Genomic DNA, 195,328 nt, shown 5'->3' with positions numbered 1-195,328 from the left:
GCGCTGGAACTTACGAAGTAACGGTAACAGATGCTAACGGATGTACTGCTGTTAAAACAATTACAATCGGACAGCCTGCTGCTGCGATAAACATTACAGAAAATTCTAAAACAGATGTAAAATGTTTCGGACAATTAACTGGAGCTATCGATTTGACTGTAACCGGCGGAACTGGAACATACACTTATTCTTGGAAAAAAGATACCAATGCAATTGCCGCAACTTCTCAGGATTTAACTGGAATTGGAGCTGGAACTTACGAAGTAACGGTAACAGATGCTAACGGATGTACTGCTGTTAAAACAATTACCGTTGGACAACCTGCTCAAGCTCTTTCATGTTCTGTAGTTCAAAACAAACCTGTAACTGCAAATGGTTTAAGTAATGGTGAAGCAACTGTATCTGTACTTGGTGGTACTCCTGGTTATACTTACTTATGGGATAATGGTGAAACTACACAAAAAGCCACAACATTAAACGCAGGAATACATAGCGTAAAAGTTACTGATGCAAATGGTTGCTTTACAGAATGTACAGTACAAATTACACAACCAAATGTACTATCCTGCAGTATACAACAAGACGCAACCGTAAAATGTTACGGTGGTAATACTGGTAAAGCAACTGTAACAGCTGTTGGAGGAAATGGTGAATACATTTATGAATGGGATAATGGAGAAACAACTGCAACTGCAACTGCTTTAACTGCCGGATTGCACTCAGTTACAGTTACAGATAAATTAGGTTACACTACAAAATGTGAAGTTACAATTGGTCAGCCGCAAAATCCTTTAAGTGCAACTACAACTCAAGTTAATGTAGCTTGTGGTGGAGGTACAACAGGTTCTGCAACTGTAATTCCAGCTGGAGGAACAAGCCCTTACACTTATTCTTGGAATACAACTCCTGTTCAAACAGGAGCTACAGCTACAGGACTTCAAGCAGGAACATATATCGTTACTGTTAAAGACGCTAACTTATGTACAATTACAAAAACGGTAACTATTATAGATGGAGATTCTATTAAACCAATAATAGATCCATTGCCAGAAACTTCTACTATTAATTGTCCAGCATTACCTGTATTTACACAAGCAACTGCAACTGATAATGGTGGTAATACTCCGGTTTTAACTTACGAAGATGTTACTACTCAAGGTAACTGTGCCGGTTCTTATTCAGTTACAAGAACTTGGACAGCAAAAGATGAGTGTGGAAACATTTCACTTCCTGTAAGCCAAACAATTAATGTACAGGATAAAACAAAACCAACTTGGGTAACACAAGCAGGTTCTTTAAATAGAACAATTGAATGCAGCAATGCACAAGCCTTAACAGCTGCGCAAGCTTTATTCCCTACAGCAACGGATACTTGCGATCAAGATGTTTCAGATCTTGATAAAGTAAGCGGTGAGTTTAAAGCTTCTACAGAATGCGGAAATGCAGGAACTTACACTAATACTTGGACAGTGACAGATGCTTGCGGAAACACTTCTGAAATTTTTACACAAGTAATTACAATTCAAGACACTACTGCTCCAACTTGGTCCACTGAAACAGCTTCTTTAAACAAAACAATAGAATGCAGCGATGCGCAAGCTTTAACAGCGGCCCAAGCTTTATTCCCAACTGCTATTGATGCCTGCGATACAAGTGTTTCAAATATTGATAAAATAAGTGGTGAATTTAAAGCATCTACAGAATGCAAAAATGCAGGTACTTATACTAATACTTGGACGGTTACAGATGCTTGCGGAAACATTTCTGAAAAATTCACTCAAATAATTACAATTCAAGATACTACAAAACCAACGTGGTCAACTGAAGCTGATTCTTTAAACAGAACAGTAGAATGCAGCAATACACAAGCTTTAGCAGCAGCTCAAGCCTTATTCCCTGTTGCAACTGATGCATGTGATACTAATGTAACTAATCTTGATAAAGTAAGCGGTGAGTTTAAAGCTTCTGAAGAATGTGGAAATGCAGGTACTTACACCAATACTTGGACTGTAAAAGATGATTGTGGAAATATCTCTGAAACATTTACTCAAATAATTACAATTCAGGATACTACAAAACCAACTTTTGTTGGCAACCTTCCATCAGATAGTACTGTTTCTTGTGATGCTGTTCCAGAACCATTTAACATGGAAGCTTCTGACAATTGTAATGGAGATTTACCAATTGTTTTCAAAGAAGTTAAAAGCGATGTTAAAAACGAATGCGGTACAGAATATACCTTAACTCGCACATGGACAACAAGTGATTGTGGTGGAAATTCAATTTCGTATACTCAAGTTATAACAGTAAGAGATACTACACCTCCAACCGGTACTGCACCATCAAATGTTGCTAATCTACAAAGTGCTGCAGACATTCCAGCAGGAAGTCCAGCAGATATAAAAGATGCGGCAGACAACTGCGCAGGAGCTGTAAACATTACAGTAAGCGACACTAATAATGGAGGAACTGGATGTAATGGTGAATCTTATATTTTAACTAGAACTTATACTTTAACAGACTGTGCAGGTAATAAAACAGAATTAGTTCAAACCTTTACAGTTGAAAATAAAGTTTCTGTAAGCGGTATTGCTACAAATGTAAGCTGCCAAGGAAAAAGCGACGGTTCAATTGCAGTTACCAGCAGTCCAGGATCTACTGTAGTTATTACAAATCAAAATAACGAAGTAGTTGGAAACACAAATTTACCAGCTGGAACTTATACTCTTACTGCAACATCTGTAGTAAATAGTGAAAATGAAACTTGTACAGCAACTGCAACCGTTGTTATTACTGAACCAAATTATAAAGTTAAAATATCTGGACAAATTATCAATGTAGATACTAACACTCCTATTGCAAATGTTCCAGTAACATTAATTCCTCAAGGTACAACTACAGGACCAATCTTACTGCGTGTAACTGGAGCCGATGGTATGTACAGCTTCACAGGAATGCCTGCAGGAAGTTATTTAGTTCAAGTTCAAGATGCCAATTTAAATAGTGCATATCAACTTTACCCAGTCGACTCGAGCTTGTTCTTTACTACTCTTAAAGAATGTGAATTCCAAGTTCATAACTTCGAATACGGAAAATCAAATCTTCCTGTTTTAGGAGACTATGTTTGGTATGATGTTAATGGAAATGGTGTACAAGACGAATGGTACGATGCAAATAATGATGGTGTTGTAACTAAAAACATACCAGATGCAGAAGGCGCCATAGATTACAGTCTTTGGGAATGGATCGATTTTAATGGTGACGGAAGTTATGCTGGTCCATCAAATGCAGGCGAATTAAATGCCGGTGGTTTTGGAAACGCATCAAATGCAAATATTATAATTGATGGTCCAAATGGATACCATTCTGAAGTAATCATTGGAATTCAAGGATTCTGGAGAGATAGACCAGAGCAAGCAAATCCATATGGAGAACATAACATCAAACTAGTTAGAGAAGCAAATTTAGATGCTGTCGCTGCAGCTTTAGGAGAAACTGGACTTGTAAAAGTTCTTCCAAGCTCAAGTTCAACAGATAAAAAAGTAACATCAAAACCTGCCAAACTGCAAATGCACACAGTATGTCAAACTACCAGCCAAAGTGGTATAATTGTAAATGTTACTCCTGAAGACTTAGTTCATTTAGATGCTGACTTTGGTGTAAATTGTAAAGAATTTAAAGATATAGTTGCCAATGATGATAGTGCCGGTCCAATTGCAGGTGTTAATCATATTACAAAAAATGTCTTGAATGTTTTACCAAATGATACACTTGAAGGTGTGGTCGTAACTGCTTCTGATGTAATAATAACTACCGTAACACCAAATGAGTTTTTACAATTAAATTCAGATGGCTCTGTAGATGTTTTACCGAATGCACCAGTAGGTACACTTACATTGGTATACCAAATTTGTGAAGCCGATGCAACTTCAAATTGCGATACTGCAACAGTAACAGTAACTATTGAAGCACCAGTAATGACTGTCACTGCATCACCAATTTGTGTAAATGATGTTCCGTACCTTGATTACACAGTAACTCCAGTTAACTTTACTCCTGCAAATGGTGTATCAATAACTTGGGCAGATGCTGCAAACAAAGTGGTAACAACAATGACTGATTTACCACTAAGCGGTCGTGTTTTATGGCCTGGAGCTACGGTTGATGCAAACGGAAAAGGTACTGACTGGCCTGGATGGATATTCCAAAACAACCAATGGATTCAAGCTGCTGATGGTTTTGAAGGATTACGCCCAACTGCGAACATTACAGTATCTCTTAATCCTAGTGAAACAATAACTGTAAATTATCCTCCATCTGAACCGTTCTGTACCGCCAGACCAACATTTGCAATTGTTGCTAATGATGATAATGGAGGCCCAATTTCTGGAGGTACAGGAGCCACAAATGTTGTCAATGTATACACAAATGACACCTTAAATGGTAATGCAATTAATCCAGCAGATGTTACACTTACAACTGTAACACCAGATCCAACTGGAGCACTAACACTAAATCCTAACGGATCTATAGATGTAAAAGTGGGTACAACAGGCGGAACTTATACATTAACGTATCAAATTTGTGAAAATGCTGACAATGGAAATTGCGATACTGCGATTGTAACTATAACTGTTATCGATCCTGCACCGCCAACACCAGTTGACGCTGTCGATGATACTTACAGTAACATTGGATGTAACACTTTTGGATTAGTTGGAAATGTTTTAAGTAATGATTTTAAAGGTATAACTAGAGCCAATCTAGAACTTGTAACCTTTACATTATTAACTGGAAATAATAACAATGTAAAAACAGATCCTAATATAACATTCGATGCATTAGGAAATGTAAATGTGTCAAGTTTAACTCCAGCTGGAACGTACACTTACAGCTATCGTATTTGCGACAAACTAAGTTCTGAAAATTGTGATACAGCAACAGTAACAATAATAGTTCTGCCAAATGGTGTAACTAATATCGCCAGCCAAGCTTGTAATGATGATTCAACATTATTAAACTTAGCTAATTTACTGCCAGAGGGCACACCAACAACAGGAACTTGGGTAGACACAAATAACACCAATGCCTTACAAGGAAGTACGCTTAACGCGTTAGGTTTAGCACTTGGCACTTACATATTCGAATATAGAATAAAAGACGATAAATGTCCTAGAACAATTGCCCTTAACATGGAAATTAACGACGATTGTAAAGTACTGCCATGTGGAAATATAGTTGTACATAATGCTTTCTCTCCTAATGGAGATGGAAAAAATGATGTTTTCGTAATTGATAGTATTGATGATTTGACCTGTTATCCAGGAAACACTGTAGAAATCTATAATCGTTGGGGAATATTGGTATTTGAAACTACAAATTACAATAATGAAACCAATGCATTTGATGGAACATCTAGAGGTAGAACAACTGTCAAACAATCAGATGGATTACCAACTGGAACGTACTTCTACATTTTGAACTACAAATCATTGAATGGAAATAATGAAGTTCAAAATAATAAGAAAGACGGATACCTGTATCTTTCAAAATAAAACAAAAAAAATGCGCTATATAAACAATTAATATATAGCGCATTAAATAATAATTTGTAAAAAAAATACTTATTTTTGAATAAAGATTCATACCAACTTTTTGAACCTTTTTACAGAGTTAAAAAGTTAGTAGGTAATAACTAAATAATACACATCTACTATGAGAACAAAATTATTTTTCTTCGTCATTATGTCTATAGCCTTAACAGGTTATGCACAGCAGGATGCACAGTATACACAGTATATGTACAATGCGATAAATATAAATCCTGCTTATGCGGGATCTCGCGGAGCTCTAAGTGTTTTTGGTCTGTACCGTACCCAATGGGTTGGATTAGACGGAGCACCAGAAACCAGCAGTTTCTCTATCAACACACCAATAAACAATAGTAATTTGGGTATAGGACTCTCGCTGGTAAATGATAAAATAGGTCCAACAAATGAGAACAATATCTCTGCTGATTTATCATATTCAATCCAAACTTCACCAGATTTTAAACTCTCTTTTGGAATTAAAGGAACAGCTAATTTATTCAATTTAGATGTTAACAAACTAAATCCTGAAGATCAAGGCGATCCACAATTTCAAGATTTAAGAAACAAATTTTCACCAAATATTGGAGCAGGTGTTTACTGGCATTCAGATAAAGCTTATATTGGCTTATCGGTTCCCAATTTCATCGAAACCAATCGTTATGATGATAATGATGTGGCCATTTACAAAGACAAAATCAATTATTATTTAATGGCCGGTTATGTATTTGATCTTGATAAATTACAATACATCAAATTCAAACCTGCAGTACTTACCAAAATGGTCGAAGGAGCACCTCTACAAGTTGATATTTCTGCTAACTTTATGTTTTTTGAAAAATTTGTAGTTGGAGCAGCTTATAGATGGAGTGCCTCTTTAAGTGCAATGGTTGGATTTCAAATCACAGACGGACTTTATTTAGGTTACGGTTACGACCGAGAAACAACAAACTTAAATAATTACAACTCAGGATCTCATGAGATATTCCTGCGATATGAATTCTTCAAGAAAAATGGTAAAATGACAACTCCTCGTTTCTTCTAAAACTTATTATTATGAAAAATTATACGCTCCTTTGCTTAATACTATTAAATATTTTTTACGGCTATTCACAGCAGTCAAAGGTTAATTCAGGTGATAAAAAATACGATGGATATGCTTATGTTGACGCCATTAAGACCTATGAAAGGGTAGCCGAAAAAGGATATAAGTCTGAGGATTTATTTAAAAAACTCGGAAACTCATATTACTTCAATTCTGAATTTGAAGGTGCTGCCAAATGGTACGGAGAACTCTTTGCAATGAATCCGTCTCCAGAGGCCGAATATTTTTACAGATATGCGCAATCTTTAAAATCAACTGGGCAACTTGCCAAAGCTGATAAAGTTCTCAACGAGTTTAACACCAAATACAAAAACGATTCCAGAGGTAAGCTTTACAAAGAAGACGTAAACTATCTCGATCAAATCAAATTAAACTCTGGACGCTATAAAATTGAAGATGCCGGAATCAACTCTAAATATTCTGACTACGGAAGTTTTGTGTATGACAACAAAATCTATTTTGCATCAGCAAGAGATACTGGTAATTTCAGCCAGAGAAAACACAAATGGACAGGCGAATATTTTACTAACATCTACAATGCAGATATTGATGCCGAAAGCGGAAGTTCGACTAAAGTGAATAAAATAAAAACAGCAATAAATACAAAATTTCACGAATCGTCTCCAGCATTTACTAAAGACGGAAAGACCGTTTATTTTACAAGAAACAATTTTATTGACGGCAAAAAAGGAAAAGATGATAACAAAGTTACTCTAATCAAAATATACAAAGCTACACTCGAAAATGGAAAATGGACTAATATAACTGCTCTTCCTTTTACAAGTGACAGCTTTAGCACTGCTCATCCTACTTTAAGTCCTGATGAAAAAACACTCTACTTTGCGTCTGACATGCCAGGAACAATAGGACAATCTGATATTTACAAAGTAAGTATTAACAGCAACGGCGGTTATGGAACTCCCGAAAATTTAGGAAAATCAATTAATACCGAAGGAAAAGAAACATTTCCTTATGTAACTAGTGAAAATGAAATTTATTTTGCTTCTGACGGGCATCCGGGACTTGGCGGACTTGATGTATTTGTGGGACAATTGCAGGATAATGGAACCGTAAGTGATATTCAAAACCTAGGAAGCGACATCAATTCACCTAATGATGATTTCGCCTACATTATTGATCCGTCAACCAGAAGAGGTTATTTCAGTTCAAATAAAGCCGGCGGACATGGTTCTGATGATATTTATAAATTTCTAGAAACTAGAAGACTAAAATGTCTGCAGGAATTAACTGGTGTAATTACAGATGCTGAAAGCGGCATAATACTGCCTGGAACAAAACTTACTTTATATGACAGCCAGCAGGTTGTTGTAAGTACAACCATTTCAAATGCGGAAGGAAAATACAGTTTTGCAGTTGAATGTGGCAAATCATATAATGTAAGAGCTGTAAAAACAGATTATGCAACTAAAGAAGTAATGGTGAATATTGGAAAAGTAAGCGGAAAAACAGATCTGCCAATTGCTTTAGATAAAATCATTTGTAAAGTTGCTATCGGAGATGATTTAGGAAAATGCTTCGGAATAAAAATGATTTACTTTGATCTAGACAAATCAAACATTCGTGTTGAAGCTGCTTTAGATTTAGAAAAAATATTAGATGTATTGAATCAAAATCCAACTATGAAGTTAGATATTCGTTCACATACAGACAGTAGAGCAACTCATCAATACAATGAAGCTTTATCTGACCGAAGAGCAAAATCAACTATTGCTTGGCTTATTAAAAATGGCGTAGCTAAAAATCGTCTGACTGGAAAAGGTTATGGAGAAACACAGCTCGTAAACAAATGTTCTGATGGAGTACCATGTACTGAAGAAGAACACCAAATGAACAGACGAAGCGAGTTCATTATAGTTGGATTATAATACTCCCAAAATATATTATATCAAAAAAGCTGTCTATAACTAGACAGCTTTTTTTACAAAAAAAAACGTTGTAACTCAGGAATTACAACGAAAACTAACCAACCAATTTGAAAGTTTTTCTTTAAATTTTTGCAAATATATTAGTGTAATATTTTTTTCCTGTTGTAGGATCGGTAGATATTGAAATACCAAAATGAGTATAATTTCCTTCGATATTTTCTTTGTGTCCCGGGCTGTCCAGCCAAGCTCTCACAGCTGCTTCAGAAGTTTTATAGTTATAAGCAACATTTTCTCCAACCGTTTTGGCGCCTAGAACACTTTCAATGTTTTTAGACCTCAAAACAAAATCATTGTGATTTACGAGGTTGTTATCAATCATATATTTATTATGAACTTCACATTCATAAGAGATATGATTAATCTTTTCCAATGCATTTAAACCAATACTTTTCCGGTAATCGTTTATTAATTGCATTGTTTCTAATTCAGACGCATTGTAGCTGTAGTCTGTAATTAATTTTTCTGTACCCCCAGTACTTTCCGTACCTTCTGCGACTTCTGCCGAGCATGAGTTCATTGTGATCGAAATCACAATGAACAGCATGGCGCACATAACTTTTTTCATAATCTTAGTAGTTTAGTTTTAAAGTAAATGTTGGGGCAAAAACCTTAAATAATTATGTGACAATCTTTTTACATTTCTATATCAAACGTATTTAATTTATCGGTAAACTACAAAAAAAATCGACAAACTACATAAAATATTTTTAAATAAAAGTAAAAATCCTACAAATCAAGAAGAAAGACGCTCAATCTTCCATGAAAAATCAGATTGGCTTGTGTAGCGAATGCGGTCGTGAAGTCTATTTGGTCTTCCCTGCCAAAATTCAACTTGTAAAGGAGTCACAATAAATCCACCCCAATTTTCCGGTCTCGGAATAGGTTTTCCTTCAAATTCATGTTCCAGCTTTTTTAGGTTTTCTTCTAAGAAAGTTCTAGACGGAATCACTTCACTTTGATTAGAAACAATTGCTCCTAACTTACTCCCATCAGGACGAGAATCAAAATAGCCGTCAGAAATATTTTCAGACGTTTTTTGGGCAATTCCTTTAATAATTACCTGACGTTCCATTTCCTGCCAGAAAAAAGACAAACAAACATTAGGATTGGCTTCTATAGCCTTTCCTTTTTCAGAATTATAATTGGTATAAAAGATAAAACCTTCTTCTGAGAATTTCTTTAATAAAACCACACGAGATTTTGGAAATCCGTCTAATCCAATCGTAGAAACAGTCATTGCATTGACTTCTCCGCTTCCGCCAAAATCCTCAACTTCATGAAACCATCTGTTAAAAAGATTAATTGGATCTTCAGGAATATTAGTTTCTAATAATTCACTTTTCTCGTAAGATTTTCTATAATTGCTTAAATCGTTCATGATTGTTGATTTTAGTTTATTTTTTTTCAAGTTTCAAGTATGTCAGGCTGAGCGAAGTCGAAGCCCTTCTTGTCTCAAAAGCCCTTCGACTTCCCTCAGGGTGACATACGTATATTAAAGTTTAAAACCTATGTAACTTTGCACCTTTGCAACTCACAAATTAAAATTCAAAACTCAAACCGTCATCTCCTAAAAGAACATTAGGAAAAACAGATTCTGCCTCTTGTTTAAAACGCTCAATTCCGTCGTATCGTGTCGAATAGTGCCCTAAAACCAATTGTTTTACATTTGCTTTTAATGCAATTTGCGCTGCTTCTTTTGCAGTCGAATGAAGCGTTTTTAGTGCCAAAGGAGCTTCAGACTCTAAAAAAGTAGATTCATGATATAAAACATCTACATTTTCAATAATCGGAATTATATCTTCGTTATAAACAGTATCAGAACAAAATGCATAACTCATTGACGGTATAGGATCAAACGATAATTTTCCGTTTTCTATTATAGTTCCATCATCAAGCTTAACATCACCGCCGTTTTTTATTTTTTGATAATAAGCAACATGGATATTATAATGCTGAACTGCTTCTATGTTTAATTTTCTCTCTCCCGGTTTTTCCTGAAACAAGAATCCATTGGTATAAACACGATGTTTAAGCGGAATAGTTTTAACGATAACTTTAGCGTCTTCAAAAATTACTTCACTTTTCTTCGACTCCAATTCATGAAAAAACAAGCTATAAGTAGTCCAAGATTCCGTCAGCTTCAATTGAAGAAGAATTAATTCTTTAATTCCTTTTGGTCCGTAAATATGCAAATCGGTCGTTCTGCCTAAAAGAGAAAAAGTCGAAATGGTTCCAATTAATCCGTAAAGATGATCGCCATGAAGATGCGAAATAAAGATGTGATTAATTTTTGAGAATTTAATCTTGTTTTTTCGAAGCTGTACCTGAGTTCCTTCTCCGCAATCAATCAAAAATAAACGATTCTTGATTTCTAAAACCTGCGAAGTTGGGTTAGTAAGTGTTCTAGGAGTTGCGGCATAACAGCCAAGTATAGTTAGCTTCAATTTAATGTTTATTCGTTTATTTGGTGAATCGTTTAATCGCGTTAAATTATAATCAAAAACTTATCGATTAAACAGTTAAACAAATCAACGATTAACCGATTCTTTAAAATCCTAAGTCTCTTTCAATTTCTTCCATTTCGATAATATCATGCGCTTCTAAAAGTGAAGGCACAACAACTAATTTATCTGAAACAGCATTAAAATCAAGATCAGAAACTACAATTACAAATGATTTTTTGGCTTTTTTCTGAGATTTAGCAAGAGGTAAAAAAAGTTTCAAATCATTTTCTGAAAGTTCAGAATCCGATAACAGATCGATTATAACATTATGTTTTTCAAAGGTTTTAAATTGCTGCGTTACTTTTTCTACAAAGCCATTAAAATCACCTTGTGTATTTTTTATTGTAACGGTATGTCCTTTTTGATCTACTTTCATTTTATAATTTATGCGCTAATATTTTTTGATGAGCTAAGTTACGAAGTTTTTCCAAGTTTCGGGTTTCAAGTTTCAAGTTTGTCTCAACTTTGTCAGGCTGAGCGAAGTCGAAGCCCTTGTTTGCAAAACACATTTTGTACATAAAAGCCCTTCGACTTCGCTCAGGGTGACATTCGGGTATTCGCGTTCCAACAACCTGAAACCTGAAACTTGAAACTAAATATTATTATTGAATCTTAGAAGCCAAAAGATAAATAACCGCCATTCTAATTGCTACACCATTTTCAACTTGATTCAAGATAACAGAATGGTCAGAATCTGCTACTTCAGATGTAATCTCTACTCCCCTATTGATTGGTCCCGGGTGCATGATTACGATTTCTTTTCCAAGAGAATCCAAAAGCGGTTTATCAACTCCATATTGTTGTGCGTACTCACGTGTTGATGGGAAAAAATTCACATCCATACGTTCGTTTTGTACACGAAGCATATTCGCAACGTCGCACCATTCTAAAGCTTTACGCAAATTTGGTTCAACCGTAACACCAAGTGATTCGATATATCTTGGAATCAATGTTTTTGGTCCGCATACTTTTACTTCTGCGCCCTGCATTTGCAAAGCATATATATTGGATAAGGCAACTCTCGAATGCAGAATATCACCTACAATTACTACTTTTTTTCCAGCTACATCTCCTAGTTTTTCTCTGATAGAATAACTATCCAACAAAGCTTGAGTTGGATGTTCGTGCGCTCCATCTCCAGCATTTACAATACTTGCTTTGACATTTTTAGATAAAAAATAAGCCGCTCCGGGATTAGAGTGGCGCATTACAACCATATCTACTTTCATCGAAAGGATATTATTAACAGTATCAATCAGAGTTTCTCCTTTTTTAACAGATGATTGAGCTGCAGAAAAACTGATCACATCTGCAGATAAACGTTTCTGCGCTAATTCGAATGAAAGTTTGGTTCTGGTACTGTTTTCAAAGAAAATATTGGCAATGGTAATATCTCGTAATGAAGGAACTTTTTTAATTGGTCGATTAATGACTTCTTTAAAATGATCTGCCGTTTCAAAAATCAGGTTAATATCATTCTCGTTGATATATTTTATTCCTAATAAATGATTTACGCTTAATTCTTTCATTTTTATTGTTTATTTGTTTATTCGTTGAATTGTTTAATCGTTTTTTTTCTAATCGGTTAATCGGCGTTGCTACCGATTAAACAATTAACCGGTTAACCGATTAAACTTAATTCGTCACTAAGTGAACAACATCTTCACCATCATTTTCTTTCCAGCTTACTATCACTTTTTCGCCATTAATAGCATCTACCTGACGACCTCTATAATCTGGTTGAATTGGTAAATGACGACTAAAACGTCTGTCAATTAAAACCAGTAATTCAATTTCTGAAGGTCTTCCAAAAGATTGAATTGCTGTTAAGGCAGAACGAATGCTTCTTCCGGTAAACAAAACGTCATCAATAAAAATGACTTTTTTGTTTTCGACTATAAAATTAATTTGGGTTTTATTGGCTTCGAGTGGTTTATCAGTACGACGGAAATCATCTCTAAAAAAAGTGATATCCAGATATCCCAAAGAAATTTCGGGAACCTTATATTCGTTTTCTAATATTTGTTTTAAACGTTCCGCTAAAAAAACACCTCTTGGCTGAATTCCCACTAAAATAGTCTCTGAGAAATCAAGATGTTTTTCGATTAACTGACAAGCCAAACGATGGAGTATGATAGTAACTTCTTTTGAATTAAGTAATACTTTTTGGCTCATAAGTAATTGTAATGTTTGGTTGGCAAATATACGAAATCAGAATTTATTTGTTGGGGTGTTGAGTGGGGAAATATTTTTTTTCAAATTGATATAGAATTGAAGCAGAAACATACTTTTTATAAACAAACATTTTTCCTACTTTAGCTGAAATCAAAAACTTCATACTAACCTCTTATGCAAAAGATAGATATATGTTATTTATATTACATATAAACTAGTTGCCAAAAAATTGAAAAATGAACGATAAAGATTTGATATTACAACAAATGATTTCTAATCCAAATAGAAATCCTGATACATATTTTACTTCTGAATCTTTAATTTCTGTAATATTAAAAGACAAAAATAGAGACGAAATTGAGTTCTTAATTAAAGAAATTATTAGAGAAAAACCTGAACTAATAAATATAGTGAAAGCAATTGGACAGCCTTTTGCTGTATCACCTTCTGGATTAGTCGATTCATTTTTAAAAAAAGGAGGATTTACTAAAATCGAACACGATTTAGAAACCGAACGTATTAAAAAAGCTGAACGAGAAGCTAAATCGGACAAATTAATGGATTTGGACTTGAAACTTAAATCGTTTGAATCTAAAATCGGAAAAAAATAGTCATTGCAGGCTTTGTAATCACCTTTTTAAGTTTTCTAATAACTGTTTTGACTATTAAATTTTAGCGTGTTGATGATAACAAATCCACGAAAGAGCAATCAACAACTGAACAAAGAATAAAGCATAGTAAAAGATAATTTAAATTAAATTTGACTTTTATGAAATGTGAGGTTTATAACCCGATCACTCAGAAATAGGCAACGATAGCGCGGAAATTCTTTTCGTGCCCACAAAGTATATCTCTCCTTCAATAAATTAATGAATATTTCTCAACAAAGATAGCCCGCTCTGCGAAGCCTCCTGACTTCGCAGCGACAACAGTAGGATACTAAGAAAATCAAAAACATATTGGAACGGGTACGAAGTCAGGAGACTTCGCAAAGCATAGTGGATTTTTTTTTACCAACTTCTATAACCTATTTAAAAAAACAAGAAAAATATTACTTTTAAATATAAAAAACTATATTTTAGCAAAACAAAACCTTTAATCTTTTTTTAGATAATGCCTCAAAAAAAATCTGTTCGCAAATCTATCCCTAAAACAAATCAACCAAATATTAAACAAAAACCAAATAAGTTAAAAATAATAGCCATAAGTATACTTGTTTGTTTTGGCGTTTATTTTATTGTATGGAACTCTAAACAAATTAATTTAGAAGGTAATTGGACTCCTATAAAAATAACACTGAATGGCAAGGATTTAGTATCAGCCAATCCACTTAGTGACATTTTTAATATTGCAAATCAAGTTACTATTATTAGAGGCGAAAACCAAATTCTTATTGATACTGGTGAAGATAAAAAAATTGCAACTTATATCATTAAAAAGAATAAGTTTGGAAAAACTTACATGGAGCTAAAATCTAGAGAAAAAAGTTTAAATGGCAATTTTGAAATGAAAATTGACACCATCAATTTAGGACCGCAAGAATACCTCGTTAAAGTAAAACTACATTCAAAAAAAACATATTTAGAATTTCAGAAACAAGTAATTGTCCCTCCATGGAAACCTGAACTACCTAGAAGAGGACAAGTGTAAACAAAAGACATTAATAAAAACCCGCTCTGCGAAGTCTCCTGACTTCGCAGCGACAACAGTAGAACAAAACTAAAATCAATGGATAAATACCAAGAAACTTTTGAGACTTGGAATAAAATTGCAAATCTCTATGAAGATAAGTTTATGAATTTAAGCTTGTATAACGATACTTATGACTTCTTTTGCAACACTCTAACACAAGAACAAATAAACGTATTTGAAATTGGTTGTGGGCCAGGAAATATTACAAAATATTTACTATCCAAAAATCCCAACCTAAAAATTACAGGTATCGACATTGCTCCAAAAATGATCGAATTAGCTAAAGCTAATAATCCTTCAGCCAACTTTGAAGTAATGGATACAAGGGAACTTAGTTCCTTAGATCAAAAATTTGATGCCATTATGAGCGGCTTTTGTTTGCCTTATTTATCCGAAGAAGATTGTTCTAAACTGATAATTGACTCTGCGAAAATACTTTTAAACAATGGGATTTTATATTTAAGTTTTGTTCCCGGAAATCCTTCTCAATCCGGTTTTATTTCTGGAAGCACTGGTGATCGAACTTATTTTTATTATCATACTTTAGAAGATATAAAAAATCAGCTTTTTATAAATAACTTTGAAATCATTAAATTATTCGAAGTCAAATATCCAAAAGGTGAAGATGCGGAAATTCATACTATAATAATTGCTAAGAAAAATGGATAAGCAATTTAAAACCTTAAAATCATGAAAGCAAAAGTCATCTCAATTCCAGTTCTTAACCAAGAAACAGCATTACAGTTTTACACTGAAAAATTAGGTTTTATAAAAAAACACGATATCCCTTTAGGCGGAGATAATAGATGGCTGACGGTCGTTTCTAGAGAAGAACCAAACGGCGTTGAAATTCTGTTGGAACCATCACCCAATCATTTTGAGCCAGCTAAAACGTATCAAAAAGCGCTTTTTGAAGCAGGAATTCCGTGTACGCAGTTTAATGTAGACAATCTTGAGCAAGAATACAATCGTCTTGTAAATCTGGGTGTAACATTTAAAACAAATTCAACAGAAATGGGAAATGTAAAAATTGCCGTTTTAAACGATACTTGCGGCAATTATATTCAACTTATTGAGATGTTAACCTAAACCATAAAAATGATAAAAAGTGTGCAACAGTTTATAACAAAACCAAGAAACATCTTTCTTTTGGATGGTTTTGGTGCTTTACTTACTGCTGTATTATTATTTTTTGTACTTAGAAATTTCAATGCTTTTTTTGGTTTATCAAAAACCATTTTAGAATATCTTTCTTTATTAGCATTGACTTTTTCAATTTATTCTATTCTCTGTTACTTTTTAATTAATACTAATTGGAAATCATTTCTAAAAACAATCTGCATTGCCAACATTCTATATTGTATTTTGACTTTTGGAATTGTCGTATATCACTCTAAAAGTATTTCTATTTTTGGTATGGCTTATTTTTTAGGAGAAATCATTATTATATCTGGACTTATATTACTCGAGATAAAAACGATTAGAAAACAATAGATTTTTATCTTTTTCAAAAGAAATACGGGCTGTTTTATTCCGTACGCAAAACTACTATACCATGTTTGGGTATATTGAAGTTTATCTTCTTTCCTATTGCTCCAATCTTCTTACCTGACCATAAATCACGAATCTTCACTGATTTCTCAAGATTTACTAAATCTGATTTTAAAATAAATTGGTTTGCTTCATCTCCACGATTCAAAATAGCAATCGCTTTTCCGTCTTTTCCTTTTTCTCCCAGCAGTTTTTCCCAAACCTCAATATTTCCCTCTTTAAATATTCGTCTTGCTTGATAAAATCCTTTATCTTGGTTTAAAGCAATAACTTCTTTATTGGTAAGAATACCAACAGTTTCTTTTGACATAGTTCTTAAATCATTGCCTGCCAATAGAGGAGAATTCAACATACACCACATCGAAAAATGGCTTTTATCTTCTTCATAAGTCATGCCTCTGCCAACCTGCAACATATCCATATCGTTATAATGTCCAGGAGATGAGTATTTGTACAAATCAACATTTAAATCTATAATCTTAAGTATAGACGAAAATTTATCATCAATATCATAGGAAATTCTCCAAGAATCTGCTTTATCGATTGCCCATTCTCCAGGAAATTTCCATCGGCACACATTAAGAACAATTGCTTCATTTTTAGCTTTTACAGTCTTTAAAATTTTTAAGTATTCTGTTTTTTCATCCAGATTCATTTTCTCGCCGCCGCACCAGTCTACTTTTAAAAAATCGCAGCCCCAATCGTCAAAAAAAGTTTTACAATCCGCATCAAGATATCCATACATACCAACTCCAATACCTTTTTGATCATTATCGTAAATAGAGCCGCAAGTATTTCTTCCTGCATCACTGTATATTCCTGCTTTAAGTTTTTTGCTGTGAATATAATCCACTAAAACCTTCATTCCCGAAGGAAACTTTTGAGTATCAACAAAAAGATTACCTGCTGAATCTCTTCCTCCAAAATAACCATCGTCTATATTTACATATCTATAACCAGCATCGTACAACCCAGAAGTAATCATAGCATCAGCTTGCTCTCGAATCATTTTTTCATCGATATGCACTCTAAAATTATTCCAACTGCTCCAACCCATTATTGGCGGTTTAGCTTCTTGAGCAAAAAGCATCCCGTTGATAAAAAAGACGAAAATTAGTTTCCTTATTATTTTTTTTGAGGCAGTCTTCATTTTGTATGATTTCATGTTTGTTGCGATATAAAAGCCAATTGAATAGCTTTTAAAAATAGTATATTTCAGTTTAATAAATTAAAATAGTCCGAAATAAAGTAATTTTAAAATACACAAACTCAAATATAAATACATTTATTGAAAATCTACAGCTATAAATAGTGTACTCCTCTGGAAACAGCAAACAAATATATTTTTTGGTACGAAAGAAACTAAAACGCCAAATCCTAAAACATTTTCAAAAAATTCTATAACACATTTTCCTGATTCGTGAACTAATTTTATTTATGAAATTATAAAACTCAGAATCATGCAAAATAAAATACTAAGAATGTTAATGGTATTTGTAATACTGTTTTCATTTACAAGCTGCGAAATTATTGGAGACATTTTTAAAGCCGGAATGGGATTCGGAATATTTATTGTAATCTTTATTATTGCGATAATCATTTTCATTTTCGCTAAACTTTTTGGCAATAAATAGACATAAAAAAATCCCGTTATTCTCATAACGGGATTTTTACTATTAAAGATTATACATCTTTTTTCTTTGCTCTTGAATTTTTTCATCATCAAGATATTCGTCAAATGTCATGTAACGGTCAATTACTCCGTTTGGTGTAATTTCAACGATTCTGTTACCAACAGTTTGTGCAAACTCGTGGTCATGAGTAGTAAAAATTACTGAACCTTTAAAGTTTTTCAATGAGTTATTGAAAGCAGTAATCGATTCCAAATCTAAGTGATTTGTTGGTTCGTCCAGCATTAAAATATTTGCACGTTCCATCATCATTCTAGACAACATACAACGTACTTTTTCTCCTCCAGATAAAACTCTAGATGTTTTTAAAGCTTCTTCTCCAGAGAAAATCATCTTCCCAAGAAAACCTCTAATAAACACCTCATCACGCTCTTCTTCCGTTTTAGCATATTGACGTAACCAATCTACCAAAGTCAAATCATTTTCGAAGAAATCGTGGTTTTCAGCTGGTAAATAAGCTTGATTTGTTGTAATTCCCCAATCAAAAGTTCCAGAATCTGCTTTTTGTTCGTTGTTTAAGATTTCATAAAAAGCAGTTGTAGCACGTGAATCTTTAGAGAAAAGAACGATTTTATCGCCTTTTGCCATATTCAAATCAACATCTTTAAACAAAACTTCTCCGTCTACAGAAGCAGATAAGTTCTCTACATTCAAAATCTGATCTCCAGCTTCACGATCCTGATCAAAAATAATCGCAGGATAACGACGGCTTGAAGGTTTGATTTCAGAAATATTCAATTTCGAAATCATTTTTTTACGAGAAGTTGCTTGTTTCGATTTCGCAACGTTTGCACTAAAACGACGAATAAATTCTTCAAGCTCTTGTTTCTTCTCTTCTGCTTTTTTGTTTTGCTGTGCACGTTGTTTTGCCGCTAATTGGCTAGACTCGTACCAGAAAGTATAGTTTCCTGAATAGTGATTGATTTTCCCGAAATCAATGTCAGAAATATGTGTACAAACGGCATCTAAAAAGTGACGGTCGTGAGATACAACGATTACAGTATTTTCGTAGTTTGCTAAGAAATTTTCTAACCAAGCGATTGTTTCAAAATCCAAATCGTTGGTAGGCTCATCCATAATCAATACATCAGGATTTCCAAAAAGTGCCTGCGCCAAAAGCACACGAACTTTCATTTTTCCTTCCATATCACTCATTAAAGTATAATGATGCTCTTCGTTAATTCCTAAGTTAGACAACATCGATGCAGCATCAGAATCAGCGTTCCATCCGTTCATTTCTTCAAATTGAACTTGAAGCTCCCCTATTCTGTCAGCATTTTTATCGTTGTAGTCTAAATAAAGTTCATCCATTTCTTTTTTAACAGCATACAAAACTTTATTTCCCATTAAAACGGTTTCCAAAACAGTATGCTCATCGAACATGTTGTGATTTTGGTTTAAAACCGACATACGTTTTCCTGGCTCTAAATGAATGTGCCCAGAAGTTGGGTCCATATCGCCCGAAATAATTTTAAGAAATGTAGATTTTCCAGCACCGTTGGCTCCAATAACGCCGTAAATATTTCCGTGAGTGAATGTGGTATTTACTTCGTCAAACAAAATTCGTTTGCCAAATTGAACTGATAAATTATTGACTGTTAACATGAATGTCTTTTTAATTAATTTGGTGCAAAAGTACGGAAAAAGGTTCAGAGTTGCAAAGGTGCAAAGCGACTAAGTTTTTTTATTCTGGAGAGGGTTTCTCGCAGTCTCGATAGCGATCGGAACAAAGACGTAAAGTTTTGTTTTTTCATAGATTATTACACGTAATCTTGTCATTTCGACTGAAAGGAGAAATCACACAAAAAGCTCCACTAAGCATGTCTTCAATCTTTGTCGATTAACTAGTGCGATTTCTCGTTCCTCGAAATGACAAGATTGGGTTCTGATTGCGAATGATGGATTAAAATCCATCTCTACAATTTGCTTTGTTTTGCTAATGCTTCTTCTAAACTCTCGAAATTAGGAAGAACTTTAGCAATCATTCCTTCTTTATTGAGAATAAAATGTGTTGGAAATGAATTGAGTTGTAAAGCTTCATTCATATATACTTTCATATCAGGAATTACAGCATACGACAGAGGTTTTCTAATTAAGAATGCCTTTAATTGTTCTGCAGAATCTTCAGCCAGACTTATAAAAACAATATCTTTTCGGTCTTTGTATTCTTCAACTAATTTATTGACTTGTGGAAATTCTCTTATACAAGGTGTGCAGTGGATGTACCAGCATTTTATTACTATAATTTTTCCTTTCATGGATTCGTTTGTAACCAGATTTCCGTTTAAATCTTTAAACGAAAATTTAGGAAAAGCAGTCCCTTCCATCTGATAATTTTTAAGAGCATCAAAACCTATTTGATTTATAGTTGCTTTTATACTTGTATCTGATTTTGGCAGAATTTTAAACAGCTTGTAATTATAAACTGATTCTTCTGATTTTAATCGAATTGGAATATAATTTCCATTTGCTAATTGGTCTAAAAAGTTTTCTTTTGAAATTTCTTTAGATTGTAAATCAAATGCTTTAAAATCCCTTGAAAGCATGATTTTTTTACTTTGATAAACAGACCAATCGCTAAATGTTTTTTGAATTTGAATTGGATCGACTTCTGGACTTTCAATTTTAGTTTGACTAAAAGAAGTAGAGAAAACTAAAAATGATATTATAATAGTGAATGATTTTTTCATGAAGATTTATGCAATAATTGTAAAACCAAAAGTACGGATTTCTTTTTAACAGCAATGTTTGCAGAGGATTTACGCAGAGTTCGCAAAGACAAAGTCTAGTTTTGTCATCTCGACGAAGGAGAGATCACACGAAAAACTCCTTAAAGAAAATCTCCAATCTTTGTCGATCAACTAGTGAGATTTGCTTCATCTATTCGCTATCACTTGAGTCTCCTTCATTAAAATAACAATATTGCGTTTTACTTTTATTTACAAAAAAACCTGACAACAAAAATTGCAGGTTTATAATGTAAGCCAAACCTGTTTCAAAAGTTATCTTACTAATCTAATTAACTTCTAACTGTAGGTAGAAAAGAAATATCCATATAATATTTCTTTGGATTACTCGGATCGATCATCACTTTTATTATATCGCTTTTTATAAACTCTGTTGGGTCAAACCAGATATTATCGCTTTCAAAAACATACATTTCGTTTGTTTGAGGATTAAGCCACTGACTGGATATTTGAAACGGATTTCTTCCATTTACAGCCATCCCGTAATTTAAGTGCACTTGAACAAATTTTGTTTCAATACGTTTGCCGTTATCTCGAAGATACTGCGTTTTTCTTTGCTTTAAAATCCCGAATAAAATAATCCCGAAACCAATTAAAAAGAAAACTGTTCCTAAAATCCCAAAAATTAACGGTCCAATCCATAATGAGGCAAATCCGTTAATACTGGCGTCTTTTGGTTCTGCAGGATCATACAAAACTTCAACACTTTCGCCTTCGCTGTAACTTGGAGGATTACTGCTGACTGATGATGTGAATTCTATTTTATTTCCTGCTTTTGTAGTAAAGCTAACTACTGGCGCATAAGTTGTAGAATTATCAGATCTTTTACTTATTAACTCTACAACGGTTCCTTGCACAGTTTCGGCTTTTTTCAAAAAGGCTTGTCTATCCTGATAAAAATAAAAAGCACCTGCAAGCATAAGTGCTCCTATTGTTATAAATACATATTTAATTATGGCTATTGTTTTCATATTTTATTCTATAAAATAAGGTTATTATTAAATTATGTCTGCATTAAAAATGCAATAATAGATTAAATCTTCTGTTTATTAAAAGGCTGTAAATGTAATAATTTTATTATTAAACAAACAGGTGTGTCGCTAAAAAACATATCACAAATCAGACTAATTTGTTGTAGTTTTTCAAAAGAAAAAAAATGCAAAAACAATCCAATTAATTTAATTAAATTAGCAAAAAAATCTGACTAAAAAATGACATTCCCATTTCAATTTAAGCTCTTTAACGAAACCTTTTATTGGCACGCTTTATTTGAAACATTAGCCTTTTTTATTGGGATAAGGACATATTACTTTTTGAAGAAAAGAACAGTAGATCCTATTTCAGATATTAATCGTCTTATTATTTTAATTGGTGCAATGGTTGGTGCATTAATAGGCTCAAGAGTTATTGCGCTGCTTGAAAATCCTGCCGAAATAACACAGCAGACTTTTTTAACTTTTTTTCAGAACAAAACTGTTGCTGGAGGATTTTTAGGCGGATTGCTTGGGGTAGAACTTTTCAAAAAAATAATTGGGGTTAAAATCTCTTCGGGTGATTTATATGTAATTCCGATAATTGTGGCTTTATTTATTGGACGAATTGGCTGTTTCTCAATGGGCATTGCTGAACCTACTTACGGCATCGAAACTAGTTTTATTACTGGAATGGATCTGGGTGATGGGTTATACAGACATCCTGTAGCTTTGTATGAAATGTTTTTCATGCTTTTACTCTTTATCTTTTTCCAAAAAATAAAAAATAGAAAGCTCCTTAATGGTGACCGATTTAAACTATTTATGGTTTTGTACTTTTTATTTCGCTTTTTAATTGAATTTATAAAACCATATAATCCTTTATTTCTTCATTTAAGCAGTATTCAATGGAGCTCCATTTTTATTTTTATATACTACTCGAAATTTATTAATCGGGTTTTTAATCGTTTAAGCAAAACTTTACTTTTACAATAACTATACTTTTATCCTAATGAAAACCCGCGATTATATATTCTACGATTATACCAAAAGTTTATGCCCAGCTTGCTTAGATCTTGTTGATACTAAAATTGTATTTCAGGACAATAAAGTCATGATGTTGAAACATTGCAAAACACATGGTGAATTGAAATCGATGATTGCTGATGATGTTGATTATTACAAGCAGATTCGTAATTATAATAAGCAATCTGAAATGCCCTTAAAGTTCAATACAAAAGTGCACTATGGCTGCCCTTATGATTGCGGGTTGTGCACAGACCATGAACAACACTCCTGTTTAACGATTGTTGAAGTTACAGATCGCTGCAATTTAGCCTGCCCGACTTGTTATGCAAATTCGGCTCCAAACTATGGAAGGCATCGTACTTTAGAAGAAATTGAAAAAATGTTCGACACTGTTGTCGCTAATGAAGGCGAACCAGATGTTGTTCAAATCTCTGGAGGTGAACCAACTGTACATCCTGATTTTTTTAAAATTCTTGATATTGCTAAAAGCAAGCCTATTAAGCATTTGATGCTAAATACGAATGGAATAAGAATTGCAAAAGACATTAAATTTGTTGAGACATTAGCCGGCTATATGCCTGATTTCGAAATCTACTTGCAATTTGACAGCTTTAAACCTGAAGTATTAGAAAAACTTCGCGGAGAAGATTTAACTGAAGTTCGTAAAAAAGCAATCGAACATTTAAATCAATTTAATATTTCGACTACTTTGGTAATTACACTTCAAAAAGGAGAAAATGATGATGAAATTGGTCAGATAATTGAATATGCTTTACAGCAAAAATGTGTTCGAGGTGTTACTTTTCAGCCTACACAAGTTGCTGGTCGAAATGATAATTATGATGATTTTTCAGGCCGCATCACTTTAACTGAAGTACGTAGGAAAATTTATGAGCAATATCCACTATTTACACCACAAGATTTAATTCCTGTACCTTGCAATCCTGATGCCTTATGTATGGCTTATGCTTTAAAAATTGATGGGGAAGTTTTTCCGATGACTCACTTAATAAATCCCGAAGATCTGCTAAACAACTCCAAAAACACTATTGTTTTTGAACATGACGAAAAACTAAAAACTCATATGCTGAATCTATTCAGTACAGGAATTTCTGTTGATTGTGCTGAAACCGAAATGAATGAATTAATGTGCTGCTTGCCAAGGGTGCAATCAGACACTTTAAATTATAATAATTTGTTCCGAATTTTGATAATGAATTTTATGGACGCGCATGATTTTGATGTTCGAGCTGTTAAAAAATCTTGCGTTCACATTGTAAGCGATAAGATGAAAATTATTCCTTTTGAAACCATGAATTTATTTTACAGAGATCATAAAATTGATACAATTCGAGAAAAACTGAATGTTTAATTTACAAATTTTTTAAAATATGGAAGGATTACTATTTATTGGATTCATCCTCGCTGTGATGTTCTTAGTTGGATTGATTGGTTTAATTTCTGGAAAAGAAAACAAAAAATTCTTTTTAACAATTATGCTGATTCCAATAATCATTCTTGTAATTGGATTTGGCACCTGTGCCTTAATTGTAAGTCAGCTTTAATTTAAAACATTATGAATAATCCTTTAGTAGCAATTGGCGGTATGGCTGCCTTTATAAGTGTAATTGCTTTTCTTGCTGGAATTTTACGCTTGATTTTTATCTCACGCGATAGAAAAACTTCATTGAAAATTATACTGTTCGCCATCATTGGTTTTGTAATTGGTTTTGGCACCTGCGCAGCAAACTTCAAACTGGGAAACATGCATTAATAAAAAAACCTGGTAATAAAATTACCAGGTTTTATAATGTTCGCATTTGGGTGAAAACCAAATAACAAATCACCCAAATTTGATCATTATTCTGAAATAAAATTTAGATTAAAAAATAAATAACCAAACTCAATTTTAACCGTTCCAATATTCTATTTCTGTTTATCATAAAAGAGCTGTATTCAATAGATTTTGCCCTATTTATCTCTGTCAGAAAACCTGACAGAGATAAAAAAATTACTAAATAATTCAGGCAACACAACTTACTAAGTACTAACTCAAACCAAACTCATTATATTAATTTTTTAAGACTTTCATAAACTGATAATTCAACATCAGCATGATCTTTACTATTGCATTGTTCAATTAAATTTTTAAGCTCATCCGCTTTTAATTGCGGCTTATTATCTAACACAAGCAACAACTCTTTCGATGCATCGCTTAAACTTTTCGCTAAAGGTAAAAATGGCTGTACTAAAGGCGCATTTGCACTCAACTCTGCTAATTGCTTATAAAGCGAAATCCATTTAGTAAAGAATGCCGTTACTTTAGCTTTATTTTCTGGTGTTTTATTTGCTAAATACTGACTTACAGCATCATTAAAAGCTAATGAATCTTTAGCATCTGGCCCGCAAGCATCTGCAAAAAGTGTAAACGGAGAATACATTTGATATTCCGTTCCTCCTTTGTTTCTTTTATATCCTTTTAATGGTTCACAAACATTCGAAAATTCTTCCAGTGGTTCTATATTTTGATTATTAGAAATGTTTCTTAAAATAACCGCTTTGTTACGAATGTGTGTCAATCCAAGTTCTTCTAATCTAAAAGAAACTACATCAAGACGTTTTCTCATACTAGCCATATCAGTAATATCTTCAGCAGACCAAAGTCTTTCTGCAATTGCTGCAGTTCTTGGCCAAAGTCTAGAGTCGATAGTCGTAGGAGTTACAAGTTCTGTCCACATTGTTGCTTCTCCACCTAAAACTCTTGCTTTTTCTTCTGCCGATAAAACGGCCCCTTTTGGCATCGGATCATTTAAGTAATGACTTTCTATTGGGTACAATAAATCGACATAATATCCATTTGACATTACAGTCTTGTATCCTTTTTTAACTGCATCAATCAATGACTGACCTGCAACAACACCTTCGTTTGGTCCTCTCCATGCATGAATAATAGCATCTTTTGACATGTTTTTTGTCAAAATCTCTTCCCAGCCCATTAATTGCTTACCGTGTTTTTTAAGCATCGGAACTAACTGCATGGTAAAATAAGTCTGCAATTCATGATTGGTTGTCAACTTATTTTTCTTTTTAAATTCTTGAATTTTTGGATTTTCATCCCAGTCTTTTCCTTCGTTCTCATCTCCTCCAATATGAAAATAAGCTCCTGGAAATAATGGGCATACTTCGTCAAAAAGTTCGCTTAATATTTGATATGTTTTAGGATTTGAAGGATCTAATGTTGGTGAAAAAATACCCGCATTTCTTTCAATTCCATAGGTAGCAATTGCTGTACCTTGAATATTTTTTTCGGAAGTTCCTCCTGTCAATGTAATCACTTTACTGCCTATTTCTGGATACGCTGTAAGTATTGCAGATGCATGACCTGGAACATCTATTTCTGGAACTATCAAAATACCGCGCTCGTCAGCATATTTTACGATATTTTTAATTTCCTCTTGTGTATAATACATTCCATCCGAAGCTAATTCTATTAGTTTTGGATGTTTTTTCATTTCAATTCTCCAACCTTGATCATCAACTAAATGCCAATGAAACACATTCATTTTCATTGCTGCCAATCCATCTAGATTTCTTTTGATTACATCAACCGGCTGAAAGTGTCTTGAAGCATCTATCATTAAGCCTCTCCATGTAAATCTTGGAAAATCTGAAATTTTTGATACTGGAAAATAAAATGAACTACTGTTATTTTGCAGCATTTGCAATAATGTTTCAAGTCCGTGTAAAGCACCTAAATCGCTTGTTGCGTTTATCGTAATTTTATTTTGTTTGATATCTAAGTGATAACTTTCATCTTCATATAAACCAATTTTACCACTTTTAGTACAATTAATCTGCAGTTCGGCATTTGGAACTTCATTTAACTTTGTGATAAAACCTTGCTGAAAAAAAATTCCTGTTCTACCATCTAAGCGACGCAAAAAACGAGTTACTCCACCAAAAATTCTTGGATTAGGATTTCCGGTTATGTTTACTTTAAAGTTTTTGTTTAAAGCAAAATTTCCGTCGTTTAATACAACACTCTGAGGCCAAGGCATAAGATTTAACTGCTCTTTCTGAATTTGAGCGCTAGAGGTTACACCTGCTAATAGTAGGACAAATAAATATTTCATTTTTACTGTTTTTGAAAAGATGTTATCCTAAGACAACATTAATAAATAGATAAAAGAAACAAAACTCAGATGGACTCTTATTGAACCTCACTAATCGCTGCGAAATCAATCTGAATTTTGTAATTTGATTCGTTCTAATCGAATCTATTTTTTTTAGTAATCAAAACGTTTAAAGGCCTCGATTGCTTCATATTCTGCCAATCCTAATTCATCATAAAGAATAGCGGTATTTTTATTTCTGTCTTCGGCTCTAACCCAAAATTCTCTGGAATCATTTCCTTGAAACATTACACGGTCTTTTTGAGACTGGTGATACAAAATTGCATGACGTTTTAAAAGCACTTCTGATGGAGAAAGGGGAACAGCCATATCAATTTCATTAATATCCCATTCTTGCCATGCACCTCTATACAGCCATAACCAGCAATCATCCATGTATTTTTCAGATTTTAATTCCCCCATTGCTGCAAAAATCGCATTCAAACAAACTTCATGAGTTCCATGTGGATCTGCTAAATCTCCTGCTGCAAATACTTGATGTGGCTTTATTCTAGCGATAATTTCTTTTACAATAGCGATATCTTCTGGTCCTAACGGATTTTTCTTTACTTGTCCTGTTTCGTAAAACGGAAGATCTAAAAAATGAGTTTTTTCATCTTTCAGCCCAATATATCTTGTTGCTGCATAAGATTCTCTTCTTCTTATTAATCCTTTTAGTTTTCGAACTTCAAGAGAATCAATTTCGTTTTCTGATTTATGGTTTAAAAATTCAATTACAGATTTAAAGTTGATCCCACTTGCTGCTTCACCAACAAAATCTTTGGCAACCTCAGCAAACTTCAAAGCTTCATCGTCTGTAACCGCAATATTTCCAGAGGTTTGATATACAACATGTACATCATGACCTTGTTTTATCAATTTTGAAAAAGTTCCTCCCATAGAAATCACATCATCATCTGGATGCGGACTAAAAAGAATTACTCGTTTTTTTGCAGGATTAGCTCTTTCTGGACGATGTGAATCATCTGTATTAGGTTTTCCTCCCGGCCATCCTGTAATGGTATGCTGTAAAACATTGAACATATTAATGTTCAAATCATAAGCAGAACCTTCTTGTGCCAGTAAATCAGACATTCCATTGTTATTGTAATCTCTGTCGGTTAATTTTAAGATTGATTGTTTTGTTTTTTGGCACAACCAAACAATCGCTTTACTTTTTAATTCCTGATTCCAAATGCATTCTCCAACCAGCCAAGGCGTTTTAAAACGAGTCAATTCTGATGCTGCTGACTGATCTAAAACAAAGGTTGCATTAGGATGATTTTGCAAAAATGTAGCTGGAACTTCTGAGCTGATATCGCCTTGAGTAGTTCTTTTGATGATATCGGCTTTATTTTGTCCCCAAGCCATAAGTACGATTCTTTTTGATCGCATAATGGTTGAAACTCCCATTGTAATGGCTCTTTTAGGCACATTATCAATTCCATTAAAATCTGATGAGGCATCAACTCTTGTAATATGATCCAGAGTAATAATTCTCGTGCCAGAATTAATATGTGAACCTGGTTCGTTGAAACCTACGTGGCCTGTACGACCAATTCCTAATAATTGAAAATCAAGACCTCCTGCATTTTTAATATTCATTTCATAATCGATACAGTATTGATTTAATTCATCAATTGTAACTGTACCGTCTGGAATATTTACATTCTCAGGATTGATATCAATATGATTAAAAAGATGCTGATGCATGAAATAATGATAGCTCTGATTGTTCTCTTTACTCATTGGATAATATTCATCCAAATTAAAAGTAACTACATTGCTAAAACTTAAGCCTTCTTCTTTGTGCATTCTCACTAATTCCTCATACACTTTTATAGGAGAAGAACCTGTGGCTAAACCCAATACGCAGGTTTTATTTTTTTCCTGCTTAGATCTAATTAACTGCGCAATTTCCTGCGCTACAATTACAGAAGCTTCTGCAGAATTTTTGAAGATTTCGTTATGGATTTTCTCAAATCTCGTTTCTTCAAATTTTCCCGCGCTTTTATAGCTGATATCAGGTTTTATTTCTAAAGCACTTTTCATTTATTTTCTATTTTTTGTATTTACAATTTTGGTTTTTGAAATGGTATAGACAACTTTCACTGCCTATACCATTCACTAACCAAACTTAAATTCTTATACTCTGTTTTTAGAAGTTCGGACCAGTAGTATCCCACCAAGTTCTAGTTCCTCCATTATCAGGACCTCCAAGTTTTGCAACACCTGTTTTAACTCCTTCTGGATTTCCATCTCTTTCACTTTGAACAAAGTTTATTCTTCTTACACCAAATTGAGTAGTAACTACACCAGCACTTTGATTATTAAGAATTGGTAACAATTTAGGATAACCTGTTCTACGGTGATCAGACCAAGCTTCTTGTCCGTCAGGGAAGTTAGCAATCCATTTTTGAGTGATGATTTTTTGAAGTTTCACTTCATTACTTGCAGTATTATCCCAAGCAACAGTAACTTTATTTACTGCTAAACCACTATTGAATGGTGCAACTGGATCTACATAGTCTTTTGCTGTATTTACATTATTTGCAGTATATTCAGCAGCGCCACCTGTAGCAAGCTGATCAAAAGATGCAGCAATACCAGCTTTGTACAATGATTCAGCATCACCTCCCATGTTCCAGCCTCTTAAAGCACCTTCGGCTCTTAAGAAGTAAACTTCAGCAGCATTCATCCAAACTACTTGTTTGTCATCTTTTATTACTTTTCCGAAATTTGAAAATTTCATGTGTAATGTTTTATCTCCAAGAATTCCACCTGTACGGATTCCTTTGTACTGATCAGGAAATTGTTCTGATGTTGCAAAGTAAGCTTTCATTCTAGGGTCATTATAACCTCCCATGATAGATTCCATATCTGCAGACATACGGCTGTCATTGTACTCATAAGCAGCCACTCTTAAAGGGTGTTGTGAAACATCTTTAGTTACCATAAAAGTATCAGTTGCAGCTGTCATTACACCAAATTTTTGACTCATTGCTTTTTCAGCTTCTGCTTTTGCTAATGTTGGATTTACTTTTACAATACGCATTGCTAATCTTAAACGTAATGAATTGGCATATCTCACCCATTTTTCATAGCTTCCTGCATATGTTGAACGGTCTGTATTTACAAAAGAGCTAGGTTCTTTTGCATCTATTCTTCTTGTTAACTCGTTTACTGCAAAATCTAAGTCTTTAAACATTGCTGTATAAACGTCTTGTTGCGAATCGTATGCAATTGTCGAATTAGTAGTTCCTAATTGAGAGTAAACAATTGGTCCCCACGTATCGGCTACTTTATGTAAAGTTTCTACTTTAATAATTGTTGCAAGTGCATAAAACTGATCGTATTTTCCTTTAGATTCTTTTTCAACTTTCAAGAAATTTGCCATTACCAGTGAATATGCAGCTTCCCATCCTGCTCCATTCCATTTATCAGTAAGAGCATAAGAAAGATTATTTGCTCCATCAAAACCTGGAGCTGTTGAATAACCTCCCCAAGTATTTGCTGATAAATCAATGGCAATTTGATATCTCCAACCTGGAGTATTCACCATTACATTCTCGAACATATTTTTAAAAGGACCTAAAATATGGTTAAAGTCCTGTGTTACTTCCTCTTGAGTAAAAGCATCAGGATTACTATTAATCTCATCGAAATTATCTGTACAACCAACTAAGGCTAAAAGACCGAAACAGATTAATGATTTTTTTATATTGTTTGTTTTCATGATATTTTAAATTAGAAAGTTACATTTAAATTAAGACCAATACTTCTTGTTGATGGCAAACCATAAATATCAACTCCTTGTAAACCTTGACCTGTACTTAAAGCAATGTTTGGATCAAAAGGTGCATCTTTATAAAAGAAGAATAAATTTCTTGCGATTAATGATAAAGTTGCTGTATTAACAAATGGCAATGTTTTTTTACTGAAAGTATAGCCAAGTGAAACCTCTCTTAAACTTACGTTTGTAGCGTCATATACATACTCAGCTGTAGCTCCGTTAAGTCCGCCAACTGCTTCGTAATATTTTTGAGCATCCATTGAAGTAACTTTAGTACCATTAGGCATAACTGCATTTACAGGAACACCACCAGCATTTCTTGCATCTCCACTTCTTTTTGATACTCCATAAAAATCATTCATAGATTCTGTAATACTCATTACATCACCTCCAAAACGTCCATCGATTAAGAAATTAGCTGTAAAAGCACCAAACTTAAATGTATTTGACCAACCTAACATGAAATCAGGATTTGCATTACCAACTTCACGGAACGCTCCTTCAATTGCTAAGTTTCCTTTGTCATCTAAAACAATTTCTCCTTTATCGTTTTTAACGATACCTTTTCCTTCAATAACTCCAAATGGTCTTCCTTCTGTTAAAGCATATCTGTAGTTGATATTGTTTACAGGAGTTAAAGGAATTGTTCCTCCTAATTCTTCTGGAATTTCTTTAACCTTGTTTTTATTTTGAGAATAGTTTAGTGTAGTATCCCATGAGAATTTATCTCCTGTGATGATTTTTCCAGTAAGAACAAGTTCGATACCGTGGTTTTCGATACTACCAGCGTTAATTCCGTAAAAAGTATAACCATAAGGGTTTGTGCTTGGTGCAGGAACTTGGATGTATTGATTTTTAGTTTCTGAATTGTAGTAAGAAACCTCAAAACCAAATCTGTTATTAAACATTCTCCATTCTGTACCAAATTCGTATTCTGATTTTAACTCAGGTTTTAAAGATTCACCTGGTCTTGGTCCTACTGTTGGAGGAATAATGATACCACCTTGAACTGTTGATTTTGGAGAAGTTACGAAAGCCGAAACGTCGTTTCCTACTTCTGCATAAGTTCCTCTTACTTTTCCAAAGTTAATCCATTCTGGCAAAGTTGTCATTTCACTAATAAGAGCAGTCACACCCACAGATGGATAAAAGTATGATGGAGTATCTGTATTTACTAAAGTAGATGACCAGTCATTACGTCCTGTAACATCTAAATACAACATATTTTTGTAACCAAAAGTAGCAGAAGCAAATATAGATTGAACTTCTCTAGCAGAACCTGTAGCTTGAAGATTTAAGTTATCTACACCTTTGTTACTTCCAAAATTTCCTAATGTAAATAAGTTAGCATTAATAAGCCCTGGAGTGATACCAGAATCTAAAGTAGTTGAATGATTTGCTAAAGTATTATTGATACTAGCACCTACTATAGCATTAAAGCTGAAATTCTCGTTGAAATTAGTATTGATTTTAGCAATTAAATCTCCATAACGTTGTGTACTTAATGTACCTACATTAATATATCTACCATTATATCCAGACAAAGAATTATTTGTAGTAGCATAAATTCTCTTATCAAAATCATTTTCGATTCTGTTATAGCTGTATCTTGCACCAATGCTCAACCAGTTGTTTGCTTTATAATCTAAAGCGATGTTTCCGTTAAAGAAATTATCTTTATCAACAGATTTGTTTCTATTGATTAACCAATATGGGTTTTGAACGTAGATGTCAGCATCCAATGGCGTGTAGAAATTTTGCCCGTAAAGGTTTCTAGAAGGAATAAATGATTCGAAATTATCTTTGTAGAAATTGAAGTCATTTGCTCTTTGAAACAAATAAACACCTGTAAGAGGATTTGAATAAAGTCCGTTTACCGGTCTGTTATCAATAGTTTGGCTTGTATATTTTGCATCAGCAGAAACAGTTAATTTATTGTTGAAAAATTTAGCTGTTTGACGGATTCCAAAATTGTTTTTCTTTAATCCATTACCTTCAATAATACCTGAAGAAGAAGTGTTAGCATAAGATAAAGTTGTAGAAGCAATATCTGATCCTGTTGTAAATGAAGCAGAAGTAATTTGCGTAACTCCAGTATTGAAAAAATCTTTTACAAAATCATTTGAAGCTACTTTTCCTCCCCAAGATTTTTGTGCATTTAAAGTTCCATATTCATTTTGGAATTCTGGCAAAGAATGTACCGATTCAAAAGTAGTAACAGAAGAAATTGCTAAGTTTCCTTTGTTTTCTTTATTTTTCTTAGAAGAAAGCAAAATAACACCATTTGCTCCTTGAGATCCGTATAATACAGATGCTGCTGCACCTTTAAGTACGGTCATTCCTTCATAATCATCAGGGTTAATTAAAGAAACTGTATCTCCCCCGTCACGGTTACCTCCTGCAGTACTACCAAATGAATCATTTGGCTGATTTGAACTACCATTATACAAAGGAATACCATCAATTACGTAAAGCGGCTGGCTGTTTAATATAGAAGAGTTACCACGAATAACTACTTTTGTAGATCCTCCAGTACCTGCAGAACTTTTTGTTACTGCAACACCGGCAACTTTACCTGCAATTGTATTAATAACGTTGGCATCTTTTACACGAGTCAACTCTTCGCCTTTAAGTTCTTGAGCTGCGTAAGTAAGAGATTTTCTAGTTTTCTTAAGACCTAATGAAGTAACAACTACTTCGTTTAACGCATTTGATGCTGCTGGTACCATTTTAACATTAATTGTAGTAGCATCACCTACAACTATCGATTGTGTTTCAAGACCTACATAAGTAAAAACTAAAGTTTGTCCTTTTGTAACTTCAATAGTGTACAATCCGTCAAAATCGGTAGTAGAACCTTTTTGACCTCCTTGCACAGCAACAGATGCACCCGGCAACGGCATCCCATCAGAATCTGTAATCACACCTTTAACATTTTTTACCTGAGCAAGCGAAACTTGCGCCGTAAAAACAATCATAAAGATTAAGAAAATTTTTTTCATGTTTATTTATTTTGTTAGTTATGATGTAAAATTATTCTTAAGGGATTGTTAAAAAAAATATATTATACAAACTGCCTGAAATTTTAAACAAACGACATAAATCGATCAATAATCCGTTGTACGAAAACGTTTTCCTATCTATAAAATGCAGTTTTTACCACATTTACGGAGATTTTATTCAACAATAGGTTAGTTTTATTAAAAATCATTTAACAAATCACAAATATTTGAAAATCTGTTATTTAAGATAAAAACTATCAAATTCTTTTAAATACTATTAAAAAAAAGAAGTAATTAAATGTTAAAAAAAAATGCCTAATAAAATGTTATCATAATTTTAATTTCTAAGATTTAATTACAATAACACCTTATTAGGCAAAACTTTATGCAGGAATTTCTATTTAATTAGCATCCCACCAAACTTTGTTCAACCAGTCATTTTTCCCTCCCATTCTAGCTAGTGCATCTAAATAATTTGTTTCATTCTTCTGCATTTCATCATTTGGATAATATAAACGTGTTGGTGTAACTCCATTTGTCTCAGAATCTGGATTTGTGATAGGAACTAATTTTGGAAATCCAGTTCTTCTCCAATTTGAATAAGCCTCAATACTATTAAAAATATAAGTTATCCAAAGCTGAGTTGCAATTTGTTCTTTTTCTTTTCCCGCAACTAATGGTTTAGCATTTAGGTAAGTATCAATTTTAGATTGACCAGCCGGCAGCGCTCCATAAATTTCTAATTGTTTAATACCTGCTTCAACTCCTTTTTTATAGTAATCCGCTGCAGAACCAGAAACCCAGCCTCTAAAAGCAGCTTCAGCCAGTAACAATTGTGTTTCTGAATAACTAACATGTAAAAAAGGTGTCGTTTTTTTCTTGAAATAATCTTGAATTCCTGATGTTGCATCAGTTCCACCCGGAGCTTGATATTGGTACAAACCTGGTTTTACTCCTTCATATAAATTTTCACCTGGCCCAATTGGTGCGCCTTGCTTAACGCTGCTGGTTTTTTTAGGAGTTGCAAGCATTGTTAATCTAGGATCTCCATTATCTCTAAGATAATCTATAACCAAAGTTGTAAAGTGATCTCCATTTTCATTCCCTACAAAAGCATAAGCAAGTCCATTTCCTCTAAAATCAATAGATGCTGGATCATCATTAAAACTTGCATCTAAATGACGCATGATACAATTATCTTCATTGCTCGCAAAAACTCCGTTTTGCAAAGCCGCTTTAACTTGTTTTTCAGCTTCAACTGGTTTTATCTCGGAAATCCTCATTCCAAGACGCAAACGTAATGTGTTTGCCAGTTTTTTCCATTTTAGAACATCACCATTATAAAATAAATCACCTTTTATGCTTCCGCCGCCAACTTTTAATTGATTATAAGCTTCATCTAATTCTTTAAAAAATGACATATAAATGTCTTCTTGTTTATCATATTTAGGTGTTACAATTCCTTTTGAGAAACCCAATCCAGCTTCTGAATAAGGAATATCACCATAAATATCAGTCATACGCTGCGCTACCATTACTTTCATAATCTTACCAACAGCATTCATATTTGCAGCCGCAGGATCATCTTTTGTTTTTTCAAGAATATCTACAACATTCTTTAGTTCATTTGAATACCCATTTCTCCATAAAGCAGTAGCATATCCGTCATCTTTATTGAATCTGCTTCCAAATGTAGTTACGTTCCATGCACCAGAATAATGCTGTACAAAACCACCAGAATAAATTAAGTTGGTTCTCCATTGATAAAACCCATCTCCAGACATACACAATTGTGTAAACGTAAGTTGTCCAGCTGGATTTGCAGTCAACGCCACAGGATCTTTCTCCAGCGCGTCAAAATTCTCCGTACAGCCTACTGCAGTAAACAATGCAAGTATGGCTATTATTATTTGTTTGAATTTCATAATATCTTTTTTTTTAGAATGCAATTTTAATATTAAAACCATACGACTGTCTAAATGGTAATGAACCATACTCAAAACCTTGTCCGTTTCCAGATGTATACATAGACTCTGGATCAACATTTGGAAGATCTTTATTAAAAGTCAATAAGTTTCTTGCAAATGCCGAAACATAAATTGAGTTAATTTTAGCACCCGCAAAAACACTTTTTGGTATTTGATAACCTAAACTAACCTCTCTTAATTTTACATACGAAGCATCGTAAACAAATGGAGCTGGTGTGTTATTAAATACTGTATTCCAATAATCCTGAGGATTTACAGGTTTTGTATTTTTTTCATACTTCGGATTGGCTGTAGTTCCAACATTTACAACACCCTCAGCAACATAACCTCCTGTAGGAATCCATGTTGCTTGACTAAAATTAGGATCACTCGCAATTGCTTGAGCTCTTGCTTGATTATAAGCATCTCTACCATCAGTAGTAACATCCAAAAGTCCTTTTTGAGCTGCAACAGAATTAGTCATAGAATACACATCCATTCCAAACTTCATATCGATTAAAAATTGAAGCGTTATTCCTTTATAGCTAAATCTATTTGTTAAACCTGCAGCCCAATCTGGAAGACCTTTTCCTAATGCTACTTTTTCATCTGTAAATAATGGCAGACCATTTGCTCCAACAACTTTTTCACCTGCATCATTTCTTAAAAAATCTCTTCCCATAATTGTTCCGTATTTACCTCCAACTTCTCCAACAATAGAAGCACCTGCCCAGCGTGCTTCAGAAATGGTGTACGTTTGAATATCTGGATGTAAAGAAAGAATTGAGTTTTTGTTTTTTGAGAAATTCAAATCAATTCCCCATTCAAAATCTTTAGTTCTAATAGGTGTACCAGACAAAAAGATTTCAATACCTTCGTTACGCAATTCTCCAGCATTAACCGAAATAAATTCATATCCAGATGTTGCAGATGAAGGAAGATCCAGAGTTTGATCAGAAGTATCTTCACGATAAACAGTAATATCGGCTCTTAATCTATTTTTAAAGAAAGAAGTTTCAAGTCCAAACTCTACTCCTGTTTTAGATTGGTAAGTCAAATTAGGATTTGGCGCCGCACTATTTTTAATATTTACCACACTTTGACCATTGTAAGAAGCAAACGTGGTATAGTTTAATGCATTTTTATAAGCGCCTGGAGCATTAGAAACTCTCGCCCAAGAAGCTCTAAATTTTCCATAATTAAAAACTTCATTTTTAAAATCAAAAGCATCAGAGAATACAAAACCTAGGGAAGCCGCAGGATAAAAAGCATCTTTATTAATTACACTGAACCAGTCATTTCTTCCTGTAAATTCCGCATATAAATATCCTTTGTAATCAAACTTTGCTGAACCATAAACTGAGTTTGTTCTGGTTCTGGTTTCAACAGGAGCATTTTCTGTTTGATTCACAAAATTACTAATGTATTCAGTTCCCGGTTCTATAATTTTTGTTCCAAATCTAGAATTTTGATCTCTTCTAAAATCTCTTCTACCAGCTCCTAAAATTCCTGAGAAAGTAAAATCTTCAGCTAATTTTATATCACTAAAAGTTGCGATTAAGTCAGTATTCATCTCTGACACATTTATATTATTTAAACCAAGATAACCTTCATCTCTTCCCGGCCATGTACTTCCTGCAGCCATAAAATCTTTAGCACTAAAAGCGTAAGTATCTAAACCAGATCTCAACGTTAATGCTGCCCATCTTTTTAACTGATAAGTTCCAGATACATTACCAATAAAACGATTTTTCTTAGATGAATTATGATTCTCGTCTATTGTAAAATATGGGTTTAATTGATAAATATTAGTATTCCATTCGTATATCTTACCTGTTTCTGGATCCTTATAATTCTTCAACCAAGCTTGATCAATATTTGGAGCCAATCCGCTTAATGAATAACCAATATTATTTGGAGAATCTCCTAAACCAGGTCTGTTTTCAGTATTTTCAGCAATATAATTTACATTAGCATCCAGCGTAAATTTCTCTGATTTTAAAGTTGCATTTAAACTTGCATCATTTCGTTCTAAACCAGATCCCGGAATTACGTCATCGTTGTTTAAATTATTATATCCAAAACGTACATAAGCATTATCACTACCTGCCGATAATGCGATTCCATTTGTAGTTGTAAATCCAGTTCTAAAAAAATCTTGAATATTATTATCGACTTTAGCATAAGGTCGTGTAGAACCGTCAAATATTTTTACTTGTGCTCCTACAGATTGAGAAAACTTTGGTCCCCAAGCGCTAGTAGTGTAATTGTAAAGTTCAGAAGGACCTCTGCTAGGATCTGGCAATGCACCATTTGCACCAGTTCCATACTCACTTTGAAAATCCGAATACTTAGCATTTACACGATCAAAACTTACACCGCTTGTCAATTCAACTTGAAGCTTTCCTTTGCTTCCTTTTTTAGTTGTAATTAAAATTACTCCATTCAAAGCTCTTGAACCATACAATGCCGCCGCAGCTGCACCTTTCAATACTGTTAAGCTTTCAATGTTGTTAGGATTAATTCCTGAAATTCCATCTCCATTATCACGTCCATCAAACCATCTGCTAGCTGCAGCATTATCATTTGATAAACCAGAATTATCAATAGGAACTCCATCTACAATATAAAGCGGCTGGTTACTTTCGCTTATACTTGAAATACCTCTAATAATAACTCTCGTACTACCAGCAATTCCTGTTGATGGTATTGATACGTCTACACCGGCAACTCTTCCAGATAAAGCTGAAGTTACATTTGTTGTGATCGCTTTATTTAATTGATCACCTTTTACATCTTGAACTGCATAACCCAGTTCTTTCTTTTGTCTTTTAATCCCAAGTGCCGTAACAACAACTTCATTTAAATTTTGTGCATCTTCTTTAAGTACAACATTAATTGTAGGCGAAGAAGTCACCGTTACTGTTTGGGTTTTAATACCAATATACGAAAACGCAAGAACATCTCCCGCAGATGCTTGAATCGTATACTTTCCGTCATAATCACTTTGGGTAGCCGTTTTTGTACCTTGAATAATAATACTTACCCCAGGCAGCGGCAATCCATTTTGATCGCTTACCAAACCTTTGATCGTTTTTACTTGTGCAAATGACATTTGCGAAGTAAAGATAATCGCAAGGATTAACATAATTTGTTTCATTTTTATCATGGTTTTGATTAGTTAAGTGATAAAAATATTGTTAAGGCACTGTTAAAAAAAATATATTATACAAACAGTACAGTTTTTTAAACAAACAACACGAAACATTCAACATTATGTTTTACGAAAACGTTATATCGTTGAAATACAGCATTTTTTAACATTTATTTTAAAATTTAATTCAAAAAAATTGTGTTTTTGACAGTAATTATGTAAAGTTGTACTGTATTTACAAGTCCTTCCTAAATAATAACAAAACGTTAAAAAAGTTGAACGAAATTCGAAAATTAAACTTTGACATAAAACTTCAAAATCATATTTGGTTCTGGGGCACTTATTTCACTCTCAACTTTTTGCGATGGGGCGCTTACTTTAATGATTATCCATATTCTTTTAAATCAAATTTAATTGAGTTCTCACTGCACATTCCATTAGTATATTTTAATCTATTTATTTTAGTACCTAAATATGTTCTAAAACAAAAATACATTACCTACACTTTTGCATTATTAGCCAGCCTTTTTGGTATTTACCTTCTAAAAACTGCACTTACCTTTTATATTATCTCAGAAAACATTTGGCCGGAAGCAAATCGAGAATATCATCCGTTTGAGATTAATCATATTGTAGCAGTTTGCATTGGAGAATTGTATGTTCTAGCGATGGCTTCATCTGTTTACCTGACTTTGACTTGGCTTCGTGAACGTGAAAGAAACAGATCATTGCGAGAAAATCAGTTTAAAATCAAATTGAAATATCTAGAAAATCAAATTCAACCGCATTTCTTTTTCAACACTTTAAACAATCTTTATGCATTGTCATTAGAATCTTCAGACAAAGTTCCAGATGTAATTATCAAACTTTCGAACTTAATGGAGTATGTTCTGTATGATGTAAAAGGAACTAAATTTGTTCCGCTGATTAAAGAAATAGATTATATTCAGAATTATGTTGAGATTGAAAAATTACGTTTTGAGAATGTAGAAGTAACTATTAACCTAGAATCGAACATCGAAGATATAATGGTTCCGCCACTGATCTTTATCTCATTAGTAGAAAACGCCTTTAAACATGGCAGTATAAACAATACTAATTTGAAAATTAAAATCAACTGTAAGATTATTGATAACAAAATGTTAGATTTTGAAATCTTAAATAATTTTGTACTTTCACAAAATCTTAACTCAAAAGGCGGTATTGGTCTGGTTAATACAAAAAAGAGATTAAAACTGATTTATAAAAATCATTTTAGCTTAAAAGATACAACAAAACTGAATTACTATATAATACGTTTACAAATACCAATTGATAATGAAGATTAAATGTGTATTGATTGATGATGAACCTTTAGCTATAAAAGTGCTGCAAAATTATTTTGCAAATTTTACAGACTTTGAAGTAATAGGAACATTCAATAATTCTCTAGAAGCGCTGGATTTTATAAACAGCACCTCTGTCGATGCCGTTTTTCTTGATATCAATATGCCTATGATGACTGGCTTTGAACTTATAAGCCTGATGGAAAACAAAACCAAAGTAATCATAACAACCGCATTTAGAGAATTTGCTGCCGAAAGTTACGATCTCGATGTTTTAGATTATTTAGTAAAACCAATTCCGCTTCCACGATTCATAAAATGTATTAATAAAATTACGACCGAATACAATTTAAAAAACAATATTAAGGTCGATACCTCAAAAAGCGATTCGCATATTTTTATCAAAGTAGATAAAAAAATGATGAAGATTAATATTGAAGAAATTCTGTTTATCGAAGGAATGAAAGAGTACATAAAAGTGGTTACTCCAGACAAAACTTATATCACCCACAGATCATTGACTTCATTATCTGAAGAACTGCCTGCTGAACGCTTTTTACGCATTCACAAATCGTATGTTATAGCTTTAAACAAAGTAAAATCAATAGAAGGAAACCGCATCCAGATTCAATCCTATACGATTCCTATTGGCAGAAATTACAGTAAAGACGTCAAAAATCGAATTCTAGAGTAAAACTTTAACATTTCTAACTCTATATAAATTAACACATTGTTGAATAAATATTGTAGTTCGTTTAAATTTAACATTATTTTTAATCAATAATTTTTTTTTGATTCGTGTAACAAATATATTTACGGTCTTCAAAAAACAATTTTATTAAAAATTAACCTTATTACAATTATGAGTTCAGAAAATGTGCAAACCAAATGGGGGCAGTTTATCTCGTTGATAATAGTCTTCTTCTTTTGGGGTTTTGTTGGTTCGGCCAATGATATCCTTATTCCCGTATTCAAAAAAGTATTCACCTTATCTCAAGTTCAATCACAACTAGTAGCGTGGGCTTTTTATGCGGCGTATTTTGTAGGATCTTTGATTTTCTTTTTAGTTTCCTTAAAATTAGATGTTCTACAAAAATTTGGATACAAAAAAACCCTTTCAGCTGGTTTAGTACTTTCAGCTTTCGGTTCATTTTTATTCATCCCTGCAGCAACAATGGAAAGCTTTCCATTTTTCTTAACAGCTTTATTTACTGTAGGATTAGGTTTTTCTATTCAACAAATTGTTGCCAATCCATTAGCCATTAAAATGGGAAGCCCTCAAACCGGAGCCCACCGTTTAACACTTGCAGGAGGTATTAACTCTTTTGGAACAACAATTGGAGCAATTTTACTTGGAATCGCTTTATTTGGAATGGGAGACAACAAAAAAACAGCACTTTCTTTAGAAGATATTAAATTACCTTTTATCATTCTTGGTCTTGCATTTATTGCAGTTGCAATTTTCATGAACTTCTCTAAAATTGAAGACCCGGCAAAAGAAGAGGAAGAAGTAGTTAAAACAGCACACGAAAAATTCAACATCCTTGATTATCCACAACTATATCTAGGAATGTTAGGAATCTTTATTTATGTTGGAACCGAAGTTACAATTATTAGTAACCTGCCTGCTTTGCTTCATACTGCTGAATTTGGTAATGTATTAGAAGATGCAATCGCGCCATTTATCGCTCTATACTGGGGAAGTTTAATGATTGGCCGTTGGAATGGCGGTGTTAACGTTTTCAATACTTCAAACTTAGTAAATACAGCATTAAAATTCATTGTTCCTGCTGTTGCATTTGGAGTAATTATTGGAGCTAATATTTTTGCAGCGCACGATGTTTCTTCGTTCTACATCTACCCAATCTGGATTTTAGTATTTATTGGTGTGAGTTTTATAGGAGGAAAAAATGCTGGAAAAACATTAATGCTTTTCGGAATATCTGGTTTACTAATGATGCTTGCAGGATTAGTTTGTCCAAGCCCGGAAATTGCTAAATTCTTCTTTATCTCTGGTGGATTATTCTTGTCAATTATGTGGCCGTCAATCTTCGATTTAGCGATCGCTGGTTTAGGAAAAAACACTGGAAAAGCATCTTCATTCTTAATCATGATGATTCTAGGAGGAGGAATTATTCCTTTAGTACAAGGAAGCATCTGTGATTTTGACCTTACAAGACCAGAAGGAATCTTTGGTATTACATGGACACATTTCTCTTATATTGTACCTCTTTTAGGATTTGCTTATTTAGGATTCTACGGTTTCTACTGCCCTAAAATATTAAAGAAACAAGGAATCAGCCACGTTCAAAGTGAAGGCGGAGGTCACTAAATTCCAAAAATAAACAGTAAAAAAAATCCCAAATTCTAATCCATAAAATTAGAATTTGGGATTTTTTATTTCCTTACAAAACAAAACCTCAGAATCTTTACCGCTTTGCTCCTTTGAACCTCTTTACGTTACTTAGCATTTATAACATTACTTAAATTCTTTTTAAAAACAGCCTTGTTTTGCTCACTTAACTTATACACAACATCTTTATCCGCGTGAACAATAACTTTGTCTATATTGGCCGCTAAAAGAGCCTGAGGATCTTTGATTTTTAATGTGCAGGCGCCATCAAAAAAACCATCATCTTCAATAATCTTTTTAGCTTCGATAATTGTCCCATCACTTAATACTGCTGATATTGTCATTGTTTTATTGAGTGTTTTAGAATAAAACCCATCCATAACCAACATCAATCGGTATGAGTTTTTCAGCTCAGGTCCCTTAAATTCATGTCGGGTAATATTATAACGCAAACCTTTAGCCAATACCTGAAACTTAGCACTGCAGTCCAGCTCATAAGTGGCTACATCTCCAGCTTCATTAACACTTGTAAGAACCTTTGCCGCTTGTGCATTTATAGATAAACTCGCAACAAAAAATGACATTAAGAATAGTACAATTTTCATAAGTAATTTGTTTTTAGGTTACTATAAAAGTAAAAAAAAATCGTCTTTTCTCGTTAGAAAAAAGACGATTTTAATTTTATAAGTATCTAATAATTACTTATTTCCCTTCTCGAAGTCAGCTACGAATTGTGCTAAACCGATATCAGTTAATGGGTGTTTCAATAATCCATAAATTGCAGAAAGTGGTCCAGTCATTACATCAGCACCAATTTTTGCACAGTTTACAATATGCATTGTGTGACGTACAGAAGCTGCTAAAATTTGAGTTTCATAACCATAGTTATCGTAAATCTCTCTAATTTCTTGAATTAAATTCAAACCGTCTGTAGAAACATCATCTAAACGACCAATGAAAGGAGAAACATAAGTTGCTCCCGCTTTTGCAGCCAATAATGCTTGTCCTGCAGAAAACACAAGAGTTACGTTTGTTTTAATTCCTTTATCAGAGAAATATTTTGCAGCCATTACACCTTCTTTTGTCATAGGCAATTTTACAACGATTTGATCATGTAACTCAGCTAACTCCTCACCTTCTTTCACCATTCCTTCAAAATCCAAAGCGTTTACTTCAGCACTTACATCACCTTCTACAAGATTGCAAATGTCAACATAATGCTTCAAGATATTGTTTTTTCCAGTAATTCCTTCTTTAGCCATCAAAGACGGATTAGTTGTTACACCATCTAAAACGCCTAAAGCTTGTGCTTCTTTAATCTGAGCTAAATTAGCAGTATCAATAAAAAATTTCATAATCTATTTATATTTAATTGTGTTGAATATTATTTAGGCGTGTTCACCATGGCGAACGGGCTTTCGACTATATCTTTTGTTCCGCTTCACTTCACAAAAGAATAACACCTTTATCCCTCACGCAAACTCAGCTGCAAAATTACAACTTATAATTACTTAGAAGAATTCTTTTTATTTAATTCTTTCAATTCATCTCTAATTTCTTCAAGAACTTTTAACGTTTCTTCCTTATAAACTTCCGAATTGTTAATCTTATCACTCAAAGAGCTTAATATTCTTCGAAATACAAACCAAACAACAAGAAAAATTAAAACAACAAAAATAGTAGGCAAAAACTCTATCATCTGATTCATAATTTTACAAGTTATAATGATTCATCAGCATTTTTTCATAAACCTTATCTGGCAATGCACGTTTCAATACAATCGAAAACTTCTGCATGAAAGCTCCCACCTTATAATGAACTTTTGGTTTATCTTGTTGAATAATTTTAAAAACAGCTTCAGCCATTTCATTTGGATTACTTCCCGCATCAACATGTTCATCCATCGTTGCAAGTGTCTCTCCATACACTTTTTCATAAGCAGAACCTTGAATAACCGGTGCATGATAACGTCCTGATGCAATATTTGTAGCAAAATCTCCAGGAGCCACATTTGTTATTTCAATCCCAAACTGCTTCACTTCCATCCTCAAAGCCTCCGTAATCAATTCTAAAGCTCCTTTTGAAGCCGAATAAACACTTCTGTAAGGCAATCCCATATAACCTGCAATTGAAGTAATATTAATAATCAAACCAGATTTTTGCTCGCGCATTTGCGGCAATACTGATTTCATTACCTCAATTGGCCCAAAGAAATTAGTTTCAAAATTGTTTTTAATTTCTTCCATCGGAATTTCTTCCAAAGGTCCTGTAATTCCAACTCCAGCATTATTAATTACAATATCCAATCTCCCGGAAGCTGCAATAATTTTATTCACCGCCAGTTTAATTGATTCAGCATTTCGAACATCCAGAGCCACTAACGGAAAAATAGAATTCAATACTTTTTCAGGATTTCTACTCGTTCCATATACAACGAATCCTTTTTTATGCAAAAATTCACCAATCGATTTTCCAATCCCTGAGGATGCACCAGTAATTAAAACAACTTTATTCATTTTTTGAGTTATGAGTTTTTAAAATTATTAATGGTCAAGCCAATATTTTAATTCAAGTTTTGATTCCAATTCCTTTATCTGAACTGAATCCGTAATTTCTTTAGAAAAATCAACCGCAATTTTATTTGGATCGATTGTAGAATATTTCAAGATAAAAAATTTATTCATTTTGGAAACAGAATTATCAGGACAACGTCCAGAACTATTTCTATATACTTTATTATTCACATAATATTTTACAAATGCACTATTTGATTTTGGGTATTGCTTACAAAATGTAAACTTACAAATGGTTTCACCTTGATGTTCTCCAATTTCCTTTTGATAATTTTTCCCTTTCAAAATAAGATAAACTAATCCAATGCATATAAGACCCAAAAAAAGTTTTGATAGTTTTTCTTTCATTTCATAAAGTATTTCAAATAGTATTGATCATAATTTTGAAGCTGAACTATGTATAATACTCTTAACTTCTAACATCTAACCAATAACTTTGAACATCGCAAAGAACCAAAAATAAAAAAATCCTCCCGAAGGAAGACTACTTTTACATTAATTCTAAAAAAAAATCCCGAAACTTCGGGACAATAAAAAAAAAGAAAAAAAATGGCAAGCGACCTACATCGCACCGCTCAACCACGTACCCTTGCTATGTTCCCATCCTGGGGGAGTCTGCAGGAGCTGGTCGTGTAGGACTTGCCGGTGCAAATATACAATCTTTTTATATTTTTGCAAGAGCTTTGCTGCTATAAAAATATCGTTGTATATTGGCTTATTCAAATTTTAAACTATGAAAAAATATAACTTCCTAGCTGTCATTTTATTAGGAACTACATTAATTGGATGTGGAGATAAAAATAAAGGTGAAAATTCTTTATTTAATATTGACGATTCTGCTTTTCCTGCCCATTTTCTTCCACAAGAAGCTGTTTCAATTGGAATTTCAAACCCAAATTCGAAAGAAATCGACAGCGTTGCGTACTTTGTTAACGATAAAAAAGTGGGAAGTAAAAAAGGAAATGAAAAATTTAAATTTGAACTAAAAGATCAAAGATTAGGTTATCAATATCTAAAAGCAACTGTTTATTTTGGAGGAAACTCATCTGATGCTACTAAAAGAATTGAATTAGTTTCAAGTGTTGAACCAAAATTACTAAACTATAAAGTTGTAAACACATACCCGCACGACACCAAAGCTTTTACAGAAGGTTTAGAGTTTTATGATGACGTTTTATATGAAAGTACAGGTCAAAAAGGAGATTCTTATTTTAGATCTGTAGATTATAAAACTGGAAAAGTAATTAAACAAGTAGATCTTCCGAAAGAATATTTTGGTGAAGGAATTACTTTTATTAACGGAAAAGTTTTCCAATTAAGCTGGCAAGAAAAAACAGGCTTTATTTATGATGCTAAAACATTAAAACTTGAAAAAACATTTACCTACGACAAAGAAATTGAAGGCTGGGGAATGACAAATGACGGAAAATACATTTATCGTTCAGACGGAACTGAAAAAATCTGGAAGATGGATCCCGAAACTCAAAAACTTATTGATTACATCAATGTATATTCAGGAACTTCAAAAATTAAAGTTCTTAACGAATTGGAATATATCAACGGAAAGATCTATGCAAATGTTTGGCAAAAAGATGCTATTGCAGTTATAAATCCAACTTCTGGAGCTGTTGAAGGCATTTTAAACCTTTCTGATTTACGTAAATTCATCAAACATCCAGAAGCTGAAGTATTAAACGGAATCGCTTACAAACCACAAACCAAAACCATATTTGTTACTGGAAAATATTGGGAGAAAATGTTTGAAATAACCGTTTCTGAATAATAAAACAAAACTAATAAGAACACAAATTTCACAGATTTCGCGAATTAGTTCGTGATAATTTGTGAAATTTGTCTTTTATAACAATAACAATAATGACAACATTAATAAAAAACATACAAGAACTGCTTCAAGTTCGCGAAACTTCAATATCAAAAGTTTCAGGAGCTGAAATGGCAATACTTCCAACTCTTAAAAATGCTTTTTTACTGATAAAAGACAATCTAATTGTCAATTTTGGATTGATGGAAAATCTTCCTGAAATTGATGCAGACGAAGTTATCGATGCCACAGGAAAAGTAGTTCTGCCAACTTGGTGTGACAGCCACACTCATATTGTTTACGCCGGCAATCGCGAACAGGAATTTGTTGACCGTATTAACGGATTTACTTATGAAGAAATTGCTAATCGCGGAGGCGGAATATTAAATTCGGCTAAAAAACTAAACGAAACTTCAGAAGATGATATTTACGACCAATCTAAAATTCGTCTTGAAGAAGTAATGCAGTTAGGAACTGGCGCTGTTGAAATAAAATCAGGTTACGGACTTACAATTGAAGGCGAATTAAAAATGCTTCGCGTAATTAAAAAACTAGCCGAAAATTATCCCATTTCAATAAAAGCTACTTTTTTGGGCGCTCATGCTTTTCCAACACATTATAAAGAAAACAAGGCTGGTTATATCGAAGAAATCATAACACAAATGATTCCTGAAATTGCTCAAAATAAGCTTGCTGATTATATTGATGTTTTCTGCGAAAGCGGTTATTTTTCTGTTGAAGAAACCGAAACAATAATGGATGCAGGAATAAAATCTGGCTTAATACCAAAAATACATGTAAACCAATTCAATTCTATTGGCGGAATACAAGCTGGTGTTAAGTTTAAAGCCCTTTCTGTAGATCATCTTGAAATTATGAATCCAGAAGATATTGAAGCTTTAAAAGACACAGAAACGATGCCGGTTGCTTTACCGTCATGTTCGTATTTTTTAAGTATTCCATATACTCCAGCGCGCGAAATGATCAAAGCAGGTTTACCGCTTGCATTAGCAACCGATTTCAATCCAGGTTCTACTCCATCAGGAAATATGAATTTTGTTGTAGCAACGGCTTGTATAAAGATGAAAATGACTCCCGAAGAAGCTATAAACGCAGCTACAATTAACGGAGCTTATGCAATGGGACTTTCAGAAACGCACGGAAGTATCACAAAAGGAAAAAAAGCCAATCTTATCCTGACGAAACCAATTTCTTCTTATTATCAAATACCTTATGCATTTGGCAGTAATTTAATTGAAAGTGTTTTTATAGAAGGAAAGATTATATAACAGTTATATCTGTGAATAGTTTTATCAATAAAAAAAGGTCTGTGAAAAAATCACAGACCTTTAATATTTTAGTGGTATTATTACTTAAGCGACGTGGTCTTATCTTAAACTGAAACTTGTTTTAGAAACCAACTCATCATTATCAAAAACATTGATAAAATAAGTTCCTTTAGCAAAATCTTTACCTGGTAAATCTTCAGTAACATTTACACTTTTGTTCTCATATTGAACAGTAGTTTTAAAGCTGTATGTTAATGATTTATCACCAAAGCTTTCAGTTTTCTTATCACCTAAAACGTTATTTTTAGAATCAATCACTTGAACATAATACGTTTTATCACCAGACTTAGCGATTTGATTTTCAGCAATTGTAAAGCTTACTTTCAAAACATCGGCACGGCTTGCTTTATCAGTTTCAACTTGTTTTCCTGAGCTTTTCAATTTGTAAGCTGCAGTTTTAGTATTTAAAACTGATAATTTAGAACCTCTTTCTACAGTTTTAGCCAATTCTTCATTTTGACCAACTAGTACTTCGTTATACTTTTTAGATTCTCCCAATACTACAATAGTACTATCTCTTTGAGTAGTTAAAACACCATTTTGTTTTTTCAACTCATCGTTTTCAGCAACTAAAGTTTTCATTTTACCTTGCATTGCTTGAACTTGAGATCTGAATTTAGAAACATCACCTTTAGATTTGTTCAAATCATCCATTAAAGCCACTACTTTATCTCTTTCTTGAATTAATTCATCAGACATTGAAGTATTCTCTGCAATTGCAGCATCATAAGTCGCTTTTAACTCTTGCAAATCTTTCATAACAGATTCTTTCTCTGTCATCGTTGTTGTAAGTTCAGTTTTAACCACTTCAGTATCAGAAGAAAGTTTAAAAATATACACTAAGCTACCAATTAGTAGGACTGCTAAAACTGCGATAATCGCCTTTAGACTTGAATTGTTGTTCTTTGGGTTTTCCATATTGAATAATTTTCTTTAAAAACAAATTTAAGAATTAATATATCGTAATAACGTAAGTTGACGCAATTATATTATTTTTGGAAAATATTTTTTTTTTAATGGAAAAACTAATTCCTTTTACAGTCAATGATTTGGCAAAGGTCACAAATCATCGAAGCGGCGAAATAAAATTTGGAGAAAAAATGATTGTCATTCCTAAGGGAGCTGATAAAATCAAATTTTTACAAGAAAGCGAAGCAAAATATGTTCTTTTAGGAATTCCTGAAGATATTGGCGTGCGTGCTAACTACGGAAGACCCGGAGCTGCTTCTGCTTGGAGCAGTGCCATAAAAAGCATTGCCAATATCCAACACAATCGCTTTTGCAAAGGCAGCCAGATTATAGTTTTAGGACAGCTTAATGTTGCCGAAGAAATGCGCAATGTAGAAAAACTAGACTTTAATGACATTGACGACCGATCTAAATTAAGTCAATTAGTAGAAAAAATTGACAAAGAGGTTTCGCATATTATTTTTACCATAATTAAAGCTGGAAAAACTCCAATTATAATTGGCGGCGGTCATAATAATGCTTACGGAAATATTAAAGGCTCGGCTTTAGCCAAAGGAAAACCTATTAACGCCATAAATTTTGATGCGCATTCTGATTTTAGAATTCTGGAAGGTCGCCATAGCGGAAATGGCTTCTCATATGCTTACGAAGAAGGTTTCCTAAAAAAGTACTTCATTTTTGGATTGCATGAAAACTATACTTCAAAAAGTGTTTTAGACATTATTAAAAAACTAGAAGACCGCGTTCGCTATAATACTTATGACAGCGTCAATATTCGTAAAGAAAAAGACTTTGACAAAGAAATGGCTCTTGCTCTCGAATTTATCAAAACTGATTCGTTTGGAATTGAAATTGACTTAGATGCAATTCCTAATATTGCCAGCAGTGCAATGACTATAAGTGGATTTTCGGTTGAAGAACTCAGACAATTCATTTCTTTTTTCGGACAGCATAAAAATGCAGCATATCTTCATATTTGCGAAGGTGCACCAGATTTAGCTGATTCTCCAAACAACAATTTAATTGGAAAATTAATTGGTTATTTGGTTACCGATTTTGTGAAAGCTAATAACGAAAAAGAAAAATCTCAATGAAGAACAACTACTTTAAAACCACACATTTCCCAAATAATACAAGAATCAAATAAACGATTGACCGAATAAACCTATCTTTGCACAGATTTTAGTACTTAAAACTAAAATCTTAATTACTAAGATATGTTATTCGAAGATTTATCACTTTCAAAAAGTATACAAAAAGCCGTATTTGAAGAAGGCTACTTAAATCCTACCCCAATTCAGGAAAAATCAATTCCGATTGTTTTGGCTGGGCGAGATTTAATTGGCTGCGCGCAAACAGGTACGGGAAAAACTGCAGCATTTGCAATTCCTATCATACATCAATTACACCGAATTGTAGGCTCTTCAAAAAAGGCCAAACAAATTCGCGCTCTTGTAGTTACTCCTACTCGTGAATTAGCAGTACAAATTGGTCAAAGTTTTGACACTTATGCTAAATATACAAACCTAACTCAACTGACTATTTTTGGCGGTGTTTCACAAAACCCACAAGTTGAAGCTTTAAAAAATGGTGTAGATATTTTAGTAGCTACTCCTGGCCGCTTACTTGATTTACATAAACAAGGTTTTCTAGATTTTAATCATTTGCATACTCTAGTTCTTGATGAAGCAGATCAAATGCTTGATATGGGTTTTATAAATGATGTAAAGAAGATTGTAAAACTGACTCCAAAAAACAGACAAACTTTACTTTTCTCTGCTACAATGCCTTTAGCAATTCGCGAACTGGCTGAAATGTTTTTACAAGATCCAGAAAAAGTAGAAGTTTCTCCAGTTTCTTCAACTGCCGAAAATGTAGAACAGCGTATTTATTTTGTTGATAAAACAGAAAAAAGAAATTTATTATACCATTTGATAAAAAACGAAAATTTATCAAATGTACTTGTTTTTTCAAGAACGAAACATGGAGCTGATAATGTTGTAAAAGCACTTAGAAAAAAAGATATTCCTGCAGAAGCAATTCACGGAGATAAATCTCAAAATGCAAGACAACGTGTTTTAGATGCTTTTAAAAACAAAGAAGTTGGCGTACTTGTAGCTACAGATATTGCGGCAAGAGGAATTGATATTGAACAGCTTCCTTATGTTATCAATTTTGATCTTCCTAATATTCCTGAAACTTACGTACACCGTATTGGACGTACCGGGCGCGCAGGAAATGGCGGTATTGCAATTTCATTTTGTGGAAAAGACGAGCATCCGTACTGGAAAGATATTCAGAAATTGATAAAGGTAGATGTTCAAACTATTAAAGATCATCCTTACCCTTGGCATGAAGGAAGTCCAGAAGCGGGAGAAAAACCTAAAAATTCAAACCGAAGCGGCGGAGCTCATAAATCGAGAAAATCAAATGCTTCTAAACAAAATAAAAAACGCTGGTACTAATACGTAACAGAATTTAATTCAATACTAAACACGAATTTCACTAATTTGCACAAATTTTTATAGACTAGTGCTAATTTGTGAAATTCGTGTTTATTGTTTTATATATTACCCTCTTAACCAACGTTTTTTGCTTCATTTATTAAGTAGTTTAAAATTTTAAACAACTTAACAGGTTCAAACGGTTTTACAATAATATCGTTTATTCCTGACGAAATTGCTTCGTCTGTTATTTCATCTTTATCAAAAGCAGTTAAGGCAACTATAGGCGTTTTTATACCTAAAAGACGAATTCTTTTTGTGGTTTCAAATCCATTCATTAATGGCATATTAATATCCATTAAAATAAGATCAAACTCCTCCGTTTCTAATATTTTTAAGGCTCCAAATCCATCATCTACAACAGAACAGATATAGTTGTTTTTCTCGATAATTTTCTTCGTTACCAGCTGATTAATCAAGTTGTCTTCAACAATTAAAATTTTATAAATTTCATTGGAGGTTAAATCAACTTCAATTTCTTCTATAATCTTTTTAGTTTTTTGAGGATCATGCTCAAATGGAACTTTAAAAGAGAAAGCTGTTCCCTTACCGAGATCACTTTCCACACTAATTGTACTTCCAAAAAGCCCTAATAATCTTTTTACAATACTAAGACCTAAACCGGTTCCTTGATAATCTTCATCTTTTCTTCCCACTTGAACAAATTTTTCAAAAATTTTATTTTGATCAACAGCAGCTATACCCACTCCATTGTCTTTAATTAGAAAATCCAAAAAGTAAAACTTCCCGTCGATTCGGTCAAGTTTAACCACAATATCGACTTCACCATTTTTAGTAAATTTTAAAGCATTACTAACCAAGTTCATTAAAATTTGAGCCAAACGAAGTTTATCTCCAATTAGATATTCTGGAATCTTATCATCAATATCTATGTTTATCTTATTATTATTTTTTTGAGATAAGAAAGAAAGGGAATTCTTGATTACAATTATCTCATCAGAAATATTAAACGTTAAGTTCTCCAGCACCACCTTATTTTCTTCAATTTTATTGATTTGAAGAATGTCATTTACAAGTGACAATAAATATCTGGCAGAGAATTTCAAGGCACTTAAATGCTCGCTTCGCGATAATTCTTTATGTTCATCGAGCAGCATGTTCGTTATACCAACTACACCATAAAGCGGTGTGCGTAATTCGTGGCTTATAGTCGAAATAAATTGAGTTTTTAAGAGTGAGGCTTCCTCTGCAATTTCTTTTGCTTTTAGAAGCTCTAAATTGTGTTTTTTCTTAAGTCTGATATTTTTAATTAAAGTAATAATCAGAAATAGCAAAATCAAAGAAATTAAAACAAACAGAATAACAATAATTTTTGATTTTTTAAGACTGTGATATTGTTCTACTTTTTCGTTCTCGACTTTATCAATCTGCCTTTTATATTCGTCTAATTCTAGATTAAACCCAGCAACAGTCGCTTTCTTAATTTTTTCATCATTATACAACTCATCAGTAAGCTTGGTATACATAGAAAGATTTTCATAAGCTTCTTTGAGTCTGTTTTTTTTAGTTAAAAATCTTGAATATTCTAAATGAGCAAACGCTAAATCAGATTTTTGAGTATTACCCTTCCCTGCTTTTATAGCTTTTGCAAAAAAAGCATCCGCCAAGTTGTCCTCATTACGAAAATTGTGATAAATACCATTAAACATATTCACAACAATTTCCGTCAACTCATCTCCATACTTTTCCTTATTCTCATTTACATATTTTAGATACGGATAACCTTCCTCATATTTCTTAATATCAAAATACGCCCAGACAATATTTACATTACTAAAATAAACCTGACTTAAATCTTTAATTTTCAAACCATAAACAATCGATTTTTTATAATATTGGATTCCTTTCTCGAACTGTTTTTTTTCAAAACAGTACATATTTCCTAGATTATTATAAAGATTGTACTTAATAGAATCGTTTTTTGTTTTATTGGCATAATACAAACTTTTGTTATAAAAAAAGATTGCCTTGTCAACTTCTAATAACTCATTATAGTTTGCAGCAATAATATTGTACGAACGAGAAATTAAGGTAGGATTCTTAGAATTAGTTGCACCATTTAGTGCAGCTCTGGAAGTAATTAATGATTTTTCGAAGTTTGACTCTCTAAAATCAGCTAATGCTTTTTTTATAAGTTTATCAATCTTTGCCTCTGATATGGGTTCAGTTTGCCCGATCGCTGAATTGACAAAACAATTCAGAAATACAAGAAGAAATAAAAAAATCCGTTTTCGGGGCATTAATCGGCTAATTTTATCAAATATACATTTAATAATTTAAAAAAAGAGCTGTATTTCAATTAAAAAATACAGCTCTTTTTTTAGATATAAAAACACGTTTTTCTATTGAAAAAAGTATCTTTTTTTTAACTTTCAGATACAACCTCAGTTTCTTCATTACCTTCCCATTGTCCAACAACCGAAGTAGCTAATGCATTACCCAAAACGTTTGTTGCACTTCTAAACATATCACAAAAGTGATCAATAGGTAAAATCAAGGCAATACCTTCTACAGGAATTTTAAACATTCCGCAAGTTGCTGCAACAACAACTAAACTAGCTCTTGGCACACCTGCAATTCCTTTACTCGTTAACATCAATACTAAAAGCATTACCATTTGAGTTCCTAAATCTAAATCGACTTTATAAAATTGAGCAATAAAAATACTCGCAAAAGTCATATACATCATACTTCCGTCTAGATTAAACGAATAACCAAGAGGCAGCATAAATGATACAATTCTATCTTTTACACCAAAATTTTCTAATTCTTCAGTTAATTTAGGAAAAACAGCTTCACTGCTTGTAGTTCCAAAAGCAATCGCCAAAGGTCCAACAATACGTCTTAACAACTCGGTCATTCTTCCTTTTAGAAAAATATAACCTACAGCTATTAAAACAACCCATAAAGTACCAATTCCAAGTAAGAAAGATCCAAAGAATTTAAAGTATGTTATAATCAACTCTTCGGCATCTCTAATTGCAAATACACCTGCAATAGCCCCAAATACTCCAATTGGAGCAAAGTTCATTACATAATTCACCATTTTTAAAACGATGTGCGACATTTTATCTAAAGCTCCAATTACAGGCTTCACTGTATTTCCTAATGATGCAGCAGCCAATCCAAAAAAGATTGAAAACACAACGATTTGTAAAATCTCATTGGTTGCCATTGCCTCAAAAATACTTTTAGGAACGATATGTTCAACAAAATTCTCGAAAGATAAATTTTGAGTTTTTCCAGTTACCTCTGTTGCAGATGTCATATCAACATGCCCTAAATTTATTCCAACTCCGGGCTCTAAAATATTAACATAAAATAGTCCAATCAATAAAGAAATAAATGAAGCTGTAAAAAACCAACCAAGTGCTTTTCCTCCAACTCTTCCAACCGTTTTTATATCACCTAATTTTGCGATTCCAACCACTAAAGTTGTAAAAACTAAAGGCGAAATAATCATTTGCACCAAACGAATAAAAATAGTTGCCAGCATTTTTATTTTGTTGCTGAAAGACAACGCAGCTTCAGGAGAAATATAATGATGAAGGGTAATTCCTAGAGCTGCTCCAAGAACCATAGCAATTAAAATTTGCCCAGTTAGTCCTGAAAGAAATGATTTTTTTTTGGTTTCTGTAACTTGCATTAATTTGTTTTTTAATTATTAAAATATAAGACCCTCACTGTCTTAATTTTTATTAATATGTTTTGTTGATTAAATAAAAATCAGCCAAAACAATTGCGGCCATTGCTTCAACAATTGGCACAGCACGAGGTACAACGCACGGATCATGACGTCCTTTTCCGGTCATTGGTGTTATGTTTCCTTTATTATCAAGCGAATCTTGAGTCTGCATAATGGTAGCAACTGGTTTAAAAGCAACTCTAAAATAGATATCCATTCCGTTACTAATTCCACCTTGAATTCCGCCTGAAAGATTTGTTTTTGTAGTTCCGTCAGGATTATACAAATCGTTATGTTCGCTTCCTTTCATTTCAGATCCAGAAAATCCGCTTCCGTATTCAAAACCTTTAACTGCATTTATAGAAAGCATCGCTTTTCCTAATTCAGCATGTAATTTATCAAATACCGGCTCTCCTAAACCAACAGGAACATTTTGAATTACGCAAGACACAACACCTCCAACGGTGTCTCCTTGTTTGCGAATATCACGAATGTATTCTTCCATAATTGCTGCTGATTTTTCGTCTGGACAGCGAACTGGATTGCTTTCGATTTTAGAAAAATCTAAATCTTGATAAGGTGTATCTAAATGAATAGGTCCAACAGAAGAAACATAAGCATTAATTTTAATTTGAGGCAGCATTTGTTTTGCAATTGCTCCCGCTACAACTCTGCTTGCTGTTTCACGTGCCGAACTTCTTCCGCCGCCGCGATAATCACGAAAACCGTATTTTTGATCATACACGTAATCAGCATGACTTGGTCTGTAATTATCTTTTATATGCGAATAGTCGTCTGACTTTTGGTTGGTGTTTGGAATAATAAAACCTATTGGAGTTCCGGTAGTTTTACCTTCAAAAATTCCAGATAAAAACTGAACTGCGTCTGGTTCTTTACGTTGGGTAACAATTGCTGATTGTCCTGGTTTTCTGCGAGACATTTCAACTTCAATTGCTTCTAAATCAAGTTCAATTCCTGATGGACAACCGTCTATAATTCCGCCTAAAGCTTCACCATGAGATTCTCCAAATGTTGTAACTTTATATAGGGTGCCGTAGCTATTTCCTGCCATTGTTATTTGTTTTGAGCAAATGTAAGTTTTATGAATTAAATTAAAAAATTTAAAATTGTTATTGTTAATTAAAGATCAAACAAATAAAAATCACAATTTATTAAAACTGCAGCCAAATTAGTAACCTTTTGATAAAACCGTTTTACGAAGAGATTCTTTTATTTGCTAAACTTCAAATTAATAAAAATTGAAAAAAAGAAATGTTGAATTGGTCATTATCTCAGATGTCCACTTAGGAACTTACGGAAGTCACGCCAAAGAATTAAACAACTATTTATCAAGCATTAAACCTAAAACTTTAGTACTTAACGGAGATATAATTGATGCTTGGCAGTTTAGAAAATCCTACTTTCCTAAATCGCATTTAAGGGTTATACAACGTATAATAGGAATGGCTTCTAAAGGAACAAAAATCTATTATATTACTGGAAATCATGATGAAATTCTACGAAAATTCAGCGACATGAATCTAGGAAATTTTAGTTTGGTTGATAAATTAGTTTTAGAATTAGACGATAAAAAAGCTTGGATTTTTCACGGAGATGTATTTGATGCTTCTGTACAACACTCAAAATGGATTGCAAAACTAGGCGGTTTAGGATATGATTATTTAATTTTGAGTAATCGTTTTGCCAATTGGTGTTTGGCAAAACTAGGCAGAGAACCTTACTCTTTCTCAAAAAAAATAAAAGCCAGCGTTAAAAAAGCCGTTAAGTTCATCTCAGATTTTGAAACTACTGCAACTGATCTGGCTATCGAAAAAAATTACGATTATGTAATCTGCGGGCATATTCACGAGCCCAAAATAGTAACAAAAGAAAACAAACACGGATCAACATTATACTTAAACTCCGGCGACTGGATCGAAAACTTGACAGCATTAGAATATCATAAAAAACGCTGGAAATTATACTCTTATACAGAAAGTAATTTTTCAGAAGAAGAAAATCTTTTTGAAATGGAAGATATTCTTACCTCTCAATTAATCTCATCAATAATTCTTAAATAGTAAACACATAGCACACCAATACTTTTAGGTTAATTTACAACGTTTCAAATGTTGCGAAATGTGAATTATATAACAATTTCCAAAAATCTTATACGTTCTTGAATTAGGAGAACTATACATTTGAAAAAAATTAATTTAACCATTTTATGAAAAAGATTATTCTATCTGCCATTATGCTATTAGGATTAGCATTTACGGCTCAATCACAGGAAATTTCAAAAAACGCTCTTGGTATACGTTTAGGCGACAATAACGGCTTTGGAGGTGAAGTATCTTACCAACTGGGATTAAATCAAAAAAACAGACTTGAATTTGATTTAGGATGGAGAAACAGCAGCGATGTTGACGCCATTAAAGGTGTTGCTTTATACCAATGGGTTTGGAATATTGACGGCGGTTTTAACTGGTATGCTGGTGTTGGTGGTGGTTTAGCTGCATGGGATCATGATTATTACAATAACAACTACAAATACAACGACAGCGGAACTTATGTTTTTGCAGCTGGAGATATTGGTATAGAATATAGATTTAGCGAAGTGCCAATTACATTATCATTAGATGCCAGACCTGAAATTGGTTCTGGATATTATGATGACGACAACTTCGGATTTGATGTTGGTCTTGGTGTTAAATTTAGATTTTAATCCAAAAAAATCAATAACAAAAAAAGAAAACCTGCTGTTTTAAATACAGCAGGTTTTCTTTTTTTGTTATTGTCACCCTAAGCGTAGTCAAAGGGTTTAAGGTGTAAAAGAGGCTTCGACTACGCTCAGCCTGACATTTAAATCACCAGAGCTAAGAACTTAATTACTTAATAATGATTTCTTTCTTAGAGTGTACTTTTACAACTGTGTACGGATATGTAATAACTTGCATAACCATTGCGTCTTTAGCAGGACTATTTTCTTTTACAGTTATAATAATATTTTTATCTGTTTCCTCTACTTTATCCACTCCAATAGAATAACCTCCTGTATTTTTCTCTCCCATATTTAAAATAATATAGTTGGAATTACTAATATCAGTCTGTTTCATTTTATCAGCTAAAAGCGGATCATTTTCTAACATTTTGATTTCGTTTGGCTCGGTCAAAATCTCATAAAACTTAATATTACCGCCGCCGTCAGACTGCTCCGTTAAAATCTCATACAACCCTTTTGAATCTGATGTTTTTTTAACACCGCAGGAAATCAAAACAAAAAGGACTAAAACTGAAATTACTTTTTTCATTTACGCTTATATTACTTAAAAACTTTTACTCTTTATAATCATCTATTGCTTTTTGATACAAAGCTTCATACTTAGGCAAGATGTTTTTAATATCAAACTTTTTAGCAACCTCTAAAGCATTTAATTTAAATTGATTCAGAGTTTCATCGTCTTTTAAAATTTTAATAGCATTGGCAGCCATTTCATCAACATTTCCAACGTTACTTAAATAACCCGATACTCCTTCAAAATTAACCTCAGGCAAACCTCCAGAATTACTTGAAATAACAGGAACTCCGCAAGCCATTGCTTCTAATGCTGCAAGACCAAAACTTTCTGTTTCTGATGGAAGTAAAAACAAATCAGTAAAACATAAAATTTTATCAATCTCATTACTGTTTCCAAAGAAGATCACTTTATCATAAATCCCCAATTCCATGCACAAAACCTCTGCTTTTTCTTTCTCAGGACCATCACCCACCATCATTAATTTAGCAGGCATTACTTTCTGAATATTATAGAAAATCTTAATAATATCCGGAATACGTTTTACCTTTCTAAAATTACTAATATGCGTTATGATTCGCTCATCTTCTTTTGCCATTACATAGCGATGACATGGCACAGTTGGATCTTTCTTAACTTTATCCAATTCAATAAAATTCGGAATCACCTTAATTTTATTTTTGATTTTGAACAGCTTCAAAGTATCATCTTTCAAACTCTGCGAAACTGAAGTCACATAATCTGATTTATTAATGCTAAAAGTTACAGCAGGTTTATAAAACGGATGATTTCCCACCAGTGTAATATCTGTTCCGTGAAGCGTTGTAATCATTGGCAGATTAATTCCTTCATTTTTCAGCATTTGTTTTGCCATATAACCCGCATAAGCGTGAGGGATTGCGTAATGCACATGAAGAACTTCGATTTTATACAATTTTACCATATCAACCAATTTGCTTGACAAAGCCAATTCGTAAGGTTGATAATGAAAAAGTGGATATTCTGGAACGTTTACTTCGTGATAATGAACATTCGGATTCAAAAGTGCCAACCTAACTGGCTGACTATATGTTATAAAGTGTATTTCGTGTCCCCGTCTGGCTAATTCAAGGCCTAGTTCTGTAGCAACTACACCACTACCGCCAAATGTTGGATAACAAACTATTGCTATTTTCATGTATAAAATTTAATTCTACGAAAATACTCAAAAATACTGTTTAATTACCCTTTTCAATTGTTAGATTTTTGACAAAATTAGATTAATTCTAATTAATAAATTATTCTCTTGAAGCAGAACATCTTCAATCAAAAAACCACCTGTCCCGCTGTCCGCTATATCTTTTATGGCGAACCCCACCATAAAAGGATGCCGCTCTCATCGGGGCTAAGCTAGACTTTTTGTTTTATAAGAACTTTTTCCACAATCTTGTCATTCCGAGGAACGAGGAATCACACACGTAATTCCGTAAAGTAAGCTTACAATCTTTATCGAGTTTCTTGTGTGATTTCTCCCTTCGGTCGAAATGACAAACTTCGAGAAAACTTGAAACCTGAAACCTGAAACAATTAAAACAAAAAAAAAAGGCACAAAACTTAAAGTTTCATGCCTTTCAAATATTTTACAAATACTCTTAGAAAAATCTGCTATGCCAGCTGTCGGCAGCAGGAACTTCCCAAGATTCATTAAATTCTTCAATATTGTTTACTAAGTTATTGAAAACAATTGTGTTCTCAGAAACTGATTTATCTTTTACCATTTTCTTAAAATCAATTAATGGTTTATGCGCGATATGTTCTCCAAGCTTAAAAGTAACGTTCATTTTGTCCAACAAGTCAACGTTGTATTTTTTCTCTAAGCCTTGAATAAACTCAACCGAACTATCAATCGAGCAACCTGTCGCAGCTTGCACTTCTTGATTTACGGCCAATATGATAAAACGATTGTATTTTAGTAAAAATGAAGCTTCAAGACTTGTTCCGTGTGCGGCCCATTCTTCTACAAAAGCTTTCAAATCGGTTTCGATTTCAGAAAATTCTTCCTCAGAAAATTTTCTGTTCGATTGGTAAATCCAAACTCTAGATTCACCAGGTAAATTTTCAAAAGGTATATACATTTAATTTTAAATTTTAGATTGTTGATTTTAGATTTTTAAGATTTAACCTTAGAATCTTAGCATCTTAATAACTTAGAACCTCAGATTACAAATCCTGTGCATTAGCAATTAATTCTGCAATATCCAGCACTTTTACCTGCCCTTCTTTTTCTTGATGTTTAATACCATCTGTTAACATTGTATTACAAAAAGGACACCCTGCAGCAATAATATCTGGTTTCACTTCTAAAGCGTCTTCTGTACGCAATACGTTAACTTCTTTATTTCCTGGCTCAGCATCTTTAAACATTTGCGCACCGCCAGCTCCGCAGCATAATCCATTTGCTTTAGAACGTTTCATTTCGACTAATTCAACATCTAACTTCTGAATTAAATCTCTTGGAGCTTCATACACTTTATTTGCTCTTCCCAAATAACAAGGATCGTGAAAAGTGATTCTTTTTCCTTTAAACTGTCCGCCTTCAACAGTAAGTCTTCCGTCATCAATTAATGATTTTAAGAACTCTGTATGATGAATAACTTCATAGTTTCCGCCTAATTCAGGATACTCATTTTTTAAAGTATTAAAACAGTGCGGACAAGCGGTAACAATTTTCTTTGCTTCATATGCATTCAAAACCTCAATATTCATCATGGCTTGCATTTGAAACAAAAATTCATTCCCAGCACGTTTTGCAGGATCACCTGTACAGCTTTCCTCTGCACCCAAAACGGCAAATGAAACATTAGTACGGTTTAATATACGTACAAATGCTTTTGTGATTTTTTTTGCTCTATCATCAAAACTCCCAGCGCAACCTACCCAGAATAAAACTTCTGGCTGTATTCCCTGAGCTAGCATTTCAGCCATTGTTGGCACTACTAAATTTTCTGACATCTCTTTTTGTTTAATCGTTGATTTGTTTAATTGTTTAATCGGCAACTTGATCGAATCCTAAGAACGATTAAACGAATTGACGATTAACCGATTAAACTATATTTTTAATTTTCGTTTTTCCAATTTAAACGGTCTTGCTGACTGTATTGCCAAGGAGCACCGTTATTTTCAATATTAGTCATCATTGCATTCAATGACATTGGCGCAGCGCTCTGCTCCATCACTAAATAACGACGCATATCCATAATAATAGACAACGGACTAATATTAACAGGACATTCTTCTACGCAGGCATTACATGAAGTACAAGCCCACAATTCTTCTGGCGTAATATAATCGTTTAATAAAGTTTTATTATCTGGTACAAAAACACCTTTATTAGCGTCGATATTATTTCCTACTTCTGTTAGACGATCTCTTGTATCCATCATAATTTTACGTGGAGACAATTTTTTACCTGTTTGGTTTGCTGGACAAGATGATGTACAACGCCCGCATTCTGTACAAGTATAAGCATTCAACAACTGAACCCAATTTAAATCCTGAACATCGCTTGCTCCAAATTTACTTGGAGCTGCATTTTCATCAACAGGAGCTGCCGCAAATGGATCTGCATTTGGATCCATCATTAACTTTACTTCTTTTGTTACAGAAGCTAGATTATCAAACTGACCTTCTGGATTTAAATTTGCAAAATAAGTATTAGGGAAAGCTAAAAGAATGTGTAAATGTTTTGAGAAGTATAAATAGTTCATAAAAACTAAAATACCCGCAATATGCAGCCACCAAAAAGCTTCAAACAATAATGAAACTAATTCATTTGACATTCCATTAAAAATTGGAGCAATAAACTGACTTACTGGAAAACTTCCTGCTTTATGAAAATGAGAAAATCCGCCTGGAACGTTCTGCAAATGCAAATCAGAAGCATTCATCAATAAAAACAAAAGCATCAAAACCGTTTCAAAATACAAAATGTAATTGGCATCGCTTTTAGGAAATCCGTTTAAGTCAGGATTAATAAAACGCTTAAGTCTAATAACATTTCTTCTAATCCAGAAAACTACAACAGCAAAAATTACAAGTATTGCCAGTATTTCAAAAGAAGCTATTAAAACATCATAAACCACACCTAAATAAGGCGCAAAGATTCTATGAGTTCCAAATAACCCATCTATAATAATTTCAAGTAACTCGATATTAATAATAATGAAACCTACATATACAAAAATATGAAGTATTCCAGCTACAGGGCGTCTCACCATTTTTGACTGTCCAAGAGCAATCATAGCCATGTTTTTCCAGCGCGCTTTAGAATTATCCTTTCGATTTACATCTACTCCCAAGTTAATGTTTCGGATGATCTTTTTTACGCTCGCTGTAAAAAAACCAAAACCAACTATAAGAAGTATGGCGAACAAAATATTATCTAAATAACTCATTGCAATTATTTTTTATCAGTTGAATTTACATCTTCAGCAGGAGCTACATAAGGCTTGTTTTTCTTTCCAAAAAGAGAAACGTTTACGTAACGAGTTGGGTATAAACGAACGTCCTGTAATAACAATTCAAGTTCCTTTGAAGTTTTCGTAAGGTTATTATAAAGAGCTTCATCACTTAATAATTTACCCATAGTACCTTTACCAGAATTTAAATTAGCCATAATACCATCAACTTTAGCCAAAGTTTGATTTAGGTTTCTAACTGTTTTTCCTAAATCGGCTTTGTTTAATGAATCTGATATTTTATTAAAATTGCTTGACATTTTATTAAAGTTTGTCACAACTCCATTTATCTGACCTTTATTAGTATCTAAAATAGTATTGATACTTCCTGAAGCTTTATGAAACTGCTCCATTGTCTGACTTAACTCAGCCAAACTTTTCTTTAAATCGTCTTGCGTTTTTTTATCTAAAACATTGTTTAATCCAGTTACCAGATTATCAATATTTAGAAGCATTTTATCTAACTTTTGCGTAATTGGATCGATTTTACCGCCTAACGAATCTGTTAATCCTAATTCAACAGCAGGTACTAATTTCTGACCATCTTCTGCTGGGTCTTTATCTGCAAGATTTGGTACAATTTTAATCTGTTTCCCTCCAATCAAACTTGGAGAATACAAGGCAGCGGTACTGGTTTTAGAAATTGGAAAATCTGTTTTTAATTGCAATTCAACCAATAATTTCCCAGTTATTTCATCAATTGTGATTTTATTTACTTTACCAATAGAAAGTCCATTAATGGTAACAGGTGCTGATGCTGACAAATCCTCTACATTGTCATATTCGACATATAATGTTTTGTAATTTGTAAAAAGGTCTCTGCCTTTTAAAAAACTGTAGCCCCAAATAAATAATAAGATTGACGCGATGACTAAAATAGCCGTTTTAATTTCTCTTGTTAGTTTCAAAATTCTAAGTGTTTGTACAAAAATAATATAAATATTCGAACTAGGGCTTATTATTTAATGGCGTCTTGGATGCTGATTTTTTCACCATCACGATTCGCAATTAAAAATGCCGCTCCATATCCCTTACTCTTAGCTTCTTGCAAATATTTCTTTGCAGTTTCATAATCTGAAGTTTCTTGGTAGAAATATTTATAAATATTGTTTTCATATAACATGGTTACATTATTCAATCCTTTAAAATTTTTAGCTTCTAAAGGTGTTTTTTTAATGCTGGCAATTAACTGTACTTTAAAAAAAGTGCCTTTTGGTGCATTTTTTTTCACTGCAGCAGATTCTACAACTTTATTCTTTGCCGGAGTAGAGGTATCTCTTACTGGTCGAGCCTCTATTGCTTCAGGACTTCCTGAACCAAAATACTCTCTTTTATAACTCAAAATGGCTTCTGCAATTGCTTTTGCAATATCATCTTGTCCCTCTTCTGAATTCAAAATATTTCCTTCGGTTGGATTAGAAATAAATCCTGTTTCAACTAAAACTCTTGGCATATAAGCTTTATGAAGTACCATAAATGGCGCCTGTTTTACTCCGCCTTGTCTTAATTTTTTTCCAAGTTTTTCAAAATTTTCTTCGATTTTACTTGCAAGCGAAATACTGTTATCTAAATACTCTTCTTGCATTAAAGTCATACCAATCATAGATTCTGGAGAATTTGGATCATAACCTTCGTATTTACGTTTGTAATCTTTCTCTAAAGTAATTACAGAGTTCTCTTTTTTTGCAGCCTCTAAGTTTGATGCAACTTTACTCAAACCCATTACATACGTTTCTGTTCCGTCTGCCGCTGTATTTTTGTTGGCATTACAGTGTATAGAAACAAAAATATTCGAATTGGCTCTATTGGCAATATTTGCTCTTTCTACTAAATCAATAAAAACATCTGTTTTTCGCGTATAAATAACATTAACATTTGGATTAAGCTCTAAAATTTTTCCAACTTTTAGAACAATTGCTAAGGCGATATTTTTTTCGATCCGTCCACTGTAAACAGCGCCAAAATCATGATCTCCATGTCCTGCATCAAGTGTCACCTTAAAAACGTTAGCTTGACTGTAAGCACAAAAAGACATTATTGTTAGAAAAAAAGTAAAGATTACCTTAATTTTGCTCAATCTATTCATAAATCTAAAAGTTAATTTTAATAAAACGCAACTGCTATAATTTTTATAATTGATTATTTTTGCCAAAAAATTATATGTAAGTTTGACATGTCAAAAAACAAGCCATAATTTTACAAAAATAGCATTTAAACCTTTGCACACAAACTTATTTAATATCGTTTTATTATCATTTTTCCTATCTGCAGGATGTGGTAAATTATATTCACAAGAGATAAAATCCAAAAAAAAGTCTTTGCCCGCTGTAAAACAAACAGATAAACCTCAAATTAAACCTATTGACACTATTAAAGTAGACAGCATTAAGCCAACGAAGACTTTTTTAGACGGGAAAGTAAAATACAAAGCAAAGGATTACGCCAAAATAGATCAGAAGAAAAAAATCATTACTCTTTATAATGAAGCTGAATTGTATTATAAAGATGTTGAACTAAAATCTGGTATAATTGTACTTAATTACGAAAAAGACGAAGTTTATGCCGGTCGAATAAAAGATTCTGCAGGTGTATTAACTCAATATCCAAACTTCAAACAAGGAGCAAGTGAGGTTCAACCCGACTCTATACGCTTTAATTTTAAAACAAAAAAAGCCTTAATTTATAACTCACGAACAGAACAAGGTGAGTTTAAAATAAAAGCAGCGGTAACTAAAAAAGAGAATGACTCTGTTTACTTTTTAAGAGGTGCCCGTTTTACAACTGCTCAAGACATTGATAATCCTGAATACTATTTTCAAACGAATAAAGTAAAGTTTATTCCTGGTAAAAAAGTTATTACGGGCTTAACCAATATGGTTATTGCAGATGTACCTACACCTTTGGCATTACCTTTCGCTTATTTCCCGATGAGTCAGGAAAAAAGCGTTTCTGGTATTATCATTCCAAGTTACAACGACTCAAATACTCGTGGATTCTCTTTACAAAACGGAGGTTACTATTTTGCTTTAAGCGACAATTACGACTTAACGGTTTTAGGAGATTACTATACAAACGGGAGTTACGCTATGCGATTTGAATCGGCCTATGCAACACGGTATAAATATCGAGGAAATGTCAATATTCGATTTGAAAACTTAATAAACAGCGAAAGAGGATATCCAGATTATTCTAAACAAAACATCTACAACATTCAATGGTCGCACTCGAAGGATACAAAATCAAATCCTAACTCAAGCTTTTCTGCTTCTGTAAATATGGGTAGCAGTAAATATTTTAAGCGATCTATCAATCAGGCCAACATAGGATCTAACTTAAATAACACTTTAAGTTCGTCTATTTCATACAATAAAACATTTAATACAATTCCAGGTTCACGTATATCGCTGTCTGCTACGCACCAGCAAAATACGCAAACCGAAGAGATTTTAATGACTTTACCTAATCTACAAGGAAGTATTGATCGTGTTTATCCTTTTGTTGGAAAAGATGGTGTAAAAAAAGGTTTTATAAAGAACATAAACTTACAGTATAATGTAACTGGAAAGAATAACTTTAAAACAACGGATTCTTTATTCTTTAAACCTCAAATGTTTAAAGATGCGCAAATTGGTATGCAGCATTCTATTCCAATCAGTACCAATTTTAAAATATTCAAATACTTTAGTGCGGGAGCTTCTACAAATTACCAAGAAACTTGGGTTACCAAAACAATTGAAAAGAATTACGATGTAGACAAAAGTGCCGTTGTAGACAAGACTGTAAATGGTTTTGACTCTTATAGAACTTACAACTTCAGTACTAATTTAGGTACTACAATTTATGGTACTTTTAATTTTGGAGCTGACAAAAGAATTCAGTCTATTCGTCACGTTATGAGACCAAGTATTACTTACTCTTATACGCCGAGTTTTGAGAGATACTACGATCATTATACTGTTGATGCAGCAGGAAAGATTTCTACAGATGAATATTCTCGTTTTGCAAACGGTATTTACGGCGCACCTGGAAAAGACAATTCTAACATTGTTGGTTTTTCTTTAAGCAACACTTTCGAAGCTAAAGTAAGAGATCGTGACAGCACAAAAACGGAACCTAAAAAGATAATGCTGTTAAACAATTTAAACTTCAGCACAAGTTATAATTTTAATGCAAATGGTAAAGAAACATTGGCTTTTCAGCCTATTCTTGTGAGCGGTGGAACGCAGCTTTTTCAAAACAAAATGAATGTCAATTTTGGAGCTGTTTTAAACCCATACGCAATTGATAATGCAGGAAACGTAATGAACATGTACAACATTGACAATGGCGGAAGTTTATTTAGAATGACCAGTGCGAATATTACAATGAATTACTCTTTTTCGAATAAGGGAGGAGATAATAAAGAAAAAAACAACCAAAGTCAGCGAAATGGTGGTCGTAATGACGATTTATTTGGTACAAATACAGACTTAAATGACAGCCGAAACAGTCAATTTGCAAACGAAAAAGACGACGACAAAGATGTAATTACGGAGTTCTTCAGTTCAAAATTACCTTGGGACATGACGCTTGCTTACTCATTGACGTACTCGAATGCTAACAGAGAGAATAAAATAACAGGAAACTCAATCATGGTCTCTATGAATATGGATATTACGCCTAAATGGAAAGGCGGGGTTTCAACCGGATTTGATTTTGTTCAAAAAGGGGTGACTTTTACTCAATTTCGTTTTGAAAGGGATTTGTTAAGCTGGAGAATGGCTTTTAACTGGACACCTATTGGACCAAATTCGAACTGGAATTTCTTTATCGGAATTAAATCTGGTATGTTGAGTGACATCAAATGGAATAAGCGAAGTACTTCAAATCGATAATCCATTTGCTTAACTGTTTTATTATGATTAGAAGATCGTAATAAGTACTATATCATATTGTTTAAAAACAAATAAGTAACTACATATGAAAAAAATAATCTTTACAGATAAGGCTCCTGCTCCTATTGGACCTTACAATCAAGCTGTGTTATCAGGAAACACACTTTATGCATCTGGACAAATTGCTATAAAACCAGCATCGGGTGAGCTTGTAACCGAAAACATTAATGACGAGACGAAACAAGTAATGGAAAATATTGCTGCTATTCTAGAAGCTGCAGATATGACTTTTGAGAATGTAGTTAAAGCGACTATTTTTATTATGGATATGAACAATTTTGGTGCTATAAACGCTGTTTACGGTTCATATTTTAACGAAAAAACCGCTCCAGCACGTGAAACGGTTCAAGTGGCATGTCTGCCAAAAAATGTAAATGTTGAGATTTCTATAATCGCAGTGCAATAGCATCTAATAATAATTGTGCCGTTGCTTCGTTTGTTGCCAGCGGCACATTATGAACATCGCAAACGCGAATTAACATATTAATATCTGCTTCATGCGGATGACTTGACAAAGGATCTTTAAAAAAGAAAACCATTTTCGTAATTCCTTCCGCTACTCTTCCTGCAATCTGCGCATCACCGCCTAAAGGTCCAGAAAGCATTCTTTGGGTTTTAAATCCCGCAGCTTCGGCTTTTCCTCCAGTAGTTCCTGTTCCAATAAGTTTTATTGACTCATGATGTAATACATCACTATTTTTAATCAAAAAGTCGATCAAATCAGCTTTCTTGCCATCGTGAGCAATGATTGCAATTTCCATAAATCCAGAACTATTGGTTAGCAACATGGTACGCAATTAATCCATCAATTGGTCTTCTTAAAACGTTCCCTAATTGAAGTTCATATTTATCAAAAGTTTCTTGTAATTCATCTTTTAGATAAAATGCAATAGAACCTACAAAATGTACAGGAACTTCTTTGCAATTATCAAACTGTTTGATGTAGTTTTTAACGAAAGATTTCATTCCTTTGAAAATAATTTTTCTACAGAATTCTGTGTCTTTGTGTTTGATTAAAAACTTTGCAAAAGTTGCCAAATAAGCATTTGGATTTGGTTCTTTGTATAGTTTGTTTTTAATAAAATCAGGATCAACGTCGTACTCTTTTTCAAGTTCTACCGCTAATTCTTTTGGCATTTTATTAAAATAGTACTTTCTAATTAATTCTTTTCCAAAAACATTTCCGCTGCAATCATCCATTAAGATATAACCTAATGACTGCACTTTTTGATGCAATACTTTTCCATCAAAATAACTGCAGTTAGAGCCTGTTCCTAAGATCGAAACAATTGCTTCTTCACCTTTTGGTGTTGTTGCATAAACAGCAGCATATGTGTCTTCTTGTACGTCAATAATTGCATTAGTGAAATAATCCTGAAAGATCAGCTTTAAAGCTTCTTTCATTCTGTCAGTTCCACAGCCAGCTCCGTAAAAGAACAAATGGGTTGCATTTTTTTTATTTTGCAAAATATCAAAACGATCGTTTAATCTTTCAATGATTTCCGGAGCGTCTAGAATTTCAGGATTTAATCCTAAGGTTTGTGTGGTGAATAATACTTTTCCATTATCATCAATTGCAATCCAATCGGCTTTAGTAGATCCACTATCAACTATTAATTTCATTTTATTTAGTTTTTGGATTAGTTTTTCTTCAATAAACTATAAGTGTATTTTTTACAATAATTAAAGACGAAACAAAATAAGAAAATCCCGTTCGACGTGTCGAACGGGATTCTGCAAAAATATATAATATTATTTTAAACCTGCAATATGTACAGATAAATCGATCAATTTGCTTGAGTATCCGTACTCATTATCATACCAAGATACTAATTTGAAGAAAGTAGAATTTAAACCAATTCCCGCACCAGCATCAACGATTGAAGTTCTTTTATCAGAAATGAAATCTTGAGATACAACTGCATCTTCAGTATATCCTAAGATACCTTTCATTTCGTTTTCAGAAGCTTTTTTCAAGACAGCTAAAATTTCTTCGTAAGTAGTTTCTTTAGCTACTTTTACAGTTAAATCTACTACAGAAACGTCAGCAGTAGGAACACGGAAAGACATTCCAGTTAATTTTCCATTTAAAGCAGGAATTACTTTTCCAACTGCTTTTGCAGCTCCAGTAGATGAAGGAATGATATTGATTGCAGCTGCACGTCCACCTCTCCAGTCTTTTCTAGAAGGTCCGTCAGCAGTCATTTGAGTTGAAGTAGTTGCGTGAACAGTCGTCATTAAACCTTCAACGATTTCGAAATTATCGTGAATAACTTTAGCTAAAGGAGCTAAACAGTTTGTAGTACAAGAAGCATTAGAAACAACTAAATCAGTAGCTTTTGCAGTTTCGTGGTTTACTCCCATTACAAACATTGGAGCATCAGCTGAAGGAGCAGAAATGATTACTTTTTTAGCACCACCTTTGATGTGCTCATTTGCAGTTTCGATAGTTGTAAAGATACCTGTACATTCTGCAACAACATCAACATCAACTTCATTCCATTTTAAGTCAGCTGGATTTCTTTCTGCAGTGATACGGATATTTCTTCCATTTACATACAATTTTCCTTCTTTAACTTCTACAGTTCCGTTGAAACGACCGTGAACTGAATCATATTTTAATAAGTAAGCTAAGTGATCTACATCTAACAAATCGTTGATTGCTACCACCTCTACATTATCTCTATTGAAAGTTTCTCTAAAAACGATTCTTCCGATACGTCCAAATCCGTTTATTCCTAATTTTACTTTTGACATTTTACTAATTTTTTGCTTTTGTTTTTATTACACTAATTTAAAGTCTAATTTCCTCACAATAAACTTCATTCCTTTTTTTAAACTTTGTCTTATATAATTATGTAGACATGATGTCTGACACTCTCAATAATTCTCTATCAATCTCAGATTTACCTTTAATTGCTTGTTCCAGCGGAGTCAACGACACTTTGTCTTCTTTAAGACCAACCATGTAATTTGATTTTCCTTCTATCAAAGATTCTACTGCTTTTACACCAAGACGACTTGCTAGTACACGATCAAAACAAGATGGTGAACCTCCACGCTGCATATGTCCTAAAACAGACACTCTAACATCGTACTCAGGTAAATTAGCTTCAACGTAGTCTTTTAATTCAAAAACGTTTTTACCAATTTTATCTCCCTCAGCAATAACCACTATACTTGATGATTTTCCTGATGCTTTACTTTTTTGAAGAGAATCTAACAATCTATCTAAACCTAAATCTTCTTCAGGAATAAGAATTTCCTCAGCACCAGCACCAATTCCGGCATTAAGAGCAATATGTCCTGCATCTCTACCCATAACCTCTACAAAAAACAAACGGTTATGTGAACTTGCAGTATCTCTAATTTTATCGATACAATCTACTACTGTATTTAATGCGGTATCATAACCTAATGTATGACTTGTACCATAAATATCATTATCAATTGTACCAGGAATTCCCATTACAGGAAAACCATATTCTGCATTGAAAATTAGACCTCCGGTAAAGCTTCCGTCTCCTCCAATAACAACTAAAGCATCAACTCCAGCTTTTACTAAATTTTCGTGTGCTTTTTTTCTACCTTCTGGTGTTCTAAAATCAACAGAACGAGCAGATTTTAAGATCGTTCCTCCTTTATTTACTATATTATTAACGCTTCGAGGGCCCATTTCTTTAAAATCGCCTTCGATCATTCCTTGATAACCTCTATAAATTCCTATGCATTCTATATTATGATAAGCACATGTTCGAACAACTGATCGTATTGCAGCATTCATTCCTGGTGAGTCTCCTCCTGAGGTAAGAACACCTACTTTTTTTATTGTTTTTGACATTATTTAAGTATTAAAGTGTAAAATTAGCAAACATTCACCACTTTTCGGGTTCTGTTTATTATAAATTAGTAAAATATGTTAAATTCAAACGTTTTCGTTAATAAGTTTTTTGGCTGGAAAAATTTCATTTAAAATAATAAAACTCTCTTTTTTTAATTAATTCTTTAAAACTAACAATAGCCAAATGAAGTGTTACAAAAAACACATAAACTCTATTAAGCTGAAAAATTATTAATTGTCTAAAATACGCATAAAAAAACCCATTATATAAATAATGGGTTGAAATAGCATTTTTTTAACAATCATCTAAAAATCGTTATCTGGAATTAATCCTTCACTGTTATTTTTAGGCTGTGGTTTTTTCTCTTCTTCTTTTTGAGATTTCTTTTTGTCTTTTTCAGCTTCTTTCTTATTTTTCTCTGATTCTTTTTTGTTGGTAAAATTAACAAAATCAGGATTTAAATTAGAATCTTGAAAATCATCAGAATTTTTAATTGCTCGTTCTAATTTATGATTTTTAAACATTTTGTTTACCAATTCGCTAAAGGTATCAAAATCTACTTCGTACGAAATACCAACTCCTTGTGTATAACCAATTCCCTGTCCGATATAATTAATATCATTCTCTTTATTAAACAAACGAAGATTCATTGACCCGTCATCATTAACACGATACAAAATTTCAATATCACCCACAATTGCAGATTCGTTAACTCCACCGACCGGCACTCCTAATTTACCGTTAATTGTAATTCTTTCGTTGATCTGAGAAGAAATATTCGCCACAAACTGACCATCTGCTTCCTGACCCAATCTTTTATCTGCAGAAATATAATTCAAATCGATATTAACCTTATCATTGTCTGATTTTATAATTCCGCCTAATAAACTCGAAGCCGTTTCTGTCAACGTTCCAGATAAATCACCTTGGCTAAATCCATCTGTACTCATAAACGAACCTGTAGACAATAAATAAAGTGCTTGTGTTTGACGAATATCTTTATCATCTAGCTTATACTGTATCTCAGATTTAAGCACGTTACTTACTGATGGAAACTGAATATCAAAATTAGGCTCTGGACTTGCTAAATCTCCTCTTAAACCAATAACTACTTCTACTGGTACTTTTTTATTGAATGAAGAGGTATTATCAAGCAATACCGCTGGATTTGCTGATGTTTTATAAACCGCTTCAAGATTTAACTGTGCTTTCATTGGGTTTCCTTCCCAAATAATAGATCCTCCTTTTTTAACAGAGAATTTTTTATCGATTAAACCGCCATATTTAAAATTATAAGTTCCTTCGTATGCCTGGAAATCTCCCCACATATTAAACTTACCAAGTGTATTAATCTTAAACAACAGCGATCCGTAACCTTTTCCTTTCATACCATGTCCGGAATTTCGATCTAGAATTACTTCAACTTCAGCATCCGGCGTAATATCAAAATCAAACTCCAACTCTAATCCGTTGTAATTTTTTGTTCTTTCAACAATACCATTTTCTAAATTGTACTTTTCTTTTGGCGTTACAAAATGAATCCAGCTGCTTTCTCCTACGCTTTGCGAATTGTTTATAGGAATTTTGACTTCGGTGCCTTTTTCAGATTTAGCGTCTACTTTAATAAATAAACCATCTACAGGGCCTTTTATACTTGCAGTTCCATTTATAAAAGCTGTTCCAAAATACGCCGCATCTTCGCTGTCTTTTGTATCCAGCGCCAATAAACGTTTAGAAGTTATGGTTAAATCTAGTTTCCAATCTCCAAAATTATGATGCTCAATTGTTCCGTTAAGCAATCCTTTTGTTCCAAATTTAGTATCTGTCAATTGATTGTTTCTGAACAAGAATTTCTCATCTGTTAAATCAATTACCGTTCGATCACTAAGTTCATAATCGGTATTTAAGTACGGAATTGTCATTCCTGCTTTTTCAACATAAAGTCTTCCGTTGATTTCAGGTTTCTTCAAATTCCCAACTACCGCTGCATTTCCCGAAACCGTACCTCGCACATTGGATAAAACATCTCCGCCAACTTTTCCTAAAGTTGCCAGGTTAAATCCTTCTAACTTTAAACTTAAATCTAAAAACGTTTCTTTATTTTCTATAGCAAAAGTACCATTTGCTCTAAATGACTCCGCAAAACCATTAACTATAGAGGAATTTATGGTAAACTTTTTAAAACTTTCGTCACCAGCAATATCAAATTTCAAAGTCCCTAAATCTATATCATTTAGATTTAGCTTATCAATCGAAATTGTTGCGGTGGGTTGATACACATCTTTATTCTGCTTGTAATTTATATTTCCGTTCAAATTACCTTTAAACACAAACTTCGAATTTAAAGGCGTAATCTTATTAATATCAACATCTTCAAAATTCAAAACCAGATCTTTATAGTCTTTACCCTTTATCACCCCATTTAAATCAATTTTCTGATCTTCATGAGACAGAACTATATTGTCAAAGGTGAAATTCTTGAAAAACTGATCAAAAACGATTTGATTGTCTTTTTCTGAATTTTCATTTAAATACCATAGATAATCTTTGAACTTCATTTCAGATTTCTTAATCCCTACAATGTTATTCTTGTTTTTATCAATGGTATGAAACAAATCCAGATTAAAGTAATCTTCGCCTTTTTCTCCTCCTTTAAACTCAGACCTTACAAACAAAGTATCTTTTGCAGTAACATTAATTAAATTAAAGTCGCGTATTTTATAATAAGGTGTTTTGATACTGTCTAATTCTACGAAAGCATTATAAAGTGCATTTTTATTATCAACACTGACTCTAATATTATCAAACGTATTTTTGGCCGCTGTAATTTGCTGCGAATTAAACTTAAATTTAAACTCATTTTGATCTGCATCTATTTTACCGCGAACAACTGTACTTGAGTCAATTTTCATTTCGGGATACAGCATTTCGACTACCTTATTATATACATGAAAATTAAAGCGTAAAAACTGCCCTTTATTTACTTTATAAGGTTTGTAATTCGTATATAAACTTCCTACGGAGTTCATAACTAGCTTATCTAACTGATCGAAACGAAATTTACCTACTATTTCTCCATTAACAACGTCTGTAGAATTAATTGTTATGGTACGCAGCTTGTTTTCATCAAAGCCAGAATTTATAGTAACTTCATCAAAAATATAAGTCGATTTTGGATTTTGATAGACAGCATCTTTGATAAAAATATTTCCCTGAAGATTCTCAATTGAATTTCCTGTAACTTCGACAACGGCATCTCCTTGAAAATGAGAAATTGAATCGTCTACAAACCTAAGTTTTCTTAAATCGGCATTTTCTACATTTATATGAAAATCATATTTACTCTCACGTTTGCTTAAATCGACCATACCGTCAAAAGTCAAACTTAAATTTGGATCGTTTACAGAAACCTGTCCTTTATAATATGGCAATTTAAAATTCCCGTTTACTACTATATTATTATAGGTGTACTTATTGTAATCTAATTTTGCAATATCACCTTTTATCTTAGTATTTAAATATTTCTCTGTAAAACCTACTCCATCAACATCTATATTTAATGTTGTTTTACCAATATCCTTTCGGTCTAATAATGCACCTACATTAAAATTATCCAGCACAATATTCCCTGAATAAGAGGCTTTGTCGATAAAATCCATATTATTCATATGCAGATCGACAACACCATTACCAAGATCTGTTGCCATTTTAAAAGCTGCTTCTAAATCTGTAGTCGAAACTTTGGCTTTACCCACAATATTGAACTTGCCTATTTTTTTAAGTTCTTTTGGCAGTTTTTTACCCAAAACTTCTGGAAGTAAAACTACTAGATTATCATAACTCGAAATTAACTTATCGAACTTTCCGTTCATAGAAAACTTTTGCGTCTTGCTTCCTAATAGGTTTCTAAAATTAATATTTCCAAAAATTTTAGAACCATTAGAATCACTAAGTCTAAGATGATTTAAATTCAGATTATTTAAAGGTCCTTTTATTTTAGTTCTAACTCTAAAATGCTGATTTTTTCCAAGTCCGTCATAAAAATAACGAATATCATTTGAAGCGATAGAAGACGAATCTAAAGCGACATCAAACTGAACTTTATCTGTAAAATCAAGAAAATCGGTGATTTTATAATTTAGAATTGCTTTTCCATAAATCCACGATCTTTTTGTTTTTATGGCTAAGTTTTCGACTTTTATTTGTTTTTTGGTATAACTGAATTTACCTGCAAAGTTTGAAACATATAAACCACGATGGTCTAAAAAAGAAAATCTGTGAATAGTAGTATTTACATCAGGACCATACAACTTAAAATCACTGATATAAGCATTCAGTTTTTTAAAGTCCAGGAATCTTGGTGTGTTTTTATTTTCATCGATAACCGAAAAATTACCATTGGTGATATAAGCATTTCGTGCTGTTAGGAGAAAATGTTTTTCAGATTTTGGTGTTTTTTTTCCAGTTTCAAACAATTTAATAAACTTATTAATATTGTTTTCATTTTCATTTTTATAGGTTTTCAAATTAAAAATCAAACCCGTTAAACGAAGATCACCAAAAATTAAATCGCCGTCAAGCAATCTTTTAATGCTTAAAATATCTGTAGTAATAAGATCTGAATAGATTAAAGTCTTTTTATGATGATCTAAAATCAGGACCTTTTTAAGTTTTACTCCGCCAAAAATATTGATTGCCGTTTTCTCTACACTAATGTTTGTTTTAAAATCAGTATTCAGAGTTTCAGTTATGTATCGTGCAATTTTTGTTTGTACAACAGGCAGCGACAATGTGATAGCAAGTACCAGCAAAAGTAAAATTAAGCCAATCAGGGTTCTGGATACTATTTTCTTAATTCGTTTGATAACTGCTTTTTATTATTGTTTTTGTATTAATTTATTTTGAACAGACAAAGGACGACTGTTTTGATAAAAATTCTTTAATTTTGGCTTCTCCTTACAATCAAAGAAAATTGAAAATTTGATTTGTCAAATATAATTCAAAATTTGTGCCTTTATATGCAAAATCCAGAGGTTTTTATTCTTGCCATCGAAAGTTCATGCGACGATACTGCGGCCGCAGTTTTACATAACGACAAAGTACTCTCAAATGTTGTAGCGAACCAGTTAATTCACAACCAATACGGCGGTGTTGTTCCTGAGTTAGCTTCGAGGGCGCATCAGCAAAATATTGTGCCTGTAATTGATGCTGCACTTCGTAAAGCAAATGTACAAAAAGAACAGCTAACTGCGATCGCTTTTACACAAGGTCCGGGCTTAATGGGATCATTATTGGTAGGAAGTTCTTTCAGTAAATCATTAGCATTAGCATTAAAAATTCCGTTAATCGCTGTAAACCACATGCATGCTCATATTTTAGCGCATTTTATAGACGAAGAAGGTTTTGACAAACCAGAATTTCCATTTCTGGCTTTAACAATCAGCGGCGGTCATACTCAAATTGTAAAAGTAAACGGCTTTTTTGATATGGAAATCATCGGAGAAACAACTGATGATGCTGTAGGAGAAGCTTTTGATAAAAGTGCCAAAATTCTTGGTCTTCCTTATCCCGGCGGGCCTTTAATTGATAAATATGCCAAAGAAGGAAATCCAAAAGCATTTGCATTTACCAAACCAAAAGTTCCTGGATTAGATTTTAGTTTCTCAGGATTAAAAACGGCAATTTTATATTTTATTCAAAAGAATAAACAGGAAAATCCCAATTTTATCGAAGAGAATCTAAATGATATTTGTGCTTCAATACAATATACTATTATTGAAATTTTGATGGATAAATTAAAACTTGCTGTCAAAGAAACAGGAATTAAACAAATTGCAATTGGCGGAGGTGTTTCGGCAAATTCAGGTATTAGAGCCAGACTTAAACAAAGTGAAGGCAAATACGGCTGGAAAACTTTTGTTCCTAAATTTGAATATACCACAGATAATGCTGCAATGATTGGAATTGTAGGTTATCAAAAATATTTATCAAAACGTTTTGAAACTTCTGCGGTGGTTTCAAAAGCGAGAATTCAATTTTAAATTATGCAGTTATTTTACAATCCTGATATAGACGAAACAACAAAAAGTTTTTCTTTTGATAAAGAAGAAAGCAAACATATTATAAAAGTTTTACGCAAGAAAGATTCAGATATTCTTCATGTTACAAACGGTTCGGGTTTATTGTTTGAAACCGAAATAACTTTAGCTTCCGATAACAAATGTATTGTTGAAGTACTTTCTATAAAAAAATCGCCAGAACCAAAATTTCGCTTGCATTTAGCCGTTGCGCCAACTAAAATGAATGATCGTTTTGAATGGTTTTTAGAAAAAGCGACCGAAATTGGAATTCAAGAAATTACGCCAATTATATGCGATCGTTCTGAACGAAAAGTCATCAACTTAGAGCGTTTTGAAAAAATCATTTTATCGGCTATGAAGCAGTCAAATGAAACTTTTCTGCCAAAACTAAATGATGCTGTTTCTTTTAAAGAATTCATTAAACAAAAAAATAAAGGTTTGCAATTCATCGCGCATTGTGAGGAAACAGACAAAAGATCTTTGAAAGGTGCTTTAAAACCAAACGAAGATGTAACTTTATTAATTGGTCCTGAAGGCGATTTTTCAGATAAGGAAATTGCGTTGGCTCTTGAAAATAATTTTCAACCGGTAACTTTAGGAAATACTCGATTACGAACTGAAACTGCTGCAGTTGTAGCTTGTCATAGTGTTGTATTTTTTAATGAAGTTTCAAACTAATTGTTATTCAAGAACTATGAAAAAAATATTTCTTTTATTTTTATTCGTTTCTATTTCTTCTTTTTCACAAGAAATTGCTTTGTTAAAATACAGCGGCGGCGGCGACTGGTATGCAAATCCAACATCGCTTCCAAACTTAATACGATTTTGCAATGCGAACATTAATACTAGAATAAAAGCAAAACCATCAACTGTTGAACCTAGTAATCCAGATTTACTTTCGTATCCATTTGTACATATGACGGGTCATGGAAATGTAGTTTTCAGCGATTCTGATGTTACTAATCTTAGAAATTACTTAACTGCTGGAGGTTTTTTACATATTGATGACAATTATGGAATGGATCAATATATTCGAAAGGAAATAAAAAAGATATTTCCAAATAACGATTTAATTGAAATTCCTGCCAATCACCCTATTTTTCAAAAACCTTATCCTTTTCCGAACGGACTTCCAAAAATTCATGAGCATGATGGAACTCGCGCACAGGCTTTTGGAATTTTCGTCGAAAATAAATTAGTTTTATTATACACTTACGAATGTGATTTAGGTGATGGATGGGAAGATGCAGAAGTACATAATGATCCCGCAAATGTTCGAGATAAAGCGCTAAAAATGGGCGCTAATATCATCAACTATATTTTTACCAATTAAAGACTAAAAAGTGCAGCTTACTCACGAAGAAAACCAATTTGAAAGAAAAACTTTTCCAATAACTTTGATTTGCGATCATATTTATTTTCAGCAAAATATTGGTTCGCTTTTTAGAATTGGTGAAGCTTTGGGAGTTGAAAACATTATTTTCTTAGGCAAGGATATTCCTTTAACTCCACGAAAAATAAATAAAACTTCACGCAGCACACATCTTCATGTACCTCATACTGTTATTGAAGAAACTTCTGATTTAATCACCTTTCTGAAAGAAAACAATTTCGAGATTATCTCACTCGAAATCACAAGCAACAGCAAACCTTTAAAAGAAGTTCAAATTCCTGAAAACCAAAAAATTGCACTTATTATTGGCAATGAAATTAATGGTATTTCTGATGAGCTTTTAAAAATTTCACATCAAATTGTGCACATAAATATGTTTGGAAAGAACAGCAGCATGAATGTTGTGCAAGCTGCAAGTATAGCTTTATACGAATTTACTTCATAAAAAAATATTTAACATTTTTGTAAGAACTAGACTATACAAGGGCTTGTAAAATTCTGACAAAAAAATTGTTATATTTTTTTGGTTAAAATATCATTTTGTTATAAAATTGCGACATAAATAACCAAATTTAATTTTTTATAACAAAAACCCCAAGTATTATGAAAAAAGTTATTATTACCGCAATCACAGCATTAGTGCTGTTTTCATGTCAAAACGACCAAACTGAATCGTCAAATTCAGACACAAGTGCCGTAACTCGTCGTGCTTGTGCCTCACAGGAAGTTTTAGACGCTCAATTAAAAGCAGATCCTATGTTGGCCATTAGGATGAATGAAATTGAAGCCTTTACCAATCAAAAATTACTTACAAATCGTTTAGTGAATGGCAAAATCGAAATTCCTGTTGTTGTGAATGTTTTGTATAAAACCGCAGCACAGAATATTTCAAATGCACAAATTCAAACGCAAATCGATGTTTTAAACAAAGATTTTAACGCACAAAATTCTGATTACGGAAATGTTCCAGCTTTATTTGCAGGAGTTAAAGCCAATATCGGAATTACATTTGTTTTAGATCAAGTGATCAGAAAATCAACTACCAAAACTTCTTGGGGTACAAATGACGCCATGAAAAAAACAGCTCAAGGCGGTATCGCACCAACTTCTCCTACGACAAAACTTAACTTATGGTCTTGCGCAATTGGAGGCGGAATTTTGGGTTATGCACAATTTCCTGGTGGAGCTTCGGCTACAGATGGAGTTGTAGTTGACTCTAGATACTTTGGTTTATCTGGAGCTGCAAATGCGCCATTTAACCTTGGTAGAACTGCAACTCACGAAGTGGGTCACTGGATGAATTTACGCCATATTTGGGGAGATGCAAGCTGTGGAAGTGATTTAGTTACGGATACACCAACACACAATACTGCAAACTATGGTGTTCCAGCATACCCGCATTACAGCACATGTACGGGAACTCCTGTAGAAATGACAATGAATTATATGGATTATGTTGACGATAATGCTATGTATATGTTTTCGGAAGGACAAAAAAGCAGAATGGCTGCTATTTTTCTTTCGGGAGGACCAAGAGCGGCTTTTGGAATCTAAATCAAACACCGTATTTACAAAACAAAGAGCGAGATGTTATCATCTCGCTTTTTTTTGTTTATCCAAAATTTTCAAAAGCTTTTTCCTATATTTATCATCTAAAATTTAAATATGGTAACGTCAAAAACTATTTCAAACGGAATTTTAAGAGCTTTAACTACAATCTTACTTGTTGGCGCGGGACTCTATTTTTTATATGAAATTCAAAGTGTTATTGTTTACTTATGTATTTCTTTAATATTATGCTTAATCGCAAATCCGTTAGTGCAGTTTTTAAAGAACAAACTAAAATTCAGTAATTCATTAGCTGCTACTACTACACTTATTCTTTTTGTATTAGCCTTAGTGGGGTTTATTTTACTATTTGTTCCATTAATTATCTCTCAAGCTAATAATTTATCGCTGCTGGACACTAACAACTTGCAGCAGCAGTTTATTGCTACAGAAAAAAGTATCGAAAGTTACTTTAACATTCAGCATGTAGATTTGAATAAAGTTTTAAAAGAATCTAAAATAACTTCTATGCTGGATTTAACTTACTTTACGGGATTTCTAAACTCTATTTTCAGTTTTATGGCTGATATGGGTATGGGATTCGTTTCAGTATTTTTCATCACTTTTTTCTTTATTAAAGATCAAGATGCTTTTAAAGTTTCGGCAAGAAAAATTCTGCCTGACACTAATGAAGATAAAATTTTAAACTCAGTTGCCAAGATAAATCATTTTTTAACCCGCTATTTTATCGGTTTACTGCTTCAATTAACAGTGGTATTTATTTTATATTTTATTGTGCTTCTTATTTTTGGCAATAAAAATGCATTTGTAATTGCTTTTTTATGTGCCATCTTAAATATTATACCTTATATAGGTCCAATTATTGGAACTATTTTGGCGGCATTATTAACGATGATCAGCTTAATTGGGCAAGATTTTCAATCGGAGATTTTACCTACTACTATTTATGTAGTCATAGGCTTTTTACTTGTTCAGGCTATTGATAATAATATCAGCCAGCCTATAATTTCATCAAAAAGTGTAAATTCGCATCCGTTAGAGATATTCTTAATTACGGTAATCAGCGGTATCACTTTTGGAATCGTAGGAATGATTATTGCAATTCCATTTTTTACGATGGTAAAAGTAATCTTAAAAGAATTTTTCCCTGACAACAAAATTGTCTCCGTATTAACTGAAAGAATTTAGCATTGAACTTTTCGATTTTAAACAAAAATATTCAACAATTTATTACTCAAAATACTGGTGTTTCTATTAGTAAACTTGCGCTTCAGAAAAATCCTTTTCCTGAGGTTGACTGGATCGCAGTTTTAAATCAAATCGAAGCCAGAACTAAAGCTAAAGACAAACTGCCAACTTGGTTCTCAACCGAAAACATTATTTATCCAACCAAGGTTTCTGTTGAACAAACCTCATCAGAAAAAACGGCTGACTATAAAGCTTCTTTAATTTCTGGTAAATCTTTAATTGATCTTACAGGCGGCTTTGGAGTTGATGATTATTACTTTTCTAAAAAGTTTAAAGTTGTTGCGCATTGCGAAATCAATGAAGATTTATCCAATATTGTAAAACATAATTTTGAACAGCTGAAAGTTGTAAACTGTGATTTCTATGCTGCTGATTCTGCAGATGTTTTAGATAAATCTGAAATAAAATGGGATTGGATTTATATTGATCCTTCTCGCCGAAATGATGCCAAAGGCAAAGTTTTTATGTTGAAAGACTGTTTGCCAAATGTTCCGGAATCATTAGACTTTTACTTTGAAAAATCGAATTCAATTTTAATCAAAACGGCTCCTTTACTAGATATTTCTGCGGGTTTATCTGAATTAAAATTTGTAAAAAACATTCATATAATTGCTCTTGAAAACGAGGTTAAGGAATTACTTTTTGAAATTCACAATCAGTATAAAGGCAGCATCACATTAAAAACAGCTAATATTTTAAAGGATAAAATCGAAACTTTTGAATTTGTTTTGGATGACGAAATGGATTTTATACCATATGAATTGCCTAAAAAGTATATTTACGAACCCAATTCGGCAATAATGAAATCTGGTGGATTTGATGAAGTAAGCTCGATTTTTAAAATTGGTAAACTGCACAAACATTCGCATTTATATACTTCTGACGAATTAATTGATTTTCCCGGGCGTGCTTTCGAAATAGAAAAAGTGATTCCGTACAATAAAAATGACATGAAAACGGAGCTTGCAAATGAGCAGGCCAATATTACCACCAGAAATTTTCCTGAAACGGTAGAGAACATTCGAAAAAAATGGAAAATAAAAAATGGAGGTAATAAATATTGTTTTTTTACAACTGATAAAAATGACAACAAAATAGTTTTAATTTGCACAAAAATAATTTAAAATGAAACACTTAATTACACTAACCTTTTTTTTATTAACCTTTACAGCATTTGCACAAAAACCATGTGAATACAGTACTAATGTTACCGATTCTATTGGGACTTATAAAATAACTAATGAATATTTAGTAAGCGAGAAAAACTTTGGAGGTACTTCCAGCTACATCTTCTTTTCGCTGGCACAAACGGATGGTCTTCCAACTTTGAACGTGCAGTTGATTCAAAAAAGTAAAGATTTTATGAAAGCCAACTGTTTTGATAAAAACTCAAAAATATTTTTGCAGTTAGAAAATGGTAAAATTGTTACTTTACTACATATCAATCAAGAAAACTGCGGTACTTTACTTCGCGATGATAAAGGTTTTGACAACCGTGTAAATACAGGAATTTTTATGTTTATGAAGGATAATTTTGAGGAATTGAAAAAATCCCCTGTTTCGATCATGAGAATTAAGTACTTGACTGATATAGATGATTATATTGTAAGAGGCGAGTTGATTTCTGAAATGAACGGCAAGACCTATCAACCCAATACTTACTTTATGCAAAACATAAGATGTGTTGAATAATTAATTATTCACACGTCCATTTTTGATTAGAAACAGGGTCTTTGAGCCCTGTTTTTAAATTATAGTGCCACCATTCTGAATCGAATGGATTGAACCCATTTTGAATCATTATTTTTTTTAGAAATTTTCTATTCGATTTTACTTTTCTAGGAAGTGTTGGAAAGCTGTGACTTGCCTCAAAACCAAAGTAATCAAAAGAAGTTCCCATTTCCAGTTCTTTTCCGTTAGAATCGACTAATGTAATATCTACAGCTCCTCCTCTATTATGTATAGATCCTTTTTTAGGATCTGCAACATATTCTGGTTTTGGAACAATCTCCCACATTTTTTTCTGAATTGATAAAGGTCTGTAACAGTCGAAAAGCTTAATTCTATAGCCTTTCTCAATAAAATCTTTATTGGCGGCGATTAAAGCCTTAACTGTTTTATAGCGCAGTAAACATTCTGCACAATCGTATACTTTTGCTTTCAAAAAATTGTCTTCGGTCGCATATTTCATATCGTACACAAAATCTTTGCTATAGTCTTTTAAATTTACAAAAGTTGTATCTGCAACTTCTTTAGGACTTGCATATGTTTCGTTTTGAGCATTTGCATTTATAATTGAAAAAAAAGCGATTACAAAAAGAGTTTTGGTTAATTGTACCATGAATTTTAAATTTTGAAAAAATGAAATTACTCAAAAAAATGCCAATCTCCTATTTAATCGGTTTTCTTCCTAAAATATTTTAAAGATAAACACTTCGGATGTAATTACTTTGTCTGTTCGCTTAACATGAGTGATGAAAAAAATAAACACATAGAAACATAGATTTTTCTTGCACAACAAAGAATGTAAAAGAGAAATATATTCCTTGAACATAGCCAACTCTCTGTGTTTAAAATAAGTGAAACGCTTTATTAGAGTATTAAATTTATTTAACAGCCTCCAGCTTTAGCTAAACATCATTAAATTAAGATTTTTGAAGACAAAAATTAATCTCGAAAAGGCACTAAAACGCAAAGTTTAAACACAATATTGTCATTTCGACGAAGGAGAAATCTCCGCGAGAGGCTCTACAAAGATTGGGCTTTCGTTGCGGAGTTACGTACGAAGATTCCTCCTTCGTCGGAATGACAAACAGTGTGAATATTGATATTTGCTTGCTACAGTATTATAGATTTTTCCTTAACTTAATGATATTACCCAACTAATTAAAAATGAATATTTTTCTCATATAAATAAGTTTTTAAACAGCAAAAAAAATGCGCAAAAGTCTTAGACTTTTACGCATTTTATTAGAAAATAGTATCGAAGAAATTTTTAATTTATTCCTCCTCCTAAAGCTTTGTACAACAATACTTGTGAGCTTACATTTTTAAATTGTATGTCTACAAAATCAAGTTCTGCTTGCAGCATGTCTTTTTGTGCGTTTATTATTTCCAGATAATTGGCATAACCGCTCAAATACAAATCATTTGACACATTTACTGCAATTTCGAGATGTTCAACTTGTTTTGATTTGTATTTTAAAACATCTTCAAACGCTTTTGTACGATACAATAACGCACTCAATTCATTGTAAGCAGTTGTGATTGAATTTTGATATTCTAAAAAGCTGATCTGCTGTCTGCGATTGGCAGTAAAAAACTCATGTTTAATTTGTCCCTTATTAAATATTGGCGCAGTAATTCCGCCCAATAACTGCCAAGCAAATGATCCGCTGTCAAAGAATGTTGCAAAAGAGAATGAATTAAGACCAACATAACCTCCTAAGTTTACTGTTGGAAAAAAAGCCGCTCTCGCCGATTTGGCATCCGCTTTTGTAGCCAGTAATTCGAAATAAGCTTGTGACACATCTGGTCGGTTATGTATGATAGAATCAACACTCATTTTTTGATTCAGCACTTCAAGATGTCCTGATAGAAAATCTTTACTTCTGGTTACTTTACCTCCGTATTCACCTAAAAGAGTCAGCAAAGCTTTTTCTGTTTGATCTATACTAAGGTTTAATTCTTCGGCTTCAGCCAAAATACTATTGTTTTGAGCATTAAATTGCTGCACTGCTAATTCTGTTGCTTTACCAACTGCTCGTTGTGCCGAAACAATATCAAGGGCACGCTGCTGCGTTTTTAAGTTTCGCTCATAAATTACTTTTTGCTTGTCGAGCGCAATAAGCTTAAAATAAAGCTCAGCAACATCGCTCAATAATCTTGTCTGCAACAATCTTACTCCTTCTTGCGATGCAAGAAATCTTTGTTGGGCAGCTTTTTTCCTATTGCTCAGTTTTCCCCATATATCAGCTTCCCAAGATACTTTTCCTCCTAAAAATAAATTAGGCGTTACATCGGTATTAATTCTTTGTTTTTCTGATATGTTCTGCGAGAAATTAGTATCAAAGTTCCCTACACCATCCATAGTATATTTACCGTAATGTGTTCCTGAAACATCTGCACCAATATCAAATGATGGCAGTAAAGCCAATTTTGCCACTTTTAGATGTGAATTTGCAATGAGAATTCTTTGCTGCATTGCTAAATAATCAGGATTTTGAGCTACCGCTATGTCTAACAATTTTTCCAGCTCTGGATCTTTAAAATACGATTCTGTTTTTAACGGTGTAAAGGTCTGCTGGCTGTCTGTTGTTTTTGGATTTGAGGCAAAATTTTCAGGCAGTGTTTTTACCTTCTGCTGCTCTGCCTCTTTCGGGGCAGAACAGGCAGAAAGTAACATTAAAAACACAACTACAAGTACATATTTTGATTTATTCGTAATGAGATATATTGACTCTGTATGTTTAAGAAATTTTCTAAAATTATTTTTCATTGTTTTCATTTATTTATTCCAAGCTTTTTCAATTTTTGCAAACAGGATGTAAAGCCCCGGAATTATTACCAGTCCAAAAACAGTTCCTATTAACATTCCTCCTGCAGCTGCAGTACCAATAGATCGGTTTCCAATTGCACCAGCTCCTGAGGCAATACACAATGGTATAAGTCCAGAAATAAAAGCAAATGAGGTCATCAAAATAGGTCTGAAACGTAATCTTGCGCCTTCAATTGCAGCTTCGGTAATTCCTTGCCCCAGCTTGTTCTGGGCAATCGCAAACTCTACAATCAAAATGGCATTCTTGGCGAGGAGTCCTATAAGCATGACTAAGGCGACCTGAGCATAAATGTTATTGTCTAAGCCTACTGCGAGTAATGCAAGATAGGAACCAAAAACTCCTACAGGTAAACTTAAAAGCACTGGAAACGGAAGCAGTAAACTCTCGTATTGTGCAGCAAGTAATAAGTAAACGAAAAGAATACACAAGGCAAAAATGTAAATGGTTTGGTTTCCTGATAGAATTTCTTCACGTGTCATTCCTGACCATTCGAGCTCGAATCTGCTTGGCAGTTTTTCGGCAGCGATTTTTTCTACGGCTGCAATGGCTTCTCCAGAACTGTATCCATCGGCTGGTTCACCATTGATCATGGCTGACATATACATATTATAACGGGTTAAAACCTCTGGGCCGTAAACTCGTTCTAGTTTTATAAATGTTGAAAATGGCACCATTTCCCCTGCATCATTTTTAAGATACATGTCTAGAATACTTTCTGGATTTTTTCTAAACTGCGGACTTGCCTGTACCATTACTTTATACATTTGAGAAAAACGAATAAAGTTTGTGGCATAAAACGATCCCAGCATGGTTTGCAAGGTAGACATAGCATTGTCTACAGAGATTCCTTTTTTGGCCGCAAGATCATAATCAATATGTATTAAATACTGCGGGAATGTAGCATCAAAACTTGTAAATGAATTTTGTATTTCTGGCGAAGCATTCAATTCTTTAATAAAGTTTTTAGTAACTGCATCGGTATTATTAATCGTTCCACCTGATTTGTCCAGTAAACGTAATTCAAAACCGCTGGTGTTACCAAAACCGGGAACTGTAGGCGGTGCAAAAACTTCAATTTGTGCATCTGCGATACCTTTTGTTTTCTGCGTAAGCATGGTAATAAATTCATTTACAGAAATGTTTCGATCTTTCCAGTCTTTCAGATTTATCATTCCCATACCGTATGAAGCTCCTGCAATTTCAGTAACGATGCTGTAACCGGCAAGAGTTGTTACGTTGTCAACTCCATCAATTTGTTTGGCGATGCGAGTTACTTCATCAAGTACTTTTTCGGTACGTTCTACCGTAGCTCCTTGTGGTGTAGTTACGTTTACATACACCATTCCCTGATCTTCAGAAGGTATAAATCCTGAAGGTAAGAACTTCGAAGTTCCCCAAGTAAGGAAACAGAACAAAACTAAAAGTCCAATAGTCATCGAACTTCTATCTGCAAATTTTGACAATACTCTGATGTATTTCGAAGTAATGTTGTCGAACCACGCATTAAAACGAACAAAGAAACGATCTAATAATGATGTTTTCTTTTTATCTGGATCGTGTGGTTTAAGCATTATAGCACACAAAGCTGGTGTTAATGTAAGGGCGTTAATTCCTGAAATTACAATACTAATTGCCATAGTAAGCGAAAACTGTCTGTAGAAAACTCCAACAGGACCGCTCAAGAATGCAACTGGTATAAACACGGCTGCCATAACAATTGTAATCGCAATAACGGCTCCTGTTATTTCTTTCATTGCACTAATTGTTGCGGGCAGAGGCGCCATATGTTCTTCAGAAATTTTAACATGGACGGCTTCTACAACTACAATAGCATTATCGACAACGATTCCTATGGAAAGTACTAGGGCAAAAAGGGTAAGCAGGTTTATAGAGAATCCCATCATCGACATAAAGGCAAATGAACCAATTAAGGCTACTGGCACTGCCAATACTGGTATTAACGTAGAACGCCAGTCTTGCAGGAATATAAAAACAACAAAAGCTACTAGAATAAAGGCTTCTATTAATGTTTTTAAAACTTCATCGATTGAAGCATCAAGAAAACGTGATACATCATAAGCAATATTATAATCCATTCCAGGAGGGAAAGACGATATTTTCAGCTCTGCCATTTTTTCTTTTACGCTGGCAATTACTTCAGAGGCATTAGAACCTGGTCTTTGTTTCAACATGATGGAAGCCGAAGGTTTTCCGTCAGTTTTAGAAACCATTCCGTAACTCATTGCTCCAAATTCGATATTAGAAATATCTTTTAAACGTAAGATTGTTCCATCAGAATTGGCACGAAGCGGTACTTCTTCATACTGTTTTGGTTCAAAGAATTTTCCTCCGTATTTAATTACATATTGAAGCTGATTGTCAAGCTGTCCAGATCCTTCTCCAACTTTACCGGGAGCTGCAGAAATATTTTGTTTTTGCAGTGAAGTTATCACTTCGTTTGCCGAAATATTATAAGAAAGCATTTTTTGCGGATCCAGCCATACACGCATCGAGTATTCTTTCTGTCCCATAATCTCCGCACGACCTACTCCATCAATACGTTTTAACTCTTGAAGAATATTAATATCCGTAAAGTTGAAGATAAATTGTTCGTCCTGAGTTTTGTCTGTACTTGTAATATTTAAGTACATCAACATACTATTTACCTCCTTTTCGGTGGTAACTCCGGCTCGTATTACTTCTTCTGGAAGTTCGTCAAGAATAGTTGTTACCCTGTTCTGAACGTTTACAGCAGCAAGATCAGGATCTGTTCCTACTTCAAAGAAAACCTGAATTAGGGTTAAACCATCATTTGAGGTAACGGTCGACATATAAGTCATTCCCGGCACACCATTTATAGCACGTTCTAAAGGTAGTGCCACGGCATTGGCCGATACTTCGGCATTGGCACCTGTATATTTTGCCGTTACGGTTACCGACGGCGGTACAATATCTGGAAACTGCGTTATGGGTAATTGAAACAAAGCCAATAACCCCAAAAGTACTATCATCACGGATATGATAAGTGACAATATTTTTCTTTTGATAAACAACTCTATCATTTTATATTTTTTTAGTAATAATTATGTAATGGCTTATAAGCTTACACTTTGTGCGTCTCTAATGTTAATCTTATCTCCATCTCGAAGTGATTGAGTTCCTTCATGTACAATAAGATCGTTCTTTTTTAATCCTTTTTTCAAAATGTAAACATCATCAAGAGTGCTTCCGATAACAATATTGGTCATTTTTACAATTCCTCCTTTATCAACTACAAACACGAATTGCTTGTCTTGGATAGAGAAAACTGCTTTTTGCGGAATTAAAACAACATTTGTTCTTGGCTCTGAAATAATCAATTTTCCAGATGTTCCGTGTTTGATAAAACCTTGCGGATTATGAAATTTGGCTTTGTATTGAATAGAACCTGTTTGTCTGTCTATTTCTCCATCGGCTGTTTTTAATTCTCCAGTTTGACCGTAAACCATGCCATTTGGCAATACTAATTTGATATCGCCTTTGGTATTAAGACTTTTATCTGCCATCATTTGAAAATAAATATTTTCGGGTATCGAGAAATAGGCATATACATCGTCTAGTTGTGAAACTGTAGTCAACAAAGAGCCGTTTTCTACCAAACTTCCTTCTTTAAATGGTATACGATCTACAGTTCCGTCAAAAGGTGCTGTTATGGTTGTAAAACTAATTTGCTGTTTTATCGCTTTTCTTTCTGCCGAGGCATGAGCAACTTTAGCGTTTGCTGCATCGTGCTTTGCTTTTGACAATTCTAATTCTTTGTCAGCAATTACTTTTTTATTAAAAAGAGTTTGAGCTTGCTCTAGTTCAACTGTTGCAATTCGAAGATCTGCTAATGTGCTTTTGTAAACAGCTTCGGCTTTTAAAAGTTGTATTTGAAGTTCTACGTCACTGATCTTAAAAAGAATTTGTCCTTTTTTTACTCTTTGTCCTTCGCTTACATATACTTTATCTAGTAATCCAGGTATACGAACATGAATTTCGACATTATTTTTAGCATGTACATCAGCAACAAATCGATTTGAAACGATGGTATCTTTTACAGTTACCTTATATACAGGCAGTGTTTTTATATTTGCGGATTTTTTTTCGGCTTTATCTCCGCAAGAAGCTAGAAATAAAACAGAGAATGCGTACAAAAGGAATTGTTTTTTACTAATGCTCATAATTGTTTTTTAAAAATTACATAAATATACTGGCTCCCTATATTGATTTATAGGGAGTGGTAAATGGGTTAAATACTGAAAATAGAGAGTTTATCGTATACTGCTTATTGTTTTGAGCAGTACCGTTTTAGGGCATATTTTTATAGCGCAAATACCTTTATAAAACAAATACAAGGCAGTATTGCAGAAAGTTGTTTCTGTATATAAAAATAAAAGGGAATTGGGAAATCTAGAAAAGCTGGTACAAGTGAAGATGTGTATGACGCTGAATTTGATATATGTTTGCTATACCATAAATTAAGCTGTCTTCAAAGACCTTAAAATGTACTAATTTGGTAAAATATAAACTTTTTAAAATACTGCTGTCTGAAGAGACTGCACGAGATTTCATCTTCTTTTTGACTATAAAATGTATATCCAGATCTTTGGATATAATTAGTGCTGAAGGTAAAACCTCTGGTATTTCTGATGTTGAAAGGAAATCCTGACCATGACAAACTGAAAATTCAGAAGGGTGCTTAAAGTACTCTGCACTGCTTGTAAAAGTGAGCAGAAAGAGTAAAATAATACTTATGAACTTAATTTGTTTCATGAACGCAAAGCGAAGGATTACATATTTGTTGTTTGAAAAGAGTATACTTTTCTTGATGGTGGGCCAAATATAGTAATTTGAAAAGTAACCAATTCTTAAATTTTTCCAAAAAAAGCAAAATACCTAAGTCAAACACGGTTTTTTAATGAATAAGCCTCTAATTGTATATTGTATTTACAAATCGTTAACTTTTCATTTACATTTTTAACTACATACTTATTGAAAAAGATGGAATTAGACCTTTTGATGTAATCGTTTTTTTTACAGACTCTAAAAATTAGTCTTAAAAATGCTCCAGAGGAGCAAAATATTTATAGCCAGAGTTTTTGAAAAAGATTTAAAGCTCCGGCGGAGCGAAATATTTAGGGCCTATAAAATGCCGCCCCGCTGGGGCTTTATAAAAAGGAGAGTAAATTAAACTATAACTATTTTGCTCCTCTGGAGCATTACAGCCACAATAAAATTCAATGTAATGGGCTAGAAATTAACTAAGACAAATCTTTATATTTCGCCTGTCATCATAATATTTTCTTTCACGCCTTTATTTTTGAGCATTCTAAAGTGTGATCGAACTGCATGATAAAACGGATAGGAAGTATAAGGAAGATCATACTCCTCAGCATAACGCATAATTATTGGGGTTATATAAGGATAATAAGTATGTCCGACACCCGGAAAAAGATGATGGGCAACATGATGTGTAAACCCTCCGTATAAAAAATTCGCCAATTTACTGTTGGTGCTGAAATCTTTAGTAACAATCATTTGATGCATGGCCCAAGTTGCTGATAAATTTCCATCTTCATCGGTTTCTGGAAAATGTGCATCTTCATCAACATGTGTTGACACAAGTGCGACAACTCCCAACATACTGCCACACAAATGCATCGAAAACCAGCCTGCTAAAACTATATACCAAGGCTGCTTTAATACGATCATAGGAATAAAAAGCAGATAAAATAAGTTAAGGGCTTTTGCTAAAAACAGCTTGTATATTTCTTTTTGCGGAATGTTCTCTACCACTTTTTTTACATAATTATTTCTCTTTCCAAAAAAGTCTTTGAAATCCCTAATATAAATCCAATTTAAGCTGTACAACGGATAAATAAACCACATATAAATATGCTGATATTTATGATAATTAAACAATGGGCTGTTTGGAAAAATCCTTATAATGTCACTTTGTTTAATATCTATATCCCAATCGGGAACATTTGGATATGCATGATGAAGATTGATATGACGTCTTGTCCAAAGCCAATGATTGCCTCCAAAAAGCTCCAGCACATACATAAACCATTCATTATGTTTTGATTTTTTGAATAAGGCACCATGCGCGGCGTCATGAAAAGCATTTATAAAAAGTACGATCATAGTTATACCGCACAAAATATAGAAAAAGAATAATAAAGGGGTACTGTTTCCAAACAGTAAAATACAAGTGTAAGAGGAAAAGAAAAGTACCAAAAGTCCTAACGACTTAATAATGTTGAATAGGTACAATGATGAATTTTGTAATACCGTTTCGTTCACTTCTGTGCGCAACTTCTTAAAAAAATCATCAGTACCGGCTTTAAGATACACCGGGCGTTTTAATTTTTCCATAATGGTCTTGGCTAGAAATTCTTACATCAAATTTAATAAAAAAAAAGTTAAAACACACGAAAACAAAGCATTACAAAAATCAAAAAAGACTATCTTTTTAATTCGAAAACAAAAAAGCCGTTCAATAGAACGGCTTTGAATCTTCAGATTTTATATTTTACGCTCTAACTCTTTTCATTAAAGCTTCAATTCCAGCTTGAGAAATTTCAGGATTTGCTCCCGGTGCTTCGGCAACTAGAGCGCCAACTGCACAGGCAAAATCAATCGCTTTTTGAGGTTCTTTACCAGTGAGTAACGACGTAATTAAGGCTGCTAAAAATGAATCTCCTGCTCCTACTGTATCCGCTACTTTTACAGGATAACCATTGTTTTCATACAATTGTCCTTCCCACATTAATAAAGCACCGTCTTTACCTCTAGTTACACACATGGCTTTTATTTTTGTTTTCTCGGCAACAAACTGCATATTTTCCTCTAAGCTGGAAAAAGGAGAATTCATTACGGAAGTAATTTCTAATAATTCTTCATCATTAAATTTTATAAAATCAGCCGAATTCATTAGATGTTCTATAATTTCATATGTATAATGAGGTTTTCTTAAATTCACATCAAAAACTTTGTAAACGCTTGATTTCAATAGCTCGTCAAGTGAGTTTCTTGATACTTCATCACGACAAACTAAACTGCCGTATATTAAAACATCTGCATTAGCGGCTAATTCTTTGGCTGAATCATTCAATACAATTTTATCCCAAGCTGATGGGTATTTTATTTCATAACTTGCCGATCCTTGCTCGTTTAATGCTACGTTTACTAATCCTGTTGCAAATTCCTCAGATTTAAAAATAGCCGCAGTTTCAAGTCCTAAACTTTTTACGTAATCAATAATTGTTTCTCCATCTGCGTCTTTTCCTACACAACTAATCATTGCCGATTCGCATCCTAACGTTTTCATTCGCATTGCGACATTAAGAGGTGCACCGCCAATTTTTCTTTCATTGACAAAAACATCCCAAAGCACTTCGCCATAAGCTACTGCCTTAAGTTTTTTTATATTACTCATTCTAAATTTGTTTACTATTATTGTTATTCAAGTGGTATAATGTAAAATACTGAAACAGGTTGTATTTTTCCTTTCAGCAATTAAGTTCTATTTTATTCTGATAAAAATAGATTACCCTAAAAATACAATATTTTGTGCTGATTTAAATTCTAAATCTTAAAAATAAAATTTCATCACTAAAAACCTGAATTATTTATTTAATTCCAAAACCCACATTTTCATCGCAGGTATCGATGTTTTTTTCAGGGATGAAAACTTTTCATCTGTCACAACGTTTTTAGCTGAATTGAATCCTTCTGTTCTCTCCATATATTTCTGAAAATCGACTTCTTTAGCGTCATTACTCGTATTCATAACGCACATAATCGTTTGCTTTTCATCATATCTAAAATAAACATACAAGCCATCAACTGGAACATAATGCATTAATTTTCCAGTGGTTAATGCCGAAGATGTTTTTCTAAAATTGGCTAGTTTTCGAACCAAATCCTGAGTCGATTTTTCGTCATCTGTTAAGCCTTTTCCTGTAAAAGCATTTTTTGCATCAGTACTCCATCCACCCGGAAAATCACTGCGTACCAAGCCGTCTGGCGCTTTAAATCCTTTAACCAAAACCTCTGAACCGTAATACAATTGCGGAATTCCACGGCAGGTTAACAGCCATTGAAAACCCATTTTTTGTTTCTCTACATTCTCACCGACAACCGAGAAAAAACGAGGCTCGTCATGATTATCTAAAAGCAATACTTTTTGCATTGGGTTTTTACTCAAAAAATCACTGCTTAAAGTATAATATAATTTATTTACACCATCTGTCCAGCCAAATGGCTGTGTAAGCGCAGGAATAATTCCGTAATACAAACTCTGAAAATCAACAACTGATGGCAGATTACTTTTAAAAGGCGTTTCTATATTATTTTGTTCAAAATAAGCTTGATTCGCAACGCCATGAACCATGATTTCTCCAAAAATAGACATCTTAGGAAATTCATTTAGAATGGCTTGATTACATCTATTTGCAAAATTCAAATCATTGTACGTGTACGTATCTAAACGAACACCGTCAATTCCAAAAGTTTCAATATGCCAAATACAGTTTTGAATTAAAAAGTTTGCCATGTATGGATTATCCTGATTAATATCCGGCATAATTTTATCAAACCAGCCATTGCTCATTTTTTTCTGATCTGATTTTGCTCCGTATGGATCAAACAACGGCTGTTCTCTATAAATTGTCTGCGTATACTCTGGCCAGCGGTGCACCCAGTCATTTTCCGGCTGATCTTGTTCTAAAAAATGATACAGTCCAAAATGATTGTAAACAGCATCAAATATTAGTTTCATGCCGCGTTTGTGCAGCTGACTGCTTAATTCTTTGTATGCTTTATCGCCTCCATAGCGAGTATCAATTTTATAATGATCTGTAATCGAATAACCATGTTCTGTGCGGTTCATCATATCATTTTCCATCACAGGTGTAAACCATAAAGCAGTTATGCCTAAACCCTGCAGATAATCTAAATTATTGATTACACCTTGCAAATCGCCTCCATGACGATCGTACATTTGATTTCGGTCTAACGATTGATCTCTCATTCCTTTTACCCGATCATTTGACGGATCGCCGTTACTAAAACGATCTACCATTATCAAATCTATAAAATCTGAAGAATTTACACCTTGCGCATATTCGGTGCCATTTCCTGATCTTCGAGCATTAAGCTGCCAGTTAATTTTCTGTTTTTTTCCGTTTTTAACAACTTCAATAAAAACAGTTCCTGCAACCGCTTCTGGTAAAATTGTAATATCTACAGCTAGATATTTTTTGTTTGAAAACTGATGAGTTTTCAGAACCTTAATCCCTGAATAATTTATACTTACATCAGCTGATGAAAAGGCTTCATCTGTACTTCGAATAAGTAATTGTATCGAATTTGTTTTCATTCCTGTCCACCAATTGGTAGGATAAACGTCAATATTTTTGGCATTAACAATACATGTGAAGCACATTAAAACCAAGTAAAAAAAGAATGTTTTTTTCATCTCAAGCTATTTTTAGATTAATATTACTGCCGAAAGGTATTTTTCTTCAGTATTCTAAAAAAGCAACTTATTCAAACAACATTGTTTACGTTGCAAACGACAATTTAGGTTTCAAACAAAAGCACTATTTTTACATGTATCAGAAAAACAAATAAGTAAAATGAAGATAATGGCATATGATCTTGAAAATAGATCGCTCATAATTAGATTGTATACCTTATACTGGCTGGGTTATATTTTACTTTTTAGTTTAATTCAGGGTTTGCCTGCCAATGATTTTATTACAGCATTGCGCAACGAATGGTATAGTATTTTACCTAAGATTCTATTTGTCACTATTGTTGTTGAGTTTTTAATGCCTCGTTTATTATTCAAGAAAAAAACGATAACTTTTATTACTGCTTACGTTATTCTAATTCTGCTTTTTGCTTTTTTACAACGTTTAATAGACAATTTTATAATCCTGCGTTATTATCTAACATTCTGGAAAATTGAACCTCTTTTATCGGCACCTGTCTTTTTGTATAATGTGAGTAAACTTCAATTTGTAGTTACAATACCAATAGCTTTTAAACTATTTTATTATTTAGCCGAAGAAAAAAATAAAGTACAAACCGTTTTATCAGAAAAACTGCAAGCCGAACTTTCCTCTCTTCGAAATCAGTTTCATCCGCATTTTTTGTTTAATGTTCTAAATAGTTTGTATTCTAAAATTCTCAGCAAATCTGATGATTCTGCTGAAATCGTTTTAAAAATATCCGATATCCTGCGATTTTCTATTTATGATGTTAACAACAAAAACATCTCGTTAGAAAATGAAATAGATTACCTCAAAAATTATATTTCGCTGCAGCAATTGCGTTTTGAGAATCAACTTCAATTGAGTTTTAGTGTTTATGGCTCTGTAGAAAACCATTCGATAGAACCTTTTTTGATATTGCCGTTTATTGAAAACAGTTATAAATATTGTTTAGACGAAAACAATCAAGGCTGGATAACCATTTCTATTACTATAAGTGATGAATGGTTAGTTGTTAAAATTGAGAACAGCCTTTCTGAAAACCCTGCTCTGTATCCTGAAAATGTAAACAGCGGCATAGGAATTTCGAATGTAAAAAGAAGACTAGAACTCTTGTATCCAGACACACACGTTTTGACCATAAAAAATGAGACCGTAAACTTTTTTGTTTCTTTAAAAATAAAAATAAAAGATGGCAGCAATTAACTGTATTATTATTGAAGATGAATTACCTGCATCCATTTTGCTGGAACTTCATATTGCCAAATTTGATTTTTTAGATCTAAAGGGCAAATTTACTAGTGTATCAAATGCCCAAAATGCAATAAAGTCAAACAAAATAGATCTTATTTTTTTAGATATAAATCTGCCTGGGAAATCTGGAATCGAATTTGCCAAAAGTCTGCCCTCAGAAACAGCAGTAATTTTTACAACGGCTTATACAGAATACGCCGTTGAAGGTTTTGAAATTGAAGCTGTAGACTATATTCTAAAACCAATCTCATTAGAACGCTTTACAAAAGCCATAAGCAAATACTCGAAAATAAGAGAATCAAACGAGATCGTTTTACATTCTAAAAGTCAAGAAACAGATCGTGCATTTATCTTTGTAAAATGCGAAAGAAAAATGGTTAAACTTTTTCTTGATGAAATATATTATTTTGAATCTCAAGGAAATTATTTACTGATTTATACGCTGTCAGACTGCTACAAAACTTACCAGTCTATAACCGAAATGGAAGATAAATTGCCTGAAGGTTTGTTTTTGAGAATTCATCGCTCTTTTCTTGCTGCGATAAAAAAAATATCCGGCTATAATGCAAATCATATCAATATTCAAAATAAACAATTACCAATTGGACGTTTTTATAATTCTGCCGTTTCTAGTTTACTAAACTCTTTAATTCAAAAATAAAAGCCAATATATTTTTGTTCACAATTCTACTTCGACTGCTTCCTTTAGTAATGATTTGCAAAAAGCAATGTCTATTGCTTAAACGAACATTTTCATTTCTAAAATTTTAGTTTTTTCATTCCGATTGTTTAGCTAAATAACACGAGTAATCAACTATCAAATAGTTAATTAAAGCCCTTATTTCATTTTTTTTCATTCATTAAGCGCCTATTTATGCGCTATTGTAATTTATTTTTAAAAAAAACGTCCTTTTGGAGGTAACAAATAATATAGCACTGCATCAAAAGGTAAACTTTAAAATTTAACGTTATGAAAACTAAATCAATTTTAATTATCGCATTTATGCTTCTTGTTTCAAAATCTGTTTTTTCTCAAACCGCTTTTAAGGTAGATGTAAAAGGAAAAGGAGCGCCTGTTTTATTATTTCCTGGTTATGGCTGCACAGGAGAAGTTTGGAATGAAACGGTAGCCGAACTTTCTAAAAATTACGAATGTCACATTTTTACTTTTGCAGGATTTGGTACTGTTCCTCCAATCGAAAGTCCGTGGCTTTCTACAATAAAAGACCAAATTATTTCTTATGTAAAAACTAAAAAATTAAAAAAAGCGACCTTAATTGGTCATAGTTTGGGCGGTACTTTGAGTTTATGGTTAGCTGCTGAAGAACCTACTTTATTCAAAAAATTAATTATAGTTGATGCCTTACCTTCAAGTGCTGCTTTAATGATTCCTAATTACAAAGGAGAAACAATTCCGTACGATAATCCGCAAAGCAAAATGATGCTGGCTATGGATCAAAAAACATTCAGCGCAATGAATTCACAATCGACTTCTTATATGTGTTTGAACAAAGAAAAGCAAAAAACGATCAACGAATGGATGAATGCTGTCGATAGAAAAACCTATGTTTATGGTTATATCGAAATGCTTAATTTAGACTTGCGTAAAGAAATTGCCAAAATTAAAATTCCAGTAGTAATTTTAGCTGCAACAAATCCAGATCTTAATACCGTGCAAAACACATATAAAGCGCAGTATGAAAATCTGCCAGCCGTTAAAATTTATTACGCAGCAAACTCGGCTCATTTTGTAATGTATGATCAACCTGAGTGGTTTATAGAAAAAGTAAAACTAGAAATACAATAAGGTGGCTGAAAAAGAACAATTTAACGATATATACAACAAACATTACAATAAAGTGTTTCGTTTGTGCAAAGGTTATTTTTGTGGAGATATTTCATTGGCTTCAGATGCTGCCCAAGAAATTTTCATTAAGGTATGGGAAAAATTAGACACATTCCGAAATGAATCCAGCATAAGCACTTGGATTTACAGAATTACTGTAAACACGTGCCTTCTTTATTTACGAAAATCATCTTCTAAAAAAGAAATCAGAACAGACATTCTGCCTCAGATCGTTACAGAAAACTATTCAAACGAAAAAGACGAACAGCTTCAACAAATGTATCAATGCATACAAAAGCTTGAAGAAACAAATAAAATGATCATTCTGATGACTTTAGACGGAATAGAATATCCCGAAATATCTGAAGTAATAGGAATAACCGAAGAAACACTTCGCGTTAGAATCCATCGAATCAAGAAAAGTTTAACTCAATGTGTACAAAATGAAAACATTTGAAGAATTACAAAATATTTGGGATCAGCAATCAGAATCCAATATAAAGCCAGCAGCCGAAGATATTATTAAAAAAGCTGAGGCTCACACTAAAAAAATTAAACGCAATCATTTTTGGACTAGAATAATTTTGAGTCTGACCGCAATAATATTGATCTATTATTATGTTTGGGTTGGTGCTTACAAACAAACACTATTCAATTTTGGATTGTGCATAATGATCACAATGCTCCTATTTCGTGTAGTCTTAGAATGGATTAGTGTAAAAAAATTGGAAAACTTAAAAACGGACACGACCTTAATTGAATACAGTAAACTGGCTTCTCAATTTTACCAATGGAGAAAAAAAATCCACTACATCTGCACACCAATAATCTATCTGACTTATGTAGCTGGTTTTACATTCCTTTTACCTGTTTTTAAAGAAAATTTATCTAGAGGTTTTTATCTTTATATCGTGATAAGCGGATTTGGTTTTTTATTGATTTTCGGATTATTTATGGTAAGAATAATAAAAAGAGAAATACAGCTTTTAGATTTCTTAAAAAGCATTTCTTAAAAACTACTATTCTAAATTCACATGAATTCAAGTATTTAAAGAAACTTGCACTATTTATCACTCTACAAATTTTACATTCAACAAAAGAAACAATTTCATGTTTTGATAAATATATATAACAAAAGCCACTCAATTTGAGTGGCTTTTGTTATGAATTTAGAAAGAGTATTTTCACTCCAATTATTCATTTCTGCTTTTTGATTTAGGATAAAATCTGAATAATCGGATTAAAGGCTTTTGAAGCCACAAGCACTTTTTGTCCTATTTTATAATTTACAATTTCATCTTCTGTTGCAACGACTTTTATAATGTTATTTCCTGACGACACTTGTACAACATAAATAATATCACTTTTTACAATGCTGATTATTTCTCCCGTTATTTGAAATTTACTGCTTATTTTCTTTTCAGCGAATACCTGATTCGGCGTTCCTTGCTTGGTAATTTTACCTTTGTCGATAACGACTACTTTATCCGAAAGTTTAAAAATTTCGGCTGCCGAATGGCTTATCATCAAAGTAGTTAATTTATATTTTTGATGAATTTTTAAAATATAATCCTGAAGCTTAAATCGCATTTCGTCATCTAAGGCCGAAAGCGGCTCGTCTAACAATAAAATCTCAGGTTTACGCACAATCGCTCTTGCCAAAGCTACACGCTGTTTTTGCCCTCCTGATAAATTTTGCGGTTTACTATTTTGCAAAGACTGCAATTCCATAAGTTCGATTAATTCAGTAACAATTTCGTTTGAATCGTTTTTAGATAACGCAAACTCCAAATTTTCTTTAACCGTCAGATTCGGAAATAAAGCAAAATCCTGAAAAACGAATCCTATAGAACGTTTTTGAACTGGAAGATGAAACTTTTTTTGAGAATCATCCCAAACTTCGTCCCCTACTTTTATACATACTTTTTCTGCCTCAGTAAGTCCTGCTAATATTCTAAGAATAGTGGTTTTACCAGCTCCAGAATTACCATAAATAGCAATAAATTGACCCTTTTCAAAAGTCAAAGAAACATCCAACGGCAGTTCGCCGTCAGCGGTTTGAAGCATTTTATAAGCATTAAACTGTATCATTAATAAAGTGTCGTTTTTCTGGATTTATTATTAATTAAATGAACAGTTAGCAAAATAAGAAAAGAGAACACAAACAAAATCCCTGCATAAACATTGGCGTTATAATAATTCATCGATTCTACTTCTTCGTAAATCGCAATAGAAACTACTTTGGTTTCTTCAGGAATACTTCCACCAACCATTAAAACTACACCAAACTCCCCTATTGTATGTGCAAAAGTCATAATAATTCCAGTAAGTAACGATGTTTGTATATTGGGAAGTAAAATTTTTGCAACCGTTACAAACCTTGATTTTCCAAGCGTAAAAGAAGCTTCTTGAAGTGCAGGCGGCAAATTTTTTAATCCAGACAAAATAGGATTTACCATAAAAGGTAAACTATATAAAACCGAAGCTAAAATTAAACCTTGAAAAGTAAACACCAATCGAAGATCAAAATAATCAGATAAAAATTTTCCAAAGGCATTTTCTGGACTAAAACCAATTAAAAGATAAAAACCTAATACCGAAGGCGGTAAAACCAAAGGCAGACTTATCAAGGCTTCAATAACCGCTTTGAAGCGAAATCTACTGTAAGACAACCAATAACAAAGAGGAATTGCCACAAAAAAAAGTATTATTGTGGTAATCAAAGCCAATTTTGCCGTAAGCCATATGGGTTCTAAATTAATCATGTGCAGACAAGCTTACTTCGTTTGTTTTTATTAAAGCCAATACCGTATCATTTTCCTTTAAATCTAATTCTTCACAAGCATTTCTTGTTATAATAGATTTTATAACCTCCTGCTCATAAACCAAATTAATCTGGCTCAAAATCACTCCTTTTTGAATAGATTCAATACGGCATAACAGTTTATTCTGAGTACTGATATTTGGATTTAAATCTTTAGAAATCACTACTTCAGTTTCTTTAAAAATAATTTTAACAGGATTCTCAATTTTTAAGTAATCAGAAGTTTCTGGTGTATCGAGAACAATTGTCGAAAAAGTAACGTCATTTGATTGTACTCTCACAAGCGAAATACCTTCATGAGATTGAATTTGCGATATGATTCCGTTTAGTATATTCATTGTGCTTTTGTATCATATCCATAATACTTTAAAATAGCAATTGCTTTTTTTGAAGATATGAAATTATAAAACTTGACCGCACCAGCCTTTCCTTTTGCATTTTTCAAAATTACGCAGCCCTGCTCGAGCGGTGTATGACTCTTTTGCGGAATAATATAGTACTTTCCTCCTTCTTTTTTCATGTTTGGAGTCAGCACAAGAGATAAAGCAGTTATTCCAATATCGGCATTTCCAGTCGTGATAAATTGAGTAGCTTGGGTAATATTTTCACCAAAAACCAGTTTGCTTTTTACTTTGTCATAAATTTTATAAAATTTTAAGCTTTCAACTGCTTTTTCTCCATAGGGTGCAGTTGCAGGATTTCCGATGGCTATTTTGCGAATATCTCTGTTTAGAAGACTGTTTATTTTACTTTTATTCGGATCTGTTTTTTTGCTCCAAATCACCAATTTTCCAGTTGCATACATTTTAATTTTAGAGCCGGTCAATTTTTTCTCTTCCAATTTTTTAGGATAATCCATATCTGCCGAGAAAAATAAATCAAACGGAGCACTATTGGAAATCTGCTCAAAGAACTTTCCTGAAGCGCCATAGGTAATCTGTGTATTTATTCCTGGATTTTGAATTTTAAAAACAGTATTTATGGAGTCCAGAGCAATTTTTAAATTGGCTGCCGCTACAATTGTAATTTTTTCCTGCCCTTGTACAGTTCCAAATGTCAATAATAAAAATGCCGTTACAATAAACAAATGTCTTTTTCTAGCTTTCATCCCTGTCTGTTCTGTTAGTATTGTAAAAGTAAGTATTCTAAGGCAGAGTAGAAAAACCTTATTTGTTTTAAAAGTAAAATTATCAATCCAAATAATTGAAATCTTCTTATAATTCTCAATAATCTTCTTTTCTCCGTTAGAAATGTAGAATATTCTCTTTTCAGACTAACTAATACATATGCTAAATTAATTGCTAACCCACAGGTTTTAGTGTTGATCCTTTAAAAGAACAATTTTCAGGTTTTGAAAAATGCTGCAAAACAAAAAAGCCACTCAAATTGAGTGGCTTTTGTTGTGATCCCAGAAGGATTCGAACCTTCGACCTACGCATTAGAAGTGCGTTGCTCTATCCAGCTGAGCTATGGAACCATTTTTTTTTAAAACTTAATGGTAAAGTTTTGTCGGGGTGGCAGGATTCGAACCTGCGGCCTCCTGCTCCCAAAGCAGGCGCGATAACCGGGCTACGCTACACCCCGAAGGCAAAATTTAAGCGGAGAGACAGGGACTCGAACCCTGGCGACGGTTACCCGTCGACAGATTAGCAATCTGCTCCATTACCGCTCTGGCACCTCTCCAAGCTCAAGAAACGTGTTCTGTTTTGCGGTTGCAAATGTAAGACAACATTCCATATCTCACAACTATTTTTGCGATTTTTTTAAAGTTTTTTTAATCTTTTTTCTAAAACACTTCACAATCAAACGAATAGAATTAACAAAAATTTCATCTTAAATTTAAAATCCAATCGAATTCACGCAAAATTTGAATTTATTCAAATAAACAGTAAATTTGCTAGATAACTAATATTAACAGAAAATGAACAAAAGAGTTGTGATTGTTTCTGCCGTTAGAACACCTATCGGAAGTTTCATGGGTGGGTTATCTACCGTACCCGCACCAAAATTAGGCGCTGCCGCTATTAAAGGAGCACTTTCAAAAATTAACCTAGACCCAAAATTAGTTGATGAAGTTTTCATGGGGAACGTAATCCAAGCTGGTGTTGGACAAGCTCCAGCTCGTCAAGCTGCCCTTTTTGCAGGATTATCAGAAGAAGTTGCTGCCACAACAGTTAACAAAGTCTGTGCTTCTGGAATGAAAGCAGTAATGTTTGGTGCCCAGGCTATCGCTTGCGGTGATGCCGAAATCGTAGTTGCTGGAGGAATGGAAAGCATGAGCTTGATTCCACATTACGTTCAAATGCGTGCTGGAAACAAATTTGGTCCTGCAACAATGCTGGACGGAATGCAAAAAGATGGTTTAACAGATGCTTACGATAACAACGCAATGGGAGTTTGCGCTGACTTATGTGCATCTGAATACAAAATCAGCCGTGAAGAACAAGATAACTTTGCTATTCAGTCTTATGAAAGAAGTGCAAAAGCTTGGGATGCAGGCAAATTTGATAATGAAGTTGTTCCCGTAGAAGTTCCACAAAGACGCGGCGAACCAATTATATTCTCTAAAGATGAAGAATACACTAATGTAAAATTAGATAAAATTCCATCTTTAAGCCCTGTTTTTACAAAAGACGGAACTGTAACTGCTGCAAACGCTTCAACTATAAACGATGGTGCCGCTGCTTTAGTTTTAATGTCTGAAGAAAAAGCAATTGCATTAGGTTTAAAACCTTTAGCTTATATAAAAGGCTATGCAGATGCAGCGCAAGAACCAAAATGGTTTACAACAAGTCCTGCAAAAGCATTACCAAAAGCTTTAGACAAAGCTGGAGTTTCAATTTCAGATGTTGATTATTTCGAATTCAACGAAGCCTTTTCTGTTGTTGGTTTAGCCAATGCAAAAATCTTAAATCTTGATAACGATAAAGTAAACGTAAACGGTGGCGCTGTTTCACTAGGACATCCGCTTGGCTGCTCTGGAGCACGTGTTATTGTAACTTTAATTAATGTTTTAGAACAAAACAATGCTAAAATCGGAGCTGCTGCAATTTGCAATGGCGGCGGCGGTGCATCAGCAATTGTTATCGAAAGAGCTTAAATAATAATACTTTAAATTAGGAGTTATTGACTACTTTTGACTCCTAATTTTTTTTAAACTTATAAATTACCCTAAATGTTCGGAATTTGCAATCTTGCCATAGTACCCGTTCGATCTGAGCCTAGCGACAGAAGTGAAATCGTTACACAACTTTTGTTTGGCGAACATATCGAAATTTTAGAACGCCAAAAGCAATGGGCGCGCATAAAAATTCAGTTCGATGATTATGAAGGCTGGGTAGATTCAAAACAATATCAGGTAATTTCTGAAGAAAACTACAATCAATTAAGCAAAGAAGCCATTATTCTAAACGCTGATTTAATTGATTATATCACTTCTCCAAACAATTTATTACTCCCAATTCCGCTTGGTGCTTCGTTAACGTTTTTAAACAATAACGAAATCAACACTTCCAATTTTGATTTTGAAGGAACAAAAACCAGCGGTATAAAACCCAAAAGCGCACTTATAAATACTGCTTTTATGTATCTAAACGCACCTTATTTATGGGGCGGAAAAACACCTTTTGGAGTAGATTGTTCTGGTTTTACACAAATGGTTTACAAACTAAACGGATACAAAATTCATCGCGACGCTTCTCAACAAGCACTAGAGGGCGAACCTCTCAGTTTTATTGAAGAAAGTGAACCTGGAGATTTAGCTTTTTTTGACAATGATGAAGGAAACATTACTCATGTGGGAATCATCATGGAAAACAACTATATCATTCACGCAAGTGGAAAAGTCCGCATCGATCGTTTAGATCATACCGGAATTTACAATCCCGAAATAAACAAGCACACTCATAAACTTAGAGTAATCAAAAAAATCATTTAAAAACACGAATTGCACTAATTATCAAAAATTAAAAATCCTTTTAATCAGTGTAATCGGTGGCAAAAAAATAGTATAAATTCGTGAAATCCGTGTTTATGCACTCAATCGAATCGTCTTTCTAAACTCTGACGGACTATTGCCCTTTTGTTTTTTAAAGAATTTATTAAAGTGACTTTCGTCCGTAAAGCCAAATTCATATGCAATTTCGTTAATGCGCTTATCACTGAATTGCAAACGATGTTCTATCAGTTTTGTTTTATAATTACTAATATATTGCTGCATCGTTTCATCGGCATGTTTCTTAAAATAACGTCCTAAATACGTATTCGAAATTCCGAAATAATCACTTATAGATTCTGCTTTTATTTTCTCAGGATAATAAATATTCGTTTGAATATATTGTAAAATATCCATTGCTTTAGCTTCAGTTCCCACATTCACCTGTTCCGGTAAATATTTCGCAATATTTCTGGCAACAATAATGATTAAAGTATTTACCAATTGTTGAATCAATTCCTGATTATAAACATCTTTGTCATTATGCTCTCTACAAATCGCTTCGATCATTACCTTAACCAAACACTTATCAGCATCATTCTTTAAAATACAACCCGGCTGATGATTTGCATTTTGCAAAATATATTCTAAACGCTGAATATTTTCATTTTGAAGACTCGAATTCTTCAAATAAATATCATTAAATCTCAAAAAGAAAAATTTCGTTTTCGTTTCAATAGTAAAATTATGACAGTCCTCAGGTGTCAATAAAAACATATGTCCAGCATCATATTCAAAGATATTTTTATTGATACACTGCCTTCCCGTTCCGCTCAAGATGTAAACCAATTCAAAGAAATTATGGCGATCCCCAACATCTGGATATTCATCCAATGTTTCAAACGAAACCGTAAACGGTTCATATAAATTTTCTTTTTTCATAATCTTAAAGAATCTATTGAAGTTGCAAATGTACCTAAAAAAGACAAAATTATACAATTTTACACTCATAAAAATGGTATAATTTTGTCAAAAATTTGTAAAACGTAATATTTAATATCATGGAATATAGAAAATTAAGCAGCTCTGAACTAGAATTATCAACTATAACATACGGTGCATTTGCTATTGGCGGAAACATGTGGGGCGGAAACGAAAAGAAAGATTCAATCGACTCTGTTCGCGCTTCTATCGATCACGGCGTAACAACAATTGACACTGCTCCTTTTTACGGATTTGGCTTAAGCGAAGAAATGATTGGCCAAGCTATAAAATCTTACGATCGTTCAAAAGTACAATTGTTAACTAAATTCGGCTTGGTTTGGGACGGAAGCAATAACGGAAAAGGCGATTTCTTTTTTGATGCCGATGATAATGGCAAAAAAATTCCTGTCTACAAATATTCATCAAAAGAAAACGTCATAAAAGAAATTGAAGAAAGCCTAAAACGTCTTCAAACAGATTATATCGACTTATTGCAAATTCACTGGCCAGATTCAACAACACCAATTTCAGAAACAATGGAAGCCGTTGAAACCTTAATTCAGCAAGGAAAAATCAGAGCATTTGGAGTAAGTAATTATAATGTTTCTCAAATTCAGGAAGCACAAAAAACAGTTCAGATCGCATCCAATCAAGTTGCATACAGCATGCTGAACAAAAGCATTGAAACAGATTTACTTCCATTTACAATTACTGAAAATATTGGCATCATAGCATACAGCCCAATGGAAAGAGGTTTGCTTACAGGAAAATATTTTACAGACGGCAAATTAAAAGAAAACGATCATCGTAATGGTTATTTTGGAAAATTTGATCTTCAACAAGTAAAAACTTTAGTAGAAGAATTAAGCTCATTAGCCAATTCTAAACACATTTCGATCTCACAATTAGTTTTACGCTGGACCACTTTACAAAAAGGAATCTCAATTGTTTTGGCTGGCGCAAGAAACGCAGAACAAGCCATTTCAAATGCAAAAGCGATGGATTTTGATTTATCTGCTTCAGAATTAGAATTTATTAATCAGGCAATTGCTAAAATAAAATAATATTTAAACACATAGAAACATAGATTTCCGTACGTATAAAAGGCGTTTCACTTGCATTAACAAACATAGTCAACGTAGTTTGTTATTCCGAGGAACGAGGAATCACACTCGTTGCTCGCCAAAGATTGATGACTTAGTTTGCGAAGCTTCTATTGTGATTCCTCGTTCCTCGAAATGACAAGCTTTGAGAACTATGTTTTAGAAACGAGTTTCTTTCCATTCTCTTTCCCAAAAAAGAAAAATCTATGTCTCTATGAGTTTCAAAATAAATCTCAAAAATTAAATAATAAGAATTTGGGTGTGTTCGCCGCCGCGAATCGGGCTTTCGGCTATATCTTTTATTCCGCTATCGCTCCATAAAAGGATACCGCCTCTATCCCTCACACATCACGAATTCATCAGAACAAAACGTAAAATGAAAAAAATATTTATTATCAACGGAAGTCAAAATTTCGCTCACTCAGGCGGAAAATTCAATGAAACCGTTACAGACTGGACAATTGAGTATTTAAAAAGTAAAAACTACGAAATAAAAACAACTGACATCAAACAAGAAATTAATCTTGAAGAAGAAGTAGAAAAATTCGTCTGGGCAGATGTAATCGTTTATCACACACCTGTTTGGTGGTTTCAATTGCCAAATCTTTTCAAAAAATACATCGACGATGTTTTCACCGCTGGACACAACAAAGGAATTTACAAGAGCGATGGAAGAACCAGAACAAATCCAGACATTAATTACGGAACTGGCGGACTTTTACACGGACGTAAATATATGCTGACTACAAGTTGGAATGCACCTGCAACTGCTTTTACACTTCCTGGAGAATTTTTTGAAGAAACTTCGGTAGATGATGGCGCTATGTTTGGTTTTCATAAAATGAACAAATTTGTAGGAATGCAAAAACTCGACGGATTTCATTTTCATGATGTCGAAAAAGGTGCTACATCTGAAAATATTAGTATCTTTAAATCTGAATACACGAACCATTTATCACAAATTTTCAAAACCATATAACCATGATATCTATAACTGCCATTATAAAAAGCAAGAAAGAAAACACGCAGCAGCTTCACAGCTTATTGAATGATTTAGTTACCGAAACTAGAAAAGAAGCTGCATGCGTACGCTACGATCTTCATCATGCCGAAAATGTTTTTATTATTTGGGAAGAATGGAAAGATCAAACCGGCTTAGATCTTCATAACAACCAATCTCATTTGCAAGATTTCATCACTAAAAGCGAAACTTTTGTTGCCGCTCCAATTCAGGTTTACAAAACAGCACAGGTTTTATAAGATATTTTTTCTGCCGCGAATTCACGAATTATTTTTAAAATTTATACTCAAAGTTTTTAAAAATAATTCGTGAATTCGCTGTTGTAAGATTATTCAGAAAAAGATTAAATTGCCATTTCTTTATCCAATAAAATATGAGCCAATATCATCTTGCCGAAATTAACATCGCAAAAATGAAAGGTGTCGACATCAACGATCCTATCATGAAAGAATTTGTAGACAACTTAGATTTAGTAAACACTTTAGCCGAAAAAAGCGAAGGATTTGTCTGGCGCCTAAAAGATGACAGCTACAATGCGACAAACTTGAATCCTTATAATGACGAACAGATCATTGTAAATGTTTCGGTTTGGAAAAACATCGAAACGTTGGAACATTATATGTACAAAACCTTTCACAGCGAATTTTTAAAACGCCGAAAAGAATGGTTTTTGAAATTCGGAAAAGCACACACAGCAATGTGGTGGATTCCAATAGGACATATTCCAACGCTTGAAGAAGCAGTTGAAAAATTAGATTACCTGCAGCAAAACGGAGCATCAGAACTTGTTTTTGATTTAAAAAATAAGTTTCCTGTGCCAGTTATCGCATAAATTTTTTAAGCCAAAAATTACACTACTTTTCACTAATTTTTCTTTTCCCAATTAAAAAAATAATTCGTGTAAATTAGTGTAATTCGTGGCTATTTAATTCCCCCAAAAGCACCAAAACACATATTCTTGTGTAAAATTTCAACGCTTTTAAAACCTACTTTTTTCATCAAATCCAATTGATAATTCATTGATCTTGGCGTATCTTCTTTTGCGATATATTCAAATACATTTTTACGATATTCAGCCCCTCCTATTCCTTCCAAATATTCTTCATAGCGCTGCCAGGTATATTCATTCAACAATTCCGTGTCTTGCGTAATCAAATCCGAAATCATAAAACAGCCGCCCGGTTTTAATAATTTAAATATTTTAGTAAAAGTAGTTTCCCAATCCTGATCATCTCTTAAATGATGTAAAACAGCTCCTGCTAAAATAATATCAAAACAGTCTTCTTTTAAATCAACTTCGCGAATATCACCTTGTTTAATTTCGACTTTTCCTTTTGTTTCTAACGAAACTCTTTCAAAAGCTTTATCCAACATTGGCAAACTCAAATCGACCAAAGTGCAATTTAAATCTGACACTTTAGACAACATCATTAAAGTGTAATTTCCCGCACCGCAGCCAATATCCAAAACATGAGTGGCATTTGGAACAATTCTTTTAGAAGCTTCCGTAATTAATTCCAACGAAATTTTAGCATCAATTGTAGACAATTGTCCCGTTTCTAAATTCGAAAATCGTTCGACATCATTATCAAATCGTTCTTTGATTTCTGCAATAATTGATTTTTTCATAGTCTATGTTTTTTAATCTCTAGCAGTCTCGATAGCTATCGCGAGCAGATTGAGCGAATCTTTTTGCTATTATTGATTGGAATATTGTAGTTAAGATGATTTTTTTCGAAACTAATAATCTGCTCAATCTGCAACCCAAGCGATAGCGAATCAGCAAAGTAAATCTGCGAGAGAGTTCTTTTTTTCTTTTCCAAAACTATCACTTTCATAAATACTTTAAAAATACTATTTTTATCAATTATCAATACTTTAAAAGTATCATGGAATTACGTCACTTAAAATACTTTTTGGCTGTAGCCGAAGAACTGAACTTTACCAAAGCTTCTGAGAAACTTTTTATTTCACAACCGCCATTAAGCCGTCAGATAATTGAACTGGAAGAAGAGCTTCAGGCAAAACTATTTATTCGAAACAATAAAAAAGTAGAACTAACGGAAGCTGGGAAATATTTCGAAAAGGAAGTGAAAACAATCTTTCAGAATTTGGAACGCATTTCTGCAAAAACAAAAAAGATTGCCACAAATGTTTCGGGCGAATTCAGAATTGCCTACATCAGCTCGATTTACTCCTCTGTAATTTCAGAATTAATAAAACATTTAAAATTACAATTCCCTTATGTAAATTTCAAACTTTTTGAAGTATCCACAACCAAACAAATCGACGCTTTAGAACAAGGAAAAATCGAAATGGGAATTATTCGTTCACCAATAAAATCTCCAAAAATACAATCCCATTTATGGTTTCAAGATGGATTTTCAATTGTTTTTAATAAAAATAACATTCAATTGAAGTCTGAAAAAGATATATTGAATTTAAAAGATGAGACTTTCGTATTCTTCAATAAAGATTATGCGCCACATTATCATGAAGTTTTACTAGAACTTTGCGCTTTTTACGGCTTTACACCAAAAATTATTCACGAAGCCAACAATATAAATTCTATAGTACAATTAGTCAAAAATGGCTTAGGAATTTCGATTGTTCCATCCAACATTGTAAAAAACAATCAAGATACTGAAATTGGTTTTCTTGAATTAAAAAAAGTGAATCTTTTTACAAATGTTTCGATTATAACTTCAAAAGAAGATGATTCTGAGATCACGAGATCTGCTGTTGAATTTTTGTTGGCACAAAATCGCTAAGTCTCTAAGTTTTTTTTTGCAAGAATGAAATGCATACAATTTGTCATTTCGAGGAACGAGAAATCGCACTCGCGAATCTACAAAGAGAATATACAACAAGAATCACCAATCTTTGTCGATTTTCTAGTGCGATTTCTCGTTCCTCGAAATGACATGAAATGAGATCTTTTTTACGAAAAAAGGAAATCCGTAAAAACCAAAATCAAAAACCATTTAAATTACACCTAACAAAAAAAACAATTCGTGAAAATTAGTGCAATTCGCGGCTATAAAAAAAATTCGTTACAATTTAGTACAGAAATCCACATCATAAAAAGAGAACTTTTAAATACCTTAGCAAATTATAATTCTACCTAATAAAATCAATACAAAAATGGCTGAGCAATCTTCAATTCAGTGCCCGAACTGCGGAGAAAATATCGACGTAAATGACATCTTAAAACATCAGTTAGAAGATAGTATCCGTAAAGAATTTCAGCAAAAAGCTGCTGCTCAGGCAAAAGAACTGGAATTAAAAAGCGAGCAATTCGAAAAAGCCAAAACCGAATTTGAAGCCAAAAAGAAACAAGAAAATGAACTTTTTGCCGAACGTTTGGAGCGCGAAAAAAAGACTGCTGAAAAAGAAATTTCTGAAAAACTAAAAGCCAAACTCGAAGAAGAAAACAAAGATCGCATGCTTTTGATGGAAAAAGAGCTTTCTGAAAAATCTGAGAAACTTCGTGAATTGAATAAAATGACAGGCGAAATTGCAAAACTTCAGCGTGAAAAACTGGAAATGAAAGAAGCCATTGAAGCCGAAGCACAAAAACAATTAAACGCTACTTTAGTTCTGGAACGCGATAAAATTCGCAAACAAGAAGAAGAGAAAAACGAACTGAAGATAAAAGAATACCAAAAACAATCTGACGATCAAAAAAAGCTGATCGAGGAAATGAAACGCAAGCAAGAACAAGGTTCTATGCAATTGCAAGGTGAAGTAATGGAATTAGCGATTGAAGAATGGCTGGCAAATAATTTTCCGCTTGACACTATCGACGAAATTAAAAAAGGTGCTAACGGTGCCGATTGTCTTCAAATTGTCAATACCCGTGAATTACAAAACTGCGGTTCAATTTACTACGAAAGCAAAAGAACAAAAGCCTTTCAGCCATCTTGGATTGAGAAATTCAAAAATGACATTAGAACCAAAAGAGCCAATATTGGTGTTTTGGTAACCGAAGTAATGCCAAACGGAATGGAAAGAATGGGAATGCGAGACGGAATCTGGATTTGTACTTATGAAGAATTTAAAGGTCTGACTGCTGTTTTACGTCAATCACTAATTCAGGTAAGTCAGGCAGTTCAGGCACAAGAAAACAAAGGAGATAAAATGTCGATGTTGTATGATTTCTTAACCAGCAACGAATTCCGTTTACAAATTGAAGGCATTGTTGAAGGTTTTACACAAATGCAAAACGACTTAGATTCTGAAAAAAGAGCCATGCAGAGAATCTGGAAACAACGCGAAAAACAAATCGAAAAAGTAGTTCACAATACTTTAGGAATGTACGGTTCTATTCGTGGTATTGCAGGAAATGCAGTTCAAACTGTTAGAGCTTTAGAATTAGATTTTGTCGAAGGAGAAGACGAAGAGGAAGAAACTAAGGAATTGCTTGAGTAATTAAGTATAGTATTGTCATTTCGACCGAAGGGAGAAATCACACAAGAAACTCCACAAAGAATATCTACAATCTTTGTCGATTAGCGTGTGTGATTTCTCCCTTCGGTCGAAATGACAAAATTAATCTACCTTTCTAAAAACCAACAGCTTCGCAGAAGGATTTAACAACGTTAATCTGTTATTTTCAATAGAATAAGTAGTTGTGCTTTGCAATGCTTTAGTAAACTCACTTTCCTTATTTCCTTGAGGACAAGCCATAAGAGTCGAAAGAACTCTTGTAAATCGCAGTACATCCTTTTCATAAAAAATTTGTCCGCTTATAGCATTACAGCCGCCGTATCCCGAAAATCTATTTTCTGTTGAGTTAATTTCGATTCTAGGCATTTCTTTTTGAAAATCGGAAGCAAAAACTTTATAGCCATTCAGTTCTTCCAAAACCCAAATATCATGCAGACGATAATCGGTATTATACTTTCCGCAGCCTCCTAATTTTTCGGTTTGTAATTCCGTATTATTTTTAATTTCTATTGAAACTTTATAAGGAGAAATAACACCCGACATTGAGTCCTGACAATCTAACTGCTGAATTGTAATAGTCGCAGATGAAGTTTCATTACTAACTTTATACATCTTAACATTCGCATCCATAGCTTTTATAGCGTCGACAGGTGTAAAAACAAGTTTTTCTTTTCCTGGAATCAAAGAAGTAAATACAATATTGTCATTTCCTATTTTTAATCCCCAAAACGGCTCATTTCCCGTTGCTGTAAAATAGTACTTCATCTCATCTTCCTGAGATCCATATTCAGAAGTCGTTTGTTTATCAGAAGTTTTGCCAGCTGTAGATTTACAACTTATCATCAAAGAAAATAAAAGCAAGAGTGAAAGTGAAAGTATATTTTTCATAACGTTCTATTTAAAATATCATTTTTAACCAAATACAAGTAAATTTCTTATGAATTTACAATTTTTTTCTGAATTACTTATTTAGAATCTTTTCAAATTTAAAATAATTATAAGTATTCCAATTTACTCACACACCGCATTACGTAAAGGATTACGATAAAATACGTACTCAAAACAAACTTTTTTTACTTAAAAACAAACTACTTTACGTATTTACATAAGTATAAATACTTATATTTGCATAGTAATACTTAATTAAAGAAATCATGATTAGAGTAATAGTAGTTGGAAACGGCATGGTTGGTTATAAATTTTGTGAAAAGTTCATCGCAAAATCAGGACAAGAAAAGTATCAGATCACCGTATTTGGTGAAGAACCTCGACGCGCTTATGACCGCGTTCACTTAAGTGAATATTTTGGAGGAAAGACTGCAGATGATTTATCATTATCAACAAGCAACTGGTACTCAGAAAACAATATTATTCTCAATACATCAGAGTTAATTACAGATATTAATCGTACCGAAAAAACAATCCATACTCATTTAGAGAAAACCCATACGTACGACTACTTAGTTCTAGCTACAGGTTCATCAGCTTTTGTGCCTCCAATTGACGGAGTTGAAAAAGAAGGCGTTTTTGTATACAGAACCATCGAAGATCTTGATGCAATTATGGCTTATGCCAAAAAGATAAAAATTAAAGGCGCAACCGAAGCAGCAGTTTTAGGCGGAGGATTATTAGGACTTGAAGCGGCAAAAGCCGTTAGAGATCTAGGATTGAATCCGCATGTGGTGGAATTTGCTCCGCGTTTGATGCCAAGGCAATTAGATCAAGGTGCAAGCGATATGCTTCAAGCTAAAATTGAAGAATTAAACATTGGAATTCATCTTAACAAAGCAACGCAATATATTGATGGAAAAGAAAATATAACGGGAATGATGTTTGCCAACGATGAATTGTTAAAAGTAGATATGTTGGTTATATCTGCCGGAATTAAACCTCGCGACGAACTGGCAAGAGTTTCAGGACTTGAAGTTGGCGTAAGAGGCGGAATCGTGGTAAACAATCAAATGCAGACATCAGATCCTTCTATTTACGCGATTGGAGAAGCGGCACTTTACAACCAAAACATTTACGGACTTGTTGCTCCAGGTTACGAAATGGCTGATGTTGCCGCCGAGCAAATCTTAAATGGAGATAAAACCATGAGAGAAACCATCGATATGTCAACACAATTAAAACTAATTGGTGTTGAAGTTGCGAGTTTTGGTGATCCTTTTATCGAAAATGAAAATGTAACAGCCATTATTTATGAAAATAAATTAAGCGGTATTTACAAAAGAATCAACGTTACCAAAGATTCAAAAACACTTTTAGGCGGAATTTTAGTTGGAGATTCAAGTGATTACAATTCGCTTTTCCAGATTTACAGCAACGCAATGGCACTACCTAAAAATCCAGAAGATCTGATTTTAGGTTCTCGCGACGGTTCTGAAGGTTCAAGTTTAGGAAGTGTTATGGATTTACCGGACACAGCTGTAATTTGTTCTTGCGAAAATGTTACCAAAGGCGCGATCTGTTGTAAAATTTTAGACGAAAGCTGCGCTACCTTTTCAGATGTTGTAAAAGCAACCAAAGCAACTTCTGGCTGTGGAGGTTGTAAACCAATGGTTTCTGATTTGGTAAAAGCGACTCAAAAATCTTTAGGAAAAGAGGTAAAAGAAGTCATTTGCGAGCATTTCAATTATAACCGTCAGGAATTATTCGATTTAGTAAAAATCAATAAATATGAAAATTTTTACGATGTTTTAGATCATCATGGAAAAGGCGACGGCTGCGAAATCTGTAAACCAGTTGTCGCATCAATTTTTTCAAGTATTTACAACGACACAGCAAATAAACATGTTACAACGCAAGATACAAACGACAGATTTTTAGCCAACATTCAACGAAACGGAACGTATTCTGTAGTTCCTAGAGTTGCTGCAGGCGAAATTACAGCTGAAAAATTAATCGTAATTGGCGAAGTGGCTAAACAATTCGATTTATATACTAAAATTACCGGAGCGCAAAGAGTTGATTTATTCGGAGCACATTTGAGTGATTTGCCAAAAATCTGGAAAATCTTAATCGATAATGGTTTTGAAAGCGGTCATGCTTACGGAAAATCACTTCGTGCTGTAAAAAGCTGTGTTGGAAATGCTTGGTGTCGCTACGGAATGGACGACAGCGCCGGATTTGCCATAGAACTTGAAAACAGATATAAAGGAATACGCTCTCCACATAAATTAAAAGGCGGTGTTTCTGCCTGCATCCGCGAATGCGCCGAAGCACGCGGAAAAGATTTCGGATTAATTGCTGTTGAAGGCGGTTGGAATTTATACATCGCAGGAAATGGCGGAGCAAACCCAAAACATGCCGTTTTACTAGCCGAAAAAATCGACAAAGAAACAGTAATTAAATATATGGACAGATTTTTAATGTATTACATCCGCACCGCTGGTCCGCTGATTCGAACATCAACTTGGTTAGAAAAACTAGACGGTGGTTTAGAGTATTTGAAAGAAGTAATTATCGAAGACAGTTTAGGAATCTGTGAAACTTTAGAAACTGAAATGCAAACTTTAGTAAACACTTTTGAATGCGAATGGAAACAAGTTCTAGAAAAACCAAGATTATTAAAACGTTTCAATCACTTTATAAACTCAGACGAGAAAGACGAAAATGCTGTTTTTGTTCCGCTAAGAGATCAAAAAATGCCAAAAGCTTGGACTTAAAAAAATATCTTGCCACAAAGACACAAAGTTGCAAAGTCAAAATAAAAAAACTTAAAGAAAAAACTTAGCGTCTTTGCGCCTTCGTGGCAAAACACCATAAAGCTCCAAAAAAGAAAAAAAATCATTAAACGTTTGCTGTCCTTCTTACCCTCTTTTTTACTGCGCCATCAAACTCTATTGATTGTAAAAAGAGGGCTAAGAAACAGTAAATCAAAACTAAATCAAAATGGAAGAAATCTTAAATCAATACGAAACGGTTCATGCGAGCGATGCAACAATTTGGTTCAAAGCAGGTAAAGTAGAAGATTTTCCAACCAATCGCGGCGGTTGTATTAAATACAAAAACAAACAAATTGCGATTTTTAATTTTGCCCGTCGAAACGAATGGTATGCTTGCCAAAATGCCTGCCCTCACAAAATGGAAATGGTTCTTTCGAGAGGAATGACAGGTTCTACTGATGATATTCCCAAAATCGCCTGCCCAATGCATAAAAAAACATTCTCATTAGTCGATGGTTCAAACTTAAACGGAGAAGATTTTAAAATTGCAACGTATCCTATTAAAGTAGTTGAAAACGAAGTTTTTGTTGGTTTTATCGATTAATTTTCAAGCCACAGATTACACAGATTAAAAAGATTTTTTTTTCACCACCAATTTCACAAATTACACTAATTTAATTCGTCGAGATTCGCGAAATTCGTGGCAAAAAAACTTAACACAAGATTAAATCCAAAAAATCCTCTAATCTGTGGCAAAAAACAAAACAATAATTCGTGCTAATTCGTGAAATTCGTGGCGAAAAAAAACTTAATTCCGTATCTTTGAAATCTATTATTAAACCAAAAAATGACTACACCTTTCCAAAAAGCAAGCGAATGGATTGATGCTGAAAACGCACAAGATCCAAACATCGAAACTGACCAAAACAAAGAATATCCAAAAGAATTATTGTATTCAAACAGGATGTACGAAAGATTGATGCAGTTTGAACCAAATGCATCTGAAGAAATTCAAATTGCGTCAAAAGCACAACACATCTGTCGATGGAAAGTTGCCCGTGAATCGTACCCAATGGATCGTGTTGGTTATTTGAAATGGAGAGAAGAATTAAAAAAATTTCACGCAAAAACGACTGCCGAAATTCTAGTAAAAGCAGGCTACGATCAAACTTTTATAGATCGCGTTTCGTTTTTAATAGAGAAAAAATTACTTAAAAAAGATCACGAAACACAATTATTAGAAGATGTTATCTGTCTTGTGTTTTTAGAATATTACCTAGATCCTTTTGTTCATAAACACGATGAAGAAAAACTAAAAAATATCATCAAAAAAACCTGGGATAAAATGTCGGATAAAGGACATCAGGAAGCCTTAAAAATAAACTATTCTGAAGAAAATCTGAATCTTATAAAAGCATCTTTAGGATTGTAAACTGACTTTATGAAGAAAAGCAATCAGGAAGAAGAAAAAATCACTTTCAAAAATTTACGACGACTGTATTTTTTTGCGCTTCTTACTATTGCGATAACTATAATTATCAGTCAGGTTTTAGTGCAATACAATCTGAATCAACAGTTAAGCGATTCTAAAATCATAAACTTTTCAGGAAAACAACGAATGCTGAGTCAGAAAATCGTAAAAGAAGTTCTGATTCTGCAGTATGTTTCTGACAACGCTTCTGCAAAGCAAATTTCGCATTTAAATGACGTTTTATCACTTTGGAAAAAAAACCAAAATGCACTCGAAAATGGCAGTGACAGCTTAGCCTTTCCAAAAGAAAAATCAGAAACACTTTCTAAATTATATCTTGAAATCAATCCAATTTTCAATAAAATTGCAAATACAACTGATTCTTTTTTATTGAATTTAAAGCAGAAAAAGCAAGCTACAGAAAATCAAAAATTAGTAACCATAATTTTAGAAAACGAAGGCATTTTTCTTTCTAAAATGAATCAGATTGTAACCCAATACGATCTCGAAGCGCACGAAAAAGTAACCGAACAACGCCGAATTGAATACTGGATTTTCGGTTTTACACTTTTGGTATTGCTTTTAGAATTTCTTTTCATTTTTAGGCCAACCAATAAAAAAATTGAACGATTAATTGCCAAGCTTTTATCTTCTGAAAAGAAAGCGTTAAAGCTCGCATACGATACTGAAATACTAAGCGAAATCAAGGAAAATTCGGTTAAAGAATTAAAGTCGCTCAATTATGCAATGGAAAACACCTTGCTCTATTGCCGAATTGCACCTGATGGTTCGATTATTCATATTGGTGAAAAATTTGCTAAACTACTCAATTACACCAAGTTTTTATCTAACAAAAAGTTCTCTGAAGTCTTAACAGCAGACGAAAAAGAACAAATAAACTTTGATCGACTAATATTCGAAAAACAACGAAGCGGCTGGCAAGGCGAAATTAAAATTGTTACTAAAGAAAATATTGAGATTTGGCTTGACCTTTCGATGGTTCCTGTTATGATCAAAAAAGACGAATTGGAACTTTTAATTGTATGCTTTAATATTACCGAACGCAAAAAAGCACAACACGAAGTCGAACGTTTGAATCTTGAAAACAGCACTGAAAAAATCAATCAACAAAAGATTATTTCGAGCAAAATTGTTGAAAACCAAGAAAACGAGCAAAACCGAATCGCAAAAGAAATTCATGACGGAATTGGTCAAATGCTTACTGGTTTAAAGTTTAGTTTAGAAAGCATCAATCTAGATGACAGAGAAAAATCAGAACAAAAAATTGAGTATTTAAAGAAACTTTCACTAGACATTATAAAAGGCGTCCGTACGGCAACTTTTAACTTAATGCCGCCCGAATTAAGCGATCACGGCATTGTTTCCTCTTTGGCAAAACTTACGCAGGAACTTTCAAAACTAACAGGAAAAGAAATTCTTTTCTACAACAAAACCGATTTCAATCAGCGATTAGATTCTTTAATCGAAATCAATATTTATCGCCTAACTCAGGAAGCCATAAACAACGCCATAAAATATGCCGAATCGTCGCATATCATTGTACAACTTTCACACAGCGAAACTTTATTAAGTATTATAATTGACGATAACGGAAAAGGTTTTGACATCAATGCTGTCGACAAAAAACGAAACAGCGAATCTGGAATGGGCTTATTGTTTATGAAAGAAAGAATTCAATACATTAATGGCCGTGTTTTCATCAAATCAATTCCTGGCGAAGGAACCAGAATTACTTTTAATATTCCGATTCTTAAATGAGAAAATTAGTCAATTAGATAATTTGATAATTACTTAAGCGTCGAACTTCCATTTGTCAGGCTGAGCGAAGTCGAAGCCCACTCAAAGTAAATCGACAAAATCATCATCACATTTTTCTAATTGACACAATGGCTAATTATCTAATTTATCATCTCGACAAAGGAGACCCGGACGATAGCAAATAGGCGGAGCAGATCACCAGAAAGCTCCACAATCAAATTCGCCAATCTTTTACAAAGTTTCCCACAATCTTGTCATCTCGACGAAGGAGAGATCACACTAGAAACTCCATAATCTAAAGTGCCAATCTTTGTCGAATCCTGCGTGTGATTCTTCGTTCCTCAGAATGACAAACTTTACACTTAGAAAACTTTGACAAAGTTACCCGCAAAAATACCCCATTGTCATTTCAAAGAACGAAACTCGTGCGATAGCGAAAAGGTGAAGCAAATCTTCGCAAATAGCTCTACAAAGAGCCCCGCTTTAGATTATGGAGCTGCTTTGCGCGGACTTCGACTCCGCTCAGCCTGACAATTCTATATTCAATTTAGAATTTCCAACATTAGAATTTTTAATGTTAGAATTTAAAATCTAAAAAATTACGTATATTAGCGTCTTCTTTATAGATGAATATACGTAAAAAATCAAGAATCTAATTTAAGTAAACTATGAGTAATATCATTCGTGTAGTGCTGGCAGACGACCATGTTTTTGTAAGAGATGGAATTAAATCTTTACTTGAAAATGAAGCAAACATTGAAGTCGTTGGCGAAGCAATTGATGGAGCCGATGCACTTGATGTTGTTGTCGAAAGCAAACCAGATTTACTTATAGTAGATATTCGTATGCCAAATTTAACGGGCATCGAGGTAGTAGAAAAACTTAGAAGCGAAAATAACAATGTAAAAATTATTATGCTTTCTATGCATGAATCTGAAGAATATGTATTAAAATCTATAAAAGCGGGTGCCGATGGTTATTTGCTAAAAGGTTCAAGTAAAGAAGAATTCTTGAAAGCCTTGCACACAGTGGCTGCTGGCGGAAAATATTTTAGCGGGGATATTTCTTCAATTCTAATAAGCCAGCTTACAAATTCGTCAACATCATTGGAACCTAAACAAAATCTAAGTGAAGAAATGATGATTACTAAAAGAGAAAAGGAAATTCTGACTCTTTTATTATCTGGAAAAGGAAACAAAGAAATTGCTGAGGCACTTGACATCAGTAAACGTACTGCTGAAGTGCACCGTTTTAATCTGATGAAAAAGTTGAAAGTTAAAAACTTAATGGAACTTTCTAACAAAGCTGCTGAATATTCACTGATTTAAAAAAATACGTATTAATACGTAATTATTTTTCAAAAACTGCGTTTTAGCATCTTTTAACTAAGTTATAGTACTTATTTTTACATAAAAATATAAGTGCTATGAAAACTACAAACTCATTATCTCAATCACACAAAATTTTATTTTTGAACACATTGGCTTTTACAGTGTGTTTTGCCTGCTGGACATTAAACGGGGTTTTAGTAACCTTTTTGGTCGATAACGGAATTTTTCATTGGAGCGTTGTTCAAGTTGGATGGCTCTTAGGAATTCCTATTTTAACAGGATCGATTATGCGCTTACCAATTGGTATGCTCACAGATAAATTTGGAGGAAAATATGTCTTTTCACTTTTACTGCTGCTTAGTTCAATTCCACTGTTCCTCCTTCCCTATGCCGACAGTTTTTTTATGTTTGCTCTACTTAGTTTCTTCTTCGGAATGGTAGGAACTAGTTTTGCCGTTGGAATTGGTTATACTTCAATCTGGTATCCAAAAGAATGGCAGGGACGCGCTTTAGGAATCTTCGGAATGGGAAATGCAGGAGCTGCGATTACCACTTTTTTAGCGCCTTCGTTATTAAATCATTTCTCTTTAGAAGATCCACAAAATGGCTGGAAAATACTTCCAATTATCTATGCCGTTTCCCTTGTTTTAATTGGAATTGCTTTCTTAATTTTTGCTAAAAATAAAAAAATTGAAAACCATACAAAAAGCGTTCGCCAAATGCTTGGTTCGCTAAAATCAGCTAGAGTTTGGCGATTCGGAGCCTATTACTTTTTAGTTTTTGGTTGTTTTGTTGCGTACTCTCAATGGCTCCTGCCTAATTTTATGAACGTTTATCAAACCAGCTTAGTTATGGGCGGATTATTTGCTACAATGTTCAGTCTTCCTTCTGGTGTAATAAGGGCTTTTGGAGGTTATTTATCAGATAAATTTGGTGCACGAAAAGTTATGTATTGGGTTTTGAGTTCTTCTGTTATTTTAAGTGCACTATTAATGGTTCCGAAAATGGAAATTACTACTACAGGTCCTGGTGTTCTTGCAACAAAAAAAGGAACAGTAACTTCTATTGCAAAAGACAATATTAAAATTGGCGAGACAGAATTTAACATTACACAAAAACAAGAAAACAATTCTGAAAATGCAATTCTCCCAACTCGAACATCTTGGCAGCAAGTTGTTGTAGCACAGAACCAAACCGTAAAGAAAAAAGAGCTGCTGGCAAAAGGAATTACTGTAATAAAATTCGATGCTAATATGTGGGTATTCTTAATTTTAGTAATTTTAATCGGAATTTCTTGGGGAATTGGTAAAGCAGCAGTTTACAAACATATTCCAGAATATTTCCCAACAGAGGTTGGTGTTGTTGGAGGTATGGTTGGAATGATTGGCGGCTTGGGTGGCTTTTTAGGTCCAATCATTTTTGGATACTTGCTTACCGCAACAGGAATTTGGTCAAGTTCATGGATTTTTATTTTACTATTCTCGACCATTTGTCTCGTTTGGATGCATTATACGGTAACTAAAATCATGAACGAAAAACAACTGGCTTTGGCAAAAGTAATAGACAGAAAATAAGCGTATTAAAAGTTTAAAAATAATTATCAAATATGATTAATATCACTAAAAGTAAAATCATTATAAGATAAATTTGTCTTTTATTAAACCATCATAGATATGAAAAAAACTAGAATAATTCTATCCTTACTTTTTCTAGGATTTGGTGCTGCCATGCAAGCACAAGAATTTGATGCCAACTTACAATTAAGACCACGTTTTGAATATCGAAACGGATACAAAACTTTGCTGCCAGAAGGTCAAGAAGGAACTTCGCAAATCTCGCAGCGTTCTCGTCTAAATTTAAATTTTAAGCAAGATGATTTGATTGTTAAATTAACTTTTCAAAACATTAGAACCTGGGGAGATGTACCAACCACAACCACCGCAGATAAAAATGGAGTTGCCGTTTTTGAGGCTTGGGCACAATACAATTTCACCGAAAAATGGAGCGCAAGAGTTGGGCGCCAAGTACTCTCTTATGACAATCAGCGTATAATGGGTGAAATCGATTGGTTACAACAAGGACAAAGTCATGATGCAGTACTGGTTACTTTTCGTCCAAAAAACCAGCAGCTTGATATGGGATTTGCTTTCAACTCAAATGCCGAAAATATAGTGCAAACTCCATACACTGTTGCCAACTACAAAGCTATGCAATATGCTTGGTACCACACATCCTTCAGTAATTTAGGAATGAGCTTATTAGCCCTAAATACCGGATATGAATATGCCAATGCCGACGCAAAATTATTGGTAGATTACAAACAGACTTTTGGAACCTATTTAACCTATAAAACAGGTAAATTAGATACTAATTTCTGGTTATATGGACAAACTGGTAAAAGCACAGACAAACAGGTAAGTGCATGGAATGCCGCTGGTTATTTAGGGTACAACGTTTCTGATGCCTTTAAAGCTGGTTTAGGTTATGAATTTTTATCTGGAAAAGATACTAATGACGGCAGTACAGTAATTAAATCGTTCAATCCAATATTTGGAACCAATCATGCTTTTAATGGTTATATGGATTATTTTTATGTTGGAAATCATCAAAACAGCGTTGGTTTGCAAGATGCCTACTTAAAACTAAGTTATAATGTCAAAAAATGGCAGTTTGCATTAATGCCGCACGTATTTTTATCTGCCGCTGATGTTGTGACGCCAACAAATGAAAAACTTGATTCTTACTTAGGAACTGAGGTCGATTTTACTGCAGGCTACAATTTCAAAAAAGATATTACGCTAACTGGAGGTTATTCTCAAATGTTTGGTTCAAAAACTTTAGAGTTCTTGAAAAACGGAGATGCCGGTCATACTAACAATTGGGCTTGGCTAATGATTTCTGTAAATCCAAGGATTTTTACTTGGAAGAAATAAGAGATTTTTAGTAGATCTAAATTTTACAAACTACCCTTTTTCGATTTTGAGAAAGGGTAGTTTTTTTTTATTTTAATGTAAATTATTCTAATTTTTAAATTGGTAAATTTGATACATGAAAAAACTTTTAAATTTACCATTACTTGCAGTAATTATTCTTTTTTCAAGTTGTGAAAAGAAATTTTGTTTCAAATGATTTTATGGAAGTTTTAGAAAGTGTTGAAGTCGGAAATTACAAAGATTGGACTTTGTACAGTGATCATAAACCCTTAATAATTAATTTTAATTTATAAATAATGAACAACTGGACCCAAAGATGGGATGAACGCTACAGCAACGAAGAATTTGCATATGGCGAAGAACCTAACAACTATTTAAAAGAACAAATTCAAAAGTTAAAGCCCAGCGCTATTCTTTTTCCTGCCGAAGGCGAAGGACGAAATGCCATTTTTGCTGCAAAATTGGGTTGGAACGTTTCCGCTTTTGATATTAGTGAAGAAGGAAAAAATAAAGCTTTAAAACTTGCTGAAGCCAACAATGTTTCAATTGATTATCAAGTTGGCGAATTAGAAACGCTGAATTTCAAAGAAGAACAATTTGATGTAATTGCCTTGATTTATGCTCATTTCCCTGCAGAAATTAAGTCCGAGATTCACAAACAGCTTGATAAACTATTACGCAAAGACGGTGTTATTATTTTTGAAGCTTTCGGCAAAAAACATTTAGAATATCTTGCAATAAATGATAAAGTTGGCGGACCAAAAGATATTGAATCTCTATTTTCAATAGAAGAAATAAAAAGCGATTTCTCAAACTATGAAATCATAGAATTAGAAGAAAAAGAAATCGAATTAAACGAAGGTTTATTCCATAACGGAACGGGTTCTGTAATTCGATTTATTGGCAGAAAAAAATAAGTATTTGTACGTAATCATTTTAACACATAGAAACATAGTTTGCCATTCTTAAAAAAGGCATTCCATTTGACAAAAAGAACATAGCTTAAAAATCCTATGTTTCTATGTGTTAGAAAATTTCAAAAATATTTATGCTCCATAATTTCAGAGCGCAATTTTGAAACTTCCAAAATCCCAATACGTTTTCCAACCGTTTTTATTAGAGCTTCTTTTTTAAGACTTGAAATAACTCGAATTGCTTGCTCTTCGGTTGTTCCTGCAAAATCCGCGATTTCTTTTCGAGAAAGATCAATATCAATTAAATCATTGATTTGTCCAAATTTACGATGAATATAAAGCAATAAATCAACTACACGTTCACGAACATTCATATGCGCAATTTTGCGAATGTTATTTTCACTTTTATTCAATTCATCAGCATAAAAAAGCATTAAAGCATAAGTAAGTTCTGGAATATGCTGTAAAATTTCCAGCATTGTTTCATTGCTAAAATTGCACAAAACGGTATCTTCCAAGGCATAAGCACCAATTAAATACTTTTTCCCTGTCCCAAATCCTCGAAAACCAATAATATCTCCACTTTTCGTTAAGCGTACAATTTGCTCACGTCCGTTAATTCCCGTTTTTACCGTTTTCGCTTTTCCTTTGCAAATAAAATAAAGTCCTTGCAAAGAAGAACCTTCCACAATAAACTGATCCGATTTTTTGCAGACTATATTCTGTTTCTTAGAAACATAGGTATTCATTTGCTCTAAATGCAGGTGTTTCTTGATAAAACAATTTTCATTGGCACAAGAATAACAAAGGGTTTGCTCCTCTTTCATGAGTCCTAATTTTTATCGGATTAAAAACTAATTTGTTGCTGCTCATTTTATTGTATCAAAAATAAAAAAATAAATTCGAAAAATAAGTATTTATACGTAAAAATACTTATTTTTGTATAAGTGATTTATCTAAATCGCTGCAGATTCAAGAAATAGTATCTAAAAAAAGAACTGTAATGCAAAATACCAAAATCAAAACTACCTGTTCTTATTGCGGCGTTGGCTGCGGCATAATCGTAACCAACGATGCTAAAAACGGCGTTATGGTTGAAGGTGACAAAGATCATCCGGTAAATAAAGGAATGTTATGTTCTAAAGGAATGAATCTGCATTATGTAGTCAACGATACTTCTGACCGAATTTTATATCCTGAAATGCGAGGCAGCAAATCCTATCCGCTGGAGCGCGTAAGCTGGGATACTGCTCTAGACCGAGCTGCGGCAGTTTTTTCTTCTATTATAAAAAAACATGGTCCAGACAGTGTTGGATTTTATATTTCGGGACAATGCTTAACCGAGGAATATTATCTGGTAAACAAACTTGTAAAAGGTTTCTTGAAAACCAATAATATCGATACCAATTCGAGACTCTGCATGAGTTCTGCCGTTGTGGGTTATAAAAAGACTTTTGGAGAAGATTCTGTACCAATTGCGTATGATGATATCGAATTGGCAGATACTTTTTTAATCACAGGCGCAAATCCTGCTTGGTGTCACCCTATTCTATTTAGACGACTTGAAAAACATAAAGAGAAAAATCCAAAAACGAAGATAATAGTAATTGATCCTAGGCGCACTGATACAGCCGCTTTCGCCGATTTACATTTGCAAATTCTTCCGGGATCTGACATTATTTTGTATCATGCTATTGCAAGACGCATAATTGAGAAAGGTCATGTTGACCATGATTTTGTCAAAAACAATGCTGAAAATTTCAAACAATATAAAGATTTAGTACTAAGTACGTCGCTTGAAAAAGCTTCTAAACTTTGCGGAATTTCTGTAAACGATATTAAACTTGCCGCCGATATTATCGGGAAAGCAAAAGGATTTATTTCACTTTGGGCAATGGGACTAAATCAAAGTGCAGTTGGTGTTGACAAAAATACGGCTTTACTGAATTTATCTTTATTAACAGGACAAGTTGGGAAACCAGGTTCTGGTCCATTTTCATTAACGGGTCAGCCGAATGCTATGGGCGGACGTGAAGTGGGCGGAATGGCAACACTTTTGGCAGCGCATAAAGACATTGCAAATCCTACACATCGCAAAGAAGTGGCTGACTTTTGGGGTGTTGACGAGATTTCAGATAAACCAGGTTTAACGGCAACAGAAATGTTTGAAGCTTTAGAATCAGGAAAAATGAAGGCTGTTTGGATTATTTGTACAAATCCTTTAGTTAGTTTGCCAGATTCACGTCGAATCGAAAAAGCACTTCAAAACGCCAAGTTTGTAGTAGTTCAGGATATTTCGCATAACGCTGACACAGCCAAATTTGCCGATTTGCTTTTGCCGGCTGCCGGCTGGTTAGAGAAAGATGGAACAATGACTAATTCTGAACGTCGCATTTCTTATTTGCCAAAAGGAATTAATGCGCCGGGAGAAGCACTTCCTGATATTGAAATTTTAATTCGTTTTGCTAAAAAAATGAATTTTCATGGTTTCGATTTCAATAATGCCGAAGAAATTTACAAAGAGCATTGTGCACTTACCAAAGGAACTAATATTGATATTTCATTTTTAAATTACAATCGTTTAAAAACCGAAGGCACTTTTCAATGGCCGGTTCCAGATTACGGACATCCGGGAACGCCTAGATTATTTACTGATAAAAAATTCTATACGCCTTCTGGAAAGGCGATTTTTAACCTGCCTGTTTCAATCGAAAATACATCGGTACAACCTAATGCCGAATTTCCTTTTATTTTAACTACGGGACGAATTCGCGATCAATGGCACACGATGACCAAAACGGGAAAAGTTTCGAGATTATTAACCCATATTCCAAGTCCTGTTTTAGAGATAAATCCAATTGATGCCTTTAAAAATGAAATTAAAAATGGTGATATTATTACCGTTACAAGCAAAAATGGAGAAGTTCGTGTAAAAGCAAAAGTGACTGATTCTATTAAAGAAAAGGTACTTTTTCTGCCAATGCATTGGGGAAAACAACTTGAAAATGACTTGAATAGAACAAACAATTTAACGAATACTGTTGTAGATCCTATTTCAAAAGAACCTGATTTTAAGTACACGACGGTTTCGATTAAAAAATATGTAAAACCTTTTCAGAAAATTGCCATTGTTGGCGCCGGAGCAGCTTCATTCCGATTCATTCAAAATTATCGTGAATTTAATACTACAGATGAAATTATTGTTTTTTCGAATGAAATAAATCCGTTTTACAATCGCGTTTTATTACCCGAATATATGACGGGAGAATTTACTTGGGAACAGCTTTTAAAGGTTAAAGACGGCGAAGCATTAAACAAGCTGAATATTACCATGAAAGCGGGAATTTCTATTGAAAAAATAGACTCTACCACAAAAACTATAAAAGATAGTTTGGGCGAAATACACACTTTCGATTCTTTGATTTTAGCAACGGGAAGTCGCCCTTTTATTCCAGAAAACGCGCAACTGCACCTTCCAGGTCGATTTACCGTAAGACGAAAAGAAGATGCCGACCGTTTAAAAAAACATCTTGACAGCACCAATCTTCCGCCGGAAGAACAACATGTTGTTATTATTGGCGGAGGTTTATTAGGATTAGAATTGGCTGCTGCTTTAAAACATAAAAAAGTAAAAACTACTATAATTCAGAGAGCTTCGCGTTTAATGGAACGTCAGCTGGATCGAATTTCAAGTAAATTATTGGCCGAAGAAGTACAGCTCCGTGATATTCAGATTTATTTTGATAATGAAGTCAGTACCGTTTTTGAAACGGATAATGAAAACGAAATTGAAATTGCTTTAAAAAGCGGTAAAATCATAACTGCAAATGCAATTGTTTATACGATTGGAACAATTCCGAATATCGAAATTGCGAGAGAAAGCGGTTTGGCTTGCGGGCGCGGCGTAAAAGTCAATCAATATTTACAAACTTCAAATCCTGATATTTTTGCAATTGGAGAAATAGCGGAATTCAATAATAAATTATTCGGAATTACTTCTGCCGCCGAAGAACAAGCGGATATTCTGGCAAACTTTTTAGCGGGCGATATCAGCAGTTATTACAAAGGTTCGATTTTAATGAATATTCTAAAATTAGAAGACATAAATCTGTGCAGTATTGGAGATATTACAATTCCAGAGAACGATGATTCGTATGAGGAAATTGTTTTTACTGATTTGAAAAAACGTTATTACAAAAAATGCATCGTAAAAGATGATCTATTAGTTGGTGCAATTTTAATGGGCGATAAGAACGAATTTGCCGAATTCAAAACGATGATTGAAAGCAAAATCGAATTATCAGACAAGCGAAATATGCTTTTAAGAGGAAGTTCAACCGCAAAACCTGTTTTAGGAAAATTAGTTTGTTCCTGCAGTCAGGTTGGCGCAGGAAACATTGAAGAAACTATCAAAAGCGGTGTAAACGATTTTACCGATTTATGTAAAAACACTGGTGCAGGATTAGGATGCGGAAGCTGTAAAACGGAGGTTAAAGAGATATTGGCGAAATGTAAAGTTTAAAAAAATGTTTCAAGTTTTCTTTGTTTCAAGTTTCAGGTTTGACCGCAATTTTGTCATTTCGAGGAACGAGAAATCACACAAGAAACTCCGCAAAGTAAAAACCAATCTTTGTCGAAATACGAGTGTGATTTCTCGTTCCTCGAAATGACAAAATTGCGGTCAAACCTGAAACATGAAACATGAAACTTGAAACATGGAACTTGAAACCTGAAACAAAAAGAAAAAAATGGAGTTAACAAGATTAATAGTAAAAGGAGGCGTTATTTCGCCGGGAGAACTACTAGAAGTAGTAAATATTGCTTTAGACGAAGGTCTGGATTCTGTTTCTTTTGGTTCGAGACAGGATATTATTTTTCCAAAAGGTTTTAAATCTTTAGACAAAACGAATTTAGGAAAACATCATTTTGTTTATCCAGATCAAAAAAGCGGGAACAATATTGTTTCTTCTTATGTTTCTACGGATATTTTTAGAAATACCAATTGGCTGACAGGAAATCGATTTTTGTATGTTTTAGAAGAATTTAAAGAACAGCCCAAACTAAAAGTAAACATTACAGATCCAAAACAACAGTTGGTTCCTTTATTTACAGGACATTTAAACTTTATAGCTTCAGAACATGAAGATTATTGGTATTTATATATCAGACTTCCAAAATGGGAAAAAATGGAAGTTTATCCGGTCTTAATTTATACTTGGGATTTGGCGAAGACTTATTACGAAATTGAGAAAATTACAGACGAAACCACTCTTGATATCGAAATGCTTTTTACGCTGATAAGCGAAGCTTTAGACACTAATAATCGAACAATCGACAAGCCTTTAAATATTCCGTTTTATCCTTTTCCTTACTACGAAGGAATGAACAGAATGGGAATTGATCAATACTGGCTTGGCCTTTATTGGCGAAATAATTTATACGATTTAGATTTCCTGAAAGAAATGTGCGATTTGTGTTTTGAATGCAAAATTGGAAAAATATGTATCACGCCTTGGAAATCTTTCATCATAAAAGGAATTCCGAAAGACCGAAAACTAGAATGGGAAAAGTTCTTAGGTAAACGCGGAATTAATGTTCGTCATTCTTTATTAGAATTAAATTGGCATCTGCCTGTTGCTATGGAATGGGCATTGAACTTGAAAACATTTTTAGTTCGTACTCTTGATCAATTTGATATAAGTACTTATGGACTGAATTTTGGTATTTCAGAATACAATCGGGACGGGCATTATTTTACTTCGATTGTTATCGAAAAAAATGAACTTCCAGCAGCTTTAGAATCCATTAAAATCAGAGATACTTACAATGTTTTGTTTGCAAAGAATTTTGATCCAAATACACGAGAATATATCGTTCACTCTCAGGATATCGACAAACTTGAGCTGCCAACTATTCTAATCGAATTAAGCCGAAAATATTTTGATGAACTCGGAAATGCAACAACTGAAACCACTGAAAACCTACAGAAAAAAGAAAAACCACAATTGGATATTTACCAATGTCAAGAATGTTTAACGCTTTATAAACCTGAATATGGAGATGAAAGTCAAGGTATTCCAAAAGGAATTTTGTTTACAGATTTAGGCGAAGATTATTGCTGTTCTTTGTGTGAATCACCAAAAAGCAATTTTAAAATTTTAGAGATTATCACAAATTAATATCTTCACAGCATTATTAGTATCTATTAGTTTCGTTAGTTCTTTAGTGTTTTTGTCCAGCGATCAATAATATCTTTTTTAAATTCTAATTACTAATGGAATCAATATAAAAGGATAACGCTTTCGTTGGAGCTGGAGCATTTGTTTTCACTTGAATTTATTAGAAATATTTCAAGTTTCCCAATTCACAATGACCATTCGCAATTCATAATTACACCTCATTTTTTCATGTAGAATTGTTAAGAGATTCTGGTTAAAAATCCCGATAAAAAAAACAAACAATTCACTTTCAACTACTTAATATTATTTTTTATAAGAAAACTTAACATTGAGTAACTTGTTTTATAATTATCTTTACTTAACTGTGAATTAACAATTTAGTTACATTGCTAACAATAACTTTACCTAAAAGCGCATTTAATATGGAAAACAAACCCGAAGAAAGTACCCCGGAAAAAATCGATTCTGTAAAACCTGAAGCTGTTAAACCAGTTGCAGAAAACGCAAAACCAGAAAATACTCCTGTTAAGAAAGCTCCAGTTCGCAAAGCTGCACCTGTAAAAACAACAGCAGCAAAACCAACTGCGACAAAAGCAACTGTGGCAAAACCAGCTGCATCAAAGCCTACAACTACCAAGGCTCCTGCTGCTTCTGTTACAAAAGCTGCCGCAACACCTACAGCAAAAGCGCCTGCTAAAGCAGTTGTAAAATCTGCAGCAACGACTACGCCAAAACCAGCTGTACGAAAAGCTCCAGCAAAAAAAGTATTAACTCCTGCAGCAAAGTCAGAAGAAAAAACGACAGTTGCTGCAACACCAATTACTGAACCTAAAAAAGAGAATACTAACCAAGCAGTTAAAACTGAAAAAGATAAAGCTGCTAAAAAAGCCAAAAAAGTGAAAGATAAAGAAAAGGAAAAAGAGAAAAAGAAAGCAGCTAAGAAAAAAGAAAAAGCTAAGAAAGATAAAAAGAAAGAGAAAGCTAAAAAAGCAAAACTAAAAGCGAAAGCCAAGAAAAAAGAAAAAGCTAAAAAAGCTAAAGAAAAAGCTAAAGCTAAAAAAATCGCAAAAAAGAAAGCAAAGTCTCAAAAAAAGGCAAAAGCTAAAAAGAAGAAATAATTATTGAGAAAGGTTTAACTTTAAAAAGTTGAACCTTTTTTTATTTCTGAGCTCTTACACTTAGTTTGTCATTTCGACGAAGGAAAAATCTTCGCAAGTAGCTCCATAAAGAAGATCGCCAATCTTTGTCGATTTACGAGTGTGATTTCTCTCCCGAAGCTTCGGGATCGAAATGACAAGATTGTGTAAAAAAGGCTTCGACTTCGCTCAGCCTGACAATCACAATTAACAATTAACAATTAAACTATCCTCCAATTGCAATCATACTGCGATTATCAAAATGTTTAGCAGGATCGTTCATTTCGTCAATAGTCGCCATTCCTGCTCTGACTTTCTTTTTACTTTGAATAGCTGTTTCAATTAAATTCATAATTGATTCTCCATTTCTAAAAGGAGTCAATAAATCAGTTTCAGAATTTGAAAAAAGACAGTTTTTTATTTTTCCGTCAGCAGTTAAACGAATTCGGTTGCAGCTGTCACAAAACGGATTTGTAATCGAGCTTATGATTCCAAAATCGCCTTGAAAATCTTTTATTTTATAATTTCTGGAAGTAAAGTTTTTCTCGTCTTCTAATTTTTGAATTTGATCTGAAGAAAAAGTATTTCCAACCAGAGATAATATCTCATTTTGGGAAACCATTTTGCTTCTGTCCCACTCGTTTCCTGCAAAAGGCATAAACTCAATAAAGCGCACAGAAATGGGCAGAAACTGTGTTAGTTTCACAAAATCAACAATTTCATTATCATTAAAACCTTTCATTAAAACCACATTTACTTTTACCTGAAAATCATTATTTAAAAGTAAATGGAGATTATCAATAACTTTCTCAAACTGATTTCTGAGCGTTACAGCATGAAATTTAGACGAAATCAAAGTATCTAAACTCAAATTGATCTTTTTGATTTTAAATTGCTTTAAAACGGCAATATGACGGTCAATTAAAATTCCGTTTGTCGTAATAGAAAGCGAAATATCTAAAGATGCCAATTTTGAAACAATTTCTGGAAAATCTTTTCGAAGAAGTGGTTCTCCTCCGGTTAATCTAATTTTATCAACCCCATTTTTTACGAAAGTTTCGGCGATACTAAAAATCTCTTCAGCAGTCATTAAACTCGCTTTTGGAGAAAGCGCAATTCCATCGGCTGGCATACAATATGTACAACGCAAATTGCATTTTTCCAACAGCGAAATGCGCAGATAATTGTGTCTGCGACCAAAACCATCCGTCAAAATAGTGTTAGAGGCTGTCATGGTTTTTTCCTTTTAAAATATGAAAAGCGTGCATTACATGCGGAAACACCGCATCCATCGATTCTCTCGCTCCATTTGTAGAGCCCGGTAAAGCTAAAACTAAGCTTTTGCCCAAAGTTCCTGCAACGGTTCTAGACAACATTGCATAAGGCATTCTTTGTTGTCCGTAATCGCGAATGGCTTCCTCAATTCCAGGAATTCTGCTTTCTAATATTGGCGACAAAGCTTCTGGTGTTACATCTCTCGGTGATAATCCCGTTCCGCCCGTAAAAATTACCAGCTGATTTTCTTTTGCGAAAGCTTTTGTTCTTTCCTGAATAATATCTAATTCGTCAGGAATAATTTCATAATGCGAAGTTTCAACTCCGTATGAATCTAATTTTTCTACAATTATTTTTCCAGATCGATCTTCTTTATCGCCTGCAAAAATGGAATCAGAACAAACAAAAACAGCCGCTTTTATAACGTTTGGAAATTTATTTTTGAAAGAGGATTTTCCGCCTTCTTTATTAATTAATTTGATAGTTGAAATCTCGATTTCTTTATCAATTGGTTTCAGCATATCGTACATCGTCAATGCTACAATTGATGCTCCGTGCATGGCTTCAACCTCAACTCCGGTTTTATAAACGGTTTTTACATTGAAGATAATCTGAATTTCTAATCCTTCAATTTTATAATCTACGGAAGTAAATTCAATTGGAATCGGATGACAATCGGGAATGGATAAATGCGTGTTTTTTACCGCAAATAATCCAGCTGTTTTTGCCATTTCGAGAACATTTCCTTTTGGCACAAGATTATTTACCACAGCATCAATTGTTTCTTGTTTACTGACTTTTACAATTGCTGTTGCTGTTGCTTTTCGTAATGTGCTTATTTTATGCGTAATATCTACCATTAACTATTTTGTTTCCAAGTGAATGTATCGTTTTCAAACATTTCTTTACCAAAAATTGGCACGTCAGTTTTTATCCAGTTTACTATGGCTTCTGTGGCTTCGTAAACTTGTTTGCGTCGTGTTGCCGAAACAAACACAAACAAACAGATTTCACCTGCTTTTACAACCCCTAAACTGTGATAAATGTGCATGCAGGTTAAGTCGAACTTAGCAAAAGCTTTCTCGCGAATTGTGTGCAATGCCTCATTTGCCATATCAGTGTAAGCCGAATAATCAATTGCAACAACCGTATTATCGTGAATTACATCGGCACGAACTTGTCCTAAAAAAATATTGTGTGCGCCAATTGTATGTTTCGATTGGTGTTTGGCGATTGACTCGGCAATAAATTCAGGAGAAATTGGTCCTTCTACAAATACATTTTTACTCATTTTTTATATGTTTTTTTTATAGCCGTGAATTACACTAATTTTCACTAATTAAATTCTATAATAAAGAAAGTTAACCGCAATATTGTCATTTCAACGGAGGAGAAATCTTCACAAGTGACTCCATAACTAGACCCCAATCTTTGTCGAGTCACCTACGAAGATTTCTCCTCCGTCGAAATGACAAACTATACGTAAATCTTTGAATCTGTGGCTATATTTTTATTTCTTCTTTCAATAAATTCTTCATTGCTAAAGCACCTCCCGCGATACTTTTCGTATTCTTAAATTGATGTTTTTGGAGTAACTCAACTGCCATTTTACTTCTGATTCCGGATTGACAGAAAACATAGATCATTTGATTTTTGTCCAGTTTTTCGATTTCATTTTCTAAATGCAGTAATGGAATCTGAACTTGATTTTTTAAACTGATTTTTGGCAATTCATCACTATTTCTAACATCTAAAAACAAAATGGAATCATTGTTTACTTCCTCTAAAACGGAACCAAAACTTATTTCTGCAACCTCAAATTTATTATATTTTTCTTCGAATAATTCTCTGCTTATTGACTGAATATCATTTCTGTCAAAACCATATTTTTGTTGTTCGTTGTTCAAAATATTGTAAACCAATATTTTTCCGTTCAAAACTTCTCCAATTCCGAGAATCATTTTTAAAACTTCATTTGCTTGAAGCATACCGATAATTCCAACTGAAATTCCAATTACTCCGGCATCTTCACAATTCAAAGCATTGTTATTTTCATCGGGATACAAACATCTGTACGTTGGTCCGTTTTGATAATTAAAAACCGAAACTTGTCCCTGAAATCTAAAAATAGATCCATAAACCATTGGTTTATTAACGACAAGACAAGCATCATTTATTAAATATTTTATTGCAATATTATCTGTTGCGTCAACAATAATATCATATTTTTCAAATAATGAAATAGCATTTTTTCCTGATAACTTTTCAGAAACTGTATTAACTTTTACTTCAGAATTCAATTCAGAAATCATCAATTTAGCTTCTTCTGCTTTTGATTTTCCAACTGCTGAAGTTTTATAAATAACTTGTCGATGCAGATTTGAAATTTCAATTGTATCATCATCTACAATCCCAATTTCACCAACTCCTGCAGAAGCCAAATACGGCAAAATTGCTGCGCCCAAACCACCGGCACCAACAACCAAAACTTTTGATTTCAGCAATTTGTCCTGACCTACGTCTCCAATTTCTGGAAGAATTATTTGTCTGTTATATCGGTTTGATGTATTCATTGTTTTATCCTCCTGCAAATGGCGGCAATAAAGCCACAACATCACTTGTCTGTAATGTAAAATCTGTTGTTTTTGAAACTATTTTTTGGTTTACGGCAACGCTGAAAGTCAGTGCTTCGAACTCATATTTTTCGTTTAAGTCCTGCAATAGTTTTTGCAGTGAAACTTCGGAAAAAGATAACTTTTCGAATTCACATTTTGTCTTTTCGGCTACAGCTCCAAAATATTTAACTTCAATCATTATTATAAATTTAAATTCTGAAAAATAAATTCATCATCAAAATGTTCCTGAAAATACGAAATCCAGCTTGAAGTATTTCGTACTACTTCGCCAATCACAATAATTGCAGGCGATGATATGTTTTTTTCAGATACCAATTTAGTAATTGTATCAATAGTTCCAATTACTTTTTGCTCTGAATTTTTAGTTCCGTTTTGAATGATGGCAATTGGCAGATTGTCATTTCTATTTTCTTGATAAATAGAAATAATTTCGTCCAGTTTATGCATTCCCATTAAAATAACTACCGTTGCAGCTGATTTTGAAGCTAACTGAACATCTTTTGACAGTTTGTGATCTGAAGTTGTTCCTGTAATTACCCAAAAACTTTCGGCAACTTTTCGTTGTGTCAAACTAATTCCTACTGAAGCAGGAACACCTAAAGCTGATGAAATTCCAGGTACAATTGCGGTTTCGATTTCAAATCGCTCAGCAAATTCAATTTCCTCACTACCGCGTCCAAAAATAAAAGGATCGCCGCCTTTTAAACGAACAACATGTCCGTGTTTTTTTGCCATTGAAACAATCAAATCATTAATCTGATCTTGTGTGTAAGCGTGACAACCCAATCGTTTTCCAACAAAAACTATTTCGGCATTCGATGCATATTCCAATAATTCCTCGTTAACCAAAGCATCATACAAAACAACATCGGCACTTTTTAAAGCTTTAATAGCTTTCATCGTAATCAATTCAACGTCGCCAGGACCTGCGCCTACAATCGTTAATTTTGGTGTTTTTAAGCTTTGCATAATCTTTAACTTAAATTGATATTCAGATCATTTAATTCGTCTGCGGAATTAATATTGGTTAAATGAAAGTTTTCACTTTCTTCTATATTTACAATTTGATGCGGCACTTTCGCAAGCAAATCCATCATTTTTAACTCATTAGAATCGACTGCATCTTTAATTATTGAAATAACTTTTTTTGAGTAAATTCCAATTAATGGGTGTATTCGGCTCTCTGAAGCAAAAACCGTGATTCCGGCTTCTTCTGTATGCTTTGAAATTAATTCTTGTAATAATTCAGTTGAAATTAACGGAATATCGCAGCTTAAAATCAAATTAAATTCAGTTTCAGAATGTGATAATGCAGTATAAATTCCACCTAATGGACCTTTTTCTGCAATAATATCAGGTATTTTTTGGTACGGCAGATAATCATATTCTTTTGAAGCCGTAATCATTTTTATCTGATCTGTGATGGGTAAAATCGCCCGAATTATATGTTCAATAAATGGTTTTTCCTGAAACAGCACTAATCCTTTTTCAGACTGCATTCTGGAGCTTTTTCCGCCGCAAAGAATAAATACTGTTGGTGTTTCCATGATTAATTTTGTTTCAGGTTATTTTACCGCAAAGAGCGCTAAGAATTTTTATTCTTTATTGTCTTTAAAATTAAGTTCGCAAAGCTGAAAATTTACAAAGTCTCAATGGTTGAAACCAATGGTTATATTTTTGACATTCTTTACATTAACATTTTCTATGATTTCAAACTTCAGCTGTGTGTTTTTATTTATACAGCGACCATTATCATTATTACTCAAAAATCTTTTTCTATCCTCTTTCTATTTTCTTATTCTTAGAATTAATCTATCGGTAATAACGTAACTAATTGTCCTTTTTTATATTCTTCAATACCTTCGGGAACGATTAGTAAACTGTTTGCAACAGCAAAGGTATTAAGCATTGCAGAACTTTGGCTGTTTAAAACTTCAACATGTGTTTCGTTGTATTTTGCCTTTAAAAACAATGTTTTCCCTGTATTATTTTTAAGATCTGAGTTTAATTTCCGAATTACTTTTGTTTTATGAATCTCCAAAAATCCTATTCTACTTTTTATTGCCGGAGCAACATAAATGTAAAAATTAGTCAGCGATGAAGCGGGATTTCCAGGTAAAGCAAAAACTAAAGTTTCATCTTTAGAACCAAAAAACATTGGTTTTCCAGGCTTTTGATTGATTTTATAGAACAGTTCTTTTACATCATTCTGCAACAATGCTTCTTTTACAAAATCATAATCTCCAACTGAAATTCCGCCAGAAATTAAAACTATATCATACTTTTTTAAAATACTTTTTAATGCTTTTTTCGTTGCTTTTAAATTATCTTTTACGCTGTAAACTTTCGTTTTTTTAATACCAATAGTTTCAAGAGCAGCTTGAAGCATTACAGAATTACTTTCGTAAATTTTTCCTTTTTTCAGTTTTTCGCCGGGTTTTACTAATTCGTTTCCTGTTACTAAAACAGCAACTTTAGGTTTCTTATACACTTTAATTTCTGTGATTCCTAAACTGGCTAAAAAACCAATTGCGGCTGGAGTCATTAAAGTTCCTGCTTCAAAAACTATATCGTCTTTAGCAATTTGCTCTCCTTTTTCGCGAATATTTGCATTTTTTGCGGGCATTGCCGCTATAAGTATCGAATTTTTATTTGCAATTACATGCTCTTGCATTACAACAGTATCTGCATCATCAGGCACAAATGCGCCTGTAAATATTCTAACGGCTTCATTTGTATTCAATTTTAAATTTAAATGATCACCTGCTTGTGATGTACTTACTATATCATATTGATGCTTGATGCTGTGAATAAAAGCATATCCATCCATAGCCGATTGACGAAACGGCGGCATATGAATTGGAGAAATAACTTCCTCTGCCAAAACGTAACCTAATGCTTTACTTACGGCTATTTGCTGTTTAGGCATCTTGGCACTGTTTGCTTCAATTATTGTTAATGCTTCTTCAACTTTTATCATAAAATGCTATCCTTTATAAGCAAAAAAATACTTATTACAAATATAAGTATTTTTACTTAGTTAAAATCATTAGTACCTATTTTTTTTGAATATAAATTTAGGGTAATTCTTTTGAATACTCTCAGAAAAAATCTAACAGCATTTTTTTATGGCAGAAAATCTTGCTTTATTTATTTCTAAAATTACCTTTTGGCAGATAATATAACCATGCAAAACCAATTAAAAATAGAATTGCTGATGCTATGAATGCAGGAATCAATATTTCTTTATTATTGTCTAATGCGTTATTTAATGAGGCATACAAAAGCCAAATTTGAATGCTGACATTTAATATTAAAATAAAAATAAGTGTCGAAAGTATATTATTCAGCTTATTAGGGTTTGCGCGATTCTGGCTGCGTCTAAAAGTACTCATACTTATAAAATTAAATTATACAAATTAGCTTTCTTTTTTTTCGATATAGGCTTTTACAAAAACGGCATTCTCTTTAAACACAACTTCTAGCTGCGGTAAAGCTCTTGGCGGCGGTCCAGCAATTACATCTCCAGTTTTAGCATCAAATGATCCTTCGTGGCAAGGGCAATGTATAATTCCTGTTCCTGGCTTATAAAATACTGAACAGGATAAATGTGTACATTTTTGCTCGTAAGCTTTAAATTCGCCGCTTTCTAAGTGTATTAAAATGTACGGAATTGTACTTCCTTCTAATACAAATCCTCTTGTTCCGCCCACAGGAACATCTTCTTTATTACAAATAAAATGTTCGCCCTGCACTTCTTCTTTTGGCAGTAAAAATGCTTTTGCGGTTACAAATCCGCTTCCTACCATTAATCCGCCGGAAACAAAAGTCAGGAATTTTGCAAAATCGCGTCGGCTGACTTGAGTTGATTCCTGTTTTTTTATGGGGAAATCCTTTTTCCAGTTTTGATTTAAATTATCTTCTTTTGACATGATCTGGATTTAATATATTCTTAATTCATTAGCGCCTTTTGGCATCATAATATTGACTTTTGTAGTAACTCTTTCTTGTCCAAAAATAAAATTATTGATTGGTGTACTATTTGGTCTCATTTCTTCGATTTGTTCTCTTGTTCCGTAAAATAATGCTCCACTTGGGCAGACTGTTGCACACATTGGTTTTTTTCCAACGCTTGTACGGTCATAGCACATTGTACATTTCATCATTAAATCGTATTCTTCCATTTTTTTAGGTACTCCAAACGGACAAGCCATTACGCAGTTTGAGCAACCTATACATCTTTCTGTACTTGCTGTATGAACTACGCCAAATTCATCTTGTGAAATCGCATCAGCTGGACATACGTTAGCACAAACTGGATCTTCGCAATGCATACAAACTTGCACAGTAGTTTGGATTGTCGAGGAACGTTCTACATAATTAACACTTATCAGAGATTCCTGTCCGTTTGTTTCGCATTCTGCACAAGCCATTTCACAGGCTTTACATCCAATACAGCGTTGCAGATCTACAAAAAACTCTTCGTTTCTATTAAAATTGGTTAAATTCATAAGTCTTCTTTTATAGATTAAACACTTGCAAAAGCATCAGATCCAGCAGAGGATGGTGCAATTTCGCCAAGCGGATTTAATGAACAGGCACAAACTTTAAATTCTGGCATTTTAGAAATAGGATCTAAAGTCCCAATTGTTAATTGATTAGCCGATTTAATTCCCGGCCAGTGGTATGGTATAAATACAGTATCTTTTCGGATGGTTTCAACTATGTTTGCAGGAAAAACGCCTTCTCCTCTTCGGGTTAAAACTTTTACCAATTCACGTTGCTTAATACCATATTTCAGAGCCAGCTCAGGATGAATTTCTAACAGGGGTTCAGGAAACTGATCTACCAGCTTACCTATTCGGCGGGTTTGTGTTCCACTCAAATATTGAGAAACCACACGACCTGTAGTTAGTGTTATTGGAAATTCTTCATCAGTAACTTCTCCTGGAAGTTTATATGGAGCAGGATTAAAATGAGCTCTTTTATCTGGAGTTGCAAACACTTTGTCTTCCCACAATCTAGGTGTTCCGGGATGATCATCTGTTGGGCAAGGCCAGAAAACACCCATATTATCTTCTATTTTTTTATATGATATTCCGAAATAATTTGCAGTTCCTCCATTAGAGGCAACACGCAATTCATTAAATATAGCTTCACTATTTTCATAAGTAAACTTATCTTCTACTCCCAATCTTTTTGCTAATTCTAAAAATATTGAAGTATCTGTTCTAGCCTCTCCAGGAGGCATCACAGCTTGACGAATTCGGATAACTCTTCCTTCTGCCGATGTTGTGGTTCCTTCTTCTTCTTCTTGCAATGATCCAGCTAGAACAATATCTGCATGACGAGCGGTTTCATTTAAAAAGAAATCAATACAAGCGTAAAACTCTAATTTTTCAAGTGCTTCTCGTACGTAATTATTATTGGGTAATGATACTAGCGGATTAAAGCAAATAGAAAGTAAACCTTTTATTTCTCCTCTGTGTATAGCATCAATAATTTCATAAGCCGATAAACCTTTTCCTGGCATATCTTTTTCATCGATTCCCCAAACTTCAGATATGTATTTACGATGTTCTGGGTTTTCAATGTCTCTATTTCCAGGTAATTGATCACATTTATGACCATGCTCTCTTCCTCCTTGTCCATTTCCTTGTCCCGTAATTGTTGCATATCCGCAATAAGGTCTGCCTAATCTTCCTGTTGCCAAAACTAAATTGATACAGCCTACTACATTATCAACACCTTTAGAGTGCTGCTCTATCCCACGTGCGTGAAGCAAAAAGCTCGTTTTTGCTTTCCCCCACAACTCAGCAGCAGCTTTTATCTTTTCTTTGTCAATTCCTGTAACTTCTTCGGCCCATTCTAAAGTATAATCTTTTACTGCATCAATTGTTTCTTGAAATCCTGAAGTATGATTGTCGATAAAATCGTGATCTAACATATCATGATCTACCAGATATTTTAGCATCGCTCCATATAAAGCAGAATCTGTTCCGGGCTTTACATCTAAATGAATCTCTGCAGTCCTTGCTAACGGAATCATTCTTGGGTCGATTACAATTAACTTAGCTCCGCGATCACGAGCTTTCCAAATCCAGTGGGTTAAAGTTGGAAATGTTTCACTGATATTTGCACCAGCAACAATAATTACTTCTGCATATTCAAGGTCAGAATAGTTATTTGAGCCTCGATCTAAACCAAAGGCTTTTTTATTTCCAGCTCCTGCGCTTACCATACAAAGTCTTCCGTTGTAGTCTAGATTTTTTGTTTTTAAGGCTACACGAGCAAACTTACCTACTAAATAACTTTTTTCATTTGATAATGATACGCCGGATAACATTGAAAAAGCATCTTTACCATACTTTTCCTGAATTCTTTTAATTTCAGATACGGTTTTATCCATTGCTTCATCCCAAGTCGCCTTTTCAAAACCTTTTCCTTCTACTCTCTTCAAAGGATGTAATAAACGATCTGGGTGATTATTTTGTAAATATCGTTGTACTCCTTTTGGACATAAACGCCCTTCGTTGAAAGGAAATTCCATCCAAGGTTCGAAGCCCACTACTTGATTATCTTTTACAGATAATTGAATACCGCATTGCATACCGCAAAAGCAGCAATGTGTTTTCACCAATTTATCTGGTTCGTCTCTACCTTCATAACCATCTTTAGGCGCATAATTTAAATGCGGACCGAACTCTTCAATAATTTTTTCAGCTGATACAGGTAATTTTGCCATTGTCTTTTTTTGTTTGTTTTGTTTCAGGTTTCAAGTTTCAGGTTTAACGTTCTTTGCGGAACTTGAAACCTGAAACTTGAAACTTGAAACTATATTCTTTATCCAAATAAGCTTCCTCCGCTTTCTATTCTGGCTTTTAAATGTGCTTGTGCTAATCGTGATCTTTTTCCTTCTGGACTTAAATCCAAGTGAGAAGTTCCATCTTCATGTGTAAAATCAAAGCCCAATTGTTTGGTTACAATTTTTAAATCATTGATATGAAGTTTTGTTGCAAATTCTTCGCCTGTGTGCGGGCAAACTGCCATTCCTTGTTTGATTCCTTCTTGTTTATAAATATGAGCTCCAATTTGTGCGGGACGCTGAATGATGTGAAAGAATTTTCCAAACGGAATCCATATTAAAAACATGATTACGGTTACGGCATGAATCACGGCTAAGAAATCATATGCAAATCCTTTCATGAATTGATACGAATAGGTTAAGCATAAACCAGTAACTGATATTGCAATTAATAATATCAGCGGCAATAAATCTCCCTCAAAGGTTTGAGTAGCAATTAATCCCGGATTTGTTAATCTTCGTCTTAAATAATATACAGACCCTATTATTACAAGCCATGATGACCAGTTTAGGGCATGAAAAATTAAAAAGGCAAGAAAAGATCCTATTTCGAAATCCATCATTTTAAATCCGAAGAAATGCGCTTCGTAAATAGAAATAGAATTAGGTGCCAATGAAAAATGAATCCATCCAAATGTCAAAGGAATTGTAATCGCAAAAGCAGACAAGCAGCCTAATGCGATACAGAAATGGGCAAACCAGCGCCATTTACTTCTTGGATAAATAAACTTTTGAACAACAATATTTTGTACTGATTCTTTTCCTAAAAACCACAAATGCGAAAATATTTTTCCTGTAAAAAGAAATTTTATACTTCTTTTAAAATACATCCATGTCGGCGGACGCTGCAGCCAAACGGTATATCGATAAACGATTCCGAAGAAAGCAAATACGGTTCCGAATAAATAAGTAATTAATGCTGCATCGAAATTCTGCAATTGTCTGGAACCATAAAACACAAGTACGATAGTGAGTATAGAAACCAGCGAAGCAACAAGCAGGGCTTTGGTATTAAATGTTTTATCTTTCATCCTTAATTTAAATTTTAATGATTACTTATTAACTTGGTTTCTCGCATCCTTTACGATTGTAGAACCACCAATTGATACCTGTAGCTAATATAGTGAAAATAGCAACACCAATAAAGAATTGATCTACAGTACCATTAGCTGAAAGATTATTTCCTATTAATTTTGAAAAAATAAATGGCCCAAATGCTGCGATTGCTGCCGTCCAACCAATTACTCCCGCTGCCTGACGTTGGTTTTCGGCAAAAATAATAGGGTATTGTCTAAAGGTACCTGCATTTCCAATTCCTGTAAAAAAGAACATTGCTAAAATTACGGTTACAAAAAGAGGAAACTGCTCCATACTTGTTGGTGCTACTAATCCTTCTGTAACTAAAATAATTGATCCTGCCAAAATTCCTAAACCAGTAATTGTAGTAAGTATAGCTCCTCCTACTTTATCGGCTACGAAACCAAAAGCAATTCGGCTTGCAGAACCTATAAGCGGCCCGTAAAAAGCATAAACTAATGGATCTGGTGCGTTTGGAAAATCACCGTACAAGAACTTAATCATTAAAGGAAAAGCAGCAGATAAACCTGCAAATGTTCCAAAAGTCATGATGTAAGTAATGGTACAATACCAAGTATGTTTATTAGAAAAAATATCTAATTGCTCTTTAATTGATGCTTTCATTGGAATACTTTTTAAGTAAAACCAACTTATAATAGATAATAATATTAGGAACGGAGCATACCAAAATGCAGCCGATTGCAAATAAATTTCGGTGTTTTTGACTGCTGTATTTTTAGGACTGATATCATTTAATATTTTCTCAGCCATCTTTGGATTTGCATTTGCAATAGCCTTAGCTTTTGCTTTTAAAGGCAACGCCGTAAAAAGAGCCACTTTATCATCTGATTGGATTGATGCACTTACTGAATCAGTAACTGTTTTCTTTACGTTAGTCAATATTCTAGCTTGTACGTCAGGATCTAAAGCAGAAAAAACCTCTTTTTGTTTTTCAATACTAGCATTCTGAAAAACAACAATTGCTTCTTTATGATCAATACTTGTAAATACCTGTGCGGCACCAAAAATACTAACACTTATAATAAGCGGCGTAACAAATTGCGCTACCGAAACACCAAAATTCCCAATTCCTGCCTGAATTCCAAGAGCTGTTCCTTTAAGTCTTTTAGGAAAAAACAAACTTGTACTTGGCATGTAAGAGGAGAAATCTCCGCCACCAAAACCTGTAGTAAAAGCTAAAAGTGCAAATACCCAAAATGGTGTATTTACATCCATCACTGCAAAACCAATTCCGATTACAGGAATTAATTTAATAAGTGTAGCAAATGACACTATATGTCTTGTTCCAAAAATGGGTAATATAAAAGTATGTATAATTCTCAAAAATCCTGCTGCAAGCCCAGGAATTGCAGTCAGCCAAAAAAGTTGATCCTTAGTAAATCGAAATCCCAATCCTGGCAATTTTACGGCAATAACACTCATCATAAACCATGATGCGAACGATAATACTAAAGTGATCGTTGTTATTGTTAACGTTCTCCAAGCGATTTTACTTCCGGTAGAATTCCAAAATACTTCATCTTCTGGATCCCATTTATCTAACCAAGTTTTCATATATCTATTATTAAGTTATTTAAATTTTAATGATTGCTTTCAATATCTCTGGTGAAATCTGGAAGCTTAGATCGAGTTGCATTAATAATTGTTCGATGCATCCAAAGCAGACAAAGCACAGAAACTATAAAAATGAAAATCCATGAACTAGTCCAAAGTCCCGTATAATTAAGAAGATAACCAAAGATTATTGGGCCGGCAAAACCGCCAAGTCCGCCAATTAAACCAACCATTCCTCCCACTACTCCAACTTCATTTGGAAAATATTCTGGAATATGTTTATAAACGGCAGCCTTTCCAATTCCCCAAGAAATACCAATAAGAATTACTAAGACCACATATACCCAAAGATTAGCACTAAACTTAATTTGTGTAACTCCTTGCGCTAATAATTCTTTCTTTTTTACTTCTTGATTTTGTTTGACAAGGATTTCCTGCCAAGAATTTTTTACTGGAAAAATGGCAGCTTCATCATCATTTTGAACTTGTTTGGTATGTATGTTATGTACTTTTCCATCTACTACTACTTTATCGGCAGTAATTTCTGTAACGGTACCGTTATTCATCGCCATAACTCCAGGCCCTGCAGTAAAAATCTCCATTTTTGGAAACATCAATAAAAAACTGATTACTATTGAAGATCCTAATACCCAATACATTACTTTTCTAGCTCCAAACTTATCTGATAAATAACCTCCAAAAGCTCTAATAACTCCAGATGGCAGACTAAACATAGTAGCAAACATCCCTCCCATTACGAGTGTAGTGTGATAAACGTTCATAAAATTGGGAAGCAGCCATTGTGAATACGCCACGAAAAAGCCGAATACTAAAAAGTAATATGCTCCAAAACGCCAAACTCGAACGTTTTTAAGAGGCGACATTAATTGCCCCATCGTTTTAGAAACTACTTTATTTGTTTTGTTTTTTGCGAAAACAATAAAAAGAATTCCAATGATTACAAGTGTCACTGCATAAATAACCGGAAGTGCCTTCCAACCATTTACTGGATCATTTTCAGATAAATTATTTAATAAAGTAGGCGCAACAAAAGTGGTAATTGCTGCTCCTGCATTTCCCATTCCGAAAATTCCCAAAGCACGTCCCTGCCATTCTTTTGGATACCAGATTGAAGTATAACCTATCCCAACCGCAAAGCTTGTTCCTACTAATCCGAAAAGAAAACTCAATACTGCAAAACTCCAAAATGAAGTTGCAAATGGCAATAAAAATAAGGGGATTGAGCACAATAAAAGTAATGCCGAAAATATAATTTTTCCTCCGTATTTATCTGTCAAAATACCTATAGGTAAACGAAAAACAGAACCTGAAAGTATAGGAATTCCTAATAACCACCCAGTCTCAACAACTGTAAAATTAAATATTCCTTTATCAACTAGATAAGTTACCAAAACGCCATTTAATGTCCAACAGGCAAAGCAAATGGTAAAGGCAAGTGTATTTAAAAATAAAATTCGGTGGGATTGAGACAGATTACTCATATAATAATTATTAAAATATTAGTGAACTATTATCAGTACTTAATATGACAACAAAATTAAAACAGTTAACCTCTGCAAAAAATGACATATGTCATATTAAAGATAATCTTGTCTTTAATATGACATAAATCGAATATAGATAAATCACATTTTACAAAGAGCAACAGCAACATCTTCATTAGAACTGAAATTCCACCTTAATTACAGTAGAAACAAATGCTCTTAATTCCTATTCATCTATCTTTCAACATTCTAAAATTAGTAAAAAATATCAAACTACATATGAGTTAACAGTAATTAATTTGTTAAATCATCTTCCTGTAAATTATACTCTCGCATTTTTTTATAAAAGCGCTGCATTCAAAATCACTTTATTATTAGTTAGTTAAAACTAAAAAGCCTGCCGATTTTACAAATAAAAATCAAAAATGGCAGAGTATTTTGTCAAAATATGTTGTTTCTCTAGTTTTAAAAAAAATATCCATCTCATAAATTAAGTATAAAATACTACATTTCTTTATTCCTCAAAATTGATTTTAGATAAATTTACCTCATACCAAAACAAACACAAACACTTCAAAAACAAGTACTTAAAACACAAAACACTACCCTATTTTTTACTTTTATAAAAAAACTTAATCTTTTTTTTGGTTTTTATTATATTAAAATTAACTTTGCCTATAGGATTAGTAGAGTTTAAAATAATATTTGAAACCAAAAAAATTATATTTTGAAAACAACCGAAAGCATATCGTATTACATTCTTCCTAAAAAATATACCTATAACACATTTTGTTATATGTGCTTCTGTTGCTAATTCTCAACGCAAATCATTCGTTTACAACAGATTGTTTTTAAAATCTAATAAAAAACGAGACTTTTAAATTTCACCACCACATTACATTTTATAGTTCAAACCTCTATTTGCGGCATTAAACTGCTTCGGAAAGATCTTTGAACATACCGCAATTAAAAAAAGAAAATAATTAACAACTAAAAAAAACTAAAATGAAAATGATGCAAACCTGCTGCTGTAAATAAAAAAAGCCATTTCTGCGGCAACAGAAATGGCGAGGCTTAAAGAATATTTATCACTAGATCAAGGACACATTAGAGAGTTGAAAAATCAACTTTCAGGGCGCCTTGTTAATTACTAAAAACCATTACAAAGAAATGAAAAAAAATATAAATCTCATTTTATGGGTTACTTTTTTGTTAACATCCCTGCAATTTCAGGCACAAAATACGAAACCATTAATACAATCTAAACTCGACGGAACTGTAGTTGACGACATTACAAATCAACCCATCATTGGGGCATCAATAAACATTAAAGGTACAACTCACGGAGTTGTAACAGATGCTGAAGGTAAATTCTACTTTCAAACTGGTCAAAAACTACCTTACACTTTAATTATAACCTACATAGGGTACAAAAAATTAGAAATAATTGTAGACAAAAACCCTGTAATTATTCATTTAAAAGAGGAACGACAAGAACTGGACGAACTGGTAGTTGTTGGGTACGGAACTCAAAAAAGAAAAGATATTACGGGTTCTGTAGCCTCTGTACCAAAAGCAAATCTATCTCAAGTAACCTCATCTGCAGATAATTTATTAAGAGGTGCTGTTGCAGGAGTTGTGGTAACGCAAAGCTCAGGAAGACCTGGCGCATCATCAAGTGTACGAATTAGAGGAGGAAACTCGATTACGGCGGGTAACGAACCTCTTTATGTTGTAGATGGAATTTTAATTTACAATGACAACAGCAACAGTTCAGCGGGAGTATCATTTGCAGGTGCCAGCTTAAATGTACTGTCTACGATAAACCCTGCTGATATAGAATCTATTGAGGTGCTAAAAGATGCTTCGGCTACAGCTATTTATGGTTCAAGAGGTGCAAATGGTGTTGTTATTATTACGACTAAAAAAGGAACAAAAGGACAAGACAATATCTCGTATCAAGGTTATTTTGGATTTCAAAATGTTTCGAAAAAACTTAACGTAATGAACGCCAGCGAATGGGCAAGTTTACGAAATGATGTTCAAGCAAGTATTGGACAAGCACCTTCATTTTCTCCTGCACAAATCGAAGCTTTTAAAAACTCTGGAAGTTACGATTGGCAATCAGCGGCTTTTAGAACTGCGGCTCCAGTACAAAACCATCAATTGTCATTTTCTGGAGGTGATGAAAAATCAAGATATGCAGTATCTGCAGGATATTTTGATCAAGAAGGTATTGTTTTGGGATCTGATTTTAAACGTATATCGCTTCGTATAAACTATGAAAGAAACTATTCTCAGAATTTTAAATTTGGAGTAAACGCAAATTACAGTAATTCGGTTTCAAATGGCGTTGGTACAAATGGCGGCGCGGGAGCAGGAAGAAATCCAAATCCTATTGTAAGCGTTCTGCTGACTGCTCCTGTTGTTCCTATTAAAAATGCTGATGGAAGTTACAATGTAACCAATAATCCTTATGCAACTTCTGTAAATGGTTTTGTTCCAAATCCAATTAATGATTTAGAAAATACAACTAATGAAACTAAAATCAACAGAATTTTAACCAGCTTATTTGGTGAATACAAAATAACCAAAAAATTGGTAGCAAAAGTTGCGGTAAGCGGCGATGTAATTGGGACAAAACAAAATTATTATGCTCCAGCCAATACAACAACCGGAGCGGGAACAAAAGGTTTAGCATCTGTTGGTGACAGAACAGTAAGTTCGGTATTAAATGAAAACACATTAAACTATAACACCAATTTTGGTGAAAACCATAAGTTTTCGGTTTTAGGCGGATACACACTTCAATACACTAAAGGCGAAGTAGTTAATGCAGGTGCAAATACTTTTGTAAATGATGCTAATACTTATAATGCACTTCAGGATGGTGTAGCCGTAAAACCATATAGTGATGCTTTTGAAAGTGTTTTGAAATCATGGTTAACGAGAGTAAATTATTCGTATAGAGGAAAATACAATTTTACATTATCAGCTCGTGCAGATGGTTCGTCTAGATTTGGATCAGAATCACTTTGGGGTTACTTTCCTTCTGCAGGATTCTCTTGGAATATTACTGATGAAGAATTTGCCAATAACATTAAAGGCGTAACCGAAGCTAAATTAAGAATTACAGCAGGAACAACAGGAAATCAAGAAATTGGAAACTACCTTTCGTTAGCTTCAATGGGTTCTGTAAATTATGCTTTTGGAGGTACATTACAAACTGGTTTAGCTCCTACCCGCTTGGCAAATCCAGATTTGAAATGGGAAAAAACAAATCAATACAATGTTGGTTTAGACTTATCCTTACTTGATCGAAAAATCAACTTTGTCTTTGATGTTTATTATAAAAAGACAAACGATTTGTTAATCAACGTTCCAATTCCGTTAACATCAGGATATGCAACAGTATTACAAAACATTGGCGGGGTTGAAAATAAAGGGATCGAGATTGGTTTAACTACTGAAAATATAAAAACGGAGAACTTTTCTTGGAATTCAAACATTGTATTTTCTGCCAATAAAAATAAAGTAACTGCCATAGGAAATGGTGTTGATCAATTTTTTCCAGTTGTGCCAAATGGTTCTTTATTGCAGCAGCAGCCTGTAATTGTAAAAGTTGGAAAGCCTCTGGGAACTTTCTGGGGATACAAGACAAACGGTATTTTTCAAACGCAGGAAGAGGTAAATACACAGCCAAAAATAAACAGTTTAGCCAATACAAAAGTGGGAGACAGAAGATATGTTGATACTAATGGCGACGGCGTTATTACAGCTCTTGACAAAGGAGATCTTGGAACATCACAGCCAAAATTTGTTGGAAGTTTCAGTAATACAATTTCATACAACGACTTCGATTTGAATTTCTCTTTTCAAGGATCGTATGGCGGAAAAGTGTTTAATGCTTTAAATCAACAATTAGAAATTTCAACTCTTGGTACAAACGCGGCTACAACTTTAGTCGATCGCTGGACACCAACAAACCCAAGCAACGAAATACCTAGAGCGTCAAGTTCTCCTTTAGGAATAGTTTCTGAACGTTACGTTGAAGATGCTTCTTTCTTACGATTAAAATTAATCACTCTTGGCTACACTTTACCAAAAAGTGTTTCTAAAAAATTGGGCACCAAAAGCGTAAAGTTTTATGTCTCTGCCGAAAATCTAATTACATGGACAAAATACACTGGCTATGATCCAGAGGTAAGTTCATACGAACAAAATAACTTATATCCGGGAATTGACTTTGGATCTTATCCAAACTCAAAAACATTCATCTCGGGCTTGAACGTAACTTTCTAAGTAAAAAAAAATAAAATGAAAAAGATTATTATAACATTCCTTTTAAGTGCCGGACTACTGGTATCGTGCACTGAGCTGGAGGTAACACCAACCTCTTTTGTAACCGAAGACAACTATTTTAAAACCCAAGACGATGCCATTGCAAGTGTAACCGCAGTTTATGCTTCTTTAAGCCTTGATCCGGGAGAACAAAGTTTATTTGGTCGAAACCTTTACTTCCTGACTGATATGGCTTCAGATTATGCTGCTGCAGGAGTTTCAGCAACAAATCCACAGGTTCGAGCATTAAGCAGTTTAACACACGATGCCACTTCAGATCGTGTTCAAGTAGCCTGGCGTCAAATTTATGCCGGAATAAACAGAGCCAATGTTTCAATCGATAACATCTCGAAAGTATCAGGTTCAGAAGTTGTTAAAACGAGATTAATCAACGAATCTAAATTTATTCGAGCCTTATTATACTTTCAAGCAGTTCGTCTTTGGGGCGCAGTTCCAATCGTTTTGCATGAACCAACTTCAATTCAATTAGAAAGTTTGAAAGCAAATCGAAAACCTGTTGAAGAAGTATATGCACAAATTATTGCCGATTTAAAAGATGCCGAAAGTCTGCCGCCAACTTATCCAGCTGCCGATGCAGGCCGTGCAACATCTGGAGCCGCAAAAGCTATTTTGGCTAAAGTTTATTTAACTCGAAAAGATTGGCCAAATGCTGTTTTAAAAGCTAGAGAAGTTATAAACGGCGGTTATGGATATGCATTGTTTGAAAGTTTTCAAGACATCTTTACGAAAACTAAAAAGAACGGAAAAGAACATATTTTCTCTGTTCAGTTTGAACCAAATCAAGCAGGAAATGGATCTAGCGGAAGTACTTTTCAAGCCACATCTTTTACAGGATTTACTGCGACAGAACCTGCTGATATTATTTCGGATGTAGCATTGTTCTATGATATTTATGCTGTTGGAGACACACGAAGAGATGTCAGTTATGCCAAACAACTTCCTAATCCAGCAACGGGAACTTTGTACACTTTTCCTAAACCAATTTTCAAAAAGTATTTAGACTTAACCAATTTGGCAACTCCGGGTAACGTAGCAATCAACTTTCCTGTAATTCGCTATGCCGATATTTTATTATCTCTGGCAGAAGCAATCAACGAGCAGGGAACGCCAACTCCTGAAGCTTACGAATTAATTAACCAAGTAAGACGAAGAGCTTTTGGAAAACCTATAACTACTCCTGATGCAGCAGTAGATTTAAAAGGTTTGACTCAAACAACTTTTAGAGCAGCCATACAAGAAGAGCGCAAAAAAGAATTTGTCCAAGAAGGACAACGCTGGTTTGATTTAGTGCGATGGGGAACTCTGGTTACAGAAGTTAAAAAAGTAACCGCCAAAAACTCCGTTTCAGAAAGAAATAACCTTTATCCGATTCCACAAAGCGAGCGAAACATTAACCCTGACGGATTACCACAAAACCCAGGATACTAATTAACATATAACCAAAAAACGAAGTAAAAATGAAAAATTCAAAAAATAACATCACAATCAAAAGTCCTAAAAAAGGACTTTTGATTACTGCATTACTTATTGCACAATTCGGCTTTAGCCAAACAAATCCTAATGCAGAATTTAAAGGTGTAATTGGCAAAACTTTAGCCGAGTCTAAAGAATATTGGTCTGATCCCGTAAAAGCTCCAAAAGGTGCACCAAACATTGTTTGGATATTATTAGACGATGTAGGTTTTGGAGCGTCAAGTGCTTTTGGCGGATTAATTCAAACTCCAACATTTGACAATTTGGCTAATAATGGTTTGCGTTACACGAACTTTCATACTACAGCAATTTGTGCTCCTACCCGTGCGGCATTATTAACGGGAAGAAACTCTGCAAGAGTTCACGTAAGCGGTTTTTCTCATACCGTAATGTCAGCAGGATTCCCAGGCTGGGACGGACGTATTCCATCTGATAAAGGAACGATCGCAGAGATTTTACGCGATAATGGTTATAACACATTTGCAGTTGGTAAATATGGCGTTACTCCAGATGAAGAAGCTACAGATGCTGGACCATTTGACAGATGGCCGACAGGAAAAGGTTTCGAACATTTTTACGGATTCTTAGGTTCGCAAACCGATCAATACAATCCCGATTTAGTAGAAGATCAGGTTCATGTTAAACCTGACGGACGCCATTTAAGTGAGCTAATTACGGATAAAGCAATCAGTTATATTCAAAAACAACAAAAAGCAGCACCCGGAAAACCATTCTTTTTATACTATGCACCGGGCGCAGTTCATGCACCACATCAAGTTGCTGAAAAATGGAGCGATGCATACAAAGGTAAATTTGATGAAGGTTATGACGCTTACCGCGAAAAAGTATTGGCTAACCAAAAGAAACTAGGAGTTGTTCCTGCAAATGCCGCTTTGCCAGAGCGTAACCCGTTAATCACAGATTGGAAAAAACTAACACCAGATCAAAAGAAAGTATATGCTAGATTCATGGAAGTATATGCAGGTTATTTAACCTATACAGATTATGAAATTGGAAGAGTTGTAAATTATTTAAAAGAAAGCAACCAATTAGACAATACTTTGATTTTTGTTGCCATTGGAGATAATGGAGCTAGTAAAGAAGGGACTTTGCAAGGTACAATTAATCAAAGTTTATTCTCTCAAGGAAAATCTGATGAGCAAAATCTGCAAAGCAACTTAAATAATATTGGAGAAATTGGAACTGCAAAAGGTTTAAATACCAATTATCCATTAGGATGGGCACAAGCCACAAATGTTCCTTTTAAAAACTGGAAACAAGACGCACAATCTGAAGGAGGAACTCGTAATCCGCTTATTGTATTTTATCCAAACGGAATTAAAGACAAAGGCGGTATTAGAAATCAATACAGCCACGTAACCGATTTGCTTCCAACAACTTTAGACATTGCCGGGATAAAAGCGCCAGAATATATTCGTGAAATTAAACAGGATATTATTCAAGGTTCATCATTTCAAGCTTCTTTAGACAATCCAAAAGCCGAGTCGCTGCACAAAGTTCAATATTATTACATTTTTGGAAACAGAGCCATTTATAAAGACGGATGGAAAGCTGCCGCAGCACATTTACCAGATTCATTTGCTTTGAAAAGTTCTTTAGGCAAAAATGAAAAACCAGAACCAAGTAATTTCGACAATGATGTTTGGGAATTATACAATCTGAACGAAGATTTTAACGAGCGTAATAATCTCGCAAAAAAGTATCCAGAAAAATTAGCCGAGCTTAAAAAACTATTTGATGAGCAGGCAAAAGAAAATAATCTTTATCCGCTGATTGACTGGCAGGATGTTTTTAACCGCAGAATTCATAACAACGGTCAAGACAAAGGCAAAACCTTGCAGGAACTTGCTAGAAAAGCAACGCAATCAGGTTCTGGAGCAACACATTAAAAATAGTAATCAGGTCTTTTTACCAAACAAAAAGACCTGATTCAATTTTGAAATCAAAAAAATAAAACAGCATGAAACGAGTAGATTATATCATTATAGGAAAAAAGATTGTCGTAGGCACAATCCTATTTTTAGTTCCGCTGGCAATATTAGCCGGAGGACTGGCAGTAATTAATCAATTTTTAAAATAAAAAATCATGGCAGCAGTACAAAACTCAAAGCTAACAAGAGATTTAGCCATCAGCCTTTTGTTATACACATTGCCCGTTTTGGCAATATATTTATATTTCAAGTTAAGTAATAATCCGGTAACGGAATCGCATCTTACGGTACCTTCATTTCTAGAATTTGCAAAACCCGCATTCGCCAATATCCGAACTTGGGGACTAACGGTTTTCATGCTTGTTCTGGGAGTTATAGAATTTACAGCGGGTTTATATGACGATCAATGGACGGGTGAAGAACGCAAAATTGATATTGTTTCTTTCTTGGCTCCAAAACTACTTTTACCTCCTATTATTGCCTTTTTCAGCTTAACCGTTTTACCTTTTTTAATTCCAAATCTCGAAAACTCATTATCATGGGTTCCGTTTTGGGGCGCATTTTTCTTAATTGCCGTAGCTGATGATTTAACGCAGTATTGGTACCACAGACTTCATCATCAAGTACCTTTTTTGTGGCGTTTTCATAGAACACATCATTCCGCTCCTTATATGGGAATGGCGATGCTTTCTAGACAAAACTTCATTTATACAGTGTTTTTCTCTCAGATATATTTAACCGCAACTTTAACCTATTTAGGTTTAGGATTACCCGCTTTGTTTGTCTTAGTAATAAAAAGTTTTATCACACTTGGCGCACACTCAAGTATTGCTTGGGATAAACCGCTTTACAAATACAAAGTGCTTCATCCTATTGCTTGGGTTTTAGAACGATTAATTTCTACACCTGCTACACATCATGCACATCATGCAGATACGAGCGGAGACGGCATTGGACATTTTAAAGGAAACTTTGGGAATATGTTTTTCATTTGGGATGTCATTTTTGGAACTGGATTAATTACCCGAAAATTCCCAAAATCGTACGGAATCAAATCCTATAAACAAGAAGAATGGTATGCACAGTTTTTATGGCCGATATTCAAATCTAAAAAAGAAGGAAGCGCTTTGGCAGAAGGAGTTTTATCTGTTCCGTTAAAACCAAAACCTGTTTTAGCTGCAGATACTCCTGCTCCAATTTTAGAACAAGTTCAATCTTAAGAAAAAAAATTAAGCGGTGCATTCAAAATTTAAATTGAATACACTGCTTACTTTTTAAAACTACTGATTATGAAAAATAAAACATTAAGAAACAGCATTGTAGCTCTATTATTACTTTTTACCTTTATAGGGTTTTCACAAAATAAAAGTTCAAACACTATTTCGTTAGAACAGTTTTATGCAAAAATTAAAGCCGAAAAAAATCCGCAGATAATCGATGCAAGAGGTTCTGATGAATTTGCTTTAAATCATATTATTGGCGCCGTAAATTTTAATCTGGAATCAAAAGATTATACTGAACAAATAGCAAAACTAGATAAAACAAAACCTGTATTTACCTATTCTATTGGTGCAGGAAGAAGTGTTTGGCTCGCTGATGATTTATTAAAAAAAGGTTTTAAGGAAGCTTATAGTTTAGAAGGCGGAATTGCAAACTGGATTGGTAACGGAAAACCTTTCTTTTCTAATTCTAAAAGCAAATTAACACTCGCAGAATACAAAAAAATTATTGCCGAAAACAAAGATGTTTTAGTGGATATAGGTTCCGTTTATTGTGGTGCCTGCAAAAAAGTAAAACCAGTTTTAGAAACTATTAAAGCACAATATGGCAATACTTTAAAAATCGTAGAAATCGATCTTGAAGACAGCCCGCAGGTAATTGCCGACTTAAAAACAATAAAAGTTTTCCCTACTTTGATTTTATACAAAAACGGAAAAATTGTATTTAAAAAAGAAGGTTCCGCCGATTTGAAAAACGATGTTGATGCGGCTTTAGCTTCTAGATAATATTTTTTAACACATAGAAACATAGATTTAAAATTCAGCTTAAAGATTATTTAAAGAAATCACGATTTCTTCACATAATGCTATGCATTTTATTTCAAGTGAAACACCTTTTTCCAGCACTCTAATACTATGTTTCTATGTGTTTAAAAACAATGTTTTCAAACTTCAAACAGCATTAAAAACTAACCTTATGGCAACCTATAAAAAAACAACCAAGATTATACTATCCATTTTAATAGTGCTTCTTATTTTCGCAGCCTTTTTATTCTGGCCCATCAATACAGATGGAACTCTAATACAACCAGACAAAAAACTGCTTGAAGGAAAAACAAACTTTCTAGCTGAAAAAGTTCCAGCAGACAGCACTTTAAAAAAGCCAAATATCATTATTCTCCTTGCAGATGATTTAGGAAAATATGATATTTCGTTGTACGGAGGAAAATCTACACCAACTCCAAATATCGATTCTCTGGCAGCGTCAGGAGTTACATTTCAAGACGGTTATGTTTCCGCTTCTATTTGTTCGCCTTCGCGTGCGGGAATTTTAACTGGGCGTTATCAGGAACGTTTTGGACATGAATATCAACCCGGAGATCGTTATCCTAAAAACAACTTAGAATATTATGGTTTTAAATATTTAATCAACACCAATAACTGGCGGTTAAATGCAAAAATAAACTATCCAAATGAAGCTTCGATAGCCACTCAAGGTTTACCACAATCTGAAATTACATTTGCCGATCTTGCCAAAAAACAAGGTTACAGCACCGCAATTATTGGTAAATGGCATCTTGGACACAACAAAGGATTTTTTCCTTTAGATCGTGGTTTCGATTATCATTACGGATTTTATCAGGCATTTTCACTTTACACTCCCGAAAATGATAATCCAGATATTATTAACCATCATCACAAAGATTTTACAGATAAAATGATTTGGGGAAAAGGCCGAGTTGGTATTGGACAAATTCGTCGTGATACTACAATAGTTCATAATAAAGCGTATTTAACAGAAACTTTTGCAGATGAAGCCGAAGCTTTTATTGATAAAAATAAAACGAAACCTTTCTTGCTTTATGTTCCGTTCAATGCGCCGCACACGCCATTTCAAGTTCGTAAAAAATATTACGATCGTTTCCCAAATGTGAAAGACGAAAACAAACGTGTTTATTTTGCTATGATCAGTGCGCTTGATGATGCCATAGGAAGAATTAGAGCAAAAGTAAAAAAAGAAGGTCTGGAAGATAATACACTAATCTTTTTTGCCAGCGATAATGGCGGAGCCGATTATACTTTTGCCACTACAAACGCCCCATTAAAAGCAGGAAAGTTTTCTCATTTTGAAGGCGGAGTTAATGTTCCGTTTGCACTTTCGTGGAAGGGAAAAATCAAACCGCACACAATCTATAAAACTCCTGTAAGCACATTAGATATTTTTAGCACGATTGCCGCAGCCATACATTCAGATTTACCCAAAGACCGAGTTTATGATGGTGTTGATTTAGTAAAAACGGTAAATGAAAACAAGATCGCACACAAAGATTTATACTGGCGTTCCGGCGATGCAAAAGCCATAAGAAGCGGCGATTGGAAATTGATCATAAGCGGAAAAACACATGAAAAATGGCTTTATAATCTTGCTTCAGATAAATCGGAGACAAAAGATCTCGCTCAGCAAAATCAGCAAAAAGTAAAAGAATTAGAAAATGCTTTACAAAACTGGGAAAAGGGTTTGATAAAACCTTTATGGCCAAATCTAACTTATTACGAATTTGATTTTGGAAAACAAAAATACTTTGTCGATTTGTAACCTATAACCAAAACCAAAATTTAGATGTCCTAACCGGTTTTAAAAACCTGTTAAGCGTTTAGAATCAATAACACATAAATACCTAACAGGTTTTAAAAATCTGTTAGAATAATAAAATAAACAATGTCAACCCAAACCAAAACATTCACCATTCACGAAGATTGGACCGTCGTTATTCTCGGATTTATAATAATCGGACTTTCGCTTTTTGTTTTTCTACCCGAAGTTCCCGTTTTCAAATGGTCAAATCAAACCGATTTACTCGCTGATGTCTTCGACGCTGCAAATCTCAAAATCCTCTTATTTCAATTTTTATATCTCATTATCATTGGAGCATTTGGAGCATTTTTAATTGGGAAATCAGTAAAACATTTTCTGTTAGGATTTCCAATAGTTTATCTATTAACCGTTATTGCGCTCATTATTGCTGGAAATACCGAAGTAAAAGGACTTAATCTCGAAGCCGTAATTTTTAGTTTAATTATTGGTTTAGCCATCAGCAATTTTTTTAAACTTCCCGATTGGTTCAAATCAGCACTTTCTACTGAAGTATTTGTCAAAATTGGATTGGTTTTATTAGGAACCAGCGTTATTTTTTCAGACATTTTAAAAGCAGGTTCTTTAGGATTAATTCAGGCTCTAGTAGTCGTTTTATCCGTTTGGTATTTTGCTTTTTGGCTGTGTAAAAAACTAAAAGTCGACGACGAATTAACAATGATGATTTCGAGCGCAGTCTCGATTTGTGGAGTTTCTGCAGCGATCGCGACCTCGGGTGCCATCAAAGGCGATTCAAAAAAGCTTTCTTATGTCATTTCGATTGTATTGGTAACCGCAATTCCAATGATGATTTTTATGCCCATAATTGCCAAATATTTCAATTTTCCCGAAGAAGTTACGGGAGCATGGCTGGGCGGAAGCATCGACACCTCGGGCGCAGTTGTCGCTTCGGGATCATTAGTTGGCGAAACCGCTCTAAAAATCAGCACTATTGTAAAATTCTCTCAAAACGTATTATTAGGAATCGCTGCTTTTGCAATCTCTGTATATTGGACTTATTCGCATAATTCTTCGGCTGAAGCTGCAGCATCTAAACCAACATTAAAAGTAATCTGGGAACGTTTTCCTAAATTCGTAATTGGCTTTATTGCAGCGTCTTTACTTTTTTCTTTCCTGCTTACGGCCGAAACTAGAGATGAAGTAAAAGACAGTTTAAAAAATCTGCAGGGAATTTGGTTTGCCCTAGCTTTTACAAGTATTGGTCTCGAAACCAATTTTAAAGATTTATTAAACAACAACAGCCGAAAACCTTTATATGCCTTTTTGATAGCACAATTATTCAATATTATTATTACGCTGCTTATTGCCTTTTTACTGTTTAGTAAATGATTTAACCCTAAATACCTATTTTTTTAAACACATAGAAACATAGTTTGGATTGTTTATAAAAGTCGTTTCACTCAAAATAAAACATATAGCCAATAATAAAAATAATATCCATTATTGTCATCGCCAAGCCTAACAGAATGAACTAACTAACATGAATTTAAACATTATCAAAGTTTCACCTGCCATTTCCAATGCATTAAAATATCAACTCAAATGAAAAAAACAATTATTACATTAAACCTGCTGTTCGTCGCAGCAGCTTTAGTTTCGGCACAAAACAAAACAACTCAAGAAGCTACAAAACCCAATATTATTTTAATAATGGTTGATGATATGGGCTATTCTGATTTAGGAAATTATGGTTCTGAAATTAAAACACCCAATCTGGATAAACTCGCCAGCGAAGGTTTGCGTTTACGCGAATTTTACAATAACTCGATTTGCGCGCCAACGCGTGGTTCGTTACTTACGGGACAATATCAGCACAAAGCCGGAATGGGATTTTTTGATGTCAATTTAGGACTTCCTGCTTACCAAGGTTATTTAAATAAAGAATCATTGACTTTAGGAGAGGTTTTTCGTTCCGGCGGTTATAGCACTTTACTTTCTGGAAAATGGCACGTAGGATCTGAAGATCAATCGCAATGGCCAAACCAAAGAGGTTTTGATAAATTTTATGGTATTTTAAAAGGTGCTTCAAACTATTTTGATACCAAACCGCTGCCATTTGGAAAAACGCCATATCCTGTAAAATTGATTCGCAATAATGAAGAATTACATCCAAAAGATGATTCGTATTATTTTACAGATGAAATAGGAAATAATGCTGTCACTTTTCTTGATGAGCAAAACAAAGAGAACAAACCCTTCTTTTTATATCTCGCTTTTACAGCTCCACATTGGCCTTTACAGGCAAAACCGGTTGATATTGCCAAATACAGAGGAAAATTTGACGAGGGCTGGGATGTTTTAAGAGAAAAAAGAATTGAAAAACTTAAAGCAAACGGAATTTTACCTGCCAATCAAACCGTTGCTCCTAGAGATCCAGAAGTTCCTGAATGGAGTAAATTGTCGTATGATGAAAAACAATTTTGGAAAGCAAAAATGGAGGTTTACGCTGCTATGGTTGACAACATGGATCAAAATGTTGGAAAAGTTTTAAATAAGTTAAAAGCTTTAAAAAAGGATAAAAACACTCTAATTATTTTCATTTCAGACAATGGTGCGCAAGGCGGTTTTAATACTTACAATCCGTTAGGGCGAGGTTTAGTTCGAAATGACGGGCCGGTTGGAACTTCTGGATCGTTTGATTATCAAGAGCAAAACTGGGCTTACTTGTCGAACACACCACTACAGCAGTATAAAAACAATATGCATGAAGGCGGTTTTAGTTCGCCGTTTATCGCTTGGTATCCATCAAAAATAAAAGCGGGACGAATCGATAAAGGAACAGGACATATTATTGACCTTGCTCCTACTTTTTATGAATTGGCTGGGATTACTTATCCAACAGAATACAATGGCGTCAACTCAAATCCGTTAGCGGGGAAAAGTTTGCTGCCCGTTTTGTTCGACAATGTTTCTGAAGTAAATCGCGGTGCTCCATTATTTTGGGAAAGAGCTGGAAACAGAGCGGTAAGAGACGGAAAATGGAAACTGGTTTCGACATATCCTGCCTATCAATGGGAACTTTATGACCTTGAAACAGATCGCGGCGAAACAAATAATGTAGCACAACAAAACCCCGGAATTGTAAATGATCTTTCCGCAAAATATTTTGACTGGGCCGATAAAACAGGTGTTGTTGAATACAGTAAGTTTAAATTAAAAACAGAAGTTATGCCTGGCGGTGCAGCTTTGAAAAAATGATTTTTAAAATTAAGAACAGCTTGCGTCTAGTTTTTCCAGCACATAGAACTTTTATTAATTAATTTAAAGATCAGAATAGCAATTTTCGCATTTCATAAAACATTAAAAGACAGAAAAATAAGTAAAAAAAGATCTCCCAAACTTATTTTTTTGTCTTTTTTTATTTTAAATATTTTATTTTTAAAAACCTATAAATCAGATAATTAAACACAAACCCTTATCATTTTATAAGTATCTGTTTTCTAAATATTTAAATAAAATTTAAAAAACTTTTGGTTTTTATTATATTAAATTTAACTTTGTCTATAGAATTAGTAGAGTTTAAAACTATAAACAACTGTATTTTGAAAACAACCGTTAGCATATCATCTTTTATTCTTCCTAAAAAGTATACCTATAACACTTTTCGTTATATGTGCTTCTGTTGTTAATTCTTCATAAACATTTCGTTTTTAATTGTTTTTTCCACAAAACCTTAAAAACAATTTTCTTAAAGCCTTAGGTTTCTTACTGACATTATTTAATCGTTTTGATTCAATATTTTTTTGCATCAATAAGGATTGCTGTATCATAACCATAAATCATCAAAATAATAACTAACACCAACAAACATGACAAAAAACAACCATTTCAACTACACGTAAATACGTTTCTGCGGCAACAGAAATGAGACGGAATTAAAGAATATTTATCACTAAAATAAAACAATGTAGACAAGGGTTTAAACGAACCTCTTTGTGCATTTTTTAATTACAAAAACCTATTACCAAGAATGAAAAAAAGTACAAAACTTATTTTATGGATTAGCATTTTGTTTATCTCAGTTGGAATTAAAGCTCAAAACACAGAGCCTACAATTCAATCTAAACTAAATGGAACCATAGTCGATCAAATAACCAATCAGCCTGTTATAGGTGCTTCTGTAAACATTAAAGGAACCACTCACGGCGTAGAAACAGATTTAGACGGAAAATTCTATTTTCAAACAGGTCAAAAATTTCCTTACACATTACAAATCAGCTATATCGGATATCTTCCTAAAGAAGTTGTAGTAGACGGAAGTCCAATTGTAATAAAACTGACTGAACAGGTAGAAAAATTAGACGAAATTGTTGTTGTAGGATACGGAACTTCGGCAAAAAAAACCTTTACAGGTTCTACTGCAAAAATCGATGCTAAACAAATAGCAAATCGTCCTGCACAAAGTTTTGACCAATTATTGGGCGGTCAGGCATCAGGACTAAATATTGTACAGCCAAGCGGTTCGTTAAACAATACTCCAGTTATTAGAATTCGAGGAATAAACTCTATCACCAGTTCGTTATATCCGCTTATTATTGTTGATGGAGTAACCGTATTTACAGGAACTGCAGGCGGAGCAATTGGCAATAATCCATTATCAGATATTAATCCGAATGATATTGAATCTATCGATGTTTTAAAAGACGCATCGGCGGCGGCAGTTTATGGTTCACGTGCAGCAAATGGAGTTATTGTAATTACTACTAAAAAAGGAAAAAAAGGAAAAGTAAATATCAATTATGATGTTTGGGTAAGCTGGAACAAAGCCAATAATTTACCAAAACTTTTAAACGCTCAGGATTATGTAACCATCAAAAATGAAGCTAGAACAAATGCGGGACTTACACCTGGTTTTGCTTTAGGACAAAATGCTGACGGATCTACACAAGAAACTAATTGGTATGATGTTGCTTATCATACAGGTGTTTCTCAAAACCACAACTTGAGTTTTTCTGGCGCGACAAATTCTACCAACTATTTTGTATCGGCAAACTATTCAGATCAAAATGGTATTTTGAAAACTAACGAATTTAAAAGACAGGGAATTCGATTAAACTTTGAGCAAAAAGTAACTAATTCGTTTATTCTAGGAACTAATTTCTCTTATAATAATACGCTTAATTCAGGACCAAACTCCGGTTCTTCGACTCCCAATTCTGTTGCTTCTTCATCTGGAAACAGTGTTAATACACAATACATAGGATTACAGCCGCTTGGAAGACTTACTTATATTTTGCCATCAAACGTTTCAGTTTATAATGCTGATGGTTCGTACAACATAAATCCAGCCAACGGAAATATTGGATATGGTCCAAATAGTCCATCATTAGGCGTTTTTAATGCTTACAACCTACAGACGATTTTAGATTTAGACAAAAATACTTCTGAGAACAATACTTTTATCGGAAATGTTTATGCAGAACTTGAAATCCTTAAAAACTTAAAATTTAAGACCGTTTACGGCATTAATAATTTTGTTGTCGAAAACAAAGAATTTAGAAATCCTTACAGCGGTGACGGTTTTTCAACCAAAGGAGCGGCTACCAATTCGAACACAAAATACCAAAGATCAAACTGGACTAATACACTTACCTACTCTATTGTATTTAACGAAAAACATAATTTAAAAGCGCTTTTAGGACAAGAAAAAAATGTTAGAACAATTGATGGATGGGGAGCAATAAAAACAGGACTTACAGATCCATTTTTTACCAGTTTTCAAGGCGGATTTACAACTATAAGCCCTGGTGTTTCGGTTCAAACTGAAAATGTTTTGCTTTCTTATTTCAGCAGTGTTGCTTACGATTATGACAAAAAATATTTACTGAATCTTAACTTCCGAAGAGACGGATTATCAGCATTGGCAAGCGGCAATAAATGGGGAAATTTTGGAGGTGCTTCGGTGGGATGGAATATATCTGAAGAAGATTTTTATAAAAACTCGTCTATCAAAGAAGTGCTGAATGCCTTTAAAGTGCGTGCCAGCTACGGAATTGTGGGTAACAGCGAATTGAACGATTATGCTTCGTTATCGCAATATACAGCAGGAACTTATGCAGGAGTACCTACTCTTAACTTCTCTCAATCTGGAAATTCTAACTTAAAGTGGGAAACCAGCAAAAAGTTTGATTTTGGAGTTAATTTGGCTTTATTCAATAATCGAATTACTATTGAAGCAGATTATTACAAAAACAATATCAACGATTTAATTTTAAATGCTCCTCAAGCGTTATCACAAGGAATCCCAAATAACTCTATTGCTGCAAACGTAGGTTCTCTTTACAATAAAGGTTTTGAGCTTACTGTGAATGCAAATATTATTGATGATAATGATTTTCAGTGGAATGCGAGTTTGAATTTATCTACGATCAAAAACAAAGTTACTTCTCTTGGAGGATACGGTGATATTTATCCAACAGCTTTGAGCACTTTCGGAATCCAGAATATTACTAGAGAAGGTTATTCGGTAGGTTCAATTTTTGCGGTTCCAACAACTGGCGTAAATCCTGAAAACGGAAACCGAGTTTATGTAAATGCAAATAACGAAGAGGTGCAATACAATGCACTTACAAAAGCTTTTACCTATTTAAACGGTACTGCAGCTCCTGCCATCGACAACTATCGTGACGGACGTATTCAAGGCCCCTCCTTACCAACTTATTATGGTGGTTTGAACAATAATCTATCTTATCGAAATTTCGATTTAACGATTGGACTTACTTTTTCTGGAGGAAACAAATTGTACAACGGTACAAGATCTACTTTATCAGATCAGCGCTTTTTTAACAACGGAACTTTCATAAAAGACCGTTGGACAACACCGGGACAAGTTACCGATGTTCCAAAATTAGTGTATGGCGATAGTTTTTCTGGAGGTTTCTCATCAAGCAACTCAGCTTATGTTGAAGACGGATCGTATTTAAAACTTAAAAACATCATTTTAAGTTACAGAATTCCAGTTAAAAATGAATTGATTAATAAATACATCTCATCGGCAAAAGTATATGCTCAGGGATCAAATTTATTGACTTGGACTAAATACAGAGGTTCAGATCCTGAGATTTCAATAAACGGAAATTCAATTAATTCTGGAAAAGATCAAAACGTGCCAGCTAACTCATCTGTATTTACATTAGGTCTTAATGTAGGTTTCTAGGCGCTAATTAATTATACCATTAAATAAAAACATCATGAATTTCAATTATAAAAATTATAGAAAAAGCATCACAAAAGCCTTTATTATTACTCCATTTATAGCCCTATTATTGGCAGGATGCAGTGATGATTCTTTAGATACGGTGCCAGAAACAAGCATTTCTACCGAGACCGCTTTTAGTACACCAGCCAAGATTTTAGCACAAGTAAATGGACTTTATGCACAATTCAGTAATCCGTCATTGTACGGCGGCCGATTCATTATTTTTAATGAACAGCGAGGAAATGAATTTAGCCAAAATGACGGAAATAACTCAACTGGTGCCAATGTTTGGAATCAGTCTATAACCTCATCTGGAGATTTTGTAAACTCCGTTTGGAGCGTTGCTTATACGGCGATCAATTTTTCGAATATTCTAATCGATAATTTAGCAAACACAACTGTTGTTACCGACGATTTACGCAAAAATTATATTGCCGAAGCCAAGTTTATCAGAGCCATTTCGTACTTAAGTTTAGTGCAGACTTATGCAAAACCTTACGCTCAAAATAGTGCTGCGCCAGCGCTTCCGCTGCGCTTAAAAGGAAACACATCTGGCGGACTTAATGACTTCGCTTTTAGCTCGGTTGCCGATGTTTACACTCAAATAGTAAAAGATCTTGACGAAGCCGAAGCTGATTTGCCAGAAAGTTATTCAACTGCAATTCTTAACGCTTCGCGAGCACATAAAGCCACAGCGATTGCCTTAAAAACAAGAGCCTATTTGAGTAAAGGTGATTATGCAAAAGTAGTTTCAGAAGCAAGTAAGATTGTACCGCAGTCGGCACCTTTTCAATATGTATCAGGAAGTTTAACACATCGTTTAGAGCCCAATATTGCAACTGTTTTTGGAGGTCTTTATGTAGGCAGCGAAGCGATATTTACCATTCCGTTTACAACTGCCGCAGAAGCACCAGGTTTACAAAGTGCTCTAGGACCAAATTATTTAACTCCAGTTCTTTATTTTAATAGTGCTGGAATTATTGCAAATGATGTTTTTGCTTCGCCAACCTCAACAGATGCTAGAAAAGCTTTAGTAATTACCAATTCAACTGGTCAGAAACTGCTAAACAAATTCAAGAAAAACAGCGCTCCTTTTACTGATTTTGTACCGGTTATTAGATACGCCGAAATCATATTAAACTATGCCGAAGCCGCTGCGCAGAATAACAATCTTCCTTTGGCTAGAACTTTATTATCTGCTGTACGAAATCGTTCTGATGCCGCCTATGTTTTTACAACTGGTGTTGCGACAAAAGACGAATTGATTGCCACTATTTTAACGGAAAGAAGAATAGAATTAGTTGGCGAAGGATTCCGTACACCAGACTTATTGCGACGCGTGCAGACTCTTCCAGGAAAAACAGGAAATGCAGGTGTAGCTCCAGAAGTGCTGCCAACAGCAGGCAATTATGTTTGGGCAATTCCTAGTAATGAATTGGCTTATAACAAACTGGCTCCAAGATAAAAAAACACTTTAGAAAATATCAATAAAAAAATAACGAAATGAAAAATAATTTTAAATATCTGGCTGTAATCTTCGCTTCGACGATTATTACCGCTCAACAAAAAAATACAGCTGATAAGGTTTTTATCAATGGAAATATAATTACTGTTGATGCCAAAAACAGCACAGCACAAGCCGTTGCAGTAAGTAATGGAAAAATTCTGGCAGTTGGCAGCAATAGCGCAATTGAAAAACTAAAAGACAAAAAAACAATTGTTGTTGACTTAAAAGGCAAAACTGTGGTTCCCGGATTTATTGACGGACACAGCCATTTTATGGGATTATCAAGATCGACTACTGTAAATGTAGGTTCACCGCCAATGGGTACAGTTAAAAACATTGCCGATTTGGTAAGTCGTATTCAGGATTTTCAGAAGCAAAAAAATATCGCTCCAGGCGAATGGATTGATGCTTACGGATACGATCAAGACCAATTAGAAGAAAAAAGACATCCTAATAAAGAAGATCTTGATGCTGCATTTCCTAATAATCCCGTAACGATTACGAACATCAACGGGCATATGTCTGTTTCAAATTCTTATGCTTTAAAAATTTCAGGAATCGATGCAAGTACTCCAAACCCAGCCGGCGGTGCCATCGAAAGAAAAAAAGGCACAAATGAACCTACAGGTTTATTACAAGAAAATGCCAGTAGATTATTAAAAAGACCTGCAAAACCAACACCATCTTTAGAAGAGCAGATAAAAAGTTTAAATGAACAGCAATTATTTTATGCAAGCAATGGTATTACCACAGCTCAGGATGGATATACAAGTTATGAGTCACTGCAATTATTGCATAAAGCAGCCGAAAAAAATGCTTTGTTTATTGATATTGAAGCATTACCTGGCTATCCAACTTTAGAAAAAGTACTAGAAAATCCTGAGTTTAAATTTGGTATACTGAAAAATCACTTAAAACTAGCAGGAACAAAAATGATTGCCGATGGTTCTCCACAAGGTAAAACAGCTTTTTTTAGTAAATCATATTTAGTAGAAGTACCAGGTTGTAATCATGATCAATGTACAGGTTTCCCAAACATTACACAAGATCAATTTAATGACCTTGTAATTAAAGCTTTTCAAAACAATGTTCGTCCGTTTGTGCATTGCAACGGAGATGCGACCATCGATATGTATTTAAAAGCAATCGAAAATGCTAATAAATCTTTAAATACAAACAGTAACGATCGCAGACCCGTAACTATTCACTCACAATTTGTACGACCAGATCAATTAGACGGCTACAAAAAACTGGGTATAATTGCCGCTTTATTTAGTAATCACGCCTTTTTTTGGGGAGACGTACACGTTCGCAACTTAGGTCCAGAAAGAGCAAACTTCTTAAGCCCTTTAAAAACAGCTATTAAAAAAGGAGTTGTAGCTACAAACCATACTGATTATCCTGTTACACCGCTAAACCAATTGTTTTTGCTGTGGACATCTGTAGAAAGAAAATCACGTTCTGGACAAGTTATTGGTCCTGACGAACGCCTTACTCCTATCGAAGGTTTACGCGCTATTACCATAAACGGAGCATATCAATATTTTGAAGAAAACAGCAAAGGTTCTATAGAAACTGGAAAACTAGCTGATTTAGTGGTTCTTTCTGATGATTTAACTAAAGTTGAACCTTCTAAAATAAAAGACATAATTGTTTTGGAAACGATTAAAGAAGGAAAAACAGTTTTTAAAAAATAACCATTTAAAACTTAAAAAAATGAATCTCATCAACATTAATCCTGCACCAGCTGTATCAATGAGAACACCAAAAAAGTCTTCTGAATTTTTCTGGTTTAGTGAAACTGATACAATAAACTCACAAGATAAAAAGAATACAAAAATAAAAAAGAGCTTAAAAAAGAAGAAAAAAAATGATTGAGGGAAAAATTGAAACTGTCGCCATTAGAACACCCGAAAGAGTCGCAGAGATTTCTTGGTTTAATGATATTATTGGCGGCGATACAGAATATTTAGGCATTTTAGACAATGATCGTCGCAGCAGCTACGAGCATTGCCGTGACATTACGCTGGAAGCTGAAAAATTAGGTTTCAGCAATATTTTATATCCATCTGCTTATACTGTCGGTCAAGACGGATTGGCTTTTGCGGCAAGTGTTGCGCCCGAAACCAACAAGATTGCATTTTTGCTAGCAATTCGTACCGGCGAAGTACATCCGCCCATGTTAGCGCGAGCCATTTCTTCGCTGGATCATATGCTGAAAGGAAGACTGATTTTGAATATCATTAATTCTGATTTACCCGGAACACGCGAAGATCCGAATGTAAGATACCAAAGATGTTCTGAAGTAATTCAGATTTTACAGCAAGGCTGGACGCAAGACCGAATCTCTCACAAAGGCGAAATTTATCAGTTTGATCTGCCTTCTGATCCTGTAAAATCGTATCAGCAAAACGGTGGTCCGTTATTGTATTTTGGAGGAACTTCACCTGGTTCCAGAGCTGTTTGCGCCAAACATTGCGATGTGTTTTTGACTTGGCCGGAATCTGAAGAATCGATGTATGCCACTCTTAAGGAAATGAGCGAACGCGCTGCTGCCGAAGGAAGAACTATTGATTTTGGATTAAGAATACATGTAATTGTTCGTGAAACACAAGAAGAAGCAAGAGCTTACGCCAAAAAACTGATTTCAAAGTTTGACGAAAAACGAGGTTTAGAAATTAGAAGCCGTGGTGAAGATTCACGTTCATTAGGTGTTTTAAAACAAGACGAATTAAGAGAAACTGCTGATGACGATGGTTATGTAGAGGATATTTTATGGACAGATATTGGTAAAGTTTTTTCTGGCTGCGGAAGCGGTTTAGTTGGAAGTGCTGATCAAATTATAGAAAAACTAAATCGCTATATGGATATGGGTTTTCGTTCTTTCATTTTCTCAGGATTTCCTTTGATTGAAGAAGCTAACTATTTTGCAAAACTAGTTTTACCCCGTTTACCAAATGCCTCTTTACCGCATTTACAAGGAAGAATTCCGCAAGAAACACCTACAACACCTTTAACCAATGCTGAATTGGTTTAGTTATAAAAATAAAATTTAGAATGTCTGAAATAGAAAAAAAACAAGAATACAAAAGAGAACTCGGTCTTGCCGATGCAGCCTTATTGGTTGCCAGCGGAATGATTGGTTCTGGAATTTTTATTGTGAGTGCTGATGTTACCCGAAACGTAGGATCAGCAGGATGGCTTATTTTAGTTTGGCTCATTGGCGGTTTCATGACTTTGATCGCTGCGGTAAGTTATGGCGAGTTGAGCGGTATGTTTCCTAAATCTGGAGGTCAATATGTTTATTTAAAAGAAGCTTACAATCCGCTTGTGGCTTTTGTTTACGGCTGGAGTTTATTTACGGTTATTCAAACAGGAACAATTGCCGCAGTTTGTGTTTCGTTCTTTAAATTTCTGGCTTACTTTTTTCCGTTTTTTAGTGAAGATCTGATTGCTTTTAGAATTGGAGAATCGTTTACAATTTCTCCGGCACAGCTCTCCTCTATTGTCTTGTTATTTATTCTGACTTATATAAATACCAAAGGTGTAAAACTAGGAAAGGTCATTCAGAAGTTTTTTACAGGAACTAAGTTGATCAGCTTATTAGCATTAATTATTTTCGGATTTATATTTTTTAAACCCGAAATCTGGCAGACAAACTGGACGAATCCATTTCATCTTCAAAAGCTAAATCCTGACGGCACTTTTTTACAATATACGAATACACCAGCATTTTGGGGTGCAATAGCTTCGGCATTAGTAGGAACGGTAATTAGTTACGACGCATGGAACAATGTAACTTTTGTATCTGACGAAATAAAAAATCCAAAACGCAATATTGGTTTGAGTTTACTTCTAGGAACTGCAGTTGTAACCCTAATTTATGTTTCATTAAATGTAATGTTTACCGCTGTTTTACCTGTTGAAGCTATTGGAACACCAGAAAAAGATCGCGTTGGAATTGCGGCTGCGCAGGCTATTTTTGGTTCAAGCGGAACTTCGATTATTGCCTTAATGATTTTAATTGCTTCGTTTGGTTGTGCTAACGGAATGATTCTATCGGGCGCAAGAGTTTATCAAAGTATGGCAAAAGACGGTTTGTTCTTCAAAAAAACGGCGATATTAAACAAACATTCAGTTCCTGCAAATGCCCTTTGGATACAGTTTTTTATGGCGGTAATTTTGAGTTTAAGCGGACGTTACGGCAATTTGTTAGACATGATTTCCTTTGTAGTGGTTTTGTTTTACGTTATCACTATTGCCGGAATTTTTGTGCTGCGTATTAACAAACCTAAACACGAACGTCCTTATAAAGCTTTTGGATATCCGTTTTTGCCCGCCATTTATATTCTTTTAGGATCAGCTTTTTGCATTTTATTAATCATTTACAAACCTACTTACACTTGGCCAGGATTGATCATTGCAGGAATTGGAATACCTGTTTATTATATAAGAGAGAAATTTTCGACACCTAAAAACTCAGACATTTAGCCTATTTTAAAAGTACAAATTCAGATTAGTTGATTTCTCGTAAATGTTAGTTACTAACCAAAAAACACTTTATTATGAATTCATTTTATCAAGAAATAGCAAAACAGCATCAGGAATTACTAATACTTCCAGAGAAGAAATTAATCCACCTGTTTATTGATGACTTATTCGTCATTTTGTTTTCAAATACGTCAAAATCATACGAATCTGAAGCTACAATTAAATACAAATTCAATCAATTGAAAAAGCGTTTTGATGAATTAGTTCAAGATTTTTCGCAAAGAAACGATCCTGATAAAGAGCAGACACTGACTTTTTTTAACGCCATACCGCATTTGCATAAAAAGACGATAAATGATGCTTTAAGCATTTTTACAAAAGATCCAGCCGCAAAATCGCTCGAAGAAGTATTGTATTCTTATCCCGGCTTTTTTGCAATTGCGATATACCGATTTTCACATCAATTATGGAAACAGGATTTAAAGCTTTTGGCAAGAACTATCTCAGAATATGCACATATTAAAACCAGTATAGAAATTCATCCGGGCGCACAAATAGGAAATGATTTTGCAATTGACCACGGAACTGGAATTGTTATTGGCGAAACCACAATTATTGGCGATAATGTACAGCTTTTTCAAGGTGTTACGCTGGGTGCTTTGAGTGTAAAAAAAGAAGATGCTTTCATTAAAAGACATCCAACTATTGAGAACAATGTTATTATTTATTCGAACAGCACCATTTTGGGCGGACAAACGGTTGTAGGAAGCGATTCGATCATTGGCGGAAATGTCTGGCTTACTTATACTGTCCCGTCAAATTCAATCGTATATCACAAAAATGAAATTAAAATAAAAGACAATAATTCGATCGTATTTAGTGAATAACCGATTCATAAACACTGTATATCAATAATTTAAAAACAATTTTACTATAAATTAAATCCAATTTATTTTGAGTGCTTTTATTTTTAATCTAAATTTATATATCAAATTAAAAAATGTTTCTAAACATCTAATAATAAGCATTTTTAATCAAAAATCAATTAACCTTTTAAACCTTTAAATCATGGCGGAATCAAAACAACAGCAGACCGCATTAGGAGATGTAGCTGCAAGACAATTAGCAATTGCTACACGTACAGTTCCTCAAATTGGAACTATCAGTCCGCGCTGGCTGACGCATCTTTTACATTGGACTCCCGTAGAATCTGGAGTTTTTCGTTTGAACAAGGTAAAAGATGCCAATCATATACAAGTTGACTGTTCTGCGCGAGACGAAAGGGTTTTACCAAATACCTTTGTTGATTATATCGAGAATCCTCGAGAATATAATCTTGCTGCAGTACAAACTATTGTCGAAGTGCATACTCGTGTTTCTGACTTGTACAGCAAACCTTATAATCAAATTTCTGAGCAGCTTCGACTGGCAATAGAAACGATTAAAGAACGTCAGGAAAGCGAATTAATCAATAATAAAGATTATGGATTGTTGAGTAATGTTGCACCCTCTCAAATTATAAAAACTAGAACGGGCGCACCAACTCCAGACGATTTAGACGAGTTACTGACTAAAGTATGGAAAGAACCTGGTTTTTTCTTGCTGCATCCATTAGCTATTGCTGCTTTTGGACGCGAATGTACACGTCGTGGTGTACCGCCGCCAACTACGTCTTTATTTGGATCTCAATTTTTGACTTGGAGAGGTATTCCGCTGATTCCATCGGATAAACTGCCAATTAAAAACGGAAAATCAAAAATCATTTTATTGCGTACCGGCGAAAGTCGTCAAGGTGTTATCGGTCTTATTCAACCGGGACTACAAGGCGAGCAATCTCCGGGATTATCAGTTCGTTTTATGGGAATAAACGAAAAAGCAATTGCCTCTTATTTGGTATCTCTTTATTGTTCATTAGCCATTTTAGTAGATGATGCGATCGCAGTTTTAGAAGATGTAGAAATAGGCAAATATCATGAGTACAAATACTAACAATAACGGCTTGCCAAACATTGACGATTTACAGCATTTAGCTAACGAATTGTTCAAGGCGCTGCCTAACGAGTTTCCTAAAGAAATCTCGTTAAGTCCAGATCGCAATGAACATCCTCGTGCCGCAAAAGTTGTAGAAACGTTTTTGCAAACTGGCAATTTAGGCAGCGGTGACCCTCCAATTTCATCACAAAGCACAGTAAACGCACCTTCAGCTTTGCCTGTAATTAATGGTTTTGGAGCCTCACCTACAGTTGCAAATTATGGTTCAGGAGCTTCAGCATTATATCCTAATGCCGGAGCAGGATTTGATCCTAATAGCGGCGTTACAACATCGGGAGTTCAGGAAGATTATAATTTAAACCTCAACAATCCGCATACTAGTTTTTATGATACTAATTTGAAAAACGCAGTAACTCCACAATTAAATGAAGAAAGCTTTTTTTCACAGTTGCTCTTAAACAATGAATATCTGCCATTTCAAACAGAAAATTCGTCCTTTGAGACTGAACTAAAAGCAGCTTTAGCATTTGTTGATACACAATTTACAAAACGTGAAGCTTTTCCATTTAATGGAAATGACGCTGTAAATTCGTATTACTTTTTAGATCAAAACCCGTTTGCTTTTGATAAGAGAAATACAAATGCAGTAGTTGGAAATACTTTTGACCACAAAGAAATTAGCGGTTTTACAACTTCTCATTTTGATGCCAATCTGATCAAAAAAGATTTCCCAATTTTAAGCGAAACAGTAAACGGAAAACCATTAGTTTGGTTTGATAATGCGGCTACCACTCAAAAACCAAAATCGGTAATTGAGCGTATTGCTTATTTCTATGAACATGAAAATTCAAACATTCATCGTGCAGCACACGAGTTAGCCGCCAGAGCTTCTGATGCTTATGAAGCAGCTCGTGAAAAGGTAAAAACATTCTTGAATGCCTCTTCGGTAAACGAAATTGTTTTTGTGCGAGGTGCAACAGAAGCTATAAATTTAGTAGCCTGTACTTGGGGGGACCAAAATTTGAGTGCCGGCGATGAAATTATCGTAAGTAATTTAGAACATCACGCCAATATAGTTCCGTGGAAACGACTAGCAGACAAAAAAGGTTTAAAACTTAGAGTAATTCCTGTTGATGACGATGGTCAGATTTTGCTGGATGAATATGCAAAACTGCTAAACTCAAAAACACGTTTGGTTGCTTTTACACAAGTTTCAAACGCACTTGGTACCGTAACTCCTGCTAAAAGAATTACTGAAATGGCGCATGCTGTTGGTGCCAAAGTTCTAATAGACGGCGCACAATCCGTTTCGCACATGAAAGTTGATGTACAGGATTTAAATCCAGATTGGCTCGTATTTTCTGGACATAAGCTTTTTGGTCCAACCGGAATTGGCGCTTTGTATGGTAAAGAAGATTTATTAAATGAAATGCCTCCGTATCAATCTGGCGGAAACATGATTCAGGATGTAACTTTTGAGAAAATAAAATACCACAAAGCTCCTAATCGTTTTGAAGCTGGAACAGGAAATATTGCAGATGCTATTGGTCTTGGCGCAGCAATCGATTATGTTACCAAATTAGGTATCGATGCCATTGGACAATACGAGCATTATTTGCTGGAATACGCAACAAATCTTTTAAAAGAAATTCCGGGCGTACGATTGATTGGAACTGCAAAAGATAAAGCGAGTGTACTCTCTTTTAACTTACAAGGTTACAGCAATGATCAAGTTGGACAGGCTTTAAATAAAGAAGGTGTTGCAGTACGTACCGGTCATCATTGTGCACAGCCTATTTTACGACGAATGGGAGTTGAAACTACAGTTCGTCCTTCATTGGCTTTTTACAATACCACACAAGACGTTGATACTTTTATCAAGACATTGTGGGAACTTAAAAAAGTAAGATTTTAATATAATTAAGAGTAAATGTCTCACGCATCTATTCGACGAGATAATTACTTTTTTTGATATTTTAAGTAATTATATAAAAAGGCGTTCGCCGCGGCGAACGCCTTTTTATATAATAAAGTAAGCTGAATTAATTACTTAAATTCATTCAATGATTTTTCGATTATAACCAGACATTCTTGTATTTGAGTTTCTGTCATTACCAAAGGCGGTGCTAATCTAATTTTATTACCATGAGTTGGTTTTGCAAGCAGTCCGTTATCTCTAAATTTTAGACAAATCTGCCAAGCTAAATCAGAATCTTCATCGCAGTTAATAACAATAGCATTCAAAAGTCCTTTACCGCGAACCAGCGTGATTAAATCATTTCTTTCAGCGATTTCGTTTAATCCCTTTCTTAAAATAATACCTAAACGCTCTGCATTTTCAGCAAGATTTTCTTCTTTTACAACTTCCAAAGCTGCAATTGCAACAGCCGCCGCAACAGGATTTCCTCCAAAAGTAGATCCATGCTGACCCGGTTTAATGACATTCATAATTTCGTCATTACATAAAACAGCCGAAACTGGATAAACTCCGCCAGAAATTGCTTTACCCAAAATCAAAATATCAGGCTGTACATTTTCATGGTGAACCGCTAATAATTTTCCTGTACGCGCAATTCCTGTTTGAACCTCATCGGCAATAAATAAAACATTATGTTTTTCGCACAGTGCTTTTGCTTTTGCTAAATATCCTTCAGACGGTACATAAACACCAGCTTCACCTTGAATTGGCTCTACTAAAAATCCTGCAATAGTTTTTGATGATTCTAAAGCTTTTTCAAGTGCTTCAAGATTATCATATTCAATTTTTATAAATCCATCTGTAAACGGTCCAAAGTTTTTACGAGCCGATTCATCATTAGAAAACGAAATAATTGTAGTTGTTCTTCCGTGAAAATTATTCTCGCAAACAATGATCTGCGCTTGATTTTCTGGAATCCCTTTTACTTCATAAGCCCATTTACGACATACTTTAAGAGCGGTTTCAACAGCTTCTGCACCTGTATTCATTGGTAAAACTTTATCAAAACCAAAATACTTCGTTACAAATTCTTCGTAGTTTCCTAATTTATCATTGTAAAAAGCACGCGAAGTAAGCGTCAATTTTTGAGCTTGATCAACCATTGCTTTCACAATTTTAGGATGACAATGCCCTTGATTTACTGCTGAATATGCCGATAAAAAATCATAATACTTTTTCCCGTCAACATCCCATACATAAACGCCTTCTCCTTTTTCTAAAACCACAGGAAGCGGATGATAATTGTGAGCTCCGTATTTATTCTCTTTCTCGATTAAAATCTCAGATTTTGCCGAAAGTATTTCTTGAGTATTTGCCATGATAATTTCTTTTTTACTTCTGCAAAAGTATAAAAATTATTTATTTTAAATCAAAAACAAGACAATTTAACTTAAAAATAGCTTTTAAAAAACCAAAACATTAATTTTAAAACACATATTAAGTCATTTTGTTTTTATAATTACCCAGACAAATCAGACTTATTTTTATCTTTACAGAAAATAAAAATTTTCGCATGGATATTTTAGATGAGTTTGACGTAAAAATTATCAAAGAATTAGAAAAAGATGGCAGAATAGCTTATTCGACAATTGCTTCTAATTTGAAGATTTCGAATACAATGGTGCATCAACGTATTAATCGTTTATTTGAACAAGGTATAATTGCAGGCATCAAACCTATTTTAAATGAAAAGCAAATTGGCTATGACTGGGCTTCTTTTACTGGAATTACGCTCAATAAAGATTCTGACTCGGAAAGAATTATTGAAGCCTTAAAAGCAATTCCAGAGATCACAGAATGTTATTTTGTAACTGGATCTTTTACGCTTTACCTTAAGATTACCGCAAAAAACCACGAGCACATGCGAAAAATATTATACGAAAAAATCGATAATATACCCGGAATTGCAAAAACAGATTCGATGGTTGAATTAGGATGTGCCTTTAAACGAAATGTATCCTTGTAAAAAAACTAATATGATTTATTCTGCTAAATTGTTACAAACAACACTTCTTTTTTGCTGCATTTCTATGTTTGCTTTTTCTCAAAACCTAAGTAAAAAAGAAATTGCAAAATTGGAGGAAACGGCACAAAAAGTAACCATAATTCGTGATAATTGGGGAATTCCTCATATTTATGGAAAAACGGATGCTGCGGCTGTTTTTGGTTTAATGTATGCACAATGCGAAGATGACTTTAAACGTGTTGAGATGAATTATATCGAAAAACTAGGTCGTCTTTCTGAAATAAAAGGACAATCTGTTTTATATAATGATTTAGAAATAAAACTTTTAATAGATATTAACGAAGCTAAAACCGATTATAAAAATGCCGCTCCATGGCTCAAAAAACTATTGGATAGTTATGCTGATGGAATCAATTTTTACTTATACAAACATCCTGAAGTAAAACCTCTTTTACTAACTCATTTCGAGCCTTGGTTTCCTTTACTTTGGACCGATGGCAGTATTGGTGCAATTAGTACAGCCGATCTTTCAGTAGGAGAATTAAAAGCTTTTTACTCGGGCAGTAATGAAAAAACAGCCTACGTAGAAAGAGAAAAAAATGTACAGACTGGTTCAAATGGATTTGCCTTTGCTCCTTCAAAAACGGCTTCTGGAAATGCTATTCTTTATATTAATCCTCATACTACTTTTTATTTTAGACCCGAAGTACAAGTTTCGAGTGAAGAAGGTTTAAATGCTTATGGCGCCGTGACCTGGGGGCAATTTTTTATCTATCAAGGATTTAATGAAAACTGCGGCTGGATGCACACTTCTTCAAATGTAGATGTTGCCGATATGTATGCGGAAAAAATTATTTTGAAAAAAAATAAACTGTTCTACGAATACGACAAAAAATTAATTCCTGTAATTGAGAAAGAAATCACCATTAAGTATTTAGAAGATGGAAAACTAGTTCCTAAAACATTTAAAACTTATTTTACCAATAATGGTCCAATAATGGCTAAACGAGACGGAAAATGGATAAGTTTAAAATCTAATAACCGATCAATGAATAGTTTAATTCAAAGCTGGGTTAGAACTAAATCAACAGATTTTAACGACTATAAAAAAGCAATGGATTTGAAAGCCAATACTTCCAACAATACTGTTTATGCGGACAGTAAAGGAAATATTGCTTATTGGCATGGAAACTTTATTCCGGTAAGAGATAAAAAACTCAATTGGTCAAAAGTAGTTGACGGATCGATTTCTGCGACACAATGGAAAGGACTGCACGACGTAAATGAAACAGTTCATTTGTATAATCCAACAAATGGCTGGCTCCAGAACTGTAATTCAACACCATACACCGCAGCAGGAACTAACAGTCCAAAAAAAGAAGACTACCCTGCCTATATGGCTCCTGATGGAGAAAATTTTAGGGGAATAAATGCTGTTCGTATTTTTAGCCAAGACAAAAAATACACTTTAGACGAAGTTATTACAGACGGTTACGATTCTAAACTATCTATTTTTGAAATCTTAATTCCTGCTTTAACAGAAGTTTTCGAAAAAAATATAAAACCAACTGATGCAGCCTATATTGAACTTGCTGAACCAATCTCTATTTTAAAAAACTGGGATTATTATGCCAAAGAAAATTCTATAGCAACAACTCTAGCAGTCGAATGGGCATACAAACTAGATCCTATCATTCAAAAAGCTTATGTTAATGAAGGAGAAACTGATCAAGTCGAAAACACTAAAAAATTTGCTAAAAATGCTACTGCAGACCAATTAGTTCCACAATTGCAGGCAGTAGTAAAAGATTTAAAAGCGAAATGGGGAACATGGCAGATTCCGTGGGGAGAAATTAATCGTTTTCAACGTTCTAATGGTGATATTAATTTAAAATACGACGATTCGAAACCAAGTTTACCAATTGCTTATGGCCCCGGTTCTTGGGGAAGTCTTCCTTCTTTTAAAAGCAGTTACCAAAATGGTTCTAAAAAACGTTACGGTTACAATGGCAATAGTTTTGTCTGCGTGGTTGAATTTGGATCAAAGATAAAAGCGAAATCTTTATTAGCAGGAGGAAATAGCGGAGACATAAACTCAAAACATTTTTTTGATCAAGCCCAAATGTATCAAAATGGACAATTTAAAGATGTTTTATTTTATAAAGAGGACGTCGAAAAAAATGCAGAACGTACTTATCATCCAGGAGAATAATCTCTAAAGTCTGCTTTAAATAAACAAACCTCAGAAGAAATGTCTTTTGAGGTTTTTTTTTATTGTAATATTCCTCATATTTGTCTTAAAAATATCATTTTATGAAAATCATACAGCTATTTGTTTTAGGAATTTTACTAAATACTACTCTAATGAATGCACAATTGAAACCAATAAAATATTCTGACGGCAAGCAGGTTTTAAATGGCTTATATATAAAAGCGGCTAAAAAAAGTATCGAAAACCCAAGCATTTTATTGCTTCCAGCATGGCTTGGAATTGATTCTGCTTCTAAAGGAATTGCCGAAAATTTAGCCAAACTGGGCTATAATGTTTTTATAGCTGATATTTATGGCGAAGGAAATGTTCCTAAAAACACTTCTGAAGCTGGAAAACAAGCCGGTTATTATAAAACAAATTATGAAGCATACCAAAAAAGAATTGATATTGCACTTTATGAATTAATAAAATTAGGCGCAAACCAAGACAATATTGCCGCTATTGGGTATTGTTTTGGAGGAACAGGAGTTTTAGAAGCCGCTCGCGGAGGTTTAAAGCTTAAAGGCGTTGCTTCGTTTCATGGAGGTTTAGGAAAAGATGCTTCTAGAAAAACCGAACCAATTACTACTAAAGTTCTTATTTGTCATGGTGCTGATGATCCGTTTGTATCAAAAGATGAAGTGGCATCATTTCAGCAGGAAATGCGCGATTCTAAAGCCGATTGGCAGATGATTTATTATGCAAATTCGGTACACTCGTTTACAAATCCTGAAGCTGGAAACGACAATTCAAAAGGCGCAGCTTATAATCCCGTTGCGGCAAAAAGAGCGTTCGAGCATTTACAGCTTTTTCTAAATGAAGTGCTTAAAAAATAACTGTTAAAACACCAATCAAAAAACCAAAATCAAAACAATTAATACACCAATGTCACACAACAAAATTAGAGAAGACAAAACCTGCTTGAACTGCAGACATGTTGTTGAACAAAAGTTCTGTCCTAACTGCGGACAAGAAAACAGTGATTCCCGTAAAACTTTTCATCATTTATTTATTCATTTCATTGAAGATCTAACACACTATGAAAATGCATTTTGGAAAACCATAAAAAACCTTCTTTTAAAACCTTCAACTTTAACTAAAGAATATCTTTCAGGAAAACGATTATCTTATTTGGCTCCGGTAAGACTTTATATTTTTATAAGTTTTATAACCTTTCTGTTAATAGCTATGTTTCCTATTCATGTAGAAGAAGACACAAGCGAATCTGTAAAAACAAAAAAGGTTCAAAAAGAAATTTCAAAGCAGACAAATTCATTAAAAGAAAATGAAAACGTAAAAGCCTTATTAAATTCTGATTCAGTATCACCAGAAGACAAAAAGGCGATTCAGAATATGCTAGACAATCCAAAATCAAGTGACAATAGTCTTATCAATTTAGGATACAAATCTGTTAAAGAAATCGACTCCATTCAAAAATATGGTTCAAAATCCGAGAAACTTTCTGATTTTAGTTATTGGATAAACAGAAAAATACAAATCATAAAGGATAAAAATACGAATCAAGAACTTTTCAATAAATTCATAGAATCTTTTATACATAACTTACCCAAAGTTTTATTTATTATCATGCCATTTTTCGCTTTCTTTTTATGGATCTTTCATAATAAAAAGCGTTGGTACTATTTTGACCATGGTATATTTACGCTGCATTATTTTTCGTTTTTACTACTGATTTTTCTAGTACTTTTCTCCGTTGGAAAAATAGGAAACGCAATAAACAATTCTTTTCTTTCTATCGTAATTGACTGTTTCACATTTGCAGGAGTCATGTGGGCGTTTTATTATTTTTTCCCGGCGCATCATAGATTTTACGGAGAATCGAGAATTGTATCCTTTACCAAAAGCGTAGTATTATTTTTCATAAATTCATTTTTTATTCTATTTTTACTAATTGCTTTTGCTTTTTACACATTTATCAATTTACACTAATACCAAATGAAAAAAATTGTAGTTTTATTATTAATTGCCTCAGCGTTTTCGTGTAAAAACACCCAATCAGCTGCATCAAAAGACAACTCAGATCCAACGAAATACTTAAACTCGATTTCTGAAAAAGACCTAAAAAAAATGCTGTATGTTGTTGCATCAGATGAAATGCAAGGCCGAGAAACGGGTTCTCCCGGACAAAAAAAGGCTGGATTATATATGATTGAGCAATACAAAAAAAGCGGTGTTTCATTCCCAAAAGGAGCAAAAGATTATTACCAGCATATCCCTGCATCTTTCCTAAATGCAAGACGTAACGAAAACTTACCAGACTCTGAAAACATCTGGGCATATATTGAAGGATCTGAAAAACCAAATGAAGTTTTAGTAATTTCAGCGCATTACGACCACGTAGGCGTTAAAGGTGAAGACATATACAATGGTGCCGATGATGACGGTTCTGGAACTGTTGCGGTTATAGAAATGGCAAAAGCATTTGCAAAAGCAAAAAAACAAGGGCACGGACCAAAACGTTCAATTTTATTCCTTCACGTAACTGGCGAAGAACATGGTTTACATGGTTCACGTTATTACTCTGAAAATCCTTTATTTCCACTTGCCAATACTGTTGCCGATATCAATATTGATATGATTGGTCGTCGTGACGTAGAACATGCTAAAACAAACAATTATGTTTATGTAATTGGTGCTGATCGATTATCATCGGATTTACACAATGCTGTAGTATCTCAAAATGAAAAATACACTAAAGTAGATTTAGATTTTAAATTCAATGACCCAAAAGATCCAAATCATTTCTACGAGCGTTCTGATCATTATAACTTTGCTAAACATGGTATTCCTTCTGTTTTCTTCTTCAATGGAGTTCACGAAGATTACCACGGAAAAGACGACAATCCTGAAAAAATTGAATACGACGCTCTAACTAAAAGAACTAAATTAGCTTTTGTTGTTGCTTGGGATTTAGCAAATAGAGAAAATAGACCTGTAGTTGATAAGAAATAAGGTTCTTATTTTTAAGGCACAAAGGTTCAGAGTTATAAAGGTTCAGAGTTTTTTTCTAACTTTATATCACAAAAAAAGGATAAGCTTAGCTTATCCTTTTTTTGTGATATATATCTTCAAGATTTAAATCTCTACAAATAAAACCTTTGCAACTTTGAACCTATGTCCCTTTGCAACTTCCTCTAGTCATTCATAGAAATCAAAAACTCCTCATTATTTCTTGTTTTTTTGAAACGATCGTTTACAAAATCCATAGATTCTACTGGGTTCATATCTGAAAGATATTTACGCATAATCCACATTCTTTGTAATGTTTTTTCGTCTAATAATAAGTCATCACGACGCGTGCTTGACGAAGTAAGATCGATTGCAGGAAAAATACGTTTGTTAGCAATTTTACGATCTAATTGAAGTTCCATGTTACCAGTTCCTTTGAACTCTTCAAAGATAACCTCATCCATTTTAGAACCTGTTTCTGTCAATGCAGTTGCGATGATACTTAATGATCCTCCATTTTCTACATTTCTAGCCGCTCCAAAGAAACGTTTTGGTTTTTGTAATGCATTTGCATCAACACCTCCACTTAACACTTTTCCAGATGCGGGTTGAACTGTATTATAAGCTCTTGCTAAACGTGTAATCGAATCTAATAAAATTACTACATCGTGACCACATTCTACTAAACGTTTTGCTTTTTCAAGAACGATATTAGCAATTTTCACGTGTTCTTGCGGCTCTCTGTCAAACGTTGAAGCAATTACTTCACCACGAACACTTCTTTGCATATCAGTAACCTCTTCAGGACGCTCATCAATTAAAAGAACAATTAAATAAACCTCAGGATGGTTAGCTGCAATCGCATTTGCAATGTCTTTTAATAACATTGTTTTACCCGTTTTCGGTTGTGCGACTATCATACCACGTTGTCCTTTTCCTATCGGAGAAAACAAATCGATAATACGTGTAGAAACCGAACTTCCTTTTTCAGCTAATTTGAATTTTTCTGAAGGAAAAACCGGTGTCAAATGTTCAAAAGAAACTCTATCACGAACCACTTGCGGATCGTGACCATTGATTTTAAGAACACGAACTAAAGGAAAAAACTTTTCTCCTTCTTTTGGAGGACGAACCACTCCTTTTACAGTATCTCCTGTTTTTAAACCAAACAATCTAATTTGTGAAGTCGATAAATAAATATCATCAGGAGACGCTAAATAATTATAATCTGATGAACGTAAAAATCCGTAACCGTCAGGCATCATTTCAAGAACACCTTCACTTTCTATAATTCCGTCAAATTCAAAATCTGAATCTCTGAAATTATTCTTTTTATTTTTATGATTTTGGTTTGGATTCTGGTTTCCGTTATTCCCGTTTCCATTCCCGCTTTGGTTTGGGTTTTGAGCTGGATTTTGATTTGGGTTGGGATTTTGATTTTTATTCTGATTAGGAACAATCTTTTTTGCTGGGGCAGGAGTTTCAGATTTCTCTGTATTTGCAACAATTGCTGGTGTTTCAGGAGTTTCAGATGTTTCTTCGTTTGAAACTATTTCTTTTGCTGCTTCTTTTTCTTTTTGCAGGGCTACCTTTTTTTCGTAAGCTGATTTATTAAACTTAACTATTTTCGGTGCTTTCTTTTCTGCTGCTTTATTCTCTGCCGTTTTATTTTCTGCTTTTTCTTGAACTTGTACAGTTTCCTTTTTTTCTACCGCCGCAGGAGTTTCAATTTCCTTTGGAGTTTCTTCAATCTTATCAAATTCTAAAACTGGAGCATTTTTACTGACAATTTTTTTTGCCGGAGCAATTCTAGCTCTTTTTGGTTTATCATCAGTTATTTCCTTTTCAACAATAGTTGGTTCCGGCGCCGCTGAAGCCGCCTCTTGGTGCGCTAATATCTGAGTAATCAGTGTATCTTTTTTAACGCCATTAAACTTTATTGTTTTAGCTAACTTAGCTATTTCTTGAAGCTCAGAAAGCTTCATTTCTTTTAATGCAGAAATATCAAACATGAATGTTCTATGAATTTAATTATTTTAAAGGAAAAACTGTAAAAGAATAGGTAGATATATTTAATTCAATTGACCGCAGTATGAAGTGCTTACGGTATTATGATGCAATAATACGAATAAAATTTAATCATACAATAGTATTTTAAAAAAAGAAAATATATTTTTGTAAAACAATTTTAGATCATGATACAACGAATTCAAACCGTATATTTAATTCTTACCTTTTTAGTAACAGGGGTTTTAATGTTTTTTACGCCGCTTTGGACCTTAAATACTGGTAAAGCTTTTTACTTTATGCAAGATCAGCTTTACACTGTTTTACTAGGATTAAGCACAATGCTTAGCATCGTTAGTATCATTTCATACAAGAAAAGACAAAATCAATTTGTAATGGGCAGATTGAACATAATATTAAATTTAATTTTATTAGGATTATTTGTATATCGTTCTCTAAATTTATCTGGAGAGACAGTAAACGCTGTTTCTGAGAAAGGTATTGGGATGTTTCTTCCTATTGTTGCTATCGTGTTATTAGTTTTAGCTAATAAAGCCATCAAAAAGGACGAAGATCTTGTAAAATCTGTAGATCGTTTGAGATAAACCTATAAACTTAATTTTTATGTGCGAAGAGAACCCGAAATTTTATTTCGGGTTTTTTTGTGCTTTTAATTTACCCTTGAACTGATAATTCTAAAACGAAGATCAAAAACAAAGTTGTAAGATATTTTTTTCATAAATTTGTATTCTGTTCCAAAAACCATTATGACAAATAAAATAAGGATTCATCTTGCCGACGATCATCAAGTACTGATTGATGGGCTCACCAATTTACTTCAAACTGTTTCTAATTTTGAAGTTGTAGGAAGCTCATTGAATGGCAGCACTATTTATGAAGATATCTTGCTCGACAAACCAGATATATTAATTCTTGACATCAGTATGCCCGGAAAAGACGGTGTTGAAGTTTTAAAAGAATTCAGTCAAAAAGGATTTCCAGCAAAAGTGATTATTTTATCTAGTTATGATGATTTAAAAATCATAAAAGAAGTAATGAAATTAGGCGCCAAAGGCTATTTGACAAAAAAATGTGCAGGTCAAAATATCATCGAAGCAATTGAAGCTGTTTATCAGGAACAAGAATATTTTTGTGATGCTGTAAGAGAGAAAATATTCAACATTTTTTTTCAAAACAATCCAAAAGTAAACAAAGATGTTTATATCGAAAATCCAATTTTAAGTCCGCGTGAAATTGAAATAATCACGCTGATATGTTTGGAATACAGTGGAAAAGAAATAAGCGAACAACTTTTTATCAGCACAAATACTGTCGAAACGCATCGCAAGAATATCATGAAAAAACTACAGATAAAAAACACAATCGGATTGGTAAAATATGCCTTAAAAAATAATTTAATTAATTCATAATTCAACAAAGACAATAAAAAACTATTAGAAATTTATGCTGTTTATTCGAGTTTTCATATTGATACTGCTCTTTATTTCCAATGGAGACAAAGTCTACGGTCAACAAAATAATCTTTCTGAAAAAACGAATACTGAATTACTGAATGATCCTAACAAAAATACTGTTTCTCCTCAAATTAAACGTGAGCAGTTAAGAAACAAAAAAGTTGTCAGCTTATTTATTGTACTTATCATTATCATTTCCCTCCTATTTTATTTTGTTTATCAAAACAACAAGCTCAAACAAAAAATCAGGAGAAAAGACATTAAACAAAAAATACTCCTTAACGTTATTAATGCAGGAATTGATAGTCAGGAAAACGAACAAAAAAAAATCGCATCGTTTTTACACGACAATATCAACTCACTTTTAACTTCAGCTTCCTTGCATTTAAACGTTTACACCGCTAAATACAATATAACATCTGAAGAAATCAGCAAATCAAAAATGATTTTAGAAGAAGCGCACGATTTATTGCGTGATATGTCTCATGACCTTGTTCCTACTCTTTTAGTACGATTTGGGTTAATTTATGCTTTAGAAGATTTATGCGAAAAAAACACTACGTCAAATGTACGTTTTGAGTTTTCGAGTTCTATTCCAACAGAAAAAAGATATTCCGAGAAATTTGAAATGAAGCTTTACTTCATTGTAACTGAATTATTCAATAATATTATTAAACACAGTGAAGCACAAAAAGCCCAAATTTCATTGCAGGAAAAAAACGAGCACTTTGTAATAATTATTCATGATGACGGAAAAGGTTTTAAAACACTTAAACTAAACCAAATAGAAGGTTTTGGAATTAACCGCATTAGAGCTAGAATCAAAAAATACAAAGGCAGTTTTTCTATCGCCTCAAAAGAAAATAATGGAACCACAATTAAAATCCAAATTCCATTATCTCATTAAAAAAATTACTTTTTACCAATTTCTATAATCTCAAGATCCTTTATTTTGTCATCATCGATTACAAAACGCAGCATTGTTCTCATTTGATGAAATCCACTTTTACCAGCAGCACCAGGATTCATATGCAGTAAATTATTCTTCTTGTCAAACATTACCTTTAAAATATGCGAATGTCCGCAAATAAATAATTTTGGCGGATTCTCAGCCATTTCTTCCCTAATATTGGGATTGTATTTTCCGGGATAACCACCAATATGGGTTATCCAAACAGAAACATTTTCACACAAAAACCGATTGTGCAGCGGAAATTCTAATCTTGCTTTTGCATCATCAATATTACCATACACACAGCGCAGAGGTTTCAGCTTTTTGATCGTGTCAGTTACATTCAAATCTCCAATATCTCCAGCGTGCCACACTTCGTCTGCCTGAGCCACATATTTTAAAATTGTATCATCAATATGACTGTGAGTATCTGAAAGCAAAAGGATTTTTTTCATATTTTTTTAAAGAGGGGCGAAGGTTCTGAGAGGCAAAGGTACAAAGGTTTTTTTAAAGGGACTAAGGTTCTGAGAGGCTAAGATTCTGAGGATTTTCTTTATCAGGTTCGAAAATTTTTCTTTTAATTTTAAAATAAAAAATCCGATTAGCGAAAGCCAATCGGATTTATATCCTAAAAGGTTTTTAAAACCTGTTAGGTATTTATTCATTACTATTTTTTAGAGGTTTGATTTTTCACATCCTTTGCCTCTTTCGTATCCATCATTTCCATAAGCTTCATTCCTAATAAACCACTAATAGATCCATCAGAACCAGCATTTCCTGAAATTAGAACATCTGGAATTACTTTGATGTTTCCTTTACCAATTTCCTCTGTTACTTTGTAGCGGGTAAAATTATCACCTCCCATTGCGGTAACTTGTAATTGATATGATTCTGCAGTCGATTTACCAATTGCCATGATTTTCTCTGCTTCAGCAAGACCCGTTTTTGAAATTCGCTCCGCTTCTGCACTTGCATTTAGTTTGGTTGCTTCTGCCTGTGCTCCTGCTCTGGCTTTGGTTGCTTCTGCTTCAGCATTTGCGCGCATTTTCGTAGCTTCTGCTTCGGCGTTTACATTTAGTTTTAAACTAGTTGCATCACCTTCTGCTTTTTTTACCGTTGCATCGGCAGTACGTTGTGCGATTTCAACACTTTGTGATGCTCTAACTATTTCTTTCTGCATATCAGCAATTGCAGTTTCTTTTTCCATTCCCTGACGCTGCTCTTGCGCCATTCTTTGGGTTTGATATGTTTTTTGCTCTTCCTCGGCCAGTTTTCTATCGGTTAACGTTTTCATTAATGAATCTGGCGGAACAATATCTCCAATCAAAGTATCAACCGCATTTACGTTGTACTCGTCAAGTACTAATTTAATGTGATTTTTTGCCGATTCCTGACGTTCTTTTCTGGTTGTTAAAAACGAAATCACATCGCTATCCTGAGCCGAGTTTCTAAAGTAGTTACCAATTGTGGGTTCTAACACTTGAGAAACTAAATTGTTCATGCTTCCAAATCGAGCAATAACTTTTGGTGCTTCGGCAGCGGGAACGTGAATGATTTGCGCTACATCCAAATTGAAAGGGAAACCATCTTTTGAACGAACTGTAATTGTCGAAAGATTTTTATCCAAGTCATGCGATTCACTGCGTGCGTTAGCCCAGTTTAATACTAAATTCGTTGTTGGAACTGGCTCTAGTTTGGTTGTGTATTTATTCAGAGCGTATTTTCCAGGTCCAAAAGGCTCCATCCAAACACCTCTTTGCCCTTTTGAAACAATATTTCCATGTTTAAAAGTATCGCCTGTAACGTCCTGTCCATCTTCTCCAATATAAGAAATCACAACTCCAACATATCCAATTGGCACATCAGTCATTGGATTTTGTTCGATCAAAATTCCCCACGTATTAATATAATACGAACCCGCCAGCATAACCTGAGGCTGCAAACCACGATTTCCGCCATGCTCTAAAAACTTATCAAAATCCTGAAAATTATTATGATCGTTCACAAACTTACCTGCAATTTGTCCTTGCGGAATAGGCTCTCCATCAAGCGCCGTTACAATACCAATCATGTTTTCGTAAATCTTGATTTGATCAGCGATAATAATTTCGAACAAAAAAGTATTTATACGATACGATCCCGTTGTAATAAAAGCGGTTTGACGTCCTTTTTGTCCGCCATTATTCAAGAATGCTGTCGCATCCTGAAAATTGTCACTTTCGACTTTTCTGGCTAAGATTCTTCCGGTTGGAATTTCTTTTCCATCTTTACTTAAAACCAAACCAATTTTTCCTTCTGGAATAATGGTAAATCCCGTCATATCGATTGAATACTGCCAAATCCACATTCCCCAATACAAACCCGGAGCTAATGTTTGTGCCTGATAACCAGCCTCGCCTTTTGTAGCAATGATTCGACCGTCTGGCAATGATTTGTCTGCGCCAAACAAAACAAATTTCTTGGTTACTAAACCAATTTTATCCTCTGGAACAATGACCATTCCGAAGAAAACGCGCAAAATAAATTTGTAAAATACAATGGCGAATAAGATTAAAATTATCCACCAATAAGAAGTAATTTCATTCATAGTTTTTTGATATTTAGACTACAAACATAAGCGAAATATTTCCTGTTAAAATGAAATATTTTCAAAAATTAACATTTAGTTATTTCATCTAAAAAACTCGCAAAAAAAGACTTTTTTAAATCGTTGGAATTGTCAATTTCTGACACGATTTTTCACTGAACAAACTATGATTGGTATTTTTGGGTTTAACGCTTTTTAACAGGTCCAAAGGCTCAAAGAGGCAGAGGTTCAAAGGTTTTTCATTACTGATTTTTTATTATTCTGCCGATTAACAAATTTTCAAAATAATTTAAAAAATATATTCTAATCTAAAACTAGACGCACTGCAGTGCGTCTCTACAGAAAAAACTCTGAACCTCTGCCTCTTTGAACCTTTGAACCTATAAAGAAAAAAATCTTTGTACCTTTGCACCTCAGTCCCGAAACTTCGGGACTGCACCTTAAAATGAGATATTTTATTCAATTTGCTTATAACGGAACACATTATCATGGCTGGCAAATTCAGCCCAACGCCTCATCTGTTCAGGAAACTTTAAATAAAGCGCTTTCAGTTTTACTAAATTCGCGCATCGTTTTAATGGGCGCTGGACGAACTGATACTGGTGTTCACGCTGAGGAAATGTATGCGCATTTTGATTACGATTCTGATATTGACAGCAAAATTCTGGTTCATAAGCTTAATTCGTATTTACCAAAAGACATTGCCATTTTTAATCTGATTCAAGTTCACGATGATGCGCATTGCAGATTTGATGCTACAAAAAGAACTTATGAATACCACATAAACACTGTTAAAAATCCATTTTTGCAGGAGTTAAGCTGGTACTTTAATCAAAAATTAGATGTAGCTTTGATGAATGAGGCGGCGAAAATTTTGCTGCAGCATACCGATTTCCAATGTTTCTCAAAAGTACATACAGATGTAAACACCTTTGATTGCACAATTTTTGAGGCGTATTGGAAAGTTGAAAACAATAAATTAATTTTTACAATATCGGCCAATCGTTTTTTACGGAATATGGTTCGCGCAATCGTGGGAACTTTAGTCAATATTGGTTTACATAAAATTACACTGGCAGATCTTGAAAATATTATTGCCAGTAAAAACAGAGAAAAAGCAGGTTTTTCAGTTCCTGCACATGGTTTATATTTAACCAAAATTTATTACGACTATTTATAGCTATAGGCTTTAAGCTGTAAGCATTAAGCTCTAAACTTTGTGCCTACAGCCTAAAGCTTATAGCTTAAAGCATAAAAAATGAAAGCAAAAGCATTTGATACCGGATTATTCAAACGAATTCTAAAATATACCAAGCCTTATAAATGGCGCTACTACGGCGTTATTATTTTTGCAATTTCATTATCGATTTTTGCAGCGCTTCGACCTTATTTACTAAAACAAACGGTCGACGGCTATATCGCAACTCATGACAAGCAAGGTTTACTGCTATATATTATTTTAATGGGAGTGGTTTTACTGATGGAAGTTTTCTCTCAGTTTTACTTTGTATATTGGGCCAACTGGCTTGGACAGGATATTGTAAAAGACATTCGTACAAAACTTTTCAAACACATCTTGAGTTTTAGAATGAAATATTTTGATTTGGTTCCAGTAGGACAATTGGTGACCAGATCTGTTTCAGATATTGAATCGATTGCTCGAATTTTCAGCCAAGGTTTGTTTATGATTATAAGCGATTTGATGAAAATGCTGGTGGTTTTGATTTTTATGTTTTATATGAACTGGAAACTAACTTGGATTGTTGTTGTAGCAATGCCAATTCTTGTTTACATCACTAGAATTTTTCAGCGTAAAATGCAGGTTGCTTTCGAGGAAGTGCGAACGCAAATTGCAAACATGAACTCATTCGTACAGGAACGTGTTACGGGAATGAAAATCGTACAGCTTTTTAACCGTGAAAAAATCGAAGCCGAAAATTTCAAAGAAATCAACAATAAGCATAGAGTTGCTTGGATTAAAACCATTTTATACAACTCGATATTTTTCCCTATTGCCGATATTATCTCTTCAATTACTTTAGGATTAGTGGTGGTTTACGGTGGTTTTAAAATTTTAAATGGAGATCATTTCACCACGTTTGGAGATTTATTTTCTTATACGATGTTTATCGGAATGTTGTTTAATCCGTTGAGACAGATTGCTGATAAATTTAATGAGATGCAATTAGGAATGATTGCTGCCAATCGTGTTTTTGATGTTATAGACACACAAGATCATATTCAGGATACAGGAACTCTTGAAGCTCCAGTATTTGAAGGAAGCATAGAATTCAAACAAGTTCGTTTTAGTTATATTCCCGAAGAAGAAGTTATTAAAGGAATTGACTTATCTGTGAATGCGGGACAAACAATTGCCATTGTTGGTTCTACAGGTGCAGGAAAATCGACTATTATTAATTTACTGAATCGCTTTTATGAAATTAACAGCGGCAGCATTTTTATTGATGGTCACAATATCGAAAATTATACTTTGGCTTCTTTACGAAAACAAATTGCGGTTGTACTCCAAGATGTCTTTTTGTTTGCCGATACGATTTACAATAATATTACACTGCATAATCCAGAAATCAGTCGTGAACAGGTTTTAGAAGCTGCAAAAAAAATTGGCGTTCATGACTTTATTATGAGTCTGCCTGACAATTATGATTTTGATGTTAAAGAACGAGGTGTAATGCTTTCGTCTGGACAAAGACAGCTTATTGCTTTTTTGCGTTCGTACGTAAGCAACCCAAGTATTTTGATTTTAGATGAAGCCACTTCGTCGATCGATACTTATTCAGAAGAATTAATTCAGCGCGCTACAGAAACGATTACAAAAGGAAGAACTTCAATTATTATCGCACACCGATTGGCAACAATTGTTAATGCAGATAAAATTGTGGTTATGGATAAAGGGTTAATCGTAGAACAAGGAACACATCAAGAATTACTCACTAAAACCGATGGCTATTATAAAAACTTATATGACTCACAATTTGCAGTTGCAAATTAGGTTTTAAACAATACAATACTTTTTTGAAATTTAAATACAATACCACTTCCCGTCGTGCCTTTTTAATTTATGTAATTATCTCTATACTAATTACCGTTACTTCTGTTTACGTACTTAGTAAATTGATTACAGATCTTACAGAACAAGCAAGTGAAGATATGGCGCAGCGCAGCTTTTATAAAAAGCAGGAATTCATGTCGCAGGAATTTTCAAAATTTCTAGAACAGGAAAACCAAATAAAACATATTCTAAACATAAGTAATTCTAGTAATTTATCGACAAACTTAAAAGTTTTGTCTTCATTGCAAGCCACAAATGCAATGATTACGAACAACTGGTTTCAAATTAATGACGACAAAATTCAATTTGGAATTACTTTTCCTTCTGACGAAAGGAAGAAGGAAGCTGCAGATTTTATTCTTAAAAACAAAGATGCAAATCATGTAAGTACAGTTATATTTCAAAATAAACAATGGCTTTGGAGAATTTATTTCAAACTAACTTCAAAAAATACCGTTGTTCGTTATGGGTATGACATTAATTTAAAGAACCTCCACGCCTACTTGTCTACTATCGACAAAACAGTTTCTAATTATGCTTTTGTATTTGATAAAACTGGTGCTTGTATTTTTCACCCAGACTTAAAATTTGTTGGAAAAAATATATTTGATGTTTCTTCTGTTAAACCTTCAGATACTATTTTCAGCAAGAAAAAAGATTTCGTAAAAAGAATTACAATGTCCGAGTTTTTAAAACTTGATGTAATCCGATTTACAAAAAAATTAGATATTAAAGGTTCTCGATGGTTTGTATCTGTTAATTCTCCTAAAATTTTTGAAGTCGAAAATGTATCCCTAATCAAAAAATACTCGACTTGGATTTATTCGATTACA

The 195,328-nt window shown here is 33.7% G+C and carries 155 protein-coding genes, 3 tRNA genes and 1 other RNA gene (1 of these 159 only partly in view); 83 read left to right on the top strand and 76 right to left on the bottom strand.

The window, feature by feature from the left end; all coding sequences use genetic code 11:
- The 3 genes from ACHRV0_RS08035 to ACHRV0_RS08025 all read left to right on the top strand — a co-directional run.
- Positions 1 to 5,555, top strand: a 5,555-nt coding sequence (locus tag ACHRV0_RS08035; protein WP_395440453.1) for a gliding motility-associated C-terminal domain-containing protein, incomplete at its 5' end; no start/stop codon positions are given.
- 160 nt (positions 5,556 to 5,715) lie between these two features.
- The gene (locus ACHRV0_RS08030) at positions 5,716 to 6,633 is read left to right on the top strand and encodes a type IX secretion system membrane protein PorP/SprF (RefSeq protein ID WP_089052846.1); all 918 of its coding nucleotides are present in this window, start codon (positions 5,716 to 5,718) and stop codon (positions 6,631 to 6,633) included.
- An 11-nt stretch (positions 6,634 to 6,644) separates the two neighbouring features.
- Complete coding sequence (locus ACHRV0_RS08025) at positions 6,645 to 8,579, top strand: OmpA family protein (RefSeq protein WP_395440452.1); 1,935 nt, start codon at positions 6,645 to 6,647, stop codon at positions 8,577 to 8,579.
- A 121-nt stretch (positions 8,580 to 8,700) separates the two neighbouring features.
- On the opposite strand, the gene ACHRV0_RS08020 is transcribed toward ACHRV0_RS08025, so the two are convergent.
- The 6 genes from ACHRV0_RS08020 to pyrR form a co-directional block, all read right to left on the bottom strand.
- Positions 8,701 to 9,204, bottom strand: coding sequence for a CAP domain-containing protein (locus ACHRV0_RS08020; protein WP_164975042.1), 504 nt, complete (start codon positions 9,202 to 9,204; stop codon positions 8,701 to 8,703).
- 168 nt (positions 9,205 to 9,372) lie between these two features.
- The gene (gene pdxH / locus ACHRV0_RS08015) at positions 9,373 to 10,017 is read right to left on the bottom strand and encodes a pyridoxamine 5'-phosphate oxidase (protein ID WP_129024809.1); all 645 of its coding nucleotides are present in this window, start codon (positions 10,015 to 10,017) and stop codon (positions 9,373 to 9,375) included.
- Between the two features lie 160 nt (positions 10,018 to 10,177).
- A complete protein-coding gene (locus tag ACHRV0_RS08010) occupies positions 10,178 to 11,083 on the bottom strand; it encodes a ribonuclease Z (protein ID WP_395440451.1) in 906 nt (301 codons plus the stop codon).
- Between the two features lie 103 nt (positions 11,084 to 11,186).
- Positions 11,187 to 11,519 (bottom strand): ribonuclease Z, encoded by a 333-nt coding sequence (locus ACHRV0_RS08005; protein ID WP_089059159.1) that lies wholly within the window; start codon positions 11,517 to 11,519, stop codon positions 11,187 to 11,189.
- A gap of 226 nt (positions 11,520 to 11,745) precedes the next feature.
- Positions 11,746 to 12,672, bottom strand: a complete 927-nt coding sequence (locus ACHRV0_RS08000) for an aspartate carbamoyltransferase catalytic subunit (protein ID WP_029273654.1) — start codon at positions 12,670 to 12,672, stop codon at positions 11,746 to 11,748.
- 106 nt (positions 12,673 to 12,778) lie between these two features.
- Complete coding sequence (gene pyrR / locus ACHRV0_RS07995) at positions 12,779 to 13,318, bottom strand: bifunctional pyr operon transcriptional regulator/uracil phosphoribosyltransferase PyrR (RefSeq protein WP_089052841.1); 540 nt, start codon at positions 13,316 to 13,318, stop codon at positions 12,779 to 12,781.
- A gap of 236 nt (positions 13,319 to 13,554) precedes the next feature.
- Here pyrR and ACHRV0_RS07990 point away from each other — a divergent pair, with 236 nt between their 5' ends.
- The 5 genes from ACHRV0_RS07990 (at position 13,555) to ACHRV0_RS07970 (ending at position 16,504) form a co-directional block, all read left to right on the top strand.
- A complete protein-coding gene (locus tag ACHRV0_RS07990) occupies positions 13,555 to 13,929 on the top strand; it encodes a hypothetical protein (RefSeq protein WP_395440450.1) in 375 nt (124 codons plus the stop codon).
- Positions 13,930 to 14,431: 502 nt separating this feature from the next.
- On the top strand, positions 14,432 to 14,968 hold the full coding sequence (locus ACHRV0_RS07985; protein WP_395440449.1) for a hypothetical protein: 537 nt from the start codon (positions 14,432 to 14,434) through the stop codon (positions 14,966 to 14,968).
- Between the two features lie 78 nt (positions 14,969 to 15,046).
- On the top strand, positions 15,047 to 15,679 hold the full coding sequence (locus tag ACHRV0_RS07980) for a class I SAM-dependent methyltransferase (RefSeq protein WP_129024812.1): 633 nt from the start codon (positions 15,047 to 15,049) through the stop codon (positions 15,677 to 15,679).
- 21 nt (positions 15,680 to 15,700) lie between these two features.
- A complete protein-coding gene (locus ACHRV0_RS07975; protein ID WP_395440448.1) occupies positions 15,701 to 16,099 on the top strand; it encodes a VOC family protein in 399 nt (132 codons plus the stop codon).
- Between the two features lie 9 nt (positions 16,100 to 16,108).
- Positions 16,109 to 16,504 (top strand): hypothetical protein, encoded by a 396-nt coding sequence (locus ACHRV0_RS07970; protein WP_395440447.1) that lies wholly within the window; start codon positions 16,109 to 16,111, stop codon positions 16,502 to 16,504.
- Positions 16,505 to 16,538: 34 nt separating this feature from the next.
- Here the strand turns inward: ACHRV0_RS07970 and ACHRV0_RS07965 are convergent, their stop codons facing one another.
- Positions 16,539 to 17,726 (bottom strand): glycoside hydrolase family 27 protein, encoded by a 1,188-nt coding sequence (locus ACHRV0_RS07965; protein WP_395440446.1) that lies wholly within the window; start codon positions 17,724 to 17,726, stop codon positions 16,539 to 16,541.
- Positions 17,727 to 18,021: 295 nt separating this feature from the next.
- On the opposite strand from ACHRV0_RS07965, the gene ACHRV0_RS07960 reads away from it, so the two are divergent.
- Positions 18,022 to 18,195: a hypothetical protein gene (locus ACHRV0_RS07960; protein ID WP_164973730.1), complete on the top strand. Its 174-nt coding sequence runs from the start codon at positions 18,022 to 18,024 to the stop codon at positions 18,193 to 18,195.
- 42 nt (positions 18,196 to 18,237) lie between these two features.
- Here ACHRV0_RS07960 and ACHRV0_RS07955 read toward each other — a convergent pair whose 3' ends face one another.
- From ACHRV0_RS07955 to ACHRV0_RS07945, 3 genes are all read right to left on the bottom strand, one after another.
- Entirely contained in the window at positions 18,238 to 19,857 is a 1,620-nt protein-coding gene (locus tag ACHRV0_RS07955) for an ABC-F family ATP-binding cassette domain-containing protein (protein WP_089052836.1), read from the bottom strand.
- 311 nt (positions 19,858 to 20,168) lie between these two features.
- Complete coding sequence (locus tag ACHRV0_RS07950) at positions 20,169 to 20,942, bottom strand: TlpA family protein disulfide reductase (protein WP_395440445.1); 774 nt, start codon at positions 20,940 to 20,942, stop codon at positions 20,169 to 20,171.
- A gap of 329 nt (positions 20,943 to 21,271) precedes the next feature.
- Positions 21,272 to 21,970, bottom strand: coding sequence for a DUF3592 domain-containing protein (locus ACHRV0_RS07945; protein ID WP_395440444.1), 699 nt, complete (start codon positions 21,968 to 21,970; stop codon positions 21,272 to 21,274).
- A gap of 240 nt (positions 21,971 to 22,210) precedes the next feature.
- Between ACHRV0_RS07945 and ACHRV0_RS07940 the strand changes: the two genes are divergently transcribed.
- From ACHRV0_RS07940 to ACHRV0_RS07925, 4 genes are read left to right on the top strand one after another with little or no spacing between them, the layout of a single operon-like run.
- Positions 22,211 to 22,966 (top strand): prolipoprotein diacylglyceryl transferase, encoded by a 756-nt coding sequence (locus tag ACHRV0_RS07940; RefSeq protein ID WP_395440443.1) that lies wholly within the window; start codon positions 22,211 to 22,213, stop codon positions 22,964 to 22,966.
- 16 nt (positions 22,967 to 22,982) lie between these two features.
- Positions 22,983 to 24,371 (top strand): radical SAM protein, encoded by a 1,389-nt coding sequence (locus tag ACHRV0_RS07935; protein ID WP_395440442.1) that lies wholly within the window; start codon positions 22,983 to 22,985, stop codon positions 24,369 to 24,371.
- Positions 24,372 to 24,390: 19 nt separating this feature from the next.
- Entirely contained in the window at positions 24,391 to 24,564 is a 174-nt protein-coding gene (locus ACHRV0_RS07930) for a hypothetical protein (RefSeq protein WP_395440441.1), read from the top strand.
- Positions 24,565 to 24,575: 11 nt separating this feature from the next.
- Positions 24,576 to 24,773 (top strand): hypothetical protein, encoded by a 198-nt coding sequence (locus tag ACHRV0_RS07925; RefSeq protein ID WP_123872308.1) that lies wholly within the window; start codon positions 24,576 to 24,578, stop codon positions 24,771 to 24,773.
- A gap of 292 nt (positions 24,774 to 25,065) precedes the next feature.
- On the opposite strand, the gene ACHRV0_RS07920 is transcribed toward ACHRV0_RS07925, so the two are convergent.
- The 6 genes from ACHRV0_RS07920 to ACHRV0_RS07895 all read right to left on the bottom strand — a co-directional run bounded on the left by ACHRV0_RS07920 (position 25,066) and on the right by ACHRV0_RS07895 (position 39,093).
- Positions 25,066 to 27,132: a beta-N-acetylhexosaminidase gene (locus ACHRV0_RS07920; protein WP_395440440.1), complete on the bottom strand. Its 2,067-nt coding sequence runs from the start codon at positions 27,130 to 27,132 to the stop codon at positions 25,066 to 25,068.
- 153 nt (positions 27,133 to 27,285) lie between these two features.
- Positions 27,286 to 29,223 (bottom strand): glucosamine-6-phosphate deaminase, encoded by a 1,938-nt coding sequence (gene nagB, locus ACHRV0_RS07915; protein WP_395440439.1) that lies wholly within the window; start codon positions 29,221 to 29,223, stop codon positions 27,286 to 27,288.
- 106 nt (positions 29,224 to 29,329) lie between these two features.
- A complete protein-coding gene (locus ACHRV0_RS07910) occupies positions 29,330 to 30,907 on the bottom strand; it encodes a RagB/SusD family nutrient uptake outer membrane protein (RefSeq protein WP_395440438.1) in 1,578 nt (525 codons plus the stop codon).
- Positions 30,908 to 30,918: 11 nt separating this feature from the next.
- Positions 30,919 to 33,966: a SusC/RagA family TonB-linked outer membrane protein gene (locus ACHRV0_RS07905; RefSeq protein WP_129024821.1), complete on the bottom strand. Its 3,048-nt coding sequence runs from the start codon at positions 33,964 to 33,966 to the stop codon at positions 30,919 to 30,921.
- Between the two features lie 401 nt (positions 33,967 to 34,367).
- Positions 34,368 to 35,891 (bottom strand): SusD/RagB family nutrient-binding outer membrane lipoprotein, encoded by a 1,524-nt coding sequence (locus ACHRV0_RS07900; protein WP_129024822.1) that lies wholly within the window; start codon positions 35,889 to 35,891, stop codon positions 34,368 to 34,370.
- Between the two features lie 13 nt (positions 35,892 to 35,904).
- Positions 35,905 to 39,093, bottom strand: coding sequence for a SusC/RagA family TonB-linked outer membrane protein (locus ACHRV0_RS07895; protein WP_164975046.1), 3,189 nt, complete (start codon positions 39,091 to 39,093; stop codon positions 35,905 to 35,907).
- Between the two features lie 269 nt (positions 39,094 to 39,362).
- On the opposite strand from ACHRV0_RS07895, the gene ACHRV0_RS07890 reads away from it, so the two are divergent.
- The 3 genes from ACHRV0_RS07890 (at position 39,363) to ACHRV0_RS07880 (ending at position 42,744) form a co-directional block, all read left to right on the top strand.
- Positions 39,363 to 40,415, top strand: coding sequence for a sensor histidine kinase (locus tag ACHRV0_RS07890; RefSeq protein WP_089052823.1), 1,053 nt, complete (start codon positions 39,363 to 39,365; stop codon positions 40,413 to 40,415).
- Complete coding sequence (locus ACHRV0_RS07885; RefSeq protein WP_089052822.1) at positions 40,405 to 41,106, top strand: LytTR family DNA-binding domain-containing protein; 702 nt, start codon at positions 40,405 to 40,407, stop codon at positions 41,104 to 41,106. Before ACHRV0_RS07890 ends, ACHRV0_RS07885 begins: the two co-directional genes overlap by 11 nt.
- Positions 41,107 to 41,274: 168 nt before the next feature.
- Entirely contained in the window at positions 41,275 to 42,744 is a 1,470-nt protein-coding gene (locus ACHRV0_RS07880; RefSeq protein ID WP_089052821.1) for an MFS transporter, read from the top strand.
- Positions 42,745 to 42,872: 128 nt separating this feature from the next.
- Here the strand turns inward: ACHRV0_RS07880 and ACHRV0_RS07875 are convergent, their stop codons facing one another.
- The 6 genes from ACHRV0_RS07875 to ffs all read right to left on the bottom strand — a co-directional run bounded on the left by ACHRV0_RS07875 (position 42,873) and on the right by ffs (position 45,983).
- Positions 42,873 to 43,370, bottom strand: coding sequence for a hypothetical protein (locus ACHRV0_RS07875; protein ID WP_395440437.1), 498 nt, complete (start codon positions 43,368 to 43,370; stop codon positions 42,873 to 42,875).
- Positions 43,371 to 43,463: 93 nt separating this feature from the next.
- Positions 43,464 to 44,120, bottom strand: coding sequence for a fructose-6-phosphate aldolase (gene fsa / locus ACHRV0_RS07870; protein ID WP_089052819.1), 657 nt, complete (start codon positions 44,118 to 44,120; stop codon positions 43,464 to 43,466).
- 152 nt (positions 44,121 to 44,272) lie between these two features.
- Positions 44,273 to 44,473 (bottom strand): hypothetical protein, encoded by a 201-nt coding sequence (locus tag ACHRV0_RS07865; protein WP_129025936.1) that lies wholly within the window; start codon positions 44,471 to 44,473, stop codon positions 44,273 to 44,275.
- A gap of 4 nt (positions 44,474 to 44,477) precedes the next feature.
- Positions 44,478 to 45,281, bottom strand: a complete 804-nt coding sequence (locus ACHRV0_RS07860) for an SDR family oxidoreductase (protein ID WP_395440436.1) — start codon at positions 45,279 to 45,281, stop codon at positions 44,478 to 44,480.
- Positions 45,282 to 45,308: 27 nt separating this feature from the next.
- The gene (locus tag ACHRV0_RS07855; RefSeq protein ID WP_395440435.1) at positions 45,309 to 45,686 is read right to left on the bottom strand and encodes a hypothetical protein; all 378 of its coding nucleotides are present in this window, start codon (positions 45,684 to 45,686) and stop codon (positions 45,309 to 45,311) included.
- Positions 45,687 to 45,885: 199 nt separating this feature from the next.
- Positions 45,886 to 45,983, bottom strand: an RNA gene (ffs, locus tag ACHRV0_RS07850) — signal recognition particle sRNA small type.
- 88 nt (positions 45,984 to 46,071) lie between these two features.
- On the opposite strand from ffs, the gene ACHRV0_RS07845 reads away from it, so the two are divergent.
- Both ACHRV0_RS07845 and hutI read left to right on the top strand, forming a co-directional pair.
- On the top strand, positions 46,072 to 47,121 hold the full coding sequence (locus tag ACHRV0_RS07845; RefSeq protein ID WP_395440434.1) for a glutaminyl-peptide cyclotransferase: 1,050 nt from the start codon (positions 46,072 to 46,074) through the stop codon (positions 47,119 to 47,121).
- Positions 47,122 to 47,213: 92 nt separating this feature from the next.
- A complete protein-coding gene (gene hutI / locus ACHRV0_RS07840) occupies positions 47,214 to 48,449 on the top strand; it encodes an imidazolonepropionase (RefSeq protein ID WP_395440433.1) in 1,236 nt (411 codons plus the stop codon).
- Between the two features lie 99 nt (positions 48,450 to 48,548).
- On the opposite strand, the gene ACHRV0_RS07835 is transcribed toward hutI, so the two are convergent.
- A complete protein-coding gene (locus ACHRV0_RS07835) occupies positions 48,549 to 49,427 on the bottom strand; it encodes a hypothetical protein (RefSeq protein WP_089052815.1) in 879 nt (292 codons plus the stop codon).
- Between the two features lie 98 nt (positions 49,428 to 49,525).
- Here ACHRV0_RS07835 and ACHRV0_RS07830 point away from each other — a divergent pair, with 98 nt between their 5' ends.
- A complete protein-coding gene (locus tag ACHRV0_RS07830; RefSeq protein ID WP_129025929.1) occupies positions 49,526 to 50,572 on the top strand; it encodes a formimidoylglutamase in 1,047 nt (348 codons plus the stop codon).
- A 123-nt stretch (positions 50,573 to 50,695) separates the two neighbouring features.
- Positions 50,696 to 51,943, top strand: a complete 1,248-nt coding sequence (locus ACHRV0_RS07825; protein WP_395440432.1) for a DEAD/DEAH box helicase — start codon at positions 50,696 to 50,698, stop codon at positions 51,941 to 51,943.
- Between the two features lie 113 nt (positions 51,944 to 52,056).
- On the opposite strand, the gene ACHRV0_RS07820 is transcribed toward ACHRV0_RS07825, so the two are convergent.
- From ACHRV0_RS07820 to aroC, 3 genes are all read right to left on the bottom strand, one after another.
- Positions 52,057 to 54,243: a response regulator gene (locus ACHRV0_RS07820; RefSeq protein ID WP_395440431.1), complete on the bottom strand. Its 2,187-nt coding sequence runs from the start codon at positions 54,241 to 54,243 to the stop codon at positions 52,057 to 52,059.
- Between the two features lie 125 nt (positions 54,244 to 54,368).
- Positions 54,369 to 55,649, bottom strand: a complete 1,281-nt coding sequence (locus ACHRV0_RS07815; protein WP_395440430.1) for a dicarboxylate/amino acid:cation symporter — start codon at positions 55,647 to 55,649, stop codon at positions 54,369 to 54,371.
- Between the two features lie 52 nt (positions 55,650 to 55,701).
- The gene (aroC, locus tag ACHRV0_RS07810) at positions 55,702 to 56,760 is read right to left on the bottom strand and encodes a chorismate synthase (RefSeq protein ID WP_395440429.1); all 1,059 of its coding nucleotides are present in this window, start codon (positions 56,758 to 56,760) and stop codon (positions 55,702 to 55,704) included.
- 187 nt (positions 56,761 to 56,947) lie between these two features.
- Between aroC and ACHRV0_RS07805 the strand changes: the two genes are divergently transcribed.
- Positions 56,948 to 57,769, top strand: coding sequence for a UDP-2,3-diacylglucosamine diphosphatase (locus ACHRV0_RS07805; protein WP_395440428.1), 822 nt, complete (start codon positions 56,948 to 56,950; stop codon positions 57,767 to 57,769).
- Between the two features lie 146 nt (positions 57,770 to 57,915).
- A complete protein-coding gene (locus tag ACHRV0_RS07800; RefSeq protein WP_089052808.1) occupies positions 57,916 to 58,413 on the top strand; it encodes a hypothetical protein in 498 nt (165 codons plus the stop codon).
- A 163-nt stretch (positions 58,414 to 58,576) separates the two neighbouring features.
- Here ACHRV0_RS07800 and ACHRV0_RS07795 read toward each other — a convergent pair whose 3' ends face one another.
- The 7 genes from ACHRV0_RS07795 to ACHRV0_RS07765 all read right to left on the bottom strand — a co-directional run bounded on the left by ACHRV0_RS07795 (position 58,577) and on the right by ACHRV0_RS07765 (position 65,566).
- Positions 58,577 to 58,999: a protease complex subunit PrcB family protein gene (locus ACHRV0_RS07795; protein WP_129024640.1), complete on the bottom strand. Its 423-nt coding sequence runs from the start codon at positions 58,997 to 58,999 to the stop codon at positions 58,577 to 58,579.
- A 25-nt stretch (positions 59,000 to 59,024) separates the two neighbouring features.
- Positions 59,025 to 60,161, bottom strand: a complete 1,137-nt coding sequence (gene bshA, locus ACHRV0_RS07790) for an N-acetyl-alpha-D-glucosaminyl L-malate synthase BshA (protein ID WP_089052806.1) — start codon at positions 60,159 to 60,161, stop codon at positions 59,025 to 59,027.
- 454 nt (positions 60,162 to 60,615) lie between these two features.
- Entirely contained in the window at positions 60,616 to 61,098 is a 483-nt protein-coding gene (locus ACHRV0_RS07785) for an ABC transporter ATPase (RefSeq protein WP_089052805.1), read from the bottom strand.
- An 85-nt stretch (positions 61,099 to 61,183) separates the two neighbouring features.
- On the bottom strand, positions 61,184 to 61,975 hold the full coding sequence (locus ACHRV0_RS07780; RefSeq protein ID WP_089052852.1) for a (Fe-S)-binding protein: 792 nt from the start codon (positions 61,973 to 61,975) through the stop codon (positions 61,184 to 61,186).
- A gap of 104 nt (positions 61,976 to 62,079) precedes the next feature.
- A complete protein-coding gene (locus ACHRV0_RS07775; RefSeq protein WP_089052804.1) occupies positions 62,080 to 63,417 on the bottom strand; it encodes a (Fe-S)-binding protein in 1,338 nt (445 codons plus the stop codon).
- A gap of 5 nt (positions 63,418 to 63,422) precedes the next feature.
- Positions 63,423 to 64,388, bottom strand: coding sequence for an MlaD family protein (locus ACHRV0_RS07770; protein WP_129024641.1), 966 nt, complete (start codon positions 64,386 to 64,388; stop codon positions 63,423 to 63,425).
- Positions 64,389 to 64,438: 50 nt separating this feature from the next.
- Entirely contained in the window at positions 64,439 to 65,566 is a 1,128-nt protein-coding gene (locus ACHRV0_RS07765) for an N-acetylmuramoyl-L-alanine amidase (protein WP_395440427.1), read from the bottom strand.
- A 49-nt stretch (positions 65,567 to 65,615) separates the two neighbouring features.
- Between ACHRV0_RS07765 and ACHRV0_RS07760 the strand changes: the two genes are divergently transcribed.
- Together ACHRV0_RS07760 and ACHRV0_RS07755 are read left to right on the top strand one after the other, a co-directional pair.
- A complete protein-coding gene (locus ACHRV0_RS07760) occupies positions 65,616 to 68,354 on the top strand; it encodes a putative LPS assembly protein LptD (protein ID WP_129024642.1) in 2,739 nt (912 codons plus the stop codon).
- Between the two features lie 85 nt (positions 68,355 to 68,439).
- Complete coding sequence (locus ACHRV0_RS07755) at positions 68,440 to 68,820, top strand: Rid family detoxifying hydrolase (protein WP_395440426.1); 381 nt, start codon at positions 68,440 to 68,442, stop codon at positions 68,818 to 68,820.
- On the opposite strand, the gene ACHRV0_RS07750 is transcribed toward ACHRV0_RS07755, so the two are convergent.
- From ACHRV0_RS07750 to ACHRV0_RS07730, 5 genes are all read right to left on the bottom strand, one after another.
- A complete protein-coding gene (locus ACHRV0_RS07750; RefSeq protein WP_089052850.1) occupies positions 68,801 to 69,175 on the bottom strand; it encodes a methylglyoxal synthase in 375 nt (124 codons plus the stop codon). The genes ACHRV0_RS07755 and ACHRV0_RS07750 overlap by 20 nt on opposite strands.
- 10 nt (positions 69,176 to 69,185) lie before the next feature.
- Positions 69,186 to 70,037, bottom strand: coding sequence for an N-acetylglucosamine kinase (locus ACHRV0_RS07745; protein ID WP_089052800.1), 852 nt, complete (start codon positions 70,035 to 70,037; stop codon positions 69,186 to 69,188).
- 129 nt (positions 70,038 to 70,166) lie between these two features.
- Positions 70,167 to 71,171: a type I glyceraldehyde-3-phosphate dehydrogenase gene (gene gap / locus ACHRV0_RS07740; RefSeq protein ID WP_089052799.1), complete on the bottom strand. Its 1,005-nt coding sequence runs from the start codon at positions 71,169 to 71,171 to the stop codon at positions 70,167 to 70,169.
- 97 nt (positions 71,172 to 71,268) lie between these two features.
- The gene (gene pfkA, locus ACHRV0_RS07735) at positions 71,269 to 72,255 is read right to left on the bottom strand and encodes a 6-phosphofructokinase (RefSeq protein WP_089052798.1); all 987 of its coding nucleotides are present in this window, start codon (positions 72,253 to 72,255) and stop codon (positions 71,269 to 71,271) included.
- A 306-nt stretch (positions 72,256 to 72,561) separates the two neighbouring features.
- On the bottom strand, positions 72,562 to 77,067 hold the full coding sequence (locus tag ACHRV0_RS07730; protein ID WP_395440425.1) for a translocation/assembly module TamB domain-containing protein: 4,506 nt from the start codon (positions 77,065 to 77,067) through the stop codon (positions 72,562 to 72,564).
- 207 nt (positions 77,068 to 77,274) lie between these two features.
- On the opposite strand from ACHRV0_RS07730, the gene tsaD reads away from it, so the two are divergent.
- The 8 genes from tsaD to ACHRV0_RS07690 all read left to right on the top strand — a co-directional run bounded on the left by tsaD (position 77,275) and on the right by ACHRV0_RS07690 (position 84,238).
- Positions 77,275 to 78,297, top strand: a complete 1,023-nt coding sequence (gene tsaD, locus ACHRV0_RS07725; protein ID WP_395440424.1) for a tRNA (adenosine(37)-N6)-threonylcarbamoyltransferase complex transferase subunit TsaD — start codon at positions 77,275 to 77,277, stop codon at positions 78,295 to 78,297.
- Between the two features lie 3 nt (positions 78,298 to 78,300).
- Positions 78,301 to 79,014, top strand: coding sequence for a 16S rRNA (uracil(1498)-N(3))-methyltransferase (locus ACHRV0_RS07720; protein ID WP_395440423.1), 714 nt, complete (start codon positions 78,301 to 78,303; stop codon positions 79,012 to 79,014).
- A gap of 16 nt (positions 79,015 to 79,030) precedes the next feature.
- Positions 79,031 to 79,669 (top strand): DUF4159 domain-containing protein, encoded by a 639-nt coding sequence (locus ACHRV0_RS07715; protein WP_395440422.1) that lies wholly within the window; start codon positions 79,031 to 79,033, stop codon positions 79,667 to 79,669.
- A gap of 10 nt (positions 79,670 to 79,679) precedes the next feature.
- Entirely contained in the window at positions 79,680 to 80,174 is a 495-nt protein-coding gene (locus ACHRV0_RS07710; protein WP_395440421.1) for a TrmH family RNA methyltransferase, read from the top strand.
- A gap of 158 nt (positions 80,175 to 80,332) precedes the next feature.
- Positions 80,333 to 81,283, top strand: coding sequence for a zinc metalloprotease (locus ACHRV0_RS07705; RefSeq protein WP_129024647.1), 951 nt, complete (start codon positions 80,333 to 80,335; stop codon positions 81,281 to 81,283).
- 111 nt (positions 81,284 to 81,394) lie between these two features.
- Positions 81,395 to 82,486, top strand: coding sequence for an AI-2E family transporter (locus ACHRV0_RS07700; protein ID WP_129024648.1), 1,092 nt, complete (start codon positions 81,395 to 81,397; stop codon positions 82,484 to 82,486).
- A gap of 2 nt (positions 82,487 to 82,488) precedes the next feature.
- The gene (locus tag ACHRV0_RS07695) at positions 82,489 to 83,670 is read left to right on the top strand and encodes a class I SAM-dependent methyltransferase (RefSeq protein WP_395440420.1); all 1,182 of its coding nucleotides are present in this window, start codon (positions 82,489 to 82,491) and stop codon (positions 83,668 to 83,670) included.
- 1 nt (position 83,671) lies between these two features.
- Positions 83,672 to 84,238, top strand: a complete 567-nt coding sequence (locus ACHRV0_RS07690; protein WP_129024650.1) for a hypothetical protein — start codon at positions 83,672 to 83,674, stop codon at positions 84,236 to 84,238.
- A gap of 4 nt (positions 84,239 to 84,242) precedes the next feature.
- Here the strand turns inward: ACHRV0_RS07690 and ACHRV0_RS07685 are convergent, their stop codons facing one another.
- From ACHRV0_RS07685 to ACHRV0_RS07655, 7 genes are all read right to left on the bottom strand, one after another.
- Positions 84,243 to 84,887 (bottom strand): M15 family metallopeptidase, encoded by a 645-nt coding sequence (locus tag ACHRV0_RS07685; RefSeq protein WP_129024651.1) that lies wholly within the window; start codon positions 84,885 to 84,887, stop codon positions 84,243 to 84,245.
- Between the two features lie 654 nt (positions 84,888 to 85,541).
- Positions 85,542 to 87,044, bottom strand: a complete 1,503-nt coding sequence (locus tag ACHRV0_RS07680) for a TolC family protein (RefSeq protein ID WP_244284334.1) — start codon at positions 87,042 to 87,044, stop codon at positions 85,542 to 85,544.
- 9 nt (positions 87,045 to 87,053) lie between these two features.
- Positions 87,054 to 90,167: an efflux RND transporter permease subunit gene (locus ACHRV0_RS07675; RefSeq protein ID WP_129024653.1), complete on the bottom strand. Its 3,114-nt coding sequence runs from the start codon at positions 90,165 to 90,167 to the stop codon at positions 87,054 to 87,056.
- Positions 90,168 to 90,200: 33 nt separating this feature from the next.
- On the bottom strand, positions 90,201 to 91,307 hold the full coding sequence (locus ACHRV0_RS07670) for an efflux RND transporter periplasmic adaptor subunit (RefSeq protein ID WP_089052784.1): 1,107 nt from the start codon (positions 91,305 to 91,307) through the stop codon (positions 90,201 to 90,203).
- Positions 91,308 to 92,400: 1,093 nt separating this feature from the next.
- Positions 92,401 to 93,504: a fatty acid desaturase family protein gene (locus ACHRV0_RS07665; protein ID WP_395440419.1), complete on the bottom strand. Its 1,104-nt coding sequence runs from the start codon at positions 93,502 to 93,504 to the stop codon at positions 92,401 to 92,403.
- Positions 93,505 to 93,661: 157 nt separating this feature from the next.
- Entirely contained in the window at positions 93,662 to 94,567 is a 906-nt protein-coding gene (locus ACHRV0_RS07660) for a carbohydrate kinase (RefSeq protein WP_395440418.1), read from the bottom strand.
- A 189-nt stretch (positions 94,568 to 94,756) separates the two neighbouring features.
- Positions 94,757 to 96,610 (bottom strand): alpha-amylase family glycosyl hydrolase, encoded by a 1,854-nt coding sequence (locus ACHRV0_RS07655; protein WP_395440417.1) that lies wholly within the window; start codon positions 96,608 to 96,610, stop codon positions 94,757 to 94,759.
- Positions 96,611 to 96,770: 160 nt separating this feature from the next.
- Between ACHRV0_RS07655 and ACHRV0_RS07650 the strand changes: the two genes are divergently transcribed.
- The 5 genes from ACHRV0_RS07650 to ACHRV0_RS07630 all read left to right on the top strand — a co-directional run bounded on the left by ACHRV0_RS07650 (position 96,771) and on the right by ACHRV0_RS07630 (position 100,742).
- Entirely contained in the window at positions 96,771 to 97,835 is a 1,065-nt protein-coding gene (locus tag ACHRV0_RS07650) for a sensor histidine kinase (RefSeq protein ID WP_395440416.1), read from the top strand.
- Complete coding sequence (locus ACHRV0_RS07645) at positions 97,822 to 98,544, top strand: LytR/AlgR family response regulator transcription factor (RefSeq protein ID WP_395440415.1); 723 nt, start codon at positions 97,822 to 97,824, stop codon at positions 98,542 to 98,544. Before ACHRV0_RS07650 ends, ACHRV0_RS07645 begins: the two co-directional genes overlap by 14 nt.
- A gap of 309 nt (positions 98,545 to 98,853) precedes the next feature.
- Entirely contained in the window at positions 98,854 to 99,690 is an 837-nt protein-coding gene (locus tag ACHRV0_RS07640) for an alpha/beta fold hydrolase (protein ID WP_395440414.1), read from the top strand.
- Between the two features lies 1 nt (position 99,691).
- The gene (locus ACHRV0_RS07635) at positions 99,692 to 100,186 is read left to right on the top strand and encodes an RNA polymerase sigma factor (RefSeq protein ID WP_129024661.1); all 495 of its coding nucleotides are present in this window, start codon (positions 99,692 to 99,694) and stop codon (positions 100,184 to 100,186) included.
- The gene (locus tag ACHRV0_RS07630; protein WP_129024662.1) at positions 100,173 to 100,742 is read left to right on the top strand and encodes a hypothetical protein; all 570 of its coding nucleotides are present in this window, start codon (positions 100,173 to 100,175) and stop codon (positions 100,740 to 100,742) included. Before ACHRV0_RS07635 ends, ACHRV0_RS07630 begins: the two co-directional genes overlap by 14 nt.
- 202 nt (positions 100,743 to 100,944) lie before the next feature.
- Here the strand turns inward: ACHRV0_RS07630 and ACHRV0_RS07625 are convergent, their stop codons facing one another.
- The 7 genes from ACHRV0_RS07625 to ACHRV0_RS07595 form a co-directional block, all read right to left on the bottom strand.
- Positions 100,945 to 101,820 carry an ATP-binding cassette domain-containing protein gene (locus ACHRV0_RS07625; RefSeq protein WP_395440413.1) on the bottom strand — a complete coding sequence of 292 codons (876 nt, stop codon included), beginning with the start codon at positions 101,818 to 101,820 and terminating at the stop codon, positions 100,945 to 100,947.
- Positions 101,820 to 102,494 (bottom strand): molybdate ABC transporter permease subunit, encoded by a 675-nt coding sequence (gene modB / locus ACHRV0_RS07620; protein WP_395440412.1) that lies wholly within the window; start codon positions 102,492 to 102,494, stop codon positions 101,820 to 101,822. Before modB ends, ACHRV0_RS07625 begins: the two co-directional genes overlap by 1 nt.
- Positions 102,487 to 102,891 (bottom strand): molybdopterin-binding protein, encoded by a 405-nt coding sequence (locus tag ACHRV0_RS07615; RefSeq protein WP_395440411.1) that lies wholly within the window; start codon positions 102,889 to 102,891, stop codon positions 102,487 to 102,489. The genes modB and ACHRV0_RS07615 overlap by 8 nt, the downstream gene beginning before the upstream one ends.
- Positions 102,888 to 103,661, bottom strand: coding sequence for a molybdate ABC transporter substrate-binding protein (gene modA, locus ACHRV0_RS07610; RefSeq protein ID WP_395440410.1), 774 nt, complete (start codon positions 103,659 to 103,661; stop codon positions 102,888 to 102,890). The genes ACHRV0_RS07615 and modA overlap by 4 nt, the downstream gene beginning before the upstream one ends.
- A 295-nt stretch (positions 103,662 to 103,956) precedes the next feature.
- Positions 103,957 to 104,030 (bottom strand) — tRNA-Arg (locus tag ACHRV0_RS07605).
- 32 nt (positions 104,031 to 104,062) lie between these two features.
- Positions 104,063 to 104,137 (bottom strand) — tRNA-Pro (locus ACHRV0_RS07600).
- Between the two features lie 15 nt (positions 104,138 to 104,152).
- Positions 104,153 to 104,236: transfer RNA gene (locus tag ACHRV0_RS07595), tRNA-Ser, on the bottom strand.
- Positions 104,237 to 104,474: 238 nt separating this feature from the next.
- Between ACHRV0_RS07595 and ACHRV0_RS07590 the strand changes: the two genes are divergently transcribed.
- Both ACHRV0_RS07590 and ACHRV0_RS07585 read left to right on the top strand, forming a co-directional pair.
- Positions 104,475 to 105,653: an acetyl-CoA C-acyltransferase gene (locus ACHRV0_RS07590; RefSeq protein WP_395440409.1), complete on the top strand. Its 1,179-nt coding sequence runs from the start codon at positions 104,475 to 104,477 to the stop codon at positions 105,651 to 105,653.
- Between the two features lie 75 nt (positions 105,654 to 105,728).
- Positions 105,729 to 106,490: a C40 family peptidase gene (locus tag ACHRV0_RS07585; RefSeq protein WP_089052769.1), complete on the top strand. Its 762-nt coding sequence runs from the start codon at positions 105,729 to 105,731 to the stop codon at positions 106,488 to 106,490.
- Positions 106,491 to 106,583: 93 nt separating this feature from the next.
- Here ACHRV0_RS07585 and ACHRV0_RS07580 read toward each other — a convergent pair whose 3' ends face one another.
- Positions 106,584 to 107,429: an AraC family transcriptional regulator gene (locus tag ACHRV0_RS07580; RefSeq protein ID WP_089052768.1), complete on the bottom strand. Its 846-nt coding sequence runs from the start codon at positions 107,427 to 107,429 to the stop codon at positions 106,584 to 106,586.
- 119 nt (positions 107,430 to 107,548) lie between these two features.
- Between ACHRV0_RS07580 and ACHRV0_RS07575 the strand changes: the two genes are divergently transcribed.
- The 4 genes from ACHRV0_RS07575 to ACHRV0_RS07560 all read left to right on the top strand — a co-directional run bounded on the left by ACHRV0_RS07575 (position 107,549) and on the right by ACHRV0_RS07560 (position 110,427).
- Positions 107,549 to 108,535 carry an aldo/keto reductase gene (locus ACHRV0_RS07575; RefSeq protein WP_395440408.1) on the top strand — a complete coding sequence of 329 codons (987 nt, stop codon included), beginning with the start codon at positions 107,549 to 107,551 and terminating at the stop codon, positions 108,533 to 108,535.
- Between the two features lie 415 nt (positions 108,536 to 108,950).
- On the top strand, positions 108,951 to 109,553 hold the full coding sequence (locus ACHRV0_RS07570; RefSeq protein ID WP_395440407.1) for an NAD(P)H-dependent oxidoreductase: 603 nt from the start codon (positions 108,951 to 108,953) through the stop codon (positions 109,551 to 109,553).
- 2 nt (positions 109,554 to 109,555) lie between these two features.
- Positions 109,556 to 109,834 (top strand): putative quinol monooxygenase, encoded by a 279-nt coding sequence (locus ACHRV0_RS07565; protein ID WP_089052765.1) that lies wholly within the window; start codon positions 109,556 to 109,558, stop codon positions 109,832 to 109,834.
- 134 nt (positions 109,835 to 109,968) lie between these two features.
- Positions 109,969 to 110,427 (top strand): DUF3291 domain-containing protein, encoded by a 459-nt coding sequence (locus ACHRV0_RS07560; protein ID WP_395440406.1) that lies wholly within the window; start codon positions 109,969 to 109,971, stop codon positions 110,425 to 110,427.
- 89 nt (positions 110,428 to 110,516) lie between these two features.
- Here ACHRV0_RS07560 and ACHRV0_RS07555 read toward each other — a convergent pair whose 3' ends face one another.
- Positions 110,517 to 111,224, bottom strand: a complete 708-nt coding sequence (locus ACHRV0_RS07555) for a class I SAM-dependent methyltransferase (protein ID WP_395440405.1) — start codon at positions 111,222 to 111,224, stop codon at positions 110,517 to 110,519.
- Positions 111,225 to 111,484: 260 nt separating this feature from the next.
- Here ACHRV0_RS07555 and ACHRV0_RS07550 point away from each other — a divergent pair, with 260 nt between their 5' ends.
- Positions 111,485 to 112,366, top strand: a complete 882-nt coding sequence (locus ACHRV0_RS07550; protein ID WP_395440404.1) for a LysR family transcriptional regulator — start codon at positions 111,485 to 111,487, stop codon at positions 112,364 to 112,366.
- 373 nt (positions 112,367 to 112,739) lie between these two features.
- Complete coding sequence (locus ACHRV0_RS07545; RefSeq protein WP_395440403.1) at positions 112,740 to 114,026, top strand: DUF2130 domain-containing protein; 1,287 nt, start codon at positions 112,740 to 112,742, stop codon at positions 114,024 to 114,026.
- A gap of 120 nt (positions 114,027 to 114,146) precedes the next feature.
- Here the strand turns inward: ACHRV0_RS07545 and ACHRV0_RS07540 are convergent, their stop codons facing one another.
- Complete coding sequence (locus tag ACHRV0_RS07540) at positions 114,147 to 114,932, bottom strand: META domain-containing protein (RefSeq protein ID WP_129024475.1); 786 nt, start codon at positions 114,930 to 114,932, stop codon at positions 114,147 to 114,149.
- Positions 114,933 to 115,198: 266 nt separating this feature from the next.
- Between ACHRV0_RS07540 and nirB the strand changes: the two genes are divergently transcribed.
- The 8 genes from nirB (at position 115,199) to ACHRV0_RS07500 (ending at position 126,143) form a co-directional block, all read left to right on the top strand.
- On the top strand, positions 115,199 to 117,712 hold the full coding sequence (gene nirB, locus ACHRV0_RS07535) for a nitrite reductase large subunit NirB (protein WP_395440402.1): 2,514 nt from the start codon (positions 115,199 to 115,201) through the stop codon (positions 117,710 to 117,712).
- A 226-nt stretch (positions 117,713 to 117,938) separates the two neighbouring features.
- Positions 117,939 to 118,316 carry a nitrite reductase small subunit NirD gene (gene nirD, locus ACHRV0_RS07530; protein WP_395440401.1) on the top strand — a complete coding sequence of 126 codons (378 nt, stop codon included), beginning with the start codon at positions 117,939 to 117,941 and terminating at the stop codon, positions 118,314 to 118,316.
- A gap of 243 nt (positions 118,317 to 118,559) precedes the next feature.
- Positions 118,560 to 119,144, top strand: a complete 585-nt coding sequence (locus tag ACHRV0_RS07525; protein ID WP_099719255.1) for a DUF4202 domain-containing protein — start codon at positions 118,560 to 118,562, stop codon at positions 119,142 to 119,144.
- A 9-nt stretch (positions 119,145 to 119,153) separates the two neighbouring features.
- Positions 119,154 to 120,962 carry an ATP-binding protein gene (locus ACHRV0_RS07520; protein ID WP_395440400.1) on the top strand — a complete coding sequence of 603 codons (1,809 nt, stop codon included), beginning with the start codon at positions 119,154 to 119,156 and terminating at the stop codon, positions 120,960 to 120,962.
- Between the two features lie 668 nt (positions 120,963 to 121,630).
- Positions 121,631 to 122,290, top strand: a complete 660-nt coding sequence (locus tag ACHRV0_RS07515; RefSeq protein ID WP_395440399.1) for a response regulator — start codon at positions 121,631 to 121,633, stop codon at positions 122,288 to 122,290.
- A 98-nt stretch (positions 122,291 to 122,388) separates the two neighbouring features.
- Positions 122,389 to 123,867 carry a nitrate/nitrite transporter gene (locus tag ACHRV0_RS07510; protein ID WP_395440398.1) on the top strand — a complete coding sequence of 493 codons (1,479 nt, stop codon included), beginning with the start codon at positions 122,389 to 122,391 and terminating at the stop codon, positions 123,865 to 123,867.
- 99 nt (positions 123,868 to 123,966) lie between these two features.
- On the top strand, positions 123,967 to 125,226 hold the full coding sequence (locus ACHRV0_RS07505; RefSeq protein WP_129024470.1) for an alginate export family protein: 1,260 nt from the start codon (positions 123,967 to 123,969) through the stop codon (positions 125,224 to 125,226).
- A gap of 296 nt (positions 125,227 to 125,522) precedes the next feature.
- Positions 125,523 to 126,143 (top strand): class I SAM-dependent methyltransferase, encoded by a 621-nt coding sequence (locus tag ACHRV0_RS07500; protein ID WP_395440397.1) that lies wholly within the window; start codon positions 125,523 to 125,525, stop codon positions 126,141 to 126,143.
- Between the two features lie 119 nt (positions 126,144 to 126,262).
- On the opposite strand, the gene ACHRV0_RS07495 is transcribed toward ACHRV0_RS07500, so the two are convergent.
- Positions 126,263 to 126,967 (bottom strand): Crp/Fnr family transcriptional regulator, encoded by a 705-nt coding sequence (locus tag ACHRV0_RS07495; RefSeq protein WP_099719268.1) that lies wholly within the window; start codon positions 126,965 to 126,967, stop codon positions 126,263 to 126,265.
- 176 nt (positions 126,968 to 127,143) lie between these two features.
- On the opposite strand from ACHRV0_RS07495, the gene ACHRV0_RS07490 reads away from it, so the two are divergent.
- Both ACHRV0_RS07490 and ACHRV0_RS07485 read left to right on the top strand, forming a co-directional pair.
- Positions 127,144 to 130,662 (top strand): molybdopterin-dependent oxidoreductase, encoded by a 3,519-nt coding sequence (locus ACHRV0_RS07490; RefSeq protein ID WP_395440396.1) that lies wholly within the window; start codon positions 127,144 to 127,146, stop codon positions 130,660 to 130,662.
- 226 nt (positions 130,663 to 130,888) lie between these two features.
- Entirely contained in the window at positions 130,889 to 132,319 is a 1,431-nt protein-coding gene (locus ACHRV0_RS07485; protein ID WP_395440395.1) for a rubredoxin, read from the top strand.
- Positions 132,320 to 132,677: 358 nt separating this feature from the next.
- Here the strand turns inward: ACHRV0_RS07485 and ACHRV0_RS07480 are convergent, their stop codons facing one another.
- The gene (locus tag ACHRV0_RS07480; protein ID WP_395440394.1) at positions 132,678 to 133,211 is read right to left on the bottom strand and encodes a hypothetical protein; all 534 of its coding nucleotides are present in this window, start codon (positions 133,209 to 133,211) and stop codon (positions 132,678 to 132,680) included.
- Between the two features lie 4 nt (positions 133,212 to 133,215).
- Here ACHRV0_RS07480 and ACHRV0_RS07475 point away from each other — a divergent pair, with 4 nt between their 5' ends.
- Positions 133,216 to 133,437, top strand: a complete 222-nt coding sequence (locus tag ACHRV0_RS07475; protein WP_233207029.1) for a hypothetical protein — start codon at positions 133,216 to 133,218, stop codon at positions 133,435 to 133,437.
- A 244-nt stretch (positions 133,438 to 133,681) separates the two neighbouring features.
- Here the strand turns inward: ACHRV0_RS07475 and moaA are convergent, their stop codons facing one another.
- The 15 genes from moaA to ACHRV0_RS07400 form a co-directional block, all read right to left on the bottom strand.
- The gene (gene moaA / locus ACHRV0_RS07470) at positions 133,682 to 134,689 is read right to left on the bottom strand and encodes a GTP 3',8-cyclase MoaA (protein ID WP_395440393.1); all 1,008 of its coding nucleotides are present in this window, start codon (positions 134,687 to 134,689) and stop codon (positions 133,682 to 133,684) included.
- Positions 134,676 to 135,590: a bifunctional molybdenum cofactor biosynthesis protein MoaC/MoaB gene (moaCB, locus tag ACHRV0_RS07465; protein WP_395440392.1), complete on the bottom strand. Its 915-nt coding sequence runs from the start codon at positions 135,588 to 135,590 to the stop codon at positions 134,676 to 134,678. Before moaCB ends, moaA begins: the two co-directional genes overlap by 14 nt.
- Entirely contained in the window at positions 135,590 to 136,021 is a 432-nt protein-coding gene (locus ACHRV0_RS07460; protein WP_089052743.1) for a molybdenum cofactor biosynthesis protein MoaE, read from the bottom strand. The genes moaCB and ACHRV0_RS07460 overlap by 1 nt, the downstream gene beginning before the upstream one ends.
- A 211-nt stretch (positions 136,022 to 136,232) precedes the next feature.
- Positions 136,233 to 137,303 carry a molybdopterin-synthase adenylyltransferase MoeB gene (gene moeB, locus ACHRV0_RS07455; RefSeq protein ID WP_395440391.1) on the bottom strand — a complete coding sequence of 357 codons (1,071 nt, stop codon included), beginning with the start codon at positions 137,301 to 137,303 and terminating at the stop codon, positions 136,233 to 136,235.
- A 4-nt stretch (positions 137,304 to 137,307) separates the two neighbouring features.
- Entirely contained in the window at positions 137,308 to 137,544 is a 237-nt protein-coding gene (locus tag ACHRV0_RS07450; RefSeq protein WP_089052741.1) for a MoaD/ThiS family protein, read from the bottom strand.
- A 2-nt stretch (positions 137,545 to 137,546) separates the two neighbouring features.
- Positions 137,547 to 138,335: a uroporphyrinogen-III C-methyltransferase gene (cobA, locus tag ACHRV0_RS07445; protein WP_089052740.1), complete on the bottom strand. Its 789-nt coding sequence runs from the start codon at positions 138,333 to 138,335 to the stop codon at positions 137,547 to 137,549.
- A gap of 5 nt (positions 138,336 to 138,340) precedes the next feature.
- Positions 138,341 to 138,913: a molybdenum cofactor guanylyltransferase gene (locus ACHRV0_RS07440; protein WP_395440390.1), complete on the bottom strand. Its 573-nt coding sequence runs from the start codon at positions 138,911 to 138,913 to the stop codon at positions 138,341 to 138,343.
- A 260-nt stretch (positions 138,914 to 139,173) separates the two neighbouring features.
- The gene (gene glp, locus ACHRV0_RS07435) at positions 139,174 to 140,346 is read right to left on the bottom strand and encodes a gephyrin-like molybdotransferase Glp (RefSeq protein ID WP_395440389.1); all 1,173 of its coding nucleotides are present in this window, start codon (positions 140,344 to 140,346) and stop codon (positions 139,174 to 139,176) included.
- A 166-nt stretch (positions 140,347 to 140,512) separates the two neighbouring features.
- On the bottom strand, positions 140,513 to 140,761 hold the full coding sequence (locus tag ACHRV0_RS07430; protein WP_089059585.1) for a DUF6755 family protein: 249 nt from the start codon (positions 140,759 to 140,761) through the stop codon (positions 140,513 to 140,515).
- 24 nt (positions 140,762 to 140,785) lie between these two features.
- A complete protein-coding gene (locus ACHRV0_RS07425; RefSeq protein WP_089052736.1) occupies positions 140,786 to 141,298 on the bottom strand; it encodes a Rieske (2Fe-2S) protein in 513 nt (170 codons plus the stop codon).
- A gap of 9 nt (positions 141,299 to 141,307) precedes the next feature.
- Positions 141,308 to 141,877, bottom strand: coding sequence for a 4Fe-4S dicluster domain-containing protein (locus tag ACHRV0_RS07420; RefSeq protein ID WP_099719285.1), 570 nt, complete (start codon positions 141,875 to 141,877; stop codon positions 141,308 to 141,310).
- A 17-nt stretch (positions 141,878 to 141,894) separates the two neighbouring features.
- Positions 141,895 to 144,111, bottom strand: coding sequence for a molybdopterin oxidoreductase family protein (locus tag ACHRV0_RS07415; protein WP_395440388.1), 2,217 nt, complete (start codon positions 144,109 to 144,111; stop codon positions 141,895 to 141,897).
- Between the two features lie 98 nt (positions 144,112 to 144,209).
- Positions 144,210 to 145,262 carry an MFS transporter gene (locus ACHRV0_RS07410; RefSeq protein ID WP_089059582.1) on the bottom strand — a complete coding sequence of 351 codons (1,053 nt, stop codon included), beginning with the start codon at positions 145,260 to 145,262 and terminating at the stop codon, positions 144,210 to 144,212.
- 28 nt (positions 145,263 to 145,290) lie between these two features.
- Positions 145,291 to 146,883 (bottom strand): magnesium transporter MgtE N-terminal domain-containing protein, encoded by a 1,593-nt coding sequence (locus ACHRV0_RS07405; RefSeq protein WP_129024457.1) that lies wholly within the window; start codon positions 146,881 to 146,883, stop codon positions 145,291 to 145,293.
- Positions 146,884 to 146,909: 26 nt separating this feature from the next.
- On the bottom strand, positions 146,910 to 148,385 hold the full coding sequence (locus tag ACHRV0_RS07400) for a nitrate/nitrite transporter (RefSeq protein ID WP_395440387.1): 1,476 nt from the start codon (positions 148,383 to 148,385) through the stop codon (positions 146,910 to 146,912).
- 1,173 nt (positions 148,386 to 149,558) lie between these two features.
- Between ACHRV0_RS07400 and ACHRV0_RS07395 the strand changes: the two genes are divergently transcribed.
- The 16 genes from ACHRV0_RS07395 (at position 149,559) to ACHRV0_RS07320 (ending at position 177,151) form a co-directional block, all read left to right on the top strand.
- Entirely contained in the window at positions 149,559 to 152,690 is a 3,132-nt protein-coding gene (locus ACHRV0_RS07395) for a SusC/RagA family TonB-linked outer membrane protein (protein WP_395440386.1), read from the top strand.
- A gap of 15 nt (positions 152,691 to 152,705) precedes the next feature.
- Positions 152,706 to 154,178 carry a RagB/SusD family nutrient uptake outer membrane protein gene (locus ACHRV0_RS07390; RefSeq protein ID WP_129024806.1) on the top strand — a complete coding sequence of 491 codons (1,473 nt, stop codon included), beginning with the start codon at positions 152,706 to 152,708 and terminating at the stop codon, positions 154,176 to 154,178.
- A 29-nt stretch (positions 154,179 to 154,207) separates the two neighbouring features.
- Complete coding sequence (locus ACHRV0_RS07385; RefSeq protein ID WP_395440385.1) at positions 154,208 to 156,133, top strand: arylsulfatase; 1,926 nt, start codon at positions 154,208 to 154,210, stop codon at positions 156,131 to 156,133.
- Between the two features lie 197 nt (positions 156,134 to 156,330).
- Entirely contained in the window at positions 156,331 to 157,395 is a 1,065-nt protein-coding gene (locus tag ACHRV0_RS07380; RefSeq protein ID WP_332575040.1) for a sterol desaturase family protein, read from the top strand.
- Between the two features lie 69 nt (positions 157,396 to 157,464).
- Positions 157,465 to 158,181, top strand: coding sequence for a thioredoxin domain-containing protein (locus ACHRV0_RS07375; protein ID WP_395440384.1), 717 nt, complete (start codon positions 157,465 to 157,467; stop codon positions 158,179 to 158,181).
- Positions 158,182 to 158,371: 190 nt separating this feature from the next.
- A complete protein-coding gene (locus ACHRV0_RS07370) occupies positions 158,372 to 159,991 on the top strand; it encodes a sulfatase-like hydrolase/transferase (protein WP_395440383.1) in 1,620 nt (539 codons plus the stop codon).
- Between the two features lie 123 nt (positions 159,992 to 160,114).
- The gene (locus ACHRV0_RS07365) at positions 160,115 to 161,377 is read left to right on the top strand and encodes a YeiH family protein (RefSeq protein WP_395440382.1); all 1,263 of its coding nucleotides are present in this window, start codon (positions 160,115 to 160,117) and stop codon (positions 161,375 to 161,377) included.
- A 213-nt stretch (positions 161,378 to 161,590) separates the two neighbouring features.
- Positions 161,591 to 163,246: an arylsulfatase gene (locus ACHRV0_RS07360; RefSeq protein ID WP_395440381.1), complete on the top strand. Its 1,656-nt coding sequence runs from the start codon at positions 161,591 to 161,593 to the stop codon at positions 163,244 to 163,246.
- Positions 163,247 to 164,018: 772 nt separating this feature from the next.
- Positions 164,019 to 167,204: a SusC/RagA family TonB-linked outer membrane protein gene (locus ACHRV0_RS07355; protein ID WP_395440380.1), complete on the top strand. Its 3,186-nt coding sequence runs from the start codon at positions 164,019 to 164,021 to the stop codon at positions 167,202 to 167,204.
- A gap of 34 nt (positions 167,205 to 167,238) precedes the next feature.
- Entirely contained in the window at positions 167,239 to 168,711 is a 1,473-nt protein-coding gene (locus ACHRV0_RS07350; RefSeq protein ID WP_395440379.1) for a RagB/SusD family nutrient uptake outer membrane protein, read from the top strand.
- 38 nt (positions 168,712 to 168,749) lie between these two features.
- Positions 168,750 to 170,450, top strand: coding sequence for an amidohydrolase (locus tag ACHRV0_RS07345; protein WP_395440378.1), 1,701 nt, complete (start codon positions 168,750 to 168,752; stop codon positions 170,448 to 170,450).
- 173 nt (positions 170,451 to 170,623) lie between these two features.
- Entirely contained in the window at positions 170,624 to 171,790 is a 1,167-nt protein-coding gene (locus tag ACHRV0_RS07340; protein ID WP_395440377.1) for an LLM class flavin-dependent oxidoreductase, read from the top strand.
- Between the two features lie 20 nt (positions 171,791 to 171,810).
- Positions 171,811 to 173,244, top strand: a complete 1,434-nt coding sequence (locus ACHRV0_RS07335; protein WP_129024794.1) for an APC family permease — start codon at positions 171,811 to 171,813, stop codon at positions 173,242 to 173,244.
- Positions 173,245 to 173,318: 74 nt separating this feature from the next.
- Positions 173,319 to 174,131: a serine O-acetyltransferase EpsC gene (gene epsC, locus ACHRV0_RS07330; protein ID WP_129056390.1), complete on the top strand. Its 813-nt coding sequence runs from the start codon at positions 173,319 to 173,321 to the stop codon at positions 174,129 to 174,131.
- Positions 174,132 to 174,312: 181 nt separating this feature from the next.
- Positions 174,313 to 175,233, top strand: a complete 921-nt coding sequence (locus ACHRV0_RS07325) for a family 2A encapsulin nanocompartment shell protein (RefSeq protein ID WP_129024792.1) — start codon at positions 174,313 to 174,315, stop codon at positions 175,231 to 175,233.
- Positions 175,217 to 177,151, top strand: a complete 1,935-nt coding sequence (locus ACHRV0_RS07320; RefSeq protein WP_395440376.1) for a family 2A encapsulin nanocompartment cargo protein cysteine desulfurase — start codon at positions 175,217 to 175,219, stop codon at positions 177,149 to 177,151. The genes ACHRV0_RS07325 and ACHRV0_RS07320 overlap by 17 nt, the downstream gene beginning before the upstream one ends.
- Positions 177,152 to 177,282: 131 nt before the next feature.
- Here the strand turns inward: ACHRV0_RS07320 and rocD are convergent, their stop codons facing one another.
- On the bottom strand, positions 177,283 to 178,533 hold the full coding sequence (gene rocD / locus ACHRV0_RS07315; protein ID WP_395440375.1) for an ornithine--oxo-acid transaminase: 1,251 nt from the start codon (positions 178,531 to 178,533) through the stop codon (positions 177,283 to 177,285).
- A gap of 194 nt (positions 178,534 to 178,727) precedes the next feature.
- Between rocD and ACHRV0_RS07310 the strand changes: the two genes are divergently transcribed.
- The 5 genes from ACHRV0_RS07310 to ACHRV0_RS07290 all read left to right on the top strand — a co-directional run bounded on the left by ACHRV0_RS07310 (position 178,728) and on the right by ACHRV0_RS07290 (position 184,404).
- Positions 178,728 to 179,180 (top strand): Lrp/AsnC family transcriptional regulator, encoded by a 453-nt coding sequence (locus tag ACHRV0_RS07310; protein ID WP_089053257.1) that lies wholly within the window; start codon positions 178,728 to 178,730, stop codon positions 179,178 to 179,180.
- 10 nt (positions 179,181 to 179,190) lie between these two features.
- Entirely contained in the window at positions 179,191 to 181,392 is a 2,202-nt protein-coding gene (locus tag ACHRV0_RS07305) for a penicillin acylase family protein (protein ID WP_395440374.1), read from the top strand.
- A 101-nt stretch (positions 181,393 to 181,493) separates the two neighbouring features.
- The gene (locus tag ACHRV0_RS07300; RefSeq protein ID WP_395440373.1) at positions 181,494 to 182,267 is read left to right on the top strand and encodes a dienelactone hydrolase family protein; all 774 of its coding nucleotides are present in this window, start codon (positions 181,494 to 181,496) and stop codon (positions 182,265 to 182,267) included.
- A 49-nt stretch (positions 182,268 to 182,316) separates the two neighbouring features.
- Positions 182,317 to 183,381 carry a DUF3667 domain-containing protein gene (locus tag ACHRV0_RS07295; protein WP_395440372.1) on the top strand — a complete coding sequence of 355 codons (1,065 nt, stop codon included), beginning with the start codon at positions 182,317 to 182,319 and terminating at the stop codon, positions 183,379 to 183,381.
- Positions 183,382 to 183,387: 6 nt separating this feature from the next.
- Entirely contained in the window at positions 183,388 to 184,404 is a 1,017-nt protein-coding gene (locus tag ACHRV0_RS07290) for a M28 family peptidase (RefSeq protein ID WP_395440371.1), read from the top strand.
- A gap of 182 nt (positions 184,405 to 184,586) precedes the next feature.
- Here the strand turns inward: ACHRV0_RS07290 and rho are convergent, their stop codons facing one another.
- Positions 184,587 to 186,413, bottom strand: coding sequence for a transcription termination factor Rho (gene rho, locus ACHRV0_RS07285; RefSeq protein ID WP_395440370.1), 1,827 nt, complete (start codon positions 186,411 to 186,413; stop codon positions 184,587 to 184,589).
- A 183-nt stretch (positions 186,414 to 186,596) separates the two neighbouring features.
- Between rho and ACHRV0_RS07280 the strand changes: the two genes are divergently transcribed.
- The 3 genes from ACHRV0_RS07280 to ACHRV0_RS07270 all read left to right on the top strand — a co-directional run bounded on the left by ACHRV0_RS07280 (position 186,597) and on the right by ACHRV0_RS07270 (position 188,790).
- The gene (locus tag ACHRV0_RS07280; protein ID WP_089053251.1) at positions 186,597 to 187,013 is read left to right on the top strand and encodes a DUF4293 domain-containing protein; all 417 of its coding nucleotides are present in this window, start codon (positions 186,597 to 186,599) and stop codon (positions 187,011 to 187,013) included.
- A gap of 162 nt (positions 187,014 to 187,175) precedes the next feature.
- The gene (locus tag ACHRV0_RS07275; protein WP_089053250.1) at positions 187,176 to 187,838 is read left to right on the top strand and encodes a response regulator transcription factor; all 663 of its coding nucleotides are present in this window, start codon (positions 187,176 to 187,178) and stop codon (positions 187,836 to 187,838) included.
- 34 nt (positions 187,839 to 187,872) lie between these two features.
- A complete protein-coding gene (locus tag ACHRV0_RS07270) occupies positions 187,873 to 188,790 on the top strand; it encodes a sensor histidine kinase (protein ID WP_395440369.1) in 918 nt (305 codons plus the stop codon).
- 5 nt (positions 188,791 to 188,795) lie between these two features.
- On the opposite strand, the gene ACHRV0_RS07265 is transcribed toward ACHRV0_RS07270, so the two are convergent.
- Positions 188,796 to 189,290 carry a metallophosphoesterase gene (locus ACHRV0_RS07265; RefSeq protein ID WP_129024068.1) on the bottom strand — a complete coding sequence of 165 codons (495 nt, stop codon included), beginning with the start codon at positions 189,288 to 189,290 and terminating at the stop codon, positions 188,796 to 188,798.
- A 212-nt stretch (positions 189,291 to 189,502) separates the two neighbouring features.
- Complete coding sequence (locus tag ACHRV0_RS07260) at positions 189,503 to 191,422, bottom strand: SPFH domain-containing protein (RefSeq protein ID WP_089053247.1); 1,920 nt, start codon at positions 191,420 to 191,422, stop codon at positions 189,503 to 189,505.
- A 445-nt stretch (positions 191,423 to 191,867) separates the two neighbouring features.
- On the opposite strand from ACHRV0_RS07260, the gene truA reads away from it, so the two are divergent.
- The 3 genes from truA to ACHRV0_RS07245 form a co-directional block, all read left to right on the top strand.
- Complete coding sequence (truA, locus tag ACHRV0_RS07255) at positions 191,868 to 192,602, top strand: tRNA pseudouridine(38-40) synthase TruA (protein ID WP_395440368.1); 735 nt, start codon at positions 191,868 to 191,870, stop codon at positions 192,600 to 192,602.
- 78 nt (positions 192,603 to 192,680) lie between these two features.
- Complete coding sequence (locus ACHRV0_RS07250; protein WP_395440367.1) at positions 192,681 to 194,435, top strand: ABC transporter ATP-binding protein; 1,755 nt, start codon at positions 192,681 to 192,683, stop codon at positions 194,433 to 194,435.
- Positions 194,436 to 194,458: 23 nt separating this feature from the next.
- Positions 194,459 to 195,328, top strand: the 5' portion of a protein-coding gene (locus tag ACHRV0_RS07245; protein ID WP_395440366.1) for a sensor histidine kinase. 696 nt of this gene lie beyond the right edge of the window; only the first 870 of its 1,566 coding nucleotides appear in the window; its start codon is at positions 194,459 to 194,461; its stop codon lies beyond the right edge, outside the window.

The sequence above is a fragment of the Flavobacterium sp. FlaQc-30 genome, assembly GCF_044005885.1.
Classification (GTDB): Bacteria; Bacteroidota; Bacteroidia; order Flavobacteriales; family Flavobacteriaceae; genus Flavobacterium.
This window is presented reverse-complemented; position numbering and strand designations above follow the sequence as displayed.

Excerpts from the sequence above, each read along its gene's own strand:
- ACHRV0_RS07980 (WP_129024812.1), top strand. The coding sequence starts at position 15,047 with ATGGATAAATACCAAGAAACTTTTGAGACTTGGAATAAAATTGCAAAT.
- ACHRV0_RS07910 (WP_395440438.1), bottom strand. The coding sequence starts at position 30,907 with ATGAAAACAAACAATATAAAAAAATCATTAATCTGTTTCGGTCTTTTA.
- ACHRV0_RS07675 (WP_129024653.1), bottom strand. The coding sequence starts at position 90,167 with ATGATAGAGTTGTTTATCAAAAGAAAAATATTGTCACTTATCATATCC.
- ACHRV0_RS07360 (WP_395440381.1), top strand. The coding sequence starts at position 161,591 with ATGAAAAAAACAATTATTACATTAAACCTGCTGTTCGTCGCAGCAGCT.
- ACHRV0_RS07550 (WP_395440404.1), top strand. The coding sequence starts at position 111,485 with ATGGAATTACGTCACTTAAAATACTTTTTGGCTGTAGCCGAAGAACTG.
- ACHRV0_RS07955 (WP_089052836.1), bottom strand. The coding sequence starts at position 19,857 with ATGTTAACAGTCAATAATTTATCAGTTCAATTTGGCAAACGAATTTTG.
- ACHRV0_RS07375 (WP_395440384.1), top strand. The coding sequence starts at position 157,465 with ATGAAAAATAAAACATTAAGAAACAGCATTGTAGCTCTATTATTACTT.
- ACHRV0_RS07250 (WP_395440367.1), top strand. The coding sequence starts at position 192,681 with ATGAAAGCAAAAGCATTTGATACCGGATTATTCAAACGAATTCTAAAA.
- ACHRV0_RS07385 (WP_395440385.1), top strand. The coding sequence starts at position 154,208 with ATGAAAAATTCAAAAAATAACATCACAATCAAAAGTCCTAAAAAAGGA.
- ACHRV0_RS07905 (WP_129024821.1), bottom strand. The coding sequence starts at position 33,966 with ATGAAAAAAATTTTCTTAATCTTTATGATTGTTTTTACGGCGCAAGTT.
- ACHRV0_RS07415 (WP_395440388.1), bottom strand. The coding sequence starts at position 144,111 with ATGGCAAAATTACCTGTATCAGCTGAAAAAATTATTGAAGAGTTCGGT.
- ACHRV0_RS07405 (WP_129024457.1), bottom strand. The coding sequence starts at position 146,883 with ATGAAAACTTGGTTAGATAAATGGGATCCAGAAGATGAAGTATTTTGG.
- ACHRV0_RS07280 (WP_089053251.1), top strand. The coding sequence starts at position 186,597 with ATGATACAACGAATTCAAACCGTATATTTAATTCTTACCTTTTTAGTA.
- ACHRV0_RS07510 (WP_395440398.1), top strand. The coding sequence starts at position 122,389 with ATGAAAACTACAAACTCATTATCTCAATCACACAAAATTTTATTTTTG.
- ACHRV0_RS07665 (WP_395440419.1), bottom strand. The coding sequence starts at position 93,504 with ATGGAAAAATTAAAACGCCCGGTGTATCTTAAAGCCGGTACTGATGAT.
- ACHRV0_RS07270 (WP_395440369.1), top strand. The coding sequence starts at position 187,873 with ATGCTGTTTATTCGAGTTTTCATATTGATACTGCTCTTTATTTCCAAT.
- ACHRV0_RS07815 (WP_395440430.1), bottom strand. The coding sequence starts at position 55,649 with ATGCAAGTTACAGAAACCAAAAAAAAATCATTTCTTTCAGGACTAACT.
- nirD (WP_395440401.1), top strand. The coding sequence starts at position 117,939 with ATGGAAGAAATCTTAAATCAATACGAAACGGTTCATGCGAGCGATGCA.
- ACHRV0_RS07490 (WP_395440396.1), top strand. The coding sequence starts at position 127,144 with ATGCAAAATACCAAAATCAAAACTACCTGTTCTTATTGCGGCGTTGGC.
- ACHRV0_RS07560 (WP_395440406.1), top strand. The coding sequence starts at position 109,969 with ATGAGCCAATATCATCTTGCCGAAATTAACATCGCAAAAATGAAAGGT.
- ACHRV0_RS07565 (WP_089052765.1), top strand. The coding sequence starts at position 109,556 with ATGATATCTATAACTGCCATTATAAAAAGCAAGAAAGAAAACACGCAG.
- ACHRV0_RS07640 (WP_395440414.1), top strand. The coding sequence starts at position 98,854 with ATGAAAACTAAATCAATTTTAATTATCGCATTTATGCTTCTTGTTTCA.
- ACHRV0_RS07945 (WP_395440444.1), bottom strand. The coding sequence starts at position 21,970 with ATGAAAACAATAGCCATAATTAAATATGTATTTATAACAATAGGAGCA.
- ACHRV0_RS07380 (WP_332575040.1), top strand. The coding sequence starts at position 156,331 with ATGGCAGCAGTACAAAACTCAAAGCTAACAAGAGATTTAGCCATCAGC.
- ACHRV0_RS07930 (WP_395440441.1), top strand. The coding sequence starts at position 24,391 with ATGGAAGGATTACTATTTATTGGATTCATCCTCGCTGTGATGTTCTTA.
- ACHRV0_RS07505 (WP_129024470.1), top strand. The coding sequence starts at position 123,967 with ATGAAAAAAACTAGAATAATTCTATCCTTACTTTTTCTAGGATTTGGT.
- ACHRV0_RS07645 (WP_395440415.1), top strand. The coding sequence starts at position 97,822 with ATGGCAGCAATTAACTGTATTATTATTGAAGATGAATTACCTGCATCC.
- ACHRV0_RS07680 (WP_244284334.1), bottom strand. The coding sequence starts at position 87,044 with ATGAAAAATAATTTTAGAAAATTTCTTAAACATACAGAGTCAATATAT.
- fsa (WP_089052819.1), bottom strand. The coding sequence starts at position 44,120 with ATGAAATTTTTTATTGATACTGCTAATTTAGCTCAGATTAAAGAAGCA.
- ACHRV0_RS07875 (WP_395440437.1), bottom strand. The coding sequence starts at position 43,370 with ATGAAAATTGTACTATTCTTAATGTCATTTTTTGTTGCGAGTTTATCT.
- ACHRV0_RS07765 (WP_395440427.1), bottom strand. The coding sequence starts at position 65,566 with ATGAATAGATTGAGCAAAATTAAGGTAATCTTTACTTTTTTTCTAACA.
- ACHRV0_RS07485 (WP_395440395.1), top strand. The coding sequence starts at position 130,889 with ATGGAGTTAACAAGATTAATAGTAAAAGGAGGCGTTATTTCGCCGGGA.
- ACHRV0_RS07460 (WP_089052743.1), bottom strand. The coding sequence starts at position 136,021 with ATGAGTAAAAATGTATTTGTAGAAGGACCAATTTCTCCTGAATTTATT.
- ACHRV0_RS07555 (WP_395440405.1), bottom strand. The coding sequence starts at position 111,224 with ATGAAAAAATCAATTATTGCAGAAATCAAAGAACGATTTGATAATGAT.
- ACHRV0_RS07670 (WP_089052784.1), bottom strand. The coding sequence starts at position 91,307 with ATGAGCATTAGTAAAAAACAATTCCTTTTGTACGCATTCTCTGTTTTA.
- ACHRV0_RS07655 (WP_395440417.1), bottom strand. The coding sequence starts at position 96,610 with ATGAAAAAAACATTCTTTTTTTACTTGGTTTTAATGTGCTTCACATGT.
- rocD (WP_395440375.1), bottom strand. The coding sequence starts at position 178,533 with ATGGCAAATACTCAAGAAATACTTTCGGCAAAATCTGAGATTTTAATC.
- ACHRV0_RS07780 (WP_089052852.1), bottom strand. The coding sequence starts at position 61,975 with ATGTCAGAAAATTTAGTAGTGCCAACAATGGCTGAAATGCTAGCTCAG.
- pyrR (WP_089052841.1), bottom strand. The coding sequence starts at position 13,318 with ATGAGCCAAAAAGTATTACTTAATTCAAAAGAAGTTACTATCATACTC.
- nagB (WP_395440439.1), bottom strand. The coding sequence starts at position 29,223 with ATGAAAAGTGCTTTAGAAATAAAACCTGATATCAGCTATAAAAGCGCG.
- ACHRV0_RS07630 (WP_129024662.1), top strand. The coding sequence starts at position 100,173 with ATGAAAACATTTGAAGAATTACAAAATATTTGGGATCAGCAATCAGAA.
- ACHRV0_RS07295 (WP_395440372.1), top strand. The coding sequence starts at position 182,317 with ATGTCACACAACAAAATTAGAGAAGACAAAACCTGCTTGAACTGCAGA.
- ACHRV0_RS07860 (WP_395440436.1), bottom strand. The coding sequence starts at position 45,281 with ATGAATAAAGTTGTTTTAATTACTGGTGCATCCTCAGGGATTGGAAAA.
- ACHRV0_RS07425 (WP_089052736.1), bottom strand. The coding sequence starts at position 141,298 with ATGTCAAAAGAAGATAATTTAAATCAAAACTGGAAAAAGGATTTCCCC.
- ACHRV0_RS07895 (WP_164975046.1), bottom strand. The coding sequence starts at position 39,093 with ATGAAACAAATTATGTTAATCCTTGCGATTATCTTTACTTCGCAAATG.
- ACHRV0_RS07855 (WP_395440435.1), bottom strand. The coding sequence starts at position 45,686 with ATGAAAGAAAAACTATCAAAACTTTTTTTGGGTCTTATATGCATTGGA.
- tsaD (WP_395440424.1), top strand. The coding sequence starts at position 77,275 with ATGCAAAATCCAGAGGTTTTTATTCTTGCCATCGAAAGTTCATGCGAC.
- ACHRV0_RS07290 (WP_395440371.1), top strand. The coding sequence starts at position 183,388 with ATGAAAAAAATTGTAGTTTTATTATTAATTGCCTCAGCGTTTTCGTGT.
- ACHRV0_RS07755 (WP_395440426.1), top strand. The coding sequence starts at position 68,440 with ATGAAAAAAATAATCTTTACAGATAAGGCTCCTGCTCCTATTGGACCT.
- ACHRV0_RS07430 (WP_089059585.1), bottom strand. The coding sequence starts at position 140,761 with ATGAGTACTTTTAGACGCAGCCAGAATCGCGCAAACCCTAATAAGCTG.
- ACHRV0_RS07525 (WP_099719255.1), top strand. The coding sequence starts at position 118,560 with ATGACTACACCTTTCCAAAAAGCAAGCGAATGGATTGATGCTGAAAAC.
- ACHRV0_RS08025 (WP_395440452.1), top strand. The coding sequence starts at position 6,645 with ATGAAAAATTATACGCTCCTTTGCTTAATACTATTAAATATTTTTTAC.
- moaCB (WP_395440392.1), bottom strand. The coding sequence starts at position 135,590 with ATGGTAGATATTACGCATAAAATAAGCACATTACGAAAAGCAACAGCA.
- ACHRV0_RS08005 (WP_089059159.1), bottom strand. The coding sequence starts at position 11,519 with ATGAAAGTAGATCAAAAAGGACATACCGTTACAATAAAAAATACACAA.
- ACHRV0_RS07355 (WP_395440380.1), top strand. The coding sequence starts at position 164,019 with ATGAAAAAAAGTACAAAACTTATTTTATGGATTAGCATTTTGTTTATC.
- ACHRV0_RS08030 (WP_089052846.1), top strand. The coding sequence starts at position 5,716 with ATGAGAACAAAATTATTTTTCTTCGTCATTATGTCTATAGCCTTAACA.
- ACHRV0_RS07570 (WP_395440407.1), top strand. The coding sequence starts at position 108,951 with ATGAAAAAAATATTTATTATCAACGGAAGTCAAAATTTCGCTCACTCA.
- ACHRV0_RS07925 (WP_123872308.1), top strand. The coding sequence starts at position 24,576 with ATGAATAATCCTTTAGTAGCAATTGGCGGTATGGCTGCCTTTATAAGT.
- pdxH (WP_129024809.1), bottom strand. The coding sequence starts at position 10,017 with ATGAACGATTTAAGCAATTATAGAAAATCTTACGAGAAAAGTGAATTA.
- ACHRV0_RS07495 (WP_099719268.1), bottom strand. The coding sequence starts at position 126,967 with ATGAAAGAGGAGCAAACCCTTTGTTATTCTTGTGCCAATGAAAATTGT.
- ACHRV0_RS07745 (WP_089052800.1), bottom strand. The coding sequence starts at position 70,037 with ATGAAATTAATAGTTGATAGTGGATCTACTAAAGCCGATTGGATTGCA.
- ACHRV0_RS07395 (WP_395440386.1), top strand. The coding sequence starts at position 149,559 with ATGAAAAAAAATATAAATCTCATTTTATGGGTTACTTTTTTGTTAACA.
- ACHRV0_RS07545 (WP_395440403.1), top strand. The coding sequence starts at position 112,740 with ATGGCTGAGCAATCTTCAATTCAGTGCCCGAACTGCGGAGAAAATATC.
- ACHRV0_RS07345 (WP_395440378.1), top strand. The coding sequence starts at position 168,750 with ATGAAAAATAATTTTAAATATCTGGCTGTAATCTTCGCTTCGACGATT.
- ACHRV0_RS07365 (WP_395440382.1), top strand. The coding sequence starts at position 160,115 with ATGTCAACCCAAACCAAAACATTCACCATTCACGAAGATTGGACCGTC.
- ACHRV0_RS07750 (WP_089052850.1), bottom strand. The coding sequence starts at position 69,175 with ATGGAAATTGCAATCATTGCTCACGATGGCAAGAAAGCTGATTTGATC.
- ACHRV0_RS07830 (WP_129025929.1), top strand. The coding sequence starts at position 49,526 with ATGGAAAAACTAATTCCTTTTACAGTCAATGATTTGGCAAAGGTCACA.
- ACHRV0_RS07660 (WP_395440418.1), bottom strand. The coding sequence starts at position 94,567 with ATGAGTAATATAAAAAAACTTAAGGCAGTAGCTTATGGCGAAGTGCTT.
- ACHRV0_RS07520 (WP_395440400.1), top strand. The coding sequence starts at position 119,154 with ATGAAGAAAAGCAATCAGGAAGAAGAAAAAATCACTTTCAAAAATTTA.
- ACHRV0_RS07820 (WP_395440431.1), bottom strand. The coding sequence starts at position 54,243 with ATGCCCCGAAAACGGATTTTTTTATTTCTTCTTGTATTTCTGAATTGT.
- ACHRV0_RS07960 (WP_164973730.1), top strand. The coding sequence starts at position 18,022 with ATGCAAAATAAAATACTAAGAATGTTAATGGTATTTGTAATACTGTTT.
- pfkA (WP_089052798.1), bottom strand. The coding sequence starts at position 72,255 with ATGTCAAAAACAATAAAAAAAGTAGGTGTTCTTACCTCAGGAGGAGAC.
- ACHRV0_RS07935 (WP_395440442.1), top strand. The coding sequence starts at position 22,983 with ATGAAAACCCGCGATTATATATTCTACGATTATACCAAAAGTTTATGC.
- ACHRV0_RS07390 (WP_129024806.1), top strand. The coding sequence starts at position 152,706 with ATGAAAAAGATTATTATAACATTCCTTTTAAGTGCCGGACTACTGGTA.
- ACHRV0_RS07300 (WP_395440373.1), top strand. The coding sequence starts at position 181,494 with ATGAAAATCATACAGCTATTTGTTTTAGGAATTTTACTAAATACTACT.
- ACHRV0_RS07590 (WP_395440409.1), top strand. The coding sequence starts at position 104,475 with ATGAACAAAAGAGTTGTGATTGTTTCTGCCGTTAGAACACCTATCGGA.
- ACHRV0_RS07785 (WP_089052805.1), bottom strand. The coding sequence starts at position 61,098 with ATGTATATACCTTTTGAAAATTTACCTGGTGAATCTAGAGTTTGGATT.
- ACHRV0_RS07420 (WP_099719285.1), bottom strand. The coding sequence starts at position 141,877 with ATGAATTTAACCAATTTTAATAGAAACGAAGAGTTTTTTGTAGATCTG.
- ACHRV0_RS07275 (WP_089053250.1), top strand. The coding sequence starts at position 187,176 with ATGACAAATAAAATAAGGATTCATCTTGCCGACGATCATCAAGTACTG.
- ACHRV0_RS07580 (WP_089052768.1), bottom strand. The coding sequence starts at position 107,429 with ATGAAAAAAGAAAATTTATATGAACCGTTTACGGTTTCGTTTGAAACA.
- ACHRV0_RS07700 (WP_129024648.1), top strand. The coding sequence starts at position 81,395 with ATGGTAACGTCAAAAACTATTTCAAACGGAATTTTAAGAGCTTTAACT.
- ACHRV0_RS07920 (WP_395440440.1), bottom strand. The coding sequence starts at position 27,132 with ATGAAATATTTATTTGTCCTACTATTAGCAGGTGTAACCTCTAGCGCT.
- nirB (WP_395440402.1), top strand. The coding sequence starts at position 115,199 with ATGATTAGAGTAATAGTAGTTGGAAACGGCATGGTTGGTTATAAATTT.
- ACHRV0_RS07965 (WP_395440446.1), bottom strand. The coding sequence starts at position 17,726 with ATGAAATCATACAAAATGAAGACTGCCTCAAAAAAAATAATAAGGAAA.
- ACHRV0_RS07720 (WP_395440423.1), top strand. The coding sequence starts at position 78,301 with ATGCAGTTATTTTACAATCCTGATATAGACGAAACAACAAAAAGTTTT.
- ACHRV0_RS07900 (WP_129024822.1), bottom strand. The coding sequence starts at position 35,891 with ATGAAATTCAAACAAATAATAATAGCCATACTTGCATTGTTTACTGCA.
- ACHRV0_RS07540 (WP_129024475.1), bottom strand. The coding sequence starts at position 114,932 with ATGAAAAATATACTTTCACTTTCACTCTTGCTTTTATTTTCTTTGATG.
- epsC (WP_129056390.1), top strand. The coding sequence starts at position 173,319 with ATGAATTCATTTTATCAAGAAATAGCAAAACAGCATCAGGAATTACTA.
- modA (WP_395440410.1), bottom strand. The coding sequence starts at position 103,661 with ATGAAAGCTAGAAAAAGACATTTGTTTATTGTAACGGCATTTTTATTA.
- modB (WP_395440412.1), bottom strand. The coding sequence starts at position 102,494 with ATGATTAATTTAGAACCCATATGGCTTACGGCAAAATTGGCTTTGATT.
- ACHRV0_RS07800 (WP_089052808.1), top strand. The coding sequence starts at position 57,916 with ATGAAAAAGATTATTCTATCTGCCATTATGCTATTAGGATTAGCATTT.
- ACHRV0_RS08000 (WP_029273654.1), bottom strand. The coding sequence starts at position 12,672 with ATGAAAGAATTAAGCGTAAATCATTTATTAGGAATAAAATATATCAAC.
- ACHRV0_RS07615 (WP_395440411.1), bottom strand. The coding sequence starts at position 102,891 with ATGAATATACTAAACGGAATCATATCGCAAATTCAATCTCATGAAGGT.
- ACHRV0_RS07310 (WP_089053257.1), top strand. The coding sequence starts at position 178,728 with ATGGATATTTTAGATGAGTTTGACGTAAAAATTATCAAAGAATTAGAA.
- ACHRV0_RS07400 (WP_395440387.1), bottom strand. The coding sequence starts at position 148,385 with ATGAGTAATCTGTCTCAATCCCACCGAATTTTATTTTTAAATACACTT.
- ACHRV0_RS07500 (WP_395440397.1), top strand. The coding sequence starts at position 125,523 with ATGAACAACTGGACCCAAAGATGGGATGAACGCTACAGCAACGAAGAA.
- ACHRV0_RS07370 (WP_395440383.1), top strand. The coding sequence starts at position 158,372 with ATGGCAACCTATAAAAAAACAACCAAGATTATACTATCCATTTTAATA.
- ACHRV0_RS07625 (WP_395440413.1), bottom strand. The coding sequence starts at position 101,820 with ATGATACAGTTTAATGCTTATAAAATGCTTCAAACCGCTGACGGCGAA.
- cobA (WP_089052740.1), bottom strand. The coding sequence starts at position 138,335 with ATGCAAAGCTTAAAAACACCAAAATTAACGATTGTAGGCGCAGGTCCT.
- ACHRV0_RS07440 (WP_395440390.1), bottom strand. The coding sequence starts at position 138,913 with ATGGAAACACCAACAGTATTTATTCTTTGCGGCGGAAAAAGCTCCAGA.
- ACHRV0_RS07265 (WP_129024068.1), bottom strand. The coding sequence starts at position 189,290 with ATGAAAAAAATCCTTTTGCTTTCAGATACTCACAGTCATATTGATGAT.
- ACHRV0_RS07715 (WP_395440422.1), top strand. The coding sequence starts at position 79,031 with ATGAAAAAAATATTTCTTTTATTTTTATTCGTTTCTATTTCTTCTTTT.
- gap (WP_089052799.1), bottom strand. The coding sequence starts at position 71,171 with ATGTCAAAAGTAAAATTAGGAATAAACGGATTTGGACGTATCGGAAGA.
- truA (WP_395440368.1), top strand. The coding sequence starts at position 191,868 with ATGAGATATTTTATTCAATTTGCTTATAACGGAACACATTATCATGGC.
- ACHRV0_RS07950 (WP_395440445.1), bottom strand. The coding sequence starts at position 20,942 with ATGAAAAAATCATTCACTATTATAATATCATTTTTAGTTTTCTCTACT.
- ACHRV0_RS07880 (WP_089052821.1), top strand. The coding sequence starts at position 41,275 with ATGAGTTCAGAAAATGTGCAAACCAAATGGGGGCAGTTTATCTCGTTG.
- ACHRV0_RS07350 (WP_395440379.1), top strand. The coding sequence starts at position 167,239 with ATGAATTTCAATTATAAAAATTATAGAAAAAGCATCACAAAAGCCTTT.
- ACHRV0_RS07650 (WP_395440416.1), top strand. The coding sequence starts at position 96,771 with ATGAAGATAATGGCATATGATCTTGAAAATAGATCGCTCATAATTAGA.
- ACHRV0_RS07410 (WP_089059582.1), bottom strand. The coding sequence starts at position 145,262 with ATGAAAGATAAAACATTTAATACCAAAGCCCTGCTTGTTGCTTCGCTG.
- ACHRV0_RS07450 (WP_089052741.1), bottom strand. The coding sequence starts at position 137,544 with ATGATTGAAGTTAAATATTTTGGAGCTGTAGCCGAAAAGACAAAATGT.
- ACHRV0_RS07690 (WP_129024650.1), top strand. The coding sequence starts at position 83,672 with ATGAAACACTTAATTACACTAACCTTTTTTTTATTAACCTTTACAGCA.
- hutI (WP_395440433.1), top strand. The coding sequence starts at position 47,214 with ATGACAACATTAATAAAAAACATACAAGAACTGCTTCAAGTTCGCGAA.
- ACHRV0_RS07320 (WP_395440376.1), top strand. The coding sequence starts at position 175,217 with ATGAGTACAAATACTAACAATAACGGCTTGCCAAACATTGACGATTTA.
- ACHRV0_RS07835 (WP_089052815.1), bottom strand. The coding sequence starts at position 49,427 with ATGGAAAACCCAAAGAACAACAATTCAAGTCTAAAGGCGATTATCGCA.
- ACHRV0_RS07845 (WP_395440434.1), top strand. The coding sequence starts at position 46,072 with ATGAAAAAATATAACTTCCTAGCTGTCATTTTATTAGGAACTACATTA.
- moeB (WP_395440391.1), bottom strand. The coding sequence starts at position 137,303 with ATGAATACATCAAACCGATATAACAGACAAATAATTCTTCCAGAAATT.
- ACHRV0_RS07340 (WP_395440377.1), top strand. The coding sequence starts at position 170,624 with ATGATTGAGGGAAAAATTGAAACTGTCGCCATTAGAACACCCGAAAGA.
- ACHRV0_RS07990 (WP_395440450.1), top strand. The coding sequence starts at position 13,555 with ATGAACGATAAAGATTTGATATTACAACAAATGATTTCTAATCCAAAT.
- ACHRV0_RS07885 (WP_089052822.1), top strand. The coding sequence starts at position 40,405 with ATGAAGATTAAATGTGTATTGATTGATGATGAACCTTTAGCTATAAAA.
- ACHRV0_RS07335 (WP_129024794.1), top strand. The coding sequence starts at position 171,811 with ATGTCTGAAATAGAAAAAAAACAAGAATACAAAAGAGAACTCGGTCTT.
- glp (WP_395440389.1), bottom strand. The coding sequence starts at position 140,346 with ATGATAAAAGTTGAAGAAGCATTAACAATAATTGAAGCAAACAGTGCC.
- bshA (WP_089052806.1), bottom strand. The coding sequence starts at position 60,161 with ATGAAAATAGCAATAGTTTGTTATCCAACATTTGGCGGTAGTGGTGTA.
- ACHRV0_RS07585 (WP_089052769.1), top strand. The coding sequence starts at position 105,729 with ATGTTCGGAATTTGCAATCTTGCCATAGTACCCGTTCGATCTGAGCCT.
- ACHRV0_RS07515 (WP_395440399.1), top strand. The coding sequence starts at position 121,631 with ATGAGTAATATCATTCGTGTAGTGCTGGCAGACGACCATGTTTTTGTA.
- ACHRV0_RS07305 (WP_395440374.1), top strand. The coding sequence starts at position 179,191 with ATGATTTATTCTGCTAAATTGTTACAAACAACACTTCTTTTTTGCTGC.
- ACHRV0_RS07260 (WP_089053247.1), bottom strand. The coding sequence starts at position 191,422 with ATGAATGAAATTACTTCTTATTGGTGGATAATTTTAATCTTATTCGCC.
- ACHRV0_RS07985 (WP_395440449.1), top strand. The coding sequence starts at position 14,432 with ATGCCTCAAAAAAAATCTGTTCGCAAATCTATCCCTAAAACAAATCAA.
- ACHRV0_RS07775 (WP_089052804.1), bottom strand. The coding sequence starts at position 63,417 with ATGAGTTATTTAGATAATATTTTGTTCGCCATACTTCTTATAGTTGGT.
- ACHRV0_RS07575 (WP_395440408.1), top strand. The coding sequence starts at position 107,549 with ATGGAATATAGAAAATTAAGCAGCTCTGAACTAGAATTATCAACTATA.
- ACHRV0_RS07825 (WP_395440432.1), top strand. The coding sequence starts at position 50,696 with ATGTTATTCGAAGATTTATCACTTTCAAAAAGTATACAAAAAGCCGTA.
- ACHRV0_RS07975 (WP_395440448.1), top strand. The coding sequence starts at position 15,701 with ATGAAAGCAAAAGTCATCTCAATTCCAGTTCTTAACCAAGAAACAGCA.
- aroC (WP_395440429.1), bottom strand. The coding sequence starts at position 56,760 with ATGGCAGGAAATAGCTACGGCACCCTATATAAAGTTACAACATTTGGA.
- ACHRV0_RS07705 (WP_129024647.1), top strand. The coding sequence starts at position 80,333 with ATGAAAAAAGTTATTATTACCGCAATCACAGCATTAGTGCTGTTTTCA.
- ACHRV0_RS07795 (WP_129024640.1), bottom strand. The coding sequence starts at position 58,999 with ATGAAAAAAGTAATTTCAGTTTTAGTCCTTTTTGTTTTGATTTCCTGC.
- ACHRV0_RS07685 (WP_129024651.1), bottom strand. The coding sequence starts at position 84,887 with ATGGTACAATTAACCAAAACTCTTTTTGTAATCGCTTTTTTTTCAATT.
- moaA (WP_395440393.1), bottom strand. The coding sequence starts at position 134,689 with ATGACAGCCTCTAACACTATTTTGACGGATGGTTTTGGTCGCAGACAC.
- ACHRV0_RS07970 (WP_395440447.1), top strand. The coding sequence starts at position 16,109 with ATGATAAAAAGTGTGCAACAGTTTATAACAAAACCAAGAAACATCTTT.
- ACHRV0_RS07325 (WP_129024792.1), top strand. The coding sequence starts at position 174,313 with ATGGCGGAATCAAAACAACAGCAGACCGCATTAGGAGATGTAGCTGCA.
- rho (WP_395440370.1), bottom strand. The coding sequence starts at position 186,413 with ATGTTTGATATTTCTGCATTAAAAGAAATGAAGCTTTCTGAGCTTCAA.
- ACHRV0_RS08020 (WP_164975042.1), bottom strand. The coding sequence starts at position 9,204 with ATGAAAAAAGTTATGTGCGCCATGCTGTTCATTGTGATTTCGATCACA.
- ACHRV0_RS07940 (WP_395440443.1), top strand. The coding sequence starts at position 22,211 with ATGACATTCCCATTTCAATTTAAGCTCTTTAACGAAACCTTTTATTGG.
- ACHRV0_RS07865 (WP_129025936.1), bottom strand. The coding sequence starts at position 44,473 with ATGAATCAGATGATAGAGTTTTTGCCTACTATTTTTGTTGTTTTAATT.